The 230,686-nt window shown below is 35.9% G+C and carries 225 protein-coding genes, 2 tRNA genes and 1 pseudogene (2 of these 228 cut by a window edge); 154 read left to right on the forward strand and 74 right to left on the reverse strand.

Annotation, left to right across the window (positions count from 1 at the left end):
• The 3 genes from EPI11_RS03440 to EPI11_RS03450 all read left to right on the forward strand — a co-directional run.
• Positions 1–475, forward strand: partial view of a hemolysin family protein gene (locus EPI11_RS03440; RefSeq protein WP_128388561.1) — the final stretch only. Its footprint begins 803 nt before the window's first position; 475 of the gene's 1,278 nt are visible here — the last part of the coding sequence; the start codon falls outside the window, past its left edge; it ends in the stop codon at positions 473–475.
• 122 nt (positions 476–597) lie between these two features.
• Positions 598–1,611, forward strand: coding sequence for a GTPase ObgE (gene obgE / locus EPI11_RS03445; protein WP_128388562.1), 1,014 nt, complete (start codon positions 598–600; stop codon positions 1,609–1,611).
• A gap of 280 nt (positions 1,612–1,891) precedes the next feature.
• Complete coding sequence (locus EPI11_RS03450; protein ID WP_128388563.1) at positions 1,892–3,898, forward strand: LTA synthase family protein; 2,007 nt, start codon at positions 1,892–1,894, stop codon at positions 3,896–3,898.
• A gap of 9 nt (positions 3,899–3,907) precedes the next feature.
• Here the strand turns inward: EPI11_RS03450 and EPI11_RS03455 are convergent, their stop codons facing one another.
• A complete protein-coding gene (locus EPI11_RS03455) occupies positions 3,908–4,966 on the reverse strand; it encodes a nucleotidyltransferase domain-containing protein (RefSeq protein ID WP_128388564.1) in 1,059 nt (352 codons plus the stop codon).
• A gap of 6 nt (positions 4,967–4,972) precedes the next feature.
• Complete coding sequence (locus tag EPI11_RS03460; protein WP_128388565.1) at positions 4,973–5,722, reverse strand: nucleotidyltransferase domain-containing protein; 750 nt, start codon at positions 5,720–5,722, stop codon at positions 4,973–4,975.
• A 213-nt stretch (positions 5,723–5,935) separates the two neighbouring features.
• Here EPI11_RS03460 and EPI11_RS03465 point away from each other — a divergent pair, with 213 nt between their 5' ends.
• Positions 5,936–8,080 carry a S46 family peptidase gene (locus EPI11_RS03465; RefSeq protein ID WP_128388566.1) on the forward strand — a complete coding sequence of 715 codons (2,145 nt, stop codon included), beginning with the start codon at positions 5,936–5,938 and terminating at the stop codon, positions 8,078–8,080.
• A gap of 58 nt (positions 8,081–8,138) precedes the next feature.
• On the opposite strand, the gene EPI11_RS03470 is transcribed toward EPI11_RS03465, so the two are convergent.
• Entirely contained in the window at positions 8,139–8,513 is a 375-nt protein-coding gene (locus EPI11_RS03470; protein ID WP_164879103.1) for a DoxX family protein, read from the reverse strand.
• A 94-nt stretch (positions 8,514–8,607) separates the two neighbouring features.
• On the opposite strand from EPI11_RS03470, the gene EPI11_RS03475 reads away from it, so the two are divergent.
• Complete coding sequence (locus EPI11_RS03475) at positions 8,608–8,967, forward strand: winged helix-turn-helix transcriptional regulator (RefSeq protein WP_128388568.1); 360 nt, start codon at positions 8,608–8,610, stop codon at positions 8,965–8,967.
• Here the strand turns inward: EPI11_RS03475 and EPI11_RS03480 are convergent, their stop codons facing one another.
• Positions 8,968–15,441, reverse strand: a complete 6,474-nt coding sequence (locus tag EPI11_RS03480; protein WP_128388569.1) for an alpha-2-macroglobulin family protein — start codon at positions 15,439–15,441, stop codon at positions 8,968–8,970.
• A gap of 180 nt (positions 15,442–15,621) precedes the next feature.
• Between EPI11_RS03480 and EPI11_RS03485 the strand changes: the two genes are divergently transcribed.
• Positions 15,622–16,980: a UDP-N-acetylmuramate--L-alanine ligase gene (locus EPI11_RS03485; RefSeq protein ID WP_128388570.1), complete on the forward strand. Its 1,359-nt coding sequence runs from the start codon at positions 15,622–15,624 to the stop codon at positions 16,978–16,980.
• A gap of 200 nt (positions 16,981–17,180) precedes the next feature.
• Positions 17,181–17,780 (forward strand): hypothetical protein, encoded by a 600-nt coding sequence (locus EPI11_RS03490; RefSeq protein WP_128388571.1) that lies wholly within the window; start codon positions 17,181–17,183, stop codon positions 17,778–17,780.
• 25 nt (positions 17,781–17,805) lie between these two features.
• On the opposite strand, the gene EPI11_RS03495 is transcribed toward EPI11_RS03490, so the two are convergent.
• Positions 17,806–18,381, reverse strand: a complete 576-nt coding sequence (locus EPI11_RS03495) for a DUF1287 domain-containing protein (RefSeq protein ID WP_128388572.1) — start codon at positions 18,379–18,381, stop codon at positions 17,806–17,808.
• Positions 18,382–19,122: 741 nt separating this feature from the next.
• On the opposite strand from EPI11_RS03495, the gene radC reads away from it, so the two are divergent.
• Together radC and EPI11_RS03505 are read left to right on the forward strand one after the other, a co-directional pair.
• On the forward strand, positions 19,123–19,821 hold the full coding sequence (gene radC, locus EPI11_RS03500) for a RadC family protein (RefSeq protein ID WP_128388573.1): 699 nt from the start codon (positions 19,123–19,125) through the stop codon (positions 19,819–19,821).
• A gap of 17 nt (positions 19,822–19,838) precedes the next feature.
• A complete protein-coding gene (locus tag EPI11_RS03505) occupies positions 19,839–20,267 on the forward strand; it encodes a cytochrome c oxidase assembly factor Coa1 family protein (protein WP_128388574.1) in 429 nt (142 codons plus the stop codon).
• A 59-nt stretch (positions 20,268–20,326) separates the two neighbouring features.
• Here the strand turns inward: EPI11_RS03505 and EPI11_RS03510 are convergent, their stop codons facing one another.
• Positions 20,327–20,971, reverse strand: a complete 645-nt coding sequence (locus EPI11_RS03510; protein WP_128388575.1) for an NAD(P)-dependent oxidoreductase — start codon at positions 20,969–20,971, stop codon at positions 20,327–20,329.
• A 230-nt stretch (positions 20,972–21,201) separates the two neighbouring features.
• Between EPI11_RS03510 and EPI11_RS03515 the strand changes: the two genes are divergently transcribed.
• Genes EPI11_RS03515 through EPI11_RS03535 form a run of 5 tightly spaced genes read left to right on the forward strand, consistent with a single transcriptional unit; the run spans position 21,202 to position 25,063 of the window.
• Entirely contained in the window at positions 21,202–21,828 is a 627-nt protein-coding gene (locus EPI11_RS03515) for an ABC transporter ATP-binding protein (RefSeq protein ID WP_128388576.1), read from the forward strand.
• Positions 21,828–23,141 (forward strand): ABC transporter permease, encoded by a 1,314-nt coding sequence (locus EPI11_RS03520; RefSeq protein ID WP_128388577.1) that lies wholly within the window; start codon positions 21,828–21,830, stop codon positions 23,139–23,141. The genes EPI11_RS03515 and EPI11_RS03520 overlap by 1 nt, the downstream gene beginning before the upstream one ends.
• Positions 23,134–23,634, forward strand: coding sequence for a hypothetical protein (locus tag EPI11_RS03525; RefSeq protein ID WP_128388578.1), 501 nt, complete (start codon positions 23,134–23,136; stop codon positions 23,632–23,634). The genes EPI11_RS03520 and EPI11_RS03525 overlap by 8 nt, the downstream gene beginning before the upstream one ends.
• Entirely contained in the window at positions 23,634–24,323 is a 690-nt protein-coding gene (locus tag EPI11_RS03530; protein WP_128388579.1) for a YjjG family noncanonical pyrimidine nucleotidase, read from the forward strand. The genes EPI11_RS03525 and EPI11_RS03530 overlap by 1 nt, the downstream gene beginning before the upstream one ends.
• Positions 24,324–24,331: 8 nt before the next feature.
• Complete coding sequence (locus tag EPI11_RS03535) at positions 24,332–25,063, forward strand: hypothetical protein (RefSeq protein ID WP_128388580.1); 732 nt, start codon at positions 24,332–24,334, stop codon at positions 25,061–25,063.
• Positions 25,064–25,093: 30 nt separating this feature from the next.
• Here EPI11_RS03535 and EPI11_RS03540 read toward each other — a convergent pair whose 3' ends face one another.
• The gene (locus EPI11_RS03540) at positions 25,094–26,368 is read right to left on the reverse strand and encodes a replication-associated recombination protein A (protein ID WP_128388581.1); all 1,275 of its coding nucleotides are present in this window, start codon (positions 26,366–26,368) and stop codon (positions 25,094–25,096) included.
• A 178-nt stretch (positions 26,369–26,546) separates the two neighbouring features.
• Here EPI11_RS03540 and EPI11_RS03545 point away from each other — a divergent pair, with 178 nt between their 5' ends.
• Positions 26,547–27,335, forward strand: coding sequence for an alpha/beta hydrolase family protein (locus tag EPI11_RS03545; RefSeq protein WP_164879104.1), 789 nt, complete (start codon positions 26,547–26,549; stop codon positions 27,333–27,335).
• A 106-nt stretch (positions 27,336–27,441) separates the two neighbouring features.
• Positions 27,442–28,272 (forward strand): rhomboid family intramembrane serine protease, encoded by an 831-nt coding sequence (locus EPI11_RS03550; protein ID WP_128388583.1) that lies wholly within the window; start codon positions 27,442–27,444, stop codon positions 28,270–28,272.
• 12 nt (positions 28,273–28,284) lie between these two features.
• Here the strand turns inward: EPI11_RS03550 and rlmB are convergent, their stop codons facing one another.
• Positions 28,285–29,019 (reverse strand): 23S rRNA (guanosine(2251)-2'-O)-methyltransferase RlmB, encoded by a 735-nt coding sequence (gene rlmB / locus EPI11_RS03555; protein WP_128388584.1) that lies wholly within the window; start codon positions 29,017–29,019, stop codon positions 28,285–28,287.
• Between the two features lie 196 nt (positions 29,020–29,215).
• Here rlmB and EPI11_RS03560 point away from each other — a divergent pair, with 196 nt between their 5' ends.
• Positions 29,216–31,951 (forward strand): fibronectin type III domain-containing protein, encoded by a 2,736-nt coding sequence (locus EPI11_RS03560; RefSeq protein WP_128388585.1) that lies wholly within the window; start codon positions 29,216–29,218, stop codon positions 31,949–31,951.
• A 135-nt stretch (positions 31,952–32,086) separates the two neighbouring features.
• On the opposite strand, the gene EPI11_RS03565 is transcribed toward EPI11_RS03560, so the two are convergent.
• From EPI11_RS03565 to EPI11_RS03580, 4 genes are all read right to left on the reverse strand, one after another.
• Positions 32,087–32,986: a hypothetical protein gene (locus EPI11_RS03565; RefSeq protein ID WP_128388586.1), complete on the reverse strand. Its 900-nt coding sequence runs from the start codon at positions 32,984–32,986 to the stop codon at positions 32,087–32,089.
• An 11-nt stretch (positions 32,987–32,997) separates the two neighbouring features.
• Entirely contained in the window at positions 32,998–34,686 is a 1,689-nt protein-coding gene (locus EPI11_RS03570) for a SusD/RagB family nutrient-binding outer membrane lipoprotein (RefSeq protein ID WP_128388587.1), read from the reverse strand.
• Positions 34,687–34,698: 12 nt separating this feature from the next.
• The gene (locus EPI11_RS03575; RefSeq protein WP_128388588.1) at positions 34,699–37,848 is read right to left on the reverse strand and encodes a SusC/RagA family TonB-linked outer membrane protein; all 3,150 of its coding nucleotides are present in this window, start codon (positions 37,846–37,848) and stop codon (positions 34,699–34,701) included.
• A 116-nt stretch (positions 37,849–37,964) separates the two neighbouring features.
• Positions 37,965–39,629: a BamA/TamA family outer membrane protein gene (locus tag EPI11_RS03580; protein WP_241657575.1), complete on the reverse strand. Its 1,665-nt coding sequence runs from the start codon at positions 39,627–39,629 to the stop codon at positions 37,965–37,967.
• 181 nt (positions 39,630–39,810) lie between these two features.
• On the opposite strand from EPI11_RS03580, the gene rpsL reads away from it, so the two are divergent.
• The 42 genes from rpsL (at position 39,811) to EPI11_RS03790 (ending at position 71,529) form a co-directional block, all read left to right on the forward strand.
• Positions 39,811–40,191: a 30S ribosomal protein S12 gene (rpsL, locus tag EPI11_RS03585; RefSeq protein ID WP_128388590.1), complete on the forward strand. Its 381-nt coding sequence runs from the start codon at positions 39,811–39,813 to the stop codon at positions 40,189–40,191.
• A gap of 26 nt (positions 40,192–40,217) precedes the next feature.
• Positions 40,218–40,694: a 30S ribosomal protein S7 gene (gene rpsG, locus EPI11_RS03590; protein ID WP_026990836.1), complete on the forward strand. Its 477-nt coding sequence runs from the start codon at positions 40,218–40,220 to the stop codon at positions 40,692–40,694.
• 26 nt (positions 40,695–40,720) lie between these two features.
• Positions 40,721–42,844: an elongation factor G gene (gene fusA / locus EPI11_RS03595; protein WP_128388591.1), complete on the forward strand. Its 2,124-nt coding sequence runs from the start codon at positions 40,721–40,723 to the stop codon at positions 42,842–42,844.
• An 11-nt stretch (positions 42,845–42,855) separates the two neighbouring features.
• Positions 42,856–43,161 carry a 30S ribosomal protein S10 gene (gene rpsJ, locus EPI11_RS03600; RefSeq protein WP_128388592.1) on the forward strand — a complete coding sequence of 102 codons (306 nt, stop codon included), beginning with the start codon at positions 42,856–42,858 and terminating at the stop codon, positions 43,159–43,161.
• Positions 43,162–43,413: 252 nt separating this feature from the next.
• Positions 43,414–44,031, forward strand: coding sequence for a 50S ribosomal protein L3 (gene rplC / locus EPI11_RS03605; protein WP_128388593.1), 618 nt, complete (start codon positions 43,414–43,416; stop codon positions 44,029–44,031).
• Complete coding sequence (gene rplD / locus EPI11_RS03610; RefSeq protein WP_128388594.1) at positions 44,031–44,660, forward strand: 50S ribosomal protein L4; 630 nt, start codon at positions 44,031–44,033, stop codon at positions 44,658–44,660. Before rplC ends, rplD begins: the two co-directional genes overlap by 1 nt.
• Positions 44,661–44,667: 7 nt before the next feature.
• A complete protein-coding gene (gene rplW / locus EPI11_RS03615) occupies positions 44,668–44,958 on the forward strand; it encodes a 50S ribosomal protein L23 (protein WP_128388595.1) in 291 nt (96 codons plus the stop codon).
• A gap of 9 nt (positions 44,959–44,967) precedes the next feature.
• Positions 44,968–45,792 (forward strand): 50S ribosomal protein L2, encoded by an 825-nt coding sequence (gene rplB, locus EPI11_RS03620; RefSeq protein WP_128388596.1) that lies wholly within the window; start codon positions 44,968–44,970, stop codon positions 45,790–45,792.
• Between the two features lie 10 nt (positions 45,793–45,802).
• On the forward strand, positions 45,803–46,081 hold the full coding sequence (rpsS, locus tag EPI11_RS03625) for a 30S ribosomal protein S19 (RefSeq protein WP_014085019.1): 279 nt from the start codon (positions 45,803–45,805) through the stop codon (positions 46,079–46,081).
• Between the two features lie 9 nt (positions 46,082–46,090).
• Positions 46,091–46,507: a 50S ribosomal protein L22 gene (gene rplV, locus EPI11_RS03630; protein WP_128388597.1), complete on the forward strand. Its 417-nt coding sequence runs from the start codon at positions 46,091–46,093 to the stop codon at positions 46,505–46,507.
• Positions 46,508–46,512: 5 nt separating this feature from the next.
• Complete coding sequence (rpsC, locus tag EPI11_RS03635) at positions 46,513–47,268, forward strand: 30S ribosomal protein S3 (RefSeq protein WP_128388598.1); 756 nt, start codon at positions 46,513–46,515, stop codon at positions 47,266–47,268.
• A gap of 20 nt (positions 47,269–47,288) precedes the next feature.
• The gene (rplP, locus tag EPI11_RS03640) at positions 47,289–47,708 is read left to right on the forward strand and encodes a 50S ribosomal protein L16 (protein ID WP_128388599.1); all 420 of its coding nucleotides are present in this window, start codon (positions 47,289–47,291) and stop codon (positions 47,706–47,708) included.
• A gap of 12 nt (positions 47,709–47,720) precedes the next feature.
• Positions 47,721–47,912, forward strand: coding sequence for a 50S ribosomal protein L29 (rpmC, locus tag EPI11_RS03645; protein ID WP_128388600.1), 192 nt, complete (start codon positions 47,721–47,723; stop codon positions 47,910–47,912).
• A 14-nt stretch (positions 47,913–47,926) separates the two neighbouring features.
• A complete protein-coding gene (gene rpsQ, locus EPI11_RS03650; protein ID WP_045968420.1) occupies positions 47,927–48,184 on the forward strand; it encodes a 30S ribosomal protein S17 in 258 nt (85 codons plus the stop codon).
• 2 nt (positions 48,185–48,186) lie between these two features.
• On the forward strand, positions 48,187–48,555 hold the full coding sequence (rplN, locus tag EPI11_RS03655; RefSeq protein WP_007803649.1) for a 50S ribosomal protein L14: 369 nt from the start codon (positions 48,187–48,189) through the stop codon (positions 48,553–48,555).
• Between the two features lie 10 nt (positions 48,556–48,565).
• Positions 48,566–48,880, forward strand: a complete 315-nt coding sequence (gene rplX, locus EPI11_RS03660) for a 50S ribosomal protein L24 (RefSeq protein ID WP_128388601.1) — start codon at positions 48,566–48,568, stop codon at positions 48,878–48,880.
• A gap of 2 nt (positions 48,881–48,882) precedes the next feature.
• Positions 48,883–49,434, forward strand: a complete 552-nt coding sequence (gene rplE / locus EPI11_RS03665) for a 50S ribosomal protein L5 (RefSeq protein WP_128388602.1) — start codon at positions 48,883–48,885, stop codon at positions 49,432–49,434.
• 3 nt (positions 49,435–49,437) lie between these two features.
• A complete protein-coding gene (gene rpsN / locus EPI11_RS03670; RefSeq protein WP_128388603.1) occupies positions 49,438–49,707 on the forward strand; it encodes a 30S ribosomal protein S14 in 270 nt (89 codons plus the stop codon).
• A gap of 72 nt (positions 49,708–49,779) precedes the next feature.
• Positions 49,780–50,178 carry a 30S ribosomal protein S8 gene (rpsH, locus tag EPI11_RS03675; RefSeq protein WP_128388604.1) on the forward strand — a complete coding sequence of 133 codons (399 nt, stop codon included), beginning with the start codon at positions 49,780–49,782 and terminating at the stop codon, positions 50,176–50,178.
• Between the two features lie 20 nt (positions 50,179–50,198).
• Positions 50,199–50,741 carry a 50S ribosomal protein L6 gene (gene rplF, locus EPI11_RS03680; RefSeq protein WP_128388605.1) on the forward strand — a complete coding sequence of 181 codons (543 nt, stop codon included), beginning with the start codon at positions 50,199–50,201 and terminating at the stop codon, positions 50,739–50,741.
• A gap of 11 nt (positions 50,742–50,752) precedes the next feature.
• Positions 50,753–51,103, forward strand: a complete 351-nt coding sequence (gene rplR / locus EPI11_RS03685) for a 50S ribosomal protein L18 (RefSeq protein ID WP_128388606.1) — start codon at positions 50,753–50,755, stop codon at positions 51,101–51,103.
• An 8-nt stretch (positions 51,104–51,111) separates the two neighbouring features.
• Entirely contained in the window at positions 51,112–51,636 is a 525-nt protein-coding gene (gene rpsE, locus EPI11_RS03690) for a 30S ribosomal protein S5 (protein ID WP_128388607.1), read from the forward strand.
• 14 nt (positions 51,637–51,650) lie between these two features.
• Positions 51,651–51,833 (forward strand): 50S ribosomal protein L30, encoded by a 183-nt coding sequence (rpmD, locus tag EPI11_RS03695; protein WP_206619087.1) that lies wholly within the window; start codon positions 51,651–51,653, stop codon positions 51,831–51,833.
• A gap of 12 nt (positions 51,834–51,845) precedes the next feature.
• Positions 51,846–52,298 (forward strand): 50S ribosomal protein L15, encoded by a 453-nt coding sequence (gene rplO, locus EPI11_RS03700; protein WP_128388609.1) that lies wholly within the window; start codon positions 51,846–51,848, stop codon positions 52,296–52,298.
• A gap of 13 nt (positions 52,299–52,311) precedes the next feature.
• Positions 52,312–53,655 carry a preprotein translocase subunit SecY gene (secY, locus tag EPI11_RS03705; RefSeq protein ID WP_128388610.1) on the forward strand — a complete coding sequence of 448 codons (1,344 nt, stop codon included), beginning with the start codon at positions 52,312–52,314 and terminating at the stop codon, positions 53,653–53,655.
• Positions 53,656–53,663: 8 nt separating this feature from the next.
• On the forward strand, positions 53,664–53,879 hold the full coding sequence (gene infA, locus EPI11_RS03710) for a translation initiation factor IF-1 (protein WP_007136545.1): 216 nt from the start codon (positions 53,664–53,666) through the stop codon (positions 53,877–53,879).
• Positions 53,880–53,890: 11 nt separating this feature from the next.
• Positions 53,891–54,007, forward strand: a complete 117-nt coding sequence (gene ykgO / locus EPI11_RS03715; protein WP_073370549.1) for a type B 50S ribosomal protein L36 — start codon at positions 53,891–53,893, stop codon at positions 54,005–54,007.
• A 2-nt stretch (positions 54,008–54,009) separates the two neighbouring features.
• Entirely contained in the window at positions 54,010–54,384 is a 375-nt protein-coding gene (gene rpsM, locus EPI11_RS03720; RefSeq protein WP_128388611.1) for a 30S ribosomal protein S13, read from the forward strand.
• Between the two features lie 8 nt (positions 54,385–54,392).
• Complete coding sequence (rpsK, locus tag EPI11_RS03725; RefSeq protein WP_128388612.1) at positions 54,393–54,776, forward strand: 30S ribosomal protein S11; 384 nt, start codon at positions 54,393–54,395, stop codon at positions 54,774–54,776.
• A gap of 92 nt (positions 54,777–54,868) precedes the next feature.
• Positions 54,869–55,474 (forward strand): 30S ribosomal protein S4, encoded by a 606-nt coding sequence (gene rpsD / locus EPI11_RS03730; RefSeq protein WP_128388613.1) that lies wholly within the window; start codon positions 54,869–54,871, stop codon positions 55,472–55,474.
• Positions 55,475–55,494: 20 nt separating this feature from the next.
• Positions 55,495–56,487 (forward strand): DNA-directed RNA polymerase subunit alpha, encoded by a 993-nt coding sequence (locus EPI11_RS03735; protein WP_128388614.1) that lies wholly within the window; start codon positions 55,495–55,497, stop codon positions 56,485–56,487.
• A 33-nt stretch (positions 56,488–56,520) separates the two neighbouring features.
• Positions 56,521–57,030 carry a 50S ribosomal protein L17 gene (gene rplQ, locus EPI11_RS03740; RefSeq protein ID WP_128388615.1) on the forward strand — a complete coding sequence of 170 codons (510 nt, stop codon included), beginning with the start codon at positions 56,521–56,523 and terminating at the stop codon, positions 57,028–57,030.
• 167 nt (positions 57,031–57,197) lie between these two features.
• Entirely contained in the window at positions 57,198–58,304 is a 1,107-nt protein-coding gene (gene carA, locus EPI11_RS03745; protein ID WP_128388616.1) for a glutamine-hydrolyzing carbamoyl-phosphate synthase small subunit, read from the forward strand.
• Between the two features lie 269 nt (positions 58,305–58,573).
• Positions 58,574–59,869, forward strand: coding sequence for a phosphopyruvate hydratase (gene eno, locus EPI11_RS03750; RefSeq protein WP_128388617.1), 1,296 nt, complete (start codon positions 58,574–58,576; stop codon positions 59,867–59,869).
• Between the two features lie 183 nt (positions 59,870–60,052).
• Positions 60,053–62,032, forward strand: a complete 1,980-nt coding sequence (locus EPI11_RS03755; protein ID WP_128388618.1) for a tetratricopeptide repeat-containing sensor histidine kinase — start codon at positions 60,053–60,055, stop codon at positions 62,030–62,032.
• 2 nt (positions 62,033–62,034) lie between these two features.
• A complete protein-coding gene (locus EPI11_RS03760; RefSeq protein ID WP_128388619.1) occupies positions 62,035–62,796 on the forward strand; it encodes a LytR/AlgR family response regulator transcription factor in 762 nt (253 codons plus the stop codon).
• Positions 62,797–62,862: 66 nt separating this feature from the next.
• Positions 62,863–64,917: a T9SS type A sorting domain-containing protein gene (locus EPI11_RS03765; protein WP_128388620.1), complete on the forward strand. Its 2,055-nt coding sequence runs from the start codon at positions 62,863–62,865 to the stop codon at positions 64,915–64,917.
• Positions 64,918–65,095: 178 nt separating this feature from the next.
• Complete coding sequence (locus EPI11_RS03770) at positions 65,096–67,630, forward strand: DUF7619 domain-containing protein (protein ID WP_128388621.1); 2,535 nt, start codon at positions 65,096–65,098, stop codon at positions 67,628–67,630.
• Positions 67,631–67,799: 169 nt separating this feature from the next.
• Positions 67,800–69,083, forward strand: coding sequence for a citrate synthase (locus tag EPI11_RS03775; RefSeq protein ID WP_128388622.1), 1,284 nt, complete (start codon positions 67,800–67,802; stop codon positions 69,081–69,083).
• Between the two features lie 160 nt (positions 69,084–69,243).
• Positions 69,244–70,158, forward strand: coding sequence for a dimethylarginine dimethylaminohydrolase family protein (locus EPI11_RS03780; RefSeq protein WP_128388623.1), 915 nt, complete (start codon positions 69,244–69,246; stop codon positions 70,156–70,158).
• Between the two features lie 20 nt (positions 70,159–70,178).
• Positions 70,179–71,114, forward strand: a complete 936-nt coding sequence (gene ctlX, locus EPI11_RS03785; protein WP_128388624.1) for a citrulline utilization hydrolase CtlX — start codon at positions 70,179–70,181, stop codon at positions 71,112–71,114.
• 1 nt (position 71,115) lies between these two features.
• Positions 71,116–71,529, forward strand: a complete 414-nt coding sequence (locus EPI11_RS03790) for an RrF2 family transcriptional regulator (RefSeq protein WP_128388625.1) — start codon at positions 71,116–71,118, stop codon at positions 71,527–71,529.
• Between the two features lie 285 nt (positions 71,530–71,814).
• Here EPI11_RS03790 and EPI11_RS03795 read toward each other — a convergent pair whose 3' ends face one another.
• Positions 71,815–72,450, reverse strand: coding sequence for a MarC family NAAT transporter (locus EPI11_RS03795; RefSeq protein WP_128388626.1), 636 nt, complete (start codon positions 72,448–72,450; stop codon positions 71,815–71,817).
• Positions 72,451–72,726: 276 nt separating this feature from the next.
• Here EPI11_RS03795 and EPI11_RS03800 point away from each other — a divergent pair, with 276 nt between their 5' ends.
• Positions 72,727–73,806, forward strand: coding sequence for a carboxypeptidase-like regulatory domain-containing protein (locus EPI11_RS03800; protein ID WP_128388627.1), 1,080 nt, complete (start codon positions 72,727–72,729; stop codon positions 73,804–73,806).
• 71 nt (positions 73,807–73,877) lie between these two features.
• Entirely contained in the window at positions 73,878–74,246 is a 369-nt protein-coding gene (locus tag EPI11_RS03805; RefSeq protein ID WP_128388628.1) for a CoA-binding protein, read from the forward strand.
• On the opposite strand, the gene EPI11_RS03810 is transcribed toward EPI11_RS03805, so the two are convergent.
• The gene (locus EPI11_RS03810; protein ID WP_128388629.1) at positions 74,233–75,735 is read right to left on the reverse strand and encodes a sodium:solute symporter; all 1,503 of its coding nucleotides are present in this window, start codon (positions 75,733–75,735) and stop codon (positions 74,233–74,235) included. The two genes, EPI11_RS03805 and EPI11_RS03810, sit on opposite strands and share 14 nt — an antisense overlap.
• 112 nt (positions 75,736–75,847) lie before the next feature.
• On the opposite strand from EPI11_RS03810, the gene recR reads away from it, so the two are divergent.
• The gene (recR, locus tag EPI11_RS03815; RefSeq protein WP_128388630.1) at positions 75,848–76,468 is read left to right on the forward strand and encodes a recombination mediator RecR; all 621 of its coding nucleotides are present in this window, start codon (positions 75,848–75,850) and stop codon (positions 76,466–76,468) included.
• Between the two features lie 8 nt (positions 76,469–76,476).
• Here the strand turns inward: recR and EPI11_RS03820 are convergent, their stop codons facing one another.
• The 7 genes from EPI11_RS03820 to EPI11_RS03850 form a co-directional block, all read right to left on the reverse strand.
• Complete coding sequence (locus tag EPI11_RS03820; RefSeq protein WP_128388631.1) at positions 76,477–79,302, reverse strand: carboxypeptidase-like regulatory domain-containing protein; 2,826 nt, start codon at positions 79,300–79,302, stop codon at positions 76,477–76,479.
• A 12-nt stretch (positions 79,303–79,314) separates the two neighbouring features.
• A complete protein-coding gene (locus EPI11_RS03825; protein ID WP_128388632.1) occupies positions 79,315–80,334 on the reverse strand; it encodes a hypothetical protein in 1,020 nt (339 codons plus the stop codon).
• Complete coding sequence (locus EPI11_RS03830) at positions 80,331–81,128, reverse strand: fimbrial biogenesis chaperone (protein WP_128388633.1); 798 nt, start codon at positions 81,126–81,128, stop codon at positions 80,331–80,333. The genes EPI11_RS03825 and EPI11_RS03830 overlap by 4 nt, the downstream gene beginning before the upstream one ends.
• Positions 81,129–81,161: 33 nt before the next feature.
• Positions 81,162–81,659, reverse strand: a complete 498-nt coding sequence (locus EPI11_RS03835) for a hypothetical protein (protein WP_128388634.1) — start codon at positions 81,657–81,659, stop codon at positions 81,162–81,164.
• Positions 81,660–81,850: 191 nt separating this feature from the next.
• Positions 81,851–82,396: a hypothetical protein gene (locus EPI11_RS03840; RefSeq protein ID WP_128388635.1), complete on the reverse strand. Its 546-nt coding sequence runs from the start codon at positions 82,394–82,396 to the stop codon at positions 81,851–81,853.
• A gap of 194 nt (positions 82,397–82,590) precedes the next feature.
• The gene (locus tag EPI11_RS03845; protein WP_128388636.1) at positions 82,591–83,118 is read right to left on the reverse strand and encodes a hypothetical protein; all 528 of its coding nucleotides are present in this window, start codon (positions 83,116–83,118) and stop codon (positions 82,591–82,593) included.
• A gap of 142 nt (positions 83,119–83,260) precedes the next feature.
• Entirely contained in the window at positions 83,261–84,139 is an 879-nt protein-coding gene (locus EPI11_RS03850; RefSeq protein ID WP_128388637.1) for a helix-turn-helix domain-containing protein, read from the reverse strand.
• Positions 84,140–84,430: 291 nt separating this feature from the next.
• Between EPI11_RS03850 and EPI11_RS03855 the strand changes: the two genes are divergently transcribed.
• The 43 genes and pseudogenes from EPI11_RS03855 (at position 84,431) to EPI11_RS04065 (ending at position 129,860) form a co-directional block, all read left to right on the forward strand.
• On the forward strand, positions 84,431–85,435 hold the full coding sequence (locus tag EPI11_RS03855; protein ID WP_128388638.1) for an SDR family oxidoreductase: 1,005 nt from the start codon (positions 84,431–84,433) through the stop codon (positions 85,433–85,435).
• A gap of 3 nt (positions 85,436–85,438) precedes the next feature.
• Positions 85,439–86,710, forward strand: coding sequence for a nucleotide sugar dehydrogenase (locus tag EPI11_RS03860; RefSeq protein ID WP_128388639.1), 1,272 nt, complete (start codon positions 85,439–85,441; stop codon positions 86,708–86,710).
• Between the two features lie 236 nt (positions 86,711–86,946).
• Positions 86,947–88,341: a UDP-glucose 6-dehydrogenase gene (locus EPI11_RS03865; RefSeq protein WP_128388640.1), complete on the forward strand. Its 1,395-nt coding sequence runs from the start codon at positions 86,947–86,949 to the stop codon at positions 88,339–88,341.
• 51 nt (positions 88,342–88,392) lie between these two features.
• Positions 88,393–89,448 carry a dTDP-glucose 4,6-dehydratase gene (rfbB, locus tag EPI11_RS03870; protein WP_128388641.1) on the forward strand — a complete coding sequence of 352 codons (1,056 nt, stop codon included), beginning with the start codon at positions 88,393–88,395 and terminating at the stop codon, positions 89,446–89,448.
• Positions 89,448–89,996, forward strand: coding sequence for a dTDP-4-dehydrorhamnose 3,5-epimerase (rfbC, locus tag EPI11_RS03875; protein WP_128388642.1), 549 nt, complete (start codon positions 89,448–89,450; stop codon positions 89,994–89,996). The genes rfbB and rfbC overlap by 1 nt, the downstream gene beginning before the upstream one ends.
• 1 nt (position 89,997) lies before the next feature.
• The gene (gene rfbD, locus EPI11_RS03880) at positions 89,998–90,852 is read left to right on the forward strand and encodes a dTDP-4-dehydrorhamnose reductase (RefSeq protein ID WP_128388643.1); all 855 of its coding nucleotides are present in this window, start codon (positions 89,998–90,000) and stop codon (positions 90,850–90,852) included.
• Between the two features lie 4 nt (positions 90,853–90,856).
• Entirely contained in the window at positions 90,857–91,753 is an 897-nt protein-coding gene (gene rfbA, locus EPI11_RS03885) for a glucose-1-phosphate thymidylyltransferase RfbA (RefSeq protein WP_128388644.1), read from the forward strand.
• 151 nt (positions 91,754–91,904) lie between these two features.
• The gene (locus EPI11_RS03890) at positions 91,905–94,325 is read left to right on the forward strand and encodes a polysaccharide biosynthesis/export family protein (RefSeq protein ID WP_128388645.1); all 2,421 of its coding nucleotides are present in this window, start codon (positions 91,905–91,907) and stop codon (positions 94,323–94,325) included.
• A gap of 7 nt (positions 94,326–94,332) precedes the next feature.
• Positions 94,333–95,406, forward strand: a complete 1,074-nt coding sequence (locus EPI11_RS03895; RefSeq protein ID WP_128388646.1) for a Wzz/FepE/Etk N-terminal domain-containing protein — start codon at positions 94,333–94,335, stop codon at positions 95,404–95,406.
• Between the two features lie 22 nt (positions 95,407–95,428).
• Positions 95,429–96,616 carry a UDP-N-acetylglucosamine 4,6-dehydratase gene (locus tag EPI11_RS03900; protein WP_128388647.1) on the forward strand — a complete coding sequence of 396 codons (1,188 nt, stop codon included), beginning with the start codon at positions 95,429–95,431 and terminating at the stop codon, positions 96,614–96,616.
• Position 96,617: 1 nt separating this feature from the next.
• On the forward strand, positions 96,618–97,760 hold the full coding sequence (locus tag EPI11_RS03905; RefSeq protein WP_128388648.1) for a LegC family aminotransferase: 1,143 nt from the start codon (positions 96,618–96,620) through the stop codon (positions 97,758–97,760).
• The gene (locus EPI11_RS03910) at positions 97,750–98,376 is read left to right on the forward strand and encodes an acetyltransferase (RefSeq protein ID WP_128388649.1); all 627 of its coding nucleotides are present in this window, start codon (positions 97,750–97,752) and stop codon (positions 98,374–98,376) included. Before EPI11_RS03905 ends, EPI11_RS03910 begins: the two co-directional genes overlap by 11 nt.
• A gap of 94 nt (positions 98,377–98,470) precedes the next feature.
• Positions 98,471–99,499: an N-acetylneuraminate synthase gene (gene neuB, locus EPI11_RS03915; RefSeq protein WP_128388650.1), complete on the forward strand. Its 1,029-nt coding sequence runs from the start codon at positions 98,471–98,473 to the stop codon at positions 99,497–99,499.
• On the forward strand, positions 99,499–100,656 hold the full coding sequence (neuC, locus tag EPI11_RS03920) for a UDP-N-acetylglucosamine 2-epimerase (protein WP_128388651.1): 1,158 nt from the start codon (positions 99,499–99,501) through the stop codon (positions 100,654–100,656). Before neuB ends, neuC begins: the two co-directional genes overlap by 1 nt.
• On the forward strand, positions 100,656–101,546 hold the full coding sequence (locus tag EPI11_RS03925; RefSeq protein ID WP_128388652.1) for a formyltransferase family protein: 891 nt from the start codon (positions 100,656–100,658) through the stop codon (positions 101,544–101,546). Before neuC ends, EPI11_RS03925 begins: the two co-directional genes overlap by 1 nt.
• A 19-nt stretch (positions 101,547–101,565) precedes the next feature.
• The gene (locus tag EPI11_RS03930) at positions 101,566–102,237 is read left to right on the forward strand and encodes a PIG-L deacetylase family protein (RefSeq protein ID WP_128388653.1); all 672 of its coding nucleotides are present in this window, start codon (positions 101,566–101,568) and stop codon (positions 102,235–102,237) included.
• Positions 102,238–102,286: 49 nt separating this feature from the next.
• Complete coding sequence (locus EPI11_RS03935) at positions 102,287–103,333, forward strand: nucleotidyltransferase family protein (protein WP_128388654.1); 1,047 nt, start codon at positions 102,287–102,289, stop codon at positions 103,331–103,333.
• A 6-nt stretch (positions 103,334–103,339) separates the two neighbouring features.
• A complete protein-coding gene (locus EPI11_RS03940) occupies positions 103,340–104,044 on the forward strand; it encodes an acylneuraminate cytidylyltransferase family protein (RefSeq protein ID WP_128388655.1) in 705 nt (234 codons plus the stop codon).
• A gap of 14 nt (positions 104,045–104,058) precedes the next feature.
• A complete protein-coding gene (locus tag EPI11_RS03945) occupies positions 104,059–105,357 on the forward strand; it encodes a glutamate-1-semialdehyde 2,1-aminomutase (protein WP_128388656.1) in 1,299 nt (432 codons plus the stop codon).
• Complete coding sequence (locus tag EPI11_RS03950) at positions 105,357–106,139, forward strand: nitrilase-related carbon-nitrogen hydrolase (protein ID WP_128388657.1); 783 nt, start codon at positions 105,357–105,359, stop codon at positions 106,137–106,139. The genes EPI11_RS03945 and EPI11_RS03950 overlap by 1 nt, the downstream gene beginning before the upstream one ends.
• 16 nt (positions 106,140–106,155) lie before the next feature.
• A complete protein-coding gene (locus tag EPI11_RS03955; protein WP_128388658.1) occupies positions 106,156–106,893 on the forward strand; it encodes an oxidoreductase in 738 nt (245 codons plus the stop codon).
• A gap of 49 nt (positions 106,894–106,942) precedes the next feature.
• Positions 106,943–107,506 (forward strand): acyltransferase, encoded by a 564-nt coding sequence (locus EPI11_RS03960; RefSeq protein ID WP_128388659.1) that lies wholly within the window; start codon positions 106,943–106,945, stop codon positions 107,504–107,506.
• Entirely contained in the window at positions 107,496–108,677 is a 1,182-nt protein-coding gene (locus EPI11_RS03965; RefSeq protein ID WP_128388660.1) for a hypothetical protein, read from the forward strand. Before EPI11_RS03960 ends, EPI11_RS03965 begins: the two co-directional genes overlap by 11 nt.
• A 171-nt stretch (positions 108,678–108,848) precedes the next feature.
• The gene (locus EPI11_RS03970; protein WP_128388661.1) at positions 108,849–110,228 is read left to right on the forward strand and encodes a lipopolysaccharide biosynthesis protein; all 1,380 of its coding nucleotides are present in this window, start codon (positions 108,849–108,851) and stop codon (positions 110,226–110,228) included.
• 453 nt (positions 110,229–110,681) lie between these two features.
• Positions 110,682–110,817 (forward strand): annotated as a pseudogene (locus tag EPI11_RS19230) (type B chloramphenicol O-acetyltransferase); the annotation flags it as partial.
• Between the two features lie 161 nt (positions 110,818–110,978).
• Positions 110,979–111,569 carry an acyltransferase gene (locus EPI11_RS03980; protein WP_128388663.1) on the forward strand — a complete coding sequence of 197 codons (591 nt, stop codon included), beginning with the start codon at positions 110,979–110,981 and terminating at the stop codon, positions 111,567–111,569.
• An 8-nt stretch (positions 111,570–111,577) separates the two neighbouring features.
• Positions 111,578–112,714, forward strand: a complete 1,137-nt coding sequence (locus EPI11_RS03985; protein WP_128388664.1) for an NAD-dependent epimerase/dehydratase family protein — start codon at positions 111,578–111,580, stop codon at positions 112,712–112,714.
• Positions 112,707–113,681 (forward strand): glycosyltransferase, encoded by a 975-nt coding sequence (locus EPI11_RS03990; protein ID WP_128388665.1) that lies wholly within the window; start codon positions 112,707–112,709, stop codon positions 113,679–113,681. The genes EPI11_RS03985 and EPI11_RS03990 overlap by 8 nt, the downstream gene beginning before the upstream one ends.
• Positions 113,674–114,555 (forward strand): glycosyltransferase family 2 protein, encoded by an 882-nt coding sequence (locus EPI11_RS03995; RefSeq protein ID WP_128388666.1) that lies wholly within the window; start codon positions 113,674–113,676, stop codon positions 114,553–114,555. Before EPI11_RS03990 ends, EPI11_RS03995 begins: the two co-directional genes overlap by 8 nt.
• 13 nt (positions 114,556–114,568) lie before the next feature.
• Positions 114,569–116,008 carry a hypothetical protein gene (locus EPI11_RS04000; RefSeq protein ID WP_128388667.1) on the forward strand — a complete coding sequence of 480 codons (1,440 nt, stop codon included), beginning with the start codon at positions 114,569–114,571 and terminating at the stop codon, positions 116,006–116,008.
• Positions 116,009–116,058: 50 nt separating this feature from the next.
• A complete protein-coding gene (locus EPI11_RS04005; protein ID WP_128388668.1) occupies positions 116,059–117,120 on the forward strand; it encodes an acyltransferase family protein in 1,062 nt (353 codons plus the stop codon).
• Between the two features lie 32 nt (positions 117,121–117,152).
• Entirely contained in the window at positions 117,153–118,298 is a 1,146-nt protein-coding gene (locus tag EPI11_RS04010) for a glycosyltransferase family 4 protein (RefSeq protein ID WP_128388669.1), read from the forward strand.
• On the forward strand, positions 118,295–119,437 hold the full coding sequence (locus tag EPI11_RS04015; RefSeq protein ID WP_128388670.1) for an N-acetyl sugar amidotransferase: 1,143 nt from the start codon (positions 118,295–118,297) through the stop codon (positions 119,435–119,437). The genes EPI11_RS04010 and EPI11_RS04015 overlap by 4 nt, the downstream gene beginning before the upstream one ends.
• Positions 119,434–120,048, forward strand: a complete 615-nt coding sequence (gene hisH, locus EPI11_RS04020; RefSeq protein WP_128388671.1) for an imidazole glycerol phosphate synthase subunit HisH — start codon at positions 119,434–119,436, stop codon at positions 120,046–120,048. Before EPI11_RS04015 ends, hisH begins: the two co-directional genes overlap by 4 nt.
• 1 nt (position 120,049) lies before the next feature.
• Positions 120,050–120,829 (forward strand): AglZ/HisF2 family acetamidino modification protein, encoded by a 780-nt coding sequence (locus EPI11_RS04025; RefSeq protein WP_128388672.1) that lies wholly within the window; start codon positions 120,050–120,052, stop codon positions 120,827–120,829.
• Positions 120,830–120,849: 20 nt separating this feature from the next.
• Entirely contained in the window at positions 120,850–121,893 is a 1,044-nt protein-coding gene (locus EPI11_RS04030) for a polysaccharide biosynthesis protein (protein ID WP_128388673.1), read from the forward strand.
• A gap of 2 nt (positions 121,894–121,895) precedes the next feature.
• Positions 121,896–122,321: a cupin domain-containing protein gene (locus tag EPI11_RS04035; RefSeq protein ID WP_128388674.1), complete on the forward strand. Its 426-nt coding sequence runs from the start codon at positions 121,896–121,898 to the stop codon at positions 122,319–122,321.
• A gap of 8 nt (positions 122,322–122,329) precedes the next feature.
• On the forward strand, positions 122,330–123,451 hold the full coding sequence (gene wecB / locus EPI11_RS04040; protein ID WP_128388675.1) for a non-hydrolyzing UDP-N-acetylglucosamine 2-epimerase: 1,122 nt from the start codon (positions 122,330–122,332) through the stop codon (positions 123,449–123,451).
• A gap of 8 nt (positions 123,452–123,459) precedes the next feature.
• Positions 123,460–124,311, forward strand: coding sequence for a dTDP-4-dehydrorhamnose reductase family protein (locus EPI11_RS04045; RefSeq protein ID WP_128388676.1), 852 nt, complete (start codon positions 123,460–123,462; stop codon positions 124,309–124,311).
• A 1-nt stretch (position 124,312) separates the two neighbouring features.
• Positions 124,313–125,518, forward strand: coding sequence for a glycosyltransferase family 4 protein (locus EPI11_RS04050; RefSeq protein ID WP_128388677.1), 1,206 nt, complete (start codon positions 124,313–124,315; stop codon positions 125,516–125,518).
• Between the two features lie 7 nt (positions 125,519–125,525).
• Complete coding sequence (locus tag EPI11_RS04055; RefSeq protein WP_128388678.1) at positions 125,526–126,419, forward strand: NAD-dependent epimerase/dehydratase family protein; 894 nt, start codon at positions 125,526–125,528, stop codon at positions 126,417–126,419.
• A 6-nt stretch (positions 126,420–126,425) separates the two neighbouring features.
• A complete protein-coding gene (locus tag EPI11_RS04060) occupies positions 126,426–127,388 on the forward strand; it encodes an MraY family glycosyltransferase (protein WP_128388679.1) in 963 nt (320 codons plus the stop codon).
• 513 nt (positions 127,389–127,901) lie between these two features.
• Positions 127,902–129,860, forward strand: a complete 1,959-nt coding sequence (locus EPI11_RS04065; RefSeq protein ID WP_241657576.1) for a polysaccharide biosynthesis protein — start codon at positions 127,902–127,904, stop codon at positions 129,858–129,860.
• Positions 129,861–130,045: 185 nt separating this feature from the next.
• On the opposite strand, the gene EPI11_RS04070 is transcribed toward EPI11_RS04065, so the two are convergent.
• A complete protein-coding gene (locus EPI11_RS04070) occupies positions 130,046–131,182 on the reverse strand; it encodes a lipoprotein N-acyltransferase Lnb domain-containing protein (protein WP_128388680.1) in 1,137 nt (378 codons plus the stop codon).
• 6 nt (positions 131,183–131,188) lie between these two features.
• Positions 131,189–132,262: a putative type IX sorting system protein PorV2 gene (locus EPI11_RS04075; protein WP_449404033.1), complete on the reverse strand. Its 1,074-nt coding sequence runs from the start codon at positions 132,260–132,262 to the stop codon at positions 131,189–131,191.
• 103 nt (positions 132,263–132,365) lie between these two features.
• Between EPI11_RS04075 and EPI11_RS04080 the strand changes: the two genes are divergently transcribed.
• The 3 genes from EPI11_RS04080 to EPI11_RS04090 all read left to right on the forward strand — a co-directional run bounded on the left by EPI11_RS04080 (position 132,366) and on the right by EPI11_RS04090 (position 134,356).
• A complete protein-coding gene (locus tag EPI11_RS04080) occupies positions 132,366–133,115 on the forward strand; it encodes a CDP-alcohol phosphatidyltransferase family protein (protein ID WP_206619088.1) in 750 nt (249 codons plus the stop codon).
• Between the two features lie 78 nt (positions 133,116–133,193).
• On the forward strand, positions 133,194–133,985 hold the full coding sequence (locus EPI11_RS04085; RefSeq protein WP_241657577.1) for a glycoside hydrolase family 25 protein: 792 nt from the start codon (positions 133,194–133,196) through the stop codon (positions 133,983–133,985).
• Positions 133,982–134,356: a hypothetical protein gene (locus EPI11_RS04090; RefSeq protein WP_128388682.1), complete on the forward strand. Its 375-nt coding sequence runs from the start codon at positions 133,982–133,984 to the stop codon at positions 134,354–134,356. The genes EPI11_RS04085 and EPI11_RS04090 overlap by 4 nt, the downstream gene beginning before the upstream one ends.
• Here the strand turns inward: EPI11_RS04090 and EPI11_RS04095 are convergent.
• The 5 genes from EPI11_RS04095 to EPI11_RS04115 are packed head-to-tail and all read right to left on the reverse strand — an operon-like array spanning position 134,348 to position 137,825.
• On the reverse strand, positions 134,348–134,800 hold the full coding sequence (locus EPI11_RS04095; RefSeq protein ID WP_128388683.1) for a GNAT family N-acetyltransferase: 453 nt from the start codon (positions 134,798–134,800) through the stop codon (positions 134,348–134,350). The genes EPI11_RS04090 and EPI11_RS04095 overlap by 9 nt on opposite strands.
• A 57-nt stretch (positions 134,801–134,857) precedes the next feature.
• The gene (lptB, locus tag EPI11_RS04100) at positions 134,858–135,643 is read right to left on the reverse strand and encodes an LPS export ABC transporter ATP-binding protein (protein WP_128388684.1); all 786 of its coding nucleotides are present in this window, start codon (positions 135,641–135,643) and stop codon (positions 134,858–134,860) included.
• 18 nt (positions 135,644–135,661) lie between these two features.
• A complete protein-coding gene (locus EPI11_RS04105; protein ID WP_128388685.1) occupies positions 135,662–136,030 on the reverse strand; it encodes a carboxymuconolactone decarboxylase family protein in 369 nt (122 codons plus the stop codon).
• A complete protein-coding gene (gene tatC / locus EPI11_RS04110; protein ID WP_206619089.1) occupies positions 136,023–136,859 on the reverse strand; it encodes a twin-arginine translocase subunit TatC in 837 nt (278 codons plus the stop codon). The genes EPI11_RS04105 and tatC overlap by 8 nt, the downstream gene beginning before the upstream one ends.
• Positions 136,860–137,825 (reverse strand): KpsF/GutQ family sugar-phosphate isomerase, encoded by a 966-nt coding sequence (locus tag EPI11_RS04115; protein WP_164879106.1) that lies wholly within the window; start codon positions 137,823–137,825, stop codon positions 136,860–136,862.
• An 86-nt stretch (positions 137,826–137,911) separates the two neighbouring features.
• Between EPI11_RS04115 and EPI11_RS04120 the strand changes: the two genes are divergently transcribed.
• A complete protein-coding gene (locus EPI11_RS04120; RefSeq protein WP_128388686.1) occupies positions 137,912–140,107 on the forward strand; it encodes a RecQ family ATP-dependent DNA helicase in 2,196 nt (731 codons plus the stop codon).
• A gap of 50 nt (positions 140,108–140,157) precedes the next feature.
• On the opposite strand, the gene EPI11_RS04125 is transcribed toward EPI11_RS04120, so the two are convergent.
• On the reverse strand, positions 140,158–140,643 hold the full coding sequence (locus tag EPI11_RS04125) for an Lrp/AsnC family transcriptional regulator (protein WP_128388687.1): 486 nt from the start codon (positions 140,641–140,643) through the stop codon (positions 140,158–140,160).
• Between the two features lie 85 nt (positions 140,644–140,728).
• Here EPI11_RS04125 and EPI11_RS04130 point away from each other — a divergent pair, with 85 nt between their 5' ends.
• A complete protein-coding gene (locus tag EPI11_RS04130; RefSeq protein WP_128388688.1) occupies positions 140,729–141,619 on the forward strand; it encodes a DMT family transporter in 891 nt (296 codons plus the stop codon).
• Positions 141,620–141,634: 15 nt separating this feature from the next.
• On the opposite strand, the gene EPI11_RS04135 is transcribed toward EPI11_RS04130, so the two are convergent.
• Positions 141,635–141,871 carry a hypothetical protein gene (locus tag EPI11_RS04135; protein WP_128388689.1) on the reverse strand — a complete coding sequence of 79 codons (237 nt, stop codon included), beginning with the start codon at positions 141,869–141,871 and terminating at the stop codon, positions 141,635–141,637.
• A 146-nt stretch (positions 141,872–142,017) separates the two neighbouring features.
• Between EPI11_RS04135 and EPI11_RS04140 the strand changes: the two genes are divergently transcribed.
• The 4 genes from EPI11_RS04140 (at position 142,018) to EPI11_RS04155 (ending at position 147,146) form a co-directional block, all read left to right on the forward strand.
• Complete coding sequence (locus tag EPI11_RS04140) at positions 142,018–143,073, forward strand: DUF2891 domain-containing protein (RefSeq protein ID WP_128388690.1); 1,056 nt, start codon at positions 142,018–142,020, stop codon at positions 143,071–143,073.
• A gap of 73 nt (positions 143,074–143,146) precedes the next feature.
• Positions 143,147–144,703: an NAD(P)/FAD-dependent oxidoreductase gene (locus tag EPI11_RS04145; protein ID WP_128388691.1), complete on the forward strand. Its 1,557-nt coding sequence runs from the start codon at positions 143,147–143,149 to the stop codon at positions 144,701–144,703.
• Between the two features lie 282 nt (positions 144,704–144,985).
• Positions 144,986–145,432, forward strand: a complete 447-nt coding sequence (locus EPI11_RS04150; RefSeq protein WP_128388692.1) for a hypothetical protein — start codon at positions 144,986–144,988, stop codon at positions 145,430–145,432.
• An 88-nt stretch (positions 145,433–145,520) separates the two neighbouring features.
• Complete coding sequence (locus EPI11_RS04155) at positions 145,521–147,146, forward strand: serine hydrolase domain-containing protein (RefSeq protein ID WP_128388693.1); 1,626 nt, start codon at positions 145,521–145,523, stop codon at positions 147,144–147,146.
• On the opposite strand, the gene EPI11_RS04160 is transcribed toward EPI11_RS04155, so the two are convergent.
• The 3 genes from EPI11_RS04160 to EPI11_RS04170 are packed head-to-tail and all read right to left on the reverse strand — an operon-like array spanning position 147,143 to position 150,081.
• Positions 147,143–148,477, reverse strand: coding sequence for an APC family permease (locus tag EPI11_RS04160; protein WP_128388694.1), 1,335 nt, complete (start codon positions 148,475–148,477; stop codon positions 147,143–147,145). The two genes, EPI11_RS04155 and EPI11_RS04160, sit on opposite strands and share 4 nt — an antisense overlap.
• 45 nt (positions 148,478–148,522) lie before the next feature.
• Positions 148,523–149,179: a tetratricopeptide repeat protein gene (locus EPI11_RS04165; protein WP_128388695.1), complete on the reverse strand. Its 657-nt coding sequence runs from the start codon at positions 149,177–149,179 to the stop codon at positions 148,523–148,525.
• 56 nt (positions 149,180–149,235) lie between these two features.
• Complete coding sequence (locus EPI11_RS04170) at positions 149,236–150,081, reverse strand: DUF5694 domain-containing protein (protein ID WP_128388696.1); 846 nt, start codon at positions 150,079–150,081, stop codon at positions 149,236–149,238.
• Between the two features lie 220 nt (positions 150,082–150,301).
• On the opposite strand from EPI11_RS04170, the gene idi reads away from it, so the two are divergent.
• The 6 genes from idi to EPI11_RS04200 all read left to right on the forward strand — a co-directional run bounded on the left by idi (position 150,302) and on the right by EPI11_RS04200 (position 153,010).
• Positions 150,302–150,829 carry an isopentenyl-diphosphate Delta-isomerase gene (gene idi, locus EPI11_RS04175; protein WP_128388697.1) on the forward strand — a complete coding sequence of 176 codons (528 nt, stop codon included), beginning with the start codon at positions 150,302–150,304 and terminating at the stop codon, positions 150,827–150,829.
• A 71-nt stretch (positions 150,830–150,900) separates the two neighbouring features.
• A complete protein-coding gene (locus EPI11_RS04180) occupies positions 150,901–151,311 on the forward strand; it encodes a 6-carboxytetrahydropterin synthase (protein ID WP_128388698.1) in 411 nt (136 codons plus the stop codon).
• A 2-nt stretch (positions 151,312–151,313) separates the two neighbouring features.
• Positions 151,314–152,285 (forward strand): type I phosphomannose isomerase catalytic subunit, encoded by a 972-nt coding sequence (locus tag EPI11_RS04185; protein WP_128388699.1) that lies wholly within the window; start codon positions 151,314–151,316, stop codon positions 152,283–152,285.
• A gap of 56 nt (positions 152,286–152,341) precedes the next feature.
• The gene (locus tag EPI11_RS04190; protein WP_128388700.1) at positions 152,342–152,608 is read left to right on the forward strand and encodes a hypothetical protein; all 267 of its coding nucleotides are present in this window, start codon (positions 152,342–152,344) and stop codon (positions 152,606–152,608) included.
• An 80-nt stretch (positions 152,609–152,688) separates the two neighbouring features.
• Positions 152,689–152,762 (forward strand) — tRNA-Thr (locus EPI11_RS04195).
• A gap of 174 nt (positions 152,763–152,936) precedes the next feature.
• Positions 152,937–153,010 (forward strand) — tRNA-Thr (locus tag EPI11_RS04200).
• Between the two features lie 136 nt (positions 153,011–153,146).
• Here EPI11_RS04200 and EPI11_RS04205 read toward each other — a convergent pair.
• From EPI11_RS04205 to EPI11_RS04250, 10 genes are all read right to left on the reverse strand, one after another.
• Positions 153,147–153,590 carry a hypothetical protein gene (locus tag EPI11_RS04205; protein WP_128388701.1) on the reverse strand — a complete coding sequence of 148 codons (444 nt, stop codon included), beginning with the start codon at positions 153,588–153,590 and terminating at the stop codon, positions 153,147–153,149.
• Between the two features lie 16 nt (positions 153,591–153,606).
• Positions 153,607–154,335 carry a DUF4369 domain-containing protein gene (locus EPI11_RS04210; RefSeq protein WP_128388702.1) on the reverse strand — a complete coding sequence of 243 codons (729 nt, stop codon included), beginning with the start codon at positions 154,333–154,335 and terminating at the stop codon, positions 153,607–153,609.
• Between the two features lie 155 nt (positions 154,336–154,490).
• A complete protein-coding gene (locus tag EPI11_RS04215) occupies positions 154,491–154,805 on the reverse strand; it encodes a hypothetical protein (RefSeq protein WP_128388703.1) in 315 nt (104 codons plus the stop codon).
• Positions 154,806–154,851: 46 nt separating this feature from the next.
• A complete protein-coding gene (locus EPI11_RS04220; RefSeq protein WP_128388704.1) occupies positions 154,852–156,681 on the reverse strand; it encodes a M61 family metallopeptidase in 1,830 nt (609 codons plus the stop codon).
• 77 nt (positions 156,682–156,758) lie between these two features.
• On the reverse strand, positions 156,759–157,076 hold the full coding sequence (locus tag EPI11_RS04225; RefSeq protein WP_128388705.1) for a DUF3784 domain-containing protein: 318 nt from the start codon (positions 157,074–157,076) through the stop codon (positions 156,759–156,761).
• Between the two features lie 17 nt (positions 157,077–157,093).
• On the reverse strand, positions 157,094–158,488 hold the full coding sequence (locus EPI11_RS04230; RefSeq protein WP_128388706.1) for an alpha/beta hydrolase family protein: 1,395 nt from the start codon (positions 158,486–158,488) through the stop codon (positions 157,094–157,096).
• Positions 158,489–158,503: 15 nt separating this feature from the next.
• Positions 158,504–159,076 carry a hypothetical protein gene (locus EPI11_RS04235; protein WP_128388707.1) on the reverse strand — a complete coding sequence of 191 codons (573 nt, stop codon included), beginning with the start codon at positions 159,074–159,076 and terminating at the stop codon, positions 158,504–158,506.
• A gap of 30 nt (positions 159,077–159,106) precedes the next feature.
• The gene (locus EPI11_RS04240) at positions 159,107–159,394 is read right to left on the reverse strand and encodes a DUF2089 family protein (RefSeq protein ID WP_128388708.1); all 288 of its coding nucleotides are present in this window, start codon (positions 159,392–159,394) and stop codon (positions 159,107–159,109) included.
• Positions 159,395–159,515: 121 nt separating this feature from the next.
• Entirely contained in the window at positions 159,516–159,788 is a 273-nt protein-coding gene (locus EPI11_RS04245; RefSeq protein ID WP_128388709.1) for a DUF2805 domain-containing protein, read from the reverse strand.
• Positions 159,789–160,053: 265 nt separating this feature from the next.
• Positions 160,054–160,407, reverse strand: coding sequence for a DoxX family protein (locus EPI11_RS04250; RefSeq protein WP_128388710.1), 354 nt, complete (start codon positions 160,405–160,407; stop codon positions 160,054–160,056).
• A gap of 61 nt (positions 160,408–160,468) precedes the next feature.
• Here EPI11_RS04250 and EPI11_RS19075 point away from each other — a divergent pair, with 61 nt between their 5' ends.
• From EPI11_RS19075 to EPI11_RS04265, 3 genes are all read left to right on the forward strand, one after another.
• On the forward strand, positions 160,469–161,392 hold the full coding sequence (locus EPI11_RS19075; protein ID WP_206619090.1) for a hypothetical protein: 924 nt from the start codon (positions 160,469–160,471) through the stop codon (positions 161,390–161,392).
• 70 nt (positions 161,393–161,462) lie between these two features.
• A complete protein-coding gene (locus EPI11_RS04260; protein WP_128388711.1) occupies positions 161,463–162,065 on the forward strand; it encodes a murein L,D-transpeptidase catalytic domain-containing protein in 603 nt (200 codons plus the stop codon).
• 108 nt (positions 162,066–162,173) lie between these two features.
• Positions 162,174–162,710 carry a pyridoxamine 5'-phosphate oxidase family protein gene (locus tag EPI11_RS04265; RefSeq protein WP_128388712.1) on the forward strand — a complete coding sequence of 179 codons (537 nt, stop codon included), beginning with the start codon at positions 162,174–162,176 and terminating at the stop codon, positions 162,708–162,710.
• An 84-nt stretch (positions 162,711–162,794) separates the two neighbouring features.
• On the opposite strand, the gene htpG is transcribed toward EPI11_RS04265, so the two are convergent.
• Positions 162,795–164,678, reverse strand: coding sequence for a molecular chaperone HtpG (htpG, locus tag EPI11_RS04270; protein ID WP_128388713.1), 1,884 nt, complete (start codon positions 164,676–164,678; stop codon positions 162,795–162,797).
• Between the two features lie 366 nt (positions 164,679–165,044).
• On the opposite strand from htpG, the gene EPI11_RS04275 reads away from it, so the two are divergent.
• Entirely contained in the window at positions 165,045–165,494 is a 450-nt protein-coding gene (locus EPI11_RS04275; RefSeq protein WP_128388714.1) for a lipocalin family protein, read from the forward strand.
• Positions 165,495–165,526: 32 nt separating this feature from the next.
• Positions 165,527–166,222, forward strand: coding sequence for an OmpA family protein (locus EPI11_RS04280; RefSeq protein WP_128388715.1), 696 nt, complete (start codon positions 165,527–165,529; stop codon positions 166,220–166,222).
• 55 nt (positions 166,223–166,277) lie between these two features.
• Here EPI11_RS04280 and EPI11_RS04285 read toward each other — a convergent pair whose 3' ends face one another.
• The gene (locus tag EPI11_RS04285; protein ID WP_128388716.1) at positions 166,278–166,907 is read right to left on the reverse strand and encodes a porin family protein; all 630 of its coding nucleotides are present in this window, start codon (positions 166,905–166,907) and stop codon (positions 166,278–166,280) included.
• Between the two features lie 447 nt (positions 166,908–167,354).
• Here EPI11_RS04285 and EPI11_RS04290 point away from each other — a divergent pair, with 447 nt between their 5' ends.
• Positions 167,355–168,314, forward strand: coding sequence for an ABC transporter ATP-binding protein (locus EPI11_RS04290; protein WP_128388717.1), 960 nt, complete (start codon positions 167,355–167,357; stop codon positions 168,312–168,314).
• Between the two features lie 152 nt (positions 168,315–168,466).
• On the opposite strand, the gene EPI11_RS04295 is transcribed toward EPI11_RS04290, so the two are convergent.
• The gene (locus EPI11_RS04295) at positions 168,467–170,884 is read right to left on the reverse strand and encodes an alpha/beta hydrolase family protein (RefSeq protein WP_128388718.1); all 2,418 of its coding nucleotides are present in this window, start codon (positions 170,882–170,884) and stop codon (positions 168,467–168,469) included.
• Between the two features lie 172 nt (positions 170,885–171,056).
• On the opposite strand from EPI11_RS04295, the gene EPI11_RS04300 reads away from it, so the two are divergent.
• The 3 genes from EPI11_RS04300 to EPI11_RS04310 all read left to right on the forward strand — a co-directional run bounded on the left by EPI11_RS04300 (position 171,057) and on the right by EPI11_RS04310 (position 173,545).
• Positions 171,057–172,070, forward strand: coding sequence for a 3-oxoacyl-ACP synthase III family protein (locus EPI11_RS04300; RefSeq protein ID WP_128388719.1), 1,014 nt, complete (start codon positions 171,057–171,059; stop codon positions 172,068–172,070).
• A 426-nt stretch (positions 172,071–172,496) separates the two neighbouring features.
• Positions 172,497–172,928: a hypothetical protein gene (locus tag EPI11_RS04305; protein ID WP_128388720.1), complete on the forward strand. Its 432-nt coding sequence runs from the start codon at positions 172,497–172,499 to the stop codon at positions 172,926–172,928.
• Between the two features lie 110 nt (positions 172,929–173,038).
• Positions 173,039–173,545 carry a L,D-transpeptidase family protein gene (locus tag EPI11_RS04310; RefSeq protein WP_206619091.1) on the forward strand — a complete coding sequence of 169 codons (507 nt, stop codon included), beginning with the start codon at positions 173,039–173,041 and terminating at the stop codon, positions 173,543–173,545.
• 156 nt (positions 173,546–173,701) lie between these two features.
• Here EPI11_RS04310 and EPI11_RS04315 read toward each other — a convergent pair whose 3' ends face one another.
• A complete protein-coding gene (locus tag EPI11_RS04315) occupies positions 173,702–176,110 on the reverse strand; it encodes a TonB-dependent receptor domain-containing protein (RefSeq protein ID WP_128388722.1) in 2,409 nt (802 codons plus the stop codon).
• A 275-nt stretch (positions 176,111–176,385) separates the two neighbouring features.
• Here EPI11_RS04315 and argS point away from each other — a divergent pair, with 275 nt between their 5' ends.
• The 4 genes from argS to EPI11_RS04335 all read left to right on the forward strand — a co-directional run bounded on the left by argS (position 176,386) and on the right by EPI11_RS04335 (position 182,736).
• Positions 176,386–178,164, forward strand: coding sequence for an arginine--tRNA ligase (gene argS, locus EPI11_RS04320; protein ID WP_128388723.1), 1,779 nt, complete (start codon positions 176,386–176,388; stop codon positions 178,162–178,164).
• Positions 178,165–178,248: 84 nt separating this feature from the next.
• A complete protein-coding gene (locus EPI11_RS04325; RefSeq protein WP_128388902.1) occupies positions 178,249–179,649 on the forward strand; it encodes an SGNH/GDSL hydrolase family protein in 1,401 nt (466 codons plus the stop codon).
• Positions 179,639–181,069 (forward strand): LysM peptidoglycan-binding domain-containing protein, encoded by a 1,431-nt coding sequence (locus tag EPI11_RS04330; protein ID WP_128388724.1) that lies wholly within the window; start codon positions 179,639–179,641, stop codon positions 181,067–181,069. Before EPI11_RS04325 ends, EPI11_RS04330 begins: the two co-directional genes overlap by 11 nt.
• Positions 181,069–182,736, forward strand: a complete 1,668-nt coding sequence (locus tag EPI11_RS04335; RefSeq protein WP_128388725.1) for an MBOAT family O-acyltransferase — start codon at positions 181,069–181,071, stop codon at positions 182,734–182,736. Before EPI11_RS04330 ends, EPI11_RS04335 begins: the two co-directional genes overlap by 1 nt.
• 91 nt (positions 182,737–182,827) lie before the next feature.
• Here the strand turns inward: EPI11_RS04335 and EPI11_RS04340 are convergent, their stop codons facing one another.
• Entirely contained in the window at positions 182,828–186,154 is a 3,327-nt protein-coding gene (locus EPI11_RS04340) for a M43 family zinc metalloprotease (protein WP_128388726.1), read from the reverse strand.
• A gap of 25 nt (positions 186,155–186,179) precedes the next feature.
• A complete protein-coding gene (locus EPI11_RS04345; RefSeq protein ID WP_128388727.1) occupies positions 186,180–187,187 on the reverse strand; it encodes a hypothetical protein in 1,008 nt (335 codons plus the stop codon).
• 318 nt (positions 187,188–187,505) lie between these two features.
• Here EPI11_RS04345 and EPI11_RS04350 point away from each other — a divergent pair, with 318 nt between their 5' ends.
• Entirely contained in the window at positions 187,506–188,933 is a 1,428-nt protein-coding gene (locus tag EPI11_RS04350) for a peptide-N-glycosidase F-related protein (protein ID WP_128388728.1), read from the forward strand.
• A gap of 67 nt (positions 188,934–189,000) precedes the next feature.
• On the opposite strand, the gene EPI11_RS04355 is transcribed toward EPI11_RS04350, so the two are convergent.
• The 3 genes from EPI11_RS04355 to EPI11_RS04365 are packed head-to-tail and all read right to left on the reverse strand — an operon-like array spanning position 189,001 to position 192,997.
• A complete protein-coding gene (locus EPI11_RS04355) occupies positions 189,001–191,538 on the reverse strand; it encodes a TonB-dependent receptor plug domain-containing protein (RefSeq protein ID WP_128388729.1) in 2,538 nt (845 codons plus the stop codon).
• Entirely contained in the window at positions 191,535–192,434 is a 900-nt protein-coding gene (locus EPI11_RS04360) for a FecR family protein (protein ID WP_128388730.1), read from the reverse strand. Before EPI11_RS04360 ends, EPI11_RS04355 begins: the two co-directional genes overlap by 4 nt.
• 41 nt (positions 192,435–192,475) lie before the next feature.
• A complete protein-coding gene (locus EPI11_RS04365) occupies positions 192,476–192,997 on the reverse strand; it encodes an RNA polymerase sigma factor (protein WP_128388731.1) in 522 nt (173 codons plus the stop codon).
• A gap of 229 nt (positions 192,998–193,226) precedes the next feature.
• Here EPI11_RS04365 and EPI11_RS04370 point away from each other — a divergent pair, with 229 nt between their 5' ends.
• The 8 genes from EPI11_RS04370 (at position 193,227) to EPI11_RS04405 (ending at position 202,310) form a co-directional block, all read left to right on the forward strand.
• Positions 193,227–193,691 carry a hypothetical protein gene (locus EPI11_RS04370; protein ID WP_241657578.1) on the forward strand — a complete coding sequence of 155 codons (465 nt, stop codon included), beginning with the start codon at positions 193,227–193,229 and terminating at the stop codon, positions 193,689–193,691.
• Between the two features lie 285 nt (positions 193,692–193,976).
• Complete coding sequence (locus EPI11_RS04375; protein ID WP_128388732.1) at positions 193,977–195,311, forward strand: LamG domain-containing protein; 1,335 nt, start codon at positions 193,977–193,979, stop codon at positions 195,309–195,311.
• Between the two features lie 320 nt (positions 195,312–195,631).
• Positions 195,632–196,972: a signal recognition particle protein gene (gene ffh, locus EPI11_RS04380; RefSeq protein WP_128388733.1), complete on the forward strand. Its 1,341-nt coding sequence runs from the start codon at positions 195,632–195,634 to the stop codon at positions 196,970–196,972.
• 98 nt (positions 196,973–197,070) lie between these two features.
• Complete coding sequence (locus EPI11_RS04385; RefSeq protein WP_128388734.1) at positions 197,071–197,961, forward strand: bifunctional 5,10-methylenetetrahydrofolate dehydrogenase/5,10-methenyltetrahydrofolate cyclohydrolase; 891 nt, start codon at positions 197,071–197,073, stop codon at positions 197,959–197,961.
• 96 nt (positions 197,962–198,057) lie between these two features.
• A complete protein-coding gene (locus EPI11_RS04390; protein ID WP_128388735.1) occupies positions 198,058–199,278 on the forward strand; it encodes a retropepsin-like aspartic protease in 1,221 nt (406 codons plus the stop codon).
• Positions 199,279–199,376: 98 nt separating this feature from the next.
• Complete coding sequence (locus tag EPI11_RS04395; protein ID WP_128388736.1) at positions 199,377–199,943, forward strand: hypothetical protein; 567 nt, start codon at positions 199,377–199,379, stop codon at positions 199,941–199,943.
• 562 nt (positions 199,944–200,505) lie between these two features.
• On the forward strand, positions 200,506–201,579 hold the full coding sequence (locus tag EPI11_RS04400; RefSeq protein WP_128388737.1) for a sensor histidine kinase: 1,074 nt from the start codon (positions 200,506–200,508) through the stop codon (positions 201,577–201,579).
• On the forward strand, positions 201,576–202,310 hold the full coding sequence (locus tag EPI11_RS04405; protein ID WP_128388738.1) for a LytR/AlgR family response regulator transcription factor: 735 nt from the start codon (positions 201,576–201,578) through the stop codon (positions 202,308–202,310). Before EPI11_RS04400 ends, EPI11_RS04405 begins: the two co-directional genes overlap by 4 nt.
• Positions 202,311–202,394: 84 nt before the next feature.
• Here the strand turns inward: EPI11_RS04405 and rluF are convergent, their stop codons facing one another.
• The 4 genes from rluF to EPI11_RS04425 form a co-directional block, all read right to left on the reverse strand.
• Positions 202,395–203,213 carry a 23S rRNA pseudouridine(2604) synthase RluF gene (gene rluF, locus EPI11_RS04410; protein WP_128388739.1) on the reverse strand — a complete coding sequence of 273 codons (819 nt, stop codon included), beginning with the start codon at positions 203,211–203,213 and terminating at the stop codon, positions 202,395–202,397.
• A 119-nt stretch (positions 203,214–203,332) separates the two neighbouring features.
• On the reverse strand, positions 203,333–204,178 hold the full coding sequence (locus EPI11_RS04415) for an alpha/beta hydrolase (protein WP_128388740.1): 846 nt from the start codon (positions 204,176–204,178) through the stop codon (positions 203,333–203,335).
• 45 nt (positions 204,179–204,223) lie between these two features.
• Complete coding sequence (locus tag EPI11_RS04420; RefSeq protein ID WP_128388741.1) at positions 204,224–205,003, reverse strand: zinc ribbon domain-containing protein; 780 nt, start codon at positions 205,001–205,003, stop codon at positions 204,224–204,226.
• Between the two features lie 2 nt (positions 205,004–205,005).
• Positions 205,006–206,100 (reverse strand): Nif3-like dinuclear metal center hexameric protein, encoded by a 1,095-nt coding sequence (locus EPI11_RS04425; protein WP_128388742.1) that lies wholly within the window; start codon positions 206,098–206,100, stop codon positions 205,006–205,008.
• Positions 206,101–206,304: 204 nt separating this feature from the next.
• Here EPI11_RS04425 and EPI11_RS04430 point away from each other — a divergent pair, with 204 nt between their 5' ends.
• From EPI11_RS04430 to EPI11_RS04440, 3 genes are all read left to right on the forward strand, one after another.
• Positions 206,305–206,742, forward strand: a complete 438-nt coding sequence (locus tag EPI11_RS04430) for a hypothetical protein (RefSeq protein WP_128388743.1) — start codon at positions 206,305–206,307, stop codon at positions 206,740–206,742.
• Between the two features lie 96 nt (positions 206,743–206,838).
• Positions 206,839–207,864, forward strand: a complete 1,026-nt coding sequence (gene lpxK / locus EPI11_RS04435; protein ID WP_128388744.1) for a tetraacyldisaccharide 4'-kinase — start codon at positions 206,839–206,841, stop codon at positions 207,862–207,864.
• Positions 207,836–208,648 carry a purine-nucleoside phosphorylase gene (locus EPI11_RS04440; protein WP_128388745.1) on the forward strand — a complete coding sequence of 271 codons (813 nt, stop codon included), beginning with the start codon at positions 207,836–207,838 and terminating at the stop codon, positions 208,646–208,648. Before lpxK ends, EPI11_RS04440 begins: the two co-directional genes overlap by 29 nt.
• Positions 208,649–208,726: 78 nt before the next feature.
• Here EPI11_RS04440 and gap read toward each other — a convergent pair whose 3' ends face one another.
• Together gap and lipA are read right to left on the reverse strand one after the other, a co-directional pair.
• The gene (gap, locus tag EPI11_RS04445) at positions 208,727–209,734 is read right to left on the reverse strand and encodes a type I glyceraldehyde-3-phosphate dehydrogenase (protein ID WP_128388746.1); all 1,008 of its coding nucleotides are present in this window, start codon (positions 209,732–209,734) and stop codon (positions 208,727–208,729) included.
• A gap of 27 nt (positions 209,735–209,761) precedes the next feature.
• Positions 209,762–210,652: a lipoyl synthase gene (gene lipA / locus EPI11_RS04450; protein WP_128388747.1), complete on the reverse strand. Its 891-nt coding sequence runs from the start codon at positions 210,650–210,652 to the stop codon at positions 209,762–209,764.
• 145 nt (positions 210,653–210,797) lie between these two features.
• Here lipA and EPI11_RS04455 point away from each other — a divergent pair, with 145 nt between their 5' ends.
• Together EPI11_RS04455 and EPI11_RS04460 are read left to right on the forward strand one after the other, a co-directional pair.
• Entirely contained in the window at positions 210,798–211,259 is a 462-nt protein-coding gene (locus EPI11_RS04455) for a protease complex subunit PrcB family protein (RefSeq protein WP_128388748.1), read from the forward strand.
• 62 nt (positions 211,260–211,321) lie between these two features.
• Complete coding sequence (locus tag EPI11_RS04460; RefSeq protein WP_128388749.1) at positions 211,322–211,783, forward strand: protease complex subunit PrcB family protein; 462 nt, start codon at positions 211,322–211,324, stop codon at positions 211,781–211,783.
• Positions 211,784–211,838: 55 nt separating this feature from the next.
• Here the strand turns inward: EPI11_RS04460 and EPI11_RS04465 are convergent, their stop codons facing one another.
• Positions 211,839–212,672, reverse strand: a complete 834-nt coding sequence (locus tag EPI11_RS04465) for an energy transducer TonB (protein ID WP_128388750.1) — start codon at positions 212,670–212,672, stop codon at positions 211,839–211,841.
• Positions 212,673–212,807: 135 nt separating this feature from the next.
• Here EPI11_RS04465 and bla point away from each other — a divergent pair, with 135 nt between their 5' ends.
• On the forward strand, positions 212,808–213,548 hold the full coding sequence (gene bla / locus EPI11_RS04470) for a subclass B1 metallo-beta-lactamase (RefSeq protein ID WP_128388751.1): 741 nt from the start codon (positions 212,808–212,810) through the stop codon (positions 213,546–213,548).
• A 5-nt stretch (positions 213,549–213,553) separates the two neighbouring features.
• On the opposite strand, the gene EPI11_RS04475 is transcribed toward bla, so the two are convergent.
• The 5 genes from EPI11_RS04475 to recF form a co-directional block, all read right to left on the reverse strand.
• The gene (locus tag EPI11_RS04475) at positions 213,554–214,117 is read right to left on the reverse strand and encodes an RNA polymerase sigma factor (protein ID WP_164879107.1); all 564 of its coding nucleotides are present in this window, start codon (positions 214,115–214,117) and stop codon (positions 213,554–213,556) included.
• Complete coding sequence (locus EPI11_RS04480) at positions 214,108–215,214, reverse strand: glycosyltransferase (protein WP_128388752.1); 1,107 nt, start codon at positions 215,212–215,214, stop codon at positions 214,108–214,110. The genes EPI11_RS04475 and EPI11_RS04480 overlap by 10 nt, the downstream gene beginning before the upstream one ends.
• Positions 215,215–215,284: 70 nt before the next feature.
• Complete coding sequence (gene murB / locus EPI11_RS04485; RefSeq protein WP_128388753.1) at positions 215,285–216,298, reverse strand: UDP-N-acetylmuramate dehydrogenase; 1,014 nt, start codon at positions 216,296–216,298, stop codon at positions 215,285–215,287.
• A 47-nt stretch (positions 216,299–216,345) separates the two neighbouring features.
• A complete protein-coding gene (locus EPI11_RS04490; RefSeq protein WP_128388754.1) occupies positions 216,346–217,017 on the reverse strand; it encodes a DUF2461 domain-containing protein in 672 nt (223 codons plus the stop codon).
• A 56-nt stretch (positions 217,018–217,073) separates the two neighbouring features.
• The gene (gene recF / locus EPI11_RS04495) at positions 217,074–218,153 is read right to left on the reverse strand and encodes a DNA replication/repair protein RecF (RefSeq protein WP_128388755.1); all 1,080 of its coding nucleotides are present in this window, start codon (positions 218,151–218,153) and stop codon (positions 217,074–217,076) included.
• 145 nt (positions 218,154–218,298) lie between these two features.
• Here recF and EPI11_RS04500 point away from each other — a divergent pair, with 145 nt between their 5' ends.
• From EPI11_RS04500 to EPI11_RS04510, 3 genes are all read left to right on the forward strand, one after another.
• Positions 218,299–219,072: a tetratricopeptide repeat protein gene (locus tag EPI11_RS04500; protein ID WP_128388756.1), complete on the forward strand. Its 774-nt coding sequence runs from the start codon at positions 218,299–218,301 to the stop codon at positions 219,070–219,072.
• Between the two features lie 2 nt (positions 219,073–219,074).
• Entirely contained in the window at positions 219,075–219,566 is a 492-nt protein-coding gene (gene ribH, locus EPI11_RS04505; RefSeq protein WP_128388757.1) for a 6,7-dimethyl-8-ribityllumazine synthase, read from the forward strand.
• 142 nt (positions 219,567–219,708) lie between these two features.
• Positions 219,709–221,076 (forward strand): serine hydrolase, encoded by a 1,368-nt coding sequence (locus EPI11_RS04510; protein WP_128388758.1) that lies wholly within the window; start codon positions 219,709–219,711, stop codon positions 221,074–221,076.
• A 328-nt stretch (positions 221,077–221,404) separates the two neighbouring features.
• Here EPI11_RS04510 and EPI11_RS04515 read toward each other — a convergent pair whose 3' ends face one another.
• From EPI11_RS04515 to EPI11_RS04535, 5 genes are all read right to left on the reverse strand, one after another.
• A complete protein-coding gene (locus tag EPI11_RS04515) occupies positions 221,405–221,752 on the reverse strand; it encodes a hypothetical protein (protein WP_128388759.1) in 348 nt (115 codons plus the stop codon).
• A gap of 79 nt (positions 221,753–221,831) precedes the next feature.
• Positions 221,832–222,155 (reverse strand): hypothetical protein, encoded by a 324-nt coding sequence (locus tag EPI11_RS04520; RefSeq protein ID WP_128388760.1) that lies wholly within the window; start codon positions 222,153–222,155, stop codon positions 221,832–221,834.
• 66 nt (positions 222,156–222,221) lie between these two features.
• Positions 222,222–222,596 carry an iron chaperone gene (locus EPI11_RS04525; protein ID WP_128388761.1) on the reverse strand — a complete coding sequence of 125 codons (375 nt, stop codon included), beginning with the start codon at positions 222,594–222,596 and terminating at the stop codon, positions 222,222–222,224.
• A gap of 59 nt (positions 222,597–222,655) precedes the next feature.
• The gene (locus tag EPI11_RS04530; protein WP_128388762.1) at positions 222,656–223,129 is read right to left on the reverse strand and encodes a VOC family protein; all 474 of its coding nucleotides are present in this window, start codon (positions 223,127–223,129) and stop codon (positions 222,656–222,658) included.
• A 22-nt stretch (positions 223,130–223,151) separates the two neighbouring features.
• On the reverse strand, positions 223,152–223,886 hold the full coding sequence (locus tag EPI11_RS04535) for a DNA alkylation repair protein (protein WP_206619092.1): 735 nt from the start codon (positions 223,884–223,886) through the stop codon (positions 223,152–223,154).
• A 283-nt stretch (positions 223,887–224,169) separates the two neighbouring features.
• Between EPI11_RS04535 and EPI11_RS04540 the strand changes: the two genes are divergently transcribed.
• A complete protein-coding gene (locus EPI11_RS04540; protein ID WP_128388764.1) occupies positions 224,170–224,658 on the forward strand; it encodes an N-acetyltransferase in 489 nt (162 codons plus the stop codon).
• Between the two features lie 183 nt (positions 224,659–224,841).
• Entirely contained in the window at positions 224,842–225,741 is a 900-nt protein-coding gene (locus EPI11_RS04545) for a DUF6268 family outer membrane beta-barrel protein (RefSeq protein WP_128388765.1), read from the forward strand.
• Positions 225,742–225,744: 3 nt separating this feature from the next.
• Here EPI11_RS04545 and EPI11_RS04550 read toward each other — a convergent pair whose 3' ends face one another.
• Together EPI11_RS04550 and EPI11_RS04555 are read right to left on the reverse strand one after the other, a co-directional pair.
• Positions 225,745–226,488, reverse strand: a complete 744-nt coding sequence (locus tag EPI11_RS04550; protein ID WP_128388766.1) for a LytR/AlgR family response regulator transcription factor — start codon at positions 226,486–226,488, stop codon at positions 225,745–225,747.
• A 4-nt stretch (positions 226,489–226,492) separates the two neighbouring features.
• Positions 226,493–227,533: a sensor histidine kinase gene (locus tag EPI11_RS04555; protein WP_128388767.1), complete on the reverse strand. Its 1,041-nt coding sequence runs from the start codon at positions 227,531–227,533 to the stop codon at positions 226,493–226,495.
• A gap of 379 nt (positions 227,534–227,912) precedes the next feature.
• Between EPI11_RS04555 and EPI11_RS04560 the strand changes: the two genes are divergently transcribed.
• Positions 227,913–228,278: a GNAT family N-acetyltransferase gene (locus EPI11_RS04560; RefSeq protein ID WP_394343629.1), complete on the forward strand. Its 366-nt coding sequence runs from the start codon at positions 227,913–227,915 to the stop codon at positions 228,276–228,278.
• A gap of 9 nt (positions 228,279–228,287) precedes the next feature.
• On the opposite strand, the gene EPI11_RS04565 is transcribed toward EPI11_RS04560, so the two are convergent.
• The 3 genes from EPI11_RS04565 to EPI11_RS04575 all read right to left on the reverse strand — a co-directional run.
• Positions 228,288–228,929, reverse strand: coding sequence for a GNAT family N-acetyltransferase (locus tag EPI11_RS04565; RefSeq protein ID WP_128388768.1), 642 nt, complete (start codon positions 228,927–228,929; stop codon positions 228,288–228,290).
• An 80-nt stretch (positions 228,930–229,009) separates the two neighbouring features.
• Positions 229,010–230,014, reverse strand: a complete 1,005-nt coding sequence (locus EPI11_RS04570; RefSeq protein WP_128388769.1) for a phosphotransferase — start codon at positions 230,012–230,014, stop codon at positions 229,010–229,012.
• 93 nt (positions 230,015–230,107) lie between these two features.
• On the reverse strand, positions 230,108–230,686 hold the 3' portion of the coding sequence (locus EPI11_RS04575; RefSeq protein WP_128388770.1) for an MBL fold metallo-hydrolase. Its footprint extends 261 nt past the window's final position; the window shows 579 of its 840 coding nt (coding positions 262–840); its start codon lies beyond the right edge, outside the window — the gene reads right to left on this strand; its stop codon occupies positions 230,108–230,110.

Below are 230,686 nucleotides of genomic sequence, written 5' to 3' on the forward strand. Positions count from 1 at the left end.
TTATGACCGTTCAGACTTTAGCCTGAAAGATATAGTGAAAGAACCGGTATACCTTATTGAGCATACATCTGCTTATAAGGCATTGGAAATTTTCAAGAAGACAAAAGTGCATTATGCATTTGTAACAGACGAGTATGGTGTGTTCCAGGGGCTAATAACCCTTAATGACATACTTGAAGCGTTGGTAGGAGATGCATCAGATTTTTATGATGACGAATTCCAGCTGATCGCTAACGAAGATGGAACATGGCTGGTAGACGGGCATTACCCATTGCACGACTTCCTTACGTATTTTGACCTTGATGATCTTACAAACGATTATGAGGTAACAACTGTAAGCGGATTGGTAATGACAGAACTGTCTTACATACCTAAAGAAGGAGAAAAGCTGGCGTGGCATCTTTTTGAACTTGAAGTTGTAAAGATGGATGGTGTAAAGATTGATAAAGTGAAAGTAAGATCGCTGAAAGAGTAAATTGGATTTCGGCGTTTCGGAGTAAATAGAGAGATTGATAATAGAATAGGTTTAAGAATTTGATGTAAGGAGCTTGTAAAGTAAACCCCGAACCCGAAACTTTAAACCTGAAACAAAAGAAAATGACAGAAGGAAATTTTGTAGATTACGTTAAGATATATGTTTCTTCCGGTAAGGGAGGTAAAGGATCTACACATTTACATAGAGAAAAGTTTATTGAAAAAGGTGGCCCGGATGGTGGAGATGGCGGCCGTGGCGGACATGTATATTTAGTGGGAGATAAAGGTCTTTGGACATTATTTCACCTTAAATTTGCGCGTCACATTAAAGCAACCCATGGTGGTGATGGAGGTAGTGCACGTAGTACAGGAGCCGATGGAGAGGATAAATTTATCCAGGTACCATTAGGAACCGTTGTGCGCGATAAAGAAACAGACGAAATTCTTTTTGAAATAACAGAGCACGGTGAAAAGCAGATCATTGCTAAAGGTGGTAAAGGAGGATTAGGTAACTGGCACTTCCGTAGTGCTACGAACCAAACACCAAGATACTCGCAGCCGGGTATGCCTGCCGAAGAGAAAGATATTCTTTTAGAATTGAAAGTACTTGCAGATGTAGGTCTGGTAGGTTTTCCTAATGCAGGAAAATCTACGCTATTGTCAGTATTGACTTCAGCAAAACCAAAAATTGCCGATTACCCGTTTACAACATTGAAGCCTAACTTAGGTATTGTATCTTACAGGGATTTTCAGTCATTTGTAATTGCCGATATTCCGGGAATTATTGAAGGTGCAGCAGAAGGTAAGGGTTTAGGCCACTATTTTCTTAGGCATATTGAACGTAACTCTACATTACTTTTCTTAGTTCCTGCAGATGCTGAGGATATTAAAAAAGAATATGACATATTGTTAGATGAGCTTAGAAGGTACAATCCTGAAATGCTTGATAAAGACAGGCTGGTAGTAATATCTAAATGCGATATGCTTGACGAAGAGCTGCAGGCAGAAATGAAAGTGCTGCTTGATAAAGAATTTAAAGGTATACCTTATATGTTCATATCATCTGTAGCACAGCAGGGACTTGTTGAATTAAAAGACAAGCTATGGCAGATGCTTAATGTTACTACAGAAGAGTAACATATAACAACAAATTTATATAAAGGCGCTTATTAGCGCCTTTTTTATGACTTATAATTTCCCTTTGATGAAGTTGTGTTTTACAGATGTAGCTTCTTTCTTACCTCTTTTAGGTGTTGAATATTATTTTATAAAGTGTTCGTTTGTAGTTGATTGAAAAATTAATTCTTGCTTTACTTTAGATTTAATTCTTAACAATTCTTTGATAAATTACTATATCTTTGTGCCAGAAAAAACGAATGTTGCAATGATTGCAACTAACTGATATTTAGTGCGGTTTATGAAAATCAACTTAAAAAACAGTCTTACTGTTTTGCTTTTGCGCCTTTTTGTTGTCTACGCAGTGTTTATGTTATGCAGGCTGGCTTTCTATTTTTTTAATAATAATCTGATAGATGACGTACATGCCGGTGATATAATTAGTTTACTTCGTGGAAGTCTTATGTTCGATACGGTCTCCATTATCTATATAAATCTTCTATTTGCTTTAATGTCGTTAATTCCTTTTAAATTCAGGGATAATAGTGGCTATAAAAAAGCGATGCTTTGGATCTTTATGATTACAAACGGATTGGGTTTATTAATAAATGTAGCCGATATCTTTTATTACCCATTCAAACAGGCCAGAATAGTGCTTGGCGATTTTTTCCTGTTACAGGAAGATGCTTTTGTGCCATTGCTTGGTGACTTTGTAATTGATTACTGGTACGGATTCCTATTTTATTTTATTCTTCTTGTTTTGCTTTACATTGGTTATAAAGCAGTGGGCGATAAAAAAGAACCGGTGCAAACCAATAGAAGATATTATGTTGTTAACACAGCTTATATGAGTATTATGGCAATAATTATCATATTTTTTGTGAGGGGGGCTACTTTCTCTGCTGCCTCTTTTCCTATTTCTATGAATGATGCATTCCTGTATACAGACAATCCTACGCATACTTCTTTTATGCTGAGTAATCCTTTCTGTCTTATAAGGACCATAGGGAAATCTAAAGATGTACCCGATCTAAAATATTTTGATACAAAAATTGCGCAGAACCTTGCTGGAACAACACATACATATGAGGCGGCAGAACCGTCAGGTTTTGAAATTGACAGAAAAACCAATGTATTTATTATAGTGTTGGAGAGTTTTGGTAAGGCACATATCAAAAGCCTTTCAGATCAGTTTCCTAAAGAACGTGAATCGAATACGCCTTTTCTTGATTCTCTTTTCAACGAAGGATACCTGTTTACCAATGCACATCAAAACGGATACCGCTCTATAGATGCACTGCCTGCTATATGGGCATCTATTCCATCGTTTAAAGAGCATTTTCTTTCATTGCCAAACTCGGTAGCATCTTACTATGCTTTACCGGCCTGTATGAATGAAATGGGCTATCAAACAGCCTTTTTCCATGGAGCAGTAAAAGAATCTATGGGATTTGTTTCATTTGGTAGAAATGCCGGAATAAAGAATTTCTATTCACGTGAAGAGTATGAAGAAGAAAACGGCGATGAAGATTTTGACGGCAAATGGGGGATATGGGATCATAAGTTTTTCCCGTTTGTGCATAAAAAGATAAATGCATTCAGTAAGGACAAACCGTTTTTTACAACACTGTTTACATTGTCTTCTCACCATCCGTATAAAGTGCCGCCGGGACTGCCTAAAAAATTCAGTGAAGGTACAATGCCAATTCACCGTGCTATAAAATATTCTGATTATGCTTTAGGTGAATTTTTCAAGAGTATCGAGAAAGAACCATGGTATAAAAACACCCTGTTTATTATCACTGCCGACCATTCGTCGGGAGCAGATAGTTACAAGTTTAACAAAGCACCGCATGATTATACAATCCCGATGTTTTTCTTTAAACCCGGGAATAATAAATTTAAAGGTAAAGACGATAAAATAATACAGCATATAGATGTTATGCCTACGCTTTTAGGAATGTTGAAGTATGATAAACCCTATTTTGCTTTTGGTAAAGATCATTTTAATAAGAAGGACAGTAATGGTCATTTTGCAATCAATTTCTCGAACGGGGCATTTAACTGTTCAACAGACAGCTATTATTACCTCTTTAATGAAAAAGACGTGATCTCTAAGATAGATTACAGAATGGATCCTTTAGGAAATACCAATCTTATTGCAAAACGTAATCAGCAGGATGAAGAAGCCATAAAAGGATTTAAAGCTTTTATTCAGGAATATTATGCCCACCTGAATGCGAGAGATTACTTACCAAGAACGACTAAGCCAAAAACGGCACTGGCTGTAAATGCAGGTAGAAAATAAGAATAACGGTTAGCCATAAAGTTCAGTTCTAACGGTTATTAATAATTTCTCAATCTTATCTTTATTTGGAAAAGGGGAGAGTTCTGTACTGGCATAGTTTTTCTCGATGGATGCCAAAAGAATGTCAGCCATTTGAAGTAGATCTTCATAGCTTTTATTACCCGCTTTAATGACTAATAGTTCTTCACGATTATTTACTTTGATATTTAATTTTCCAGTAGTAAGAATTTGTTCTGCAGATTGAAGCAGGCGTATGGTATGCATCATGTTTTTCGAATCATAATTCTTACCATGTTGTTGATTTGTGTTGTAGCGTTCGTCATTCCTTTTTTCAACCCATTCCCAGTATTCCCTGTATTCTTTACAATAAGTTGAATATCCTTCTTTGTTAAAGTACATGTACGCTTTCTCCTGTTCATTTTTTGGTATAGAAGAAACCGATATCTCATTAGAGGTTGTCTTTTGGATAATACCTTTATAGCCTAAAGTGTTTTCGGGATCATAGAACACCGCATATGTTCCTTTAGCATGAGGGATATTTGTCAGTCCGCAGTTATCTGCTTTGAAATTATTAATCTTAAGCCAATCGGCTAGAGGGATGCTGCTATGATCGTTGAGTATATGGCAGAATGATAAAAGGTCTTTCTTTTCAATTGGCAGCGGATTAACAATTTTCTTATTTAGTCCCTCTGCTTTTTTAATTTGGGTTGTAGCATACCCTGCAAAAGTATCCTTACATAGTTTCGATAAGAAATCTTCAATTCTAAAATTATTCATGATCGGGTGTTTGTATAAAATACAATCATCCGGTGTAGCAAGCATCTCAAGAATATTAGGATTGTTTTTTAATAACAATTCTACAAAACGACCAATTTCATAATATACGATATCGTTAGTGTCATTGTTAATTTGAGGTATATAATCCAAACCAAAAAAGATATCTTTTGGTAAATAAAATATTCCCTTTATATCAGTATCAGATGTAGCAGTATCAAGTCCAAAAGACCTGCTGCCCGAAATTACTTCAAATAAGATTAAGTTTTTATCTTTTATTTCCTGAATAGTCATTCGTTTTTATTTCTTTATTTCTGCTTTAAAAAAATCCTCCAAGTCCTGATTTATCTTTTTACCACTGGATAGTGATTGGGATTTTTCCTGATTAAAGAGAATTGTTTCTTGTAAAAATTGGGTTATGACTTCTTCTTTCGGATGCAGGTACTTCTCATCTTGTTGAGCTTTAATGAACTGTAATTCTAATATTTTTTCCTGAATGTTAGCAGGAGCAATAGGCAATAATTCTGCAAAAGCTACAGGAGGAAAGGAGTTGTTTTGAATGATCCATTTTCCGGCAAGGGCTGTTCGCAATGCATAAAAGTAACTTTTCAGTTTTACGTGTTCTGATTCGCAGATTTCCATAAAATTCTTTGTCGTCCCTAAATAGTGATGCAGTGATGCAATAGGAGAAAAACAGTCGTTTGCAAACAATCGCATCTGTTTAAGGAAGTCATCATTTGTTTGGTATTCAACAGGTGAATACAACCATTCAATAAGCGGAACATTTGATTTAGCTAATAGTTTTAAAGATTTGGCAAGATCCCATCCGGAACCATCCAGATCTTCCACAGTCATAAATTCTATAACATCCGATTTTTCCCAAAGCGATAAATACCATTCAGGAGAATGCTTATAGATAAACCTAATATCATAGTCGCTGTCAGGCGATGCAAAGCCCCAAGCCCGGCTGCCCGATTCTACCGCATGAAGAATTTTAACCTGTTTATCGTTTTCTAAAGAACTTAATTTATTGGATATAAGCTGATGCATTTCGAAATTTACCTTTTATGAATTTGTATTTTTATTATGGTAAATAAAGGAAAAAAACGTGACATCACTGTTTTTAACAGGACTATAATTTTATCAAATTCGTAAAATAAGCTATATTCGCACCACAAAATTAAATAGTTAATAATATCACTGTAACATTTTAAGGATTATGGTGTCCTATTGGCTATAACTATTAACTTTTATTTTAATTAAATGAAAAAACTTATTTTATTCCTTACCATGTCGCTTATGGTAATGCCGGTAAGGGCAGATGAGGGAATGTGGTTTTTAATGTTCATTGAGCGCCTTAACCATAGGGACATGCAAAAAATGGGCTTACAGTTAACATCTGAAGAAATCTACAGTATTAACAACCACAGCCTTAAAGATGCAATTGTTCAGTTTAACGGTGGCTGTACTGCAGAGATGATCTCTAAAGACGGTTTAGTGTTAACAAACCACCACTGTGGATATGATGCGATAGCAGAACTTTCTACTCCTGAGGCTAACTGGCTTAAGAACGGATTTTGGGCAGCTAACCATAAAGCTGAACTAAAACCTAAAGATCTTTATGTTCGTTTCTTCGTAAGAATGGATGACGTGTCTAAAAGGATATTAGCTAAGTTAAACCCTAACATGACTGAGGCTGAAAGAGAAAAAGCTGTTCAGCAGGAAAGTGCATTAATAGAAAAAGAAAACAACGAAGGCGGTAAATATACTGTGTCTGTTCGTCCTTTCTTCCAAGGTAATGAGTATTACTATTTCGTTTACCAAGATTTTAAAGATGTTCGTTTGGTAGGTACCCCTCCGGAGAGCATTGGTAAATTTGGTGGAGATACAGACAACTGGGAGTGGCCGCGTCACACAGGAGATTTCTCTATGTTCCGTGTGTATGCAGATGCTAATGGTAACCCTGCAGAATACTCTACAAACAACGTTCCGCTAAAACCTAAGCATTACCTTCCGGTAAGCTTAAAAGGTGTTCAGGAGAACGACTTCGCTATGATATTAGGATACCCGGGTCGTACTAACCGTTGGATGCCATCGGGAGGTATAGAGCAAAACGTTAAGTTTGCTTATCCTGCATGGGTAGAAGCTTCTAAGCTTGGTATGGATAAAATGAAAGTGCATATGGATAAGAGTGACCAGGTTCGTCTTAACTATGCATCTCAATATGCTCAGGTGGCTAACTACTGGAAAAACCGCCAGGGTATGATAGACGCACTTACAAAACACAAAACAGCTGCTGCAAAAGCAAAAGCTGAAGCAGACTTTAACAAGTGGGCTAACAAACCGGCTAACAAAGCTAAGTATGGTAATGTAATTACTACAATTAATAATTACTATTCTAAAACAAACGAAAAAGCTCGTCATGATAACTACCTTACAGGTTTATTAAGAACAAGCGGATATGCTGCTATGCCATACAGTTTAGGACGTGGTCTTGAAGCGTATGCTAACGCTAATGAGGCAGGCAGAGCAGAAATGCTTCCGGACCTTAAGGCATATATTGATGAAGCGTATGCTACATTATATGAGCCCCTTGAAAAAGATGTTCTTGCTGCACAGTTAGGTCTTTATGGTACAAAATCTACAGGTTATGAGATCGCTCCGCTTGTAGCTAAAATTGGTAAAGAGAACAACAATAATTTTACAGCTTATGTAAACGATGCATTTGCAAAAAGCCTTTTTGCTTCTAAAGCTAAAGTTGAAGCTTTCCTTGCAAAACCAGATGTGAACACACTTAAAGCAGATCCACTTTACTTACTGTCTTCAGACCTGTTAACTAAATACAGAGCTAAATCTGAAGAGCAGCAAAAACTGGATGCAGATTATTCTAAATCATTCCGTTTACTTGTAGACGGTATGAGAGAAGCTAATCCAAATGTAAAATACTACCCGGATGCTAACAGCACACTACGTTTAACGTATGGTAAAGTAAGATCACTTCCTGCAGATAAAAGAAATGATGCTAAAAAGAACTACTATACTACAATGCAGGGTGAAGTGGCTAAATACAAACCAAACGATGAAGAATTCGACCTTCCAAAAAGATTGTTAGAGCTTTATGAGAAAAAAGACTTTGGTCAGTATGCAGACAAAGCTGGTTACATGCCGGTAAACTTCCTTACAGATAATGATATTACAGGTGGTAACTCAGGTTCTCCGGTTATCAATGGTAAAGGTGAGCTTATAGGTCTTGCTTTTGATGGTAACATCGAAGCTATGGCTGGTGACGTTATTTTTGATAAAGACCTTCAAAGAACAATTAACGTAGATATTCGTTATGTACTTTGGATTATCGATAAATACGCAAATGCAAAACACATTGTTGACGAAATGACAATTGTGAAATAATATAATTATTAGTTCAGATTACTAAAACGCCTTGTATTATTACAAGGCGTTTTTTTGTTTAAACTAATCTAATTTTAAAATGTTTATCTGTAGCCAGCAGTATGTAAGATAGTAGACATACCACAAGTGAATTAAAGAAATGATGGTATTCCTTGTGCGCCATGTGGGCCGTAAAAGCACCAATGGCAAAAGGGAAGAGCCACAATATGGAAAGGTTTTTTACCATCGGTTTCCAAAAACCAATGACCAGCCCGATGACTCCGACAAATTCTGCCCAGCCTATTACATGCGTCCAGAACAGATTAAAACCAAACGCTTCCATACCGGTAATCATACTTTTCACGTTAATGATCTTCCAGAGTCCGGCATAGCCAAAAATATAAATATACCATAGGTACAATGCCCAATGCATGTAAGCAGCAACTTTTTTCATAAACATAATTTTAAGTTTGAGAACCAAAATTAATCCCAATACTTTACTTTTGTTAGTGATCAGTAAAATGTCAGAAACTTACAATTTTGTTAGTATGAAAAAAGAAAACTCAACAAATTCCATCAATCAGAAGATAATAAATGCAACCTGTGGCACCGCTGTAACAGTTGCGTTAATAAGTGGTAGGTGGAAACTAAACATACTATGGCAGCTATTGGAGGGCAAACTGCGCTATGGCGATATTAAAAAGAGAATACCCAATATATCCGAACGTATGCTGGCCCTGCAGCTAAAAGAAATGGAAGCACACGGACTTGTAACCCGAACCGTTTATCCCGAAGTACCGCCCAGAGTAGATTATGAATTGACTAATCTGGGAATTAGTATGGAGCCGATGCTTCGCAGCATTGACGAATGGGGAGACAATTATAAAGCGGCCATAAAACAGGATTAATTATTGTTTTACTGTAACCTGTATGCTTTTTGAATGAGCACTAAATTCGGGTGCATACATGCTCTGAATGGTAGTTATACCGTTAGAGAATTCTCCTGCGTTGTTCACTTTTACGTCATATTCCAGTATATAAGTACCACGTTCGATATCGTCAAAAAAGAAATGAGTTGCAGCGTCACGCGTACTTTGATAGTAGCTAATGCCGCTTGTTCTTTTGTAACCTGATACTACGTCAGAAGGTTCAAAAGCTGATGCGCGCATATCTTTTAAATGAACATACTCTAAATCTTCGGAGTTACTAATAATAAGACGTACAGTTACAATATCACCTATTTTTAACGGTTTATCTTTTGTGATGGATAGCAGTTCTATACCCTTTGCGGTATTGGTCTTTATGTATAGTTCTTTCTGTACATTCATTATGCTTTTTTGTGACGGCTGTATTTTATCCAGATCTTCAAAGTATTGCCAGTAAAAACCGCCATAGCCAGGTACGGCTGTTTTATTTTCAATCTGTAATGTTGCCATACCGGTATTCACTTCTTCAGGTTTCCATTCCAGTTTTATATATCCTGTACCAGCTTCTTTTTCATTTTCAAGAAGTTTTTTATTTAAAACATTTGCACCTCCAAGTTTAATAATTGTATTGTCTTTTATGGATAACCACTGCGTTCCCTGCATTAGTAATGCATATACAGCTTCTGTAGTGGCTTTTGTTGTTGGCCAGTTTTTATTCTGCTTATTTTTTAGCAGCCACACTTTCATAGCATCGGCAGATTGTACATCATTATCAATTTCTGTAAAGGCTTCAATGAGCAGTGCCTGCGTTTCTATAGGCGATTGATACCAACGCCATCCAGGTTTATTTTCTATCCAATACATACCCCATTCATCATTATTAGCGCTGGTTTCTTTTAGGTTTGTCAGTATTTTCTTTGCTGTAGGTGTTTCATTAAAACGGTGAAGCAGAAGGGCGGCCATTCCTTTTTCGTAAAGAGAATAGTTGAGCCATGCTTTGTTATCTATAACTGTTTCTATGTGTTTTTTGATTGTTTTTTGAATAGAATCAGCAAGCGGATATTTGGTATTGAAAAAGCTCCTTGCATATAAATAATGAAGTTGATCATTTGATAATTCCATTCTCACTTCTCTATTTTTAGCTGCGTGAGCCATCCTTTTTTTATGTTGTTCTAAGAACTTAGTATCAATAAATTGGATTGCTTTTTTAATTAAATATTCAGTGTTTTTATTATCATTACTATTTATTCCTAATTTTTGAAGATGTCCAAAACCGGCTATAATATGGCGTGTGATGTATTCACTGTCATTACCGCCTTCAAACCAGGAGAATCCGCCACTTGGCGACTGTTTCTTTTCAATCTTTTTAAAATTAGTTTGTAGTTCGCCCTCCATTATGTCAAGATTAAACAATAATGCTACCCTGTTTTTTTTCTCTTCATCGCTTTGAGCATCCATTAACCACGGAGATTCGGCTATTAATAGAGCTTTTAGTTCTTTGTTTTCTTCCAGTTTAGAAAGCGGCTTACCCTCTTTATGCCAGGCGGCAAATATTTCAGCTATTTTTGGATTGCTGTTTAATACATGAGTTGCTATAGCATTGGCATAATAACGGGAGAATACCTGTTCGGCACATTCATGTTCATACTCCATAAGATAAGGTAGTGATTGTAATGCCAGCCATACGGGGTTAGAAGTATATTCTAATGTTATTCCCTGATGTAATAAAGTTGTAGAAGTATTTTGTTTGAGATTATCAAACGTATATTCTTTACGGGTATTTGATTTTACCCAAAGCGGGATGCTCTCGGTAACAAGTATATTGTTGGTTAGTACTGGAAGTATGTTTTCTTCGCCATCGGTAAAATCTCCTGCTTTAGCTAAGACTTTATATTGTACAGCCTGCATACCTTTAGGAATTGCAATTGTCCAGCTAACTGTACTATTGCCTTTTGAAGGAATAGTGAAAGATTTTACGTTTTGTGCATTCAGCATTTGTGCATCTACAGGTTCCATAGTAATTGCATCAAAAAGCTGAAGCATAGCATTTCCTGTTTTTATCTCGGAAGTCAGATTACTTATTTTTGCTATAAGTGTAATAGTATCTTTTTCCCTAAGAAAGCGTGGCATATTAGGGGAGATCATTAAATCCTTTTGAGTAAAAAAAGTATTTTCTGAATAGCCAGCTGCCGCATTTTTATTATGTGCAAACAAACGAAGTTTCCATTGTGTAAGGGCTTCAGGAGTAGTAAAGCTAAAAGACAATTTCCCTTTTCTATCGGTTGTTAATTGCGGATAAAAGAAAGCTGTTTCATTAAAGTTTTTACGGGCTTTTACTTGTTGCAACCCTTCAATTCCTTTTTTTGTTGTGATGAGCACAACACCGTTTGCTCCCCTTGGTCCATACGCAGCTATCTGATCTTTATCTTTCAATATTACAAGATCGATAATTTCATCATCAGTTAAATTTTTGAAATCATTTTCTGAAAGGGGAACTCCGTCAATAATATACAATGGGCTGCTATTTCCATTTAAGCTTGGGGCACCTCTTAATGTAACACTGTCAGCTGCTCCTGGAGTACCAGCCCCTGTTTCTATATTTAATCCGGGTACCTGTCCTTGCAGCGTTTGTATAAAGTTGGCATTTGGCCTGCCTTCAATTGTTTTAGAAGTCACAGTTGTTACAGCTATATTTGAGGTTGCCCTCGTAGTATTTCTATAGCCTTCTACTACTACGTCTTGTAATAATAGTGTATCGTCCTGAAGTTTGATGTCCAAATCTTCATTTCCGGTAATTGTAACAGTACGCGGTTTCATACTTATATACGAAAAAACAATTTTTTCTCCCAATGTTGTATATATTGAATATTTACCGTCAAAGTCGGTTTGTATACCTTCATTTGTTCCATCTATAGTAACATTTACTCCAGGAATTGGCATTCCGGCAGTATCCGTTACGATCCCGTTTACTATAAAATCCCCCTGACTAGCCAATTGTGTTTTTGGAGTGTATGCAAAATAAGAATTTGAAGCATTATCAAAATCAAATCCATACATATAAAAAGTATCATTGCTTTTGGATAGCATTACTTTTTTTATTACTTCATCAAATGATGTTATTGAGGGATAATTATTTAAGAAACTTCGATACAAATTTCCTCCTCCGTAATAATTATGTATATCCGGATAATTCCATGTATTAAGTCCATAGCTATCTTCAATCACAAGTTTGTCGAGCGATGCATCATACATCGAAGCTAATACTTCTAAAGGTTTTTTGCTGCCTTTAATACTAAAAGACCATGTTTGGTTGCTGCCGGGTAATAACTTACTTGTTAGAGTCTCTGTTTCGAAGGATATTATTTCTTTCTTCTGAGGAATGAGTAGGTTAAATTGTTTACTGTAATATTTATTTTGCCAAACATAACTTATTAAAAAATACATTGGGGTTCTGGGACTCTTCAAAACAGGAACCCGGATCTTTTTTTTCTCTGCATTTAATTCAAGTAGTTTGTCATATAGAATCATATTATCACAAGACGCTGTAGCACTAATATATAATTGCAAGCCTGAAGATATTTCTATTTCTACGTAACCATCTTTAGCATAGTCGGTATTGGTTATTTCATAATCAAAAAGTTTTTTGTCGGCCGGTATTTTATCTTCATTATTTTTAAGGGTAAATCTTGTATTTGATGTTACATCGTTTCCTAAAGAATCTTTTGCAGTAAATACCAATTCATATTCTCCTGCTGTCCAGTTTTTAAAATCATTAAACACAACCTGTTTGTTTTGGCCGGTATTAACTATCCTTGATAAAAGAATGGTTTGTTTTATAACCGAATCTTTGAGCGTTTTATAAGGTAGGTGTGGAAAATTTTGTTTGAATTCTTTTTTGGTTATAGTTTGTATTTCCGGTTCTGTCCATGGTCTTTTAATATAAAAATTATCATGAGCGGCAATTTTATAAATATCTATGCTGCCAGAAGCTGGCAGAAATTCTCCGTTAAGATTATTAGTCTCAAGGGCAACAATAGTTTTTTCATGAATATTTATTATGTCAGGCATCTTGGCAGAAACAATTAATGCGTGATACCCGGCATTAACTGAATAGGTATTACTATGAGTTTCTCCTGAAACATCTGTAACGTCTACATATATTGTATAGGTAAATATGGGTTGCGTATCCGGGTCGTATGCGTCATCTGGTTCAGCATTAAACTGTATTGTGAATTGCCCATTCCCATTAGTAGTCGTTTCTCCTTTAGTAAGCTGCGTGTCTTTTCCGTAATATTCATACCAATATTTTTTTGCGGTGCGTTCTACTCTGTATACCACTTTAGCGTTAGAAATAGAAACATTAGCAAATGTATTAGCAAACCCTTTTACACTAATTACTTTATTTAGCCGTAGCTCACTCTTTATTTTATCAAATGTTACTTCAAACGTTGGACGCTTATATTCTTCTACTATAAAATTTGTACGGTAGGTGTCAAAATCTGCTTCATCCCAAAACGTTTTTTCATTTTTAGAATCTTCTTCATCTTCCTCAATATTTATTGTAAATCGGCCAACCATGTTTTTTGGCAATTCTATTTTTTCAGTAAAAGAGCCATATTCATTCGTTTTTAAACGAAATTTTTTTATTTCATCACCTTGTTCATTTTCAACACTTATTGTAAAATAAGTATTCGGTACTACACTGATACTTCCTTTATAATCCTGAATAGCAATTGCTTTAAAATAAACGGTTTGTCCCGGTCGATATAAATGCCTGTCAAGATATACGTGCACCATTGCACGCAAATCTTCCATTTTAGATATAGTTGAAAAGTAATAACCCTCGGTTATTGTATCTCCCTGATGTATAAAAGTTATGTTATTATAGTTTTTCTGGTCTTCCGTTTTGATAAAAGTTATTTTGCCTTCTTTGTTTGTTTTAAGTTGCTTTTTTACTGATTCAAAAACATTTACATTTTCTATTGGCTTACCGGAATCCCGGTCTACTATCTGGTATATATGGCTTTCGTTTCGTTGTTCTTCTACTAAAGTAATTTGTGACACTTGTATTTTAGTAATGTTCAATTCACTTAGCAGTTCTCGTGTAGAAGTTGTCATTACTGCGTATGTACCCTGTGAGAGAGAGGGTAATATTATTTCGGTAGTATAGTTAAAATGATCGTGTTTGTTGGGTAGTATATATGTTTTTGTAACGGTAGGTTTTTTGTTAGTAATATAGGCGTCTTTGAAATTTGAATCCCTCTCATTTACATTGCGTGGAACTTTATAAAAAGATACATTTATACTATCTGTGTTTTGAAAGTTTACTAAGGCTAATGATGGAGAATTAGGAGTAATATAATTTTCTAGTTTTATAGAAACTACTTTATTTACAAGACTACTTTTTAGACTTAAGGCTTCAGGGGCAAGACTGTTGTTTTTTCTATCATTTATTATTTCATCACATATGGTAACTGCTTTTACAAGGTTATTACTAAATAATTTTTTGTCAGCAAGCCTTACAAGCAACTTAGCCTGAATTAGCTTGGCATTATAAGTAAAAGGTGTTTTTTCTTTGTTTTGAACTAATTGTTCAATAGTATTTAAGTAATAAGAGTTTTTTTCATAACTATGAATTTCTTCATCCATATAGTTTAATCTTCTTAGTGTTGCACGTTCAAGATTTGGTTTGTCGTTACTTACATAAAAATGATTCTCAATTTCGGATAATAGTTTTAAACCTTTAGTAGCCTCATAAATAAGAGAGTCATTTTTTTTAAGTGCTAAAAACGCCTCTGTATTTCCAAATAAAGAAGAGGTGTTTTTAGTAAAATAGCTATGATATCCTACATCAGCGTTATTCCATAAATAGTCGAGATATTGTTCTGCTAAAAAATCATATAGCGGTCTTTTTGAATTCCGAAGAGTTGACACAAAATCTATTATGGCATCAAAATCTGTTAAAGGAATATTGTATAAGATTTCTGGATTGTTTAGGCTTTCTGTATATGCGATATCTATTTCTTTTTTAAAGATTTCGGGACTCCATTGCCTGTAATCATTTCTAGAATAGTCTTTAACAGTTTTAACGCTGCCAATACGCATAGCATTTTTAGTATAAATTTTCTCTAATAATTGTGCATAAATACTATTTAATATTGCTTTGGCTGGTAGTGATGCTTTTTTTATATCTTCCTGAATGGTCGTTATAATTTTAAATTGGGCATCTTCTTCAACTCTCTGCATGTATTTTGACTTAAAGAAAAAAGTTTTTATAAGCTGAGACTCATTCTTGTCTCTTTGAGCTTTAGTGTAAATTACATCTGTTAAGGCAGCTGCTTTCTTTATTTCGCCGTTAGCCTCAAATTCAATAACTTCAGCCCATTGTTTCTCATAGTTTTGGCAAAAAGCGGAGGTTGTTACAAACCAAATTATTAGTAATAGTATTTTTTTCATAGCGAGGGGTATTTGTCAACAATATACTACATTTTTGTTTTTAATAAACTTTGTTTGTTCTTCAATGAATTTATTACTTTTGATGTTCACGATTGCAGGTCTATTATAATGATGATATCTGCGATGTAAAGGTTGCGTGAGAAGCTCAATTTTCACCGGCAAAATTTAATTTGATAAAAAATGCGTACACATTTTATAGCAATAGGCGGCAGCGCCATGCACAATCTGGCACTGGCCCTTCATGATAAAGGATATAAGATAACCGGCAGCGACGATGCTATTTTTGAACCATCCCGCACCCGTCTTGAAAAGAAAGGATTACTGCCTGTTGAGATGGGCTGGTTCCCTGAGAAGATTACTGCCGATATTGAAGCAGTAATTTTAGGAATGCACGCTAAAGCAGATAATCCGGAATTGCTAAAAGCGCAGGAATTGGGACTAAAGATCTACTCTTATCCTGAGTTTTTGTACGAACAGTCTAAAAACAAAACACGTGTTGTGATAGGAGGGTCGCATGGTAAAACAACCATTACCAGTATGATCCTGCATGTTATGCATTACAATAACATCGCTGTAGATTATATGGTGGGTGCACAGCTGGAAGGTTTTGATACTATGGTACATCTTACTGAAGAGAATGATTTTATCGTTCTTGAAGGCGATGAATACCTGTCTTCACCGATGGACCGCCGACCGAAATTCCACCTGTACCAGCCAAACATAGCACTGATAAGCGGTATTGCCTGGGACCACATCAATGTGTTTCCAACCTACGAAAATTATGTAGAGCAGTTTGAGATCTTTATTGATAAGATAACCAATGGAGGCATTTTAGTGTACAATGAAGATGATGCTGAAGTAAAACGTGTTGCCGAAGCAGCAACAAACCCAATCCGTAAGCTGCCATATCAAACACCAAATTATACAGTTCAAAACGGAGTAACATTGTTAGAAACTCCCGAAGGACCAATGCCTATAGAAGTATTTGGAGCACATAACCTTAATAATCTTGCCGGTGCCAAGTGGATTTGTCAGAATATGGGCGTAGATGAAGCCGATTTCTATGAAGCTATTGCAAGCTTTAAAGGGGCAAGTAAACGTCTTGAAAAGATTGCAGAAAATGGAAAAAATGTAGCTTATAAAGATTTTGCACATTCGCCAAGTAAAGTAGCTGCAACAACAAAAGCTGTTAAAGAACAATATCCTGATAAAACACTTATTGCCTGTTTGGAACTACATACTTATAGCAGCCTTAATGCTGAATTTTTAAAAGAGTATGAAGGCGCTTTAGATCATGCTGATGTTGCTGTAGTATTCTACTCACCTGATGCTGTTAAAATTAAGCAATTGGAAGAAGTAAGCTATGAGCAGATTGCCAAAGCATTTAATCGTGAGGATCTAATTATCTATACCAATCCTGCGGCATTTAAAGAATACCTGTTTCATTTAAAATATGATACCGAAGGTGTTGCACTTTTATTAATGAGTTCGGGTAATTATGGCGGACTTAATTTTGATGAAGTAAAAACACTGATCTAAATACATAGTAACAGTTTTTAAAACATACTAAATCCTATTATTCCACAAGCAATATGCAAAAAGTGGAATAATAGGATTTTTATTTTCAGGTGTTTTGCCTTTCAAATATTTAATTATTCTTTACAATAATATTGTAAGTTTTGCAGTACAATATTGTTTGCTTCATGTAGTTTTTAGTTTACAAACAAATTAAAAATATAATGAAAAAAATTGTTGCTTTTTTGGCCATTGGAGCCATGCTTGTGTCATGTTCAAACGATGATGATAATCAAAAAGAAGAATTCTTTAATCTCGCAGAAGGTAATTTTTGGGTTTACAAAATATATTCTGTTTCTCCGGGATATGAAGATGGTTTTTTTACTAACATGATCGATACTGTTAAGGTAGTAGAGCAACGGGTTGTGAATGGTGAAAAATATTATAGAATTACGCATTCTAATAGGTTGAATGGAATGCAAGATGATTTTTTAAAGGTGAATGAAAAGGGACATTTGGTAAATCATAATAAATTGGTATTGCATCCAGGCAAGGATAAAAAATATCAATATACAAAGGTGTCTGATTATGGGTATGGATATATAGATTATCAATTGGGTAAAGTAGAAGATATGACTATAGAAAATAAAAATTATATGGTCTATCCTTATATCTGTGATTTAACGGGTGCTAATTACTCGTTACAGGGGGAAGCTGTTTCTTCTTTTTATCAAAAAGGATTGGGGTTTGTAGTGAAACGTTATAATTATTCGGATGATACAAGATATTCTGAAGACCGTTTGGTGTATTATCAGGTAAAATAAGAAAAGGTGCTTAAAGCACCTTTTCTTATTTTTTATATCGGTAATGCCCGGTTAGTTTATACTTAAAGAGACAGTCTTCCATAACCTGTCCGTTACCTACATTATGAACAATAAGGAAACGATTCCCTACCAGCGTTTTTTTGTTCACTACAATGCCAATGTGAGGTAGCTTATCGTTGATCATCCAAGTAACTATATCTCCCGGCCTGTAATCGTTAGCATTTTCGGTTACAGCTTTTACTTCGCCATGTCGCGTAAAAAATGTTTGCAGGTTAGGTACACGCCTATGGTCTATATTGGTATCGGTCGATTTTAATCCCCATGTTTTTGGATATTTTGCAAAGTTCTTACTCATATCTGTATGTACTTCTTTTTGCAGGTCGATACCTAATTTTCTGTAGGCCCGTATCACAACATCTGTACACACACCTTTTCCTTTAGGAACATCACCATTGGGATAAGCAATTTTGTAATACGTAGGATCATACTCTATTTTGTTATCGATCAGTGCAATTGCAGCATCAGATAACTTTTGATAAAAATCGGGAGTAGTAATAGCTGCATTGATGCTCAGGAATAAAAACAATAGATAATGTTTCATAGTTATAGGCGCTTTATTACAAAACGTAATACAAGCAATAATTAGTGTAGTATAAATGATTTGATTTTATTGGATGGCATTATACTTGTGTGTTTTAAGTGCTTTTTATCGGATTAAGCCTATTCTTTTTATACTTAATATTTAAATCACAGAATTTAAATTAAGTATAAAAGCATTAAAAATAATATTTTGTTAAAACGATTATTTTCTAGATTAAAGTATTGTTTTTCAGGTGTTTGTTCTCGTTTTTCGCTTTTTAAATTACCGAATATGGAAACACTACTATTAGTTTTCGGATTTTTTTTTGTTAAGATTTGTTTTGTGGAAAACTATTTCTGTTTGCTGTATAAAATACTGCTGTTAGTTTAGGTACTACCAATTTTTACAAATAATTTACTTTTAATGAATGTTTAGTTTCGCAGCCTAATCATGGATTTTTAAAGACAGTGTTAGTCTAGTAATTTGAAGAGTATATGGTAAAAGAGAGTAGGAAGTAATTAAACTGAATATTACGTTTACTAGAGTGCTAAGAAATAGTTGTTTAAAATTATAATTATGTCACAAACATAAAGAAGATAGTTTTTTAGTTAAGAACCCTGTGTTGGCTTTATTGCTGATGCAGGTTTTTTTGTTTTCAGGTTATTTTAAACAAGTGTTCGGAAATAAATCATTCAAGATTATATTGCTAATTAAAATTTAGATGTAAATTTTGTCTAAATTCGTTTTATTACTGTACTTATTATGGAAGAAAACACCGGTACATTCTCGATAAAATACTGGGCAGAAGACGATCAGCCTCGTGAAAAATTAATGCTTAAAGGTAAATCGGCACTTAGTGATGCAGAGCTTATCGCTATTCTTATAGGCTCTGGCAGCCGTAATGAAAGTGCTGTGGAGCTTAGTAAACGTATACTTGCCAGTGTAGATAACAACCTAAATGCATTAGGTAAGCAGTCATTGCAGCAATTAATGTGTTTTAAGGGAATAGGAGAAGCTAAAGCGATAACTATTGGAGCAGCAATGGAACTGGGACGCAGACGCCGTGATGAAGAAGGGATAGATCTAAAGAAAATAACATCGAGCCGTGCAGTTTTCGAGATTATGCAGCCTATAATAGGCGAATTGCCACATGAAGAGTTTTGGATATTATATCTTAATAATTCGAATAAAGTGACCTATAAAGCCCAGCTTAGTAAGGGTGGAATAACAGGAACTATTGTAGATGTTCGATTGGTCTTTAAATTAGCACTAGAACAAAATGCTACGGGAATTATATTGGTACATAACCATCCTTCAGGAACACTACAAGCGAGTGAGCCTGATAAACAAATAACAAGGCAGCTTAAAGCCGCAGGGCAAAGCCTTAGCATTAATGTCCTGGATCATGTTATTGTTACAGAGAAAGATTATTTCAGTTTTGCTGACGCTGGCATATTGTAATTTTTAAAATAATTGAAATGGACAACGAAATACTTCAGGATAAAAATTGGTTGAGGCGCAACCGGAAATGGATTGCAGCTGTGGTAATATTGTTTGCAGTAATTGGAGCATTCTTTGTAACGGGTTCAGGTAGTAAAGCAGCAGGGTTTGCAAAGGCTTATGTAGATACCCCGCTTTATGAAAACGCAGTAAAAAAATCGAATAAAAATAAAGAAGTGCTTTCGGTTTTGGGTAAACTCGAGCCTGTAAATGAAATGGCAATTTTAGAAAGCAATGTGGAATATGGAGAAGACAACACATCCGTAAATCTATCGGTTAGGGTTCAGGGTAATAAAGGTAAAGGCAAAATGGATGTTACTGCTGTTAAAAAAGGTAAAGGCTGGGAATACAAAAAAATTAAAATAAGGATAAAACAACTAAAACAGGAAATTGTGGTTTTGCAATAATCAGGTTTGAAATAATAGAAAATAATAACGGGTGAACTTTTGGTTCACCCGTTGTCAATTTATGCATTCGCTATGAAGGGCGATTTTTGTATGTAATGATTATCAGATAGTTGATTAATAAGAAATAGGGCTAGAGCTGTACTGCTTATTATATCACCGGGACAGTCTTCCATGTTAACTTGTATTTCGCATTCTGCATCAGTCTGCTCAATCATGGGTAATCTTATAAGAGTCCAGTCAATGGTGCTTTTTGTTAGTATCGAATATTCCAGTTGTTTGTCCTGAGTAGTTAAAGGATAATTGGTATACATCCAATCTGTGGCAAATTTAGTTTTAGGGCTTTTGTTGTCAAACGGAGTGTCAACATTAAGTCCTGTTATTACAATATACCTTTTAATGTTGCGTTGCTCCATGGCACGCAGGATATTAGTTGTAGCTGTACTAAAAATGTTCTTCTCACTTGCGGGAATACCTAGTCCCAAGGTGCTGATTAGGGCGTCGCAGCCTTCGATCAGGTCCAATATTGTAGTGTAATCGGCAGCATTGCCCTGAACAATTTCTACAAGCGGGTTATCGATAGTAAAATTTTCAGGATTTCTAACAAGGGCTTTAAGCTGAAAGCCCTGACTTATTAATTGTTTAATAAGATATTTACCAGACTTGCCGGTACCGCCTATAACGGCAATTTTTATATTTGATTTCATTTTTTTCTTTATAAAATTTAGATAATACTATTGTAGTCCATTTGCTTAAGGCAAATAGAAACTATCAAGCCTTTTGGGTAGGCCACATAGTTATATACGTATATTTTATAAAGAGATTCTAATACTGTAAATGTAAATATTTATTTGCAATAGGCAATCAAATATTGGCAAATTAGGGTTTTATAAATCACATCAATTTCGCTAACTTGCAAGGCATATAAATATCCTGCATGATAAGTACAAAAAACATACACTTTTCTTATGGAAAAGGCACCGATTTTCGGTTTCCTGATATCACCACTACTTCAGGCGAAAGCCTGCTTATAACTGGGGGTTCGGGTAAAGGGAAAACTACACTGCTTCACCTTTTAGGAGGGTTACAGCGCCCACAGTCTGGTGAGATCATTATAGAAGATACAAACATTGCTACTCTGTCTGAAAAAAAGCTGGATCATTTTAGAGGTAGAAACATAGGTTTGGTGTTGCAGCAATCTTATTTTGTGGCATCGCTTAATGTACTTGAAAATGTAGTGTTGGCATCATGGCTGGCAACAGGTAAACACGCTTCAGAAAAGGCAAAACAGCTTTTAGAACAATTGGACCTGAAAGATCATTTACACAAACTGCCTTCACAGCTTAGTATTGGTCAGCAGCAAAGGGTATCTATAGCCCGTGCACTTATCAATGAGCCTAAACTTTTATTGGCAGACGAACCTACTTCAAGCCTTGATGACGACAATGCTTTTAAAGTGGCGGATATGCTGGATCATTTAGCAAAACAATATGGTACAGCACTGGTAATAGTGACACATGACCAAAGACTGAAAGACCGTTTTCCTAACCAAATCTCTTTATAATGATCACTAAAATAGCCTGGAAAAATATTTGGTTCAAACCGCTTAATACTGCTTTGAGTATCATTTTGCTTACGGCGAGTGTGGCCATCATTACACTGCTTATACTATTGCAGGAACAATTTGAAAAGAAATTCAACGATAATATCGATGGGGTAGACATGGTGCTGGGAGCTCAGGGCAGTCCGCTGCAGCTAATACTTTCATCGGTATATCAGGTCGATGCCCCTACGGGTAATATTGATTACACCGAAGCGAAAAAATGGATGCACCATCCGTTTGTTAAAACAGCCATTCCTTTGGCTTTTGGAGATAATTACAGAGGATTCAGGATTGTGGGTACCACTCCGGATTACCTTGCTAAATACAATGCTGAAGTTAAGAATGGAAAGATTTTTACAAAGAACTTCGAAGTCGTTATTGGTAGTGCTATTGCCGATAAAATGGGACTTAAAGTAGGCGATAAGTTTTTTGGTTCTCATGGTGATGCTGCCGAAGGCGAACTGCACGATCATCAGGCATACACCGTTACAGGTATTGCTTCTCCCACAGGAAAAGTGATCGATAATCTAATACTGTCTAATATACAAAGTGTATGGGCAATGCACGACCACGAACCTGCACAGGGTGAAGAGCATGATCATGACCACGGAGCTGCTGCTGATGCACATCATCATGAAGATGGACATAACCACGATCATGATGCTCATGCACACGAAGAAGGTGATGCACACAGCCATGAAGCTGTTGCTCCAGTGAATGAAGAAGGAAAAGAAATCACCGCCGTATTATTACAATTTAGGAATAAGAATGCCATTTTTATGTGGCCAAGAATCATTGCTCAAAACACTAAAATGCAGGCAGCTCTTCCGGGAATAGAGATAAACAGGTTGTTTAGTTTATTTGGGATAGGGCTTGAAGCATTACAGTATCTGGCTTATGGAATTATGCTAATATCTGGCATCAGTATATTCATAGCTCTTTTCAATACTTTAAAGGAAAGAAAATACGAATTTGCCTTGTTGCGCGTTAATGGAGCAAGCCGTTTACAATTATTATCGTTAGTGCTTATAGAAAGCCTGCTTTTATGCATAACGGGGTTCATTTTTGGAACGATTGTTGGTAGAATTGCGCTGGGCTTTATATCTGGCTCATCCGAAGATGAATTTAAAATGTCTTTCAATCCCTTTGAGTTTGTTTGGGAAAAAGAAGGATATTTATTTCTGCTCACTATCTTTGTAGGGATTTTGGCAGCGGTTATACCGGCTGTGAAAGCCTATAGTTTAAATATTTCAAAAACACTTGCAAATGCGTAAGACTTATTTCTTTATTGCCCTATTGCTATCAGGATTTATTTTCATGTCCCTTGATGCTCCGTCTACAGGTATGGCTCATCAAAAATCGGGAGGCGAAGCAACATATATTACAGTTAATGATACTTTATCGTGGAAACTGTTAGGACAGATAAAATACATTAAGAAAGCAAGTACCGATTATCCTGAAGGGGTAATGTACCCGGTTATCAATACAACGCTTAAAGCCAAAAATAAAAAGCCTATCACTATGAGTGGTTTTATTATCCCTATCGATAATAAAAACTACGCTTTAAGTAAAAATGTTTTTGCATCTTGTTTCTTCTGCGGTCAGGCAGGCCCTGAAACCATTATGGGTATTAAATTTAAAAACCCGGGAATGAAATTAAAGACAGATCAGTATGTAACTATTCAGGGTACTTTCAGGTACAATGATAATGATGTAGACGACTGGATCTATCACGTAGACAATGCCGTTATAACGAAAGGAAATTAATGAAGATTCACAATAAAAAAGCTGTGTTTTTTGATCTTGATCACACGCTGTGGGATTTCGAGAAAAACTCTGCACTTGCTTTTGAAGAAATATTACAAAAATACAATGTAGGTGTGGGGCATGCTCAGTTTAACGAGTTGTATTCACCTATAAATGCCAAATATTGGAAACAATACCGCGATGGCGAAATTACTCAAATGCAGCTACGCTATGGCAGGCTAAAAGATTCATTTAATCTCTTAGGTTATGAAATAGACGATGAAAAACTTCACTTGGTATCCGAAGAATATATAAGGCTGCTGCCAATAAACAACCATTTATTTGATGGTGCTGTAGAGGTTTTAGAATATCTTAAATCCAGATACACACTTCACATCATTACAAATGGGCCTGATGTCGTTCAGGAACTTAAACTTAAAAATGCTAACATCGGGCATTATTTTACCACAATAACAAATTCTGAAAAGGCAGGCCATAAAAAGCCACATGCCGGAATTTTTGAATATGCCCTTAAAGCTGCTAATGCCGACAAAGAAACCAGTATTATGATTGGTGACTGTATCGAAGCGGATGTTCAGGGGGCTTTAGATTACGGAATTGATGCCATATATTTTAATGAGCATAAGCTGGAGGCACATCCATCAATCACACAGGTAAACCATTTACTTGATTTAAAAAAAATGTTATAAAGAAAATTATGAAAAAGACACTATTATTTTTCGCATTACTTTTTTCGGGTATAGGTTTTGCACAAAGTTTAAACGATTATAAATATGTAATTGTTCCTGAAAGATTTGAATTTCTTAAGGAAGCAAACAAGTACAATCTGAATTCATTGACAAAAATGATATTTTCGAAACCGGGTTTTGAAACTTACTTTTCGACAGATAAAATGCCTGATGAATTAGCATTAGACAAGTGTAAAGCTTTATATGCTGATTTGCTGAATGAATCGGGAATACTTACTACAGGAGTTGTACTTGTATTAAAAGATTGTGATGGCAGAGTCGTTTTTAAATCGATGAAAGGTTCAAGTAAAGAGAAGAGTTATCAAAAAGCTTATCATGAGTCATTAAGAGAGGCTTCCGCTTCTGTTAATTTAATAAATTATAAATATTCGGGTAAAGAAATAGTCTCTAGCTGGACTAAAACACCGGCTAAAAATGTACCTGCAGCACAGCAGGCAGCAACGCCAATTACAGTAAATAATGAAAATGTATTATTTGCGCAGCCAATTACTAATGGCTATCAATTGGTAGACAGTACACCAAAAGTGATTTTAAAGATATTTAAAACTTCACAGCAGGATTCATACACAGCAGTATCAGATTCTAAAAATGGTGTAGTATTTAAAAGAGGTAACGATTGGATTTTTGAATATTACCAGAACGATAAATTGATTTCAGAAAAATTGAACATCAAATTTTAATACTAAGGATCTTAATTTTAAGAGCCTTTTTTAATATCCATATTTTTTCCAGCGGTTCTTTAAGAATTCACGGGTTGAGTTTTCTCTTGAATTGTTTCCAGGATCATAAAAAGCAGTGTTAGTAATTTCATCTGGCAGGAATTCCTGTTCGGCAAAATTATTAGCATAGTCATGAGAATATTTGTATTCATCACCATATCCTAATTCTTTCATTAGTTTAGTTGGAGCATTTCGCAAATGTAAAGGCACTGGCAGGTCTCCTGTTTGTTTAACCACTTGCTGTGCTTTGCCTATAGCCATATAGCTGGCATTACTTTTAGGCGATGTAGCAAGATAGATGGCGCACTGGCTTAATACTATTCTTGACTCAGGATAACCAATAGTAGCTACTGCCTGGAATGTATTGTTTGCCATGATAAGTGCAGTAGGATTGGCATTGCCAATGTCTTCAGATGCTAATATCAGCATTCGGCGTGCTATAAATTTAAGATCTTCGCCACCTTCTATCATCCGTGCCAGCCAGTATACAGCACCATTGGGGTCACTGCCACGCATCGATTTTATAAAAGCCGAAATAATGTCATAATGCTGCTCACCGGTTTTATCATAAAGAACAGTGTTCTTTTGGGCAAGCTGCATTACCCTGTCATTTGTTATTTCGATAGTATCACCTTCAGAGGCATTTACAACCAATTCGAAAACATTCAGTAACTTTCTTCCATCACCGCCCGAAAGTCTTAGTAAAGCTTCGGTTTCTTTTAGATTGATGTTTTTAGATTTAAGCATATCGTCCGTTTCCATGGCACGGTGCAGTAAAGCTTCCAGGTCTTCTTTAGAAAACGGATTCAGTACATATACCTGACAACGGGACAGTAATGCGGGAATCACTTCAAAACTTGGATTCTCTGTAGTTGCACCAATAAGAGTTACCCAGCCTTTTTCTACTGCAGCTAGTAAAGAATCCTGTTGTGACTTACTGAAACGGTGGATCTCATCTATAAAAAGAATAGGATTTTTTGCAGTGAACAAACCGCCGCTTTGTTTGGCCTTATCAATTACATCACGCACCTCCTTAACCCCCGAATTAATAGCACTCAAAATATAGAAAGGTCGTTTAGATTCCTGCGCCATAATTTGAGCAAGGGTAGTTTTTCCTGTGCCTGGCGGACCCCATAAAATCAATGATGGGATGATACCGCGTGCTATCTGATGGGTTAATGAACCGTTTGGTCCAACAAGATGCTGCTGGCTTATATATTCAGATAATTGCTGTGGTCGTATGCGTTCTGCTAATGGTGCTTCCATAGGGTAAAATTACATATTTCCTCATTTACTACCATAGCTATTAATATAACTTTTATATTTGAGAATATGTTTACTCTAAATTTTGATGATGAATAAATTCGTGTTACTCGGGTTGTTTTTTTGTACGGTATCTCATGCCCAAATTTTTAAGGATTTTACTTTAAAAGAGAATACAGCAATGAATGGGAGGAAAGAAAAATTCACGCATTTAAATGATGTCACGGTTTATGACTTAGAGTACCATTCTTTTGATGACACATTTGTAAAGGGTTTTTTGATAACACCAAAGGATAATAGTAAAAAGTATCCGGTATTGATTTTTAACAGGGGTGGTAATGGGCATTATGGTATGGTGACAGAACCCTACATCGTTCGGTTTTTAAGTAAAATTGCAGCACAGGGTTATATTGTAATAGGGTCACAATTACGTGGTTCGGAAGGTTCTGAAGGAGAAGATGAATGGGGTGGAAAAGATATTGATGATGTGCTTTTCCTGTTTAAAATTATTGACGAACTTAAAATTGCCGATACTTCCAGAATTGCTCAAATGGGATGGAGCAGAGGTGGAGTTACTAATTTTCATTTGCTTAAAAAAACAAATAGAATAAAGGCAGCCATTAACATTGCAGGTCCTGCTGATTTACTTTCTACACACCGTAAAGAGATGTTTAAGGTATACCAGCATAGGATAAAAGGCTATGCAAAAGATTCTATAGCTGCTTCACATCGCGTGTCGCCAATCTATCAGTTGGATTCAATTAAAAATAAAAAAGTATCGTTGTTATTTTTACATGGTGATAAAGATACCAGCGTGCATATAAAGAATAGTGAGCTGCTTAAAGCAAAGGCAAAACAAATAGGGATACAAAGTGACATGATCACGTATAAGGGTGGAGATCATGGCTTGATGAGCCAAATTGATATAGTTGTCGATGATGTAATAGGCTGGCTTAAAAGAGTACTATGATATTTTTAATTGCTGTCAAATTGACTTTGTATAATTTTAATTTTAGTGGTTTTCTGACAAAACTGCAGATAAATTTTTATGGACAAATTTTTGAGTTCATCTGGATATGAAAAACGACCAACTGGATAACCAATTTAAATTTACACCTTCAGTAGTGGCTTGGCCATTATATTTTGTGCTACTATTGTGGGTAGTATACTGGATAGAAGTAAAATATAATATATACCTTAACGACTATGGTATATTGCCAAGAACCTTATCAGGTCTTCGCGGCATAGTACTAAGTCCATTTCTTCATGGAAGCTTAGAACATTTGTATAATAACTCAATTCCTTTATTTGTACTTATTGCTGCATTGCGGTATTTTTATAGAAAGCAGGCATTGCAGGTAATTGTATATGGAGTACTGCTGTCGGGTTTTATAACATGGCTGATAGGGCGTGAGTCGTACCACATTGGAGCAAGCGGACTTATTTATGTATTAGTAAGCTTTATGTTTTTTAAAGGAATACAAACAGGCTATTATAGATTAGTCGCTTTATCGCTTACTATTATAGTGCTGTATGGCGGAATGATATGGTATGTTTTTCCGGATGTGGAACAGGGTATTTCCTGGGAAGGTCACTTGGGAGGATTAATTAGCGGACTCTTATTCTCTAAAATATATAGTACACCCGAATATGAAAAGCAAATTGTTTACGACTGGCAGCGTCCTGATTTCGATCCGGAAAGTGATGCTTTCATGAAACGCTTTGATGAAAACGGAGTATTTGTAAATCCACCGCCGCCGGAACCAGAACCGGATGAATATATAAATATAGAGCCTGAAGCAGAAATGTTTCCGTCCAGGCCCATTGTAAGGTATGTCTATACGTATGTTGAAAAACCTAAAGAAGATACTCCCGAAGAAGAATCAAATAATCAAATTGTTCAATAATAGATAAATCTATTAGCTTCTTTGTCTTACCGTTTCATAAAGGAAAGCACCACAGGCTACCGATACGTTAAGCGAAGCGATTGTACCGAACATAGGTAGTTTTGCTTTGTCGTCTACAATTTTTAGTACAGATGGATTAATCCCTCTGTCTTCAGATCCCATAATAATAGCCAATGGCTCATTAAGGGAAATGTCATAAATGGTGTTTTCTGTTTTCTCGGTTGCGGCAACGGTTTTAATACCTGAACCCTGTAAATGGAAAATAGCATCTTTAATATGTTCTACTTTACAGATAGGCACATTAAATACTGCTCCCGCAGATGTTTTTACCGTATCTCCGTTAACAGCTGCAGAACCTTGTTTTTGAACGATAATACCATCTACTCCTGTACATTCTGCAGTACGGATGATAGCACCAAAGTTACGAGCGTCAGAGATCTGGTCAAGAATTAAAAACAAAGGCATCTTGCCACTTTCCATTACCGTTTCTATAAGTGTTTCCAGATTATGGAACTTAATAGGAGCAATAGTTGCAACAGCACCCTGGTGGTTATTAGGTGTTAAACGATTTAATTTTTCTACGGGAACGTAGCTAAAATTAACGTTATTAGCCTTCATGGCCTTCATTAGGTCCTTCATTAAATCCCCAAGGGCATCCTTCTGAATAAATACCTTATCTATCTCTTTTCCTGCGTGTATAGCTTCTATTATAGCCCTGATACCGAAAATTAGGTGTTCTTTTTCCATGGGGCAAAGATAGGATATAGATTTCAGATTTCAGTTTTTAGATTTCAGATTGTTTTGAAAACCGTTTAAGATTAGGTAACATCAAATGTTAATATTGGTCAGGTACTTTAACCCTATCATAAACATGATGTAATTCCTTCCTGGTTTAAGCGCGATACTTTTGTGCCAAGTTTTTAACCAAATTTTCTAATACATCATGAAAAGAATTTACTTACTACTACTCTTTTTTGCCGGGTTCATTGCACAGGCCCAAACACTTTTCCCTTATCTGCAGGCGCCTTCCAGTACTTCTATTTATGTAAACTGGAAGACCGAAAGCAATCCGGAATCGATTGTGCAATTTGGAAACAGCCCAGCCGCGCTTACTACCACGGTTAACGGCACCAACCAGATTTTTACCGATACAGGTTATGCAGGTAATTATTTTTACCATACGGTAAAGATCGAGGGACTTACAGCAAATACGAAATACTATTATCGTATTAAAACAGGATCACTAACATCAGATGTGTATTCGTTTAAAACCCTACCATTACCTGGGCAGGCAGCTACAGCCGATGGACATCTACGTTTTTTAGTATTAGGAGATAACCAAATGAGAAACGAGCCGCGTTTTGATACATTGGTTGCATCTGCTAAAAGAAAGATCGCTCAAAAATGGGGAATAGCTGCAGATCCTGCAGATAATATCGCACTGACCGTAATGGTAGGTGATCAGGTAGATGTGGGTACATTAGATCATTATGAAAATGTACATTTTAAAAAGAACAAAGCCCTTTCAGGTTATTTACCAATACAAACATTGGTAGGAAACCATGAAACCTATGGTACATTGGCTATGCAGGCTTACTATGACCACTACATCCTTGACGGAATGTCATACAAAGGGATAACATCAGGGACAGAGAATTATTATGCAAATCAGGTAGGTAATACATTATTTATCGCAACAGATACAGAGCATACCAGTATTCAGCAGTTAAGCTGGGTTCAGCAGGTAGTAAGCGCTGCAAATAATGACAATACTGTAGACTGGATCATCTCTTTAGGCCACAGGCCATACCAGGCAGAACAATATGTGGGTGATATTTCACCGTGGATCCGTAATTCGGTAATGCCAATATTGGTAACTTCTCCTAAACACATTTTGCATATTGGTGCTCACCATCATTTGTATCATAGAGGCCAGTTAAAAAACACACCTACTTATCAAATTATTTCTGGTGGTGTTGCCTGGGATCAATATTGGGGTATGGCAGTTGAGCAGGATTTTGAAGATGTTCAGAAAACAATATCAAACTGGATCTACCAAATTATAGATATCGATGTAACCAATGGTACTTTTGATGTTGAAGCTTATTCTATAGGTAGTGTTTACGAATGGAAGGATAATGAATTGATGGATGAGTTTCACCGTTACAAAGGACTGGCAAGTCCGGCAAAACCATCGATCACGAATGAGCTTAATGGAGCTGATGTAGAATTGCCATTAACATTAGAAAGTTCTGCTTACGCTACAACAACAAATCAGTTGCTTAACTCTACCCAGTTTATGATAGGTAAAACAGCAAGTTTTGATATTATAGAAAAAGATGTATACAGGGATTACGAAAACCTGTTTGGTAAATCAGGTACCAGAGTAGATATATCTACAGACGTTAATGCGGGTGTAGATATCACTAAACTTACATTAGCAGAAAATGAAATACCAAACGGACAGTATTTTGTAAAAACCCGCCAAAGAGACCGTAACCTTAACTGGTCAGAGTGGAGCGAAGTAAAATCATTTAATGTTATTAATAGTGGTTTTGCTAATACCTTAATTCAGCTTGATACAATTGCTTATCTTCCTAATACGCCAATCCATGTTTCATTTACCGATGGTCCTGGTAATGCAAACGATTGGATCGCATTATATAAAAGCGACCAGACACCGGGAAGTTCAAGTCCATCACAGTTATGGAACTATGTAAATGGAGAAACAAGCGGAAATGTAACTTTTGCAGGATTACCGGGAATAGGAATGTATTATGCTGCATTTCTTGAAAATGATGGTTATACAGAACTTGCTGAAAGAAAAGAATTTTACGTTGGCCCGTTTGTTACACTGGCTTCAGATAAAGAAGTGTACGAAGAAGGAAATGCAGTAACGATAAGTTTCTTAAACAGTCCGCATTTAGAAAAAGACTGGATAGGTATTTATAAAGTAGGGCAGGTGCCGGGTTCTGTGGCTTCAATTAAATGGGACTATGTAACCACAGCCGATGGCAGCTTTACCTTTACAGGCCTTCCTAAAGGATACTACTATGCAGAGTACCTATTGCAGGACGGTTATAAAACCGTTGGTAACAAAGTATTTTTTCAGGTAGGTACACAAATTACACAGCTTGCCATTAATAAAACCGTTTATAACTTAAATGAGAATATTATTGCTACCTGGACAGATGCTCCGGGTATAATAAAAGACTGGTTGGGTATTTACCATGCCGGAGACGATCCAAACAGTGATGAGCTGGTAAGCTATACTTATTTTGATGGTCAGCCTGAAGGCACCACACCGGTACAGGGAGATAAATTGCCTGTAACGCCTGGAGACTACTTCATAGTTATGTTTACAAACGATTCATATAATGAAGTATCTAATAGAATATCATTTGTGGTAGATGGCGGTTTAGGAATAAACGAACTTTCATCACAGAGCGGAGTTCAGGTTTATCCTAATCCGGTTAAAAAAGGGGAGAGAACGTACATCAAATCTAAGTATCCAATCGATCAAATAGATATGTTTGATATGACAGGGAATTTATTCTATTCTTCAAAGAATATTAATGATTATAATTTTTCGCTTATCAACCAAAGTTTACCTACAGGAGTGTATGTACTAAAAATACATTCTAACAAGGTATATACTGTAAAAGTAATTGTAGATTAAATAGTGTAATAGTTTTTTTGTTAAGAGAGGCTGTCTAAATTTTAGGCAGCCTTTTTAATTATAAAAGTTTAATAAAAAATAACCCCCAGCTACTTTTGTAGGTGGGGGTTAAGTATTAAAGATATTTCTCTTTAGTTAATTTTTAGTGTATACAGAATCACCAAAATCGCCATATTCATTTTCCCAATGTATGGTAAGTGTACCGTCATCATTAACCATCCCGGATAATGTAACAGACTCTGTAAAAGGACCTTTATATGAAGCACTCAATACTCCACAAACATCTTTAATAGTTGCTATAGAATGATCTGGAGTAATTCCATACATGTCATACCATAATAGGTAAAGCCCTCCATATGCATCAGACATCTCATAGCTTCCTGCTCCTTTGTCAGTAAGTGTTACTGTGAAAGGATAATCGGTTATTGGATTTTCGTCAGGTGTTGGTCCTGCATCTGTAGATTCACCGCTAGTTATTACGCTGTAAGTTCCGGCTAAATCAGAAGGACAAGCGACTAGATACGACTGAGCCACACTATAAATAGGAGAGTTGGCAATATCCTGACCATAGTTTTGTGATCCATCATCATTATGAAGTTTTAATAACGTACCGTTTGCTAAAGTAAGATCAGCAGTTATTATTAACTCATCGCCCAGTTCAAAATCGGTGTCATCTGTTAATACAGTAAACTTATCTATCAACTGTTGTTTTGTTAATGTCATACTCGTTGGGAAAGTAGTAACATTACTAGCCAATACTATTTTTTCAGCACTACCATCTCCTTTAATGTAGAATGCTACAAGGTCAAGGGATGATATCTTTCCTTGTGCCATTTCGATAGAAAAGCCAATAGTTATATTTTCTCCATCCTGTATTTTTACAAGATTAAGTATTAGATCATCTGTTTCCGATTTTACAATATTTGGAACTGCGCCGACTTCCAGATTGATCTTAGAATCTCCTCCGTCATCATCACAGGATAGCATCATGGCTACTGTAAATAATGAGACTAATATTAGTTTTATTTTTTTCATGACTTATTTTTTTAATTATCCCAAAATATAGTGTAGGTTGCTGGGTTTTTTTGAGCCGGTGCACTTGAGTTTGCATTTAGCTCGCTTTGTGGCCAGAATAGAGACACTTGGAATGGATTATTCAAAACGGTTTGCGAATCTACAAGCGGCCATGCATCAGCATTGTTAAGCTGATATTCTGGTGAAGGTCCGTTTGGATTTGCCGGCACAGGATATCCTGTTCTTCTGTAATCTGTATATTGATCCATCGAATCACCAAAAGTCGCAACCCATTTTTGAGTCATAAGGATTTCCAATTTTTTTGCGGGACTTGCAGCATTATATTCTGTCATTACATTTGCTATAAATGTTGTTACAGCTGTAGATCCTGTAAGAGCTGGTACATTTTGAGATGTAAGTGTTTCAACTACTACTTTATCAACTTTTGCAAAACTTGCCAACATTGCTTCTTCAAGTTTAGCTCCTGCATCCCCTGATATTGTAGTGGCTAACATCAGTTCAGCCTGAATATATAAAAATTCGTCATAGGTTAACATTCTGTGCGGTGCAATACCTGTTCCGCTAGTAATACCCGCTACACCACCGTTACCATCGTCGTAACGTCCGCCGCAAGGAAATATCCCTGGATAGGTATATGAATTCTCTGCGCTGGAGTCTCTCCATGGGCCGGTACTTCCAAAACGAATACTAAAGAACCCTGTTGATTTATCCCAATAATCTGCTTTTGGGTTTCCTGTTCCGGGGTCTCCCTGATCAGGAGGGAATTGTCCTGGAGTTAGCTGATTATAGAAATAATAAGGAATTCGAGGATCTACATTTCCCGTGTGGATATTAGGATTCATTCCTTTTAAAATTTCATAAAACCATGGGCTCATGTAAGTCGAGAATTGAGTACCACCATAAGATTCTACAAAAAACTTATTCCTTTCTTCGGATGGAGAAGTGTTTTTTGTTCCTTTAAATTCAAAATCATCAGCGTTGGACTGGAAAAAATTATTTTCTGCAATCAATGCGTTAAAATCTGTGGCATTAAATAAAGCTGTAGTTCGGATCTGGTTGTATAACTTTAATTTAAAAGTATTAGCAAATCGTATCCATTTATCCATATTTCCGCCATAGAAAAGATCATTACTGCCAGGTAAAAGCCCCTTATCTGAAGCCATGTTTGCCTTTGCTGTATCGATAAGGTCAAGAATAGCAGCATAAACTTCCTGCTGATTGTCAAATTTAGGACTGATAATTCCCTGTGAAAGCTTTGTCGCATCTGTGAATGGAACATCCCCCCACATGTCTACAGCAAAAGCCATTAAGTAGGCTTTCTCCATTTGGGCTATGCCTACATATACTAAATCTTCTGTTTCAGTTCCCTGTTTAATGATGGTCTCAATATCAGCCAGGGTAAGGTAGACGTTATCCCACTCATTTTTTAGTATTATGTTGTCAACCTTAGTTCCATACTGATCCTGTTCTTCACGGGCACACATTTGGTGGGTATACACCATTATTATGTCGCCGGTATAAAATCTAAAATCATTTACATTTCCTACAGCTACCTGTGTATTGGTTAGCATCATTGGAAGTGCGGCTACCGTTGGATTATCTGTGTCGGTATTTACATCAAGATAATCGTCGCACCCCACAAGGAACATCACACTTAAAAGTAAGGCAATGCTATATTTATTATTTTTGAGTATTTTCATTTTCTTAGTTTTTTAGAAAGATATATTAAGTCTAAAACCGTATCTTCTTGATGTTGGTGCTGCCGAACTTTCGATGCCCTGAAGTACACCATTACCGTAGCTTGTTACTTCCGGGTCAAAATTGGTGTATTTCGGTACATTTGGCGCAAAATACCAAAGGTTGTTACCTACAAAAGAAAGGCTCATACGACCAAAAGGAGTTTTATCTAACCATTTTGTTGGTAAGTCATAAGTAAGGCTTAGCTCTCTAAGTCTGTAAACCGTACCATCATAAACTCTGGCCTGGTCAACACTGTTAATACCAAAGGTATTACCACCAGCAGGCGAGAAATAAAGTTCGTTTGTGCTTAATTGAGTAGTGTTTGGAATTTTATTTCCATTATTATCAAGTATAGGAGTACCATCATTATTTCCATAAAAACCTGGTATAATATGTGTACGTTCTCTATCTTCGGTATCTTTTGTTACACCACGTCCCAGTAATGCTTCAATTGTAGATGATGATATATCACCCCCTTCTTTCCAGTCAATCTGAGCTCTTAAGGTTAGGCCTTTGTAGCTAAAGGTATTTATGAAGTTCATTTTAAAGTCAGGGTTTGGATCACCAATAATACCTAATTTAGGATCTTGGATTATACCACCACCTGCTTGATTAATTAGATAATTACCCTCATCGTCTTTAGCGAATTTTGTTCCATAAAACACTCCAAAAGGTTGTCCCGGAATGGCATAAGCGACCTCTTGTGGGTCAAGTTGTATTCTGTCAAGACCTTCTGTTAGTTTTGTAACTTCGTTTTTGTTTTTGGTGAAATTGGTAGTCCATGTCCATTTAAAGCTATCGGTTTGTATTGGAACCAATGTTAATCCGATCTCAAAGCCTTTATTGGTCATTGTTGCTCCATTGTCATTGTAGAACTGATAACCACTTGAAGTCGCTACTGTGACAGGTAAGATCAGGTTGTAAGCTTCTTTATTGTAATATGTAAAGTCAACAACAATTCTTCGGTTAAAGAATTCAAGATCTGTACCTATTTCAAATTCTTTTGCAAACTCCGGTTCTAAATTAGTGTTAGCATAAGTAGTAGGGTTACCCATAGTTGGCTGCCCATTAAATGAATTACCTAAGATGTAAGGATTGTTTATAAATTCTGCATCTGCATCACGACCCACTTTAGCATAACTAGTTCTTAATTTTGCAAAAGTCAACACTTTACTATCCATTTTAAGAGCTTCAGTCAAAATGAATGAAAGGCTTCCCGATGGGTAAAAATAAGATCTGTTATTTTTATTTAAAGATGATGTCCAGTCATTTCTGGCTGTACCATTAAGGAATAAGAATTCTTTATAAGATAAAGTTACGTCTGCAAATGCAGCAACGTTTCTTTTTCGGTCGTAATCATCTATAAGGTTTGATACAGTATTTGCATTTCGCATTGTAAATATATCAGGTACTTTAAATTCCCTTCCATAGTATCCAATACGGTTATTGGTGCTTTGAAAAACGTTGTTACCTAAAATAGCTGCAAAACCAATATCATCAGTTAATTTATAGTCAAAATTGACAAGCAATGTCGATTCTATAGTTTCATTACTAAAATCATCTGTTGTAAGTGAACCTACTCCTGTATCCGCTCTTGAACCAATATCACGGATCTGGTTTCTGTTAAGGTCATATCTATTTATACCTAAACGGTAAGAGGCAGAAATGTTTTCATTAAATGAGTATGCAAGATTTATACCTGTAACAATTCTCCTGGTTCTTGTAAGGATTTGATCATGTTTAAGTGACCATAGTGGGTGGTCATAACCTGAATTTGGTATTACAGAAAACCCAGTTTCAGGATCTTCGTAAGGAAGGCTGAAATCCCAGTTTCTTGCTAAAAATAAAGATCTTGCAAAAGCTGAAGAGGCGCCATCATACTGAACCTCACCAAAAAAACCACCTACCTGATTGGTTGTAGAATAACTCATATTACCACCTATTGTCAGGCCGTTTTGTAACTTGAAATTACCACCTGTAGATATTGATGTCCTGTCGTAAGTGTTATATGGTATATATCCATTTTGGTTAAGGTCTGATATTGTAAGGTTAAAACTTCCATCTTCACCAGAATAACCAAGGTTTAGGGAATTTTCCATCACAACTCCTGTACGGAAAAGGTTTTTTACGTTATTTGGTTTAGCAACATAGGGTACCGTAGGGCCAAATTGATTAGGGAAAGCATTTAACAGATTAGGCCATGTTGGTATAGTTTCTCTGGAATCAAAACGTGGTCCCCATGAGCCATTTGAATTACCGTACTGAAAATTATTACCGGCGCCATAAGTATTTTGATATTCAGGTAAATTTGCGATATTGTCAAAATAAGTACCGTTGCTATACTGAACACTAAGTTTTTTTGAAACATTAGTTGACGGAGAACCGGATTTGGTTGTTATAACTATAACACCATTCATTGCTCTGGAACCATAAAGTGCTGATGCTGCAGTACTTTTAAGTACGTTGATAGATGCAATATTGTTCGGGTCCAAAGTTGATAGCGCATTTTCATATCCGCCACCGCCTTCTACCATGTTAGAAGTCGTTACCTGATTATTGCTATATACAACACCATCTACAACTATAAGTGGTTGAGTATTACCAGTAAGGCTGGATATACCTCTTATCGTGATCTGGTTAGAAGCACCAGCTACACCTGTTGAAACGTTTACGTTAACTCCAGGTACTTTACCGTTAAGTGAACGGATAAGATCTGGTTCAGAGTTTTCAGTAACGTCGGCGCTTTTAACGCTGCTTACAGAGTATCCCAGATCTTTAGGGTTTCTCTTAATACCAAAAGCAGTTACCACAACACCTTCCAGTTGTGTGGCTTCATCAGAAAGACTAATGTTTAAAGTAGATGATATGGCCGGCATTTCCCGGGTCTTCATACCAATGTAACTAAAAACCAATACATCTGTGGGGGCTGCCTGAATATTGAATTTTCCATCAATATCGGTTTGCGTTCCATTAGTTGTTCCCTTTACGACAACATTAACACCTGGAATTGGAAAACCGCCATCATCCTTAACAGTACCGGATACTGTTCTTTGCTGTGCAAACGAAATTTGCATCATTAACGCGGTGAGCAGCGTTAATAAAACACGGAGCTTTGTTTTCATTTAAATAGATTTGAGTTAGTATCCCAAATTTCTGATGAAGTATTCTATAAAACAAGTATTTTATGATAAAATTTAGAATATTTGTAATATTTTATATTTTAATGTAAGAATAAGTGTTAAAAGTTTGTTTTAAAGCTTATGTGCACAATTGAGTTAGATAGTTTGATTTGCTGGTCTTTTGTGCTCCCGTTTGCGTAGATAATGTTAAAAAGACCGGTTTTTGTGAAGAGTCCAAATCCAAATCCAAGACCAAGAAGGTTGTTTTTAGTATTGGAGGTGTCATCCTGAAAGTAACCATAATCGGTAATAGTGTGAATATACATGTTAGAAGATAGTACGTAGCGGTACTCTGCCATTAACGCCGTGAGTAGATTTGCCTGCAGGCTATTTTCGTTAAATCCTCTAATAGAGTTTATACCGCCAAACCGGTATAGCTCATTTATTATATAGGTACGGCTATTAAGGTAGTAGGATTGGGTTTTTAGGTTTATAATATTCCGTTTATTGAGGTAGAGGTTGTGTGAGAAGTTTAGCTGTGCAAAATACTGATCTGTCTTGCCTGTTTTTGCATCACGTTTACCAATACCGCCTTTCAGGAATAAAGATGTTTTTTCCGGAAACATAAAATCATCTAAGTTGTAGTTAACGAATTCATAGGTTGAAGTCCAGAATGAATTGGAGAAGTCGCTTAATGTATTGCTGTTTAAATTTTGAATATCTACCGATTGTGATTGCTGGTAGCCCAGGAAAAGTTTTGAATTATAACTAAAGTAGTAACCAACATTTAAGTCGGTAATTGTATTTTGGAAAGTACTATCCTGTTTAAATATTCTAAGGCTGGCTTTTAACCCAATGGCGCTTCTAAAAATATAGGGAAGTTCAAGCGAAGTGTTAAAAGTGGTTTGTTTATTTCCGTCGCTTTTCCAGAAGAGGTTAAATTTCTCTCCGGTATTTAGTACGTTGTTTAAGAGTAAGTCTAAATAGCCGTTAAAAACAACATTACTTTTATCATCATTAGAAAAGCCTATGAATCCGTCAAAGGTATTGGGTTTGGATTTTTCAAGATATACATACACTTTAGTGGTGTCTTGTTTAAATAGTATTTCCGGATAGCGCACCTGGCTTATAAAGCGAATAGCATTAAAGTCCTTGTAAACGCGTTGAAGGTTTTGTTGGTTGAATACTTTTCCTTTGTATTGCTTTGCAATATTTTTTCGAATGCCTTCAGGAAATTTTTTGTATCCTTCAATTACAATGTCGTCTAGGGTTCGTTTCTTTTCTGTTTTTATTTTTAAGGTTGCTTTAAGTGTAGCATTGTGTGTAGAATATTCGATAAGCTGCATAGAACTTAAAGAATAGCCTTTGCGTTCAAGAGCAGCAACGCCGGTTGTCATGAAAGGCTCTACATCCGACAGGGGGAGTGTTATGGTGTCTTTTGTAATGTTGAGCAGGTTTTTGACTTCCGAAGTAATCCGGCCTGTATATATATGTATAGTCTTTGTTTGAGGACCTATTGAGAATTTATATACAAAAGTACTGTCGTTAGTTTTAATGTTAGCTAGCTCTTTGTTTTCAAGATATCCTATCTTTAATAAAGCAGTAGAGAGTAAGGAGGTCTCATTTATAATGGATTTTGCATTCTCATGTATCTTTTTGTAGGATAGTGAATCTATAATTTTAGTTTCCACACCGTTGTTGCCTTCAATTTTTAGGTGAAGATTTTGTGTTTTAGCAGAAAAACTAATAAGGGATAAAATGAATATGATGAGAAGTCTTTTCAACGGAAAATTGTTAGCTGTAAAAATAACGTAAAAAATGCAAAAAAAATATAAATAGCTATTCCGATGGACAATGCATTTGAAAATTAATGTTTTATGGTTTGTTATATTAAATATTATTTCTACATTTGCAACCCCGTAAAAAGCGGGACATTATATACATAAGAAATTTTTAATAATCATTATGCCAACAATTCAACAATTAGTAAGAACAGGGAGAGCCCAGATAACTAAGAAGAGTAAATCGGCTGCTTTAGATTCTTGTCCTCAAAGAAGAGGGGTTTGTACACGTGTTTATACTACAACGCCAAAGAAACCAAACTCTGCAATGCGTAAAGTTGCAAGGGTTCGTTTAACTAATGGTAATGAAGTAAATGCTTACATACCAGGAGAAGGACACAATCTACAAGAGCACTCGATAGTATTAGTTAGAGGCGGAAGGGTAAAAGATTTACCAGGTGTTAGGTATCACATTGTGCGTGGAGCGCTAGACACTGCTGGTGTTAGCGGAAGAGCACAAAGGAGATCTAAGTACGGTGCTAAACGCCCTAAAGACAAAAAGTAATTTTAAAAAACTTTTAAAGTAAAGACATGAGAAAAAGACAGGCCAAAAAAAGACCTCTTTTACCAGATCCAAGATTTAATGATCAATTAGTAACACGTTTTGTAAACAACTTAATGTGGGATGGTAAAAAATCAACAGCTTTTAAAGTATTTTATGATGCAATCGATATCGTAGAAGCTAAAAAGCAAGATGCTGAAAAATCATCATTGGAAATTTGGAAAGACGCTTTAACTAACGTTATGCCTCACGTGGAAGTAAGAAGCCGCAGAGTAGGTGGTGCTACATTCCAGATCCCGATGCAGATCAGACCAGACAGAAAAATCTCCATGGCAATGAAATGGATGATTCTTTATGCAAGAAGAAGAAATGAGAAATCTATGGCTCAGAGATTAGCTTCTGAAGTTTTAGCTGCGGCTAAAGAAGAAGGTGCTGCTGTTAAAAAGAGAATGGATACTCATAAAATGGCAGAAGCTAATAAAGCATTCTCTCACTTTAGATTTTAATTCATAAAGAAAGAAACATTTTAGAAATGGCTAGAGATTTAAAATATACAAGAAATATAGGAATTGCTGCTCACATTGATGCTGGTAAAACAACAACAACAGAGCGTATCCTTTTTTACACGGGTAAGTCACACAAAATTGGAGAAGTGCACGATGGTGCTGCTACAATGGACTGGATGGCTCAGGAGCAGGAAAGAGGTATTACAATTACTTCTGCCGCTACTACATGTACTTGGAGTTTTCCTACAGACCAAGGTAAGCCAATCCCAGAATCATTACCATATCATTTTAATATTATTGATACCCCAGGACACGTTGACTTTACAGTTGAGGTGAACCGTTCACTTAGGATTCTTGATGGTCTTGTTTTCCTTTTTAGTGCTGTTGATGGTGTTGAGCCACAGTCAGAAACTAACTGGAGACTTGCTGACAACTACCGAGTGCCGCGTATGGGCTTCGTTAATAAAATGGATAGACAAGGTTCTAACTTCTTGGCAGTTTGTCAGCAAGTAAGAGACATGCTTAAATCTAACGCGGTAGCTATAACTTTACCAATCGGTGAAGAAGAAGATTTTAAAGGTGTTGTAGACTTAGTAAAAAATCAGGCTATTGTTTGGCATGATGCTACTATGGGTGCTACTTTTGATATCGTGCCTATTCCTGCTGATATGGTTGATGAAGTTCGTGAATACAGAGCTGCTCTTATTGAAGCGGTTGCTGATTACGATGAGACTTTAATGGAGAAATTCTTTGTAGATGAAAACTCAATCACAGAAGACGAAATCAATGTTGCTTTGAGAAAAGCTACTATTGATATGTCAATCATTCCAATGATTTGTGGTTCTTCATTCAAAAATAAAGGTGTACAGTTTATGCTTGATGCAGTATGTAAATATCTTCCGTCTCCAATGGATAAAGAAGGTATTGCGGGTACAAACCCTGATACTGATGAAGAAATAATCCGTAAACCAAGTGTTACTGAGCCTTTTGCTGCTTTAGCATTTAAAATTGCTACTGACCCTTATGTTGGTCGTTTAGCATTCTTTAGGGCTTATTCTGGACGTCTAGATGCTGGTTCTTATGTATTGAACACGCGTTCTGGAAACAAAGAAAGAATCTCTCGTATTTACCAAATGCATGCTAACAAGCAAAACCCAATCGATTACATCGAAGCAGGTGATATTGGAGCGGCAGTAGGATTCAAGGATATCAAAACTGGAGATACATTGTGTGATGAAAAACATCCAATAGTATTAGAAAGTATGGATTTCCCTGCTCCGGTAATTGGTATTGCAATTGAGCCTAAAACAAAAGCTGACGTTGATAAGATGGGTATGGCTTTAGCAAAACTTGCTGAAGAAGATCCAACTTTCGTTGTTAAGACTGATGAGGCTTCAGGTCAAACGATTATATCAGGTATGGGTGAGCTTCACCTTGATATCCTTGTAGATCGTATGAGAAGAGAATTCAAAGTAGAGGTTAACCAAGGGGAACCTCAGGTTGAATATAAAGAAGCATTTACAAGATCTGCACAACACAGAGAAGTTTACAAAAAACAATCTGGTGGACGTGGTAAATTTGCTGATATCGTGTTTATTATTGAGCCGGCAGACGAAGGTGTTGTAGGTCTTCAGTTTATAAACAGTGTAAAAGGTGGTAACGTTCCTAAGGAATATATCCCTTCTATCGAGAAAGGCTTTAAAGCAGCTATGAAACATGGTCCTCTTGCAGGATATGAAGTAGATAGTTTAAAAGTAACTTTACTTGATGGATCTTTCCACCCTGTGGATTCTGATGCTCTTTCTTTCGAATTAGCTGCTAAAATGGGTTACAAAGAATCTGGCCGTGCTGCTGGAGCTGTTATCCTTGAGCCGATAATGAAAATGGAAGTTATTACTCCTGAAGAAAACATGGGTGATATCGTTGGTGATATCAACCGTCGTAGAGGTCAGGTTAATGACATGGGTGACAGGGCAGGTGCTAAGACTATCAAAGCAAACGTTCCTTTGTCAGAGATGTTTGGTTATGTTACTACTTTAAGAACATTATCTTCAGGTAGAGCTACATCAACAATGGAGTTTTCTCACTATGCTGAGACACCTTCAAATATATCAGAGGAAGTTATTAAAAAAGCTAAAGGCAACTCTTAATTCTAAAGAAAATGAGTCAAAAAATCAGAATAAAATTAAAATCTTACGATCACAGCCTGGTAGACAAGTCTGCTGAGAAGATCGTTAAAACTGTAAAAAGTACAGGTGCAGTTGTAACAGGACCTATTCCGTTACCTACACACAAAAAAATATTTACTGTACTACGTTCTCCACACGTAAACAAAAAATCAAGAGAGCAGTTTCAAGTAAGTTCTTACAAAAGACTTCTTGATATATATAGCTCTTCTTCTAAAACTATCGATGCTTTAATGAAATTAGAGCTTCCTAGTGGTGTAGAAGTTGAAATAAAAGTCTGAGTTATTAATTTAACTTATAAGATCTCCAAGGTATTTTTACCTTGGAGATTTTTTTTTCTGCTTTGGTAAAGCAGGGTTTAGTGTTATCGAAAAGTGTAATTTTTTGATATTGAATTAAATATTTTTAATTTATTTTAATTAATTTCTTGTAACTGTTTGATAATCTAAATTTAATAATTACTTTTGCACCCCTGTTTGGAGCATTCTGTTGTTTCAAATTGAAGGGAAATTAATAATTAATAACAATAATTTATGTCTGGGTTAATTGGTAGAAAAATCGGCATGACTAGTATTTTCGATGAAAACGGGAAAAACATTCCGTGTACAGTAATCGAAGCTGGACCATGCGTTGTTACCCAAGTCAGAACCAAAGAGGTTGACGGGTACGTTGCGTTACAGCTTGGTTTCGATGACAAAGCAGAAAAACATGCTACTAAAGCGGCTATAGGTCACTTTAAAAAAGCAGGTACGGTTGCTAAGAAAAAAGTCGTTGAATTCCAGGAGTTTGTAAGCGAGCACAAATTAGGTGATGTTATCAATGTAGATCTTTTCGCTGAAGGCGAATTTGTTGATGTACAGGGTGTGTCAAAAGGTAAAGGTTTCCAAGGGGTTGTTAAACGTCACGGTTTTGGTGGTGTTGGACAAGCTACCCATGGTCAGCATAACCGTTTGAGAGCGCCAGGTTCTGTAGGAGCATCATCATATCCTTCTCGTGTATTCAAAGGAATGCGCATGGCAGGAAGAATGGGCGGAGATAATGTAACAATTCAAAACCTTAGAGTTTTAAAAGTAGTGGCTGATAAGAACCTACTTGTTGTTAAGGGATGTGTTCCTGGACACAAAAACTCTTATGTAATCATTCAAAAGTAATGGAAGTAAAAGTATTAGATATCAACGGAAAAGAAACTGGCAGAACGATTACTCTTTCTGATTCAGTATTCGCAATTGAGCCTAATAAGCATGCTGTATACCTTGATGTTAAGCAATATTTAGCTAATCAAAGACAAGGTACTCACAAAGCTAAGGAAAGAGCTGAAGTAGCTGGAAGTACACGTAAGATCAAAAAGCAAAAAGGAACGGGTACAGCTCGTGCTGGTAGTGCTAAGAACCCTTTGTTTAAAGGTGGGGGTACAGTTTTCGGTCCAAGACCAAGAAGCTACTCTTTCAAACTAAACAAAAATCTTAAGCGTTTAGCTAGAAAATCTGCTCTTGCACTTAAAGCAAAAGAATCGAATTTAATAGTTGTAGAGAACTTCGAATTTGAAGCTCCAAGCACTAAAAAATTCATTAACGTTTTGAATGCTTTAGGGTTAGAAAATAAAAAATCTCTATTTGTGTTGGGTGATTCAAATAAAAATGTATATTTGTCGTCACGCAATTTAAAAGCTTCTAGTGTGGTAACTGTTTCAGAATTAAACACTTACGGAGTTTTAAACGCGAAAAGTTTAGTTCTTTTAGAGGGATCAATAGGAGAGATTGAAGAAAATTTAAGCAAATAATAGGGCTATGAGTATCATAATTAAACCTATCATTACTGAAAAAATAACTAAAGACGGTGAAATTTTTAACCGTTTTGGTTTTGTTGTTGACAAAAAAGCAAACAAAATCCAGATCAAAAATGCGGTTCAGGCTGCATACGGGATTACTGTTGTGGAAGTTAACACCATGAATTACAGGGCTGATAGATCGGTTAAATACACTAAGAGTGGTTTAATCAAAGGAAAGACAAATGCTTACAAAAAAGCAATTGTACAAGTACAAGAAGGAGAAACAATAGATTTTTACAATAATATCTAATAGAACAACATGTCAGTTAGAAAATTAAAACCTATTACCCCGGGTCAGCGTTTTAGAGTTGTTAATAGCTTTGACACTATTACAACTGATAAGCCGGAGCGTTCTTTGATCGCACCGAAAAAAAACTCTGGAGGTAGAAATAGTCAAGGAAAGATGACCATGCGTTATACGGGTGGTGGTCACAAACAAAAGTATCGTATCATCGATTTTAAAAGAGCTAAAGACGGAGTTCCGGCTACAGTGAAAACTATCGAGTACGATCCAAATCGTTCAGCATTTATTTCTCTATTATTTTATGCTGATGGTGCTAAGACTTATATCATAGCGCAAAACGGTTTACAAGTAGGACAAACTGTAGTTTCAGGTGCTGATTCAGCTCCGGAAATTGGTAATGCTTTACCTCTAAGTAAAATTCCTCTAGGAACTGTTATATCTTGTATTGAGTTACGTCCAGGTCAAGGAGCAGTTATTGCTCGTAGTGCTGGTACTTTTGCTCAGTTAATGGCGAGAGATGGAAAATATGCTACAATCAAAATGCCTTCAGGTGAAACAAGGTTAATCCTTTTAACTTGTACGGCTACAATTGGAGCGGTTTCTAACTCTGATCACCAATTGATCGTTTCTGGTAAAGCAGGTAGATCAAGATGGTTAGGTAGAAGACCAAGAACTAGACCGGTAGCGATGAACCCTGTCGATCACCCAATGGGTGGTGGTGAAGGACGTTCTTCTGGAGGTCACCCACGTTCAAGAAAGGGTATCCCGGCTAAAGGTTATAGAACTCGTTCTAAAGTTAACCCGAGTAATAAGTATATCGTAGAACGTAGAAAGAAATAATAAGTAAGATATGGCACGTTCATTAAAGAAAGGACCTTTCGTTCACTATAAGTTGGATAAGAAAGTTCAGGAAAATATCGAGAAAGGTAACAAAGGAGTAGTTAAGACTTGGTCTAGAGCTTCTATGATTACACCGGATTTTGTTGGACAGACTATTGCAGTACATAACGGTCGTCAATTCGTACCGGTTTACGTTACAGAGAATATGGTAGGTCATAAATTAGGAGAATTTTCACCTACACGATCTTTTAGAGGTCATGCTGGGGCAAAAAATAAAGGTAAAAAATAATCAGAAGCTATGGGAGTTCGTAAAAGAGAAAGAGCAGAGCAGACTAAAGAAGCTAACAAGCAAATCGCATTTGCTAAGCTTAATAACTGCCCTACTTCACCCAGAAAAATGCGCTTAGTTGCGGATTTAGTAAGAGGTCAGAAAGTAGAAATGGCTCTTAATATATTAAGATTCAGTTCAAAAGAAGCTTCTCGTAAACTTGAAAAATTGGTGCTTTCTGCTATCAACAATTGGCAGCAAAAGAACAGTGAGGAAAGCTTAGAGAATGCAGGCTTGTTTATAAAAGAGATCAGGGTAGACGGCGGAATGATGCTAAAAAGGCTTAGGCCAGCACCCCAAGGTCGTGCACACAGGATCAGAAAACGCTCTAATCACGTTACTATCGTGTTAGGGGCTATTAACAATAACACACAAAGCAATTCATAAACAGTATGGGACAAAAAACAAATCCAATAGGAAATCGCCTTGGTATCATCAGGGGCTGGGATTCTAACTGGTATGGTGGAAATGACTACGGCGATAAACTTGCTGAAGATCACAAAATCAGAAAGTATATCCATGCCCGTTTATCTAAAGCAAGTGTGTCTAAGGTAATCATCGAGAGAACTCTTAAACTTGTAACCGTTACTATTACTACTGCAAGACCTGGTATCATTATCGGGAAAGGTGGTCAGGAAGTAGACAAGTTAAAAGAAGAACTTAAGAAAATTACAGACAAAGAGGTTCAAATCAACATCTTTGAAATCAAAAGACCTGAGCTTGATGCTTACTTAGTAGGTACAAGTATTGCTCGTCAGATTGAAAGCCGTATCTCTTACAGAAGGGCTATCAAAATGGCTATCGCTGCTGCTATCCGTATGAATGCGGAAGGTATTAAAGTGATGATTTCAGGCCGTTTAAACGGTGCTGAGATGGCACGTTCAGAAATGTTCAAAGAAGGAAGAATTCCTCTATCAACTTTCAGAGCTGACATTGATTATTCACTAGCTGAAGCTCATACTACTTATGGTAGAATGGGTATCAAAGTGTGGATTATGAAAGGTGAGGTTTATGGAAAAAGAGATCTTTCCCCGTTAGTAGGTATGGATAAAAAACAATCCAAATCTTCAGGATCTCAGGACCGTCCACAAGGAAGACCAAACGGTCGTCCTAATGGTGACAAACCAAACCAACGCAAAAGAAAGTAATTATTTTAAACTAAAGAAAAATGTTACAGCCTAAAAGAACAAAATACCGTAAGGTACAGAAAGGTAAGATGAAGGGCGTGTCTCAAAGAGGCCACGAACTTTCTAATGGAATGTTTGGTATTAAATCTTTAGATTCATCTTTTATTACTTCCCGCCAAATTGAGGCTGCCCGTATCGCGGCAACTCGTTTTATGAAAAGGGAAGGTCAATTATGGATTAAAATTTTCCCGGATAAACCAATCACCAAAAAACCTCTAGAGGTACGTATGGGTAAAGGTAAAGGTGCAGTTGAATTTTGGGCTGCAGTAGTTAAACCCGGAAGAATTATGTTTGAAGTAGGAGGAGTACCTTTGTCAGTAGCTAAAGAGGCATTACGCCTGGCTGCTCAAAAGCTTCCTGTAAAAACTAAGTTTATTGTTGCCAGAGATTTCGAAGCATAATCAAAATTTATTATGAAACAATCAGAAATTAAAGATCTATCTGCAGCTGAGTTACAAGGTAAACTTGGTGAATTAAGAAAAACATATGCCGACCTAAAAACAGCTCATGCTATTTCTCCAATCGAGAATCCGTTACAGATTAGAACCCTAAGAAGGTCTATTGCGAGAGTAGCCACTGAGATAAGCAAAAGAGAGTTACAATAATTGTAGTCTGCAAGATGGAAAAAAGAAATTTAAGAAAAGAGCGAGTAGGTGTTGTTACAAGCAACAAAATGGAGAAATCCATAGTTGTATCTGAAACAAGAAGAGTAAAACACCCGTTATACGGTAAGTTCGTGTTGAAAACAAAGAAATATGTTGCACACGACGAAACAAACGACTGTAACATTGGAGATACAGTAAAGATCATGGAAACACGACCTTTAAGTAAGTCTAAATGTTGGAGATTAGTTGAAATCATTGAAAGAGCGAAGTAATTATGGTACAACAGGAATCAAGACTAAAAGTAGCAGACAACACAGGAGCAAAGGAAGTTTTAACTATCCGTGTTCTTGGAGGAACGAAAAGACGTTATGCCTCTGTTGGAGATAAAATTGTAGTTTCTATTAAAGATGCAACACCTAACGGTAACGTTAAAAAAGGTGCTGTTTCAACTGCAGTTGTTGTACGTACCAAAAAAGAAGTGAGAAGAGCCGACGGTTCATACATCAGATTTGACGATAACGCTTGCGTATTGTTAAACGCTGCTGGTGAAATGAGAGGAACTCGTGTTTTTGGTCCGGTAGCAAGAGAACTTCGTGAAAAACAATTCATGAAAATTGTATCATTAGCACCAGAAGTGCTTTAATTGTTATAAGATGATAAAGCTAAAGATAAAATCAGGAGACACAGTAAGAGTAAATGCTGGAGACCATAAAGGTTCTGAAGGTAAAGTACTACGTGTTCTTCGCGAGAAAAACAAAGCGATAGTTGAGGGTGTTAACATGGTGTCTAAACACACTAAGCCAAGCGCTAAAAACCCTCAAGGAGGTATCGTGAAGAAAGAAGCTCCAATTCATATTTCAAACCTTGCTCTTGTAGACCTTAAAACTAAGGAAACTACTAAGACTGGTGTTAGAAAAGAAGGAGATAAGAACGTGAGATTTTCAAAAAAATCTAATCAAGTATTATAGTGATGGCTTACATACCAAGATTAAAAGAAGAATATAAGAGTAGGGTTGTCCCTGCTCTTAGAGAAGAGTTCGGTTACAAAAACGTAATGATGGTTCCAAAACTTGAAAAAATCGTTTTAAGCCGTGGAGTTGGTGCAGCTGTATCGGATAAGAAATTAATCGATTATGCAGTTGATGAGTTAACAAAAATTACTGGCCAAAAAGCTGTATCTACCATTTCTAAGAAAGACGTTGCGTCTTTCAAACTTAGAAAAGGTATGCCAATTGGAGCTAAAGTAACTTTACGTGGTGAAAGAATGTACGAATTCCTTGATAGGCTGGTTACATCTTCACTTCCACGTGTAAGAGATTTTGGTGGAATTAAGGCTACAGGTTTTGACGGTAGAGGTAATTATAACCTAGGTGTTACTGAACAAATCATTTTCCCTGAAATTGATATTGATAAAGTTAACAAAATCTCAGGTTTAGATATTACATTTGTAACTTCTGCACAAACCGATAAAGAAGCGAAGTCATTATTAGCAGAATTAGGTTTACCTTTTAAAAAGAATTAAGTTATGGCTAAAGAATCAATGAAAGCCCGTGAGGTAAAAAGACAGGCTATGGTTGCTAAGTATGCTGATAAAAGAAAAGCTTTATTAGAGGCTGGAGATTATGAAGGCTTACAAAAATTACCAAAAAATGCTTCTCCTGTTCGTTTGCACAATCGTTGCAAGCTTACTGGAAGACCTAGAGGTTACATGCGCCAGTTTGGTATTTCACGTGTTACATTTCGTGAAATGGCAAACAATGGTTTGATCCCTGGAGTTAGAAAGGCAAGCTGGTAAAAAAAAGAATTATAAATTGGTTTCAGGTTCGGCCTTAAACAGGCCGAAAACCGTGACCGCAAATTAATAAATATGTATACAGATCCTATAGCAGATTTTTTAACAAGAGTTAGAAATGCAGTAAGAGCTAATCACAAAGTGGTTGAAATTCCTGCATCAAATCTTAAAAAAGAAATCACTAAGATTTTATTCGACCAAGGATATATTTTAAGTTACAAATTTGAGGACAACTCTGTACAGGGTACAATCAAAATAGCTCTTAAGTATGATAAGGATACTAAAGAGTCAGTAATTAAAGATATCCAGAGAATTAGTAAACCAGGTTTACGTAAATATGCGGGTGCTTCTAACCTGCCAAGAATCCTTAACGGATTAGGCATTGCTATTGTTTCTACATCACAAGGTTTGATGACAGGAAAACAAGCAAAACAACTTAACGTTGGTGGTGAAGTAATCTGTTACGTATACTAACTAATAAAAAGACTTATACGATGTCAAGAATAGGTAAAAATCCAATCGCAATACCTGCTGGGGTAACCGTAGAGGTTAACGGTAATGTTGTTACGGTTAAAGGTAAAAAAGGTCAACTTACTCAAGACTTTACAGATGTTGCTGTAAAAGTTGAAGAAGGCCAGGTTTTAGTGGAAAGATTTTCAGATCATAAAGATGAAAGATCTAAACACGGTTTGTACAGGTCACTTATCAATAACATGATTATTGGTGTGACTGAAGGCTTTACCAAAGATTTAGAATTGGTAGGAGTAGGTTATAGAGCTTCAAATCAAGGACAAAAATTAGATATTGCTCTTGGTTTCTCTCACAACATCGTTTTAGAAGTTGTGTCTGAAGTTACTGTTGAAACTGTATCAGAAAAAGGTAAAAACCCTATTATAAAATTAGCTTCGCACGATAAACAACTTTTAGGCCAGGTTGCAGCAAAGATTAGATCTTTCCGTAAGCCTGAACCATACAAAGGAAAAGGAGTTAAATTTGTAGGTGAAGTATTGAGAAGAAAAGCAGGTAAATCAGCTTAAAAATTAAGACTATGTCATTAAACAAATCTGAAAGAAGACAAAGAATTAAGTTCAGAATCAGAAAGATTGTAAGCGGAACTGCTGCTCAGCCAAGACTTTCTGTTTTCAGGAGCAATAAAGAAATCTATGCGCAAGTCATAGATGATGTAAACGGTGTAACTTTAGCAGCTGCCTCTTCAAGAGACAACGGCGTTACAAAAGGAACTAACATAGAAACTGCTGCGGCTGTTGGAAAACTTATCGCAGAGAAAGCTTTGAAAGCCGGTATTGATACTATCTCTTTTGATAGAGGTGGGTACCTTTACCACGGACGTGTTAAATCATTAGCTGAAGGCGCAAGAGAAGCCGGACTTAAATTCTAAGAAAAATTATGTATCATAATTATAAAAACGTAGAACTTGTAAAACCAAGCGGTCTTGAACTTAAAGATCGTTTGGTAAGTGTAAATCGTGTTACTAAAGTTACAAAAGGTGGTAGAGCTTTCGGCTTTTCTGCAATTGTAGTTGTAGGCGACGAGAATGGTGTAGTAGGTCACGGTCTTGGTAAATCTAAAGATGTATCCGAAGCTATCGCTAAGGCAGTAGAAGATGCTAAGAAGAACTTGGTAAGAATACCACTTTCCGGCCAGTCTGTACCTCACGAACAAAAAGGTAAATTTGGTGGTGCGAGAGTATTACTAATGCCAGCCTCTCACGGTACCGGAGTTATTGCCGGTGGTGCTGTTCGTTCAGTTCTTGAGTCTGTAGGTATACACGATGTATTATCTAAATCTCAGGGTTCATCAAACCCTCACAATGTTGTTAAAGCTACTTTTGACGCTTTACTTCAAATGAGAAGCGCTGTGACTGTTGCGAAACAAAGAGGTGTTTCTTTAGAAAAAGTATTCAAAGGTTAATTCACAAGGAAATCATGGCAAAAATTAAAGTAAAACAAGTAAAGAGCAAAATCAACTGTCCTCAAACACAAAAGAGAACACTTGAGTCTTTAGGTCTTCGAAAACTAGGACAAGTTGTTGAACACGATGCAACTCCTGCTATCCTTGGAATGGTAAACAAAGTTAAACACTTAGTTTCTGTAGAAGAAACTAAATAACAAAATACACTCATGGATTTAAGTAACTTACAACCGGCTGAAGGGTCAGTTCACAACAAAAACAAAAGACTAGGTAGAGGAGAAGGTTCTGGCAAAGGCGGTACTGCTGCACGTGGCCACAAAGGAGCTAAATCTCGTTCTGGTTATTCTAAGAAAATTGGTTTTGAAGGTGGACAGATGCCACTACAAAGACGTGTACCTAAGTTTGGTTTTAAAAACATCAATCGCAAGGAATATGAAGGTGTTAACCTTGACACGCTTCAGGCTCTTGTAGACAACGGAATTGTAACAGACACTGTAGATTTTACAGTATTTGTTGAAAACCGTCTGGCTACAAAAAATGAAATGGTAAAGATATTAGGAAGAGGAGAGCTTAAGGCAAAACTAAAAGTAACTGCTCACAAATTTACTGCAACTGCAAAAGCGGCTATTGAGGCTGCTGGCGGAGAAGCGGTAACTTTATAATCTTTACAACCATATGAAAAAATTTTTCGAAGCGTTTGCCAATGTCTGGAAGATAGAAGAACTAAAAAATAGAATTTTAGTAACTTTAGGTTTGTTGCTTGTGTACCGTTTTGGTGCACATGTAACCCTACCGGGTATTGATGCTACTCAATTGAACAAATTATCAGATCAAACCCAAGAAGGTATTGGCTGGCTTATCGATGTATTTACAGGTGGTGCGTTCTCGCAAGCATCTGTATTTGCATTGGGTATCATGCCATATATTTCTGCTTCGATCGTAGTACAGTTAATGGGTATCGCGGTACCTTACCTGCAAAAACTACAAAAAGAAGGAGAAAGCGGCAGGAAAAAAATTAATCAGATCACCCGTTGGTTAACCATTGCTATTACGCTGGTACAAGGGCCTGGTTATATTTATAACCTGTACAGGACATTGCCGCAAGAGGCCTTTTTGTTAAGCTCTGATTCTTTTCCATTCCTATTCTCTTCTGTAGTAATATTAACAACAGGTACCATTTTCGCAATGTGGCTTGGTGAAAAAATTACAGATAAGGGTATTGGAAACGGTATATCTCTATTAATTTTAGTAGGTATTATCGCAAGGATGCCACAGGCTTTCATTCAGGAGTTTACTTCTGTAGTTACAGAAAACAATGGAGGTCCTTTAAAGCTGCTTCTTGAAATTGTAATATGGCTAGCTATTATTATTGCATGTATCTTATTGATCATGGCAGTAAGAAAAATACCGGTACAATATGCAAGACGTACTGCATCCGGCGATTTTGAACAGGACATGATGGGAGGAAACAGGCAATGGATACCGTTAAAGCTTAATGCTTCGGGGGTTATGCCTATAATCTTTGCCCAGGCTATTATGTTCATACCTGCAGCATTAGCAGGACTTTCAAAGTCTGACACAGCTCAAACTGTCACTTCGCAATTCCAGAATGTGTTCGGTTTAGCGTACAATGTAGTTTTTGCTTTATTAATTATAATTTTTACGTACTTTTACACCGCGATTACGGTGCCTACAAATAAAATGGCTGACGATCTTAAAAGGAGCGGAGGTTTTATACCAGGCGTAAGGCCAGGTGTAGAAACTGGAGACTATCTTGACAGAATTATGTCATTGATTACTTTCCCTGGCTCATTGTTCTTAGCATTAATTGCCGTGTTCCCGGCAGTAGTGGTGAGTTTTGGAGTTCAGTCACAGTGGGCGTTGTTTTATGGTGGTACATCACTGTTAATTATGGTTGGGGTTGCAATCGATACCATTCAGCAAATAAATTCATATCTGTTGAATAGGCATTATGACGGTTTGATGAAGAGTGGTAAGAATAGAAAAGCAGTAGCTTAAAAATTTTTATGGCAAAACAATCAGCAATAGAACAAGACGGATCAATCATCGAAGCATTATCAAATGCGATGTTCCGTGTTGAATTAGAAAACGGGCATATAGTAATTGCTCACATTTCAGGAAAGATGCGTATGCATTATATCAAATTATTACCTGGTGATAAAGTGAAACTGGAAATGAGCCCTTACGATTTGTCCAAAGCAAGAATTACTTATAGATACTAAAGCTATTAATAATGAAAGTAAGAGCGTCAGTTAAGAAAAGAAGTGCCGAGTGCAAAATTGTACGTAGAAAAGGCAGATTATATGTTATTAACAAAAAGAATCCTAGATTTAAACAAAGACAAGGATAATTATGGCAAGAATTGCAGGGGTAGACATACCTAAAAACAAAAGAGGAATCATTGCTTTAACTTATATCTTCGGTATTGGTAGAAGCAGATCTAAAGAAATTTTAGAGAAAGCTCAGGTTAGCGAAGACAAAAAAGTTCAAGATTGGAATGATGATGAGATCAGTGCTATTCGTGAGGCTGTATCTTACTTCAAAATTGAAGGTGAACTTCGTTCTGAAATCCAGTTAAACATCAAACGTTTAATGGATATCGGATGTTACAGAGGAATCCGTCACAGATCTGGTCTTCCGTTAAGAGGACAAAGAACTAAGAATAACTCGAGGACTAGAAAAGGTAAGAGAAAAACTGTTGCTAACAAGAAAAAAGCAACTAAATAATAAGTAGTATGGCTAAAGCGAGTACAAAAAAACGTAAAGTTATTGTAGAATCTACAGGCGAGGCTCATATTAGCGCAACTTTTAATAACATCATCATTTCTTTGACAAACAAAAAAGGTGAAGTTATTTCTTGGTCATCTGCAGGTAAAATGGGCTTCAGAGGTTCTAAAAAGAACACTCCGTATGCAGCTCAAATGGCAGCAGAAGATTGTAGCAAAGTTGCTATAGAAGCTGGTCTTAAGAAAGTAAAAGTTTACGTTAAAGGTCCTGGAAATGGTAGAGAATCTGCTATCAGGTCCCTTCATAATGGAGGAATTGAAGTTACAGAGATTATCGATGTAACTCCACTACCGCACAACGGTTGCCGCCCTCCAAAAAGAAGAAGAGTTTAATTTTTTTATTTTATAGTATAACCCAAACAGGAGCAAGGATTATCGGAGGATATGACCTGAATTCATAATCCCCTGTTTATTAATTTTTAGAAATGGCAAGATATACTGGTCCAAAAACTAAGATCGCCCGTAAATTCGGCGAGGCGATATTCGGAGACGATAAAGCTTTCGAAAGAAGAAGTTACCCACCTGGACAACACGGACAGGCTAAAAAAAGAGGTAAAAAATCTGAATATGCTGTTCAGCTAATGGAAAAGCAGAAAGCTAAATATTCTTACGGAATTCTTGAAAAACAATTCAGGAACCTGTTTGAAAAAGCTGCTGCATCAAAAGGTGTAACTGGTGAAATCCTTTTGCAACTTTGCGAAGCTAGACTTGACAACGTGGTATACAGAATGGGAATTGCACCTTCAAGAAGAGCTGCAAGACAAATTGTATCACACAGACATATTACAGTAAACGGTGAAGTGGTAAACATTCCATCTTACCACCTTAAACCGGGTGATAAAGTAGCTGTTCGTGAGAAATCTAAATCTCTTGAGGCAATAGAACGCTCTCTATCTAATTCTTCTCATGTATATGAGTGGATGACTTGGAACAACGATACTAAAGAAGGTACTTTTGTTTCAGTACCTGCCAGGCTTCAAATCCCGGAAAACATCAAAGAACAACTAATCGTTGAGTTGTATAACAAATAATAATTGACATTAGTCGAAATATGGCAATATTTAATTTTCAAAAGCCCGATAAAGTTATCATGATCGATTCTACCGATTTCCAAGGTAAATTTGAATTTAGACCTTTGGAACCGGGATATGGACTGACTGTTGGTAACGCACTTAGAAGAGTTTTGCTTTCTTCACTGGAAGGTTATGCAATAACTTCAGTTCGAATTGAAGGAGTTGACCATGAATTTTCTACAATACCGGGAGTAGTTGAAGATGTTACAGAGATAATCCTGAACTTAAAACAAGTTCGTTTCAAACGTCAGATTGAAGACATCGATAACGAATCTGTTTCTGTATCTTTTACAGGAAAAGACCAGCTTACTGCAGGTGATTTCCAGAAGTTCATTTCAGGATTTCAGGTTTTAAACCCTGACTTCGTTCTTTTTAACATGGACAGCAAGATTAACATCAACCTTGAACTTACTATAGAGAAAGGTAGAGGTTATGTACCGGCAGAAGAAAACAAAAAGCAAAACGCAGCTATAGGAACTATTTTTACAGATTCAATTTTTACTCCGGTAAAGAATGTAAAATATGCAATAGAAAACTTTCGTGTTGAGCAAAAAACCGACTACGAAAAATTGGTTTTTGAAATTATAACCGATGGTTCTATTCATCCTAAAGAAGCGCTTACTGAGGCAGCAAAAACTCTGATTCATCACTTTATGCTGTTCTCTGATGAAAGAATAACACTTGAGGCCGATGAAATAGCACAAACAGAATCGTATGACGAAGAGTCATTACATATGAGACAATTGCTTAAAACTAAGCTTGTTGATATGGACCTTTCTGTAAGGGCATTAAATTGTTTAAAAGCGGCTGAAGTTGATACGTTAGGAGACTTGGTATCGTTCAATAAAAATGACTTAATGAAGTTCCGTAATTTTGGTAAGAAATCGTTGACTGAGCTTGACGAACTTGTTGCTTCTAAAAATTTACACTTCGGAATGGACTTAACGAAATATAAATTAGATAAAGAATAATTCTGAACCTTTTAGGTTTAAATTACAACAGCAATGAGACACGGAAAAAAATTTAATCATTTAAGCAGGCAGCAAGGACACAGAAGGTCTATGCTAGCTAACATGGCCTGCTCACTTATAGAGCACAAGCGTATTAATACGACTGTTGCCAAAGCTAAAGCGCTTAAACAATTTGTTGAGCCTCTAGTTACAAAGTCTAAAGAAGACACAACCCACAACAGACGTATCGTTTTTGCTTACCTTAGAAATAAGTATGCTGTTACTGAACTTTTCAGAGAAGTAGCTGCTAAAGTAGGTGATCGTCCAGGTGGATATACTCGTATCATTAAGCTTGGTAACCGTCTAGGTGACAACGCTGATATGGCTATGATCGAACTTGTAGACTTTAACGAACTGTACAACGCTACTAAAAAAGAAGCGAAGAAAACAACTCGTAGAAGCCGTACTGCTAAAAAAGCTGATGCAGCTCCTGTTGCTGAAGCTCCAGCAGCTACTGAAGCTCCAGCTGTTGATACAGATGAGAACAAAGAAGCTACTGAATAATCATGAAATTGATTCTTCAATAATAGTAAAAAGGATAAACTTTCGAGTTTATCCTTTTTTTTTGCCCAACTTTATCACTTTCTGATAAACCAATTATATTGAATGCTTTAGAAAGACAAATTTTTGAAGTAAATTTGCACGCGAGAAGAAAACAACAAACTACGTAAATGAAATATTCAAATCGAAATCAGGCATTACTCCTTTTAGCAGACGGTACTATTTTTTATGGTAAATCCATTGGTATCGAAGGAACTGTTTTTGGCGAAGTATGCTACAATACCGGAATGACCGGTTACCAGGAAATTTTTACTGACCCATCTTATTTTGGTCAAATTATGGTGGCATCTAATGCCCACATAGGTAACTATGGTACTAATGAAGTAGAAGTAGAGGCAGATAAAATTATGATATCAGGCCTTGTATGCAAGAACTTTAGCTTTAACCACTCAAGAGTGAACTCTACGGAGGGACTTAAAGAGTATTTTGAAAAGCAAAATCTTGTAACTATATCTGATGTAGATACCAGAGCGTTGGTAAGCTATATTAGAGACAATGGTGCTATGAATGCGGTTATTTGTACAGATGGCACTCCTATTGAAGAACTTAAAAAGCAATTGGCAGCTGTTCCGGATATGGAAGGACTGGAATTAGCTTCTAAAGTTTCTACAAAAGAGCCTTACTTTGTAGGTGAGCCTACTGCAAAATATAAAATATCTGCACTAGACCTTGGTATTAAAAAGAATATTTTAAGGAATCTTGTTAAGAGGGATTGCTACGTAAAAGTGTTCCCTTTTGATGCTACATATGAAGATATGAAGAGCTTTAGTCCAGACGGATATTTCCTTTCTAACGGTCCTGGCGACCCGGATCCGCTTTTAGTAGCACAGGAAACTGCTAAAAAGATATTAGAAAACAATAATCCTGTATTTGGAATTTGTCTTGGACACCAGGTATTGGCTCTTGCTAACGGTATCTCTACATACAAAATGTTTAATGGACACAGGGGGATTAACCACCCAGTTAAAAACCTGCTTACGGGAAAAGGAGAAATCACTTCTCAGAACCACGGTTTTGCAGTAGTAAGGGAAGAGCTTGAAAAGCACCCGGATTTCGAAATTACACATGAGCACATTAATGACGGTACTGTTGCAGGTATGCGTATGAAAAGCAAAAACTGTTTCTCTGTACAGTATCACCCTGAAGCGAGCCCTGGCCCGCACGATGCAAGCTACCTTTTTGATGAGTTCATCGAAAACATAGAAAAGGCAAAATAAAGAATACGATAAATCCCTGAATGAGATTTACTGACTTTTTTAGTTATAAAATTGGGCTAATAATTTATTAGCCCAATTTTATATAATATACTTCTTCGTAGTTTGATACTTGAAGAGATTAAATAGATAGTGTTCGGCATAATGAATCTAAATATTTAAAGCTAAATCGATTGCGTTTATAAGTTTTTTAAAATTGGGGTAATTGATTTTTCAAAATGTTTAAATTTGTTAGGCTTCAGAAATTAAGTATAACAACAAAAAACAATATAATGAGTATTATTATTAAAGTTCATGCCAGGCAAATACTGGATTCACGTGGAAACCCAACAGTAGAAGTTGATGTAATTACAGAGAATGGAGTTCTTGGAAGAGCAGCTGTGCCATCTGGAGCTTCAACTGGAGAGCATGAAGCTGTTGAATTGCGTGATGGTGGTAAAGCTTACATGGGTAAAGGTGTTTTAAAAGCTGTTGAGAATGTAAACGTAAGTATTGCAAGTGAAATCGTTGGTATGTCTGTTTTTGAACAGAATGCTATTGATAAAGCTATGATTGAACTTGATGGTACTGAAAATAAATCAAATTTAGGAGCTAATGCTATCCTTGGTGTTTCTCTTGCTGTTGCTAAAGCAGCTGCAAACGAACTTGGAATGCCTTTATACCGTTATATTGGGGGTGTATCTGCTAACACACTTCCTTTACCAATGATGAACATTATTAATGGTGGTTCGCACTCTGATGCACCTATCGCTTTCCAGGAATTTATGATCATGCCGGTAAAAGCAAATAATTTTACTCATGCAATGCAGATGGGAACTGAGATTTTCCATAATCTGAAAAAAGTATTACACGATAGAGGTTTAAGTACTGCTGTGGGTGATGAAGGTGGTTTTGCCCCTAATTTACCGGGCGGAACTGAGGACGCTCTTGATACTATTAAAAAAGCTGTTGAAAATGCAGGTTACAAATTTGGTGATGAAGTAAAGATCGCTTTGGACTGTGCTGCTTCGGAATTTTATGTAAACGGCAAATATGACTATACTAAATTTGAAGGTGAAAACGGTAAAATAAGAACTTCTCAGGAGCAGGCGGATTATCTTGCTGAACTTACTGTTAAATATCCTATCGTTTCTATTGAAGATGGTATGCAGGAAAATGACTGGGAAGGTTGGAAATATCTTACTGATAAAATTGGAGACAAAGTTCAATTAGTAGGAGACGATTTATTTGTTACGAATGTTGAGCGTCTGGCTAAAGGTATTGCTACTAAAACGGCTAACTCTATACTTGTAAAAGTGAACCAGATTGGTACGCTTACAGAAACAATCGCTGCAGTAAATATGGCTCATAATGCTGGTTATACATCTGTAATGTCTCACCGTTCAGGAGAAACTGAAGATTATACTATTGCTGACCTTGCTGTTGCTTTAAACTGTGGCCAAATCAAAACAGGATCGGCTTCAAGAAGTGACCGTATGGCAAAATATAACCAATTGTTAAGAATCGAGGAAGAACTTGCTGATGTAGCTTACTTTCCCGGTGAAAAAGCATTTAAGGTAAAACATTAATTATTTGTTATTATATATTGAAAGGGCTGTTCTGAAAAGAGCAGCCTTTTTTATGCTCAAATCTCACCGGATATAATTTTATTTGATATAAATACTGCGAATTCTAAATGGAAGGCTTCAAATTCTAAACGAATGGCTTGAAATCCATATGAAATGATAAATTTGTTTTATTAAATCCGGATTATGAAATTTTTTAAATTTTTCCTTCTAACAATCCTTACCATTTTTACCTGTACATCAGCTTTGTCTCAAACAAAGGTGCTTGACAGCCTTTTTAATAAAATTAATACAACAGCATCGGCTACCGAGAAAGTGAAATTATTAAATGCTGTGGCCGGGGAGTATGTAGAGAGTAATCCTGCAACAATGATGAAGTATGCCAGACAGGCTCTCACTCTTGCTAAGGAAAACAAATTAAAACAGGATGAAGCAGATTCATGGTTTAATATTGGTAATGCAAATGTTATGCTGAGTCATTATACAGAAGCACTTAAAAGTTATACAAACTCTCAGGTTTTATATGAAGAATTGCTTAAAACAATAAAAGAGAGTGAAAAGAACAAGATTAAAGATGGGCTTGCTCGTGCTTATGGGAGCATAGGTGTGGTTTGTTCTGAGCAGAATAATTACGCTAAAGCTCTTGAATACTATTTTAAGGCATTAAAACTGCATGAAGAAACCAATGAGGAGGAGTATGTGTCTTATGCTTATAATAATATTGGGATAGTTTACAAGGAGCAGAAAGAATATACCAAAGCATTAGAATATTTTAATAAGGCACTGTGGCTGCAGAAAAAATTAGGAGATAATAATTCGGCCATTACGATTACGAATATAGGTGCTATTTATCTTTTGAGAGATGAGAATGATAAAGCATTAGGATCCTTTAAGGAAGCAGAAAAAATACTCGCTAAACATAATGATAAAAGAGCCTTGGCAGAGCTGTATAATAATTATGGGAATTATTATGTGAAGGTTCATAAGTATGAAGATGCAGAGAAAAGCTACTTAAAAGCATTAAAAATATTTGAAGAAACAGATGAGAAATATGTAGCATCGGCTTCACTTGGATATTTAGGAGAAGTATATGCGTTACAGAAAAAGGACACAGAAGCAATACAATACCTTCAAAAATCATCAGTATTAGCTGAAGAAATAGGTGTACTCGAACAGGTTAAATCATCAGAAAAAGCCCTGAGTGATATCTATGAAAAGAAAGGAAACATGGCTGAAGCTTTAAAGCATTATAAAAAATACAGTGAGGCAAAAGACAAGATCAATAATAGTGAGAACATAAAAAGCATAGTTCGTGAAGAAATGAATTATGAATTTGAACGAAAAGAGGCTTTACAAAAAATTGAATATGAAAAAAGGCAGGTGATGTTTGATGAGCAGGCTAAAAGGCATAAACAACAAATGTTTTTTACTGCCTTATTTATACTGCTTCTTTTTGGAATTGCATTTTTGATTTACAACAGGTTCCAGTTAAAAAAGACACTTACATTACAAAGAGATCTTGCAGAGTATGAACAAAAAGCGTTGCATTTACAAATGAATCCGCATTTTGTATTTAACTGTCTTGGGTCGATATCCAGTTTTATTGTGCAAAACGGAACGGATTCGGCAATTAAATACCTGTCTAAATTTTCTAAACTCATGCGTCTTACACTTGAGTATTCTAAGGAGTCATTGATTCCTATTGATAAAGAAATTGAAGGATTGCAAAATTATCTGGAATTGGAGCAACTGCGTTTTAATAAGATGTTCGACTTTTCAATAACTAAAGACCCTAATATTGAAGATGACATGGCGATGCCGCCATTATTGTTACAGCCTTTTGTGGAGAATGCCATCTTACATGGCTTGGTTCCTAAAAAGGAAAGAGGCATGATAACCATAGATTTTGCTATTGAAAATGATAAGCTCATTTGTACAATTACGGATGATGGGATAGGATTTACTAAGTCAAAACAGCTGAAGGAAAATTCGGTTACAGTACATAAATCGATGGCATTAGAAATAACACGAAAGAGATTAGAGGTTATTCAGGCAGTGACTTCTAAAAGTTCTCATGTTGAGATTAAGGAGTTAACCGATGCTAATGGTGATCCTGCAGGAACAAGAATTATATTAAATTTACCTATACAATATTCAACCAACTAATTATGATTACAGCATTACTTATTGATGACGATAACAATTTAAGGAATGGCATGAAAGGTCTGCTAAGTATGTATGCCCCCGATATCGAGATACTTGGTGAAGCTGAGAGTGTGAAATCGGGTATTGCTGCTATAGAGAGCCATAAACCGGATGTAATATTTTTAGATATACAATTAGGAGATGGAACCGGGTTTGATATTTTAGAGCAACTGGCACAAAAGAAAGGAAGCCTTTCGTCGCATGTTGTTTTCATTACAGCACATGAAGAGTATGCCTTAAAAGCATTTCGCTTTAGCGCGCTGGATTACTTGCTTAAGCCCGTTGATCCGGAAGAGCTGCGTAAAGTGGTAGAAAAAATTAAAAAGGTTTTGGCTAATAATGATAGCTACGCACACATAGATCTATTGCTGGAAAATATAAGAAAAAAAGTAGATAAGTTTAAAAGGATAGCGCTTTCTACATCAGATGGTATCCATCTCTTTGAGGTAAGTGATATCATTAGACTTGAATCGCAGGATAATTATACCAAGTTTTACATCAAGGATAATAAACCTGTTTTAATTGCAAAAACACTTAAGGAGTATGAAGACCTCCTTTCGGAACAGGGTTTTGAACGCATCCATCAATCGCATCTTATTAATCTGGCTTATTTAAAGTCGTATATAAAAAAAGATGGTGGGTATGCGATAATGGCAGATAACAGTCATTTACCTATTTCGCAGCGAAAAAAAGAACGCTTGCAGGAGTTATTAAAATCACTATAATATAAACTGTAAATGGTTTTGAAATAAACTATCAAAGTAAACACATTGAAAACTAAACATAAGGTCATGAAAAATACTTTACTCTATTTATTACTCCTTTCATCCGGGGTTGCGATGGCACAGGAGATTATAATACCGGATGCCTATTTTAAGCAAAAGCTGCTGTTAGCTGATGTTACAAATAACATAGCTAAAGACAGTAGCGGAGATTCTGTGAAAATCGATGCTAATGGAGATGGAATCATCACGCAGCAGGAAGTGGAGGATATACGCGGATTAAATATTCAGTCTTCAGAAATTCAATCTTTGGCAGGAATAGAATATTTTACAGATTTAAGATCGCTTAATTGCAATCAAAATTTTATAACAACGCTGGATGTTACTGCACTTGCAGACCTTAGAGAACTTCATTGCGAACTTAATGGCATGACAACCCTTAATGTTTTAGGACTACAGGATCTTAGAGTTATTAATTGCTCAAGCAACGGACTTACTGTTTTGAATGTAACAGGACTGGAGTATTTAGAAAGTCTTACTTGTAATAATAACGAGTTAACTACATTAGACCTTAATAGTAATATTAACCTATCCTATTTAGGTTGTTATTCTAATAATTTAGAGACTATTTTTTTGAAAAATGGGAAAAACGAAACTTTTGATGATGCCAACTGGATGGAAAATGGAGCATTGAGGTATATTTGCGCAGATGAATCTCAAGTTGCCACAATGGTGGCTGCTGTGCCAAATACGGTTCAGGTGAATTCATATTGCTCGTACGAACCGGGAGGGATCTATAATAAGATAACCGGAACAATAAAGCTTGATCTCAATAACGATGGCTGTGATAATGCAGATATAGCGATGCCTTCCTTAAAACTTAAAATTTCTAACGGACTCTATCAAGATGAAATTTTTACCAGGCCCAATGGGACTTATACTTTTTACGTGGGTACAGGAGACTATTTAATAACTCCTGAATTTGAAAATCCGTATTTTACTGTACCTGTAGCGGAAATAATTTATTTTCCGTTATTGAATAATACAACAATTCCATTAAATTTTTGTGTACATGCTGAAGGTGTTCATCCTGATATTGAAGTTATAATGGCTCCGGTTACTAATGCACGCCCTGGTTTTGATGCCATTTATAAAATAGTTTATAAAAATAAGGGAAACCAGATAATAGAGCAAGGTAGCGTAACCTGTGTTTGGGATAGTTCAAGATTAGGATTTGTAGATATGGTACCGGAGGCAGATGTAATTGAACCTGATACTTATACATGGCTCTATAATGATTTAAAGCCTTTTGAAAGCAGGGAGATCTTAATGACCTTAAACGTAAACAGTCCTACAGACACTCCTGCAGTTAATATTGGAGACATACTCCCATTTACCATGACAACTGTTCCTGTGACTGATGATATACCGGCAGATAATAATTTTGCGTTGAACCAAGTTGTAGTTGGCTCAATGGATCCAAATATCATTACCTGTATTCAAGGGGAGAATACTCCTGCAACTAATATAGGTGAATACTTGCATTATATTGTTAATTTTGAGAATACAGGTACTGCTCCGGCCTCATTTGTTGTTGTACAGCAGGATATTAACCCGGATGAATTTGATGTCACTACCCTACAGTTAATAAATAGTTCGCATGGTGTTGCGAGCAGGCTTAATAATAATAGGGTTGAATTTAGATTTGAAAATATCAATCTTGGAGTTGCAGACCACGGAAATATCCTGTACAAGATAAAAACCAAAAAGAGCTTAAAACAGGGTGACAGGGTTACTAATACGGCCAATATTTATTTTGATTATAATTTTCCTATAGTAACAAATGATGCAAATACTCAATTTGGCGTATTAGGATTGGAAGAGCATACTATAGATAAATCGATAAAAATTTATCCTAATCCAGTTAAAGATAAGGTTACAATAAGCGCTGAAAGTATTTTACAATCGATACAATTGTATGACATACAGGGAAGGTTATTACAAACCGTTCTTGAAAACAATACGACTACTGTTATAGATCTTACTAGAAGAGCTTCAGGGATTTACTTCCTGAAAGTAACAACTGATAGAGGGATAAAAGTAGAAAAGATAGTTAGGGAATAAAATTATCTGACTGTTTTATTAAAAGCCAATGCATTGCATTGGCTTTTTTTATTATCAAATTCTAAGTGAGTGCAGTCGAATTCTAAATGACCACTATTTGTTAAGTTAATATGCAATAGTTTTATACTAAGTAATAAATATGGAAACTTAAACTAATCATAAACCAATACATTTTATCATGAAAACAACATTACTTTATTTGTTCCTGCTGATGGCTGGAGGCGTAAGTGCACAGGTTATAAACATTCCCGATCCAAATTTTAAAGCCAGACTGCTTAATACCAGCCCCAGTTATTGGTATGCTAAAGATGCTAATGGGAATAATATAGCGATAGATTCAAATATGAACGGTCAAATCGAGCAAATCGAAGCCTTGCAGGTATCTGAGTTAAATATATATAATAACGGAACAACTCCCGGTTCTATTCAATCACTAGAGGGAATTCAGTATTTTTTAAATTTAAAAAAGCTAGACTTAGGCAATCATGGTTTAACGTCCTTAGATGTATCTGCATTAACTAATCTTGAAAATTTAAATTGCCGTGCTAATAGTCTGCAAACTTTAAATTTGACAGGGTTAATTAATTTGAAATACCTGAATTTCGAGTTCAATAAAATGACAAGTTTTAATTCGGCAGGACTAACGGGCTTAGAGACTATTCAGTGCCATACAAACTTATTGACATCCTTAACTCTTTCGGGGTCTCCTAACCTTGAGGGGCTACAGTGTTATAATAATCAGTTAACAGTGCTCGATGTTTCTACACTTTCACAATTGTCATCGCTTAGCTGTTCTAAGAATCAATTGACATCGTTAAATGTATCTATGAATCCACAGTTAAATGCACTATACTGTGCAAATAACACGATGTCTTCTTTAGTACTGGACGATCTTCAGCCTCTTAAAGCATTGGATTACTCAAACAATCCATTACCGAATGTAAACGTATCAGCATATACAGGGTTAGAGTTTCTTAATTGCAGTTATACAGGCATGACAACTTTAAACCTGGCAGGATTTACGGCTTTAACTGATCTTTACTGTTCGGGTAATCTTTTTACAACTCTGGCAACGGATGACCTGGGTTCATTAACTTATATGGAGTGTAAAAACTCATTACTAACGCATCTGGACCTTAGTCATTCGCCAAATCTTAACTACATCCATATTACAGATAACGCATTGCTTACTTCTATAAACCTTCATAATGGAGGGATGATAATTCATCCGGGTGAATGCCAGTTTACAAATAATCCTAACCTGCAGTTTATATGTGTAGATGAAGAAGAAGCAGATGAACTATTGCAGTATTTCGAATGGAATCAGGTAGTGCCTCCGGTTATGGGGACTGACTGTTCTTTCCAGCCTGGAGGACTTTATAATAGCATAAGCGGGGTTTTAAAATATGATTATAATGCAAATGGTTGCGATGCAAACGATGCTCCGGCCATATACACTAAGGTTAAGATTGTAAATGGCACACAGGAAAAAATAAGATTTACAAATAGTGATGGTGAGTATTTAGCCTATGTGGGTACAGGAGATCATGATATTACTGTTGAGTCTGAAAATTCATTGTTTTTGTTTTCACCATCTCCGGCTTCAGTAAATTTCCCTGCTTGGGATGGTACAGCTCATGTTCAGGATTTTTGCTTAACAAGTAATGGTGTAAGTCCAGATGTAGAAATAGCAATTGTGCCATCAATTCCCGCAATGCCTGGCTTTAATGCTTCTTATAAATTAATTTTAAAGAACAATGGCAATCAGATACTTTCCGGAGCAGTTACTTTTACTTATGATGATGCGGTCTTAGATTTTGTATCTGCTGCGCCTTTACAAAATAGTGTTGCAGGAGGAGTAGTAACATGGAACTATACAGATTTGCTTCCATTCGAAAACCGTTTGATATATGTCACGTTAAACGTTAATGCACCTACAGATACACCCGCAGTAAACATAGACGATCAATTGGACTTTACAGCGCAAGTAACACCAATAAGTGGAGATTTAACTCCGGACAACAATTCGTTTGAACTGAACCAGATCGTGGTAGGGTCTTTTGATCCGAATAATATTGTTTGCCTTCAGGGAGAAACAGAGGCTCCGGAAGCAATAGGAGATTATCTGCACTATGTTATAAATTTTGAAAACACGGGTAATGCTGCTGCAACCTTTGTTGTGGTAACACAGCAGATTGACGAAACTATGTTTGATGTAAAATCGTTAGAACTACTAAATAGTTCTCATGAAGTTGCCGCTACTGTAGAAGGTAATAAAGTTGAATTTAGATTTGACAATATAAATTTAGCCGGAGGTGCGCAGGGCAGCATTACGTTTAAAATGAAAACGCTGCAAACTCTTGTAGAAGGAGATGAAGTTATGAATTCTGCAAAGATTGTTTTTGATCATAATTTCCCACTACAAACAAACAATGCTGTTACTTTATTTAAAACAGTGCTTGGCAGGGAAAACTTTACAAAAAATAATTTGATAGCGGTTTATCCTAATCCTGCTAAAGATAATGTGACTATAACTGCAGACAGTAATTTACAGTCAATACAATTGTATGATATTCAGGGAAGATTACTGCAAACTTCTGTCGAAAACAATAACAGTACTAATTTTGATATGACTAATAGAGCAGCCGGTATTTACTTTTTAAAGATAACTACTGAGAAAGGTGCCAAGGTTGAAAAGCTGATTAAAAAATAGGTTTATTCTGTTATTTTACATTTTTATCAAAAGTCAATGCTGCAAAGTGTTGACTTTTGATTTTTATATGCATAATTAACGATTTTAATAAGTAATTTTCTTCTTAGATAAATTGTAATTTATTAAATTCGCAGGAATATATTTTCAAAACCATAATCATACTACAATCATGTCAAATACTGCAATATTAGAAATTGATGGCAAAAAGTATGAGTTTCCTATTATAGTAGGGACCGAAAATGAGGTTGCCATCGATATTGATAAATTACGCGGAGAAACTGGAGCTATTACGATCGACCCAGGTTATAAAAACTCTGGATCATGCAAGAGTGAAATTACTTTTTTAGACGGAGAAAAAGGCATCCTGCGTTACAGGGGCTATTCTATTGAAGACCTTGCAGACAAATCTAATTTCCTTGAAGTTTCTTACCTTCTTATCTTTGGAGAACTGCCAACCGCAGCCGATCTTGAAAAATTTGAAACGAACATAAGGAAATATACCCTTGTTAATGAAGAGATGAAAAACATCATTGACGGGTTTCCAAAGAATGCTCACCCAATGGGGGTATTGGCATCTCTTACAAGTGCACTTACTGCATTCAACCCTAAATCGGTAGATGTAAGTAATGAAAAAGAAATGTATGAGGCTGTTTGTAAAACTATGGGTAAATTCCTGGTTATTGCAACATGGACGTACAGAAAAAACATGGGTTACCCTTTAAACTATTATGATAATACAAAAGGGTATGTAGAAAACTTTATGCGCTTAATGTTTGAACTTCCTACAGGACCTTACAAAATAGATACTAAGATTATCAATGCACTTGATAAACTATTTATTCTACATGCAGATCATGAGCAAAACTGTTCTACGTCTACAGTAAGAATGGTTGGTTCATCTCATGCTGGTCTTTTTGCTTCAATTTCTGCAGGTGTATCTGCACTGTGGGGACCGCTGCATGGTGGTGCTAACCAGGCAGTACTTGAAATGCTTGAAGAGATCCAGAAAAACGGTGGTGATGCTGATAAATATCTTGCAAAAGCAAAAGATAAAGAAGATCCATTCCGTCTTATGGGCTTTGGTCACAGAGTTTACAAAAACTTTGATCCAAGAGCAAAAATCATCAAAAAAGCAGCAGATGATGTATTAGCAACTTTAGGAGTGAACGATCCTGTTCTTACTATTGCTAAGAAACTTGAAGAAGCAGCTTTACAAGATGAATACTTTAAATCAAGAAACCTGTATCCTAACGTAGATTTCTATTCTGGAATCATTTACAGAGCATTAGGAATACCTACAGAAATGTTTACTGTATTGTTTGCTATTGGCCGTTTACCAGGCTGGATTGCACAATGGAAAGAAATGCGTTTAAACAAAGAACCTATAGGTCGTCCAAGACAGGTATATACAGGTTCACCTCTAAGAGAGTTTGTTAAAACAGAAAACAGGTAATTCACCTTACTCTGAATACTATAATTAAAGCCACTCATAACGAGTGGCTTTTTATTTGTTATTACCTATAGATGTTTATTTTGATAAATAAGTATCAATATTTTTATTATTCTTTATAATCAGAAGTTCATTATCTATATTTGCCAAAAAGCCAAATACCATGTTGCAACTCAACGTAAAAAATGAAACATCAAGATTAAGGGCCGTTATATTAGGTATAGCCACTAGTAATGGGCCTACGCCGGAAGTTCATGAAGCATACGATCCAAAATCATTGGAGCATATAAAAGCAGGAACTTATCCTGTTGAAGAAGATATGCTAAAGGAAATGGATGCACTTGCAAAAGTTTTTGATAAGTACAATGTAAAAGTATACCGTCCTGAGGTTATAGAAAATTATAATCAGATATTCAGCAGGGATATTGGTTTTGTAATTGATGATATATTTATTAAGGCAAACATTCTTCCGGACAGGGAGCGTGAGCTGGATGCTATACAATATGTTATTGATCAAATGGATCCTAATAAGGTAGTTCGCCCGCCTGAAGAGGTACATATTGAAGGTGGTGATGTAATGCCATGGAATGATCATATTTTTATTGGTACCTACAAAGGCAGCGACTATAAAGATTTTATTACCGCCAGAACAAACATGGAAGGCGTAAATTATATTAAAGAACTTTTCCCAAATAAGATCGTTAAGGAGTTCGATCTGGTTAAGTCCAGAATAGAGCCACGCGATAATGCACTGCACCTGGATTGCTGTTTTCAGCCGGTAGGTACAAACATGGGAGTTATTTATAAAAGTGGTTTTAGAGAAGAAGCAGATTATTTGTATCTTGTGGACTTATTTGGTAAAGAGAACCTTTTCCATATAGAGCGCGAAGAAATGTATAACATGACTTCAAACTTTTTTTCTATTGATACCAATGTTGTTGTTATAGAAAAGAATTTTACACGATTGAAAAACTGGCTTTTAGAACGTGATTTTACTGTAGAAGAAGTGCCATATGCCGAAATTGCTAAGCAGGAAGGTTTACTGCGCTGCTCTACTTTACCGCTTTTTAGAGATTAGTTTTATTTAAATTTAGAATTATGAGACAGATTACCGATACAATATTAATGATACGTCCTGTAGCATTCAGGATGAATGAGCAAACTGCGGTTAATAACTATTACCAAAAAGTTATGGACAGCCTTTTACCGGAAACAGTAAATGCTAAGGCGCAGCAGGAATTTGATGCTTTTGTTGAGAAGTTAAGAGCCGTTGGCGTAAATGTAGTTGTAGTAGATGATACTACGGATACTGATACACCTGATTCTATTTTTCCAAATAACTGGGTTTCTTTCCATGAAAATAGTGATGTGGCATTATATCCTATGTTTGCAGAGAATCGTCGTACCGAGCGTCGTGAAGAGATTTTGGACCTTCTTGAAGATAAAGGCTTTACTATTGAGAATATTGTTGATTATACATCGGCAGAAGAAGATAATATATTTCTTGAAGGCACAGGAAGTATTGTACTGGACAGACAAAACCAAAAAGCGTATTGCGCTTTATCGCCACGTGCAGATGAAGAGCTGTTAATTGAGTTTTGTGAAGACTTTGAATACACACCTATTATATTTGAAGCCTATCAGACTGTAGATGGTGAACGTAAACTTATTTATCATACAAATGTAATGATGTGTGTAGGTGAAACATTTGCTGTTATTTGCGCTGACTGTATCGACGATAAGAAAGAACGCAAAATGGTACTTGATAATCTTAAACAAGATGGTAAAGAAGTTATATTGTTGACAGAGGCTCAACTTAATAACTTTGCTGGGAACATGCTGCAGGTAAGAGGTGCTGATAATAAGAGTTATCTTGTAATGAGTGATTCGGCAAGACAGGTGCTTACTAAAGACCAGGTGGCGAAAATTGAAAAACACACAGAAATACTAACTGCTAACCTTGATACTATTGAGGCTTGCGGTGGTGGAAGTGCACGTTGTATGATGGCCGAAGTATTTTTACCGACTAAATAATATGCTATCTAAAAAAACAAAATACGGGTTAAAGGCGCTTATCTTCATTGCAAAGCAATCGGAGACGGCGCCTGTGCTCATATCTGATATCTCTGAAAAAGAAAAAATTCCTAAAAAATTTTTAGAAGCTATTCTGCTTGATCTTAAAAAGTTTGGCATTTTAGGTTCGAAGAAAGGAAAGGGTGGAGGGTACTATCTTATGAAAGACCCTAAAACCGTTACAGCCGCAACACTTATACGTGTACTTGATGGCCCTATTGCTATGCTGCCTTGCGTGAGCCTTAATTATTACGAGAAGTGTGATGACTGCCCTCATGAAGAGGTTTGTTCGCTTAATAAATTTTTGGCCGAAGTACGTGATAATACCCTTAGTTTACTGCAGCAGAAAACATTATATGACTTAACGCAGTTGTAGCATTTTTTTTATTCAATTAGCATACTATTTCTATAGAGTAATAGTTTTATTCAAGAAAAAATAGTATTATTGAAGTATGTGATTGATAAAGTTCAAACAAGAGTTTTTCAATACAAATAAAAAAATGTAGTCACCAATTTTTAGATATTTTAAAGCCCATAAGGCCAAAGATGATTTATCCTTATTCAGTTTTTATTATACTGAGATAATAGGATTTTGGAGCGAGTTTATGTTTTGTTATATAGTTTGTATCAGGCTGTTTTGTAATGAAGGCAGCCTGATTTTTTATTTAAAACTTATAGAGCTTAAAATATTTACTATCGAACTGCTGATGTACTGCACACCTATAGCAATTACTATAAAGCCGATTATTCTCGAAATAGCAACGATTCCTGATGCTCCTAATATTCTGGATAGGTAGTGGGCACTTCTCATCGTTAAGAAAATAACAAACGCTACAGCAATAATAGCAAGACATGCAATGACCTGCTGTTCTATGGATTTGTTGTAATCCTGATACATCGCGATAAGCAGCGATATAGAACCAGGACCCGCAAGCATCGGGATAGCAAGTGGCGTTAAAGCTATGTCATTCCTTTTTTGAGCATCATTTTTTACTTCTTTATTAACTCCCCTCTTTTTACTGAACTTTCCTGTTAGCAAGGAAAAACCTGAACTCACTATTATAAGTCCTCCCGCAATTCGTAAAGCATCGATGCTGATACCAAAAAAGGCTAAAACATACTGTCCTACAAAAAATGAAATAATAAGAATTATAAAGACATTTACAGCTGCCCAAAATGATATGCGTGATCGCTCTTCTTTAGTATCGTCCTGAGTTAAGCCAACAAATATTGGTACCGCACCTAGTGGATTGATAACAGAGAAAAGGGCTGCAAAGATGTAAATGAATAATTCCATAGGTTGGTTTTTATAAAGGTAAAATTACATTTTTATATGAGTGCTGGTTTTTCCAAATCATTAAATTCATTGCCGGTATACCAGCAAAAAAAAGGCAATGGTAACGATAGGTTGATGTATCTAAAATATAAATATTTTCTTAAACAGAGCCTTTCTATTCAATGATATAATTTTATTGTGGGGAATAGGATAAAATGAGCTGATCTTATTTGTGTTAATATACCGGCTATCCTTCTTTGATTACTATTTCTTGTTAAATTAGTAAAAAAAAATGTAATGATAAATAAGGCCTTGTTTTTATTCTTTTTCATGTTTGGTTTTTATAGCCTGAATGCTCAAACCATATCAGGATACGTTTATGATGATGTGGAGAAAAAGCCTCTTGAAGGTGCTCTGGTATATTTAGATGGTACCACTCTTAAAACGAATACTGATGCTAAAGGCTTTTTTAGTCTTACCTCATTACAGGATATTAGTGGAGTATTAGTTGTAAGTTATCTGGGATATCAAAACTATCTACTAAATAATCCTTTTACTAATACCAAACCTGTTACTGTCCTATTAAAAGAAAATACGACGAGACTTGATGAGGTTGTTATTAATAAAACAAAAGGTCCTTTTTCGAGAAAAGAAATGCTTAAAGCTTTTAGGGAGCAATTTTTAGGACAGTCGGCAGCGGGGTCTTCCTGTAAAATTGTAAACGAAAAAGACATTTATTTTGATTATGATCCTGCTGCAAGAACATTGAAGGCAATGAGTACAAAACCTTTGCAGATCATTAATAAGCGGCTTAAATATACTTTAGTATTTGATCTTGCCGGTTTTGAGGTGGCTTATAAAACAAAAAGTCTTAATAGGGCCTATATAAATACGAGCTTTTTTGCAGGAACCACATTTTTTACTGATACATCTGAAAAAGGTAATGCTGATAAAAAGAGAAAGGCAGCTTATCAGGGTTCTCAGGTTCATTTTTTAAAAGCTCTTACCCAAAAGCAATTGAAGAAAGAGAAGTATGATTTTTATGTTGATAAGCTTCCGGATGATCCCGAGAAATACTTTATTATAAAAGACACCCTTAATGTAAAAAAGGTAACGGTAGTGCCTCTTCCGGAACAGCAACGAGAAGAGACACTTAATTCGGTTAAATATAACCCGGAGCGATCAAAGTATCACAATATGCGTTATACTTTTTTGCATGATAAGAAAAATCAGTCTTTCCTTAATTTTGACAAAGGTGTTTTTTATGTAGATGAAAACGGGTTATTTGGACCGGTTACCGAAGTTGTGTTTGGCGGATATATGGGAAACCTTAAAGCAGGTGACATGCTTCCTGCCGACTATAAATATACCGAGTAGATGTTATAGTAACTATAAAACTGAAGGATAAGAATACTGATTTAAGTAAATTTGAGTAAAAAGAATTTGTTATGGCTGCATCAAAAAAAACATTGGTAATGGGAGCTTCTTCAAATCCCGACAGATACGCTTATAAAGCAATTAAAATGCTGCAACGCTTTGGACATCCAGTTGTGGCTGTTGGTAAAAAGGAAGACGAGGTTGACGGACTGAAAATTGAAAAACAGCAAATTCCTTTCGAAAATATTGATACTGTTACGCTATATCTTAATCCAATGAACCAAAAGCAGTACTATGACTATATAGTCGCGCTTAAGCCAAATAGGGTTATTTTTAATCCGGGTACCGAAAATCCTGAACTTTATACACTCCTAAGACAAAATGGTATTGAGGTAGAAATAGCCTGTACGCTGGTATTACTTTCTACTAACCAATACTAACTGTTTTCTTTTTACTAATGCATAACAGTAGTAAGAAAGTGATCAGTCCGTTTACAATGATAAGCTCGCTGTCAAACACATAATCTCCAAAAAGAAGAGAAGAGTTAAGGCTTATAAGTAATGTAAGCAGGGGTGATGCTACGCATACAAAAGGTACTATTTTGTCTTTTATAGCATAGTTTTTCATAAACAACCCAAAGGAGTATAATCCAAGGAGTGGTCCATAAGTGTATGATGCGATCCTGAATATCATACTCACTACAGATGAATCGTTTATAGCATTGAATATGATTATAACCAAGAACATTAGGAGTGAGAATGAAACGTGAACCATATGTCTTGTTCTTACCATATTAGGCTTGTTTGCATTCTTTTCTTTATCCATTCCTAAAAAGTCTACACAAAACGACGTTGTAAGTGCTGTAAGAGCAGAATCAGTAGTGGCAAATGTAGCAGCGGTTAATCCTAAAAGAAAAATAACAGACGGTATAATTGTTAGGTGATTAAAGGCAATTTCTGGGAAAAGAAGATCGGTTCTGGTTTTTCCCATAGCATCTACAGGTATACTGATTCCGTTATTATTTGCATAGATATAAAGTAAAGCACCTACGCCTAAAAAGAACAGGTTGATGATAACAAAAATACCTGTAAACGTAAACATGTTCTTTTGTGCTTCTCCTATGTTTTTACAGCTAAGGTTCTTCTGCATCAAATCCTGATCAAGACCTACCATAGCAATAGTGACAAATATTCCGCCCAGTATTTGTTTTACAAAGTGATACTTACTGGTTATAAAATCTTCAAAGAAAAAGATCTTGGAGTAGTTGCTTTTTTTTACGGTCTCGAAAGCTTCAGGCAGACTTAAATGCAGGCTGTCGCAAATAAAGTAGATGGTAAAGAATACCGATGATACAAGGAAGAATGTTTGTAGGGTATCTGTAATTATAATAGTCTTAAGTCCGCCTTTATAGGTATATGCGAATATCAATAAGAGTGATATCAGTACAGTAACCCAGAACGGAATCCCAAATTCATCAAATACATAACGCTGTAATACAATAACGACCAAATAGAGTCTAAAAGCTGAACCTATGGTACGACTTATAAGGAATATCATTGCAGATGTCTTATAGCTGTAATAGCCTAACCGTTCTTCAATATACCCATAAATGGAGGTAAGGTTGAGTCTGTAATATAGTGGCAGCAGTACCTTGGCAATAATTATAAAACCAATAGCATTACCTAATATGAACTGAAAGTATTTAAACTGTTCTCCATTAGGTGAACCAACTTCTCCTGGTACTGATATGAAGGTAACACCGGAAAGCGCAGTACCGATCATACCAAAGGCAACCAGATACCATTTAGAATTTTTGTTGGCTTTAAAAAAAGTATCGTTACTGCTGTCTTTTTTGCTAACTACTCTTGAGATAAGAATCAGGATACCAAAATAAATAACAATGATGGATAGTATGGTTAACGGCTGCATAATAATGGGTTTGTAGTACAAAACAACTAAAAAATATTTCAAAAAGCTACTACTCATGAAATTTGTATTGTGATAAATGCAAATACGCCCTTGTTTAGTACCTTTGCACTATATGGAAATGTCTTCAAAACTACTGGAAAGAGCCGTTGCCGAAATATCCCAGCTGCCGGGTATTGGTAAAAGAACTGCTTTACGGCTGGCACTGCATCTTTTAAAACAACCGGTTGATCAAACGCAGCTGCTTGCCGGTGCATTGCTAAAAATGAGGGAGGAAATTCAGTTTTGTAAAAAATGCCATAATATATCTGATGTAGAGATCTGTGAGATCTGTGCTAACGGTACGCGTGATCAATCGATTATTTGTGTAGTTGAGGATATAAGGGATGTAATGGCAATTGAGAATACCAATCTTTTTAAAGGAATCTACCATGTCCTGGGAGGGAAAATATCTCCCATGGATGGTGTTGGTCCAAGCCAGCTTAATATAACTACATTGGTAGAGAAAGTGCGAACTGGTATAGTGAAAGAACTGATATTTGCTTTGAGTTCTACTATGGAAGGTGATACGACTAACTTTTATATTTACAAACAGATAAAAGACCAAAACATTATAACATCTGCTATTGCAAGAGGTATAGCCGTTGGTGATGAACTTGAGTTTGCCGATGAGGTAACACTTGGGCGAAGCATATTACATCGGGTACCGTTTGAAAGTTCGATGAAAAACCATTAAGTAATAATTTATTTCTTTTTGTCTTTAGCCGGAGCCGGAGATGGTCCGTTTTTGAAACCGCTGGAGCTGAATTTTCTTGTTTCCACACGTTTTTCCTTAATGTTTAAAGTGAATTTTACTTCTTTAATATCATTAGGTTCGGCGTTGATAACTTGATTGTTATCTTCTATTTCAACATATTCAGAGATACCGGCTTTTTCAAGAGTAACAGTATATGATCCTTTAGGTACATACAATACAAAGTTTCCGTTTTCATCAGTTTTAGTTGTAAAAACATTACCACTGTCGTCGATTGCAATTATTGGGAGTCCTCCTTTTTTTCTGGTTATGTCGAAACTTTTTTCAGTAAAAATATACGATAGAGATCCTTTAATAGTGGCTGTTTTGTTCAGGCCAATGGCAATTTTGGTGTCGGCATTTATAACCACTGTTACGGCGTTAGAATACCATTCATTGGTGTTAACAGGTTTTATTGAATAGGTTCCCAGTGGAAGTGATTTGTATTTTAAAATTCCTTTGTTGTCTGTTCTAAATGCTTTTCCATCAATAATTACAACTTGGTTAGCAGCAGCCAAACTTTTGGATGTCATTTTGTCTTTACTTCCTGTTTCATAATACACATAAACTTCAAGCTCGCTTCTTGTCCTGTCAATCTTTATCGGATTAAAACGTTTTGTAAGTCCTACCTGAATCGTGTTTAAAGAATTTACACTTGTTGAAAAATCGCTGTAGTAATTGTAGGCGAAAAGGGTAAAATCCTGTGAAACATCATATTCTACACGACCGTTAAACTGTAACGATTCACTAATAAGACTGTTTTTAGAATATACCATTCCTACACTCACGTTAAGCTTATCGTTAAAAAATTTTTGTTGTAAAGTAGGTGAGATCGTAAGGTTAGTGTATTTTTCTTTTACGCCAAATTGTGAGTTGGCAATAATCTCTCCCAGGTAGAAATTATTGTATTGATAAAAAGCTAAAAGATTAAACATTTTCCAACTGTAGATAAAATTCGTCTTAAAGTGAAATTCTTTCTTTTCTATTGTATTGGTTGTAAAAAGGCCACCTTCAAAAGATAAGGATACATTCTGTCTTGTGGGAGTGTTGTAATAGGTTAATCCTAAAGACATCCGGGCAGCCTTCATGGTATATTCTTCCGGAGAAATAGTTCCAATAAACTGTTCCTTGCGATTTTCGGTATAATAATATGGGGATAAAGACACTATTACCGATGAAAAACGTCTTGATACTCCAATATCATAACGTGCTGTAGAAAAATGGGTTGAGGTAAATTGATTGGCGAACGATTCTGGTTTGGCAGAGAGATAATTGTATACTCCCCAAAAATTGAATTTACCAACAGGAAGGTTAATACGTTCGTTAAGGTTTACCACACCTTTTCTCATTCCTGAAAAATAACCGGAGCTAAGGTAATTGGAACTGCTGTAAAATAAACTTTTTACCTTACCGTTAAACTGAACTTCTCCTGCACCACCAGCTTTGTTTACCGATTCAATATCAGAAGTAAGATTACTTACTGCACCTCCGGCTCTAAGATTAAAATTTTCAGATGTGTATAATGAAAAGCGTGATGACGCCAGATAATTTTTTGTACCATAATACGTATCACTATCATAAATAATCGTGTTTTCATAACCATTTTTCTGCATCCATCCACCATTATGCGTGAACATTCCCCATGCCGATTTTCCGAAGGATAAGTTTGAATTGTCGATCAGGTTGAAAGTTTTATCGATAGCACCGGCTTCAATGGTGTTTTTCTCGTTTGGTTTGTAAAAACCTTCGGCACCTCTACCAATAAGGTTAAGCTCGAAAAACTTTGATATGTTACCTATGGTAGCCCCAAAGTTTTTTTCTTTATAGCCAAGCCATGTGTTTCTAAGGAAAACCTGATTTGAGTTTTCCCACCAGTTCATATCTATATTGGCCTGAAGTACACCTTCATTGATTTCTGCCTCGGCATTAGCATATAAAAAGTAAGCATTTGTATTATCGCTGTTGTGCTGCATGCTTGCTGTAACCTGATTGGTTTGGTTAAAAGCCAGATTGTAATCGGGGTTGTAGGGAGCTGCATATTTTCTGTCCTGACGTATGGAGCTAGCTCTTACAGTACCATTATTAATAATATCGCCATTCTTATACAATGCGGTAATATTAATGGTGAAATCTTCTTGTTTTAGTATGTTTTTGTTGACTACTTTTTTTAATACAACAATAGTGTCTGTAAATGCCCTAATGCTGATATCGGTGTTTTCAATTGCATTTCGGGTTATAAAATCGGGGTAGCGGGCTAAAACGGTAATTTTTTGAGCAGTATTTCCTTCGTTAGAAATACGTATAGGAATGGAGAGGCTGTCGCCGGCTCTTTCGTAGATCAGGTTTGTTTCGAGCAGCATTACTTTTACCAGTTTTCTTTCGCGTATAAGAACGGGAAGGAAAACACTCTTAGTTTCCTGTGTGCCGTTAAGTGAAAATACACCTTCTATGGTACTTTTGTTACCAGCTTTTGCTGTGGCAGCAACAATAGCTTTTATCGGAATAAAAATGCTGTCCCTGGAAGGTAATGTTATGGTTTTAGATTTTCGTTGAGAAAGGTAAAGGTCTTCGTGGCTGCTGTGCGCATCAAAAGTTCCTTCTATAGTGTGGCTGGTAGTATTTACTATTCTAACATAAGCATCTACAATGCCTGTGCTGTTTGTCTCGATTTTTTTGCTGGTAAATTCTATACTAAAGCTGTTATTTTGTGACCATGCAGTAAAGCCTGATACAAAAACAGCAAAGAATAGTAGTATTTTATAGCATTTAGCCGACATTTATCGAGGAAGTTAATTAGGCATTATTACAAAATACACACGGGTACTATAGGTTCCCGGTGATACATTTAATCCCGGGCTATTTGCAGGAATGAAGAATTTTATATTATATGTGATATCCTGAGCAGTATTACTTGATCGCATAGCTACGGGCTGGGTTGTTGTTGCCAGAGTTATTGGCGAGATAATTTGTAATCCCTGATAGGCCTGATTCGTGCTTAACTGTAATTTTAAATTAGAAAGCGGTATGGTTTGTGAGGAAGATGACGAAATGAAATCGCCTGAAGCTTCTACTGCTAATTGAGTATTGTAAGTGTTCACTCTTAAAGCATTAGCAATTGTAACCGATTTTTCTGAGGCATAATCTGCAGGACTGCTGTAATTCAGGTTAAACTGTTGGGCGCCATTTTGTAGAATAACACTTTGTCCGCCATAATTCCCGCCAAAAGAAAGCTGAAACCTTGCGTCACCCAGAGGTGATGTGTAAATTCCGATTAGCTGCTCTGTACCTCCCGATATTTTATAAAGTTTGAATTCATAGGATGAATTATACATTCCGTTTGGGGTTACCAGTAAATGATTGCCACCCTGAACAGTTAAGTTATAACGAAAAACCCTGTTTACAGAACCGTTTAAATTAACATTGCTATGGATAAGAGTAACTTCGTTGTATTTGCTAAGTTGTATTGCCTGGGTTGGGACATTTACCAGAATGCTATTTGCAGAACCGCCATTTTCCTGACTGTTAAATTTCAGAAAACTGTATTGCGCACCTACAGTATATGAACCGTTAACTTCATTAGTGTAATCCTGTGTTAGTCGTGCAGTAAGCTTCCATTCGTTTACATTCATATTAGTGCCATAATACTGTATGGGAATTGAGATCTGGTTATTGAGTGTTTTTCCCGATACCATTTCTGGATAGGTATTAAATGTTGGCTGGCCACCATTATATGCACCCAGCGTATATTGAGCATTCGCTGCATATAGGGTAAACAGGAAAAAACATAAAATGGTTGTTATTTTTTTCATAGACTAAATTCTAGTTCTGCAATTTTTATAACATCGTTTTCACCATAGGTCATAATGGCCGAAACAGTATAATTACCTTTAGCAAGATCAGCAGGTAATTGTTGTTTTAATACTCTAATATCTTTGGGAAGTGTGTAGAATTCTGATTCTTTTAGTGTACTTTTTTTACCGGTACTGTTGTTAAATAGTTCCCATTTTACTTTCCCATCGGCCCATAAATTGCCTTGGTTCTCTATTTTTAATTCAATGACCTTGTTTTTGTTTTCGTCGCTATAGCTTGTGAAATCTGTAAAGTCAAGAAGAACTTTATTTTCTTTTATAAAGGTGTGGTATATTTTTACACCCATTCTTACGGTTACCTGTATAGCAGCACCGTTTTGGTCTTTAGAAGTTCCCGGGTTAAGCTGGGTAAAGAAGATCATACCTGTATGAACTGGTATTGAAGTATTGGCATTTGCCGGAACTTTAAAAAGTACTTCTATTTGTTTGGTTTCTCCCGGTTTAACAACAAAGTAGGAAGAAGGTAATATTTGTATCCAGTCGCTGCATGATGTCGGAAGTGTATTTGCTTCAACAATTTTATTATTACCTGATGGCTCATATTCCCAATCGCTAAATGAAACACCTACTTCAAGCTCTTTCTCTGTAGGGTTTGTTAAGCTAACATACTGGGAACCGTTTGCTCCTGCATTTAATTTGTAATATAAACGTCCTGGTGATACAGATATACCTGCCTGAGCCTGTACTTGGTTTACCATGAATAATCCAACCAGAGCCAATAGAAAATTTTTCATTTTTGTATTGTTTAATATCAGTAAAGATACCGTTTATTGAGGAATTAAAGTATACATAACCGTAGTGCTATATGTACCTGCTTCACGATTAAGGTAACTCGGTGACTTCGTTTCGGGGATTACATAATTAACATGAAAGCCGCGACCCCATTCGCCTGACGGAGATGTTATTATTGTGGTTGGCAATGCAGAAAGCATAATTTGTGGCACTACCTGAAGACCTGCCGGTGGGGCAGTGTTTGAGTTGGTAAGATTTCCTGTAGCTGTTTTTACGGCAATTGTATTTACAGGCAAAGTAGTATTGTTCCCATTATAGGAAAAATATTGTGTGCTTGCTTTTACAGTTACCTGATAAGCAGTACTTGAACTCACCCTTATATGGTTAGATTGCTGACCTGAAGAATTTCCCAAAATAAAATGAGAAGGCTGGGTCATATTTATATTAACCGTAGGCTGAGAAACCTGTATGCTTTGTACCTGAGCTATAGTAACGTTTACCTGTGTTTGTGCAGAGCCTATGTTTTGTGCCATAGCGGCTATAGGGCAAAGTAGTAACAACAGAAATAAATTACGTATGAATTTTGGGGGTGTCAAATGTAATTATGTTTCTAATTGTGAAGTGAAAACCTTCTAGAAGACAATGTAAGTCTGAATATCGAATATATAAAACAGCACTAACCTATAAATAAGATTAGTGCCCTTTTATTATTAGTTATCGTGATTTAGTTTGCTACGATAGTATAAGTAAGCAATGTGCTGTAAACAGCAGCTGGTTTGTTTAAGTATACCGGAGCACTAACTGCAGGAATTGTGTATTGTACGTTAAATCCACGAACATCACCTTTAGCTGAAGCAATAAGCTGAACTGGTGCAGTTGCACTAAGTGCTGGAGCATTTGCAGGGAAAGTTGCAACAGATCCTGGATCAACACTACCGGCAGCACCAGAGAAGGTACCAGGTGTAGTTGAAACAACAACTGTATTTACAGGGATAATGTCGTTAGCAGGAGATGTTAACTGGCTAGATGCCTGAACTGATACTTTGTAACCGCCTGTAGCGCTAACTTTAAGGTGGTTAGGTAAAGAACCTGTTGTGTTACCTTGTGTAAAGTTTGCAGCAGTGTTCATTAAGATAGTAACTGTTGGGTTAGTTACCTCGATAGAATAGATGCTTGCAAGGTTTACATTAAGATTTGTAGTTTGTGCGAAAATAGAATTTGCAGATAATGCAATGATAGCAAATGATGCTGCTTTAACGAAATTTTTCATTAGATTTTGGGGAATTTAAGTTCTAAATATTTAGGGGGGCTAAACATTTTAGATTACTTTATTATTAATAGTAATTTAACGGTGCAAAAGTATGCCCATCGCTAATAATGATCACAGTCAAAAACGGAATTTTTGATGTCATTTTGCGACAGGTGCACTGCTAATTATAATAGTAGTATCTATTATATAGCTTGTTATGGCATTAGTATGGTGTAGGTAACTAATGTAGAATAGGTTCCGGGAGGCTGGTTTAAGTATGCCTGCCCGCCTGATACCTTATAATTTATATTAAAAGAACGCTGTGCATCTGCTTGTGAAGATTGTACTAAAGTAGTTTCTCCAAGAGCTAAGGCTACAGGGTTTAAATTAATTATTCCTGTTGATGCTCCTCCTACACTTCCCTGAGTTGGTGTAACAGTAACTGTTCCAATGTCTATTGTAGAGGTCTCACCAGTTAAGTGTGTAGCTGCCGAAACTTTTATTTCATAGTTAGAGCTGCTCATTATCTTAATATGGTCTTGCTGTAAGGCCGACTTTCCATTTACATATTCTGAAGCGTTAGTTAATGCTATTGCAACATTATTTTGGGCTTCATTAATTGTTATGCTTTGAATACTTTTTAGTTCTACGCTCAAATTTGCGCTTGCAGTTCCCTGAGTATAACCAGTGGTTATGCAAGTGTAAAAAATAAAACTGTATAATGCTGCATGTATCTTTTTCATAACTCGGCTTTTAAGTGAAACATCTTTAGGCCACGACAAAAGTAAAAATCCAATGAAAAAACTATCTTAAATAGGTCCTTAAAACGATAAAAGGAGGGTATTTCTCGTTCAATGGTGTTTAAACACAGATTTTTATCTGTGTTTAAACACTATATACCCTTTTTTCCTCAAATTGTGTCCTGTATTCTTTAGGTGACATCCCGGCTGCTTTGATAAAAAACCGGATAAAATTGCTGGGTTCCAGGAACATGAGTTCAAAAGCAATTTCTTTTATACTCATAGAACTGTATCGCAGCAAGCGTTTACTTTCGATTACAATTTGTTCTGTAATTATTTTTTTAGGCGACATGCCGTATATGTTATTGCATATTTCGTTTAAGCGTTTAACTGATATATTGAGCTTGTCGGCATATTCTTTTACCAGCTTCATATGTTTTAGGTTCTCTTTTACCAATTGCCTAAAATGACCCGCAATATCAACATCTGTTTTTTTAAACATTTCCATTGGACTGTAAGAACTGTCTAATAATTCTTTTTGAGAGAATAATAAAAGCCGCTCTACAGTATTGTGGGCAAATAAGTACATTAACTGATCAAAGGGCTGTCGGCATATGTGCAATAATGACTGATGATGCTGTTCAATGATCCTTTTTAAAGAATTATGTAACTTATATTTTAATGCCTGCTGTGAATTAAAAAATACACAGGATTCTAAAAATCGTCTGTCTATATCATTGCGACAGTAAAAAGCTTCTTCAAAACAAACAAGCAGCACTTCAAAAGAAGAAGGTGTTGCTATGCTGAATACCTGATTTATACTAATGAATCCACATTCGAATTTATTTATATCTACTAAATTGTTGTCTAGCTTAAGTGTAAGCTCTCCTGATTTTACCCAAAACATTTGATAAAATGAGCTTCTGAATGATTTATTTAAGAACGGACTTTCCTGGGATCTAATTAGGTGTGCGCTAAATCCGGTAGGGTATTGTTTTTTGTCAAGACTAAGAGTTTCGATCATGATATTTTCTACAAAAATGAATCAGTTCTTAAAGATAAGGAAAACCAAATAAATAATGTGTAAAAAAATCAGTAAAATACTAGTAAATTAAGGCTTTTAAGCAGGTTTTTACTTTTAGTTATTTTATCGATCTTCTGTTGTAGGAATAAAGGTTTTAATGAATTGTAATAAAAACATTATTCTATTGTTTATACAGGCAGATAAGTATGTTTACAAATAATTCATCGTTAAAATATTAGTATATATATTTGCAATCTATACATTCTATGTAGTTTAAATTTTAAGTAACTGATGCAGAATAAATTAAAGGCTAAAATCTTAATTACTGGAGGAGCAGGGTTTATAGGTTCAAATCTGTGTGATAACTTTATTGAAAAAGGTTATCAGGTGGTTTGTCTTGATAATTTTGCGACAGGTTTTAAGAAAAACATTCAGCATCATTTTTCTAACCCTGATTTTACACTAATTGAGGGTGATATCAGAAATCTTTCTGATTGTCAAAAAGCAGTTAAAGGTGCTGATTATGTTTTTCATGAGGCAGCATTGGGTTCAGTGCCCCGTTCAATTAATGATCCTATAACAAGTAACGAAGTGAATGTAGGCGGGTTTTTAAATATGCTTGTTGCCAGCCGTGATGCCGGAGTAAAAAGATTTATTTATGCAGCGAGCTCTTCAACTTATGGAGATTCTGAAGCCTTACCTAAGGTTGAAGATAATATTGGTAAACCATTATCACCCTATGCTGTTACTAAATATGTAAACGAACTTTATGCTGATGTTTTTAGTAAGACGTATGGTATAGAGACTATTGGACTCCGCTATTTTAATGTTTTTGGAAGGCGTCAACATCCGGGAGGTGCTTATGCAGCTGTTATTCCCAAATTTGTTATGCAGTTCATGAAACATGAGAGCCCGGTAATAAACGGAGACGGCAATTATTCCAGGGACTTTACCTATATAGATAATGTGATCCAGATGAATGAACTTGCTATGGAAACAAAAAATCCGGAAGCAGTTAATACAGTTTACAATACAGCTTTTGGTGATAGAACCACACTTAAAGATCTTGTTGGTTATCTTAAAGAATTTTTATCTGAATATGATAATGAGATAGCGAATGTAGAAGTAATATATGGACCTAACAGGGCAGGAGATATTCCTCATTCATTAGCTAGTATAGATAAAGCAAAAGGCAAATTAGGATATGATCCAAAGTTTTCAATACAGGAGGGTTTAAAAGAAGCTGTTGTATGGTATTGGAATAATTTAAAACAGACAGATAGAACGGTATTATAAAGTATGAAGATAACTATTATAGGTTTAGGCTATGTTGGCTTGCCATTAGCTGTTGTTATGGCTAAGAAATATGCTGTTGTTGGTTTTGATGTCAACGAATCCAGAATAAAGGAGCTTAATAAATATAATGATGTAACGTTGGAAGTAGACCATATTGCATTACAAGATGTTTTAAGTACAGAAAAGTCTTTAGAGAAAGGATTGTACTGTAGTTCTAATCCTGAAGATATAAAAGATTCTACCTATTATATAGTCACTGTGCCAACGCCTGTTGATAAAAATAATAAACCTGATTTAACGGCGCTTTACAAAGCTAGTGAAACGGTAGGTAAGGTGCTTAAAAAAGGAGATATTGTTATTTATGAATCTACGGTATATCCTGGAGCTACAGAGGAAGAATGTGTGCCGGTACTTGAACGGGTAAGCGGATTGAAATTTAATGAAGACTTTTTTGCAGGCTATTCGCCGGAAAGAATAAACCCGGGAGATAAAGAGCATACTGTTGATAAAATTCTGAAAGTAACTTCTGGTTCTACACCTGAAATAGGTTTAAAAGTTAATGAGTTATATAAGTCGGTAATTACAGCGGGTACACATTTAGCGCCATCGATAAAAGTTGCCGAAGCGGCAAAAGTGATCGAGAATTCGCAACGTGACATCAACATTGCGTTTGTTAATGAACTGTCTAAAATATTTAATTGTTTAGGAATAGATACTTATGCTGTTTTAGAAGCAGCAAGTACAAAGTGGAATTTTCTTCCGTTTAAACCGGGGCTTGTTGGCGGACATTGCATAGGTGTAGATCCTTATTATTTGGCACAGAAAGCACAGCAGGCAGGCTATCATCCGGAGATAATACTGGCAGGAAGAAGGCTTAATGATAGTATGGGCGAGTATGTGGCAAGCCAGGTTGTTAAACTGATGATAAAAAAAGACATTGAGGTTAAGGGGGCAGTACTTTTAATGCTTGGAATTACCTTTAAAGAAAATTGTCCTGATGTGCGTAATACTAAAATTGTAGATGTAATAAAATCTTTAAATGAGTATGGCGTTGAGGTTGTAGTATATGACCCTTGGGCAAAACCATCAGAGGTTTTACATGAATATGGTCTGCAAACCGTGAATATACTGCCTGTAAGAAAATTCGATTCAATTATTTTGGGTGTTGCTCATAAAGAATTTATGGATATTGATTATAATGCACTGAGACAGGATAATAGTGTTCTGTATGATGTTAAAGGCGTTTTGGGTAAAATTGCAGATGGTAAATTATAAAAATAGCCATTTTTTTGTTAAAATAAGTGCTATAAAACGGTCGTTGATTTAGATATACAGTCAAAAAGGTTGTAAGTTTGCCGACTAAAAAATAAACATAAATATAATTGTTGCACAGACACATTATTTGAGTTTAAAAAAAGATAAAAATATACCCTGATAGGGAAGTAGATAGCCATTAATACAAATCAAATGGACTATTGAACAGTGAATTGAATAAATTAAATTTTAATTTAATGACTAAGATTAAAAATATATGTTGTATTGGAGCAGGATATGTAGGAGGGCCGACTATGGCTGTAATTGCTCATAAATGTCCTGATGTAAAAGTTACTATCGTAGATCTTAATGCTGAGAGAATTGCAGCATGGAACGATGAAGACGTTAACAATATTCCAATTTATGAACCTGGACTAGCAGAAGTTGTCGCTTCGGCAAGAGGCAGGAATTTGTTTTTTTCTACTGATGTTGAAAAAGCAATAGATGAGGCAGAAATGATATTCATATCGGTGAATACACCTACTAAAACCTATGGTGTTGGTAAAGGTATGGCCGCAGATCTTAAATATATTGAGCTTTGTGCCAGGCAAATTGCTTCAGTTGCAAAAAATGATAAAATTGTGGTAGAGAAATCTACACTGCCTGTAAGAACAGCAGAAGCAATTAAAAACATATTAGATAATACAGGGAATGGTGCGAAGTTTCAAATACTTTCCAATCCTGAATTTTTAGCTGAAGGTACAGCAGTAGAAGATCTACTTAATCCGGATAGGGTATTAATAGGTGGTGATAATGATGAAGATGGACAAAAAGCTATTAAATCGCTGGTTGATATTTATGCAAATTGGATTCCAGAAGAGAGAATACTAACTACAAATGTATGGTCTTCTGAACTTTCTAAACTAACTGCAAATGCATTTTTAGCGCAAAGAGTATCTTCGATTAATGCGATGTCTGAACTTTGTGAAAAAACAGGAGCAGATGTTAATGAAGTTGCAAGAGCTATAGGAATGGATAGTAGAATAGGCTCTAAATTTCTAAAAGCTTCTGTTGGTTTTGGGGGATCTTGTTTTCAAAAAGATATATTGAACCTTGTATATATAGCAAAATCATATGGTCTAAATGAAGTTGCAGATTATTGGGAACAGGTCGTTATAATGAATGATCATCAAAAGAAACGTTTTGCAACTAATATTGTAAGAACACTTTACAATACGGTTTCAGGTAAAAAAATAGCTTTTCTTGGTTGGGCATTTAAAAAAGACACAAACGATACCAGAGAATCTGCCGCTATATACATAGCCGATGCTCTATTATATGAGCAGGCAAATATTGCTGTTTATGATCCTAAGGTAGAAAAAGAAACTATTTATAAAGATCTGGATTATCTGGAGTCCAGGGAATCTGCCCAAAATAAAAAAGGGGTTGTGGTTTTTGAGAATTCTTATGAAGCCTGTAAGGATGCACATGCTATAGCTGTTTTGACAGAATGGGATGAGTTTAGAACTTATGATTGGCAAAAAATATATGATCACATGAAGAAGCCTGCTTTTGTATTTGATGGCAGGAATATACTTGATGGAGAAAAGTTAAGAAAGATTGGATTTGTTTTTCAGGAAATAGGGAAGTAATTCATCTATGATTAGGTTTTAAAAAACACAAATTCTTAAATGATTAAGGAGATGAAAAATATTCTAATTACCGGTGGTGCCGGCTTTATTGGTTCTCACGTAGTGAGGCGTTTTGTGAAAAATTATCAGGCAAGTCATATTTTTAATCTTGACGCACTTACTTATGCCGGTAATCTTGAAAATATTAAAGACATAGAGAACGAATCAAATTATACCTTTCTTAAAGGGGATATTACTGATGCTGAATATATAAATGAGATTTTTGAAAAATATCAATTTGATGGTGTTTTACATTTGGCAGCAGAATCTCATGTTGACAGATCGATCACGGATCCGTTAGCGTTTGTGAAAACAAATGTTATTGGTACTATGAATCTTTTAAATGCGGCTAAAACGCTTTGGAAGAATGATTTTGAAGGGAAAAGATTCTATCATATAAGTACAGATGAGGTATATGGATCATTAGGTAGTGAAGGTTTGTTTACAGAAACTACTCCTTACGACCCTAATTCGCCATATTCTGCTTCAAAGGCAGCTTCAGATCATTTTGTTAGAGCTTATGGTGAAACGTATGGTTTGCCCTATGTAATAACAAATTGCTCTAATAACTATGGACCTTATCATTTTCCTGAAAAACTGATACCCCTATTTATTAATAATATTATTAATAATAAGCCACTACCGGTTTATGGTGATGGAAAATATACACGCGACTGGCTTTTTGTTGAAGACCATGCTGCGGCTATTGATCTTGTGTTTCATAAAGGGAATAATCATGACACCTATAATATTGGAGGTTTTAACGAATGGCAGAATATAGACCTGGTTAAATTGCTTTGCAGTATTATGGATAAAAAATTAGGAAGAGCCGAAGGAACTTCAGTTCAACTTATTTCTTATGTTAAAGATCGTCCGGGACACGATTTGCGATATGCAATTGATGCATCAAAAATCAATAAAGAATTAGGATGGAAACCATCTGTAACTTTTGAAGAAGGTCTTGAGCGCACAATTGATTGGTTCTTAAACAATCAGGAGTGGCTGGACAATATAACATCAGGAGAATACCAAAGCTATTATAATAATCAATACAGCACATCGAAATAATGGAAATAATAAAAACTAAGTTAGAAGGATGTGTGATCTTAGAGCCGAGAAAATTTCACGATGAAAGAGGATATTTTTTTGAAAGCTTTAATGAAGCAAAATTTCAGGAACTAACAGGTACACAAACTAAATTCGTTCAGGATAACCAGTCTTTTTCTACCTATGGGGTATTGAGAGGGCTGCATGCGCAGTCAGGTGAACATGCTCAGGCTAAATTAGTGCGTGTGCTAAAAGGCGAAGTTCTTGATGTTGCTGTAGATATTAGAGAGGGATCGCCTACTTTTGGTGAACATGTTGCTGTACGGTTAAGTGCAGAAAATAGTTTGCAGTTATTTATTCCGAGAGGATTTTTGCATGGATTTGTTGTGCTTTCTGAAACAGCAGAGTTTTTCTATAAATGCGATAATTATTATAATAAAGAATCAGAAAGCGGCGTAGTATATAATGATCCTGCAATTAATATTGACTGGTTACTTCCTCAGGCAGATTTAAATTTGTCTGATAAAGATGTTATTTTACCTGTCTTAAACGAAATTTATAGTAAATAGAATGAAGAGTATTTTAATTACAGGTGGAAATGGTCAGTTGGGTGAATGTATTCAATCTATTGAAAAGCAATTTGGCAATGGAAATACATTTTCATACTTAACGGTTGATGATCTGGATATTACAAACCCTTCACAAGTAGCGTCTGTAGTTGATAGTTATAAACCGGATTACATTATTAATTGTGCTGCTTATACTGCAGTAGATAAAGCTGAGGCAGATAAAGATCTTGCTTACGCTATTAATGCACATGGGGCAGAAAATCTTGCCAAAGTTTGTAAAGAAAAAGAGATCATTTTGATACATGTTTCTACTGATTTTGTTTTTGGTGATGCTCCACCTATTCCGTTAACTGAAGAAATGACAGCTTACCCATCTGGTGTGTATGGAGCATCTAAATTAGCAGGGGAGCAATTGGTACAGCAAAATATGGACAATTATTTTATTTTGAGAACCAGTTGGTTATACTCTGAATTTCAGAATAACTTTTTAAAAACGATGCTTCGCCTGGGTAAAGAAAGAGACGAGCTGTCTGTAGTATTCGATCAGGCAGGTACTCCTACCTATGCTAAAGACTTAGCAGAAGTTATATTATATATAATTAATTCTGGTTCGAATGCTTATGGTTTGTATCACTTTAGCAACGAAGGAGTTACTTCCTGGTATGATTTTGCTTTTGAAATATTCAAACTAAGTAATACAGCAATAAATTTAAAGCCTATAACATCAGATCAATTTCCGACGCCGGCAAAGCGTCCAAATTATTCTGTTATGAATAAGAATAAAATTAAACAGAATTTTGATATTCAAATTAAGCATTGGACAATAAGTTTAGCTGAGTGCATAAAAAATACTTAAAATCATGAAAGGAATTATATTAGCCGGAGGCTCTGGAACAAGATTATACCCATTAACAAAATCCATTTCAAAGCAAATGATGGCTATCTATGATAAGCCAATGGTATATTATCCACTTTCAGTTTTAATGTTAGCCGGAATTAATGAAATCCTGGTTATTTCTACACCACACGACCTGCCAAATTTTAAAAACCTGTTGGGTAATGGAGAAGATTTTGGTATTAGGTTAGAGTATGCAGAACAACCAAGTCCTGATGGGCTGGCTCAAGCTTTTATAATTGGTGAAGAATTTATTGGCGACGATGATGTTTGCTTGATTTTAGGTGATAATATTTTTTATGGACATGGTCTTACCGAGCTTTTGTCTACAGCTGTAAAAAATGTAACTGAAGATAAAAAAGCTACTGTTTTTGGTTATTATGTACAGGATCCAGAACGTTATGGCGTTGCTGAATTTGATAAATCAGGAAATGTTATTTCTATAGAAGAAAAGCCTTCAGACCCAAAAAGTAATTATGCTGTTGTGGGCTTGTATTTCTATCCTAATTCTGTGGTTGGAATTTCTAAAAGTATAAAACCTAGTGATAGAGGTGAATTGGAAATTACAACTGTAAATCAGGAATACCTAATGAGTAAAGATTTAAAAGTCGAACTTATGGGCAGAGGCTATGCATGGCTTGACACAGGTACACATGAGTCTTTATTAGAAGCGTCTAATTTTATACAGACAATTGAAAAAAGGCAGGGCTTAAAAGTAGCTTGTCTTGAAGAAATTGCATATGAAATGGGGTACATATCAAAAGCCAAATTAATTGAACTTGCGACACCTTTAAAAAAGAATGAATATGGGCAGTATCTTTTGAGATTGGCTGCTAAAACAGATAGAATTAAATTGTGGTAGGTTTATATGTTAAGTATAAACAGCCCAAATGTTAGCTGTAGAGTATGTTAAAAGAAATGATGTGTATGCCATTTTAATAGGCAATTAATTTTTTTTAATATAGTTTTACAGTGTTTTTCAAACAAAATTAGTAGTTTTTTAAAATTTAGTTATGAATAAAATAATAGCCTTTTTACTTTTTTTTACAATTTGCATTTCTATTCCGGTTCACGGACAGGATCTGTTGAAAGGTAATGATTTAAAGGCAGTAGTGGTCGATGATTTATCTGATGTACAGATTGCGGAATTACAATCACAGCTTTCAGGTAAGAACATGACTATTGATCAAGTGGAGCCTATGGCCCTGTCTAAAGGAATGTCTCCCTCAGAATTTTCAAAGTTAAGAGCCCGATTACAGGCTTTAAAACCCGAAGCAAATGTATCTACTGGGGAAGTATCAGCAGGAGATTCGAAAGATCCCTCTGTTTCTAAAAAAAATAAATTATCAGATTCACCCGCAACAATAAAAAGATCAAACCCACAAATTTTTGGTTCAGAACTCTTTAATAATGCGGCGTTAAGTTTTGAGCCAAATTTAAAGCTGGCTACTCCACTAAATTATACCTTAGGACCTGATGATGAACTTCAGATAAGTGTTTATGGAGTGCAGGAATTTAATGCTTCTTTGAAAGTAAGTTCTGAAGGTAAAATCAGTATACCTTATGTTGGTCAGATTAGCGTGTCAGGAATGACTATTGAAGCGGCAACGCAAAAGATAAAAAGTGCAATGTCAAAAGTATACAGTACTGTTGCATCAGGACAATCTACAGTGACTGTGAGTTTGAGCAGGATAAGAACAATAAGGGTTACTATAATTGGTAGTATGCAGCCGGGTAATTATGCTGTATCTTCATTATCAACAGTTTATAATGCTTTGCATTTGGCTGGCGGACCCGCTGAAAATGGAAGTTATAGAAACATAGAACTTATAAGAAATAATAAGATATTTAAAAGTATTGACATTTATCGTTTTTTAATTAATGGTGACCAGTCTGATGATGTTGGTTTAAAAGATAATGATGTAATAAGAATACCTATATATAGAAACAGGGTAAAACTTGAAGGAGAAGTTAAGCGTGCAGGAATCTTTGAGATGAAAGGAGAGGAAACTTTTTTTGATCTACTAGGTTTTGCTTCCGGTTTCAGTGAAGAAGCATACACAGCTTCTGTAAACGTAGTTCAGAAAACGGATAAGGAATATAAAATTAAAGATATTCTATCTTCTGAATTCCTTACGTATAAACCTCTTTCTGGAGATGTATACAAAGTATCTAAAATTCTAAGTCGATATGAAAATAGAATAACAATTGAAGGAGCTGTTTTCAGGCCTAATTTTTATTCATTTTTTACAGGAATGAAAGTTTCTGACTTAGTATCAAAAGCTGAGGGTATAAGAGAAGATGCTTACACAAAAAGAGCAAGAATAGTAAGGGTAAAAGAAGATCTGACTACAGAGATGGTAGAGGTTGACCTTGAAAAGGCTCTTGCCGGTGACGCAACAGCAAATATAGAACTTAAAAAAGAGGACATACTTACCATATACTCGCTCTTAGATTTCAAGGAAAATTTCAAGATTACAATTGATGGGGAGATTAAAAAGCCCGGTACTTATGATTATTTTGAAAACCTTTCTTTAAATGACCTTTTAATCGAAGCGGGCGGGCTTACAGGTGCTGCATCAAAAAAAGTTGAGATAGCCCGAATGCTAAAATCTGAAGATGTTGATAAAGACGGCAAAAAAAGAGTTGAAGTAATAAATCTTGAAATTAATGTTCAAAATAACGAACAGCTAGAGAATATAAAGCTTTTCCCTTTTGATGTAATTAATATCAGAAAGCTGCCTGTTTATGAACATCCGGAAATGGTTGTGATAAAAGGTGAGGTTAATTATCCTGGCAAATATGTTTTAGCTAATAAGGAGGAAAGAATTTATGATGTTATTACTAAGGCTGGTGGATTAACCAATCAGGCTAATATTGACGGGGTAAAGATTAAACGACCTATAAAGGCGGAGCAGATTGAAGACTTGGATAGAATTGACCTAAATTTAGGAAAAGGTGATTCTATACAAAAAGATCTTACTGATAAAGTAATAAAGTTAAAATATGCTACCATTCCTGTTGATTGGCAAAAAATAAAAGCAAATAAGAACCATTATTCTAATATAATGTTGCTTCCTGGTGATGAGATTGAGGTTATGGCATATGATGAGGCTGTGAAAATCTCCGGGAATGTACTTTTAACTTCAGAAATTCCGTATAGAAAAGGAAAAGGATTTAATTATTACCTGGATGCTGTGGGTGGACTTGATAATAAAGGCTGGAAGAGAAAATCTTATATAATTTATCCTAACGGAAAAGCAGCGACTTCAAGTTCGTTCCTTTTCTTTAGATCATATCCGGATGTTGAACCCGGATCTCAGATCGTTGTACCGGCCAAGCCGGAAAGTAAAAAAATGAGTACTGCAGAAGTTGTTACAATTGCAAGTGTACTTACCAGTTTAGCAGGTGTTATAATCGCGATATTAAGATAGGATAATTATGGAAGATAATCGTATTGAGTCTAATACTGGTGAAATTACTCTAAAAGAAATATATTTTACGATAAAAGAATGGTTTCAGTATTTACTGTCTAATTATAAGTTAATTGTCTTAGTAGGTATTGTTGGGGCGCTTTTAGGGCTGGGCTATTCCTACACTAAAAAACCAAAGTATACAGCTGTTTTATCATTTGCATTGGAAGACGATAAACCTTCAGGATTGGGAGGAGCTTTAGGTCTTGCCGGACAATTTGGTTTAGACGTTGGCGGAGGTGGAGGCGGTGTTTTTTCAGGCTCAAATTTAATTGAACTCTTTAAATCCCGTAGTATGGTTGAAAAGACCTTGCTTACTCCTATTCTGCAAAACGGAAAGACCATTTCTTTAGCGGAAATGTATATTCAAAATAACAAATGGAGAAAAGGTTGGGCGAAAGATGAAAAATTAAAATCTATTCAATTTTTACCTAATGCTAAAAGAGAGACTTTTACCAGAGCCCAGGATAGTATTTTAGAAATTATTTATAATAGTTTATCTGCATCCGGACTTTCTGTATTGCAAAAGGATAAAAAGATTTCGATAATAACTGTAGAGGTCAAATCTGAAAATGAAGTGTTCTCTAAAGTTTTTAATGAAGCTCTGGCTGATGTTGTATCTGATTTCTATATAGATTCTAAGAGTGAGAAATCCAGGCTTAATATGACAATTCTGCAAAGGCAGCTGGATTCTATCAGGGGTGAATTAAATGGTTCTATAACCGGTGTTGCTGTAGCAAATGACAGGACTTTTAATTTAAATCCGGCATTGAATGTTAAAAGAGTGCCATCTGCACGTAAACAGGTAGATGTACAGGCAAATACTGCAATACTTACTGAATTAGTTAAACAAACAGAATTAGCCAAGGTTACTTTGAGAAAAGACACACCTTTGATACAAATTATTGATAAACCAATTTATCCTTTGAAGAAGGAAAAATTTGGTAAAGCAAAGGGGATAATTATGGGTGGCTTTTTAGGTGGCTTTTTTATTGTAGCATTTCTTATTTTGAAGAGACTATGGAAAATGCTGCTAAACTAATCGTTAAATTTTATTTAGAACAATGGATATTACCAAGCTTATAGGAAGAAGCACTGAGATATTTGAAGATGATATATCAAAACATGAAGAAGAGTTAAGACAAATTGTTAGCTGTTCTTCTTTTTTAGTTATTGGCGCAGCCGGGTCTATTGGGCAGGCGGTAACAAAAGAAATATTTAAAAGAAACCCATTAAAGCTTCATGTTGTAGACATAAGCGAAAATAATATGGTAGAGCTGGTTAGAGACCTAAGAAGCTCTTATGGATATATTGATGGCGATTTCCAGACTTTTGCTTTAGATATCGGATCTGTCGAATATGATGCATTTATTAAGTCGGATGGTAAATATGATTATGTTTTAAACCTTTCTGCTTTAAAACATGTCAGAAGCGAGAAAGACCCTTTTACTTTGATGAGGATGATCGATGTTAATGTTTTTAATACTGAGAAAACATTACAACAGGCTATTGACAATGGAGCGAAAAAATATTTTTGCGTTTCTACTGATAAAGCTGCTAATCCTGTAAACATGATGGGGGCTTCGAAGCGCATAATGGAAATGTATTTAATGCGCAAAAGCAGGGAAATAAAAATTTCTACTGCAAGATTTGCTAATGTAGCTTTTTCAGACGGATCTCTTTTACACGGTTTTAACCAAAGAATTCTAAAGAAACAGCCTATTGTGGCGCCTAATGATATTAAACGGTATTTCGTAACTCCTAAAGAGTCTGGAGAGCTATGTTTGATGTCATGTATTTTTGGAGATAACAGAGATATTTTCTTTCCTAAATTAAGTGAAAGCCTGCATTTGATTTCTTTTGCTGATATAGCTGTTAAGTATTTATCGGAGATAGGATATGAACCTTATTTGTGTGAATCTGAAGATGAAGCACGAGCAAAGGTTAACGAATTGACTGGGCAGAAGAAATGGCCTTGTTTGTTTACAAATAGCGATACTACAGGAGAGAAAGATTTTGAAGAGTTTTTTACTGACAATGAAACTCTTGATATGGAACGTTTTGAAAATTTAGGAATTATCAAAAACGATGAAGACTTTGATCAGTTGAAACTTGAAGACTTTACTAAAAGAATTCAACAGATGAAAGCTAATGGTACATGGAATAAGAATGAAATTGTAGACCTATTTCATGATATGATACCAAATTTTGGACATAAGGAAACAGGTAAATATTTAGATTCAAAAATGTAATATGAGCGATTTTAATTCTGTTATAGCATTTATAAAAGAGCAGCATAATAATAAAGATTTTACGCCGCTGCACGCTCCTGTATTTAATGGGAACGAAAAGAAATATTTACTGGATACAATAGATTCTACTTTTGTATCGTCTGTAGGTGCTTATGTAGATCGTTTTGAAGAAATGATGTGCAGTGTAGCACAAACTGAAAAAGCAGTCGCAGTGGTAAATGGTACTGCAGCCATACAGGTCGCATTAAGACTGGTAGGAGTTAAGCCGGGTGATGAAGTAATAACTCAGGCACTGACTTTTATCGCAACTGTAAACGCGATTGTTTATAATGGCGCAACCCCTGTTTTTGTTGATGTTGATCTAGATACTATGGGACTTTCTCCAAAAGCACTTGAAGCATTCCTTGTTGAAAATGCTGAACTAAGGGAAGATGGTGCTTATAATAAGAAAACCGGCAAAAAAATAAGTGCTTGTTTACCGATGCATACTTTTGGTTTTCCGGTTCATTTAGATGAACTGTTGACTGTTTGCAATAATTGGAAAATAACTCTTGTAGAAGATGCTGCAGAATCTTTAGGTAGTATGTATAAAGGCAGACCTACAGGAAGTATTGGTAAATTAGGAGCATTCTCTTTTAACGGTAATAAAATTGTTACCAGTGGAGGCGGAGGTACAATAGTTACGAATGATATTGAACTGGGTATAAAAGGAAAATATTTAACGACTACTGCAAAAGTTCCACATCCGTATGAGTTTGTGCATGACGAGATGGGTTACAATTTTAGAATGCCTAACCTAAATGCTGCATTAGCATGCGCGCAGTTAGAGCAATTGGATGGCTTCTTAGAAGATAAAAGAAAACTAGCAAAAGAATACCAATCATTCTTTGCTGGAAAAGGAATAAATTTTAGAACAGAAACTCCCGATACAAAGGCTAACTATTGGTTAATGTGTGTTGAGCTTGAGAACAGACAGGAAAGAGATTTGTTTTTGAACGATACAAACAAAAATGGAGTAATGACAAGACCAATATGGCAATTGATGTTCAGACTGCCTATGTATGCTCATTGCCAGAAAGATGCACAGCAAAACGCATTGTTTTTAGAAGAAAGAATTATAAATATACCAAGTAGTGTCCGTTAATCAATCCATATTGATAGGTTATTCGGGACATGCTTATGTAGTTGCCGAAGCAGCATTAGAAATCGGTGTTGATATAATTGGCTACTCAGATAAAAATCCAGTACCTAATAATCCTTTTAATCTGGAGTATCTTGGATTTGAAAATAACCCGGATTTTATAGGCTGGCAGCTGGCAGCGTCATTTATTCTTGGCATAGGTGATAATTCAATAAGACAAAAAATAGCTGAACTTGTAATTACCAATGGGAAAGAACTACTTACTGTAATAAGTAAGTCGGCATCTGTTTCAAAAACAGCAAAAATAGGATACGGTACATTTATTAATAGGAATGCAGCAGTTAACGCCTTGTCAATTATTGGTAATAATGTTATTTTAAATACAGGCTGCATTGTGGAGCACGAATGTGTGCTTGGAGATGCAGTACATATTGCTCCCGGAGCTGTACTTGCCGGAAATGTAACGGTAGGTGAAAGAAGCTTTATAGGGGCAAATTCGGTTATTAAACAGGGAGTAGCAATAGGAAAAGATGTAATAATCGGAGCTGGTACTGTTATTATTCATGATATTCCTGACGGAAAAAAAGTAGTTGGGAATCCGGGGAAATATATAGAGTAAAACATGCCTGTCATTTAAAGGTAATTGATGTTATAAGATATATTAAAGGCAACGATTATAACTCACAAAATATAAATTGATTAATATTTAAATAATGATATTAAAAAAAGATAAAGTATTTATTATTGCTGAAGCAGGAGTAAATCATAATGGTAGTATGGATTTAGCAAAGAAGCTAATAGATGCTGCAATTGAAGCTAAAGTAGATGCAGTAAAATTTCAAACTTTTATCGCTGAAAATATTGTTTCTAAAGATGCTGAAAAAGCAGATTATCAAAAAAACACTACTGGTGAGAGCGAAAATCAATTAGAAATGATTAAAAAGCTTCAGTTGAGTTTTGATGATTTTATCGAATTAAAAGATTATTGTGAATTAAAAGGAATTATGTTTCTGTCAACCCCATTTGATATGGATAGTGTTGAATTCCTTAAAACTCTTAACATGGGATTGTGGAAAATTCCATCGGGTGAAATAACAAATTTAACTTATTTGCAAAAAATTGGAGCATACAATGAGGAGGTTATTTTTTCTACAGGTATGTCAACCATGGAAGATATAAAAATTGCTCTTGAAGTATTGACTAAAGCAGGTACAGCCAAAGAAAATATTTCTGTATTACATTGTAATACAGAATACCCAACTCCGTTTGGACAAGTTAATCTTGAAGCAATGCTTCATATAAAAAATGAATTTGATGTAACAGTTGGTTATTCAGATCATACTCTGGGTATTGAAGTTCCAATTGCTGCTGTAGCCTTAGGAGCTAAAATAATTGAAAAGCATTTTACTTTAGACAGGAATATGGTAGGGCCTGATCATCTGGCATCTTTAGAACCAGAAGAATTAAAGCAGATGGTTAGTTCTATAAGGAATATTGAATTAGCAATCTCTGGAAGTGGCGTTAAAGAGCTTAGCGAATCTGAAAAGAAAAATATTTTGATTGTAAGGAAAAGTCTTCACTTTAATTCTGATTTAGAATCGGGACATATTCTTACGGATAAAGATTTTATAGCAATGAGACCGGGAACAGGAATAAGCCCAATGAGGATCTCTGAATTTATTGGTAAGAAATTAAAAGTTTCTGTAAAGGAAAAAACACTTTTAACTGAGAACTGTTTCTAATGAGAAAGATATGTGTAATAACAGGAACGAGAGCTGAATACGGTCTATTATATTGGACTATGAAAGCTTTACAGGCTGACAATGATATTGATTTGTCAATTTGTGTGACAGGTATGCATTTGTCTCCTGAGTTCGGTTTAACGTACAAAAAGATACTTGAAGACGGTTTCATAATAAATGAAAAAGTAGAAACTTTACTTTCTTCAGATACTACTATAGGTGTTTCCAAGAGCATTGGTCTTGGAACTATTAGTTTCTCGGAGGTTTTTGAACGAATTAACCCAGATTTGGTATTAGTGTTAGGAGATAGATATGAGATTTTTGCTGCATGTACAGCAGCAATGATTTCCAGAATACCAATAGCGCACTGCCACGGAGGCGAAGCTACCGAAGGTTTAATTGATGAAGCGATCAGGCATTCAATCACAAAAATGTCTCAAATTCATTTTACAAGTACTGAAGAATATAAAAATAGGGTAATTCAGCTTGGTGAACAACCCAAAAATGTTTACAATGTTGGAGCCCTGGGCATTGAAAACATTAATAAACTGAAATTATTGACTAAACCTGAATTTGAGGAGTCAATTGATTTTAAGCTAAAAAAAATAAATTTTTTAGTCACTTTTCATCCGGTTACTCTGGATAATTTATCAGCAGAAGCTCAATTTAAAGAGCTTTTAAAAGCGCTGGATAAATTTGAAGATACCGCTATTATTTTTACAAAACCGAATTCTGATACCGATGGCAGGATAATTATTCAATTGATTGATGAATATGTAAAAGAGAACAGTGGAAAAGCAGTTGCTTTTACTTCCCTGGGACAATTAAGATATTTATCTGCAATACAATACATGGATGTAGTTGTAGGTAACTCGTCCAGTGGGCTTATAGAAGTACCATCATTTAAAAAGGCTACAATAAATATTGGAGACCGACAGCAGGGACGCGTAAAAGCGGCTTCTGTTATTGATTGTGATACGAACAGTGAGGATATTGAAAAGGCTATAATGAAAGCCCTTTCTTTAGAATTTAAAGAAGAATTGAAATCGTCAAAAAATCCTTATGGAGAGAAAAATTCTTCTATTGAAATAGTCGAAGTTTTGAAAAATACCGATTTAAATGGTATCGTTAAAAAACAATTTTACAATTTAAAGTAATGAGGATAGCTTATATAGGTTCGGTATTTTTTTCGGCAAAAGCGTTAGAAAAATTAATTTCGATCAAGGCTGATGTTGTTGGTGTTGTTACAAAAATGGAATCGGCATTTAATAGTGACTTTTTTGATCTGTCATCTATAGCTCAATTTAATGACATACCTTATCATTATACTTCTAATATTAATTCACCCGAAACTGTAAACTGGATAAAGGAATTAAATCCTGATGTTGTTTTTTGCTTTGGCTGGTCGAACTTGATAAAGAAAGAAGTACTTGATATTTCCCGTTTAGGGGTAATTGGTTATCATCCTACTTTATTGCCCTATAATAAAGGCAGACATCCTTTAATTTGGGCAAAGGTACTAGGTTTGGAAAAATCAGGATCTACCTTTTTCTTTATGGATGAGGGAGCGGATACCGGAGATATTTTGTCGCAAAAGGAATTTGTGATTAACTTTGAAGATGATGCTAATGTTTTGTATAATAGATTGATAGAAAATGCTTTGATTCAAATTGAAGAATTTTGTAGTCAATTAGAGAACGGAGATTATACAAGAATACAACAAGATACAACAAAAGGAAATTCCTGGAGAAAAAGAGGTAAAAAAGATGGAATAATCGATTTTAGAATGAATTCTTCAGTAATATGTAATCTAACAAGAGCTTTAACAAAGCCTTATGTAGGTGCACATATTGAATATAATGGTACAGATATTAAAATTTGGGGAGTAGAAGTAAGTGAATATGATACTACTAACGATAATATAGAACCTGGAAAAGTACTAAGTATTTTAGAAAATAAAATAGAGGTAAAAACAGGTGATTCTGCTATTTGGTTAGTAAATCATGAGTTTAAAGAATTACCACAAGTTGGAACTTATATTATTTAATAACGTTCAATAGGAGTTTATGAAAAATGTTATAGTTATATCTGCTCATCCTGATGATGAAACATTAGGAGCGGGTGGAACAATATTAAAACATGTTGCTAATGGCGATAATGTTTATTGGCTTATTGTTACCAATGTTTTTGAAAATCAAGGATTTTCAAAAGAAAGAGTAGAAAGTAGACAGGATGAGATTAGAGAGGTAGAAAAATTATTAGGAATAACTAAAACGTATTTATTGGATTACCCAACGATGACGCTATCATCAAGTAGTTTAATTAAAATGGTTCCTGAAATTTCAACCGTGTTTTCAAAAGTACAGCCTGAAATTATTTATACTTTAAATCGTTCTGATGCTCATTCAGATCACAGGGTTATTTTTGATGCTGTAATGGCTTGTACAAAATCATTCAGATACCCTTTTATCAAACAGATACTAATGTATGAATGTATATCTGAAACTGAATTTGCACCGGCTTTAGCTGAAAAGGCTTTTTTACCAAATTATTTTGTAGATATTACAGACTATCTTGATAGAAAAAATGAGATAATGAAAGTTTTTGAATCTGAAATAGCAGAACATCCTTTTCCACGATCTTTAGAAAATATCAGGGCTTTAGCTCATTTTAGAGGTGCGAGTGTAGGAGTGAAGTATGCAGAAGCATTCCAATTGTTAAAATACATCGATAAATAGAATACAGGGTTTAGTAAACAATAGGTTAATCCTGTTTAATTTAAAAAGAATGAGAATATACAAAGACCATTTAATCCTTACCGGCAGTACTGTAAGACAGGCATTAATATTACTTAATGAACTGGCTCAGGATGCTATTCTTTTTGTAGTAGATGAGAATGAAAAATTAATTGGAGCACTTACAGATGGTGATGTAAGACGTGGACTAATTAAAGGTTTTACAATTGACAGTATTGTTAATGAAATTATACAAAATAATCCAAGGTACATTACTAAAGGAGAAAATAGTTTAGATAAAATTATTGAATACCGTGAAGGCCATTTTAAGATAGTACCAGTACTTGATGAAAACCACAGGGTTGTTAATATTATAAATTTCAGAAAAATTAGGTCATATTTACCGATTGATGCTGTTATAATGGCGGGTGGACGTGGACAACGTCTTCAGCCTTTAACAGATACTGTTCCAAAACCACTCTTAAAAGTTGGTGATAAAGCTATAATGGAGCATAATCTTGATCGTTTGGCTTTATATGGTGTAGACGATTTTTGGGTTTGTGTAAAATACCTAGGTGAACAGATTGTAGATCATTTTGGAAAAGGCAGCGATAAAAATATTGAAATAGAATATACATGGGAGGATGAACCTTTAGGAACTATTGGGGCTGTCTCTAAAATAAAAAATTTCAAGCATGATTATATTTTGGTTACCAATTCGGATATCTTAACCAATATAGATTATGAACAATTCTTTTTAGAGTTTATTGAAGAAGATGCAGATCTGGCAGTACTTACCATTCCTTATCAGGTGAGTATACCGTATGCTGTTCTTGAAACGGATAAAAGACATGTGAAAAGTTTTAAGGAAAAACCAACTTATACCTACTATTCTAATGGGGGTATTTACCTTATGAAAAAGAAGGTTTTGGAAAGCATACCAAGCAATACTTTTTTTAATGCTACTGATTTGATGGAAAGCCTTATTGAAAATAACTTTAAAGTAATTTCTTTTCCATTTTCAGGGTATTGGCTTGATGTAGGAAAACATGAAGATTTTGAGAAAGCACATATTGATATTCATAATATAAAATTTTAACCGGGGATGGAAAAAAACATTTTATGGTTGGTAACTGCTAGAAGTGGATCCAAATCTATTCCGGATAAAAACATTAAGATTTTAGGAAATCAGCCATTGATTAGTTATCGAATTCAATCGGCACTTACAACCAACATTGTTGGAGATATTTGGGTTAGTACTGATTCGGAAAAATATGCTGAAATAGCAAAAGAGTACGGAGCAGAAATACCATTTATTAGACCGGATTATTTGTCGACAGACGATGCTTCATCTATGGATGTTGTATTACATGCTATGGAGTATGCATCTAGTCTTGGTAAAAAATATGATTTTATAGGTTTGTTAGAACCTACTTCGCCATTTATACGAAGCTCAGATCTTGATAAAGCGATTGTGCAGCTTAATGAAAAAGAAAATGCTTCGGCTATAGTTGCCACAAAAGAAAGCAGGCCCAATAGGATATTTATACAAAAAGAAGACGAGTATTTAAGTGAATTAGCAGATAATCTGAAATTGTATAAAAAATTAGGCAGACAGGCATTTGGTAAAGAGATAACTCCTTCAGGGGGTTTTTATATTAGTAAATGGGATGATTTTTTGAAAAACAAATCGTTTTATACAAGAGAAACATTAAGTTACTTAGTAGACGATATTTCCGGATTAGAGATTGACGAACCTTTAGATTGGCAGTTTGCAGAGTTTATTATTAATACAACATACTTGAAATAAAATATTCAGATAAGATGAAAGATATTTATTCAGAAAGACTACATAAAGTTATTCCCGGAGGGGCACATACTTATTCAAGAGGAGATGATCAATTTCCATCTAATGCACCTTCTATTTTAGAAAGAGGAGAAGGAGCTTATGTTTATTCTCCGGAAGGAAAAAAATATTTGGATTACGGAATGGGACTACGTTCTGTGAACATTGGTTATGGCAATAAAGAAATAGGAGATGCCTGTTATGAAGAGATCTTAAAAGGAAATAACCTTACAAGAGCATCTTTGACAGAATTGAAAGCTGCAGAATTATTATGTGAATTAATCCCGTCTGTAGACATGGTTAAATTTGCAAAACACGGTTCTACAGTAACAACTGCTGCCGTTAAGCTGGCAAGGGCTTATACCGGAAAGAAATTTGTTGCTATCCCGGTGGAACAGCCTTTCTTTTCATATGATGACTGGTTTATTGGTTCGACGGTTATCAGCCGTGGTACAGTTGATGAAGCTAGCCAGTTCACTTTAAAGTTTAATTATAATGATATTGACTCTTTAAAAGCGCTTTTTGAAAAATATCCTGATCAAATCGCTGCTGTAATGCTGGAAGCTGCAACAACGGTAGAGCCAAAAGCTAATTTTTTACACGAAGTTCAGGCTTTATGTAAAGCAAATGGAACAGTGTTTATTATTGACGAGATGATTACTGGTTTTAGATGGCATTTACAGGGCGCTCAAACCTATTATGGAATTGAACCAGACTTATGTACATTTGGTAAAGCTATGGCTAATGGTTTTGCAGTTGCTGCCTTAGCAGGAAAAAAAGAAATTATGCAGATTGGCGGTATATTAGAAGAAGGAAAAGAAAGAATATTCCTTACTTCTACAACTCACGGCGCGGAAATGAGTGCGCTTGGTGCTTTTATAAAAACTATGGAAATCCTTAAAAGGGATCTGGTTGTTGAACATTTTTGGAACTACGGAACTAAATTGGTTAATGGTATAAATACAATTTCTAAGGAATTGGGAATACAAGATCAATTTTATGTAGAAGGTTATGCTTGTTCTCCAAATTATGTTGCTAAAGATAAAACAGGTAATGTGTCCTTAGCAATGCGTACTTTATTTGCTCAGGAAATGTTAGAGAAAAATATTATGATGCCTTATGTAGCTGTTTCTTATTCTCATCAGGATACTGAATTGGATATGACACTATCAGCAGCTAAGCATGCCTTGACGATCTATCAAAAGGCATTAGAAAGCGGCTTGGAAGGGTATCTAAAATCTCCGGTTATCAAACCGGTATTCAGAAAATATAATTAATGAAGGTAGCTGTCGTTTCTTTAAATTCAATTTGGGAAGATAAAAAAGCTAATTTGGAAGAAGTTGAACATATCGTTAGGGCGTTAAGCCAAAAAGTAGAATATGTTATTTTTCCAGAGATGTCATTGACCGGTTTTTCGGTATCTAATTTGGCTTTAGCTGAAGATCTTGAAAACTCGGATTCAATTTTAGCCATTCAAAAACTGGCCAAAGAATATCAGATGAATATTGTATTTGGGTTGATGACCTCTAAAGAAGATAAAAAGTATAACAGTTGTATTGGCATAAATGCCAAGGGTGAAGTAGAAGGCAGTTATGAAAAAATACATCTTTTTTCCTATAGTGGTGAAGATGAATTAATATCCGGCGGTAATGAAGTTAAGAGCCTTCCCTGGGAAGGGGGCTGGGGGTTAAGCATTTGTTTTGACTTAAGATTTCCGGAGCTTTATCAGGAATTATCAAAAGAGAACTTAATTTTGCTTAATATAGCGAATTGGCCTAAAGCAAGAGTTGCTCATTGGAGAACTCTCTTGAATGCCAGAGCCATAGAAAACCAAAGCTTTATGATTGGTGTTAATCGGACCGGTAGTGATGGAAATGGCTTAGAATATGAAGAAAGTTCCTGTGTTTTCTCGCCCAATGGTGAAAAGTTAGAGTCGATTGCGGTTTCAGATACGATTAAAATATTTGATCTGAACCTCGAAGAGGCGATAGAGTACAGAAAAAATTTTCCAATAAAAAAAGATAGACGGGAAGGTTTTTATAAAGAGTTTTATAGTTAAAAAAAATAAAATTATCATGTTTTCAATAAACGATAAAGTAATAGTAATAACAGGGGGGAACGGATTATTAGGAAAACAGATGGTTTCTACATTTCGTGAGCAGGGAGCAACAGTTGTTGCTGCCGATATTTATTTTGAAGAAAAAAGTGCAGATGATTTTATAATTGATATTACTGATGAAAATTCAGTAAAAGAGGGTATTGCAGCTATAGTTAAAAAGTATAATAGAATAGATGGCTGGGTTAACAATGCTTATCCTAGAACGAAAGATTGGGGAAATAAATTTGAAGATATATCTCCCGAATCATGGCGTAAGAATGTTGATATGCATTTGAACGGCTATTTTTTATGTTGTCAAGTGGTTTTAGAACAAATGAAAAACCAAAAATTTGGTTCGCTTATTAATATGTCATCCATTTACGGATTAGTAGGTCCTGATTTTACAGTGTATGAGGGTACAGAAATGACTATGCCTGCTGCGTATTCTGCAATTAAGGGAGGATTGAATAATTTTACGAGATATTTAGCCTCTTACTATGGTGCATATCAAATACGGGTAAATACAGTTTCTCCGGGCGGGATTTTTGATAATCAGCCGGAATCATTTGTGAATAATTACAATAAAAAAGTTCCGATGAAGCGAATGGGAAGTCCGAAAGATATTGTATCTGCGGTTTATTTTTTACTTACCGATGATTCATCTTATGTAACCGGGCACAATCTGGTGGTTGATGGTGGATGGTCTGCTATATAAAAGTAGTCAATCTATATCAACAACTTTTTTAAACAAATAATAAAACTATATGCTATTAACAGATATAATAGATAGAATAAAATATAATAATAAGGCCGACAGGATTGGCCCTGATCATCCATTTACTCATTGGCAGCTATACTTTAAAAAAAGAATGCTGCGTTTGTGCAAGAAAAAATTCAAGCATTTTGCAGATACAGCAGATTTTAGGTCGGGGGCATATGCAGTTTGCTGCTCAAAAATTAGCATTGGTGAGCGAGTTGTAATAAGACCGGGATCTATGTTATTTGCAGAAGCAGATAATTTAGAAACCTCTATTACTATTGAAGATAATGTAATGTTAGGAAGTGGGATTCAAATTTATGTGCATAATCATAGGTTTGATCGTGTAGATATACCGCTGATTGATCAGGGGTATTATGAAGCTAAACCTGTTATTTTAAAAAATGGATGCTGGCTTGGTGCAAATGTAATCGTACTGCCCGGAGTTGTTATTGGAGAAAATTCGGTTATAGGCGCAGCTTCGGTTGTTACCAAGTCAATTCCTCCGGGAGTTGTGGCAGCAGGTAACCCTGCCAGAGTAATTAAAAATATCGGTAAGAATGAAATTTGAAAAAGTTGTTTATGTATCATATTTTCCTCTAACAAAGAGAACGTATACTAATTTTTATTTTGAAGAATTACTTCAAAATAACATTCAGGTTGATTATTTGGATATTACCAATTTATTTTACCCGGATAGAGTAACATTAGATTCAATCGATTATGAGAGGACTGTGAAAATGAGTTCTTATAAACAGCTGAAAGATTATTTAAAAGAGCAAAATAATAGCACAACATTATATATTTCTATAATGACCTTTGAATGGAGGGTCTTTAAATTGTTTAGAATATTTACAAAGTATAATTTGAATTTGGGTGTTTTTGGTGCGGGTGTTTTTCCAAATAGCCCAACCAATAATACATCCAGGGTAATTCGATTTATCAAAGCAATAAGCTATGAAAGAATTAAATCTCTTTTTACTAATAAATTAATTCTCTTTTCAAAAAAATGGGGTTTTATAAAAACATATGATCACATTTTTATGGCGGGAGAATATGGATACTGGGGACTTGGAATTGGGTGTGATATAGATTATAAAAAGGCAAAAGTAATACATGTAAATACTGTAGATTACGACCAGTTTTTACTTCATAAAGAATTACCTTCTATAGGTGCAGGAAAGGATATTGTTTTTTTAGATCAATATTTGCCCTATCACCCAGATGCCAGTTATTTCAAAATAAAAACGGTACAACCTGAACCCTATTTTAAGGAAGTAAATAAATTTTTAGACAGATTAGAACAGGTAACAGGTAAAAAAGTGGTTATTGCAGCACATCCTAAAGCAAAACGCTACAATGAATTTAATCCATATAATGGCAGGCCCATTTTTTTTAATCAGTCAAATGATCTGGTTAAAGAGGCTTCGCTTGTTTTAACGCATGCCAGCACTGCTGTATGTTTTCCTATTTGTTATCAGAAGAAGTTAGTTTTGCTAATGAGTGATTACCTTAGTGAGAGGTTACCCTATTTTTTAGTAATTGCTAAATCTATTGTACAGGCTTGCGGCGCAACTTTAATAGCAATGGATAATGAAGATGATATTAATATTCCGGAAGAGATAGATTTGGTAAAATACAATGATTTTAAATATAAATATTTGACTTCTAAAGAAAGTGAGAATCAACTATCGGCAGATATTGTTATTAATTATATAAAAAATAACCATGGAGTTACCTAGCTAATGAAACAATTTTTAAAAATATACCTATGGCAATTCATTTCGATATTATTTAATTTCGCTGCTATTTTTGTGGTTACACCTTACCTGTCCTCTAATAAAACAATATACGGGATTTACACGCTTATTGTAGCGGCATACATGTTTTTGTCGTATGCAGATTTTGGGTTTTTGGGTGCAGGTATGAAATTTGCTTCGGAGTGTTATGCCCTCAAAGATTTAAAACAGGAAATTAAGATAATAGGATTTACAGCCTTTATTTTTTTGGTATTTGTTTTAGTGTATGCTTTAGGTGTGTTACTTCTTTCCTTTTGGCCCGAGATGCTTGTAAAAAGCCTGAGTGATAGTGAAGAAAGGTCTATTGCAAGTAATCTTCTATTAATATTAGCCTTGTTTTGTCCTGTTTTTGTGATGCAGAGAATTGTGCAAATTATATTTGCAGTACGTTTAAAAGATTATATATTCCAAAGGATAATAATAGTGTCCAGTGCAATAAAAATTATTTTTGCACTTATATTTTTCAGTAATGAGAGTTACCCAATTGTAACCTATTTTCTATTTTCACAATTCTGTACCCTTGCAGCTGTCTTAATAGGCTTATATATTGCCAAAAAAGAATTTGGCTATAATTTTAAACTCTTTTTTGGGTCTTTTCGATTTTCAAAAGAGATATATGAAAAAACCAAAAGACTTGCTTTTGTCTCCATCTTTCTTACCATCTGCTGGATCTTGTATTATGAATTGGATCCCTTTGTGATCTCAAGATTATTGGGTGCTAAATATTTAGCTGTTTTTGCAATAGGTTTTACTTTGATGGAATATTTCAGAGGTGTTTTTGGAATCATCTTTAGTCCTTTTATAGCAAAGTTCAACCACTTTGTTGGTTTAAAAGATCATGAAGGCTTGCATACTTTTTTTAATAAAGTTTTGGTTTTGGCATTACCCTTAACTGTATTTCCGGTTCTGGCAATTTCTATAACGATTAAAAATTTTATTTTCTGCTGGGTCGGAGATCAATATGCCGATTCTGTTCCAATAGCCCAAGTGTTAGTTTTAAGTTTCTTATTTAGCTTTTTGTCTTCACCTACGGGAATTTTAATAATGGCATATGAGCAGGCTAAACTTTTGTATATTACAAATGCCCTGCTTCCAATAATATACTGGTCTGGAGTTTTAATAACTTTTAAATTTATAGGTTTACAAGCTTTTGCTGATTTTAAAGCGGCAGCCTTTTTTGCTGTAGCAATTGTTTATTTGAACATAATTGTAAAGCTGTTGAATGTAAAATTTTGGCCTTTTTTATGGAGGTTGTGTGCCCCAGCAATAGTGCCGGTTTTGTTTATTCTGATTGTTACGTTTTTCACAAAATCATATCTTCCTCTTGAAAAGAATAAGATAAATTTGCTGCTTTATTTTATATATAATGGATTTGTAATTGGTATTGCGTTTATTATTTATTATTTTTTCTCTAATGAATATAGAAAAACTATAAATTCGATAGTATCTCCAATTTTAGGAAGGTTTAATATTATAAAAGCAAAAACTTTATAAATTGATTTTCAGACAATGTGATGGATCACTTTTTTTAATTTAAAACAAATGACTATGTTGATAATATACTTAATTAAGAATTCTTTTTTACATTTTAAAAGACTCTGCGGCTCATTATATAGAAATGCCAAATTGAAACAACAGAATCCAACAGGAATGTTTGATTTGACAAGTCAGGTTATAGAATGCGAACTGGAAAAATATGTAGTGATCTTTGATAATACAAAAGTGTATAATTGTAAAATCGGAGCTTACAGCTATATTCAAATGAATGGAAGGATCTTCCATTGTGAAATAGGTAAATTCTGTTCTATTGCCGCATCGGTAAGTATTGCTCCGGGTATGCATGACATGAGCAGAGTAACAACTCATCCAAGCTTTTATTTCAATACAGATGCTTTACCTAAGATCTTTGTTACCGAAGATAAATTAGAATTATATAAGAGGGTACATATAGGCCATGATGTTTGGATAGGAGAAAAAGTAGTAATTATTGACGGTATAAAAATTGGAAATGGTGCTGTTATTGCTTCCGGGGCTATTGTTGTAAAAGATGTAGAGCCTTATTCTGTAGTAGGTGGTGTACCTGCAAGACATCTTAAATACAGGTTTGATGAGGAAACTATAGAACTTTTCCAAAAAAGCGAATGGTGGAATTATTCGGATGAGTGGTTCGAAAAAAATGCTGATATGATGTTAGATGTTGACAGATTTAAAGAGTATTTAAAAGGGTTATAAAAGGTTTAATTTATGCAAACGATAATAAACTATCTAAAAATAATACCGCGCCTTTTTTATTTTCTATTTAATTTTTCCAGTTATAAGAATCTTAATTTAAGGGCTGTAGTTTTTTTTTCGGTGAGAGTACAGGGAAAAAAGCATATATCTATTGGGCGAAATAGTGTAGTCCAGAGAGGTGGGTGGCTGCTGGCTTTAAAAATAGATGAGAATGAACCGGTGCTTTCAATTGGAGATAATTGTGCAATTGGCGATTACTGTCATATCATATCAGTAAGAAAGGTAATTTTTGAGGATAATGTTTTAATGGCTAATAATGTATATGTATCTGATAATCTACATGGTTATGAAGATGTTACTACTGCAATAAAAGATCAGCCAATAAAATTTAAAAAAGAAGTAGTTTTACAATCTGGTTGTTGGATTGGTGAAAACGTATGTATAATAGGAGCAAGTATAGGTAAAAATAGTATAATTGGAGCCAACTCTGTAGTTACTAAGGATATTGACGATTATTGCATTGCAGTGGGAAGCCCTGCAAGAGTTATAAAAAAATATGATTTAGTAACTAAAAAGTGGAATTCAGTAAACACAAATAATTAATTATAATTATGAAAAAGGTTTTAATTACGGGAGGGGCTGGCTTTATTGGTTCCAATGTAGCGAGAGTATTAGTTAAAGAAGGATATGAAATTACAATTCTGGACAATTTTCTTCCACAGATCCATGGAGACAAAAATGAGTTGTCAGAAGATCTAAAAGGTAAGGTAAAGCTAATTGTAGGCGATGTTTCCGATAAGGCAGTACTTTATTCGGCCCTTAAAGGGCAGGATGCCGTAATTCATTATGCAGCAGAAACCGGTACAGGACAATCTATGTATGCTGTTTCGCATTATACAAATGTAAATATCCAGGCAACGGCAGATTTATGTGATTACATAATTAATGAAGCTCACGAAATAAAAACTGTAATTGTTGCTTCTTCGCGCTCAATATATGGAGAAGGAAAGTATAATTCTCCCGAATATGGAGTTGTTTATCCTAATTCGAGAACTTTTCAAAATGTAAAAGAAAGTTTTGAAGTTTGCTGCCCAATATCGGGTAAACACAATTTAGAGGTTAAAGCGACAGATGAGTCGTCTAAAATTCATCCTTCTTCTTTTTATGGAATTACCAAACAGGTTCAGGAGCAGATGATTATTCTGGCTGCACAATTAAAGAACATTAATGGTTTTGCATTGAGATATCAAAATGTATATGGGCCAGGGCAGTCACTGAAAAATCCATATACAGGTATTTTATCTATTTTTACACGTTTAGCTTTGCAAAATGAAGAGATAAATATTTTTGAGGATGGGCTTGAAAGCAGAGATTTTGTGCATATCCAGGATGTTGTTAATGCAACTGTAAGCTGTTTAAAATTAGAGCAAAAAGGACAGCACATTTTAAATGTTGGCAGCGGAGTACCTATAAATGTACTTGAGGTAGCTCAGGAGATTGTGTCTTACTTAAAAAGTGATTCTGAAATAAAAATTTCGGGTGCTTTTAGAGAAGGAGATATCCGTCATAATTTTGCTGATCTGGAACTAATTAAAACGATAGTTGGTTTTGAACCAAAATGGAGTTTTAAAGATGGATTGCATAGCTTTATAGACTGGGCATTACAGCAGAATGATATTCCAAAAGATACTACAGATTATAAAAAATCTTTAGGCGAATTAAAAGAAAAAGGACTACTTAATGGATAATGTGAACAAGCCACTGGTTAGTATTGTTTTTACCAGTTATAATCATAAAGAATATCTTAAACAGGCATTGGATAGTTTGGTGAATCAAACCTATCCTAATCTTGAAATTATAATTATTGACGATTGTTCTACAGATGGAAGCCAGGAAATTCTAAAGGAATATGAACATATTCAAAATATAAATTTACAGTTAAAAACTCAAAATTCCGGGAGTTATGTAAAGGCCAGTAATTATGGTGCTTCTTTTGCAAAAGGTGAATATATCCTTTTTGCACAGTGTGATGATTTTGCAGAGGCAAATCAAATTGAAATACTTTTGGAGGCATTTGAGAATAATCCTTCAGTTGGTGTGGTCTTCTCTAAAAGTAATCTTGTTGATGAAAAGGGAATTACATTTACAGATGATTTCGTTGGAAGAGAAAGAAGCTTTAAAAGATCGGTGAAAGAAAATGGATTAATTAAAGGTGATAAAATGAAAGAATTTCTTTCTTTTTCCTGTGTTATTCCAAATTTGAGTGCTGCTTTAATTAAGCATGATTTATTTAAAGAGATTAATGGCTTATCTGAACAATATCTTGTTGTGGCCGATTGGGAATTTTGGTTGGATCTTTCTGAAAAGACAGATTTTTATTATATAGAGCAGCCTCTTAATTACTTTAGGCAGCATGGTACTACCATTAGAAGCAGTATAAAAATGAAGACTCAAATCATTGAGATCTATAAAATGTTTTATAATCATATTTCTAAGAATCAATTGACCCCGCTTCAAAAGCATAAAATAAAATTAGGTGCCGGTGCAGTATGGTTTTCTTATTTTATAGAAAATAAAAAAGCATGGCTTGAATGTTATAGTTCAGTATATCCTGAAATAAAACAGATAGAAAAAAGAGGTCGTTATTATTTGTTTCTTGGTGTAAAAAAGCAGATTACCGAATATATATATCATAAAATCGATACGAATGAATAGTATTGTTCCCAAGGTCTCTATAATTATTCCAACTTATAATAGAGGGAATCAATTGAGAATTTGTCTTAAATCACTTCAGGAGCAAAGTTTTAAAGACTTTGAAGTTCTTGTTTGTGATGATGGTTCTACGGATAATACTTTTAAGATTGTTGAGGAGTTTAAAGATGTATTAAACTTAAATTATATTAAGGACGTCAATTTTGGCGGACCTGCAAAACCCAGAAATAATGGGATAAAACAAGCCAAAGGAGAGATCATTGCTTTTTTAGATTCTGACGATTGGTGGTATCCAAATAAATTAGAAGTTTCTCTTCCCTATTTATCTGATTATGATTTAGTTTATCATGATCTGGATATTTACAGCAATATAGAAAAATCGAATGGTGTCGCAAAGGGTAGAATTTTGAGCGGAAATATTGCGAAAGATCTAATTCTTAACGGCAACGGAATTATAAATTCGAGTGTTTTAATTAAAAAAAACATTGTTGATCTTGTAGGTGAAATTACAGAAGATAAAAATTTAATAGCTGTTGAAGATTTTGATTATTGGATCAGGGCAGCTAAAGTAACAGATCGTTTTAAGTATATCAATCAAAGTCTGGGAGCTTATTGGGAAGGAGAAAATATTTCATATTCTACTAAACAAATAGATAGGGCAAAGAGTTTATTGGATAAATACATGTCAGAACTTTCTATGGATGAACAAAAAGCGGCGGTTTCGCTTCATCATTTTAACTCAGCGCGAATGTATCACACTTTAGGCTTCTATCCTGAAGCTAAAGCGTCTTATGTAAAAGCACTGCATGCCTCTAATTTGAGCAGGATATTGAAAGCAACATCAGGTTATTTAATGTGTTGTTTCAAAATAAAATAAAGTAGTAAACTTAATGATCCAAAGTATAAAAGCCATAGATCTTAATAAAATTTTAAAAGTAACCAGCTTTGGTCTTTTGATTTTATTGTGGTATTCCTATTCGAAACATGGGGATGGATTATATGTTGATCTTACTACTGTCTTACTGGGAACTGCGCTATCTATTCAAATAGTGACTTTCCTGTTTTTTGAAAGAAAAAGAAGAGATCCTTTTGTCTTGCTGTTATGTTTGCAAATGACTGTCTATTTTTTACTCCGGATTGTTACGTTATTGAACTACGAGTTTTCTAATGTCTTTACGCGATTTCCATTTACCGCAAATGATCTTAATCATGCGTTGGTTTTCATTTTAGTAGCCAACCAGGTTTTTTATTTTGGGCTGACAATAAATGGTTTGAGACCAAATATACTTAGTGCTACTTTAACTATCAGGCCTGTTAAAACATATTTAGTGGTTGTTTTTATTGGAATTGGTTACTTTTTTGCCTTTTATCAGAAAGTAGGTTTAGGTTTTTTAGAAGGAATTATGGGCATGGTTCAGAGTTTGTTTGTGAACTTAGGAACAATGCTATTTATGGCAATCGTTTTTTTAATTCTTTTTAAGGGCAGAATTGATAGTAAGACAAAAAGAATTGTGTTTGCCGGGATTTTACTTATGGTACTAATACAAACACTTACAGGAAGCAGATCTGCTATTTTATCTATTGTAAATTATTTAATCTTTGCATCATTAGCTATTCATGACTGTATAAAAGTTGAAAAGAAATATTTAGTATTAGGCAGTATTTTGCTGCCAATAATGATTATTATATTTGCTTTGTCTACTTTCCTTAGACCAAGACTTGAAAACAGAGAGACAATTGGAAGCGAAACTTTTGAAGTTATGAAAGAGTTTGATGTAAACGAAGTTGTCGTAGAAGGATCGGATCTGGTTTTAATGGGTGTTTTTGATAGAATTGGCTTTTTAGATTATTGTGCAGAAACAATTTCTAATTCGGATAAATATTCAGGAATATTTAATCCATGGTATTATTTTAAAAGTATTGTTGATAATATTTTGACACCCGGTTTTACAGTTTTTGATACGCCCAGGGTTTCAAATGCAACAACGTTTGTATATAATGAAAGAGGTACACCAAGTTTAGCAAGAGTAGGTGAAGGATATCAATCGGATGAGTTTACAATGTTTGGAGAATTTTATGCCTTATTTGGAAAGTGGTTTTCTTTAATTCCAATATTTTTTACGGGTTATTTTTTTAAAAGCATATATCTAAATATAAATCAAAGTAATATTTATTTATTTTATTTAAAGAGAGCTCTTATTCTATTTGTATTTTATTCTACCTTGAATAGCTTCGGATTAGATTGGGTTTTACTAGATGTTGTAGCAATATTTTTTACGTATAAAATTTTTAAAAGGTTTTTCAAATTTCAACATATAGATAAAGTTTAAAGTAAAAAAGATGAAAATAATTTATTTAACAATTATTAAGTTTGCAATCTATGGATGAATATTTAAGTTTAAAATTAAAGGTAATCTCATTTGTTTCTATGTTATTGGTTGTGTTTTTACACTCTTATAATTTAGTGGTTAATTTAGATTCAGAAGTTATTTTATTAGATCAGGGTTATAGCTCTTTTATTCAGAATTTTTTTAGCCAGGGTATTTGTCGAGTTGCAGTGCCTTTATTTTTTTCTATATCAGGGTATTTATTTTTTTTAAATACCAAGGGAACCTTAAATGAATTCGTTTCAAAATTTAATAAGAGATTAAAAACAATAGTTGTTCCTTACCTGTTTTGGTCGGTCAGCTGGCTTTTGTTTTTTCTTTTTTTACAATCGATTCCTCAGTTAGCAATGTTTTTTTATAATAAGAATATTATTGATTACACAGCTAAAGAAATCGTTACTGCTATTTTGATTCATCCCATCCCATATCAATTGTGGTTTTTAAGAGATTTAATGTGTTTGGTCATTCTTGCACCCTTGTTGTTTTTTCTAATTAAGAAAACTAAGTATTTCGCTCTTGCTCTTGTTTTGATTATCTGGTTCTTTGATTTGAACTTAATTGTTCTTGGAAATGAATCATTATTTTTCTTTGTAGTAGGTTCTTTTATCAGTATTCATAAAAACGAGATTCTGGCAAAAAAAATCACGAAGGGAGCATTGGTTTATACATTAATTTGGCTCGCAATTCTACTGATTAAAACATTGTTAATGCAGTACAGGTATGACGATGCTTTTGTTATAAGTTTTTTGCATAAAGTGAGCGTTTTGATAGGGATCTTAGCTGTTTGGAGTTTGTATGATAGCCTGGTATTCAACTCGGGGATGAAAACCAATAGTAAGGTTTTGAATTATTCGTTTTTTATTTTTGTTTTACATGAGCCGATGTTGCAGTTTTTGAAAAAGATCCTTTTTTATTTAACTTATAAAAATGAATTGATATCTTTGATCATATACTTTGCAGCTCCTATAATAACAATCATAATTTGTCTTTTTGCCGGATTTATTCTGAAGCGGATTGCGCCTAAATTCTATCTATTTATATGTGGAGGAAGATAGAATTGTTGACTTTAAAATAGAAATTTATTAAAATGATTAATAAAAAAATAAAAATAGGAATTGACGCTTCACGTAATCGTTCAGGAGGTGCAAAGGCACACGTTATTGGACTAATTTCTGAAGGCAATCCGGAAAATTATGGAATTGATGAGGTGCATATATGGGCTTTTAAGTCTTTGTTAGATTCACTTCCTGATAAACCTTGGCTTTTTAAACATAATCCTGCTGAGTTAGAACAATCGTTGTTTAAACAGATTCTATGGCAGTGTTTTAAATTAAAAAAGGAAGCTAAGAGCGAAGAAATAGATGTTTTATTTACAACTGATGCAAGTACTTTTTCATCTTTTTCTCCTATGGTTGTAATGAGCCAGGATTTAATCCAGTATGAGCCGGGGATGATGAAAATATATGGATGGGGGAAATCCCGTTTAAGTAATATTATGAAGTTAATTGTTCAGAATAAGGCGATGCGTAATGCTAAAGGCGTTATATTCCTTACTGAATATTCTATGAACGCAGTTCAAAAAGTTACGGGTTCACTTAATAATACGACTATAATTCCTCATGGAGTAGGTGATCTTTTTAAAAATAAAATTCATCTGCCGAAAGAAAGCCTGATCAACAAGGAAACCATTAAATGTATTTATGTATCAAATACTGAAATGTACAAATATCAATGGAATGTTGTAAAAGCTATAGCAGGTTTAAGAAAAAAGGGTTTTCCTGTTGAACTTATACTAGCCGGAGGCGGAGGTGGGGAATCAAGAAAAATGTTGAATGATGAAATACTTAATTCTGATCCTAATAATGAATTTGTTAAGGTTATTGAGTTTGTTACTCCTTTACAAATGCCGGATTTGTTAGCGGATTGTGATATATCTATTTTTGCATCCAGCTGTGAAAATTTACCGGTAACACTTTTAGAATCTATGGCAGTAGGTTTACCAATAGCCTCTTCTAACCTGGGGCCAATGCCCGAGGTTTTAAAAGATGCGGGTGTTTACTTTGATCCAAAAGATCCAAAATCGATTGAATTGGCTGTTGAAAGATTAATAAAAGAAGATGCAACCCGCCTATTAAGTGCTAAACAGGCAAAACAATTGGCACATGATTATTCATGGAGTTCATGTTCAAATAAAACTTGGAATTATTTAGTTGAAAATATTAAAAATTTATGAAAAAAAGAGCTTATCAAATTTGCGCAAAAACTATAATGGATACTACAGATCCAAATATTGTTTTTGATGAAAACGGTATTTCGGATTACTACCATAATTTTCATAGCGCAATATTACCTCACTGGCATACTGATGAGAAAGGTTTTGAGGAATTAATGAATGTCGCTGAAAAAATTAAAAAAGAAGGTGTAGGTAAAGAATTTGATTGTATAATAGGACTAAGTGGAGGCCTTGATAGTTCTTATGTTGCTTATGTTGCGAAAGAAATTATGGGACTTCGCCCATTACTATTCCATGTAGATGCAGGCTGGAATACGCAGCAGGCAGTTGGAAACATTGAAAAACTGGTAAACGGACTTGGATTAGATCTGTTTACTGAAGTTATTAACTGGGAAGAGATTAAAGATCTTCAGGTAGCTTTCCTTAAGTCGCAAATTGCAGATCAGGATCTTCCGCAGGATTATGCTTTCTTTTCTGCATTATACAAGTTTGCACGAAAAAATAAGATAAAATATGTCTTAACCGGAGGTAATTTTTCTACAGAATGCTGTAGAGAACCTTTAGAATGGGGTGGTTTTCCCGGAATTGACAAGACATTGTTAAACGATATTCACTCTAAATTTGGAAAAAGAAAATTAAAGTCATTTCCATTAGTTGATATTTTACAATATAAGCTCTACTATAAATATGTTTTAGGGATGCAGGTATTTAAACCTTTAAACCTTCTTCCATATATTAAAAAGGATGCTGAAGAACTTCTTGGGAGCAGGTTTGGATGGGAGAAATTTCAGCATAAGCACCATGAGTCAAGGTTTACAAGATTTTATGAAGACTTCTGGTTGCCGAAAAAGTTTGGTTATGACAGAAGAAAATCTCACTTTTCAAGTTTAATCCTTACAGGTCAGCTTGATAGGGATGAGGCTTTAGAAAGAGTTAAGCAACCTGTTATGAGTGAGCAGTTTATGAGACAGGAGTTTGAATATATAGCTAATAAATTAGACCTTACGGTTCCAGAACTGCAGGCTATATTTGATGGTGAAAACAAGACATTTAAAGATTATAAAAGTAAATACGGACTAATTAGTTTCGGCGCTAAGGTGATGATGAAATTGGGACTTGAAAAAAGATTGATTCGATGATTGTAATAATAAATTATGGATTAGGGAACCTGAATGCTTTTGTAAATATTTTTAAAAAGCTGGACATTCCCGTTAAAATTGCTACCCAGGCTTCTGATTTAGAAAATGCCACTAAAATTGTCCTTCCCGGTGTTGGTGCTTTTGACCATGCTATGGCAAAGCTGAATGAATCTGGGATGAGGGAAACTTTAGACGATTTGGTATTGAATAAAAAGCTGCCTGTAATTGGAATTTGTGTAGGTATGCAGATACTTGCCAAATCCAGTGACGAAGGTGTTATGCCTGGACTTGGCTATATTGACGGTGTGGTTAGAAAGTTTGATACTTCCAATTTTAAACAGAAAACACGCCTGCCTCATATGGGGTGGAATGATATTGTTCCAAAACAGGGACACAGCCTGTTTAAAGATCTTGAAAAAGTACCGTTATATTATTTTTTGCATTCTTATTATTTTGAATGCAACAAAAGTGAAGATGCTATTGCAACGGCTGATTATGGGGTTGAATTTGTTTGTGCTGTAAATAACGAAAATATTTATGGTGTTCAGTTTCATCCTGAGAAAAGCCACCACTATGGTGTTCAATTATTAAAAAACTTTGCAGAACTATAATATGTTAAGACCCAGAATTATTCCATGCCTGTTGGTTCACGAAAAAGGATTAGTAAAATCTGTAAATTTTAAGAATCATAAATATGTAGGAGACCCTATCAACGCTGTCAGGATTTTCAATGAAAAAGAAGTTGATGAGTTGATGGTGATCGATATTGATGCAACTGTTGAAAACAGAGAGCCGGATTACAAAATGATTGAAAATTTGGCTGCAGAATGCAGAATGCCATTATGCTATGGCGGTGGTGTGAAAACGGTTGAGCAGGCACAAAGGATATTTAGTCTTGGGGTAGAAAAAATTGCGGTTAGTTCTGCAATTATTGAAGACCCTGATTTTATTACCAGAATGGCCGAAAAAGTAGGAACACAAAGTGTTGTTGCTGTGCTTGATGTAAAAAAGAAGCTATTGGGAGGCTATGAGGTGTATACTCATAACGGAAAGAAAAAGACGGGAAAAAACCCTGTAGAATTTGCAAAAGAGCTTGAGAAATTGGGAATAGGAGAGATTGTGATTAACTCTATTGACAACGATGGGGTTATGAAAGGTTATGATATGGGAATCATTGAAAAAGTTCGTGATGCCGTAAGTATACCTATGACTGTTTTAGGAGGCGCAGGATCTTTAGAAGATATAAAACAACTGATAAAAAAGTTTGGTATCATAGGGGCTTCGGCAGGAAGTCTTTTTGTATTTAAAGGTGTATATAAAGCAGTACTTATAAATTATCCATCGAGAGAAGAAAAAGACACTCTTATTATGGATAATTATATTTCTATGTAATAATTAAATAGCACAAGTTAATGTTAATAAAAAATAAAACACTTTTAATTACGGGAGGAACGGGATCTTTTGGACATGCTGTTCTTCACCGTTTTCTTCATACTGATCATTTTGATGAGATACGTATTTTTTCCCGTGACGAAAAGAAACAGGATGACATGCGTAACCAGTTAAAAAGTGATAAGTTAAAATTCTACATTGGCGATGTGCGGGATTTTCACAGCGTAGAAAGAGCTATGCATGGTGTTGACTATGTGTTTCATGCAGCAGCACTTAAACAGGTGCCTTCATGCGAGTTTTTCCCTATAGAGGCAACTAAAACAAATGTTTTTGGAACTCAGAATGTTATTGATGCCGCAGTTGCTAATAATGTAACTAAAGTTATATGCCTTAGTACTGATAAAGCAGCTTACCCAATTAATGCAATGGGAATATCTAAGGCATTAATGGAAAAGGTTGCTATTGCTGCATCCCGAACTATAAAAAATAATACTACTACAGTTTGCTTAACACGATATGGCAATGTAATGGCATCGCGTGGCTCTGTAATTCCTCTGTTTTTAAAACAGATACAATCGGGAAAAGATATCACTATAACAGATCCTTCAATGACACGTTTCCTTATGTCTCTTGAAGAAGCTGTAGAATTGGTGTTGTTTGCCTTTGAACACGGAAATCAGGGCGATTTGTTTGTAAATAAAGCTCCGGCAGGAACAATAGGTGATTTGGCTATTGCCCTTAAAGAATTATGCAATGCAGATAATGAGATAAAAATAATTGGCACACGTCATGGTGAAAAGCTTTATGAAACGCTTTGTACACGTGAAGAGATGATCAAGGCTGAAGATATGGGCGATTTTTATCGTATCCCTGCGGATAATCGTGACCTGAATTATGCGAAGTATTTTTCTGAAGGTGAAGTAGATATTTCTAAAGTAGAAGACTACCACTCGCATAATACACAACAGCAGGATGTAGAAGGCATGAAAAAGCTTTTGTCTGATCTTCCTTTAATCAGGAAGCAGGTATTTAATGAAGAATTTATAGATTACTATTTTGACTAATTATGGAAAAACCACAGTTAATTAGTGGCAATGTTCATGAAGATCCAAGAGGGAAACTGTTCTTTAACAATGAGGTAGATTTATCTCCAATAAAGCGTTTGTATTTTATTGAGCATCCCGATACTATAACGGTAAGGGCATGGCAGGCACACAAAATTGAAGAAAAATGGTTTCAGGCAGTTCAGGGTAAATTTGAAATTAGCCTTATAAGAGTAAACTGGGATAACCCATCAGACTCTTTACCTGCATTTAAATATGTGCTCGATGCTTTAAAAAGCGAAATATTACATGTTCCCGGAGGATATGCTTCCGGATTCAGGGCATTAGAAAATAATTCTAAAATAATGGTTTGTTCTAATTTTACACTTGACGAATCTAAGGGAGATGATTTTCGTTTTCCTTTAGAGCATTGGGAGTTAGACAATTAATTAATTATATGAAAAAACTTAAGGTTGTTACTGTTGTAGGCACAAGGCCGGAAATCATCAGATTAGCAGAATGTATAAAAAAATGTGATCAGTTTTTTGATCACGTACTTGTTCATACAGGACAAAATTATGATTATGAGCTTAATGAGATCTTCTTTGAAGACCTTCAATTAAGAAAACCGGATGTGTTTCTTAATGCTCCCGGGAATCATTTAGGTGAAACAATTGGTAATATAATCGCTAAATCATTTGAGGTGTTTACCGATGTAAAGCCGGATGCTTTGCTGGTACTTGGAGATACGAATAGTGTTCTATGTACAATTGCTGCTAAAAGGCTTAAAATTCCTATATTCCATATGGAAGCAGGAAACAGATGCTTTGACCAAAATGTACCTGAAGAAATAAATAGGAAGATATCCGATCATATCTCTGACATAAACCTTACTTATACAGAGCACAGCAGGAGATACCTGCTTAGCGAAGGATTTAGGAAAGACCACGTATTTGTTACAGGCTCACCATTATGGGAAGTGCTTACCAAGTACATGACAAAGATCAATGAAAGTGATGTAGTAGAGAGGCTAAAGTTAACTCAGGGTGGTTACTTTGTAGTAAGTGCACATCGTGAAGAAAATATAGATTTAGGAAATAATTTCGAAATATTGGCAGAATCGCTTAATACAGTAGCGGAACAATACAATATGCCGATAATATTTTCTACACATCCAAGAACAAAGAAGAGGATAGAAGCGAATAATATAAAGTTCCATCCCCTAATACTGAATGTTGCTCCGTTAGGTTTCTTCGATTATGTAAATCTTCAGAAGAATTCATTCATGGTATTATCTGACAGCGGTACTATAAGTGAAGAATCTGCAATGATGGGCTTCCCTGCAATAAGCATAAGAACAAGTACTGAGCGTCCTGAAGCTGTAGATGCCGGTACAATAATTATTGGTGGTATACAAAAAGACCAGATTCTTAATGCTATTGAGATTACAAAAGCCTTAAGCCCCAACGATTCAACACAATTACCGGTAGAATATCTGGTAAATAATACTTCTGAGAGAGTTGTTAAGGTTATTCAGAGCTACACCTCAATCGTTAATAAAGTGATCTGGAATAAATAAATTTTGCTATGAAGAAAGTTTTAGTATTAGGAGCAAAGGGTATGGCGGGCCATGTCGTTTTAAAATTATTACCTCAGTTAGGGTCTTATGATGTTTGGGGAGTTGCCCGAAATATTGATGAATCTGAAAGACTCATCAATCTTGATGTTAAGGATACCGACAAGCTGAGCGCTATAGTTGCTTCTCATAACTTCGACTACGTTATAAATTGTATAGGGATATTAAATAAAGATGCCGAGGATAATCCTGATAAAGCAATATGGTTTAACAGTTACTTTCCTCATTTTCTTGAAGCAATTACAAGAAATACTTCAACTAAAGTTATTCATATCAGTACAGATTGCGTTTTTTCGGGAAAACGGGGAGCGTATACAGAAAAGGATGTTAAAGACGGATATGGTTTTTATGCCCAATCTAAAAATCTGGGTGAATTAGACAATACAAAAGACCTTACTCTCAGGACTTCTATTATAGGTCCTGAAGTTAATGAAAACGGAATTGGGTTATTTCACTGGTTTATGTCACAAAACAATGATGTACAGCTAAAAGGTTTTACCCATGCTTTTTGGTCGGGGATCACTACAATTGAACTGACTAAAACAATTCATGCGGCTATTGAGCAAAATATTACAGGGTTAATCCAGATTACCCAAAAGAATAAGATTGATAAATACAGCTTATTACAGCTTTTTAATAGGATATTTAAAAACGGTTCGATAACTATAGAACCGAATTCTGACTATCATGTAGATAAAAGTATGGTATCAATAAGGACAGACTTTAATTATACTGTTCCTGAATATGATGCAATGCTTTTAGAGATGAAGCAGTGGATAGAGCAGAATAACTATAAATATTAGTATGAGGATCCTGGTAGTATCACAATATTTCTGGCCTGAAAATTTTAAAATAAATGACCTTTGCCTTGGCTTGAAAGAGCGGGGGCATACTGTTACCGTACTTACAGGAATTCCTAATTATCCTAAAGGGAAATTTTATGATAATTATAGTTTTTGGAAAAGTAATGATGAAGAATGGAATGGAATAAAGATATACCGTTCAAAACTATTTTCAAGAGGCAATAATGGAATACGGTTAATGCTCAATTATGGATCGTTTGTACTATTTGGAGCATTGAAGTCTCTTTTTATAAAAGAAAAATTCGATAAGATCTTTGTTTTTGAGCCTTCTCCCGTAACTGTAGGTTTGCCTGCTATGTTTGTAGCGAGAAAGATGAAAATACCTTATTATTTCTGGGTACAGGATTTATGGCCGGAAAGCCTTTCTGCAGCCGGAGGTATAAATAATAAAACCATTTTGTCTTTTTTTGACAAAATAACAAGATCAATATATAAAAGTGCTGAGAAAGTTTTAGTACAGTCTGAGGGCTTTATCGAGTATATTGTAAAACAGGGTATTCCCAGAGAAAAAATTATATACTACCCTAATTCAACAGAAAGTTTTTATAAACCTGTAGCTGTTTCTGAAGTTCATCAGCAGAAAATGCCTAAGGATGGTCTTAAAGTATTATTTGCAGGGAACCTTGGCGAAGCACAAAGTTTAGATACACTCGTTGATGCGGCCAAAATACTTAAAGATAAACAGATACATGTAAATTGGATATTGTTAGGAGACGGCCGTCAGAAAGAACATTTAGTAAGCGAAATAAAAAGAAAAGGGTTAGAAGAAAATTTCCATTTACTGGGATCTTATCCATCTGAAGAAATGCCGCTATTTTTCGGCTGCGTGGATGCACTAGTAGTATCGCTTAAGAAAAATGATATTTTCGCACTTACTATACCTTCCAAACTGCAATCTTATATGGCATGTGGAAAGCCAATTATAGCATCACTTGAAGGTGAAGGAGCAAAGATTGTTGAAGAATCTAAATCCGGTTTTGTTTCTCCTCCGGATGATGCCGATGGGCTGGCAGAAAACATTATCAAGCTGTATAATTCAGACGATGATCAAAGAGCGGAAATGAGCCAAAATGGTTTAAAATATTTTAATGAACAGTTTGAAAGGGAATTTTTGCTGGACAAATTAATAGAAATCCTGAAACAATAATTTGAAAATGAAAGTAACTATTACCGGGGCTTCCGGCTTTGTGGGTCAAAATCTTTCTGCTTATCTTAAAGCGAATAATTTTGCAGTTAAACCGCTTTCATTGCGTACTCAGGATTGGGCGGCTAAAATTGACGGCGATGAGCAGGCGATTATACATTTAGCAGGAAAGGCACACGATACTAAAAATACCAGTGAATCATTGGAATACTTTAAAATCAATACGACTCTTACTAAAGAGTTGTTTGATGAATTTATAAAAAGTGACATCAAGGATTTTATATATTTTAGCAGCGTTAAAGCTGCAGCAGATACGGTTGAAGGTATTCTTACTGAAGAGATGCCTGCCGATCCGAAAACACCTTACGGACAATCTAAATTACAGGCTGAGAACTATATTATGTCTGTAAAACTGCCGGAAAACAAAAGGGTATTCATTATCAGGCCTTGTATGATTCATGGACCAGGAAATAAAGGAAACTTAAACCTGCTGTTTTCGGTAGTAAAAAAAGGAATTCCATATCCTTTGGCAGCTTATAAAAACAAACGTTCTTTTTTAAGTATAGACAACCTGTGCTTTGGCGTTGAGCAGTTAATGCTGCAGCCTATTCCTTCCGGGGTTTATCAATTTGCCGACGACGAGGCTTTATCTACAAATGAGCTTATTTCTCTTATTGGGCAAAGTTTATCGGCTAAAGTTAAGCTATGGAGTGTACCAAAGGGATTAATTAATACTTTAGCTAAAGTTGGAGACGTTACAAAACTGCCTTTAAATTCGGAACGACTTAAAAAGCTAACCGAAGATTATATCGTGAGTAATGAAAAAATAGTAAAAGCTATAGGTAAACCTTTTCCGGTATCAGCGAGAGAAGGTCTTATCAAAACGTTTAATTCTTTTAAATAAAAATTAATGCATTATTTAATAATCGTTGTATTGTTGTTTGCTTTAGAACTGCTTTACTTTAAAATAGCAGATCGTTACAATATTATCGATAAACCCAATCATAGGTCATCTCATACTTCTATAACACTGAGAGGCGGAGGTGTTATTTTCCCTGTAGCAATGCTTATTGCCTGTGTAATGGGCGAAGCTTCTATTGCTTTTACGGTTGCCGTAGTGTTAGTTGGAGTTGTAAGTTTTATAGATGATATTAATCCGCTTCATCAATTGCCAAGAGTTATATCTCATTTAATTGCTATTGCTTTAGTTTTATTTGACCTCGATTTATTGCAGGGAACAGCTTTGTTTTGGTTGCCGGTACTTGTGGTTTTAGCTATTGGATGGATCAATGCATTCAATTTTATGGATGGTATTAATGGTATTACGGTATTGTATGCTTTAGTTACTATTGCTTCATTTGCATGGATGTATCAAAATGAATCATCGTTGAATGTTTTAATAACTATGGGACTTGCCTGCATAGTCTTTGGATTCTTTAATATTAGAAAAAGAGCCAAAACATTTGCTGGTGATGTGGGAAGCGTAAGTATGGCACTGTTTCTGGCTTATTTTATGATAAAATTAATTGCAGAGACAGGTCAAATAGGGTATCTGCTATTTTTTGGTGTTTATGGTGTGGATGCAGTAATCACAATTTTGTACAGACTGAAGAATAAAGAAAATATATTCCAGCCGCATAGAAGTCATTTGTATCAATATTTAGCAAATGAGATGAAATGGACGCATGTTTTAGTTTCTTTAGCTTATGCTGTACTACAACTTATTATTAATGGATGTGTTATTCTGCTTAATGATAAGGGGCTATTAAGTATTTGGGTATTTATAGTTTTATTAATTATTTTGGCAGTTTTATATATGGCAATAAGAATTTCTGTAAAGAAAAAAATTGCTGTAGAAAGTATGAGTAATTAATGTCTATATGGGGTTAATTAGTTCTTTTATTTTGTCAAACTATAAGTAAAAAACTACGAATTATGACGGTTTTAGAATGTAAAATACCCTGTGTTATATTTTTGTGAAAGATGTGGGTTTTGTTATTTAATTCATTTTATGATCAATCTGGCGATTTTTTGTAAATATTAATTGATAATTGGCAAAAAATTAATAAAAATTTTCCTTTATAAATTCATAATTTGTTGTGAATTTGAGGCGAAAAATAAAAATGAAATATAGTTTTTAGCTTACATTTGTAATACTCCTTATCAGGAGACTTTAAATTGTATAATTGTATCGTCTTTTTAATGATTGTGTTTTAATGATTTCTACTTCATTTGCAGGAGAATTTGGCGCTGAATACAAAGAATTAATAGACTGCAGTTATCAGGTTTTTTTAAAAGCTTGCCCCCTTTTAGACTAATTTGGATAGATGTTTAGAGAGAGTTAAAAGTGAAGAGTTTAAAATGAGTTAGTTTAATTGCTAATATAGTGAGTGAAAAAAATAGACTAAGTACTCTTAGAATTTGGGAGTCATTACATAGCCTTGGTTACCTGCCAAGATGGATAATCCTACTATTGGATCTACTAGTCATTTCTGTAACAGGAATACTATCCTATTTGTTGATATACAGAACCGGTATTTTGTATGTTAAGCCTTCGCTATACAGTATAAGTATCCCTGTGTATCTGGTAATTAGTCTCTTATCTTTTAGGGCATTTAGAACATACGCAGGTATTATAAGGCATTCTTCTTATATCGATGCTGTAAAAATATTTTTTGCCCAATTTACTACTGCATTTCTTTTACTGGCCATCAATAGTTTGTATTGGAGTATTACCGGTCGTTTATTATATCTTAATATAGGTATCCTTATAAATGCTGTTTTCTCGTTTACTTGTTTGTTTTTATACAGGGTATTGGTAAAACAGGTTTTTGAGAATTATTTTAATCACAATCAGGGGAATAAATTATCACGTGCTATTATATATGGATCGGATGCTAATGCAATTGCCGTAGTAAACGCACTAAAGTCTGAAATGCCGGCGAGATTTAAGATAGTTGGTTTTGTAGATAAGTCGAGTCACAATAAATCTAAGATGATATTGGGACTTCCTATTTTACAGCATAAAAAACGGGTATCTGTGCTAATGCGTATTTTTAATGCTGAAGCACTAGTAATAGCCGATAAAAGTTTATCTAAAGAAGAGAAGCTGGCAATTGTGGATGAATGTCTTGAATTTAACTACAAGGTATATACAGTTCCATTGATATCGGATTGGGAAGACCAAAAAGAAATTTCAAAGAAAGTAAAGAATTTCCAAATTCAGGATTTATTAGAAAGAAAGCCAATTGTGCTTGATAACAAATCTATATCGTCACAGCTTAGAGGTAGAACAGTTTTAATTACAGGAGCAGCCGGTTCGATAGGTAGTGAAATCGTTAGGCAGGTATTACAGTTTAGCCCTAAGAATATTATTATGCTTGATCAGGCTGAAACGCCATTGCACCATCTTGGATTAGAGATTAGCAAATTTGATTCTGCCGCAAATGTATGTAGTGTTATATCTGATGTAAGAGATAGAATCGCTCTCGATAATGTCTTTAGGAAATACAGGCCTGAGGTGGTATATCATGCTGCAGCTTACAAACATGTACCTTTAATGGAAGAAAACCCTTCGCAGGCTATTTTTGTAAATGTACAGGGAACTAAAAATGTAGCAGAACTTGCCTGTGAATATAATGTAGATAGTTTTGTAATGGTATCTACAGATAAGGCTGTTAACCCTAGTAATGTAATGGGGGCCAGTAAACGTATTGCTGAAAAGTTTGTACAGGCACTTCACAATAATATTTTATTGCAAAACCGCAATTGTAAAACAAAGTTTATAACAACCCGTTTTGGAAATGTTTTAGGATCAAATGGGTCGGTAGTTCCATTGTTTACAAAACAGATCGAAAGTGGTGGTCCAATAACTTTAACCCATCCTGATATCATCAGATATTTTATGACCATACCTGAGGCCTGTCAGCTTGTATTAGAAGCAGGTTCTATGGGTAAAGGAGGGGAGATCTACATCTTTGATATGGGTAAGCCTGTTAAGATTATAGATCTTGCGAAAAAGATGATTATGCTTGCCGGTTTTGTGCCGGATAAGGATATTGAAATTAAAATTGTTGGACTTCGCCCAGGTGAGAAGCTTTATGAAGAATTGTTAAATGATACTTCTAAAACACTGCCTACCCATAATGAGAAGATCATGATTGCTCAGGAAACCTATGATGACTTTGTGATACTTAATGAAATGCTGGATGGTTTGATCGCTTCTGCAAGTCAATACTGTGTTGACGATGTCGTTTCAAGAATGAAACAGATCGTTCCTGAATTTATCAGTATGAATTCGAATTATGAAACGCTTGATAAATCAGCGGTAGTATTGCAAAAATAATACGCTGTATTCTCAGATGTGATTTATTCGCTAGAATATGCTGCTGTTTCAAGAATAGATAGAGCTGTAAAAGAGTATCTTATCTTAGTGATTTCCCTTGTTTATTTCTTTTATTCAGTTTATACGGGTACAAATGTGTTTAGTAAAAAACCTTTGTATCTAATTCAATACCTGGATAAATTGTTTTATGAATTAAAAACTACTCTTTGCCTATTGTCTAAAATTATCCTTAGCAATATTACTACTGTAGGTGTAATTAACGGTAATACAAGAGCCAGATGAGGTTTATTAAACATCATTATTATATATAGTGTAATAAAGGCCAAAGAGATGTAAGAAGTCATTAAAATGGCTTTGGTCTTTTTTGCGAAAATAAAATATAATAATAGCAGGAATAGCGGATTGATAAGAAGTATGTTATAATTTAGTTTTAATTCCGGATGGGAAGAATAAAACGCAACAAAACAAAAGAAAATCCCTAATAGCCCAAAGATTGCTAAGAAAGACCGCTGTACTAATTCCTTTTTAGAAAATAGTATTAAGAGTAAGCAAACAGCACTTAACGTATATATGTTGTTCCATGCTGAACTACTGCTTTCTTCAGAAGCTTCGTTAACTGAGATTGTGGATTTTGCCAAGGGTCCCATTGTAGTTGTAGTATTGTTAACACCTTCCATTAATCCATTCGGTAAAAACAGTTTTTGTGCTACTTCATCGGTCTTATGGCCAAAAACAAGGCTGATCCCTAAGTTTTCATAGTAATGACTGTGCAGGGCATCAAATAGCATTTCTCTGTAGGTTTTACCTTTATTGGTATTTTCAAGTGAGATCTTTGGGTCTATGTGATTGTTTATAATGTCGGCAACCATAGTAGTGCAGTTGCGATGAATAAACTGATAGGTGTAAAAACGTTTATCGCTAAGGATGATGCTGTTGAGTTCGTTTGCAATGTTTTGCTTTTGTGTCTGCGTCAGGTTTAATACCTGTTCAAAAACATCTCTTTTGTAATATACATAGGTATAAACAAAATCGTCAAAAGAGCTTGTGGTAACAAAGTACTGCAAATCGCCTTTTACAAATTTTCCGTAAAAATTAGGGGTATCAAAATCGAATGAACCAAAGTTGTATACCACATCAAAGCGGGTAGTGGGATCGTAAACTCTTATGGCGGTATGTCCAAACACAGAATACATTTCGTCGCCGGGTCCGCAGGTGAGCAGGCTCACATTTGCCTGATCTGATAATTGTGTTTGTGCAAAAGTTTTAGCGGAAACCGATAGTAGTGTTAGAAGTAATACTATTAAAACTTTAATGTTGCGCATGATGTGTTAGTTTCTGAAAATCCCCAAATCTACCTTAACAGAGAAGATGTTTGAGTACAGGGCTGCACTCTGGTCACCAATATCGGTAAGGGCATAGTCTACCTGAATACCTTTGTATTTAAAGCCAAGACCTATATTAGGCTGAAAGCTAAGAGAACGGGAATTGTCTATTTCTGTAATATTTTGAAAGTTACCTACACCGGCTCTAAGATATACAAGATCTACATAGCCAAATTCAAATCCAATAGCAGGGTCAATACTTACTGCTTTGGTAGAGATAATATCATTGGTTTGGGCAAACTGCATATTCAGATTGGCTGCTGCCAATATGCTGTAGTCGTAACGAATAATGAATTTTTTTGAAACACCAAATTGTGCTTTAGGTAAGGTGATCTCGGTCGTTTCAGGTAATTCCTGATTTTGTCCGGGTATGGCACCTTTTATAGTCTCATATTCGTCTTCGTCAATATTCCAAACGTTGTAAGTTGTCGTGATGTCACGAAGCATAAGTCCGAATTTCCATTCGTCTTTAGATTCATACTGGAAACCTATATCAAATCCAAAACCCCATGAGTTGGCAAATTTTCCAATCATCCTGCGGATAACTTTGGCATTTATACCATAATTTAATCCATCAAGCGGTAATTTACGGGCATAGGATACGGTAACACCATAATCGGCAGCAGAGAAAAGACTGATACGATTGTAATCGATATTACCTTCTTTGTCAATAAGTTGGGTGGTGTTAAGGATATCATCTACTCCAAAACGAATGATAGAGATACCAAAAGCACTTCGGTCGTCAATAGGCATTGCAAAAGCGGCATAGTCGTACTGCGCTATATTGGCAAAGTAGCTGGCGTGCATTAATGCAAGCTGCTTATCTTCTACTTTTATTAGCCCTGCCGGATTCCAGTAACCCGAATTCACATCGGAAGTATGTGCCGTAACAGCATTGCTCATACCCAGTGCTGCAGCATCAACCCCAATATTCATAAATTCATTGGAGTATTTCCTAACAGTTTGGCTATAAGCGGAAATGGTGAGTAAAAAGGATAAAATAAAAAGTATCTTTTTCAATAGCTGTTATTTTGTGCAAATATGATATAAAATTCTCAATTACTAAACTCCAATTCTATTAACTTATTGTATTAACTTTGTCCTTATAAAAATAATTACGACTATGTCTATAAAAAAATATGTTCCTAACCTTATAACGCTATGTAACCTTGCATCCGGACTGATCGCTTTAGATTATGCCTACAATACAAATTTAGTGATGGCTTTTGTTTGGGTATGTATAGGAATATTTTTTGATTTCTGGGACGGTTTTTTTGCCCGCATATTTAAAGCGCAGAGTCCACTTGGTTTACAGTTAGATTCATTAGCCGATATGGTTACCAGTGGCGTTGTTCCTGGTGTAGCTATGTTCCAGTTACTGGCTAACATTGCCGATCTTCAGGATGATTACAATTTGTCGTCTGATAATTTTTATTTAGGTATACTGCCTTATGCAGGATTCATCATAACACTTGCATCGTGTTACAGACTGGCTAAGTTTAATGTAGATACCCGCCAGACGGATTCTTTCATTGGGCTGCCTACACCTGCAAATGCATTGTTTATTATGAGTCTTCCAATTATCCTGCACCATTCCGATGGTGAAGGTTTTGTGTTTGATACCTTAAGTAATCCATATATACTAATTGGGATAAGCCTTTTAAGTGCTTATATGCTTAATGCGGAAATACCATTATTCTCACTAAAAGTAAAATACTTTAACTGGGAGACAAACAAAATTCAGGTTGTATTCCTGATATGGTCAATATTGATGCTGTTCTTTTTCCAATACTTAGGAATACCACTTATCATATTGTCTTATGTTCTGTTGTCGGTGATCAATAACAGGTTTTTAACGAAAGCCGCTCATTAATAGATGAAATATCAGCCGTCTAAACCCGTAAGAAGGAAGACGAAATCTAAGAAATCCACCAAAAAAATAACGCCAGGAATGATACTTAAGTACTCATTCCTGGTTTTGTTTGTGTCCTTTTTAGTGACGGGTATTTACCAGTATCGTCATGGATTTTTGTATTATTTAGGCTTTAAAACCAATAAGAGGATCGAAGCGCTTACAGAGAAAAAAGGCAAACTGGCTAACCTGCGTATCTATGAAATACTGGATCGCCATAAGGATAAAGTGTATGGTATAGATGTGTCGCACTATCAAGGAGAAATTGAGTGGGAGACTGTAGAAAAGGAGAACCCCGAATTTCCACTACACTTTGTTTTTGTGCGTTCTACTACAGGGAGCAATGGTTTAGATACGGAGTATAAAACCAATTGGAAAAGTGCCAAGAAACATGGGTATGTTCGTGGAGCTTATCATTATTATCGCCCTGACGAGAATTCAGTGCAACAGGCTGAAAATTTTATTAAGACCGTTAAGCTTTCTAAAGGGGATCTTCCTCCAGTATTGGATGTTGAAAAGATTCCAAACAGGCAGAGTATGGATAGCCTGAAAAACGGACTTAAACGCTGGCTTTCCATAGTAGAAAAGCATTATGGCGTAAAGCCGATTATTTACAGCGGTGAAAGTTTTTATACTGATTTCCTGGAAGAAGAATTTGAGGACTATGACCTTTGGATCGCCAATTACAGTTTTTTTGAAGATGAGATACGTAAAGAATGGCTCATTTGGCAGTTTACGGATAAAGGCACAGTGAAAGGGATTAAAGGAAATGTAGATGTTGATATCTATAATGGAGATTTGACGAGGTTTAATGAATTAGTGATAAAATGACAATAGAAGACTTTACTGTAAAATTTTCAGAGATTATCAATAGTATTCAGAATACCAATTATGGATATGTAGTAGCACAGTTCAAAATAGTTACACTTATTCAGGAGTTTTATCTGACCAGTACTTTTAACAGGGAAGATATCGTTCAGTTGGTTGAGGTTTATCCTTACGAAGAAATTAGTTCGAAAGCACAGGATGAAGCCATAGGTGAAATTATAAGTAACCTGAATGGGTTTCATAAATGCAGGCCTATAACCGATGATTTTGGCGATGAGTACAGTCAATATCTCTTTGCAATGCTCAACCGTCTGCATTTTTTAAATGCACTTTTTGATGAATGCACGGGAGAAAGAAATATAGATTTACTTTAGTGTTTTCTCAAAACAAACACTGTTTTCTATACCGGTATATTGTCCGTAATTGATGATGATGCTGTAATTGTTCTTTTTGTAAAGGGCAATGGCTTCAGGCTGCCTGATTCCGGTTTCCAATATGCATTTATTATAGCCCAGTTGTGCCGTCCATATCTCCAGTTCTTTTAATATAGCAGAGGCAATGCCTGATCCGCGTTTATCTTCACTTACATACATACGCTTTACTTCCATTGTACCCTGCTCGTATTCTTTGATAGCACCGCAGCCTACAGGCTCATCGTTCTGGTAGGCAACTACTACATGTTTTATTGCCTGAATTTTGTTGTACTGTGAGTAAAAAGCATGGTCTTCACCATCACGGATTCTTAGATCAGTGTCAAGAAGGGCGACTAATTTTTGAAAGTCGGTATTTGTAGAATCGGTACGTAATAAATGTATCATGAAATAGGGAAGGTGTTAAATGAAAAAACACGGAGTTTCGTCCGTGTTTTGTATATTTTAAAAAATCTCCTGATCTGAAATGTCTGATGAGTGGGGTTCTTTGTGAAAGTTTAGTTTCTTTCTTCGAAGTTCAAAGTTTTGTCCAAGATATACTTTACGTACCATTTCGTCCTGTACCAGTTCTTCAGGTATACCGGCTTTAAGGATGCCACCTTCAAACATAAGGTAGGTCTTATCTGTAATCGCAAGAGTTTCCTGTACGTTGTGGTCGGTAATAAGGATGCCTATGTTCTTGTCTTTAAGCTGTGCTACAATACGCTGAATGTCTTCTACTGCTACAGGGTCAACTCCTGCAAAAGGTTCGTCAAGAAGAATAAACTTAGGGTCGGTTGCGAGTGCACGTGCAATTTCTGTACGGCGGCGTTCTCCACCCGATAGTAAGTCACCTCGGTTGGTACGGATATGCTCAAGGCTGAATTCAGCAATAAGCTCTTCCATTTTAGCCACCTGTTCCTGTTTGCTTAGTTTGGTAAGTTGTAATACACTTAATATGTTATCTTCAATACTTAATTTTCTAAAAACCGATGCCTCCTGGGCAAGGTAACCAATGCCGTGCTGTGCGCGTTTGTACATTGGAAAATCGGTAATTTCAGTTTGGTCAAGGTATATTTTGCCACTGTTTGGTTTTACCAATCCCACGATCATATAGAAAGATGTCGTTTTTCCGGCACCATTGGGGCCTAGTAACCCTACAATTTCGCCCTGGTTTACTTCTACCGAAATGCCTTTTACAACGCTGCGGCCTTTATAGGTCTTTATTAAATTGTCTGCTCTTAAGATCATGTCTTTTGTGTTCTTCTGTTAAACAGTAGTATCAGTGTTGTTTTGGCTTTCTTCTAAAGCTTCCCAGAATTCGTATGCCCTGCGAAGGTGTGGTATAACAATAGTACCGCCTACAAGGGTAGCGATACCTAATGCTTCCATAACCTGTTCTTTAGTAAGGCCTACTTTATGAGAAGTTTCCAGATGGTATTTAACGCAGTCGTCGCAACGCAGTACGGCAGATGCTACCAGTCCTAAAAGTTCCTTGGTTTTAACATCAAGGGCGCCTTCCATATAAGCATTAGTATCTAAGTTAAAGATACGCTTAATAATCTTATTGTTATCCGCCAGGAGTTTGTCATTCATCTTTTGGCGGTAGTCGTTGAAATCTTGTACTAAATCAGACATTGGCTTCCTCTTTTGCTAGTTTCGCTCTTTTTTTGTCCATTCTTGCTGCAATGAATATACTTCCTTCATACAGGATAACCAGCGGAATGGTAACAATCATCTGGCTCACCACATCCGGAGGGGTAACAATAGCAGCAATAATAAGTATTATAACGTAGGCATACCTTCTGTAAGTACGTAGGAATGATGCAGAGATCAATCCCATCTTAGAAAGGAAATACATGATTATAGGCATCTCAAAAACCAAGCCACATGAAATTGCAGTTGTTTTTACAAGACTTAGGTAGGAGTCAAGGTCAATGTCATTTTTAACCATGTCACTAATTTTATAGTTACCTAAAAAGTTAAGTGAAAGCGGCGTGATAAGGTAGTGACCGAATAAAACTCCAATGAAGAATAGTATTGAAGTGGTGAAAATAAACATTGCTGCTCCTTTTCTTTCTTTAGCGTATAAAGCAGGGCTGATAAATTTCCAGAATTCCCATAATATAAAAGGGAAGGCAAGGATGAAACCTGCTGTAATAGATGTCCAGATGTCTGTAGAGAACTGTCCGTCCATCGAGCGGCTCTGGATTTCGAAAGGAAGCTCTTTTATGCAGAAACTTTTGTCAAGATCATATTTGGTTGCCAGTTCACAAAAAATACGATAGGTAATGAAGTTGCCGTCTTTTGGCGCAAATATAATTTCGTCAAAAATAAATCCGCTAAAAGCAAAAGCTACACAGGCGCCAATTAATATAGCGATGGTGCTTCTAACTAACAGCCATCTTAATTCTTCCAGGTGGTCTAAAAAAGACATTTCGCCACCAGTATTCTTTTTTTTTGCCATCTATACTATTCCTTCTTTTAAAATGTCATGTAAATGCAATATGCCTTTATATTCGCCATCATCTGCAACCACAAGCTGAGTGATAGAATGGTTTTCCATAGTGTTAAGAGCCTCTGCAGCCATGTCTGTAGAGCGTATTGTTTTTGGGTTACGGGTCATAATATCGGCAGCGGTAACGCCTGCAATATTATCCCTGTCGTTTAGCATTCGTCTAATGTCCCCATCGGTAATAATACCTATCACTTTATTGTTCTCTATAACAGCGGTAACACCCAGTCTTTTTTCGGAAATTTCTATAATGGCAGTTTTAATACTGCTTTCGGGAGCAACTTCAGGTTTATGAGTGCCATCCAGCATATCGCCTACACGTAATAATAATTTTTTACCAAGTGCGCCTCCCGGGTGGTATTTAGCAAAATCTTCGCTGGTAAAGTTACGCATTTCCATAAGGCATACTGCAATTGCATCGCCTAAAACAAGCTGTGCTGTCGTACTGTTTGTAGGGGCAAGGTTGTTAGGGCATGCCTCTGATTCTACATACGCATTAAGTACAAAGTCGGATTCTTTACCTAAAAATGAATTTTTATTGGCAGTCATTCCAATAAGTACGTTACCAAAACGTTTTAATAAAGGAACAAGAACTTTAATCTCGGGACTATTGCCGCTTTTTGATATGCAGATAACTACATCTCCGGGCTGTACCATACCTAAGTCGCCATGTATCGCTTCGGCAGCATGCAGGAACATTGATGGGGTGCCGGTAGAATTAAGTGTAGCGACAATTTTTGCAGCAATAAGCGCACTTTTGCCTATTCCGGTAACTATGAGACGGCCTTTGCTGTTGTAAATTATTTCGGCAGCCTTTGCAAAATCATCATCTAAGAACTGAACGAGGTTGGCAATGCTCTCACTTTCAGAAAGTATTGTTTTTTTGGCAGAAGCCAATATTGCGTCTTTATTGATCAAAGTCAGGAATGTTTAAAAAGTTGTGCGTATTAAAGATTTTTGTATCTTTAGTTCTGCAAATTTATGTAAATTACTATTAATAAATAATGAAATTGACCGAAATTGACTTACATAAAGAGTTAAAAAAATATTTTGGTTTTAACAAATTCAAGGGCCTTCAGGAAGGAGTTATAAAGAGCATCATATCCGGTAATAATACATTTGTTATTATGCCTACCGGAGGTGGTAAATCTCTTTGTTATCAACTGCCGGCGCTGGTACTTGAAGGAACCGCTATCGTGGTTTCCCCACTTATTGCGCTCATGAAAAATCAGGTGGATGCTATACGCAGCCTGTCTTCAGATCCGGGGATTGCCCATGTATTGAACTCATCTCTTACTAAAACGGAAGTAACACAGGTCAAGAAAGACATTACATCCGGGCTTACAAAATTATTATATGTTGCTCCTGAGTCGCTTACTAAGGAAGAATATGTGTCATTCCTTCAGGGAGTGCCTATTTCTTTTGTAGCAATTGATGAGGCGCATTGTATATCGGAATGGGGACATGATTTCCGTCCGGAATACCGTAACTTAAGAAGTATTATAAAGCAGCTGGGTGATGTCGCTATTATAGGTCTTACCGCTACTGCCACACCAAAGGTTCAGGAAGATATCCTGAAAAACCTTGATATGGTAGATGCAAATACTTTTAAAGCATCGTTTAACAGGCCGAACCTGTTTTATGAAATACGTACTAAAACAAAAAACGTAGAATCGGATATTATTCGTTTTATACGTGGATATAAAGGTAAATCAGGAGTTATATACTGCCTGAGCCGTAAAAAAGTAGAAGAGATAGCACAGGTGTTACAGGTAAATGGCATTAGTGCTGTGCCTTATCATGCCGGGCTTGACGCTAAAACACGCGCAAGGCATCAGGATATGTTCCTTATGGAAGATGTAGATGTGGTTGTGGCAACCATTGCCTTTGGTATGGGTATCGATAAACCTGATGTTAGATTTGTAATACACCATGATATTCCTAAATCACTGGAAAGCTATTACCAGGAAACCGGTAGGGCAGGACGTGATGGCGGTGAAGGTCATTGTTTAGCTTACTACTCTTATAAAGATATAGAGAAACTGGAAAAATTCATGTCGGGCAAGCCGGTTGCAGAACAGGAAATTGGTTTTGCACTGTTGCAGGAAGTGGTGGCTTATGCCGAAACTTCGATGTCCAGGCGTAAATTTTTACTACACTACTTTGGTGAAGAATTTGATGATGAAACGGGTGAAGGAGCCGACATGGACGATAATGTTCGTAATCCGAAGAAAAAATCGGAAGCCCAGGACCAGGTGGCTACACTGCTAAAAGTGGTGAAAGATACCAACCAACTTTACAAATCCAAAGAGATTATTTACACGCTTATCGGTAAAGTAAATGCTGTTATAAAAGCGCATAAAACCGATGCTCAAAAAATGTTTGGTAAAGGTGCTGCTTTCGAAGAGAAATACTGGATGGCATTGATCAGGCAGGTATTGGTAGATGGTTTCCTGTCTAAAGATATCGAATCGTATGGTGTATTGAAACTGACCAAAAAAGGGGAGGATTTCATTAATAATCCGCATTCGTTCATGATGAGCGAGGATCATGATTTTACAGAAAGCGAAGAAGATGCTATAGTTACTGCAGCAAAATCTGCGGCAACTACTGATGAGGTGTTGATGGGGATGCTGCGTGATCTTCGTAAAAAAGTGTCTAAAAAACTGGGGGTACCACCGTTTGTGGTATTCCAGGATCCTTCACTCGAAGATATGGCATTAAAGTACCCTATTACTATAGATGAACTTAGTAATGTGCACGGTGTGGGTGAGGGTAAAGCAAAGAAATACGGTAAGGATTTCGTTGAACTTATTGCCCGTTATGTTGAAGATAATGATATTATGAGGCCGGACGATCTTGTAGTAAAATCTACAGGGGCAAACTCTGCTCTTAAATTATATATTATCCAGAATATTGACAGGAAGCTTTCTCTGAATGATATAGCAAAAGCAAAAGGCCTTGATATGGATGCCCTGTTAAAAGAAATGGAGCAGATCGTATATTCAGGGACTAAGCTGAATATAAAATACTGGGTTGACGATATACTGGATGAAGACCAGCAGGAAGAGATCCATGATTACTATATGGAAAGCGAAACCGATAGTATTAAAAATGCACTTAAAGAATTTGATGGTGATTATGATACCGAAGAATTAAGGCTGATGCGTATTAAATTTATTAGCGAAGTAGCAAACTAAATAGTAAGCTTATAAAAAGATTAAAATCCCGGTACTTGTGCCGGGATTTTTTATTTTATGGCCAATGTATGTCCTACTTTAACCGAATCAATAGCGACAGAAGTTCGTATCTTTTTTACATTCGGGTCGGTGAAAAAAAGATTTCTTGAAAAATTCTCATAATCAGCCATTGTAGCAACATGAAGGATCAGGAAAAAGTCGGCCTGTCCCGTTACATAATAGCATTGCTGTACTACTGGCATGTTTAAAAGCCTTGTTTTGGCTTCTTCAATCACATCATTCCTAACATCAACGAGCTCTATTTCTACAATAAGAGTTATGGGAAGTCCTACCATTATCGGGTTTACTATGGCAATGTTAGAATGGATAACACTGGCTAAAGTCATCTTTTTAATCCTTCGCTGTACCGCTGCTGCCGAAAGATTTACGGCTTCGGCAATTTGTCTTTGCGGAGTCATATTGTCTTTCATTAAAATATCTAAAATCGAAATATCGAATCGGTCGAGGGTAATAGAAGTGTTGTTTTTCCAACTCATATGAAACAAAATTGCATTATACCCGTAAAAGTAAAGGAAATGTTTCGTCTGCGATAGATTATTTTTGCCGCTTAAAGTACAATAAATGAATTCAAGGTTTTTTGCTTATATCGCAGCTTTATCTGCAGCAATAATATGGGGTGTGAATGGTACTATGGTGCAGTACCTGGTAGTAACCAAGGCTATGGATATTGAATGGCTTATCACGCTGCGGCTTTTAATACCGGGAATAATATTGCTTTTAATATCCTGCTTTAGCAGTAAAAGGAAACAGATTATTGATGTTTGGAAAAATAAGAAAGATGCACTGGCACTGATGGTTTTCAGTATAGCTATGATAGCGGTGCAGTATACTTTTTTTGCTACTATAAAAGCATCCAATGCGGCTACTGCAACCATTATACAGTATCTGGCACCTGTTTTAATAGCACTCTATTATGCAATTGTCAATTTAAAAAGGCCATCACAAAAAGAAACGATAGCCTTGATATTGGCGTTAACCGGGACTTTTTTATTGGCAACAGGCGGTAATATCAATACTATTGCCATATCGGGTACAGCTATCTTTTGGGGACTTTTATCTGCGGCAGGATTGGCTTTTTATGCTATCCAGCCAGTAAGGCTACTAAAGGAATATTCGGCTAATATTGTTATTGGCTGGGCAATGCTTATGGGAGGTATACTATTTAGTTTTGTACATGCTCCGTGGGATGTGAGTGGTACGTGGGACTTAACCACATTGTCTTTATTCGCTTTTATCGTGCTGATAGGTGGCCTTTTGGCGTTTTCTTTTTACCTGCGTTCGGTTAAAATAATAGGAGGTTATATTACAACGCTGCTCACATCGGTAGAACCTTTAACGGCAACTATAATTGCTATAGTATGGCTAAAGGTTGCATTTGGTATACCTGAACTGATAGGTGGCGTTTGTGTTATTTCTACAGTATTCCTTCTGTCCAAAAAAGGCGGAGATTAAGAAAAAGCAATTTGGCTATTGTTCGTAAAGTTCGCCGCGGTGCGGTTTTAATGCATCTCTTACCGGGATCATGTGCTCGTCGGTAACAACCATATAGGCAATAGCATGCATCTCATTAAGGATGTCATGACCTGTAATATTTAGCGGAAGTTTTTCAATAGCAATGTATTCTTTAAGATGTATTTCATGGTGTTCGGCTGTTCTTGCAGCATCCGGCCCTCTAAAATCCCAGATAAGTTTTATTTTTCTCATTTTTATATGTAGTCCTTTAAAGCAGTAAAGTTACAAACTTTATGAAAGCTGCAAGGTTTTTGAAACGATGTAGGTTTTATTATTTTAAACTTTTATATTTATGCCTGTAAGGTTTTAAAATCCTTATCAAAAATAAAATCTAAGTGATGAAGAACTACTATATAACAGGATTACTATTTATTGCCTCAATAAGTTTTGCACAGGAACTTACTCTGAATCAGGCAAACGACCTGGCAAAGCTTCCTATCAAATGTTTACAGCAGGAGTATCCAAACAAGCTAAGCCAGCTGCTTATTGACTCCAGCGAGTTAGCTTCGCCTAAAGTACTGCATCCGGCATTTTATGGCTGTTTCGACTGGCATTCATCGGTACACGGGCATTGGAGTTTGGTATATCTATTAAAGAAATTTCCAAATCTTGAGAATAAACAGGAGATTATCAGTAAGCTAAAGACCAATCTTTCTCAGGAGAATATCCAAAAGGAAGTGGACTATCTCAATAAAAAACATGAAAAATCGTATGAGCGAACTTACGGCTGGGCGTGGCTGCTAAAGTTGCAGTATGAACTGGAAACAGCTAGTGAACCTTATGCAAAAGAACTGGCTATAAACCTTAAACCGCTTACCAATATACTGGTAGACCGTTATATTGAGTTTTTACCAAAGCTGAATTATCCCTTGCGAAACGGAACGCATACCAACACAGCTTTCGGACTTTCTTTGGCCTGGGATTATGCTGTGTATGCTAAGAACCTGCCATTGCAGGAAAGTATAAGGACCAATGCGCTCCGCCTTTTTAAAAATGACAGGGACTGCCCATTCAACTGGGAGCCAAGCGGCACTGATTTTCTTTCGCCATGTATGGAAGAGATCGGTATTATGCAGCGTATTATGCCGGCAGACGACTTCCTTAAATGGTTAAAAGATTTTTCTAAAGCCCTATTCGATAAAAAATTTACCTGGGATACAGCAAAGGTTTCAGATCGTACTGACGGACATTTGGTGCATCTTGACGGGCTTAACTTTAGCCGTGCCTGGAATCTATACCGATTGGCAAAACAGTATCCAAAGCAATTAGGGCATCTTAAGACCCTTGCCGATACCCACTTAAAATTCTCACTTCCCGCAATTACCGATGGTAATTATGAAGGTGAACATTGGCTGGCATCCTTTGCCTTATATGCCTTTGAAGCCAAAGAATAGTATGCTTTATAGTGTTGAGGTTGTCGTGGCCCAATAGGAGCAGATAATAAAAAATAATCATTATTTTTGCGCCATGCCAAGAGAAATTCAGATACAGGTCGCACCCGAGGTAGCTGCACAGCTGCCATTGCTAACAGCACACATTGCCCAACTCATGCAGGTTAAACCTGATGAAATAAAGCACATCGCTATTATTAAGCGTTCTATTGATGCGCGCCAAAAAGCCGTTAAGATAAACCTTAAAGTGGCTGTGTACTGGAATGAAGAGTATGTGGAAACCAAATTTAAACTCCCTGAATATAAGGACGTATCCAATGCTCAGGAAGTAATTATAATTGGGGCAGGACCGGCCGGTTTATTTGCTGCATTGCAATTGATAGAGCTTGGTGTGAAACCAATAGTGCTGGAACGTGGTAAAGATGTTCAGGAGCGACGCCGTGATCTTAAAGCGATAAACCGTGACCATATTGTAGATGAAGACTCTAACTATTGCTATGGCGAAGGTGGAGCAGGTACCTATTCTGACGGTAAGCTGTATACCCGATCTAAAAAACGCGGTGATGTAGACCGTATTCTGGAACTGTTTGTAGCCTTTGGCGCATCAGACGAAATATTGGTAGAAGCCCATCCGCATATTGGTACAAACAAGCTGCCAAAGATCATTAAAGCCATGCGCGAAAAGATCATTGAGTATGGTGGACAGGTATTATTTGAAACCCGTGTTACCGATATTCTTGTAAAAAACAACGAAGTTCAGGGTGTTGTAACCCAGAATAATGATACTATACATGCCAGTAAAATTATCCTTGCGACAGGGCACTCTGCCAGGGATATATTTGAATTACTCGACCGTAAAAAGATTTTTATAGAGGCAAAACCGTTTGCTCTAGGCGTTCGTGCCGAGCATCCGCAAAGTCTTATAGATACTATACAATACAGCTGTGATTACCGTGGCGAATATTTACCGCCGGCGCCTTATTCTATTGTAAAACAGGTTGCAGGCCGTGGTATGTACTCTTTCTGTATGTGTCCGGGAGGCGTTATAGCACCCTGTGCTACGAGCCCTGGAGAAGTAGTAACCAACGGTTGGTCGCCATCAAAACGTGATCAGGAAACGGCAAATTCAGGAATTGTTGTAGAACTTAAGCTGGAAGATTTCAAGCCTTTTGAAAAATTTGGAGCCCTTGCCGGAATGGAATTTCAAAAGAGTATAGAGCAGCAGGCATGGCATTTAGCAGGGGAGACACAGCGTGTTCCTGCGCAGCGAATGATTGATTTTACACAGTCTAAAGTATCGTCAGATATTCCTAAAACATCCTATGTGCCGGGCACAACTCCAGTAGAGTTAGGTAAAGTATTCCCTGATTTTATAACCAATACGCTCCGTCAGGGGTTTGTAGAATTTGGTAAATCAATGCGTGGCTATCTTACTAACGAGGCTATTTTACATGCCCCGGAATCCAGGACATCATCGCCGGTGCGTATTCCCAGAGATAATTACTCATTAGAACATCTCGAAATTAAAGGCCTTTATCCGTGTGGAGAAGGTGCCGGTTATGCCGGAGGTATTATTTCTGCCGCTATTGATGGTGAGAAATGTGCCCTTAAATGTGTTGAGACGCTGAGTTAATTTTATCCTTAATTATCCTATTTTAATTATCCACTTTTTGTTTTCAAAATGCACTTTTGGAGAGGAATATTAACTATTGACAAAGTGTTGATAGTGATTGTTTTATACTAGTTTTTAATATAGTGTTCCACTTTTGGACTATTTTTAAAAATTTGAGTCAAAAAAAGGCATAGCTTTTGTAAAGTTAAAGAATAGTCTTACTCATTTTATTGAGAAATTGCTCGGTAAAAAATAATGAGATGGTAAATTAATTTTATAGAATGGATTTTTAAACTACTCTTAATGAAAAAATCGCTTTTCCTATTTATCATATTTTTTACCACTTCTGTCATTTTTGCCCAGGATGGTCTTGTTGGAAAATGGAAAACAAATATTCAGTTTGGATTGGGTGAAGCAGAGGAGTATGTTTTGTCTAAATCTGTTTCAAATAATTTTTTGAATTCCTGGTTAGAATTAAAACCCAAAAGTGCTTTTGTAAGTTATCGGTCGCAAGGTGGGCCATGCGGTAATAATTGCTATACAACTATATATGGCAGGTATTCAATAGAAGATGAAAAGTATATCAATTTTCATATAGACACTATAACATATTCTCGTTCCTGTCCGAAGAGAGAAGACAGCTTTCCTAACATCACACTTAGCGAATATGTAATTGAAAAAACGGCTGAGGGGTATAACTTTGTCCGGAATGATGTTTTCTTTGGAACAGTTACTAAAGAAAGCGATTGATGATAAAAAACTGTAATTCGTTTTTTAATTAAGGAGATGTGGTTATTTTCGCGGAATACTATTTTTACATCATCAATCAAAAATCAAAATGAAAAAATTATTCGCAGGGATGCTGTTATTTTTAGCAGCGTCATTACATTCTCAAAACAATTTCTGGCCCGTAGATTCCCTACTTGTTCAGTATAATAAGCCCGAAACAGCAGGTGTCTCTGTTCTCGTTGTAAAAGACGGTAAAGTGGTTTACAACAAACAGGCAGGTTATGCCAATATCGAAAAGAAACAACCGGTAACTCCCCAAACTGTATTTTGCCTGGCATCGGTTTCAAAACAGTTTACTGCTTCCTGTATTGTTTTGCTGGAACAAAAGCATAAATTAAGCTTTAAGGACCAGCTTTCAAAATACTTCCCTGAATACAGCAAAAAGAATATTACTATACTAGACCTGCTGAACCATACTAGTGGAATAAAAAACCACGAGGTTATCTCGCTTATAAAAGGGAAAGAGAAATTAAATTATACTAATAAAGAAATAAGAGAACTATTGGCGCCACAGGAACTCGATTTCGAACCGGGTACAGCATTTAGTTATTCCAATTCGGGATATTGGTATTTGGTTCGAATAGTTGAAAAGGTATCAGGTGAGTCGATTGTAGATTTTGCCCAAAAGAATATTTTTAAACCCTTAAAAATGAAGAATACAAATTATAGTTATTCATTTAATAGTGTTAAAAATGCGGCAACAGGCTACAAAAAAGAAAATGGAATAAATGTTATCTGTCCTGTAAACTCCGGTGAAGGCTCTATAGCCGGCGGAGGTGTTTATGGAACTGCGGAGGATCTCAATCTATGGCTTACGGAAATGGATAACAAAAAAGTATTGGGAGAGGCGTTCTGGAATACAATACTTAATCAGGATGCTTATGAGTTTGATAAAGAAAACAAATCGTTCTATACGAAAGGTCTTTTTATAACGAACTACGGAGGTAAAAAATGTATATCGCATGGAGGTGATGTTGAGGGGTTTCATAATGACCTGACCTATTTGCCCGAAGCTAAGATGCATGTGATCATTCTCTCAAATAACGATGAAACCAAGAAGGCACTACTATTCCAGGCAGCCGCAAATTTATCGCTGGGGTTTGGCTTTAAAATGCCAAAAGCAGCGATGCCCGCTCCCACTGTAAAACTCTCAAAGGATGTCCTGGAAAAATATGTTGGTATTTATGAATTTGAGCCGGGTGTAGCTTATAAAGTTACTGCTAACGATGGTTTTTTGAATTTTACCCAATTATGGGATGGCGTTTATTTGAGTGTTAATGCATCCAATTCGAATACCTTTCCGTTAGATCCTGATGTTGTTTTTACATTTAATGATGAGAAGAATGGCAAGACGCAGATGCTGCATTTAAACCAGGAAGGACAAGAGGCCGATTTTAAAAGGGTAGATAGTGCAGTTATGGCCGATTTTACAAGCTATACCGGTCGTTTTAGAAGTGAATTATTAAATGTTGAGTATGACTTCTTTATTAAAGATGGCCTCTTGTATTACACTATTGATAAGGGTATAGCCCAAACAACAGAAATTGTAGATGAAAATCTAATTAGCATTAAAGAAGGAAAAATTACTTATCAACGAAATGCCGATGGAGTTGCAAACGAATTTATCCTGAACCATCCAAGGGCAAAGAATTTTAAATTCGAAAGGATAAATTAAACTGTTTTAGGCCTTATCAACCGTACTATAAGATAGATTGCAGTAAAGGCTAAAAATATGCCTATGCCAGTAAGTGCAGTAAAAGGGTCGGCAGCATAAATACTATAGGCTACAAACAAAAATGCAGCAATAAAAACAATAGGGAGTACCGGGTACAGCTTTAATTTATAAATGTCTTTACTATCGGCTTCCTTGGCTTTTTTTCGTAGAAAGAATATAGAAGCAGCTGCAAAAGCAGTACCTAAGCAATCAAGAAATACGGTATAGTTAAGGATCTTGTCGAATGTTTTGGCAAAGAACAACGTAACCAGAGTAATAAGTGTAAAAACGGTAAGGCTTGTAATGAGCGTACCGTTTTTTGTTGTTTTAGCAAAAACGCGGGGTAGGGCACCGTCCTGACCCATAGCATACATAATGCGCGGGCAAGCCAGTAAGTTGGCATTTACATAACCCAGAACCGACAGGAAAATAAGCACCGAAAGGATCTTAAACCCAATAGGGCCAAACAACCTTTCGGCAAGCAGCGCAGCTATACTGCCCGATGTTTTTAACTGCTCGAAACCTATAACTTCTACATAGGCATAGTTAATAAGCAGGTACAGGGTGATGATGATAAGCAGTCCGGTTTTTATAGCACCCGGCATTATTTTGCGGGCATCTTTAGTTTCTCCTCCAAAGTTTATGGTTTGCTGATAGCCTGTAAAGCTAAAAGAAACAGCAACCATACAGGCACCAAAAGCTTTTACATAATCGATCCAGCCCATTACCACTGCGGGTGCAGGTGTTGCAGCAACCTGAATGGTTTCTGCAGGCACAGGCACGAATACAGCACATATAAGCAGTAGCACCAGTGTGATCTTAATTCCGGTAAGCAGGTTTTGTATTTTAGAACTGGCTTTTAATCCTAATAGATTAAGCAGGAAGAATACTGATATACTTGTAAAGGCAGTAATAAATACAGGTATTCGGGTGTCCGATCCGGCAGGCATCATAACATTGCACAGGTATTCAGAGCCTATCAGGGTGACTCCCGCAGTTGCTCCGGTATAGGTAAATATTACAATACTGTTAATGGCAAAGGCTACCGAAGGATGGTAGGCGGTAGAAAATATTTTATAATAGGCTCCGGTAACGGGAAAGCGTGACCCGATCTCTGCAAAGGTAAGGGCGCCGCATAATGCAATAAGTCCGCCCGCAATCCATGCAAAGTAAAACAGTTCGGGAGTTTGGGCATTCTGGGCAACGTTTACCGGAGTACGGAAAATACCCATACCTATTACCAGGCTCACTACAAGCATGGAAAGGTCGAAACGGGAGAGCTGTTTTTGCATGGGCTAAATTTAAGGGGCTAAATTACATAAAATACCGTTTTGGTTTTACGACTTTAAGAACTCCATAACCATCCAGTGATTGGGGTTATTTTTGGAAAGATCTGCAAAAATTTTGTCTTTTTCTGCTGCATCATTAGATAGCATATAGATGTATATTTTAGCAGGAACGCAATTCGGTTTTTCGATCAGCAGTTTTTTGTAAATGGAGATAGCCTGATCTGTTTTCTCAGCAGACATAAAGGCTTCACCTTGGTATATGGCTACAACAGCCGGTAATTTTTTATAAATTTTCAGGCATTCCTTAACGAGCAGGTCGGTAGCCAGCAATTGAAATTCTATATTAGCCTGCTTACCTACAGCAGCCGTTTCCGAAATATGCTGTTGGTAGGTCATAAACATAAACAGTATATTCCAGTTGGGTACTGCATCGTTATCTAATAGTTCATAAATAGTGGCTACTGTTTTCTCAGACAATTCACCTTTTTCATCCTGAAGCACTTCGTTATAAAAATTTTCAAGAAGATTATAAATTCTAAGGTCTTTACCGTCTGTTATGGCAGCATTGTTTACTTCGGTAAATTGCAATTTCGTTTGTGTTACTAAATCATCTTGAGCACAAAGGTTAGATGTATTTAGAAATAATAACAGGAATACTGTTTTTATAAGTAAAGGAATAACAAATTGTACGGGTTGTTTTTGCATAAAGGATCAGCTAAAAAAGTTAAAACTAAAGTAGAAGAATTAGAATATTGAAAAAACTATTTCAAACTGTCAAATTCTATAAATTCATATTCCGGAGAACTTTCCAGGAGCTGTCTTAAAATAGCAGCATGACCGTTACCAAATATGACTAATATTCGATCTTCGGTTGTAGCAGGGATTTGCTGTAAGTTTCTAAATATGCGCAGGTTTCGGTTGTACCACCATATCGATAGTATATCCGGGCCTCTCAGGTTATCCAGTTTAAAGTCGCCCACCAGGTATGCGCCATAATCCATTTTATGGTATTCTCTGGAGTTAAGGTGTTTAAAATAGGTTAGCAGATTTGTTTTTGGAATCATCTTTTTTTCATATTCTGCCCATTCTCTGTAATAACCATTGTATTTATCATCATTCTCAAAATCAAAATCCTTGAATAGTTTTTGAGTATATAGAGAATCTTTTTCTTCAAGGGTTTCAGACAGGGTAGATGCATCAATACCATAAATGTCATTTATGTTTAGTTCTTTAGCAATGCGCATTGCAATTTGGTAGCGTTCGTCCCTTTTATCTTTAAACTCACCTTTTTTATAGCGTTCTAGTTTGTTGGTAGTTTTCCATTTATCAGTAGCCTCTATAGCAATTTTTGTGGGTTTGAATTTTTTAATATAGTTTACAAGCTCAGTGAGCTCAGTCTTTTTAGGTTCTTTTAGTATATCAATTTTTTCATCATCATCAACCTTAACGGCGTCCAGATTGGGATACTCAAAGTGAAAAGACCCTACAACCAGCACCTTTATTTTTTTTGAAGGAAAAAAAGAGGAGGGATGCTTTATTCCTTTTTCTTGCGCTAATAGTGTGTTAGTGCTAATAAACAGTACGATAGTAATAAATAGATGTTTCATAATATAAATGTATAAATTAAGTAGATTGTTTGCTTTTTAATGGTCTAAAATTTGCAGGATAAAAATCGTAATGCAGTAAAATGATTTTAAGTATTATTGAGCCACACTCTATTTTTATACTGCTTACTACCTGCAATTTGATGTTTTTATAAGATACACCCCGTCTTAAATACTTCATTTTCGCTAAGTTTTTCTTATTTTTGGAAGCTATTAGCATGTTATGACAGAAGAAAGAGTAATACTGGTAAATGAACAGGACGAACAGATAGGCTTAATGCCTAAAATGGAAGCCCATGAAAAGGCTTTACTGCATCGCGCATTTTCGGTTTTTGTATTAAATACAAATAATGAGATCATGCTGCAACAGCGTGCTGCCCAGAAATATCATTCACCGTTATTGTGGACAAATACTACCTGCAGCCATCAGCGGGAAGGTGAAAGTAATATTGAAGCAGGTACCCGAAGACTTAAGGAAGAGATGGGATTCACGACCGAATTAAAAGAACTTTTCTCTTTTATCTATAAGGCACCCTTTGATAACGGACTTACTGAACACGAACTGGATCACGTCATGATAGGCTATTATAATGATGCGCCAAACATAAATACTGAGGAGGCTGAAAGCTGGAAATGGATGAGCATTGACGCTGTAAAAGAAGACATGCAGGCCAATCCGGAAATTTATACTGTTTGGTTCAGGATTATTTTTGATGAGTTTTATCATTTCCTGGAAGACCATAAAATTTAGTTAAACACTAGTTAGTTGATATTTATAAACCTTAGATTACATAAGGTGCTAAAAGCCATAAAGACAAGATTATGAAAGTAACCGTTAGCAGAAGAGCTCATTTTAATGCTGCCCACCGCCTGTACCGCAAGGACTGGGGGGAGGAGCAGAACAATGCTGTTTTCGGTAAATGCAACAATCATAATTTTCACGGGCACAATTATGAGCTTACCGTGAGTGTTACCGGAGAAATTGACCCGGAAACCGGCTATGTTATCGATATTAAGATATTAAAGGATATTATTACCCAGGAGGTAGAAGAACCTTTTGATCATAAGAATTTAAATCTCGATGTACCAGAGTTTGCCGATCTGAATCCTACTGCCGAGAATATCGTAGTGGTAATTTGGAATAGAATAAGAAAACGTATAGATGCTGCCATGGCAATAGAAGTGGTGTTGTATGAAACACCACGAAATTTTGTAACCTATAAAGGAGAATAATTATGAGCTTAGCAGTATATCCGCTCATTTTTGAACCAATCCTTAAAGATAGGATATGGGGCGGAACAAAATTAGAAACCTACCTTGGCAAGAAAAACCTGCCTACACCAACTACCGGAGAAAGCTGGGAGTTATCGGCTGTAGAAGGCGATGTAAGTGTAGTTAAAGATGGTGTTTATAAAGGCAAACCCATTACAGATATATTAGAATTATACCCTGAAGAAGTTCTTGGGGCTAAAGTGCACAAACAGTTTGGTACTCAGTTTCCATTGCTGTTTAAGTTTTTGGATGCCGATAAGGAACTATCTATACAAGTACACCCTAATGATGAACTGGCAAGGAAACGCCATAATTCTTTCGGGAAAACCGAAATGTGGTATGTTATGCAGGCCGACGAAGGCTCACGCATTATAGTAGGGTTTAAAGAAAAATCGAGTCAGGAACAATACCTCAAACATTTAGCTGATAAAGACCTTATTGAGATACTAAATGAAGTTGAGGTTAAAAAAGGAGATGTATTCTTTCTGGAAACAGGTACCATTCATGCCATAGGCGCAGGAATTGTGGTTGCAGAGATCCAGCAGACATCCGATATTACGTATAGAATATACGATTGGGACAGGGTAGATGCTCAGGGTAATTCAAGAGAGTTACACGTTGATCAGGCGCTGGATGCCATGAATTATAATACTACCGATACCCAAAAACATTATACTACCATAGAGAACAAAAGTAATGCTATGGTAAACTGTCCTTATTTCACGACCAGTTATTTACCGCTTAACGGTAGTATGGGAGTAAGTAAAGACGGAAGCAGTTTTACCGTTTATATTTGTACCGAAGGCGAATTTAGTATAGAAGCCGGTGGAGAAAAGTATAATTTCAAGAAGGGTGATACCGTGCTTGTACCCGCGATATTAAAGGTTTTTATCCTATCCGGGACAGCTACACTTCTAGAAATATGCATTTCTTAACAAAACAGTAAAAGAATAGTTGTAGTTTTGCACAAGAATTTAAAAATTATATAGAGATGGCAAGCGTTAAAAATTTAAAAAAAGACATCAATTTCGTATTAGGTGATATTATTGAAGCAGTTTACCTTTGGGAGATGACAACAACAGGAAAACCAACCGAGCAAACTGAAGCTTTAGTAGATGAGGCAATTGCTTCTTTTGATAGCCTTATTAAAAAACTTAACGATAAGAAAGTAGAAAACAAAAAAGAACACTACAAAAATATCAATAAAGAATTAGAACAAACTGCAGGACAATTAGTTGAAAAAATCAACGCTCTGTAATTGAAAAAAATCAATAAAAGTGCAGGTATATATTTGGAAAATTCAAATTCACAATATATATTTGCACCCGTATTGAAGACGCCGATGTAGCTCAGCTGGCTAGAGCAGCTGATTTGTAATCAGCAGGTCGTGGGTTCGAGTCCCTCTATCGGCTCAGTAAGAAAACCGCTTAAGAAATTAAGCGGTTTTTATGTTTTATAAGGGCCCACTTTTTAAGGTATATCCTAGTTATCTTATTTTTAGAGGTTTGAAAAAAAATGCAATAAATAGGTGAACTTTAGTTGGAAAATTCAAATTCAGGATATATATTTGCACCCGTATTGAAGACGCCGATGTAGCTCAGCTGGCTAGAGCAGCTGATTTGTAATCAGCAGGTCGTGGGTTCGAGTCCCTCTATCGGCTCAATAAAAAAACCGCTTAAGTAATTAAGCGGTTTTTGTGTTTTATAGGGTTTTGTTAATTACGAAGACTGTCAATTTTAAAATAAAAAAGCGGCTTAATTACTTAAGCGGCTTTTTTATAGTGGAATATATTACTGTTATTTCCTTCTTAATCCAACAGCCATGTTCATTAAAAATATGGGTTGTGCTAATAATAGAGCAAAAAGTATAGTAAGCATGCCTATCGTTTTTGTTTTTACAAGATCTGTGCTTCCTAAATGGTTATCGGGGTTATGCATTATGTTTACTATCAATAAAAGCAGCAGGAAGCCTATAAATGCGCCAATAGATAAAAGTGTATGGCTTTGGGTAAGCGATGGGCTTGGTCTCTTATTGTATTTTAAAAGCAGGCGGTAGCACAAACCCTGTATAAAGTATAATGGTGCAAAAAATATGGCAAGTGTAACATAAGCAATTACATAATAGGTATCGCCGATGTTAATATCAATTGTGCTGTTGTCTTTGGCCACAAAGAGCAGTGTGCCTAAAAAAACAATTAATATCGTCGCTGTCCAAAAAAAAGAATAGGCCTGGATCTTCATAGCAATACTCAGGGTATTATTTTACAGCTTCGGTTGCTGCTTTTTTTCTTTCAGCTACATATTTAGTAAGCATCTTTCCATAAAGTGACTTAGCTACTTCAGGAGACATATTTTTTTGGATAGTGTCAAGGTATTTAATGTTTACATCGGCAATTTCAGATAATGCTATGTATGGGCCTATTTCGTGTTTAGCATTGTTTAGCGCAAAGTTTGCTGTAAACAGGTATCTTCTTCTAATAAGCTGATCTGCTTTTGTGGCAATACTGTCTAATTGTTTTACATTACTGTTTTTTGTAGCCTCAAGATTTTTTTCTACAAGCGCAAGGTTGTCGTTAGTGAATCTTGTTTTCATCTGCAGAAAATCTTCATACAGTTTTTGGTTTTTAGATCCGGTCACTTTAGCTCTGTAAAAAAACTCATCATTAGATGTTTCTATCTTCATGTTACCCGGTTCTGCAAAAAACGGAAGACTGTTGTCTATAGAATTGGTTTGACCCCTGTCTAGAAACAAGTATAGCATTTCCGGAGAATCTATTTTTAAATGGCTTTCAAAAGATGATTTTCCATTTATAACAATAGTGTCAATTGCTACCAGTGTAGTATCAACCACCCTTTGAATATATAGTTTGCCCTGTTTAAGGCCTTTAATGTTTCCGGTGATATGCAGGTTAGTATCACCGTGATCATTGTTGTTACAAGCAGTAAGCAGTACAAGTGCCATAAGGGCAAGTATTGATCTTTTCATAAAGTAAGAAAGCATTTAAAATTTGGTGCAAAGTAATGAAAATTATGGAGGTTTTGTTTACAGCTTTTTAGAAAACACTAATTACTTAACCTTATAAAAACAAATCAGGCTGCTCTTTAGAGCAGCCTGATCAATATTTTTTTTGCATTATTATATTACATAAGCAGTTTAACCAGCTTAACATTACTATCGTGTACAAAATCTACAAAATATTCGCTTAGTCCTAAAGTAGAGCCCTCTAAATTGTTGCAAAACTTTGTAGTATTTGCTTTTGCAGGTTTCTCTCTATTATGGCGTATTTCTTTTGTTGTGTTCTCTTGTGCTTTGGCCGTTTTAGGAGGTGCCTTTTTTGTATCTATAAATGTATTTTGACGACTTTCAACTGTTGGTACAGGTGTAGCTTGAGGCTTAATGGCTGCAAATGCTGCCGAGCCAAAAACAAGTAGTAGTAATGTTAATAGTTGTTTCATAGTGCTTTATAGTTTTATTGCGTACAAGTAAAGGTACAAATAAAATTTATCCTTTAAGCCATGCTTCTTTAAGTTTTGTTTTAGAAGCATCTGTTGCATGAAAGCCTTCTGCTTCTTCACTAGGTAATTTTACTTTACCCTTTATGTCCATTTCTTTTCCGTCACGTTTAATTTTCATAGTAATTGCATCGCCTTCTTTCCATGTATCGCTTATTGCTATCAGGTCATAAATATTATCAAAATTATAAGCAGTGCCGTTCACAGAAACAAAAACGTCTGAGTTTTTAAGTCCCAGGTTGGTCATAAAGTCGTTAAGTGGAGCATCCGGTAAAATAAGAATCTCTTTCGAAGGATTTACAGTGATGTAAGGAATCTGTCCGTCCTTAAGGAAAGGGTTCCCTGTTTTTTTAACGGTCGATTTAGTAACACCCATCTTAGCGAAATAATCATCATAAGGTATGGGAGTGCTTCCTGCAACATATTTCTTTAAAAATTCACCCACTTCAGGATATGATAAAGTTGTGATCTTAGCGAACAAATCTTCATCGTTAAAAGGCTTGTTGCTGCCATATTCTTTAGAAAGTGCCTGCATAAGCTCTAAAATTCCTTTTTGACCGTTGCTTAGCTCTCTCATTTGTATATCAATACACATAGCTATAAGCGCACCTTTTAGGTATACGTTGTAGTAGGCATCTTTATAAGGTTCTTTCAGGATGTTTTTACTCATATTGGTAAAATTCATCGTCTCATCAAATTGTTTAGATTGCTTGATCTTATCGGCTATCCTGCTATAAAATTCATCTTCGGTAATAAGTCCCTGGTTTACCTGGAATAGATTGGCAAAATATTCGGTCACACCTTCATACATCCATAAATGCTCAGACATTTTAGGCGTGTTGTAATTAAAGTTATGTATCTCTTTAGAGTGTACACTTAATGGTGTGACAATATGGAAAAATTCATGAGAAACTACATCTTTTAGCTGCTCTATTAATTGATCCACAGGTAAAGCTTCCGGCATAGTTACCGTAGTTGACGTAGTATGTTCTAAAGCACCATAACCGTGGGCATCTGTTAATTGTCCGTTAGAAAGATAGAGAAGTACACTATACTTTTTTGTACTGTTTATAGGGCCTAAGAATTTTTTCTGGGCACGCATCATTATCTCCATTTGCGGAGTTATGTCTTGTGCTTTTATCGCTCCAGTAGGTGAATATACAGCGATAAGTATTTCCATGCCATCTACAGTAAATGTAGTATAGTCAGGCTTAGAATACATAATAGGGTGGTCTACTAAATCGGCATACCGAGGCGATGTAAATACATCGATCTCATTACTTGCGTTAGTGTCTACTAATGAGGTAGCGCCCCAAAGTGCAGCTGGATGTGTAATTGTAACTTCATAAGACACTTCGCTTTTAGCATCAAAATAGCCTATAAACCCATGTGTGTTAATTACGAAGTTTTCGTTGGCTAAGATGTTTGTACCTGCCGGAGAAAAGATCTCATGCGTTCCTTCTACATCATAGGTGTCATTAACAAGGTAAGTTATTTTAGCAAGTTTCTTAGCATTCGCTATTTTCCAGGAATTATCATCCAGTTTGGTAACGGTAAGCTCCTTTCCTTTTTTATCAAGTGCTTTAAAGTTCTCTAAGAATTTACCGTAATTGTCTTCAGAATAGGTTCCCGGAACAATTTTAGGAATATAAAAAGTAGTTGTTTCTGTATCAACAGCAGGAGGGATAATGGTAACCATTACCTTATCGTCTTTTACTTCTTTAAGGTTTATTGCTACCTTAACGTCATTGTTTTTTTGAGCAACGGCAATACTGCCAAAGGATAACGCTAATGCAAGCGTACAGATAAATTGTTTCATTATTTATGTCTTGATGTACCTTGTAAGTCGGTTGATTTACAAATATGTTACATAATTATGATAAAAATATCAGGGAGCTATTGCTTTTTGTTATCTAATCTGTACTTATCCGAGTTGCCCTTTACGATCAGATAAATTGTTCCTGTTACAATTACACCAAAGAAAGTATAGAACTCAATGTCAGGGTTGCTGAGCCACATTTCAAGAAAATAACCTGCTGTAAGCCCTATGGCCATGGCAAACATTACATTTCTAAATAATGTGGCAAGCCCTGCGCTATCAATTTTCGCTTTTTCTTCTATCGTCATTGTATTGTATCCAGCCATAAGCGAATACATTTTACCGTGTTTCACGATAATTCCTACTGCAATAAAGATTAAAGCAATTATAATCATAGCTGTTCGGTATAAATTTACTTCACCTGTTTTAGTATCCAGCCCGAAATTTCATTCAGAGCTACTGGAGAAATCGTTTGTTCTATTGTTCCGTATTCAGATGGCAAGCCTTTTTCGCTTTCCTGGAACAGGTGGTTAAGGCCTGGTAATTGTTTTGTTACAATTTTTTTATTGCCGCTTTTCTCTGCTATTCTTTTAACTGCATTAAGGTTTGCCATTGCAGTTACCTGTAAATCTTTGTCCCCATTAATAGCAAGTACCGGGCATTTTACTTTTTCAAGTACCGGGGCAGGATCATACTTCATGAAATTAATATACCATGGTGATATTAATCCGCTAATTTGCATATCGATGTATTGGTCGATGTTACTCTGTGGAATGCCTTTAGAAACAAATAAAGGTTTTAACTCTGTGTTAAGCAGGGTATGCAATTTTGTTTGCATTACATCAGGATTGCTTTCCTGTTTTATAACATCATAAACTTTTCGGTTAATAGCAGCTAACTTGGTAAGCTCTTCTTCAGGCATACCATCGGCTTTGCCTAACATGTAGTTTTGCAGCATCATTAGCTCATCTCCTGCAATAGCAGGACCCGCCATTAGCACAATAAAGGCAGCATCAGGGTTTTTTACAGCTACAATTGGAGCAATAGCACCGCCTTCACTATGGCCTGCAAGCCCAATTTTGTTTTTGTTGATCTCTTTACGTGTTTTAAGGTATTGAAAAGCAGCATCGGCATCGGTAGCAAAGTCCTGAGTAGTTGAAGCAGCAAAATCACCTGTAGATTTTCCAACACCCCTGTCGTCATAACGCAAAACGGCAATACCATTTTTAGTTAAAAAATCAGCCAATACTAAAAAGGGTTTATGCCCCATAATTTCTTCATCACGGTTTTGGGCACCGCTGCCGCTGATAAGTATTACGGCAGGGAAGTTACCTTCTTTTTTAGGCAGTGTTAGTGTACCTGCCAGGGTTATGCCTGCTTTTTCATTTTTAAATGTAACGTCTTCGGTGACATAAGGGTAAGGTTTTGCCGGTTCCTGAGGACGTAGTGCTTTAGGTGTTTTTATTTCTTCACGTCCAAAATCCAATGGCATCTGAGTATTGTTTACCAATAAATTGCCTTTAATAGCATTGTTCTCTAAAGTGCCTTTATAGTCAAGATTGGCTGCCGGAGCTGCAAAAGCAAGAGTATTATTCTCAAAAGCAATACTGGGTATTGGTAAATCTTTAGCTTTTTCATCCGGGCTGTCAAAAGTAGCAGCATAGCCCGTTGCGGTTTTAGTAATGTGAAGGGTAAGCCTCATTTTACCTCCGGGATAACTAAAGAGGCCGTACCACGTTCCGGTTACGTCTTGTGCAAATACCAGGGTAGAAACTAAAAGGAAAAATAGGGTTGTAAATTTTTTCATGATATAGTTAATCGTTTAAAGTATAAAAAGAATAATTTTCGACAATGCTTCGGCTAATAGTATGGCAATGCCAAACATTACTTTATGTGAAGTCTGTTTTATATTGGTTGCTGTTTTAAAACCATTATAAAGCAGTACAACAAACCATATTAAAAATAGTATTGTTACTAAACCAAAAACAAGCAGGGTGATCATTTCTAAAGTACTGAATGTAATATTGTAAAGGTTTGCAGGATCAATATTGTTTTGTATCCTTACCATGATATTTGTGCAATTCACTAAAGACAAAAGGTAGAACGGTACCCTGGCAATTAGTATTGTTGTCACTACATCTATAATCCGAGTTTTTGTATTGATAATTAACCCAAGGATAAAAAGAAAGATAAACAGGGAAACAATATTTATAGCATTGTCTATAAAAGGGTCTGATAGTATAAGGCCTTCGCCAAAATGAAGGTCAATTACACCGTCAAAACGGGCGTTACAATAAAATGCCAAAATACTCCCGGCAACAGTCAATATAATTCCAACGGCCAAAAGCTGCAGCTCACCGTACTTCTCAAAAGGATTTAGTAATAGTTTTTTCATAGAGTCAGGTTGTGGTTAATAGATTATAGCTTATTCCTCGCTGCTAAGTTGTTTTACTTTTTCGATAATATCGTCAAGCCTGTTTCTTACCGTTGGGTAGCTAATACCTATTTGAGAAGCCATTTCTTTAAGGCTTCCGCCCGATAGAAAAAACTGCAATATAAAAGCCTGTTCATCTGCCGGAAGGCGTAGTAAAACAGGAAGCGGATAATTGCCGGATACCTGCGTGCTGCATGCGGGGCAGGATAACTGCGATACATGCAGTGACTCCTGGCAGCTAGGGCAGGCAATAGGAAGTTTTGGAGTTTTTATCTGCATAATTGTCTTGTTTAATGCAAATATATATTAATAAAATTAAAATAATAATTAATTTTATTAAAAATGATGTTGATTTTATTTAGTATTGAAAATAAAAAAACTCCTGAGAGGGAGTTATATTTTAAAATTTGTTCTTAATATAGTATTTAGAATCAAGTTCGTCGTCTTCAAAACTGTTAAGCGGCTTAGGTTTTGGCTTTTTAGCAGCGGTTTTCTTTTTCCACAATTCAAAATTATCTGCCGATAATTTCTTATGCATAATGTCAGTCACTTCTTTTTCAGATAATCCAAATTCTTTTTTGATTTCCTCAAAAGGTTTTTTTTCTTCCTGGGCAAGCGTGACGATCCTGTCAAGCGCTTCTTTGTCCAATTCTAAGCGGTTACTCTTTTTCATCAGATGAAAAAATTTATTCAGGTAATTTTTTAAAAGGTTTATTATTCTATAATCAATATTACTAAAAAAAATAATTCAATTTAAAACGATTGCATTTTTTTTATTCTATTTGAAAATTTTTATTTTTTTTAATAAAAAATGCAATTTCTATTGCTAATCATTTACAATAATGGCTATTTAGCTTTTAAATCTCGATTGTTTTTGAGGGTATTGTACTACATGTAATAGTTTTAAAAGTAAGAATTGCTTACTAAAAAAGTGATTTTTAGGTATAAAGATACGCCCAATACACAAGCAAGAGCTGTATAGGTAACCTAAGCAGCCTCACCCATTTAGGTAATCCTAAAGCGGCATTGTCATTTATATACATATATACGTTGGCCGGAAAAACAGCGATTAGCAGTATAATAATACCCCATGCGGCAAATGAAGACAGCTGTGGTACACAAAGTAATACCCCCAGTATAATTTCTGCGGCACCGCTAACAATATTAATTGTTTTTGGAGCAGGTAATGCCGGCGGGATCATTTTTACATACAAGCGCGGAACTCTAAAGTGATTTATACCTGCCAGAATATAAAGAAAAGCCATCAGGTATAAAGAATAGGGTAGTACCATAATGATAGTGTTTTACTCAAAGTTAATTCTTTTAAATATATTTGACTACTAAAATTACCGAATGAAAAATATAACATTCTTGTTCTGCCTTTTGTTTTTAACGGCCTGCGGAAAAGAAAAAACGGCTGAAACAGTGAAATCTAAAGTAGTTGCTGTTAATCCAGGATCTTTAGATTATTCTAAATATGAAATTACAAAAGAAGGACTGGGGCCTGTTCAGCTCGGAATGTCTTTTACAGAGACTGACGCACTGCTTAAAGACTTTACAAAAGAAGAAATCCTAGCGTACGACTTTGGTTTTGACGGTGGAGGTAAAGCATGGCTGTATAAATATAAAAATACCGCAGTTTTTGGAATTGTACCTGCCCGCGATTCAGATACTATAATTGGCATAGCAGTGATTGACCATAATTTAAAGTCGGCAGACGGAGTACACCCAAAGATGACAGTTGCAGAACTTCTGGCACTTTCCCCTAAGCTAAAAGCCAGCCAGAACCTTCTTATGGATTGGGAGTCAATAATAGATCGTGAGAACAACAGGGAATTTGTATTTGTTACGAGCGATAAAAACAGTATTGCCAATTACTCTACTCCTGAAGAATCGGTTACACCAAAACGACTGGATGCCCCTTGCGATTGGATTATAATTGCGAAACACGAAGCGCAGCAAAGCGATTGCAGTATAATGCGCGAAGGTAAATTCATGTACAAAGATTCCGATGGCGATGATATTATTGTAACTATAAATGGTGAGGCAGTTACCGAAGATCATAAAGGTGGTAAATATGTTCTTATATCTAAAATAAAATGGATAAGCGATTGCGAATATGAGAATATGCTGGTCATGTCTACAGTGCCTAAATTCCCGCTTGCACCAGGAACAGTGATGAATGTTACGATCGATAAGGTGGACGGAAATAACATTCATTTTACAGCTACAGCCATTGGGAAAAGCTTTCACGGAATAATGAAAAAGATAAAATAAGAAACAATTTCTTTACCACATACTAAATCAACTAGATTTATAGTTATAAGGAATACTTACCTTAACTATAATGATAAAAACCACAATTCTACTGCTTTTCGGACTGATGAGCTGTATGTCTTCTTCAGAAAATGAAACTGCCTTAGCGGCAAAAAATTATGCACTTCAGCATACCGAGGCGCTGGCTTTTTGTAAAAAGAAAGACTTTAATCAGGAGTACTATTTTCTGATCGATATGAGCGTCCATTCCGGAAAAAAACGTTTCTATGTGTACGACTTCAAACAAAAAAAAGTTATCGATAGCAACCTTGTAACACATGGCAGTTGTGATATATTAGAGGATAACGATACCAAGTACGAAAAAGCAAAATTCAGCAACCGGGACAACAGTCACTGCTCATCTGTAGGAAAGTACAAGATAGGTAAACGGGATTATAGTTCCTGGGGTATTAAAGTAAAATACTGGCTCGAAGGTTTGGAAACTACAAACAGCAATGCAAAGAATAGGGTAGTCGTACTACACTCCTGGGAAGCAGTACACAATACCGAGATCTATCCGAAATATAGTCCGCTTAGCTGGGGCTGCCCTGCCGTATCCGATGCTTTTATGACAAAATTGGACAACAAACTGCAAAAAACAGAAAAGCCGGTTTTGCTGTGGATAGTGGAGTAAAAATGACTTTCTGATTTCCTAAAGTCTTGTTATTTGGCAGAATACTAACAATTTGCCTATCGTTATTGTTTTAATTTTAAAGGAAACAAATAACTAAAAACAAGAATTATGGACTCAATTAATAAAAATCAGAAAGAAGATAATTTCAAAAATCTGGCAGGACAGGAAGCATTAGATAAAATTAAAACACTGGCAAAAGCAGCAGGATCATGTTTCTTTTGTACAGGTATCGTTACAGGCAAACCTTTTGATACACGGCCAATGTCGGCAGAGAAAATAGATGACGATGGAAACTTTTGGTTTTTGAGTTCCAATGATTCACATAAAAACAGCGAGCTGCAGGCAGACCCATCAGCACAGCTTCTTTTTCAAGGCTCTTCCTATACCGATTTTATGACATTGTATGGAAAAGCAACCATTAGCACAGACAAACAAAAGATTGATGAATTGTGGGATCCGTTAATGAAAAATTGGTTTACTGAAGGTAAAGAAGATCCAAGAATAACCGTAATAAAGTTTACACCTACCGAGGGGTACTATTGGGATACAAAACATGGCCAGGCAGTTGCCATGATAAAAAGCGCTATTGGAGCTATAAAAGGTGAAACCTATGATGACTCTATAGAAGGAAATATAAAACCTTAATAAATAAGGTTTGAGACAAAAAACCCTGCAGTGAGAACTGCAGGGTTTTTCAAATAATTCAAACAATATAATAAATCCAGCGATTTATTTTATTAGCTCAAAGCTTCTCTTAACAAATGCGGTAAGCTCTTCGCCTTTTAATAGGTTTTGCGATAGTTTAGCAAGGTCTAATGCCTGTTTTACTAAAGCCTCCTGATGTGTCTTGTCGTCACTGTTCAATATGTTTGTTGTCAGTTCGCTGTTCGTGTTTACCACTACATTGTACATGTCAGGGAAGTTACCCATACCAAACATACCGCCGCCGCTTGCACTCATCTCTTTCATACGGCGCATAAACTCCGGCTGTGTTATCATGAATGGAGCAGCATTACTGTCCATTGCTTCTAACTGTACAGAGTATCCTGATTTTGGGATGAACTCTTCCAGTGTAGTTTTAAGTTTGTTTTGCTCTTCTTCGCTAAGCTTAGAAATTTGCTGCTCGTCTTTATTGATCAATTTATCAATATGATCTGCATCTACACGAACAAACATTAAGTCTTTGTTATCTGCTTCCAGTTTCTGGATAAGGTGCGAAATGATTGGAGAATCAAGAAGCATTACTTCATATCCTTTATCTCTTGCCGCAGCAATATAACTGTGCTGTGTATCTTTATTAGATGCATACAGTACTATTAACTTACCGTCTTTATCTGTTTGTGTAGCAGCGAGTTTTTCTTTAAGCTCATCAATCGTAAAGAACTTGTTATCTACGGTTGGGTATAATACAAAAGAACCAGCTTTTTCATAGAACTTAGGCTCGCTAAGCATACCATATTCCAGTACGATTTTAATATCGTTCCATTTCTGTTCGAAATCCTCACGGTTTTCAGTGAACAGCGATTTTAATTTGTCGGCTACTTTACGAGTAATGTAGTTTGATATTTTTTTAACCGCACCGTCTGCCTGTAGGTAAGAACGCGATACGTTCAGCGGAATATCCGGAGAATCGATCACACCACGAAGCATGGTAAGGAATTCAGGTACAATTCCTTCTACGTTATCCGTTACATATACTTGGTTTTGATACAGTTGTATTTTATCTTTTTGAACCTGTAGGTCAGAAGACATTTTAGGGAAATATAAAATACCTGTTAGGTTAAAAGGATAATCTACATTAAGGTGAATGTTAAACAATGGCTCTTCAAACTGCGTTGGGTAAAGCTCATGGTAAAACGATTTGTAATCTTCATCCGTAAGGTCTGCCGGTTGTTTTGTCCAGGCTGGAGTTGGGTTGTTGATAATATTATCAACCTCAATCTCTTCTGCTTTATAATCTTCAGGAGCATCTTCCGGCGTAGGAAGTGTTTCTGTGCGGGTACCAAACTTAATAGGCACCGGCATGAATTTATTGTATTTTCTTAGCAGTTCGGCAATACGGCCTTCTTCAAGGAATTCAAGAGAATCCTCTGCAATGTGCAGGATAATTTCACTTCCTCTTTCAGTTTTGTCAGATGGCTCTAATGTGAATTCAGGACTGCCATCGCATGTCCAATGCACAGCCGGTTCGTCTTTATATGATTTGGTTATGATCTCAACTTTCTCTGCAACCATAAAGGCAGAATAGAAACCAAGACCAAAATGACCTATGATACCTGAATCTTTAGCAGAATCTTTATATTTTTCAAGGAATTCCTCAGCACCGGAGAAAGCTACCTGGTTGATGTATTTTTCAACCTCTTCACCTGTCATACCAATACCCTGGTCGATAATATGAAGCTTTTTACCTTCTTTATCGATTCTTACTTCAATTTTAGGATTGCCATATTCTACCTTTGCTTCGCCTATACCTGTAAGGTGCTTTAATTTAAGTGTAGCGTCAGTGGCATTAGAAACCAATTCACGTAAAAAAATCTCGTGGTCACTGTATAAGAATTTCTTGATTAAGGGAAAGATGTTTTCTACCGAAACATTAATTTTTCCTGTTGTCATAGTATAAATGTTTTTAATATGATTAGTTTCTGCAATGCTGTCAAATAAGATACCAATTGATGATTGGTGACAAATTGGCATTTTTTAGGACACTGCCTTTGGCATAAAAAACAAAATTGTAAGGAGCAACTGTTAAAGAAAATTGATTTTAAGAAAACATTAATATGTTAAAAAAACAAGATAGGGCAAATTGTTACTGCGTGTAAAATTAGATACTTTGCTTAAAATCAGACTACTATGTACTACAAAAAAACAAAATTATTCTTGTTAAATAAACGGCATGACTATTGTTATGTAGCCAGGAAATTCATTAACTTTATTCCGAATTTAAGACAACAATTAACCTTTAAAACCTGATTAATGATTATGAAAAGATTTCTGTTTTTAAGCATGTTCGTAATGATATTAGGATCATGTACTTCCCTTGACACAAAATCCCAGACGGGGCTTAAAGGAAACTGGTCAATCACCAACGTTACTTATCCCGGATCTGAGTATATCAAAGTAACATCGTTTGATATTGCCGATTCTAAATGCTTTGTAGGCAGTTCATGGAATTTTATTTCAAACAACAACAAAGGAACAATGACAATTGAAAAAGGCGGATGCCCATCATTTAGCAGTCCAATTGTTTGGACAGTAACTAAAGAAGGTGCTTTCACACTAAAAATAACCGAAGGAGAAAAAGCAAAAAGAGTATCTCAGGGGTATAACCTACAAATGAGAAACCAGTCTGAAACGTCATTCCAGCTTGTAGATAATGTATCTGTAGGAGGTAAGACAGTAGAAGTGGTGTACCAGTTCTCTAAAATGTAATATCAATAAAACCCAAAAATAAAATCGTGATCATGAAAACAACAAAAATTTACGCATTGGTGCTTGCCCTTATACTAAGCATAGGATTAAGCTCATGCGAAGCCGTTAAGAATACTAATAATACACAAAGAGGTGTAGGTATTGGTGCAGGTGCAGGTGCTGTAATAGGTGGTATCCTTGGAAATAACCTTGGTAAAGGTGGTAATACTGCTCTTGGAGCCATTATTGGTGGTGTTGTAGGCGGAACTGTTGGTGGTGTTATTGGTAACAAAATGGACAAACAGGCTCAAAAAATAGATGAGGTTTTACCAGGTGCAGATGTAGAAAGAGTAGGTGAAGGTATTAGATTAGTACTTAACGAAAACTCTGTAAACTTCGATCTTGGAAAATCTACACTTACTGCAAAAGCAAAAGGAAACCTTGATAAGCTTGTAGCGGTATTCAATGAATACCCAGACACAAATATCCAGATCTTTGGTTATACTGACAGCAGCGGAAGCGACGAACTTAACCTTAAATTATCGGAGCAAAGAGCTGCATCTGTAAAAGCTTACCTTGCTAGTAAAGGTTTAAAAGGAGCAAGGTTTACAACTATAGGTCGTGGTGAAGCAGATCCAATTGCTGGCAACGATACTAAAGATGGTATGGCTAAAAACAGACGTGTAGAGTTTGCTATTACTGCAAATGAGAAAATGGTACAGGATGCTGAAAAAGAAGCAAAAAAATAAAACATACTACTATTTGTATTTAGAAAAGGCTGCCAATTGGCAGCCTTTTCTATTATTACCTCCAGTCGGCATCACCTTTATTTCTTCCAAGATAATAAGTAAGGCCAATCGATGCATTCAATATTTTTCCGGTATAGGTTTTTCCAACGTTTGTACTGTCAAACCCATTTTGCTGGCGGAAGTTTAAAACGCCCGAAACATCGCCTGTTAAAGCAAAACGTTCACTTATGTATAATTGTAAAGTACCTCCAAGAATAACATTCCCCATGTTATCGCTCTCTACATCGTCATAAATATTAAGATGCGAATATCCTGCACCTCCATGCAAAAGCATATTAAGCCTTCCTCCGGTAAGATTGGGAAGGTTTAAAGTCCTCCCAATGTTATATACGGCCTGTGCCGATAGCCTGTAGTAAAGCCCTCCTGTTCCCGGTCTGCCATTGTCTGAACTAAAACGGTCGTTAGCATAATCAGCTTTAACACCCCAGTATTCGTTAAACATATATCTTACGCCTATTCCCCAATGCTTAAAATCAGTCTGGATAGGGCTCCGGGTATAGTTAAGACCATATTCTGCTTCAAGAGAAAGTTGATCAAAACGATTGCCGCCGGTAGGGCAGCACGGTCCTTGGGAGAACGCCGACATAGATAATGCAAGCGCTAAAAACGTGACTGTCTTTTTCATGTAATTTTGGCTCTTAAGTGTTGCCTTACTTTTTAACATTATACAATAGTAAACCACAGCACAAGTTTTTACGTAATTGTAAATACTTACTGCCATAATTGTTGCTGCTGTTACAGCAACCATATAGTAAGGGGTTTTATTTATTGGTTAGATAGGTAAGGGCGTTTTCTTATAGGGAACGCCTTTATTCTTTAGCCAAAAAATATAAGTATATAGGTGATTGTTGGTGTGTTTTGCTCCATTTTTAAGCGAAGCAATTATTTGTCGAAAATCAGAATATTTTTAGAATTTAAAAGTTAAAAGGTTATTAATTTTTTATAAAAATTTAATGGTCGTATTCTCAGTCCTGATTTATAGTTTTATGCATATTTTTTTATCCTTTATTATTGTTAAGCCCCGTGGTCTATTTGCAGTAATTCAATACTTTTGCAAAATAATAGAACACTAATGCTCGCAGTCAAGAACATCTCTTTTGGTTATACCGAAAAGATCATCCTACATACTATAAATTTTAACGTAAAGAAAGGCCAGAATATTGCAGTCATAGGCGAAAGTGGGTGTGGAAAAAGCACACTGCTTAAGCTAATCTACGGATTATATGACCTTAACGAAGGCGAAATAACGTATAAAGGCAAGCCCGTAACCGGACCCAAGCACAATCTTATTCCGGGTATGCCCTACATGAAATACCTTGCGCAGGACTTTGACCTGATGCCTTTTGTTACTGCTGCCGAAAATGTAGGCAGTTTTCTTTCTAACTTTTATCCTGAAGAAAAACAGCAGCGCATTCGCGAATTACTGGAAATCGTAGAAATGGGTGAGTTTGCCGATGTCAAGGCAAAATATCTTAGCGGAGGTCAGCAGCAGCGAATTGCACTTGCAAAAGTATTGGCATTAGAACCGGAAGTTTTATTGCTGGACGAGCCTTTTAGCCATATTGACAATTTTAGGAAAAATGCACTGAGAAGAAATCTTTTTTCTTACCTAAAGCACAAAGGCATAACGGTAATCGTAGCAACCCATGACAGTACCGATGCATTATCGTTTGCAGACGAAACTATAGTGATAAAACAGGGAAAGGTAGTAGACAAAGCACCATCTAAAGATATTTATTTCCATGCCACAGATAAATACACGGCATCGCTTTTTGGTGAAGTGAATGAAATAAAGCTGGAATTGCTTATGCTTACTCAAAACCCTGATGAAACAGTACTGCTATATCCCCACCAGCTGCATATTGTAGAAGGAGGGCCGCTTAGCGTTGTTGTAAAACAATGTTATTTTAAAGGCAGCCGCTACCTTGTTAAAGCCGCTTTGGGCAGGCAGGTGCTTTTCTTTGAACACAACAAGGAGCTTCCAGTAGAGGAAGAAGTAACCCTGGCAGTAGACAGGAATGCTTTTGGTTAAGTAGAAGTTTTCAGCCGAGTCATTGTTTATACAGTTGTATATAGAAGATATTTTAAATAAAAATGCCCGCAAATAAAGCGGGCATTTTTGTTACTTATCAGTTTGTTAAGAATCTGTTGCTCAACTGTTCAGTAATCACTGACTACTGTCAACTATTTTTTATTCTTTACATATTTTTCAAGCCATTGGTCCTGCTCCCATAGTAAGTGTAGTATGCTTTCTATAGCAGCATATCCATGGCTTTCTTTTGGTAGTAAAACCAATCGGGTAGGTGCTCCAAAACCTTTCAAGGCATTAAAATACCTTTCACTCTGCATTGGGAAAGTACCTGAGTTATTATCGGCTTCACCGTGAATTAGTAATAAAGGTGTTTTCATTTTGTCGGCATGCATAAATGGCGACATAGTATTGTATACTTCCGGAGCTTCCCAGTAGTTTCTTTCTTCACTCTGGAAACCAAACGGAGTAAGCGTTCTATTATAAGCACCGCTTCGTGCAATACCTGCAGCAAAAAGATCAGAATGCGTAAGTAGGTTGGCTGTCATGAATGCACCATACGAATGTCCGCCAACAGCAACACGTTTTCTATCAATATAACCTAAAGCATCTACAGCGTCAATAGCTGCTTTTGCATCGGCAACCAGCTGCGTTAAGAAGCTGTCGTTAGGTTCTGTCTTGCCTTCACCAACAATAGGGAAAGATGCATCGTCAAGAATAGCATAGCCTCTTGTTACCCAATATACAGGCGAACCATAATTTGGGTAGGTAAACTCATTAGGATTCGATGTAATTTGGGCAGCACTGTTTTTGTCTTTAAACTCAGCAGGATATGCCCACATGATCATTGGCAGCTTTTCTTTTTTTGTTTTGTCATATCCGGCAGGAAGGTATAATGTTCCTGTAAGGTCAAGACCGTCGGCTCTTTTGTATTTAATGATCTCTTTGCTAACGTTTTCTATTTTCTTAAAAGGGTTCTCAAAAAATGTTACCTGTAACGGAGCGCTTTTTTTGAACATATTGATAAGGTAGTAGTTTGGGTATTGGTTTTTAGATTCCAATTGTACTAATACTTCACCTTTTTTAGCATCCATCAGCGTATTAAGTGTCTCTTTCTTATCAGTATACTTCGATTGGTAAAGGCGTGTTTTCTTTTTTGTTTTCAGGTCGAAACGATCAATAAAAGGGAATTGGCCTTTATCCGTAAAGCCATCACCGGTAAGGTAGGCATTGTTGCCATCTAAATTAAGCACATAACGGCCCCATTCGTTTCTTTTGGTATCAAAACTTCCGGGATCGCTGTATACATCCTGATAATTATAATCAAAAATGATCTCCGGCTTTTGGGATGCATCCGAAGGGTTAAATGTATATACTTTAAGGTTACGGGTATTCCACCAGTTATCGGTAAGTATTGCAATGTTGTCTGTACCCCAAGTTATTCCTGAATACCTGTTTATGGTTTTAACTAAACTTTTTGGAGTTCCTTTAAAAGGTGAAACCAACTCAAACACTTCATCACGATAGGGTACTTCTACAGCCGGGTCTCCGCCGTCAAGTGCTTCCGCCCAAACCAATGTTGCAGGTTTGTCGGCTCTCCAGTTTATACTTCTTTTACCTTTTTCTGCAGCCATGAAACCTTTTGGCATATCTTCAATAAGCGGTTTTTCATTAAAGGTGCTAATTGATTTTCCGGCAGTATCATAAATAATGCTCTTTGTAGGGAAACGATCTAGCGTTACAATATAAGAGAATGGTTTTTGAATAGTAGTTATCAATAGGTAATTGCCGTCCGGCGAAAAGCTAATGCCTCCATACATATCGGGTTGCTTCCATAAAGAACTTTTACCATCTAAAGTTACTTTGTATAATTCTGAGATTGTAAGCGTTTCAAAGTTAGCCTCATCATTTTTGTTTTTCAACAAATCCTGGTACGTTCTGTTCTGAGCTTTAGAGCCGTCGCTTACTGTTACTGTTGGTCCGGCAGGTATTGCCTGGGCAGTGTTAATAAGCTTAGGTCTGACAGCAGGAAGTGTTTTTACGAGCAACGCACTGTTGTCTCTAAACCAGCTCACAGGATTGCCCATATTGGCATTGGCAGTAGCTTCTGTAAGTTTTTTTGCAGTAAGCGAAGCAATATCCAATACCCATATTTCTACACCAGTTGCAGTAGTATTGGTAAAAGACATTTTTGTTTCATCCGGAGACCAGCCAAAGTTTGCCAGCTTTGCATTTTGTGGCAGGCCTTTAACCTGTACAGGTTCTTTATCCTTCAGTTTTTTATATTTCAGGTTATTTACATAAGTAACCGTACTGGATATGTTTGTTTTAGGATTTATTCGCAGTCCGCCCAGTTTCATTTCATCCTGAGAAAGATCTTCAAGTGTTTTGTAAGCATTTCTAAACATAAGTATCATATGACGGTTTTTACTGTCCATAGATACAGATGGTGCACGCTGCACATCTACAAGTTCCAATATTTCTTTTGGAGGTTTCTGGTAAGTAACATTCTCCTGCGCACCAACTCTAAGGCCGGTAACAATGAGAAGTAGTGTGGTAATAAATAATTTCATATTTAATTGTCTTAGTTAGGTATATGTATAGAATAATGTAAAGATGTTACATTATTCTCCGGTAATAATTTTTAAAGGTAAAAATAGCAAACCTTAAAAAAATGTAATCTTTTACGGGTCGCTATTAAGGAATGTTTATTTTTACAATCTTATTTTACTAAAATAACAATTCATGTATCATTCAAAAATTTCAGGCTTAGGCTATTATGTTCCGGAAAATGTGGTGACCAACAATGATCTTTCCAAGATCATGGAAACTAATGACGAGTGGATCCAGGAACGTACAGGTATTAAAGAAAGAAGACACGTTATTAAAGGCGATGGCGATACAACTACTACAATGGGAGTAAAAGCTGCTAAAATAGCCATAGAGCGTGCCGGTATAGATAAAGAAGATATTGACTTTATTGTATTTGCAACTCTTAGTCCTGATTACTATTTTCCAGGGCCGGGAGTACTTGTACAAAGAGATTTAGGTATGAAACGAACAATAGGTGCGCTTGATGTTCGTAACCAGTGTTCAGGATTTATCTATGCGCTATCGGTTGCCGATCAGTTTATTAAAACCGGTATGTACAAAAACATACTTATTATAGGATCTGAACTTCATTCTACAGGACTGGACATGACAACAAGGGGCCGTGGTGTATCGGTTATTTTTGGAGATGGAGCAGGAGCAGCAGTACTTACCCGTGAAGAAGATCTTACTAAAGGAATACTTTCTACACATTTGCATTCAGAAGGGCAGCACGCCGAAGAATTGTCACTTATAGCTCCTGGAATGGGCAAGCGATGGGTAACCGATATTATTGCAGATGCAGATCCTAATGACGAAAGCTATTTTCCATACATGAACGGTCAGTTTGTATTTAAAAACGCAGTTGTGCGTTTTAGTGAAGTTATCAATGAGGGGCTTAAAGCAAACAACCTTGATGTAAGTGATATTGATATGCTGATACCGCATCAGGCTAATCTAAGAATAGCACAGTTTATCCAGCAAAAGTTTGGACTAACAGATGATCAGGTGTACAACAACATTATGAAGTATGGTAATACTACTGCAGCCTCTATTCCAATTGCTTTAACAGAGGCTTGGGAACTCGGAAAAATTAAATCGGGTGATACCGTAGTGCTGGCAGCTTTTGGCAGCGGATTTACATGGGGTAGTGCTATCATCAAATGGTAAAAATATTATTTTAGAGAGTTACAATTGGCACTATAATTTTCTAAAAAGGCAAAACTTTATTATTCCACTTTCTGTATCCAAATAGGGATTCGGGAAGTGGAATAATTATTTTTAGTACTTACTGTATTTACGGGCTGTTTCAGGTTTTTTATACTTGATGTCTCAATTTTTTTGATGTTCTAAAGTTTTGAGTATTGATTTTCTTTTAGTTAAAAAAAAAATAATTAACATCTAAAAAAAACAGATTTTTATGTTTTGTAAGAATTATTCGCATAAAGTCTAAAATTAGATTTGTATTTTTACAGTAGCCTTTTAGTCTCTAATTATATTTTTGAGAAGGAATTTATTAATCATTAACCCGTATAAGCGGAACGCCGAAAACGCTGACAAAGAGTAGGCAAAACCAACCAACTAAATCAATACTAAATGAAAAAAATCTTATTAATTGCAGTGATTGCAGGGTTTACGCTTGCTGGGTGCTCTAAGGACGACATGCAGTCTGTAGAAACTCAAAATCGTACAGATCTTCAAAAAACAGGTGCTAGTGGAGCCCTCGACCCAAGAATTGAACAGTTTGTTCTTGAAGGTGCTAAGGCAATGGATGCTAGTGGTATATTTGAATATACAAATGGTAATGAGGTAATTAGAAGGCTTTGCCAGAAAACATACTATAGTGACGATGGTATAATGTTCGTTTCCGGTTCCTATGAGCAATATGGTACTTTGGTGATTAGGGTAGTAAGGTCTTATATCCTTAAAACAGGAGTTCCTATTATGTCCAATTATACTGTAGAAGTTGCATCACCATTATGGGATTGTAATGACCTTCCGGGAGAATATCTAATAAATCCAAAATAAGACTAAACAATATTAAAAGCGATGATACATAAAATGTGTCATCGCTTTTTTTATACTTTTACAGATACTATTAACTTATATGGTCAATTCTGAAACGCTTACTTAAAAATATGATCTGGATGTTACTTTTGCTGCCTGTTGGGCTGGCAGTTTATTATTTCTATCCGGGATCAAAAATCCCTAAAGGTAAAACTGTCGATAAACTTATTGTTTATAAATCCAAACGGAGTATGGAGGCGTGGTCTGGCAGCGAACGGTTAAAAACATATCATATCGCCTTAGGTAAAAATCCAATAGGGCATAAACAGTTTGAAGGTGATAATAAAACACCTGAAGGAGTTTATCATATTAACGATCGAAACCCCAAGAGTGGTTATCATAAAAATTTGGGAGTATCCTATCCTAATACAGCTGATAAGACCAGTGCAGAAAAACTTGGTAAAGCACCGGGGGGGCACATAAAGATACATGGACTCAGAAATGGTACTGCTGGATATATGGGCAAATTCCATAGGCTCAAAGACTGGACAGCCGGCTGTATTGCTGTAACAAATGATGAGGTCGATGAACTTTACACTGCCGTAAAAGAAAATGCTGTTATAGAAATTTACCCTTAATAAGAGATAATGGTTTAATCCTCTATTGTCTAACTACTCCTATCTCAAATCTGCTGTCTGATATAAAAAACAAACCCCGGGCGCAACTCCCAGGGTTTACTAACCTAAACTTAATTAATATGGAAAACATATTAAGCTGTTCAGTAAATAGCATGCTTAGAACATACCTCCACTGCTTTGTTTTGTATTATCTTCACGTTGTTTACGCTGCATAGCTCTGTTTTTTCCGCCACCAAACATATAGTTGATGCCAAAGTAAACTGTGCGGCTCTCCCAACGGAATTCACCGTTTTGTGGGAATGGATTAGCACCATCAAATCCGTAACGCATAGTTTTAAACATGTCGTTAAAACGCACACTAAGTGACATTTTATTATCAAGAAGCGTATAACGCGCGCCACTATCAATTTTGTACATGTCTTTAGTGTTGTTCTGTACACCATCTACTGCACTTCTGTAAAACCCAAATAAGTTAAAGCTAAGTCTGTTGTTTACTCTGAAGTTACTGTTCAGTCTTGCATTGAATGCATTTGCAGTAATACTTTTTATGCTTGAATGCGAAGTTCCGTCTGGCTGTTCAATACTAATAACACCTTTTTGCGATAAGCTAGAAAAGTCGATAGCTGGCTGTATGTCCCACCATTTGAATATTCTGTAATTTGCAGAAACCTCAAAACCGTAAGAATTGTTGTGGTCAAAATTCCTAAAACTCATTATCTGGTCTTCAGTATTGTCCGGTGTTTCATCATTAGGATATAAAACCCTGCTTATCTCATCGCTGATAAGTCTGTAAAATACACCAGCTGTAATAGACGATCCTTTACCAAACATTTTTGTGTAGTTAAGCTCAACAGAGTTCGTGAACTGAGGTTTTAACTCACTATTACCCCTTGATGTGATAAGTGTTGTAGAAAACTCCCTGATAGGTGTAGCCTGCTCAATACTTGGACGGTCAACGCGTCGGCTGTAGCTCATCTGGAACATGTTCTTTTCATTAAGATTATAGGTAAGGTAAGCCGAAGGATATACCGTTATATAGTCGTCTTTATAAGTTGAAACTCCGTTATTGATGGCGTTAACTTTGTAGCTTTCAAAACGTGCACCTAACTGGTAGCTGAATTTATCAAACTTTTGACCAAAAGTAGCATAGGCAGAATAAATATCCTGATCGTAGGTGTAAGCTATACTTCTTTCTAAAGGATTAGTAATTGCAGTATTGTTACTGTTATACTTGTTGTCAGATCGTATAATTCTGGTCTCTGCTCCTAATTCAAGTGTAGACTTCTCACTAAGCGGATTAACATAGTCCAGGTTTAAGGTTGTGTTTTTACGTCTGTCAACAAGGCCATCAGTATAAATTATCGGAGCATTATTTACAAGAGTAGTCGTGTAATCTACATCCTGAGTACTCTTTGTAGTGTTGTAGTTACCCTCAAAATCAAGTGTATGTCCTTCTTTTTCAAACTTGTGTTTGTAAGCTAAGTTATATGTGTTGTTTGTATTGTCGCTATCAAAATTTGATAATTGTGACAGGTCTTTTGTAGGGTCAGAAGCATAAAAAATATTAGTTCCTATGCTCGAAGTACCATTGTTATAGTTCTGGTTGGTGTAGACAGAAAGGGTATTCTTGTCGTTTATATAATAATCCATACCAAACTTCCCAAGGTAATTCTCGTTATCGTTTACTATATCAAGAACTTGTCTTGAGTTTATTTTATCGGTACGCTGTACAAAACCATCATTGAAATACTTGCCGGAATTGCTGCCTACGTTTGTAAAGAAGTTCACTTTTCCTGTACGGTAGTTCATATCCAATGAGTTATTTACTTTAGGAGTTTCACCAAAAGTTATACCTGCATTAAAGTTACCGTTAAAACCGTCGTTAGCATTTTTATGAAGTACGATATTAATAATACCGCTCATCCCTTCAGGATTATACTTAGCACTTGGGTTGGTAATCAATTCAATTTTCTTGATAGAAGTTGAAGGTATTTGTTTAAGTAATTGGGCAGGATCCATATTAGTAGGCCTTCCGTCAACCAATACTCTTACGTTTGAATTACCACGAAGTGATATCTTACCATCCTGATCTACATTTACAGATGGGATATTGTTCATGATCTCAGAAGCAGTTCCACCTACTGTAGTAAGGTCACGCCCAACAGTAATTACCTTACGGTCAATTTTTTGCTCTATTGTAGTAACTTCTTTAACGATATTTACTTCGTCTAAGGTTGTAGCTTCTTCTACAAGAATGATAGTGCCAAGGTTAATGTTTTTTTCAGCATCCGTTAAAGTTATTGGTTTCGTTTGGGTTTTATACCCCATAAACTGAACTTCTACGGTGTAGCTTTTAAGAGGAAGGTTTTTAATGGTAAAGCTTCCATTGTCTTCGGTAATTCCGCCGGTTACAACGGTACCGTTTTCTTTCACGACAATACTTACATAAGGTAGTGCTTCTTTAGTAGTTTTGTCAATAATTTTTCCGGAGATGCTGCCTGGGTTTTGGGCAGTCATAGTCATGATACTCCCAAAAAGGAGCATGAACAAGAACTTAAGTTTCATTGTTGTTAGGTTTGATTGATGATGATTGAGCAAATGTACAGCAGTTAAAACTAATATGCAATACAAAGTACCTTTTTATACAATATTTCAGATTGTTGTAACAAACTAAAGGTTTTGTATAGGGTATAAGACAAACAAGAGATGGAAATGTTACAAAAAAAAGCGTTTTTTTATTTATTTAGAATCATTACGAATTAACATATTATTTAAATTCATTCCTGCAATTGCGTTATTAAAATATCCTTATCTTTGCACCCTTAAAAAATACTAGTAAAATGGCGTTATCAAAAATCCTTACTTTCCATATAGAAAAAGCTATAGATGCTTTGTTTGGCATAGCTGTAGAAAAGATAGAATTGCAGGCTACCCGCAAGGAGTTTGAGGGAGATATCACCATGGTTATTTTCCCTCTTTTAAAGGTGGTAAAAAGTAACCCTGTAGAGCTTGGAAACAAGATAGGGCAGTACCTTGTAGATAATACAGATGAGGTAGTACGTTTTAATGTAGTTTCCGGCTTTCTTAATATTGTAATCTCCGATGAATTTTATATCAGCTTCTTTAACGAAATTAGAGAAGATGAGCAGTTTGCCTTTGGTAAACCTGTAGAAGGCGGTAAAGCGGTAATGGTAGAATATGCATCGCCAAATACAAACAAACCATTGCACCTTGGACACGTTCGTAATGTATTGCTGGGATATGCCGTTGCAAACATAGTAGAGGCATCAGGTAAAAAAGTATACAAAACTCAGGTTATTAACGACAGGGGAATACATATATGTAAGTCGATGATCGCTTACCAAAAATTTGGACATAACGAAACACCCGATAGCGCAGGTCTTAAAGGCGATAAGCTGGTAGGGAACTATTATGTTGAATTTGATAAAACTTATAAGGTTGAGATCAGCCAGTTGATGAGCGAAGGAATGACCGAAGAAGAGGCTAAGAAAAAAGCGCCAATTTTATTGGAAGCTCAGGAGATGCTTCTTAAATGGGAAGCCAACGATGCTGCTGTAAAAGACCTCTGGTCTACAATGAACGGCTGGGTATATAAAGGTTTCGATGAAACGTATAAGAATATAGGCGTTAGCTTTGATAAAAATTATTACGAAAGCAATACATACCTGTTAGGTAAAGATGTAGTTGCAGATGGACTTGCTAAAGGCATTTTTGAAAAAGACCCGGACGGATCGGTTTGGATCGATTTAACGTCTGATGGACTTGACCGTAAGATTGTACTGCGTTCTGACGGAACATCGGTTTACATGACACAGGATATCGGCACCGCTATACAGCGTGTTAAAGATTTCCCGGATGTAGGCGGTATGGTATACACTGTAGGTAACGAGCAGGACTATCACTTTAAAGTATTATTCCTTATCCTTAAAAAATTAGGCTTCGACTGGGCTCAGAATTTATACCACCTGTCTTACGGAATGGTAGATCTTCCGTCCGGAAAAATGAAAAGCCGTGAAGGTACTGTTGTAGATGCCGATGATTTAATGGCAGAAATGACAGCTACTGCAAAAAGTATCTCTGAAGAATTAGGAAAGCTGGAAGGCTATTCTGATGAAGAGAAAAGTGCTCTGTATGAAATGATAGGACTTGGTGCTTTAAAATACCAAATGCTAAGGGTAGATCCTAAAAAACGTATCCTGTTCGATCCTAATGAGTCTATCGACTTTAATGGCGATTCAGGACCATTCATACAAATGTCGTATGTAAGAACAAGAGCGATACTTAGAAAAGCAGATTTTGATATTACAAAAACTGTAGCTAATGTCGCAATGAATGCAAAAGAAAAAGAGCTTATAAAGCAATTGGAGCTTTATATAACCATAGTGCAAAATGCAGCAAATCAATACAGCCCGGCTGTAATTGCTAATTATGCATACGATCTGGCTAAAGAATTTAGTTCTTACTACCAAAGTGTTTACATTCTTGGTGAAGAAGATCTAAATACTAAAGTATTCAGAGTACAGTTATCTAAAAAAGTAGGTGAAACTATAAAATCTGCTTTTGGCCTGTTGGGTATCAACATGCCTGAGCGTATGTAATTTATAACGGCATTTTTTGTGAACCAGAACAAACCTTATTACTTTCAGTCGTTTTCCATTATCGTGATATCGATTATATCACTAATGGTTTTCAAACAGTTTTTACCGCGAAAGATCTTTACAGAAACAGCTCCTGCTACAAAAAATGTAGTGGTAGACAGTTTAATGCTTGAAGCTGTTCAGGCTGATAGTATTGCAGATGAAAAAGATACGCTTACCAATACCAGAATTAATTTTGCTGCGGTAAACGGTATAAAATTCCCTGCCGAAAATTTTGACGACTATAAAGGCTACCAGCACCTTGTGTTATTTTATGAAAAGCTGTTACAGTTGGAGACTAAGAAACAAGGTAAGGTAAGGATTGCTTATTTTGGCGACTCCATGACCGATGGCGATATGATCGTAAAAGAATTCAGGTCAAGCCTTCAGAACCGATTTGGTGGAGAAGGTGTAGGTTTTGTAAACATCACTTCGGAGTCGGCTCCATCAAGAAGTACCATTACGCACCAGTTCTCTTCCAACTGGAAAACATTATCCTACCTTAATGTAAAATACCCTACTAAACCTTTTGGTGTAAACGGGCATGTATTCTTCTCTAAAAAAGATACTATAGATCCGGCTTGGGTTAAATACAAAGCAAATAATGTAGCGCATCTTACCATGCTTAATAACCCAACATTATTCTACGGAAGATCGGGGAATAAAAAAGGCAGTGTAAATTTTATTATTGGAAAAGATACGCTTCACAAAAAGCTGAATGCAGTAAATGCAGTAAATACACTTAGCATTGGTAAAGGCGATCTTAAAGCATTCAAAGCACAGTTCATAGCAACAGATTCTATTCCGTTCTATGGTTTTAACTTTGATGACGGCAAAGGGGTACACGTAGATAACTTCTCAAACAGGGGGAACTCGGGCTTGCCAATTGCTACATTTAATACAAGTGTAATGCAATCGTTTAACGATAAATTAGGGTATGATCTTGTGATCCTTCAATATGGTACTAATGTACTTAATTACGGATCACTTAACTATACATGGTACGAAAGAAAGATGGCAAGGGTAGTAGAACATTTAAGGAAATGTTTCCCGGGTGTAGCGATACTTATTATTTCTACCGCCGATAAATCGACTAAGTATGACCTGGAAATGAAAACCGATTCGGCTGTTGTACCGCTTACCCGTGCTCAGAAGAAATATGCTGTAGGTGCAAACGCTGCTTATATAAACCTGTACACTTTAATGGGTGGAGACGGATCGATGGTGAAATGGGTTGAAGAAGTTCCTGTAAGAGCAAATAAAGATTATACACACTTTAATTACCGTGGAGCTCAAAAAATATCCGATCTTATATACACTCAGATCAATAATGGTTATGAAGAGTATAAAAAGTTAAGAGGTCACAAACCAGTAGAACCTAAAGCTGCCGAAGTAAAAAAACAGGATTCTCTAATCCAAAAAACAGACACCACACATGCTGAATAAGCTGCTGATACTTTTTTGTATGTTGCTGGGACTTACCGCTTCTGCACAAACCGACACTACCGAGGTAATGATCGATTCGGTTTTTGTAGATATGGTAGGTATTGACACTACACAAATTGTTGTTGGTAACAATATAATTACGAATACTATTGCCTTAAAGCCACTTTTCGAAAAAATGTATAAGCTGGAGCAAAGCAAGCAGGGTAAGATCAATATTGTTCACATTGGCGATTCTCATATTCAGGCAGACCTGATGACGGGGCTTATCCGTAAAAAACTGCAGGAACGTTTTGGTAATGCCGGCTGCGGATTTACATTTCCACACAGCTTAGCCAGAACAAACGGTAGTTATTCGGTGCGTTTCAATTCAAATGCAACATGGCAGAGCCGTAAGAATATCTCGACTATAGAAGAAGGTATGAATGCAGGGCTTAGCGGTATCGCACTAAAAACAAGAGAGAGCTTTGTTGTAGAGCTTAATGTTAGGGATAGTGCTTATCGATTTAATACGATAAAGATCATTACGCCTAAAAACCGCCAAAGCTTCGATCTGGCTACCAGTTCAAAAACAATAGTATTAGAATCTACGCGTCCTAAAAAGATAACCCACAAAATTAAAAATGGCGAGGTGCTTGGTAGTATTGCTAATAAGTATGATGTTTCTATTGCTCAGATCAAGAAAGCAAACGGATTAAAATCGGATAATATCAGGGCGGGTAAAACACTTAAGATCCCAACATCTCAAATGGAGAAAAAAGAAATTAAGCGATCAGAATTTATTCCGCTTAATTTATCGTCAGATGCATTATCACATTATTATTACAGTAAAGATCCTTTATCAAAAATATACCTGTTACCTAATAAAGGAGAGAAAGAATATACCCTTAGCGGTCTTGTGTTAGAAAAAGACGATGCAGGTATTTTATACCACAGTATTGGCGTTAATGGTGCAAAAGCATCAGATTATAATAAGTACCCGTTGTTTTTTGAACAGCTTCCGGCCTTAAAACCTGATCTCGTCGTTATTTCATTAGGAACAAACGAATCTTTTGATAAAATGCCGGTTGTAAATTATATGGTGCAACTCAACACAATGATTGATAATGTAAGGGCTAAAAATCCTGATGTTACTATACTGGTAATGACACCGCCGCCATCATTATTCAAAAGAAAATACCCAAATACCTTTGTCGCGGGTTATGCAAAAGATATCCTTATGCAGGAAGCAGTCAGGAACTATTCCACATGGGATCTTTTCTCAGAAATGGGAGGACTTTTCAGCGTAAACCACAATGCGGCCTCAGGACTAATGGCTGGCGATAAAGTACATTACTCAAAACCCGGATACGAAAAACAAGGAATGCTTTTTTCTGAAGCTTTTCTGAACGCTTACGATAATTTTAAAACTAACAGGGACTAATGCAGTTTACAGATATAGTGCCGCAGGTAACATGGCAGGATGTAGTAGGATGGTTTACTTATAATCCTAAAGAGCCCTTATTGTTTAACACAGGCTTGTTTTTAGGCTTGTTTGTAGTGTTTTATGGTATTTATATAACTACAAGGAAAACCTTCCATCTACGAATAGTATATGTAATATGCTTTTCGTTATTTTTCTATTACAAATCCAGTGGTATATACTTTTTACTGCTGCTCATGTCATCGGTAGTAGATTATACCCTGAGTTATTTCCTATATAGGGAAACCCGCGACCTGCAGCGAAAGATCTACCTGTGGTTTAGTGTTATCGTTAACCTTACATTTCTTGGTTATTTTAAATACACCAACTTTATTTTATCTACTTATAACGACCTTGTTGGCGGACATTTGTCTTTTATAAATGTACTTCTTCCGGTAGGTATCTCATTCTATACTTTTCAGTCGATCAGTTACATTATCGAGATTTATCGTAAAGAAATTACGCCTGCAAAAAATTATGTAGACTACCTTTTCTTTGTATCGTTCTTTCCGCAATTAGTAGCAGGACCTATCGTTAGGGCAAAAGATTTCATTCCACAAATCTATGCTAAGCTTAACATTACTAAAGAAGATGTTAACTATGCGCTTTTCCTTATCATAGGCGGACTTATAAAGAAAACAGTAATTTCCGATTATATCTCGATAAACTTTGTAGACAGGATCTTCGATTCGCCCAACAGCTATACGGCTTTCGAAAACCTTATGGCTGCCTATGGATATACCATACAGATCTATTGCGATTTCTCAGGATACAGTGATATGGCTATAGGTGTAGCATTATTATTAGGTTTTAAACTGCCTACCAACTTCCGTACACCATATAAGTCAACTTCTATTACAGAGTTTTGGAGAAGATGGCACATATCGCTTTCTTCCTGGTTGAAAGACTTTTTATACATCTCTGTAGGAGGTAACCGCCATGGTTCTTTTGCAGGGTTTTTATTCCCGGCTTTATTCTTTATCGGATTGATCGTTTGGGGTGCTACTTACGGACCTGAGAGCAACATACCATTAATATTGGGTATAAGCTCGTTAACGATATTCACACTTACCTTTGTTCTGTCTAAAGATAAAGACAAGACCATGTATACCAATGTTAACCTTATGACAACAATGTTATTAGGAGGATTATGGCATGGAGCAAGCGTTCGTTTTATCATTTGGGGAGCATTGCACGGTATGGCATTGGCAGTACACAGATTGTTCTCAGAATTTTTTCCTACCAAGAAAGAAGCTAAGAAAACGGTATGGAGTGGTGTTTGGACATTCATATCCGTACTGCTTACATTCCACTTTGTGGCTTTCTGCTGGTTGTTTTTTAGGGCTAAAGATTTTACTACGGCACTCGATGTTATCAATAATATAAGTACAGTAACTTTTGACTTAGAACAATGGAAAACCATTGTAATGGGGTACAAAAATGTATTTATGCTTATGGTTATCGGGTATGTGTGGCATTTCCTGCCGGATGGCTTCTCTGTAATGCTTAAAAAAGCTTTCGACAGGACACCATTAGTAATAAAAGGTATTCTTTTAGGATTGGTATATTGGTTGGTATATGCAGCAGCATCTGCAGGGCCGCAGCCATTTATTTACTTCCAGTTTTAATCCTGGTCAAGATTCGAATAATAAATTACATAAGTACTGATGAAAGAAAAAGGCCTGATTTAATCAGGCCTTTTTTAATTAAAGTTGGTAATTAGTCTTTAATTATTTTTACTGTATCAATGATATTACCATCACTTACAACTTTCATAAAATATATTCCCTGTTGTAATCCGGATATATCTATTGTAGTAGTATTTACATTGTCATATTTACTGTAAAATACATCTTTACCCAGTACATCAAATAAATAGATCTCCTTGATTTTTGTACCTAAGAGATTTAGTTCACCTTCCGTAGGATTTGGATATACAGTTAATTTTTGTAAAGGATCTTCCATAGCAATCCTGTCTGAGCTTGGACGCGCAGGAATACATGGTGCTATCTTAGCTAAAAACAATGAGCCGTTTTTAATTACCGTGCTTGTTTTCATGACAATTGAATTTGCTGCAATTAATGAGATATCTTTTCCTGAAGCAACCTGGTAATTGTTTTGCGTTACTATGTTGTTAGAAACTTTATAGGTCTCTGTAGTTGCGGCTTCAGGAATATCAAATACAATATTTGGGGCACATTGGTCTCCTATACAATATTCAGTAATTACCTGTTCAATTATATTAATACACCCCGTAACATCAGTAACTGTAAGTCGTACAGTTCCCGGGAGCGATGTCCAGTTAATGATCACATCCGGTTGAGTACTAAGAGTCGTCATTGATCCTGATCCACTAACGATAGACCATTTTACGGTTTGCCCTTGTGATATTTGAGTAGAATGATACGTTTGTTTTGCATTGCTTACACAAGCAGTAGTTGATCCTGAAATAATAGGTGCAATACTTCCCACTATTATTGTCGTATTTATAGTTCCGTTTAGGGTAACAATATAAGTTCCCGGTTCGGAGAAAGTATGCGTAGGATTTGCCAGAGTTGATGTGTTTGACCCCGATGCAGGATCACCAAAACTCCAGTTAAATGTCTGGTCGCAAACGTTTGCTGTAAAACGGTAAGTCAAACAGCTTTCTATATAATAAGCAATAGTATTATTGTATGCAGTGCTTGGTTTAGCATTTATTAGATTTGGCAAACAAAACACCAACGAATTTTGAACTACAGGTCCATTCTTGGTAACTAAGCAATTATTGGCGCCATCTGTAATTATTTCGTTTGGCCTGTGTATCACTCCCAATCTTTTTAAGTTTGTTGAACTTGTTATATAAATTTTATTATCAGGGCCCATCTGCATTTCTCCATGACTTGCAACATAATCAGGTAATTGCTGCATTGTTGCAACAGGGTTAGCAACCTGTAAATCATATTGAAAACCTGAAATGAATGAGCCAAGATATAATACTTTTGAATTTGGACTAAAACAAGTACCATATATACCAGCTTGGTCAAGGTTTATTCTATTAGAAACAACACCTGTTTTTTTGTTAAAATTCATTAAATGAGTCCCATATCCAAATGCAGCATATACAATTTTATTGCCATCAGGGGATGATTTAATAAGAACCCATGGTGTCTGTAAATCAGTAGGAAGATCTAGCTGGCTAACATATTTTAATTCGTTTGCGGTTAGTTCATAAACAATTATGGAATAGCCTGTGTTTTTTTTTCCCGACGTGATAATCCAATAGCCATTACATGATGCAATAGCTGTTATGCTTTCACAGCTTATTAAAGCTCCGTTATTGCCTGTAAGAAATCCTTGACCGACAGGTGGTATTATAGCCTTATTTACCGTTGTGGTCATTGTTGCAGTAGTACCTGTTACATTTACTATACTATACGTAGATCCATTTAATCCGCTCTCGGCATCCTGAGTGAAAATATAATATTGAGAAGTACTGCCGGGTTTAGGAACGATTAATACCCCACCATGAGAACTCACATGCCCCATTAAAGGGTTTGCTGTATTTATTTGTACATGCGCATTGTTCCATACTTTTACACCACTGGTGTAAAACAACAATTGACCTGAACTATTACTTTGTACAGCGGATGCTTCGCCGAAAGAATTACCATTAAGATTGGCACTATCATTATAAACAGGTATTCCTGTATTAAAGGTAAGCCCATTTGTTGATCCAAAATACCAATTATCATCCGTACTCTGGATAGGCGAGCAAACATTCACATATATAAAATTTGTTTGAACTACAGTTTGGGTTCCGTCGGTGATAGTTAAAGTAACATTATATGGAGAACTTGCTGCAGTAGTATAAATGTGGCTCGGATTCGCTAAAGTTGAAAAGTTATTTGCTCCTGATGCCGGATCGCCAAAATTCCAACTATAGGTAACTCCGGTAGTCATCAATGGACTAAATGTTACAGTAGTCCCAGAGCAAGGCGAAAAATTAGTAGCATCAAAAGTTGCAGATAAAAGATTGTTAGATCCACAGACACCTGTAAATATTAGATTATCAGTAGATACCAGGTTAGAACGGTATAAATTAATTGCAGAATACATTCGTTCATTTTGTCCTGTAGTAAAATGGTTAATACAATTATCGCCTCCATAAGCCATAAAATTGGTTGTGTCGTCTGGCAGATCATTGATCTCATTGCAGCTATTGTAGCCAGGCGAGCAACCATAATATTCTATAGCTGGAGGCGTATCACAAACCCTGTCTCCTTTTGTTTCACAATTACCGGTTGTAGTCTCTGCACATCCTTCATAAAAAGTATGGTGTAAATTTAAATAATGGCCTACTTCATGTGCTAATGTTTTTCCTTGGTTATAATCTGGAGGACAGTTTGTACAGGTGTTTATATCACCAAATACATTTGCTTTTATTACAATGCCATCAAACACAATGGATTGTCCAGGGAACATAGAATACCCACCTATATTTGTAGCAACTCCGTTTTCAACAATATCTTTTACTACCCATATCCTTAAAAATTTTTGCGGTGATAATCCCCATGCTGTAGCAACAAGCTGCGCCTGCTCTGTAGCGACATCATGGGTTGAAAGGCTGGCATTTGTGATATGTATAATTCCAGGGGTGATCTGAGTACCTCCAGAAAGTGTCGGAATTGGATCAACGCCATTTTTGGTAGCAATACAAAACTGAATGCCGGAATTTTGAAAATAGTTATTAAGAGCGTCTATTTGGCTATTTATTCGTATATCCGTAAGATTTTCCACTGCGCCTACTCCGGTATTTATTACATATATTACGACTGGTATAATTATAGGTTTTGTAATAGATTTCTGTAGGAGATGCTTCTTTTTATATGTTATGATCTCATCATCCTGATGATCCATTTGTCCTTTAAATCCAGGATTTTTTTCTATTGCCTTTTGCAGCAATTCGTCGGCAAAACATCGTGGTTTTGTTTCTTTTTTCTGGCTGTAACAGGTTAGTCCTGCTGCCAGAAAAAACAGTAAAAAAATACGTTTTATGCTTTTCATATATAAATATTTTAAATACTGTTTGTTATTTCTTCTCTACTAAGTTTTGTACAAGTGCTTTTAATTCCCTGATCTCGTTCTCTTGTTTTTTAAACTGCTCATTAATTAATTGCTGTGCCTGTAGTTGTTTATTTTGTTCAATGATATATAACGTAAGCTCCTCAATTTTTTCCTGTTGTATTCTAGCAATGTCCCCCAGTGATATGCCTTCTTCGGCAACCTGTTTTGCAGAAGGTACGTTTGGCAGGTGGCCATTATTAGAGATAAACAATTCAACTTCTTCTAAGGTTAGTAGTGCATAATCGTTTGCAAAAACATAATCTGCCCATGTTGTAGCTACCCTTACCTCTTCGGCAAGGATACCTCCTTTAACAAACAGATCATAAGTGCTAAGGTTTGCACCGCCGGCAGTAGTAGGGAATGCAGTTACGCCGCCAATACCTACTTTACCGTTTAGTTTTACTTGGTCTAAAGCAAAATCACCCCAAATTAAAGGTGTAGCAGTACCTGTATTGTCAATAAATAATTTACTATTACCAGTTGAGTCTTGTCCCGCACGATAACCTATGAAAACGTTATTACTTCCTCCTAGTGAACTGGTACCTGCATAGTATCCTATGCAAGTATTATTCGACTTATCAGTAACTAATACGGTTTGTCCCACCTGCCCTCCAGCTAAAGTTCCCACTAATACATTATTTGAACCAGATGGAATAAATTGTCCAGCATATGTCCCTAACATTACATTGTCGCTTCCTGTCGTAATATTACCGCCGGTACGAGCTCCTGCATATAAATTTGAACGCCCCGATATATTAGTCATCCCACTTGCATGACCTATAAAAGTATTGTTTGAAGAAGAAGAAGTTGAAGAATTTCCAGCTGTAGCTCCATAATAAACACTTTGTACTCCTCCCGTGCCGGCACTATTTCCTCCACTGGTTAAATTTGCTGTTGATGCCACATTTTGCGCATTAATTGTAAAAATTCCGCCCGCTAAAAGCAAGGTTGTAAGTAATTGATTTGTTTTCATAATTAATTGGTTTTTATTAGTTTGAGTATAAATGTAATTAAAAAACATTTATACATAAGTAAAGTACTACAGGCTAACAAGTATTATAACATTATTGCGATTTTATGTTAACACTTATATGCACAATGTTTTACCTTTTTGAAGTCTATAAATTTCCATTATTGGTTATAAGAAGGCATTTTAGGTTATAATGGTTTTAGTTTTAAGTGCATGTTTAAGGAATATTCTTATTTTTAGCGAGTAAATTTGCTAGTTAGTAGTGTTTTAAGGAATTAATAAGGTTTTTTTATTAAATTGCGTTCCTAAAATCAACCAACTATGAAAAAAACATTACTAATTTTTTCTTTATGTGTGTCTATGTTTGCATCTTTAACGGCAGCGGCGCAGGATACGCCTTATACTTTAAATGTATTTAATAAGGTAACCTATTATGGTATGTATGGGGAATTAACAACTGAACCGGTTCCTCCTGGAATGATACGCATGTCAAATTCTTCTTATTCTAAGATGCTTACTCAGGAGCAGCTGGATTCTTTTGGTAATACACTAACCATGAAAGTAACACTTAATCCATTGTGTGATAATTATGATAGGATTGGTAACGTAAATATGGTACTTGTACCTAAAGAACAAACTAGTTACAGTTATAATGATTCCAATATTAAAAGAATTGAGATTGGCCGTTTCATAACACCATTTATGAGGCTAACGGTACAAAATCCTAATTCGGTTCCTTATGAGTATGAATTAGACAATCTTACTAATATTTTCCATGATGCGGCTATTACTGCTCAATACAACATTTGGATTGAGCTTGAAGTGTATGGCTATCAGGGAGGTCCAGGTCAGGGAGGTGCTGCTGTAGAAATTCCTATCTGTGCTAACAGAAAGGATGTGTATATGGGATCGCTTGAATTCACATCGACTGATAATCCTCAGGTAGTATATGGTAATGATAACTTTTTACTGCCATTGTCTTATAAATATCAGTTAAGGGACTATGTTCTTGAAGGGGTAGACGAAGAAGGGAACCCTGTTGAAGGTACACAGGTTTTAGACGAAACTGTAAAAACCATTACTTTTACACTGGATGAAGCTTTGCCTAATGCAGTTCTTCACCTTATAACATCAAATCATGGAGCCAATCAGGGCGGTGAGGAGTATGTAAGAAGAGACCACTTTATTTACCTTGATAACAATCCGGTATTAACATACAAGCCAGGAGGAAAGTCATGTGAGCCTTTTGATCAGTACAATACGCAGCCTAACTGTGTTTACCTTATATGTACTAACACAGGATCTTCACCAAGACCGGATACAGATGCTGCCTGGAGCTGGAACAACTGGTGCCCAGGAGATAAAATTCCTAATAGGGTAATAGAACTTGGTGCTTTATCAGCTGGAACACATACATTTAAAATAGATGTTCCAGGTGCTGTATTTGCAGGAGACCAAGGGTACTTCCCTCTGTCTGTGTATTTACAGAGCGTAACGACAACTTTAGGAACTAAAGAATTTAGTACAACGGCCTTTAGTGTTTATCCTAATCCGGTAACCGATGTTGCTACTATTGAAACCAAAGGAGCAGAGATTAAATTGGTAACAGTAGTTAATACTTTAGGGCAGACTGTATTTACAGGCACTTCTGATAAAGTAGATATGTCACAGCTTCAAAGTGGTATCTATATGGTAAAGGTACAGTTTGATAATAACCAAACGGGAGTAAAGAAAATAGTAAAGAACTAAGTTCTTTATTGAAATATAAAATCCGCCCATGTGGCGGATTTTTTTATTATATCTGACTAATTATTTATCAAAAGCTAAACTTTATAAGGGCATTAGGAGTCCTTTCTAAAGCATAAGTGTTTACTACTTCAATAGCATTTTCACTGTTTATACGGTAGTACCGGTTAATAATATTCTGCTTGTTGAAAATATTAATAACAGATATACCCAATTGCAGCTGCGAATTCTTCGTCGCCTTGATTACATAAGAGGCAGAAAAATTAACCTGGAAAAAATTATCCAAATTACTGGAGTTAGGAGAAGAATAAACAATTTGTGGACTGGTAAATCCGTTAGAAATTGGGTTTGTGCTTACGGGAAGTGTTATAGGTCTTCCGGTAAACCATTTAGAGCCTAAAGCTACCTTAAAGTTTTTCCATTCATAAATGGCAGCTGTGTTTATTGTATGACTGATCTCGAAGTTGCTTGGAAATTTCTTTGATGAAAAGGCTTCAAATTTATAATCGTTGTTATTAAAACCATAGCTTAACCAGGCATAGAAACCATGAAACTGTTTTTGTATTAAGAATTCACTTCCATAAACCGTATAGCTTCCAATATCATTACGCAACTCTAACTGATCCTGAAAACCCTGACCGGATGTAGTTATTCCTTTTACTTTCTTGTAAAAATTCTCAAGGGATATGTACCAGCCTCCTTTTTTAAAAGTAGTACCTACAGAAAACTGGCGGCTTTTTTGAATAGGTATATCATCATTGTTAGACAATACCCATCGTCTTTTTTCAATACCTAAAAAGTCACCTTGTAACTCAACTATCTGTGTGGCTGTCTGGCTTTTTTGTTCGGCAAGAACTTCAAGCTGCCAGTTTGTTGCAAAAAGATAATTAAACTGTAAGCGCGGTTCTATATAAGGCGTAGTAAACTGTTCTATATAATTACCCCTAAGACCTACTCTGGAATGCAGTGTTCCGTCTTCAGAATCATATTCAAGCTCACCAATAAGGGCATGGGTACGCAACACGTCTTTAACTTCTCTGCTATAAGCTGGAATGTTTATTTTATCGGAATTTTTTACTCCCACCTCATTATATTGATAACCCGTACGTAGATTAAATATAGGAGTAAGTTTAAGATTATCTGAAAATCTAAATCCGGCATCAATTATGGTATTTCCCTGCTCCATAATCTGGTTCGATTCTATTGCGGCATTTCTACCATCTACACTGTAGTAAGAACCATATATGCCAATATCGCTACTGTGGTTTTCACTCCATTGTGTCTTCCAGCCTATAGTACCGCCAAGGGTTAATTGCTTAAGACTGCTCACTTCGGTAACAACTCTGTTGGTTATAGTACCCTGGGTAAAGTCGAGATTATTATTAATCCCAATCATATCCACATATAGATCGTGTTTAGATCCAATTTTTTGATGGTACTGGCCCGTAAAATCATAAAAATAGAATTCCTTATCACTTTTATAATTTACATCTGTACTATTATCAAGATCGGTAACAATCGTATTTTGAAAAATTCTTTTCGAGTATTTAGTATAGGTCGGGAAGTTGAAAACATCAGTAAATGAACGTCGGGCAGATACTTCAAAATTTGCTTTTTCAGATGCTTTTATTTTAGTATAAAAGTCAACACTGATCATATTACTGCCTATGGTAAAGCTGCCATTACCAATATCTTTTGGGCGTGAAGAAATATCTACAGCACTGGATACACTTTCACCATAAAAAGCAGGAGTACCATTTTTAAAGATCTTGATCTCATGTGCTAAATTTGGATTTAAAGCAGAGATAAGGCCAAAGAAGTGCCCTGTTTGAAACAAACGTATCCCGTTCCACATAAAGAGATTCTGGTCGTGTGTACCGCCTCTCACATTAATGTTAGATACAGTCTCGTCAATGCTGTTTATACCGGGTAGCTGCTGCATAGTAAGCAGTACATCGGGTTCAATAAGGCCAGGTAATATTCCAAATTTTTTAGGTTTAATACTAAAGCTGCCATCTTTCTTTTTTGAAATACCTGCTGCCAGATACCGTTCAGCCACTACTTCATCAAGATTTACTACTTCCAGTTTTAGAACTATTTCTTTACAGTCATCGGTAAAGTCACTGATCCTAACGCTAATGGGTTCGTAGTTAAGGTGATCTATGTACAGGCTTCCGGTAATATTTCTGGGTAGTTCAAAATAGCCGTCATACCCGGTAACAATTTTTTTACTGTCGGGTGTATATTGAATTACGGCATTATCTACGGGAGAACCAAGTTCGTCAATCAGGTAGGCACACAATCTTTTTGTGTCTTGTTTTGGAGCAGAAAAAATGACAATATAACTTCCTGTTTCTTTATAGCTCAATAGCGTTCTGTTAGCGATATACACTAATTTGGCTTTAAGCGGAAGAGACTTTGGCGGAGGAAAAATTGAGTGGCCAAAAACATCTTCTTCTAAGTAACTAAATTTTACATTGTGTTGTAATGCAATGTCATCCAGTATTTTTTTGAGTTCAATACTTTTCTTTTCGTCCTGTCCAAAAGCATTGGGGACGATATAAAAAAGCGATAAGAACAGCAAAAATTGCCGGATGTTTAACATCATTCAGTAGAAAGTGTGATTTTATTGCCAGCTTTTTTAGATTTTAAATGGTATGGAGCTTCAATAAGTTCAAGGGCAGTATTAATGTCATTCGTAGGAATGGTCCCTGTAAAGCGTTCAGTTGGTATTGCAGTGTTTATCGTAATATCCACATTGTACTGACGCTCTATTTCGTTTATTACATTAGACAGGCTTTCTTTGTAAAAATCAGCTTGATTAGATAACCATCCCGGTTGTAATCTTTTATCCATTGGTACTTCTATTTTTTTACCATTTTCAAAAGCAATGCTTTCTCCCGGTAATAAAAGTATGGTTTGATTGTCACTGCTTGTTACTCTTACTTTACCTTCAAAACAGGTAACATCAAAGCGGCTGCCTCGTGCTTTTACATTAAATTGTGTACCTACTACTGTAACTTTCCCCATAGGGGTAACAACATCAAAGGTTTGTCCTTTTGCTACTCTAAAATAAGCTTCACCATCTAACTGCAATTTACGATTATTTTTCCAATTCCAGGTTTTATAATCAGCTTCAGATCCGGCATTAAGCGATACGGCAGAATTATCAGGCAGTAAGAACGCTGTTCTTTGTCCTGCATCGGCAATTTGAGTCGTTGTATGTGTGGTGTATAAAAAGAATGAAGCACCAAGAAAAAGCACAAGCATTGCTGCTATTCTTGTAAACCATGGGTTTAGTGTTCTCACTTTTACCACTTTATTTTTACGGTATTCTATACCGGCATATAAAGTATCCATGTCAGCTTCGGGCACAGTTAACTGTGCCGAGTATTCTTTTATTTTATTGTAAGTGTCAAACTCCGGGGATGCCATGAAGGCTTTTAATTCCTTCTCATCCAGCTCATTGTTAAGCCACTTCGCTAACATTACTTCATCTTTCATTGTAATCCCTTTTTACTATAACAGTTATAGTTTAAAATTCCCTACCTAAGGTTCTCAATTTCTTTTCTTAATTCTACTAATGCGCCATGAAGTCTTTTCTCTACAGCCTTAACACTAATGCCTAATATCTCAGCAATTTCATGATATTTCTTACCATCGATCCGGTGTAATAAAAAAGCGGTGCGCTGTGCTTCGGTAAGTTTAGCAATGGCATTTTGCAGCTTTACTTTAAACTGATCTTCCTCCATTAAAAATTCAGGACTTTGTGTGTCAGTACTTTTTGGCGGGCTTTTCTTTGAATATTCCAATACTACTTTTTGATGGGCTAAATGGTTTAGGGTAGTATTGTTTGCTACAGTGTATAAAAACGATTTTGCTTTTTCCAATGGAACATTGGCGCAGTTTTCCCATAGCTTTATAAAAGCCTCCTGTGTAGCGTCACCAGCCTGCTCTTCATTACCGTATTTATAATACAGATAATTGCGCAATGCTTTTGCGTGGCTTTTGAAAAAATTAGAAAAAGTAATTTCTTCACAAATTCCTTTTAGTGAATTGTCTTTCATTTTGGCTTATAAAGGTGGGGTGTAAATTATGAAAAAAACACGTCTGAAGCTCGCAAATATGCGAAAAAATTATTGGGAGGCAATAGGTAAGTGTTATTTGTTTAGCAGATACTAAATTGAAACAGGCGAATTCTAATTCAAAAATACCAAATGCTCATTTTGTTCTTACTATGTCATGGGATATGCTTTTCTTGCATAAAATTAGTTAACCTTTAAATATTTATATAACATGAAGAAGCTGAATGTGCTGGTAGCAGGAATGGTTGCTTTAGGGGTTTTATCATGCTCGGGAGACGATAGTCCGTCAACAACAAATGCAAATGGGAACATTACTGAAGTAACAAACGTTGTTAAATCAGGGACATGGAGAATTGCAAGTTTTGTAGAAGACGGAAATACTCACACACAGCATTTTGAAGGCTACACGTTTACTTTTGGCGCTAACAATGTGCTTACTGCCACAGGTGGAGTTGCTATATATACCGGTACATGGTCGGTCACTAAAGACAATAGCAGTGATGATGATAATAGTACCAGTGATATTGATTTTAATATAGGTTTCCTGTCTCCGGAAACATTTGCTGATCTTAGTGATGATTGGGATATTCTGGAAAAAACTAGTACCAGGATAAAACTTGTTGATATAAGCGGTGGTAATGGAGGTACAGATTACCTAACATTTGAAAAGAATTAATTTGAGGGTGAAAGAAGCCGGCTTTTCAAGTCGGTCTTTTTTCGCAAAATTGTGTAAACACGGGTAGGGTGTTTTTAACATGAAATGTTTTATAGTAGTATACTGCTAATTGAGTATGCAGTTTGATAAGAAATATATGCCTTTGCAGAGGCTGTAGTATATGGAAAAGAACTCAAATTCTTTAGGACCAGTCTTTAAAGGCTGGTTTTTTTAAAGTTTTTTTTGACATAATGGTAGGGTGTTTTTAAAATAAACTGTTACAGTATAAATAAACTGTATATATAAATGATAAAAGGCTTGCTTGCTGTTTTAGTCGCTTCATTATTGATAACTTCCTGTCAGGAAGATTCTATTAGTGAAAATACAGAGGCACTAAGTCATAAATCAACATTAACAACAACTTTAATGTCTATGTCTGTTAATGAAACAGATATTGATAATGCAATTGATAAAATCAGTTGTTTTAATATTAAGCTGCCGGTTCGGGTACTTGTAAACGATCAGCAGATGGTTGTTTCCAATGAAAATGATTATGCAAAGGTAGAAGCGGTATTTAATGTAAGTTCTTTAGATGATGATAAAGTGATATTCACATTTCCTGTAACGGTAGTTTACAGCGATTATAAAGAAGTTGTTGTAAATAACCAACAGGAATATGATGCATTAGTGAGTGCCTGTACAGGCATTCCGGAGTATATTGGGACCAGTTGTGTCTCAATAGCCTATCCAATTACCATTTACGGTTATGACAGTGGCTTTAAAATGCAGAATACTTATGTTCTTAAAAATAATGCAGAGCTGTTTACAACTTTGCAAAACCTTAGCTCTAGTGAGTATTATTCGATAAGCTATCCATTGTCACTAAATGTTAACAAAGGAGCTGGGGTTACAGTTAAAAATAATAACAAATTCCTTGAGGCGGTTACGGATGCACTTCAGGGATGTAAGGAGGGTGGATGTACAAATCCGGGTGTATTAGTAAACGACTTACTTATATATATGCCTTTTTCTAATGGATTAGTAAAAGAACTTAAAGGAAATGCGGTTAATTTTCAATCGGACATTGCTTTTACTACAGATAGGAATGGTAACCAAAATTGTGCAATAGTGTTCAACGGAACGCAGTTCTTACATATACCAAAAAATGATAGTAACGGAATTGTTCAGAACGATCCGTTTAGTATAAGCCTTTGGTTGAGGATGCAGAATGTTAACAATGATGATCTTGAAAACCTGTTTACAAAAGGAAACATGAGTGGAGAAGGATTTGAACTTTCTATTTTCAATTTAAATGCGCCAATGTTTAGAGCAGGAGCAGTAAATGTTAAAGATATAGAATGGAGCAATAGTGCTGTATTACCAACAGATGTTACAAACTGGCATCACTTGGTTGTAACTGTAGATGTTTTTAATACTGTAAAGTTATATCGTGACGGACAACTGCGTAATAGTGCAGAATTGTCTCCGGCACAAATAGGAACCCAAACAATGGATTATTACATTGGTAATAACTTTAAAGGTTTTATGGATGACCTTAGGGTTTATAAAAGATTGTTGTCACCAGAAGAGGTTCAGGTATTATTTAACCTGGAGGGCGATTGCAACACATGTTTAGAATAGTTGTGTTTTTTTAAATATTCAAGTTTTTTCCACGAAAAACCGACCACTTCCCAGGTCGGTTTTTCAATTTTTAAGCCTATATGATTAATGAGAAGACAAATCTTGTCAGAAAATAAAAAATAAGATTTTTAAAAGTAAAATGAGCAATTAAATGGTATAAAAACTGTGCTGCTTTTTAAGCTGCATTTTTCTTAACTCTACCCGTTTATATTCAGTATAATAATCAACTGTTATAAGAACTGTTTTTTTATTGCCGTAAACCCTGCAACTTAAGAATCAAATTCTTAAATTTGCACCTCTATAAAGAAACCCTGAATTTTATGTTCGATAATTTAAGTGATAAATTAGATAAGGCCTTTCATATACTTAAAGGGCACGGAAAGATAACCGAGGTAAATGTTGCTGATACCCTTAAAGAAGTTCGTAGGGCATTATTAGATGCCGACGTTAACTTTAAGATTGCTAAAGATTTTACTACCAAAGTAAAAGAAAAAGCAATTGGCGAAAATGTATTAACTACATTACAGCCGGGCCAGTTAATGGTAAAGCTTGTTAAAGACGAGCTTACAGAACTGATGGGTGGCGATGCTGCGGGTATTAACCTTTCGGGGGCGCCTACAGTTATATTAATGTCAGGTTTACAGGGTTCTGGTAAGACTACTTTCTCAGGAAAGCTGGCTAATTTCCTTAAAACGAAGAAAAATAAAAAGCCATTATTAGTAGCGTGTGATATTTATCGCCCGGCGGCTATTAACCAGTTACATGTAGTAGGTGGGCAGATAGGTGTAGAGGTATACTCTGAAGAGGGAAATAAAAACCCTGTTGAGATTGCACAAAACGCTATTAAGTATGCTAAAGCAAACGGATTTAACGTAGTTATTGTCGATACTGCGGGTCGTCTTGCTGTAGATGAAGAAATGATGAACGAGATCGCAAACGTTCATAAAGCTATAGAACCTCATGAAACCTTGTTTGTGGTAGATGCCATGACAGGTCAGGATGCGGTAAATACTGCAAAAGCATTTAACGACAGGTTAAACTTTGACGGTGTTATCCTTACAAAATTAGATGGTGATACCCGTGGTGGTGCAGCTATCTCAATTAAATCGGTAGTAGACAAGCCTATCAAGTTTATTGGTACAGGTGAAAAAATGGAAGCTATCGATGTTTTCTATCCAAATCGTATGGCCGAACGTATTCTTGGTATGGGTGACGTTGTGTCGCTTGTAGAAAGAGCTCAGGAGCAGTATGACGAAGAAGAGGCAAGAAAATTACAAAAGAAGATCGCTAAGAACGAATTTGGTTTTGATGATTTCCTTTCGCAAATACAGCAGGTTAAGAAAATGGGTAACATGAAAGACCTTGTTGGCATGATACCGGGTGCAGGAAAAGCGTTAAAAGATGTAGAAATAGAAGACGATGCCTTTAAACACATCGAAGCTATTATCCATTCTATGACACCGGTAGAAAGAACAAAACCAGCTATTCTTGACGCAAAAAGAAAAACCAGGATCGCAAAAGGGTCGGGTACTTCTATTCAGCAGGTAAACCAGTTGCTAAAGCAGTTTGATCAGATGAGCAAGATGATGAAAATGATGCAGGGCGGCGGAGGAAAAAACCTGATGCGAATGATGGGCGGAATGAAAGGCATGAGACCTTAAAAATACTGAGGCGCGATTCATCGCGTCTTTTTTTATTGAAAATAATTGCCTTTGGCAGGTAATGAAGAAAACATCTATTCAAAATAAAACAAAAAGGAATGCAGTTATTAGACGGAAAAAAGATTTCGGAAGACATTAAGAATGAGATTGCCGAAGTTGTAAATAAAATGAAAGCTAACGGCGAAAAAGTACCTCACCTAGCAGCGGTTATTGTAGGTAACGACGGAGCCAGCCTTACATATGTAGGAAGCAAAGTAAAAGCCTGCGAACGTGTAGGATTTGAGTCTACATTAGTTAAATTGCCAAGTACAATATCTGAACTTGAGCTTTTAAAAGTAATTGAAGGACTTAATCAGGACGATAATATTGATGGTTTTATAGTACAGTTACCATTGCCAAAACAAATTGACGACCAAAAAGTGCTTATGGCTATCGACCCTAGTAAAGATGTTGATGGTTTCCACCCGGAGAACTTTGGTAAAATGGCGTTAGATATGACAACATTTATTCCGGCTACTCCATTTGGTATTCTTGAGCTTTTAGAGCGTTATAATGTAGAAACTGCGGGTAAGCATACTGTAGTTATTGGCCGCAGCCATATTGTAGGCCGTCCAATGAGTATTCTTATGGGACGTAAAGGTTTCCCTGGAAACTCTACAGTAACGCTAACACACAGCCATACTAAAAATATAGCGCAGATAACAACACAAGCCGATATTATTATCACTGCACTAGGAGTGCCAAATTACCTTAAAGCTGAAATGGTTAAGGACGATGTGGTAGTAATTGACGTTGGTATTACGCGTGTTGCTGATGATACTACTGAAAAAGGATACAGAATTACAGGTGATGTAGATTTTGAGAACGTAAGCAAAAAAGCATCTTTCATTACTCCGGTTCCGGGTGGTGTTGGGCCAATGACAATTGCTATGCTTCTTAAAAATACTTTGCTTGCAAGAGAAATGAGAAAGACTGCTTTAGGTAAGTAATCTTCTTAGTTATATAAAATAAAAAAGCCGATTGTTCTTACAATCGGTTTTTTTATGAATTGATAATAAGTATATTTATCATTCAAATTATATCATATGCTGAAACGTTTTTTACTATTAGCCCTCTTGTTTGTACCTGTACTACTGATGTCTCAAACAGCACAGGAAATAAAAAAAGCTTATAAAAACAGGGACAAATATTTATTTGCTGTACAGGCAGAGAAAAAGAATTTTACCGAAACTATTGATTTTACGGATAAAAGAGATCAAATAGTAATTCAGGTAATTATAGAAGGCAAAACCTATCATTTTTTGTTTGATACCGGTGCAGTAACGGTTATTTCTACAGAACTGCAGGAAAGGTTAAAACCAAAAGTATTGTTTAGTAATGCATTGATAGATGGAGGTGGTAAAGAAAACGTAGAGCAATTTTATAATTTGGGTAGTGTACAAATTGGTAGTGTGAAATTTAATTCAGTAGCTACTGTTGTTACCGATCTGTCCAGGTTTGAAAAGCTTTTCTGTGTTAAATTAGATGGTATAATTGGTGCAAATTTACTGCGTACCTGTAATTGGAAAATTGATTATACAAATAAGAAGCTGCTGTTTTCTGATAAGAAAATAAAACCAGTGGGTGATTTTAGTGAAATAGATTTTGAAGAGAACTTTTCCGGTAGTCCGATACTTAAAACCTACATGGGTCAGTATTATTATTTAGCTCTTATGGATACAGGTTATAATGGCTCTTTGTCTATACCTGACAGTTTGTTTTTTAAAAATAGAAAAAGTAAAGAAATTAAGCTTAATAAAGGTTTTGGTAAAAGTTCACTAAGTATATATGAAAGTACTCCCGAAACAGAACATGTTGGATTAATGGATAGTATTCATATAGGTAATTACTTTGTAAAAGATGTTGAAGTAAAAGTTAATTCAAGTCCCGGTATTTTGATAGGAAATGCACTTTTAAAAAATAGCGGGGAAATTATCATTAATTGGGCAAAGCATAAACTCTATTTAAGTAATGCAAAAACGAATGAAGCGGCAGTATATAATACGTTTGGTTTTAGTCCGCTTTTTATAGATGGAAAAATTACAATTGCATTGCTTTGGGATGAGAGTGAGGCTAAGTTAAAAGGAATTGCTTTAGGAGACGTTATTACGGCTATAAATGACGAGGATGCAAAAAACATTAGCCAGGAAAGATGGTGTGAGCTATTGAATTCATCCTTTAAAGAAGATTTTATAAAAATAAAAACAATGAGAGGTGATACTATAGAGCGAAGCTATGAACTTAAAAAAGTTGACCTTTTGAGGTGATTAGCTGACGTAATTAAAATAGAAATCCCGATTGTAAAAGCAATCGGGATTTTTATTTATATATTTATGAACTAACTAAAAAAATATAAATACTAATTATGAATAAATTATTACTATTAGTTTCTTTATTGTCAAGTCAACTATTTTTTTCTCAAAATAAAGAGTTGTCATCTGTTTCAGAATTTATTGATAGATCAAGCTATGTACAGATTAATATGGATGCAAATGAAAAAGCTATTTTTAAATCGGGTTTAGGTGAAACTGTAACTTTCTATCCAGCTGAGATAATTGATCTTAAAACCAATGAAAAAATGTTAGGTTTAACAGTTGAGTCATTATTTAATGTTGGACAGCAAGGTATGACGCAAATTAATGGATTAGAAACTGCATGGATTGGAATGGAAGAAATAGGGGATATGATTATCTGGTTAGAGAATTATATAATACCTAATCTCCAAACAGATGCAGGGAAAAATAGGACGGTAAAATATATCTTTAATACGAAAGAGATTACTTTGAAATTTGAGATTTATAATACAAAACAAGTTTTTTCAGTAATACTGAATAATACCTATTATCATGATAAATATTTTTGGACTGAATCTAAAGTAAAAGAGATTCCAAACGTATTGGCTGTTCTTAAATATTTACAGGCAAAAAAATAATCATCAAAAACAATCAACGCATAAGAAACTATTTGTTTTGCTTTAGAACAGCTGATTGCGAAACAGAGTTAGAGTGAAAAGATATGACTGTTGTAATTAGTTGTTTTTCTTTTTTAAGGATTATGATTAGTTTAATTGTGTCATTGTTTTAATGATGTGAAAATTAGGAACCCGATTGTGAGAGCAATTGGGTTTTTTTTATAAATAATAACTTACATATTTTGAGTATTGTATATTGTGTAAAAAAAAAGGTGGAATTCGTGTTACATAATAATCGACCATTCGTCATCTAATTATTACCACTCGTCATAAATCATAAATTTGAAGAGAATATTATTTTACTTTTGAATCACCAATCAATCACCAACCGCCTAAGGGCAAAAAAATTTAAGTTATGGTAACAATAGTCGTTTACGTTTTAAAGTCCATAGTTAGTTTAATCATGTCATTTTTTTAGTGGTATGAATTAATAAGTCAATGTTCAATCATCAATCAATCAACTTATATTTGAGTTAGTCAGGCAGTGTTTACATTGCCTGTCTGTTTTTAGAATACTATATCAATGAGGTTATTAAAAAAAACAAAATATCATCTTTATGCTTCGATAGGAGTAATTGGATATGTGCTTTGTTCATTGACACTGAGCAAAGTATCCTATCGTATTAAATATGATACTACCACAGATGGTACTACCATGATATTTTATTATATCAGTGAAGGATTGATTTGCGGTATTTTGGCGTATGCGTTATCTAACATACTGTTGTATTATATAGAAAAGCTCATTGTTTTTAATGACTTGAAAAAGTCGGCAATCTGGAAAATGGTTTTGGTCTTTGCAGTTGTAATATTTGTTTATAGTATAATTGTATGGCCTTTATTAGACGCTGCATATACTTTAGTTTCAGGAAATTCATCCGGAACCACTTTGTTTATGAAAGCGGCAAACGTACCTTATTTCAGTACCATTTTTATTATCTGGATGTTTGTTGTTATAGCGATTAAGGCATATCATCATATTAATCAGGTAAAAATAAGCCAGCTGGAACTGGAATCTAACCTGAGAGAATCACAGCTAAATACACTAAAAGGACAGATCAACCCGCATTTCATGTTTAACAGTCTTAATAATATAAGAGGGCTTATACTGGAAGATGCGCCAAGGTCCAGAGACATGATTACCCGTCTTTCAGAAATGCTTCGTTACAGTCTTACCAAGAATGGAGTGAATACGATTTCATTAAAAGAAGAACTGCAAACGGTAGATAACTACATCGAAATTTCTAAGATCCAGTTCGAAGAACGTTTAAAGTTTGGTATCGATGTAAATCGTGAAACGCTGAATATAGGTATCCCACCAATGGTTATACAAATGCTGGTTGAAAATGCCGTTAAACATGGTATTGGTAATATAAAAGAAGGCGGTGAAGTAAACCTGAAAGTAGATTTGCAAAAAGATGAACTTGTCATTATAGTAGAAAACTCAGGAAGTTTGTCTATTACTGAAGGCTCTACACGACTTGGACTTGAAAATATAAAAAGGAGATTGTCATTGCTGTACGGTAATAAGGCTAGTTTTATATTACAGGAAAACGGTAATTTTGTGGAGGCTAAAATTATAATTCCGCTGGTATGAATGCAATAAAAACTATCATTGTAGAAGACTCAAGGCTGGCTCGTAATGAGCTTAAAGAGCTTATAAAAATGCATCCTGAACTGGAAGTTATCGGTGAGGCAGAAAATGTCGATACTGCTTATAAATTGATCAATGAATTGAAGCCGCATTTAATATTTCTGGATATTAATATGCCGGAGAAAGATGGTTTCGAACTGCTTGAAATGCTTGACGATGTTCCTGTAACTGTATTTACCACTGCTTTTGATGAGTATGCTATTAAGTCTTTCGAATATAATGCTCTGGATTATCTGCTAAAGCCGATTAACGAAAAACGTTTTGGTGATGCAGTTCAAAAAATAAAAGATAAAATTAATAGTGGCGAAGAAGAGCAGGAGCAAACTGTCAATTCGTATCTTTTAGAAGAAAGCCAGATCTTTATTAAAGACGGCGAAAAATGCTGGCTGGTAAAAATAGGCGAAATAGGTCTGTTTGAAATTGTTGGTAATTACACACGAGTTTATTTTAGGGATGATAAACCTTTAATTTATAAGTCACTCAACCAGATCGAAGAGCGTTTGCCTCAAAGTCTTTTCTTCCGGGCAAACAGGCAGCAAATTATCAATCTGAAATACATTAAGAGCGTCGATAATTGGTTTAATGGAAAGCTTAAAGCAACGATGCAAAATGGCACTGAAGTCGAAATTTCCCGTCGTCAGTCTTCATTGTTCAAAGATATGTTGAGTCTATAACTTGATCTTAATATCTTAAGTAAATTATCATTTCGACTGAAATGTAATGAAGCGTAAATCTTATTTCATTTCCAATTAAAAAAATTAATCCCTTCTCCTTTGATTAGGTCTTCTGTTCGTGTTATAAGGCTTTCCCGGGCTGTTTTCATCTCTCGATGAAGCTGCTTTTGGTAGGCTTGCCTCTTCCGTTTTACTAGAAGGTTCTATAAGAGTATTCAGTTCGTTAATTTCTGCAGGAGTAAGCTCTCTGTAACGTCCTACCGGTACATCGAGAGATATGTTGATAATTCGTATACGTTTAAGTGCAGTAACTTCATAGCCAAGGTATTCGGTCATGCGCCTGATCTGACGGTTAAGCCCTTGTGTCAGTACAATCCTGAAAATATACTTGCTGATTTGTTCTACTTTGCACTTACGGGTAATAGTGTCAAGAATAGGTATGCCATTGCCCATACGCTGAATAAACCTGTCAGTAATAGGTCTGTCTACGGTAACAATATATTCTTTTTCGTGGTTGTTTCTGGCTCTCAGTATCTTGTTTACAATATCGCCGTCATCGGTCATAAAAATAAGGCCCTCACTGGCTTTATCCAATCGACCGATAGGGAAGATACGCTTAGGATAATTAATGTAATCAACAATATTATCTCTAACATCAGGATTTGTGGTGCATTCTATACCGGCAGGTTTATTGAAAGCAAGATAGATTTGCTTTCCTGTTTTTTCTTTAACCAGTTTGCCATCTATGCGCACCTCGTCCTGAGGAGTTACTTTGGTTCCCATTTCGGGTACAATTCCGTTTATGGTAACACGACCTTCTTCAATAAGTTTATCGGCTTCCCTGCGTGAGCAGAAACCGGTTTCAGAAATATATTTGTTAAGGCGTTTAAGTTGATCTTCCATGAAGCAAAAATAAAATAATTTAATGAGAAGGAGGCTATAAATAAAGCCTAACCATATACTGTTTCTTTTTAGTTTAAAACGTAATCAATAGTAAATGATTAAGAAAAGATGTAGTTTGTTTATCTTCCAAAAAGGAAAGAATAAATTTTTGTGTAAAGTTCGTCGCCATGCATACTGTGTCCAAGACCTTCGGTTACTAAAAATTCGGCATTAGGCCAGCCAACAGCAATTTTTTCGGCTTCTTTAAAAGATACGACACTGTCTTTTAGGTCATGTGCTATAAGTCCTTTAATCTTCACTTTTGAGGCGAAAAGGCCACCCGAGAATTCATGAGTCTTGATCCTGAAATGTTCAAAGAAATGTTTTTCCAATAATTGAAACACATTACTATTCAGACTTAGTAATCCTGCATAATTTGTAAGCAGTGTATTAAGGTCGCTTGGCGAACCAATCAATACAAGCTTTTCAATATAATCGTTTGGGTAGTGTGATTGATAGTATAATGCTGTAGCACCACCTAAAGAATGGCCTATAAGATAATTAGGCTTGAATTTATTCACTACAATATCAATGAATTCGGCATAGCGGGGTACGTTAAATTCTACTCCTGATGAAAGTCCGTGTGCAGGAGCATCGAGCGCAATAATAGTACAACCTGATTTTTTTAGGTGATGGATAAACAGTTCCCATCTCGAAGCGTTACTTTCCCAGCCGTGTACAAGTAATACTTTAGTGTCATTGCCTTTCCATGTATACATTTGAAAAACAAATTCCTTGTGGGTAAGCATTTCGGCATCAGCTTCCTGTAATATAGTGGGTAATGTTTCTTTGGAGAGTCTTCCGTCTCTTGGTTCACTAAAAAAGCGATAGGCCAGGCGACTGGCTTTTTTAGGATAAATATAGCTTAGGATGTTAATGTACAATCCCAGCGATTTTGAAATAAGGAAGGTTAGTAGCTTCTGCATTGTGTGCTAAAAAAAAGCCCCCGCTGCGGGCGGGGGCTTCGGATATTATATTTTTGCAAATAATTGCTCCATTTTTTCTTTTTCCTCGTCTGCCAGTACACTGTCAACAAGAATTCTTCCGCTGTGCTCATCAGTGATGATTTTCTTGCGTGAAGCAATTTCCATTTGAGTTTGTGGTGGTATAGTAAAGAAAGAACCTGCAGAAGCACCTCTTTCTATAGATACTACAGCAAGACCGTTTCTAACGCTTGTTCTGATTCTTTTGTAAGCAGCAAGAAGTCTTTCTTCAATAAGAGCTTCATATTCTGAAGACTTTTCAGAAAGGAAACTTTCTTCTTTCTGAGTTTCGCTCATTATAGCATCAAGTTCAGATTTTTTGTGACCTAAATGCGAAGATTTAGCTTCAAATCTTTCTGAAGATTGTGCTATGACTTCTTTTTTGTGGTCAATAGAAGCCTTCATTTCTTTGATATGCTTCTCTGCAAGCTGTATTTCAAGTTCCTGGAATTCAACTTCTTTAGTAAGAGAGTTAAACTCACGGTTGTTGCGTACGTTCTTTTGCTGTTCAGTATATTTTTTTATAGCAGCTTTGTGGTCATCGATAGCATTCTTTTTGTCTTTGATCTGCTCTTCGATAGATTCAAGGTCACTCTTAAGTTTCTCAAGCCTAGTGCTTAATCCGGCAACTTCATCCTCAAGGTCTTCTACTTCCAAAGGAAGCTCACCTCTCACGTTCCTGATTTCGTCTATTCTTGAATCAATTAACTGTAGATCATAAAGTGCCCTTAACTTGTCCTCAACACTCAATTCCTTGATATTCGCCATATTTATAAGTACTTAACTGGATTTGTATTCTCTTCCGATAAAATGATTGCAAAATTACGGATTTTTTTCGTAAGATAATCAACTATATAGTTTTTTGTATAGCGTTCGCTTTCAAAATGTCCAATATCAGCTATAATTAACCTGTTTTCAGCCTCATAAAACTGATGGTATTTAAGATCGGCAGTAAGAAAAACATCAGCACCTGCAGCAATGGCATTTTTTATTGCAAAACTACCCGAGCCTCCCAAAACGGCTATTTTTTGTACTTTTCGCCCAGTAAAAGCACTGTGACGAATTCCGTCTGCCTGCATTTTGTCTTTAACGAAGTTAAGAAAGTCTTTCTCATCCATTGGGTTGTCAAGTTCTCCAACCATACCCATGCCTATATTTTGGTGACGGTTTTGCAGGTTGTAAATTTCATAAGCGACTTCTTCATATACATGATGGTTAAATAGTGCTTTAAGTATTTCACTTTCAAGATGTTTTTCAAAAGTTATCTCTATCTTTATTTCCTTAGCTTCAATGAATTCACCTGGTATACCTATTACAGGGCTGCTGTTCTCGTTACCCTGATAGGTGCCTAATCCCTGCGAACTAAAACTGCAGTTCTCGTAGTTACCAATACTACCGGCGCCGGCATCAAAAAGAGCATTGCGGAGTTTCTCTACATTTTCAGGTATGGTATAAGTAACCAGTTTACGAATGTAGTTTTCTTTTGGGATCAGTACTTTAGTATTGATCAGTCCTAATGCATTGCAAAATATTTTGTTAACACCCTGTTGATGATTGTCCAGTGCGGTGTGTATGGCAAATATGGCGATGTCATTTTTAATAGCTTTAATTACAGCCCGCTCTACATAATTTTTACCGGTAATTTTTTTCAGCCCTGAAAATAAGATCGGATGAAAACAAATGATAAGATTACATTTTTTTGCAATTGCCTCATCGATTACACTTTCCAGAGCGTCATGACATACTAATACACCGGTTGCAGTGTCGTTTTCATTTCCTGTCAGGAGGCCCACATTGTCAAAATCTTCAGCATAAGCTAAAGGTGCCATTTCTTCAATTACTGTTAATATGTCTTTTATTTTCATAGGTTATAATAATAATGAGGTAACATATACAAAAATAGATAATATTTTAATAATGGTATCTTACATTTAAATGATAGAATGTTTAGATTTTTATTAGTAATTAACATATTTAATATTAAATTTTTTAATTATTATTTAGCTATTATTTTCTTTTTAAGAAAAAAGCTATATGTTTGCGCCATAACACAAAATAACTTAAAACCAATGAAAAATTTAAAAATTGTATTGTTTTCTGTACTTGCAATGGGAGCTGTATTAACGTCTTGTAGTAAAGATGATGATGGTGGAGGAACAGGTGGTAAAATTGAAGGAAAATGGATCCTGTCTAAAACAGGTGCTGTTGTTTCTGGAAAAGAAATCTTAATTGATTATACTGGACATAACCCAAAATGTGAAAAAGATTATACAGAAATTGTTGCAGGCGGTGTGGCTAAATATGTAGATTTTGAAGGTGATACGTGCGAGAAAAACACTTTTGAAGACAAATGGACTAAGAACGGTAACACTTTAATTATGGGTGAAGGTACTGATGCTGAAACTAGTACAATATTAAAGTTAACAGGCGGCGAACTAAAGCTTAAAACTGTTACTACTTTCGGTGGCGAAACTATGACTGAAATCAATCTTTATAAAAGAGGATAATCTCAAATAGCTCAAAATAGAAATGCCCTTTTACAGGGCATTTTTTTATGGAATAACGGGAGTGATTTTATATCATGAAAAGTGTATTTTTGCGATATGAAGTTTTTACGAAAAATTTTATTCCCGTTTTCTGCAATCTATTGGCTTATAACTGCTATGCGTAACTTTTTTTACGATAAAGGTTGGTTTGCTTCATTCACTTTTCCTGTTCCCGTTATTGCCATAGGCAATTTAAGTACAGGCGGTACTGGTAAAACGCCCCAAACAGAATATTTAATCCGATTGTTATCCAATACCTATCGTGTGGCGACACTAAGCCGTGGATATAAAAGAAAATCCAAGGGTTTTGTTTTGGGGAGTATGGATAGTAGTGCTGATGTTTTGGGTGATGAGCCTTTTCAGTTTTACCAAAAATTTCCAAATATCCGTGTAGCAGTTGATGCTGATAGGAAGAATGGTATCGAGCAGCTTTTAGAATTATCGCCACAACCACAAGTAGTGCTGCTGGATGATGCTTACCAGCACCGCAGGGTTAAAGCGGGGTTGTATATTTTGCTAACATCTTACGGTGATATTTATGCTGATGATTTTATACTTCCTGCAGGGAACCTTCGCGAGAGCAGGAGCGGAGCTGACAGGGCTGCTATTGTAATTGTTACTAAATGCTTGCCAGGTTTATCAAAAAGTGAACAGGATGTTATTAAGAATAAGCTTAGGTTAAGTTCTTCTCAAAAGGTGTATTTTACTTGTATAGAATATGACGATGCAGTATTTTCGGAAGTCGGGCAATTAAAAATTGATGATATAAAAGGAAGGCAAAAAGTTATAGTTGCAGGTATTGCCAAGCCAAAACCATTTTTTGACTATTTAAAAGAATCAGGCGATATCGCTTTGGCTTATCCGGATCATCATGATTTTACCGAAAAAGAACTGACAGATATTAAAGAACAATCAAATAATAAAATAATCATTACTACCGAAAAGGATTATATGAGGCTGAGAGGAAAACTCCCAAAAGATAAGTTGTTTTATCTGCCTATAAAAAGCCGATTCCTTGCCAATAATGATGATTTTGATAAAACTATTTTAGAGTATGTGGGACAAAGTACAGGAAACCGTTAAGTATATTACAGATAAAATTAACTTCACGCCGCGCTATGGTATTATTTTAGGATCAGGTCTGGGTGGATTTACTGAAGATATTGAAATAGAATTTACATTGCCTTACAGCGAAATACCAAATTTCCCTGTTTCTACTGTAGAGGGACATGGAGGACAGTTGGTGTTTGGTAAAATAGGTCAAAACAATGTTGTTGCTATGCAGGGACGTTTTCATTATTATGAAGGATATACTATGCAGGAGGTAACATTTCCTGTACGCGTGATGAAATATCTTGGCGTTGAAAAGCTTATTGTATCCAACGCTTCAGGGGGTGTGAATCCATTTTATAAAGTTGGTGATATTGTACTGATTTATGATCATATCAATTTTATGCCGGAGCATCCATTAAGAGGTAAAAACGATGAGCGTTTTGGGCCAAGGTTTGTAAACATGCATGAGGCATACAGCCAGAAAATGATAAATAAAGCTAAAGAAATAGCCGTTAACCTTTCTATACAAGTAAAAGACGGTATTTACTTAGGGCTGCAAGGACCTACGTTCGAGACAATTTCAGAATATAAGATGGTGAAAATACTTGGGGCAGATTGCGTAGGAATGTCTACAGTGCCTGAAGTTATTGTTGCAAGACATATGAATATGGAGTGTTTCGGACTTTCTGTAATTACCGATATGGGCAATGAAGAAAGTATTGAAAGCATAAGCCATGATGAAGTTTTGGAAGCTGCAAAAAAGGCTGAGCCTAATGTAAGGGCTTTAATAAAAGAATTGATTATTAAATACTAATCTCATCTCTCGATATAATAGTAAAAGTTATCATACTGATAGATAAAAACATTTCCTTCTTCAGTATGATAATTTTTTTTATTTAGATTTTTCTACAAATAAGATCAGGTCTATTATTCTGGAAGAATAGCCTATTTCGTTATCATACCACCCTACAACTTTTACCATTTTACCAATAACCGATGTAAGTTGTGCATCAAACAAGCACGAATTTCTATTGCCTAAAATATCTACAGAAACAATAGGATCTTCCGTGTAGGCCATTATGCCTTTAAGTTCTCCTTCAGCTGCTTTTTTAAAGGCAGTATTTATTTCTTCTATGTTTGCTTCGCGGCTTACATAACAGGTAATATCGGTAAGTGAACCGTCCGGTACAGGTACACGGATACCGCTGCCACCTATTTTACCTTCAAATTCAGGAAATATTTTTGTTAGTGCTTTTGCTGCTCCGGTTGTAGTAGGTACTATAGATTGCGATGCACCACGAGCTCTTCGCAGGTCTTTGTGCGGCTGATCGTGTAAACTTTGATCAGTAGTGTAAGAGTGAACGGTTGTAATATAGGCTTGCTCAATACCACATAGCTCATTAATAACTTTCATCATAGGCGCAGCATTATTTGTAGTACAGCTGGCGTTTGATAATACAGTTTCGGTTCCGTCAAGAATACTCTCGTTAACACCTAAAACAACAGTTTTAATACGGTCGTCTTCCGGTGGTGCAGAAAGGATTACTTTTTTAGCTCCTGATGTAAGATGCTGGTTTAGCTCTTCAAGTGTTTTATATCTTCCGGTGCATTCAATAACCAGATCTATTTCAAGAGAACTCCAGTCAAGTTCTGCTATCGTGCTCTTGCGAAGAAATGGATAATTTTTACCGTCAATTATTATAGCGTCTTCGGTATGTGAAACTTCGTTTGGGAGTACACCATGAATACTGTCATATTTAATAAGGTGAGCCATAGTTCTGGCATCGGCAATATCGTTTATGGCAGCCACCTCTATAGTTGGGTGGTTAAGTAAAAGCCTGAAAAGGTTTCGGCCTATACGCCCGAAACCGTTAATGGCAATTTTTGTTTTTTTGTTCATTTCTTTAAAACGGTCAACCTTGAACTGTTAAAGTATATGTTTTTGTGCTTTATAAGATGAACGAACCAATGCACCGCTTTCTACATGGCGGAAACCAAGTTCTAATCCAATTTTTTCGTATTTTTCAAATTGTTCCGGTGTGATAAATTCTTTTACCGGAAGGTGTTTTTTACTTGGCTGAAGGTATTGTCCTATAGTCAGTACATCCAGGTTAACACTACGTAGGTCGTGCATCGTTTGTATCACTTCCTCTTCAGTCTCACCAAGACCAAGCATAATGCCCGATTTTGTACGATTAATACCGTTGTCTTTCAGGTAGCGTAATACTTCAAGGCTGCGCTCGTATTTTGCCTGAATACGCACTTCACGGGTAAGTCTTTTAACGGTTTCCATATTATGGGAAACCACTTCCGGAGCTACTTCGATTATGCGGTCTATGTTTCTTTCTATTCCCTGAAAGTCAGGGATAAGAGTTTCAAGAGTAGTGGTAGGGTTCATCCTGCGGATGGCCTTAACCGTTTCTGCCCAAATAATAGAGCCGCCATCTTTAAGGTCGTCACGGTCTACGCTGGTTACTACTGCGTGCTTAATATTCATAAGCTTTATAGAACGTGCTACTTTTTCCGGCTCATCCCAATCTACAGTTTCCGGGCGACCTGTTTTTACACCGCAAAAGCCACAAGAGCGTGTGCAGGTATTACCCAGTATCATAAAAGTAGCTGTACCTTCTCCCCAGCATTCTCCCATATTAGGACAGCTGCCGGATGTACAGATGGTGTGCAGTTTGTATTTGTCTACAAGACCACGAAGTTCAGTATATTTTTTGCCCGTTGGGAGCTTCACTCTTAACCATTTAGGTTTTTGTGTCAGCAATCCTCCAGAGGCGGTAGGTTTTACAGTATCTAAAACAGTTTCCATGCTAAAAACTTTAGAGTACAAAGATACTATTTATTTGTGTAGTTGGTACTTTTTTAAGCGTGTACATAGTAGTCTCACAATCTGTTGTAGAGTTGTTATTTATTTTCTTAAATTAGTTAAAAATTAACCTGATAATTATATGATTATGAAAAAGATTGTACTTGCCGCACTTGTGTTGTTCTCTATGGTAGGATGCCAGAGTGATGATAATGATCCTAATGTACCAGGAAATAATACGCCTGTTGTTATAGGTTTTGCAGATATTATAAAAGGTACATTGCCGGGTAATTCTGTTACGCAGGGTAATTTTGTTATAAAAGACAAGACTGGATGGGACAATTTTAAAGAAGATGCTGGTGCTGAACCGAATGTGCCTGTCGATTTTTCTATACATGAAGTTATTGCTGTGGTAGACGAAACGTATCCCGGACAGGGACATGCAATTGAAATTACTTCTGTAACTCAGCTGGACAATAAGCTAACTGTACAGATAAAAAAGACTACATCTGATGGACCAATAACTGCTGTTGAAACACAGCCGCTTCATGTTATAAGAATAAAAAAGACAGGATTGCCTGTTGTTTTTAAAGCAGATGCTCCTATGTAAGAAAAACTATATAGTTATTTATTATTTTCGTAGTTTCGCGAACTTTATTAAATAAATCAACTATGAAAAAAATTGCGATGGTATGTCTTGTACTATTTGGTGTTTTAGGATGTCAAAGTGATGACAAAGAAGAAATTGTAAAAGAGGACAGTACGCCTGTTGCTATTGAATTTGAAACAATAAAACAGGGGAATCTTACTAATAACCTATCAGTTCCTGGGAATTATACATTACGTACCGTTGATCAATGGGTCGATTTTCAGGTTACGGCAAATTTTTTTGATGATTTAAGGTTTGATATAGATACTTACAATGTTTATGAGATGTTTGCTGTTCTTGATGACGTAAAAGAAACTACTGGATATAGTATTGAGATCAAATCCATTTCTAAAGTAGATGGTAAACTAATAGTTACCGTTCAAAGGTATAATCCTGAATTAGGGGAGAACATTTTTAATAAAGTTAGTCAACCTTATCATATTGTGAAATTGAGAAAGACTGGATTGCCTGTGGTGTTTAAATAAATTCTTTTAGTTTAATACTCATTAATAAAACAGCCCCTATTAAGGGGCTGTTTTATTAATGAACTTTTATTGTAATTGGGAGATTATATGCGGTTCTTACAGCTTTGCCGTTTTTCATACCAGGTTTCCATTTAGTTGTTATAGACTTTAATACCCTTACAGCTTCTGCGCCCATGCCTAAACCTGGGTCGCGGGTTGCTTTTATAGCGGTTAGGCTGCCATCTATTTCTACGACAAAAGAAACATAAACTTTCATTGTTCTTGCAACATCAACCTCAGGGGTTCTAAATTTATGAGCAACCTGATCGTAAAATTCCTGAATACCACCTGGAAATTGAGGAGCCACATCTACAAAGGTTTCAATAGTGCCGCCACCGCCACCACCTGAATTTAGTGTAAGACCAGTATCTGTTCCCGGAGGAGTGCCTGTTGGCGCTGTTCCGGTTAGAGTTCCGTTAGAGTCTCCTGCACTTGTTGTAGAGCCTGCATTTGTGTTAAGTACAGTATTGGTGTCAGGTATGTCAGTAGGAGTTGGGTCACTTGTTGCTACGAGCGATGTGTAAGCAACTGTTGGTTGAGAAGATGTAGTTCCTCCTGTCGGTTTTGTAACTGCTGGTTTGGGCTGTTCTACTGCTAAAGGCTCAATATCTACGAGTACTGTTGTTTGTGGTAAGGTTAAAGATGAGTCTGAAACAATAGCTTCATCCTTAAAGTAATTTATCATTGCTGGAATAGCAACTAAAGCACACATAAGCGAGATTCCTGCAACAAGAGCAATTCCTGTTGTTTTAGAGTCATCACGGCGCAATTGATAAGCGCCATAGTCTTTGTTTCTGCCTTCAAAAACAAGATCGATCCATCCTTGGTTTACAATGCTGACTTTTGACATAATAAGGTGATTTTGGGTTGTTAATAGCTTTTATTTACTAAAACGATTTCGTGTAAGAGATTATTGTAATAAATATCATAAATATTTAAAAATTAAATAATCTCTATTGAAGTTCCTAATTTTTATCTTTGCATTATGAAAAAGATATTTATTTTAATTCTAGCTGCGTTATTCCCGGTTTTGGCAATAGCTCAAAAAGGAAATACAAAACTAAAGTTTGCAAAGGTTACCGATAACATTTATACCTATACTACTTACCACTTTTTTTCAGGAAATCCTTTTCCTTCTAACAGTGCTTATTTACTAACCAATGATGGAGTTGTGCTTTTTGACACTCCGTGGGATGAAACACAGTTTCAACCGCTTTTAGATAGTATTGAAAAAAGGCATAATAAAAAAGTAGTGATGTGTATTGCTACTCATTTTCATGATGATAGCTCGGCAGGGCTTGAATATTATACCGGTAAAGGAATTAAAACCTATACTTCTAAACATACAAAAGAGTTGGCTGTTAAAAATGGTAACAGCCAGGCGAAGTATACTTTTGAAAAAGATACTGTTTTTAATGTAGGTGGTTATCGTTTTGAAACTTTTTATCCGGGCGAAGGACATAGCCCTGATAATATTGTAATATGGGTAGAAAAAGATAAATTCCTTTTTGGAGGATGCTTTCTTAAAAGTATCGAAAATAATGATTTAGGGAATCTTGAAGATGCTAATACCAATGTATGGAGTGAATCACTTTTTAAACTTATGAAGAAATATCCCAAGCCCAATTATACCGAAACCGGACATTTTTCTGGTTCCAAAGGCTGGAAGTCGGTTAAGCATACCTTAGAGCTTGTTCGTAAGTATAAAAACAAAGAGAAAGGATAAAAGGATTACTTTTTTGTAATGATTTCTGCCAGTAGTTTTTTAGCTCTTAGTAATTTTACCTTTACATTGTTTAAAGGTTCACTAAGCTGATCGGCGATTTCCTGATAGCTCAGTTCCTGAAAATAACGCAGCTGTATTACTTCCTGGTATTGCGGTTTCATCTGTTTAATACATTCTAACAAACTAGACAGGTTTTGTTCCTTAATAAGTTTGTCCTCAGGAGAAGGAGAGGTGTCGGCTACATTGTAAGCCTGGAGGTCTTCCTCATCAGTAATCTCTATAAATAGAGACGAACGTTTTTTACGCAGTAAATCGATATGTACATTTTTCGCAATGGCAATTAGCCAGGTATTAAATGCATATTCAGGATTATAAGTAGCGATCCGGTCAAATGCTTTAGCAAAAGTTTCTATAACAATGTCTTCACTGTCGGTTTCGTTTTGAGTACGCTTCAGCATAAAACCATAGACCTCATTCCAAAAAAAGTCCAATAAAAAAGTAAAGGCAACCTGGTCGCCCTTTTTTGCCTTTTCTATATTATTTTGTATGATTTGTGAGGTTATTTCCAATGTGATGGTTTTGAGAACAGGTTGGTAAAGAACACATTCAGTTGAGTGAAGATAAGAATAATTTCTATAACCGGATACCAGTAAACAGTATCTTTTTCCTGTAGTTTAGCTGCACTGTAACCCATAGTTGTCCAGCTTGCAATATAGCGTACTACAATAACAGGAACAACAAACATCCAGTTAAACTGTAATGCAAGAAGTAGTATGGCTAATAGTAAAAATGCCAGTTGCGACATAAAGAACAATCTAAGCTGAAACTTGTCAAACGGACGTAAAAAGCGAGCAGTAAATACCTGTCTTCTCTTTTGAGAATGCCATGCTTTAAATGTTTTTTTAGGCTCAGTATAAGTAAAACTTTCCGGCGTATAGCAAATTGTAGTATTCTTTTTAGTAGCTGCCTGATTAAGGAATAAAGCATCTTCACCCATACGGATGTTCATGTGGTCAATATATCCGTTTACTTTAAAAAATTCTTCCTTTTTGTAAGCAAGATTTCTTCCTTCGCCAGAGAATGGCCTTCCAGCTTTTGCCCAGGCAAAGTATTGAGTAGCGGTAAGCATATTATCAAAACGGATAATAGTATTAAGCAGTGATTTTTTTACTTTTTCATAACCGCCATAACCTAATATGATCGTTTTACTCATAGTAAACTGAGACGTCATTTTTGTTATCCAGTCTCTTGAAGTAGGGTAACAGTCGGCATCAGTAAATAAAAGATATTCTTTTCGGGCCGCTTTTATACCTAAGGTAAGGGCATATTTTTTATTACCCCAAAACGCTTCATTGTTGGCTACTTTTACCAGTTTGATATTTGAGTATTGTTTTTCAAATTCTTCAAAGACGTCTAACGTTTCATCGCTTGATGCATCATCTATAAGTACAATTTCGAAATCTGGGTAATTTTGTTCGGCCAATAAAGGAATGAATTTCTTAACCTTTTCGGCTTCGTTCTTAGCACACACAATTACCGAAACGGGTATGCGTTTAGGGTTTGCCGTCTGAGGTTTTATAAAAGCAAATTTTCCGAATATCCCCAGGTAGTATACCAGTTGTATTAGAGTAATTCCGATAAAAATGTAAAAAATAATGTTTAGCATATAGGCTAATTGGGGGTTATGTTTTCGAGCGCAAATTTACGTTCAAATATAGTTAGACCACAAAAAATATTTAAATTATATTCACTTCTGCTTCAATGCTGATTCCGAAGTTTTCTAAAACGGTTTTTTGTATGTTTTTAGATAATTCTAAAATTTCCTGCCCGGTTGCGTTGCCATAATTTACCAGTACTAATGCCTGTTTGGTATGTACACCAGCGTCGCCAAAGCGTTTACCTTTAAAACCGCTCTGTTCAATAAGCCAGCCGGCAGGTACTTTTACTAAGGTGTCGCTAACAGTATAATGTGGCATTAATGGATGTTCTGCGTGGGCTTTTTCAAAATCTTCAATTGGAATGATAGGGTTTTTAAAGAAGCTCCCACTATTTCCCAGTTCTTTAGGATCAGGCAATTTACTGTGGCGAATGGCTGTTACAGCATTGCTCACATCTTTAATAGTAGGTGTGGTAATGCCATTGTTAGCCAGTTCAGCAGTAATATCTCCGTATGATGTATTTATTTTATGATCGCTCGTAGTAAGCCTGAAGATTACCGATACAATTACATATTTATCTTTTAGCTGGCCTTTAAAAATGCTTTCGCGGTAAGCAAACTCGCATTCTTCTTTGGTAAAGGTTTTTATTTGCTGCGTAGCAATATCCATAGCCTCACAGGAAACAAAAGTATCTTTGATCTCAGTTCCATATGCACCAATATTCTGGATAGGGGTGGTGCCTACATTACCGGGAATAAGCGACAGGTTTTCCAATCCGCCAAGGTTTTGGTCTATCGTATATAATACAAACTCATGCCAGTTTTCTCCGGCCATAGCCTTTACATTGGCGTGGCTACCTTCTCTTGATACGACCTCTTTACTTTTAAGATCTACATGGATTACCAATGCATTAATATCCTGAGTTAGCAGCATGTTGCTGCCTCCGCCTAATATAAATAACTTTTTATCCTTATTTTCTTTGAGCACCTGTGCAAGTTCAGCAACAGTATGCACCTGTACAAATTCTTTAGCAAAAGCACTGATGCCAAAAGTATTGTGGTTTTTTAAAGGGTAATGAGAAGCAATTTCCATGATAAAAGCGTAGTTGTTTTGTGATGCAAAAGTAAAGTTTTAAAACCTTATTCGGTAGTAAGGCCGCGGTTTAAAAAATCAACCAGTGGTTTTAGTACTAATAGTTTTTTAGCCGTTTCAGTAATGAAATCTTTACTAGTGAAATCTTTATCAGATAGTTTAGCCGTTGCGGTAAAGCTTTTTAGTTTAAGGAAAGCTATAGCAGGATGGTCTTTATCATAATCTTTAGGTGATGTTTTAAGTGTATTCTTCTCGTCACTGTCAAGGCCATTATAAAGTTTTTTAAATTCCAGAGCGGCTACAATTTCTTCAAGATCCTCGTAGAAGCCATCGATTTCACGGCGTATTTTTTTAAGGTCATTGGCATCCGGCATATGAATACCTGCCGCAATGAACCCTGCGCCTTTTTCTATATGCACATAATATCCGGCAAGATTATCGCTTTTTGAACCCGGGCTTATCCATATGCCCATATTGGTTTTATAAGGTGATTTATCTTTAGAGAAACGAATGTCTTTATTAATACGGAACGAGCAGTCTTTAAATTCCAAATGGCTAAGAGTAGAATCGCTTTTGCTTAGCTCGGCAATAAATGCTTCGGTAATTTGTTTGTATTCTTTCTTAAAACCGGCATATCGATCCTGATTTGCCTGAAACCAGTCACGATAATTATTTTCTTTTAAGTCGTCTAAAAATAGTAGGGTATCTTTTGATATCATAACGCTGTTTATGTTATAATAAATGTATGATTTTTATTTTATCCAGCCATGTTAAGTTACATGTTAAAGATAGTGTAACTCTGGTGGGTTGTTTTAATGATAGCTTCAGTACGTTCAGAATGGGTATCAGATATAAATATCTGTCCAAAAACCTTATCGTCTATCATTTGTACGATCTTAGAAACCCTGGTTTCATCCAGTTTATCAAAAATATCATCAAACAGTAAAATAGGGAGCACGCCGCTTTGTTTTTTAATAAACTCAAACTGAGCAAGCTTTAATGCTATTAAAAACGATTTCTGCTGTCCCTGCGACCCGAATTTCTTAATTGGATGTCCGTCTATCTCAAATAAAAGATCGTCTTTGTGGATGCCTACGCTGGTATATTGTAAAACACGGTCACGCTGCAGGCTTTCATCAAAAAGAGTTAACAACCTTTTAGCATGCAGGTGGCTGTCATAAACCAAACTCACATTTTCGGCAGAATTAGTGATCTGCTGATGGTGTTTATTGAAGATAGGAATAAAATCTTCCAGAAACTGTTTTCTTTTTTCAAACAAACCATGACCCAATCCGTCCAGCTGTTCATTATATATAGATAAAGTGTCTTTGTCAAACTTATGATTAAGGGCAAAGTACTTTAAAAGAGCATTGCGCTGCGCTACAACCTTTTGGTAATTGATAAGTTCCTGCAAATAAGAAGAGTCCTGCTGTGATATTACAGTGTCAATAAATTTCCTTCGGGTTTCACTGCCTTCTACAATAAGATCATTGTCAGACGGGGATATAATAACAAGCGGAATAAATCCTACATGTTCTGAGAATTTATCGTAAATCTTGCCGTTTCGCTTCAATACTTTTTTCATTCCCTTCTTCAGGCTGCATACAATTTGCTCTTTTCGGCCCTCTTTTTCAAAAATACCGTCTATTACAAAAAATTCTTCACCATGTTTTATGTTTTGTACGGCAAGGGGGTTAAAATAACTTTTACCATAAGCAAGGTGGTATATGGCATCGAGTACATTTGTTTTGCCTACGCCGTTTTTCCCAGTAAAACAGTTGATTTTAGGGTCAAATTCATAATTTGCCTCGGCAATATTCTTATAATTTAATAAAGATAAATTCCTTAAGTACATTTGGTAAATGGATTCCTGATTGTGAGAACCTTGTATAAATTAGGGCTTTTTTTGAGAGAAGGCGCAAATTATCGAAAAATATCTACAAAAGGTATTTTAATATTCAATAAAAATTTTATTTTTGCCACTCACTAAAATAAGATAAATGGCAACGTATAACAAACGAGGGTATAAAGCTCCAAAACCTACAGAGATCAATGAAGTTGAACCTGAAGAAACTTTTGACGGTAAAAGTACTACCGCAGAAGTATTTAATACATTAGACCAGGGCGCTTCTAAAACAGAAGAGTGGGTAGCCAAAAACCAGAAAGGTATTTTCATCATTGTTGGTATTATTGCTGTTGCTATGGTTTCTTATTTGGTTTATGATAAATTTTTAGCAAGTCCAAAAGAAGATACCGCTGCAGATGATATGTTCCAGGCACAACAGTACTTTACACAGGCTGTAGATGCACCTGCTGCAAATGATTCTCTTTATAACCTAGCCCTTAAAGGAGGTGAAGGTAAATTAGGATTTCTTGGAATAATAGAAAACTATTCTGGTACAGATGCTGCAAACCTTGCACATTACTATGCAGGTACAGCATACCTGAACACAGGTAAATATAAAGATGCAGTACAGCACCTTGAAGAGTTTAAATCTAAAGATGATGTTTTAACAGCTATGGCTAAGGGCGCTACCGGTGATGCTTTTGCTCAGCTTAAACAAAACGACGAAGCACTTAAGTATTATGCTGCTGCTGCAAAAGCAAGTGATAATGATTTAACTGCACCACGTTTCCTTTTTAAAGCAGGTACTATAGCACTTGCTCAAAACAAAAAAGCAGACGCGCTTAAGTTCTTTAAAGAAATACAGGAAAAATATAGCTCATCGGCAGAAGGCGCAAGCATTGATGCTTATGTTGCAATGGCTGAATAAATATGGCTACAGTAAATAAAAATTTATCACAGTACGATAAAAACACAGTCCCAAACGCGAAAGATTTTCGGTTTGGGATTGTTGTTTCTGAATGGAATGAAAATATAACCTCTGGTCTTTATAAAGGAGCTGTAGAAGCATTGCTTGAAAATGGGGCACAGCAGGGAAATATTATATCATGGGATGTTCCCGGCAGTTTTGAACTTATTTATGGTTCTAAAAGAATGCTGGAAACTCAAAACGTAGATGCCGTTATAGCAATAGGCAGCGTAATACAGGGAGAAACCAAACATTTTGATTTTGTATGCGAAGCTGTTGCACAAGGGATTAAAGATCTTAATGTACAAACAGACATACCGGTTGTATTTTGTGTACTTACCGATAATAACCTGCAGCAGGCTATAGACCGAAGCGGAGGAATTCATGGTAATAAAGGTACCGAAGCCGCAATTGTGGCTATAAAAATGGCTTTCTTAAGAGAACAGACAAAATAGTATAAAGCACTTACTGCTTGTAAAAAGCCTTCCCATTTGGGAAGGCTTTTTTTTGATACCCAAGTTAAAATTATATCTAAGAGTCTGTAACAATTACTGCATATTTTGCGACTATTATGTCAATCAATCAGAAACAAAAATTATGAAACGTATTTTTTTAGCCCTAATAGCCTTGAGCTGTTTAGGAGCCAAAGCACAAGATAAAGTAAAACAAATTGACTCATTATTCACTTCCCTTCATAGTAAGGGGCGTTTAAACGGAAACGTATTAATTGCAGAGAAAGGCAATGTAATTTATAAAAAGAGTTTTGGGCTTCGCGATGAAGCAAACAAGCTTCCGCTGGATGAGAACTCTGTTTTCGAACTGGCATCAGTATCCAAACAGTTTACAGCTATGGGTATTGTGATCTTACAGGAGAAAGGCAAATTGAAATATGAAGATAAGCTGTCAAAGTTTATTCCCGAACTAAGCTTTTATGGCGATATAACCGTGAGGCAGCTGCTTAATCATACTAGTGGACTTCCGGATTATATGGATTTGATGGAAGCCAATTGGGACAGGACTAAAATAGCAACCAATAAAGATATCATCGCACAGCTTGTTCAGTATAAGCCTGAGCTTCTTTTTACCCCCGGAGCGAAATATGAATACAGCAATACGGGGTATGCCCTTTTGGCTTCTATTATACAAAAAGCTTCAGGAACAACTTTTGCGGATTTTCTTGAAAAAAATATTTTTGTACCTCTTAAAATGGATAACAGTTTTGTATACAGTCGCAGGCTGGCTCCAAGAGATATTAAAAATTATGCTTACGGTTATGTTCCTGATGATAATGGAAAAATGACATTGCCTGATAATCTATTGAATTACAATATGGTGATCGCATTGGATGGTATTGTTGGTGATGGTAATGTTAACTCTACAGTTATCGACCTGCTTAAGTGGGATAGGGCTTTGTATACTGATAAGCTGGTTTCAAAAAAATCGATTGAAGCGATATTTACGCCACCAACCGATATTGTTAGTAATTATGGCTTTGGATGGGAAGTAGAGAAGCTTAAAGACTTTGGTAAAATAATAATCCATGACGGCAGCTGGCCAGGTTATATAACATATATAGAACGGCATATTGATGACGATAAAACGATTGTTATATTATGTAATAATTCTACTGCAGATGTGCCAATAGGTACAGTAAGAAAGCTGCTGTATAATATACCGATTAAAATAAAAAGACAGGAAATAAAATTGACAGAACAGGAGATGCTGTCTTTTGTTGGAGAGTACAGTCTTGCAGAAGGTATTGCTATGCAAATTACATATGATAACGGCCTTAAGGCACAATTGCCTGGACAGAAGAAGTTTGACATTTTTGCAGAAAATAAAACGAAGTTCTTCTTTAAAATAACTGATGCCCAGGTTGAGTTTTTCAGAGATGAAAAAGGTGCTGTTTCCAAGATGGTATTGTATCAGGGAGACAGAGAAACGCATGCACCTAAGATAAAATAAAATATTTTTTATAAATAAAACATCAGTAAATAAAGGCCTTTCCGAGTGGATAGGCTTTTTTTTTGAAAAAAAAATAAAAAAAATAAAACCAAAAAACCATGCCTTACGTATATACTCTAAAACGAGTAGATTAAAATTAAAAAAATATACGTATTCGTCCCCTAAAATAAAATAAGCCATTTAATTAAAGTAAGGTGTGGTTTTTTGGCTTCCCCTTTTTTTCCTACCAGAGAAAAAGGGTTTTTTTATTTTATGGAGTGATATAAAAGCACAAAAACCAGTGAAGATTCTTCACTGGTTTTTGTTTATGTAAAAGTGCTATCTTACTTTAAGATGTCTTTTTAGCCTCAGCTTTACTTGCACAGCATGATGATCCTTTAGCTTTGCATGCTTTTTTATCAGCTTCGCTTTTTGGAAGTGCAGCTTCTGTTTTTGCATCAGCTGTCATATTAGCTGCTTTAGCATCACATTTTGCTCCTTTAGCTGTCGCGTCACATTTAGCACCCGTAGCTATTGCAGTAGTTGCTGTAGAAGCCGAAGCCGTTTCAGTAGTTGCTTTTGTGTCAGTACCAGCTGTTTTCTTAGAAGCACAGCATGCATCTTTTTTTGCTTCCTGAGCGTTTGCACTTAGGCTGAATGCCATAAAAAATAAAAGTGTAGCGATTATGTTTTTCATAAGTATAGTATTTAAGTATTGTTTTTAATTGTTTTATTTTGCCCCTCGGGTGATGTTTCTTGCATAAAATTGAGGTAAACTATATAAACTTTGGCGGATGCCAAATATCAAAAGTGGGTGGTGAAATAAATATTCGTTTTAAACTATAATTGTTTTTAACGCTGCGTTCCGATAAGAACTGAGCAGGCAAATTATAGGAAGCAGAGAATATAAAAGTTTTGAAACAGCAGGTAAATGGTGTGCAGTTTTGTTTTTGGCACCCATCTTCGTTTTCAGCAAGCGGACTTTCTGAGCACATCTTTTTGCAGTTTTCTAAAGAAAATTTAGCACGCAGCATTTTTATACCGGGCGTTACTGCCAGGCTTAAAATATAGAAGCTTATCATGAAGGCTAAATATTTCATTCTGTCAAATATATAAATTTGCTGCAGAAATCAATATTTTTTGTGAATTTTATAGAAAAAAACTGACTACTTTTTCTTTTTCATTAGTGCTTTGTCTATGTTTTCCTGAGCCCTGAATTTTACGATCTTTGTAATAAGCGCCTCCGGAAGGGGTTCATTAAGTGGGAATTGTATAGATCCTTTCCCTGTTTTATAAGCTGAAAGTTCTTTTTGAAAAGCTTCATTACCGGATGGCAGTGCATAAAACCCAATATGATTTTGAAAGGCAGCAAAATGTACAAGGATTCCGTTTAATTTAAAAGTAGGCATAGCATAGCTAATAGCTTCTATTGCTTCGGGAGCGGCTTTTTGAATAATGCTTCGTATTTGCTCTAATAGCTTTTGTACATTCTCAGGAAATAAAGCAATGTATTCGTTTATATCATTAGGTTTATTGGTCATGCTAATAGTATTTATCTTCTCCTCCAAATTATTAGGAAAGAAGGAGAAGAGTTTATGTTCTATCCGTTATAGGCTTCTTTTAATTTTTCAAGATCCAGTTTTCTCATTTGCCACACGGCATGCATTACTCTTTGCACTTTTTCCGGGTCTTCGTCCAGCATCATTTCGCGCAGGTCTATAGAAAATATCTGCCACGACAGCCCATATTTATCCTTAACCCATCCGCACATGCTTTCCTCTCCACCATCGGCAGTAAGTTTCTCCCAAAAGAAATCAATCTCTTTTTGGTCAATGCAGTGTATTACAAACGAAATAGCTTCACTAAATTTAAAATGAGGCCCTGCATTTAATATCATGAATTCCTGCCCTTCAAGATCAAATGTGGCGGTCATTATAGATCCTGCCGGCATAGGTGATCCTTCGCCATAGTGGGTAACATCTTTTACTCTGGCACTATCAAATATAGAAGTGTAAAATTCTAACGCTTCCTCTACTTTGCCATTAAACCATAGGCATGGTGTGATTTTTTGCATAGTATATTAGTTTTAGTTGTTGTTATGATATTGGAGCGGCCTTCCTTAGACCCATATAATATTCTTTTTCTTCTTTATCCAGATGTTCTATTGCATACCGTAACATCGTTCTTGGCATGGTTGCAGCATGTTTGTCTAAAAATGCCAGTAATTCCCGTCGGTGTTTAGAACCGCCCGCATGTCGGAGCCATCCGCCTGCGGCTTTATGAATAAGATCTTCGATATCGTTCATCAATATTTCGGCAATTGTAAAAGTATCGATGATCTCACCCTGCTTTATAAAATAGCCAGTGCTCACAATAGCTGTTCGGCGTTCCCAAATGTTATCAGATATAGCCAGTTTGTAAAGAATATCCCTTGGTTTATCAAAGAGGTAGCTGCCTACCACATAAATAGCTGCCCGGTCTACTAAGTCCCAATTGTTTATCCTGTCATGCCGCCTTATGTAGAGATCAAATAACTCCTTTTTTCTGTCCGCAGGTGTTTTCTTGGAACGTGCCTGAAAATCCATAATGCTAACCCCACCCACACGAACCTCGTGTACAGGGCTTTCGAGCAGTTTTTCAATTTCAGGTAATTCCATATTCATGAATTCTTTTGCCAGATCAAAAACCAATCCCATGCGTACACCAATAAAGATATCACTCTCACTGTATTCGGCTTTATCCGATTTAAAGTAACGCTGAATCTTTTTTAATTCATCATCACTCTGTAATAGGTTTAGTCGTGTTATAAATTCCTGGGCTGTATTTTGCATCAGATTAATTTGGTACTATAACAAAGTTAATCAATGTAAATATTATTACTGCGGTGTAAACCTGACAATAAAAGGGGTGAATTGAGACAGACTAAAAAAGTATTGTTATCTTGTAAGTTGAAATTTTGATACTATAAACAGAAGCCAATTAAAAAAATAATCTGCGTGATTTGTGCAATTATAGCGGTGTTTTGTCTAAGTGTTTACAGCTAAGTGTTTATTATTTTTACAATTAGTTTCAGTGTTCGATCATCACAATCAAAAATCATTTAAAAATTTTTACATGTCCATCATTATTAAATTTATAGTTGCCAGCGAAGACAATGCCCATAGGGTCTCTAAAATGGCAATAGATCATTATACAAGGATAGATCAGCAAAAAGATATACATAAGGAGTATTCTGTTTCTACTTTCCTTAACAGCGCTAATTCATTTACCAGAGAGTGGCTTATGTCATTTAACGTAACGGGAGAAGAGGAAAACAGGGAGGAACAGCCGTTGGCATTCATGGAATTGGTTTCGGCTAATATTCCTAAAGAAGCAGAAGGGGGTAAGCCTTTGTATATTGAAAAATCTATTTATGCCACAAATGGCGAAGGATTAAAAGAAGTACTTAACAGGGCAATTGAAATTGCAAAACAACGCAGGCACGATGTTCTTTGGGCTGAAATACCTAGAACAGATGCTAAAGTAAAAGAAGTATATGAGGCATTAGGTTTTGAAGATGCCGGAATTACAGGAGATAAGCAGCTGCTTAAAAAAGCAGTGTAGTATTGTTATGGTTAATTTTTGGAGTTTTCTATTGAACTAAAAAGCCTTTAAAAGTAATTTTAAAGGCTTTTGGTTTTTTAAGGATATAATTCACGACCGTTGGTCAAAGGGGCTAAGCCATTGGTCAAAGGAATTTTATGTTTTGCTGATGAACTGCGTACTTCGTGCCAAATACATTTAGTCATGAAGAAACAGTTTTTTTATTTAGCATTATTTTTTGTCCCAATTGCCGGTTTTGCGCAATCGGGTATTGGAGGAGAGATCAAGGTAGATTACGTACCATTTTCTAATTATGTACGGCCAATTGATAGTATGAAGACGGATTCAAAAAGTAATTTTAAAAGAATTCAGGGGGCATTAGAGATTCCGTTATCGATTAAAATGACCGCAGATAATAAGCCAAAAATATGGGCAGTATATCTTCAGGGAAGTTATGCGACAATGGAAAATAAAAATTATGAAGAAAAATTGTTTCCTACGAGGTTGCTTAATGCCCAGGTTGGAGTAAAACACATACGTCCTCTTAGAGGGAAATGGTCTATAATGGCAATGGCATCTGTCGGAGTATATACAGATTTGGAGCAAATTACTTTCGATGACGTCTTGCTGCAGGGAGGTGTGATCTTTATCAAAAACTTCAATCCGAATTTAGCTTTAGGGATAGGGCCGGTATTAACCAATGCTTTTGGTGTGCCAATGATAATGCCCGGGATTTATTTTAACTGGGAAACACAGGACGCTTTCCATTTTAAGATAGCATTTCCTCAAGGTGCAGAAATAGGATACAGATTTAAACCTAATTTTGATTTGAAAGCTGTTGTTGAATTGGATGGTATGACTGCCGAAATCAATCAAAACGGAAAATCAATGCTGTTGGGGTATCAGCAGATACTGGCAGGTATACGACCACAGTTTAAAATAGGTGAGCACTGGACGGTAGAATTAACAGCGGGTACTACTTTATTGCGTTCATTCCAAACGAACGACCGAAAGATAAGTTCTATTTTTAAAGAAAAAGATATTGCCGACCCACGATTTACAACTACGTTTTATGGAGCGACTGCTTTAAAGTGGAAGTTCTAATAATTAGCGGCTCAGCAGGTTTTTATAAACTACCTCTTTCAAGAGTAACTCTCTACGGGTTCTTGAAATGGGTAGTTGCTGTCCGTTAATAAACATACGGCCTCCCGCTATAGAATCGATATGGGCAATATTGACCAGAAAAGATTTATGTATCCTAAAGAAGTTTTCCTTTGGCAGGGTTTCTTCTAAAGAGATCATGGTTTGATGAATAACAAGCACCTGATTTTTAAAATGCAGCTTTACATAGTTTTGCATTCCTTCAATATAAAGAATATCTACCCACGATATTTTTTGAAATCCGTCTTCCTGGCGCACATACAAAAAAGTATCTGCCGGCGTTTGCTGTTTAGAAGCGATAGTCATTAAATACAACTGCTGTGCTTTTAATGCTGCCTGATAAAACCGCTGAAACGTAATAGGTTTTAGTAAATAATCTACAATTTGCAAACGATATCCTTCCAATGCATGTTCAGAATAGGCTGTGGTAAGTATGGCTAAAGGAGGTCGGTCTAAAGCGTCCAGGAATTCAAGACCCGAAAGGTAAGGCATATTAATGTCCAGGAACATTAGATCTACCTCACCTTTTTGAATGTATTCTCCGGCTTCTAACGCTGAAGCACAAGTGCCTATAACTTCCAGGAAGTCAATTTTTTCTATAAAGTCTACAATGCCGTTGCGCGCTAAAGGTTCATCGTCAATAACGAGACACTTAATAACTTGTTTGGGTTGTTGTCCTGTATTTAACATAGCATTAGTTTAGTACTAAAGTAAGTATAATTGTAAATTTATCTTTGGTTTTGGTAATCGTCAGATCATGTTTGTCGGGATATTGTATGCTAAGCCTTTTGCGTACATTGTCTAATCCCAATCCGTGATCGTTAGAGTTCACTTTGTATTGGTCGGTATATGAATTCTCTATTTTCAATGTAAAATTGTGCTGCTCTTGTGTGCATAGTAAATTTACATATCCTTTTTCATGCGGCAGTCTTGAAACGTGCTTAAAAGCATTTTCGATTAAAGGCATTAACAGCAAAGGTACAATTTCAAGATTCCCGTTTTTAATATCCCATTTGCAGTATACATCCAGTTCATTACCCCATCTAATCTGTTCAACACCTACCAGGTCTTTTAGATATTTAATTTCCCTATCCAGGTATACATATTCACGGTTGCATTCATACAATTGATAGCGTAGGATATCAGAAAATTTGATAAGCAGTTCTGAAGCAAGATCTACATTGCGCTGCATTAAAATATGAATATGATTAAGCACATTAAACATTAAATGCGGATTGATCTGGTCCTGTAATATTTTTATTTGTGCTTCAAGGTGACTTTGTTTAAGCAGCGTATGTTTCTTTTCTATTGCATTATGTTCCTGATAGAATCGTAAGCCGCATGCGGTTCCGTTAATAAGTAATGAAGCCGGAATAGAAGTGTAGATCCTGAACCAAAAGTATTCTCCAAATGTTAATTTAGACAATGCATCTGGACGGAATCCTGAAACTTCAAATGATATAAAGATTGTAGTAAGTAAAACAGAAAGCAGCACAGTCATGATAATAGATTGGATCACGAAAGTTTTCATTTTACCACTCAATAAAGCTTTTGGTAATAAGATATCACTAAGCGTGTGTGCAACCACAACAGATGAACTTACAACAAGCAAAGTTTGAAGGATGGCTGAGGATATGCTAAGCTCCTCAACAGATTGTGCCCATATGGCAAAACCAAGGGCAAACCAAAAAACAGCTATAAATATCCAATGTTTATAGGAGGAAATTTTTTTCATATGCAAAAGTGTAGCGGTGCAATACCAGTTGTCGAAATTAGAGAAATATCAAATGCAAAGAATTGAAAATTAATGCTTCTCAAAAAATATATTTGACCAATGGTATCTTTAAATTGACTAAAGGTTGAGTTATCGTTAATTGCAAACAGATCATAATTATTAATAAGTTTGTGCTTACTACCCCAATAAGTCACAAATAAAACCAATGGCAGAAATTACTTTTTAAGGACTAAATGAGAATGAGATAGACAAAATTGCTCTGTTAGACAGGAGTGAAGAAATATATGAATTATACGAACATCATAGAGGCACTTTAATTTTAAAACCACATAGAGAGACAGTTACTCAATTTGATGAGGTTGAACTTGAGGAAATAATCATTCGACAGAAGAAAATTAAAAAAGACGGTGGGTGTATAATAGGAGCTTTTGATCAGGACGAGTTAGTTGGAGTGGCTTCGGTGGAAAAAGAAAAGAGAGGTACTAGTTCCAGCTATTGCAAGATGGATATACTTTATGTGAGTAGAAACTACAGGGAAATGAAACTAGGGTATAAACTGCTTGAAAAATGTAAAAAAGGGGCAAAAGGATTTGGAGTTCAAAAATTATATATTTCTGCTACTCCAACAAAAAACACAGTTGATTTTTATTTGAGGAACGGCGCAGTTCCAGTAACAGAATTAGATGCAGAACTTTACAAAATAGAACCGGATGATATTTATTTAGAGATTTCTATTTATGACTAGAACCGGATTTTAATCCGGAATTACAACTGATGTATAAAGACTATAAACTTTCCAGCCTAAAGATTCATATAATGATTTACCCTCTTCTGTTGCGACCAAAAAGTTGTTGGAAATACCTTTTGATAAAGCAATTTTTTCAAGTTCCTTCATCAAAAAAGTTGCCAATCCTTTTCGTTTGTGATTACTTTCAGTTAAAATTCGGTCATAAACAGCTAAATCATCAACAAGAACAACACGGCCAATTGAAGCTAATTCGCCGGTTAGGGTAACAATTCGGATAACAGAAGTTGAATTATATTCAGCTAATTCTAATCTATAATCAGTGCTCAAACTTACATTTCGAGCATTCATCGGATGAAAACAAGCCAGCATATAACCCTGTGGCTGAATGATCCATTTTTCAGGTATCACGCTCTTTAACTTATCTGGAGAGGTGCAAACCTTTAAAAAGATCCAGGGTTCATGAATTGATTTAGATAACTGAATGAGATCATCATTAAGCTCAGGAAAAACATAACGGGTTCTTTGCTTTTCGAAACCTACATCAACTTTAAATCCAGACTTGTATTTGATGGGCAGAGGTAATTCTCTGGACAAAGTCCAACCTTTAAGCCATTTTTCTATGATTTCAGAAGAAACGTTCTTTTCCATTATGCTAAGAAATTAAAATTTATAGAATAATCAATAAGCAAAACTATCGGACAAATAATTGATAATCATTTAAGCTTCTATTAATTCTTCGTTATTGCTTTTGTTTCATGATATTCAATCCAGGATTTTATTCTTCCTACGAAGAGGATCTTTAAATAATTTTCAGTTAGAAAGATATTGGACCAGTCAAACCTACTGGACTGAACACCCAGGTAATAAATCCAAAGAGCTACGCCCGCTTTAGGGATCAATTGTAATTCATTTGCAGATAGATTTCTTATACTTTGGTAACCATTTAAAAAACTTTGAACTTTACGTTCGTACTCTTCTTTATTGGCTTCAATATGGAAAAGCTGCTTGCAAAAATAAGCTACATCAAAAATCAACCAGCAATTTCCGCAAAAGTCAAAATCAAATAATGTTACTTCATTTTTTACTGTAACATTCATATTGTCATACCAAATATCCATGTGAACAATGCCTTTAGGAATAGAATTTAAATCAGCTTTTTCGAAGAAAGGGCTAAGCTCTTCAATTTGCTGTTTTATGAATCTCATTTCGGGCAGTTCCTCAGAAAAATATGCAGTCGCATATTTATAAGGTAATTTAAGCAGTGTTTCAGTATTGTACTGTACACGGTCACTTTTTTGATTAACGGTAATGTTGTGGAATTTAGCCATAAGCGAACCTATAGAAAAACAGGTTTCTTTGTCCATAATTCTTATTTTATCACCTTCGGCAAATGAAAAAAGGAGGGCATAGCGTGTTCCTTCGGGAGCGTTAATGGTCTGAATAAAATTATTGTTTATGTCGGCTATCGGGTAGGAAACACCAATGCCGTTTTCTTTTAATGTATTCAATAGATTAATTTCCTCAAGAATATCAGACTCTGATCGCCAGTTATGACTGTAAACTCTTAAGACATATTTATTTGTACTGCCTGTAATGAAGTAGGTGTGATTAATTCCCGTTCTAAAAAGGGTACAAGTACAGTCTTCATTTAAGTTATATTTTTCTTTAGTAAATTGCCCTAATTCTTTAGCAGAAAGTGTAGAAGTTATAACGGGGAAGGAGGTAACTTTCATTATAAATGTTTTTAATTAGCTTATTTATCCAAAGGTATTAATTACTTATCCAACGAAATACTAATAGATGTCCGTTGAATAAGTAATGTAAATTTAACGGGAAAGAGTGATTACTTGTCCATCCTTGGGAATTATCAATTTGTCTATCCCGATATTGAATTTGGCAGCTTTTTGGCTTAAAGAGCTCCTGGTTGTTCGACAATGATCCAGCGCATCCATGTGTACTGCTATAACTTTCGCCTTACCACTCTCTCTTATTAAAGCCATTGTCTGCTCTTCGTTCATAATGATTGGTGTATTTTCATAACCTTTGATAAGCGCTCCTCCAGAATTAACAATAATATAGTCAGGATCAAACTTTTTGATATTCTTTTTAATATCATCTGTCCAGATGGCGTCTCCAACAATATACACTGTCGGTTGGTTCTTTGCTTTTAATATAAACCCGGACGTCTTGCCCATCATCTTCAATACCTCACCAGTTCCATGCTGTGCTTCTACCCGATGAATGCTTATATCATTCCATAGTGTATTGTCTTCTAAAGCAGCTGCATTACTAAAACCTTCCTTTTCAAAGAAAGTCTTATCTGCCGGTTGGTTTATCAATTTTATGGATTTATCTAGGATTTTGCTTGCAGCCTCATCAAAGTGGTCAGCATGTGCATGTGTCAC

The sequence above is a fragment of the Flavobacterium cerinum genome (genome assembly GCF_004028155.1).
Taxonomy (GTDB): domain Bacteria; phylum Bacteroidota; class Bacteroidia; order Flavobacteriales; family Flavobacteriaceae; genus Flavobacterium; species Flavobacterium cerinum.

Excerpts from the sequence above, each read along its gene's own strand:
- murB (WP_128388753.1), bottom strand. The coding sequence starts at position 216,298 with ATGGAAATTGCTTCTCATTACCCTTTAAAAAACCACAATACTTTTGGC.
- neuB (WP_128388650.1), top strand. The coding sequence starts at position 98,471 with ATGATATTAAAAAAAGATAAAGTATTTATTATTGCTGAAGCAGGAGTA.
- EPI11_RS04265 (WP_128388712.1), top strand. The coding sequence starts at position 162,174 with ATGGACTCAATTAATAAAAATCAGAAAGAAGATAATTTCAAAAATCTG.
- EPI11_RS03820 (WP_128388631.1), bottom strand. The coding sequence starts at position 79,302 with ATGTCGGCTAAATGCTATAAAATACTACTATTCTTTGCTGTTTTTGTA.
- EPI11_RS03465 (WP_128388566.1), top strand. The coding sequence starts at position 5,936 with ATGAAAAAACTTATTTTATTCCTTACCATGTCGCTTATGGTAATGCCG.
- EPI11_RS03925 (WP_128388652.1), top strand. The coding sequence starts at position 100,656 with ATGAGGATAGCTTATATAGGTTCGGTATTTTTTTCGGCAAAAGCGTTA.
- EPI11_RS03840 (WP_128388635.1), bottom strand. The coding sequence starts at position 82,396 with ATGAAAAATTTCGTTAAAGCAGCATCATTTGCTATCATTGCATTATCT.
- EPI11_RS04085 (WP_241657577.1), top strand. The coding sequence starts at position 133,194 with ATGATACTTAAGTACTCATTCCTGGTTTTGTTTGTGTCCTTTTTAGTG.
- radC (WP_128388573.1), top strand. The coding sequence starts at position 19,123 with ATGGAAGAAAACACCGGTACATTCTCGATAAAATACTGGGCAGAAGAC.
- EPI11_RS04275 (WP_128388714.1), top strand. The coding sequence starts at position 165,045 with ATGAAAAGATTTCTGTTTTTAAGCATGTTCGTAATGATATTAGGATCA.
- EPI11_RS04460 (WP_128388749.1), top strand. The coding sequence starts at position 211,322 with ATGAAAAAAATTGCGATGGTATGTCTTGTACTATTTGGTGTTTTAGGA.
- EPI11_RS04025 (WP_128388672.1), top strand. The coding sequence starts at position 120,050 with ATGTTAAGACCCAGAATTATTCCATGCCTGTTGGTTCACGAAAAAGGA.
- EPI11_RS04060 (WP_128388679.1), top strand. The coding sequence starts at position 126,426 with ATGCATTATTTAATAATCGTTGTATTGTTGTTTGCTTTAGAACTGCTT.
- EPI11_RS04340 (WP_128388726.1), bottom strand. The coding sequence starts at position 186,154 with ATGAAAAGCATAAAACGTATTTTTTTACTGTTTTTTCTGGCAGCAGGA.
- recF (WP_128388755.1), bottom strand. The coding sequence starts at position 218,153 with ATGTACTTAAGGAATTTATCTTTATTAAATTATAAGAATATTGCCGAG.
- rplD (WP_128388594.1), top strand. The coding sequence starts at position 44,031 with ATGGAAGTAAAAGTATTAGATATCAACGGAAAAGAAACTGGCAGAACG.
- EPI11_RS04225 (WP_128388705.1), bottom strand. The coding sequence starts at position 157,076 with ATGATTATAATTGCTTTAATCTTTATTGCAGTAGGAATTATCGTGAAA.
- EPI11_RS03825 (WP_128388632.1), bottom strand. The coding sequence starts at position 80,334 with ATGAAAAAAATAACAACCATTTTATGTTTTTTCCTGTTTACCCTATAT.
- EPI11_RS03755 (WP_128388618.1), top strand. The coding sequence starts at position 60,053 with ATGAAATTTTTTAAATTTTTCCTTCTAACAATCCTTACCATTTTTACC.
- EPI11_RS04210 (WP_128388702.1), bottom strand. The coding sequence starts at position 154,335 with ATGAAAAGATCAATACTTGCCCTTATGGCACTTGTACTGCTTACTGCT.
- EPI11_RS04035 (WP_128388674.1), top strand. The coding sequence starts at position 121,896 with ATGGAAAAACCACAGTTAATTAGTGGCAATGTTCATGAAGATCCAAGA.
- EPI11_RS03990 (WP_128388665.1), top strand. The coding sequence starts at position 112,707 with ATGGATAATGTGAACAAGCCACTGGTTAGTATTGTTTTTACCAGTTAT.
- EPI11_RS03940 (WP_128388655.1), top strand. The coding sequence starts at position 103,340 with ATGGAAAAAAACATTTTATGGTTGGTAACTGCTAGAAGTGGATCCAAA.
- rpsM (WP_128388611.1), top strand. The coding sequence starts at position 54,010 with ATGGCAAGAATTGCAGGGGTAGACATACCTAAAAACAAAAGAGGAATC.
- rplV (WP_128388597.1), top strand. The coding sequence starts at position 46,091 with ATGGGAGTTCGTAAAAGAGAAAGAGCAGAGCAGACTAAAGAAGCTAAC.
- rplN (WP_007803649.1), top strand. The coding sequence starts at position 48,187 with ATGGTACAACAGGAATCAAGACTAAAAGTAGCAGACAACACAGGAGCA.
- EPI11_RS04155 (WP_128388693.1), top strand. The coding sequence starts at position 145,521 with ATGAAAAAATTATTCGCAGGGATGCTGTTATTTTTAGCAGCGTCATTA.
- rplQ (WP_128388615.1), top strand. The coding sequence starts at position 56,521 with ATGAGACACGGAAAAAAATTTAATCATTTAAGCAGGCAGCAAGGACAC.
- EPI11_RS04310 (WP_206619091.1), top strand. The coding sequence starts at position 173,039 with ATGATCTGGATGTTACTTTTGCTGCCTGTTGGGCTGGCAGTTTATTAT.
- EPI11_RS03950 (WP_128388657.1), top strand. The coding sequence starts at position 105,357 with ATGAAGGTAGCTGTCGTTTCTTTAAATTCAATTTGGGAAGATAAAAAA.
- EPI11_RS03845 (WP_128388636.1), bottom strand. The coding sequence starts at position 83,118 with ATGAAAAAGATACATGCAGCATTATACAGTTTTATTTTTTACACTTGC.
- EPI11_RS04355 (WP_128388729.1), bottom strand. The coding sequence starts at position 191,538 with ATGATGTTAAACATCCGGCAATTTTTGCTGTTCTTATCGCTTTTTTAT.
- EPI11_RS04230 (WP_128388706.1), bottom strand. The coding sequence starts at position 158,488 with ATGAAAAAATTTACAACCCTATTTTTCCTTTTAGTTTCTACCCTGGTA.
- EPI11_RS04015 (WP_128388670.1), top strand. The coding sequence starts at position 118,295 with ATGAAAAAAAGAGCTTATCAAATTTGCGCAAAAACTATAATGGATACT.
- EPI11_RS04530 (WP_128388762.1), bottom strand. The coding sequence starts at position 223,129 with ATGCAAAAAATCACACCATGCCTATGGTTTAATGGCAAAGTAGAGGAA.
- rpsC (WP_128388598.1), top strand. The coding sequence starts at position 46,513 with ATGGGACAAAAAACAAATCCAATAGGAAATCGCCTTGGTATCATCAGG.
- rlmB (WP_128388584.1), bottom strand. The coding sequence starts at position 29,019 with ATGGAAAAAGAACACCTAATTTTCGGTATCAGGGCTATAATAGAAGCT.
- EPI11_RS04090 (WP_128388682.1), top strand. The coding sequence starts at position 133,982 with ATGACAATAGAAGACTTTACTGTAAAATTTTCAGAGATTATCAATAGT.
- EPI11_RS04540 (WP_128388764.1), top strand. The coding sequence starts at position 224,170 with ATGTCCATCATTATTAAATTTATAGTTGCCAGCGAAGACAATGCCCAT.
- EPI11_RS03450 (WP_128388563.1), top strand. The coding sequence starts at position 1,892 with ATGAAAATCAACTTAAAAAACAGTCTTACTGTTTTGCTTTTGCGCCTT.
- EPI11_RS04350 (WP_128388728.1), top strand. The coding sequence starts at position 187,506 with ATGAAAAAAACATTACTAATTTTTTCTTTATGTGTGTCTATGTTTGCA.
- rfbB (WP_128388641.1), top strand. The coding sequence starts at position 88,393 with ATGAAAAATATTCTAATTACCGGTGGTGCCGGCTTTATTGGTTCTCAC.
- EPI11_RS04400 (WP_128388737.1), top strand. The coding sequence starts at position 200,506 with ATGAGGTTATTAAAAAAAACAAAATATCATCTTTATGCTTCGATAGGA.
- EPI11_RS04005 (WP_128388668.1), top strand. The coding sequence starts at position 116,059 with ATGGATGAATATTTAAGTTTAAAATTAAAGGTAATCTCATTTGTTTCT.
- EPI11_RS04300 (WP_128388719.1), top strand. The coding sequence starts at position 171,057 with ATGTATCATTCAAAAATTTCAGGCTTAGGCTATTATGTTCCGGAAAAT.
- EPI11_RS04430 (WP_128388743.1), top strand. The coding sequence starts at position 206,305 with ATGAAAAATTTAAAAATTGTATTGTTTTCTGTACTTGCAATGGGAGCT.
- EPI11_RS04250 (WP_128388710.1), bottom strand. The coding sequence starts at position 160,407 with ATGGTACTACCCTATTCTTTATACCTGATGGCTTTTCTTTATATTCTG.
- EPI11_RS04000 (WP_128388667.1), top strand. The coding sequence starts at position 114,569 with ATGATCCAAAGTATAAAAGCCATAGATCTTAATAAAATTTTAAAAGTA.
- EPI11_RS03855 (WP_128388638.1), top strand. The coding sequence starts at position 84,431 with ATGCAGAATAAATTAAAGGCTAAAATCTTAATTACTGGAGGAGCAGGG.
- EPI11_RS04330 (WP_128388724.1), top strand. The coding sequence starts at position 179,639 with ATGCTGAATAAGCTGCTGATACTTTTTTGTATGTTGCTGGGACTTACC.
- EPI11_RS03545 (WP_164879104.1), top strand. The coding sequence starts at position 26,547 with ATGAATGGGAGGAAAGAAAAATTCACGCATTTAAATGATGTCACGGTT.
- EPI11_RS04185 (WP_128388699.1), top strand. The coding sequence starts at position 151,314 with ATGAGCTTAGCAGTATATCCGCTCATTTTTGAACCAATCCTTAAAGAT.
- obgE (WP_128388562.1), top strand. The coding sequence starts at position 598 with ATGACAGAAGGAAATTTTGTAGATTACGTTAAGATATATGTTTCTTCC.
- EPI11_RS04055 (WP_128388678.1), top strand. The coding sequence starts at position 125,526 with ATGAAAGTAACTATTACCGGGGCTTCCGGCTTTGTGGGTCAAAATCTT.
- EPI11_RS03510 (WP_128388575.1), bottom strand. The coding sequence starts at position 20,971 with ATGAAATCAAATATAAAAATTGCCGTTATAGGCGGTACCGGCAAGTCT.
- rplE (WP_128388602.1), top strand. The coding sequence starts at position 48,883 with ATGGCTTACATACCAAGATTAAAAGAAGAATATAAGAGTAGGGTTGTC.
- EPI11_RS04360 (WP_128388730.1), bottom strand. The coding sequence starts at position 192,434 with ATGAAAGATGAAGTAATGTTAGCGAAGTGGCTTAACAATGAGCTGGAT.
- EPI11_RS04345 (WP_128388727.1), bottom strand. The coding sequence starts at position 187,187 with ATGAAAACAAATCAATTACTTACAACCTTGCTTTTAGCGGGCGGAATT.
- EPI11_RS03955 (WP_128388658.1), top strand. The coding sequence starts at position 106,156 with ATGTTTTCAATAAACGATAAAGTAATAGTAATAACAGGGGGGAACGGA.
- rfbA (WP_128388644.1), top strand. The coding sequence starts at position 90,857 with ATGAAAGGAATTATATTAGCCGGAGGCTCTGGAACAAGATTATACCCA.
- EPI11_RS03505 (WP_128388574.1), top strand. The coding sequence starts at position 19,839 with ATGGACAACGAAATACTTCAGGATAAAAATTGGTTGAGGCGCAACCGG.
- EPI11_RS03865 (WP_128388640.1), top strand. The coding sequence starts at position 86,947 with ATGACTAAGATTAAAAATATATGTTGTATTGGAGCAGGATATGTAGGA.
- infA (WP_007136545.1), top strand. The coding sequence starts at position 53,664 with ATGGCAAAACAATCAGCAATAGAACAAGACGGATCAATCATCGAAGCA.
- secY (WP_128388610.1), top strand. The coding sequence starts at position 52,312 with ATGAAAAAATTTTTCGAAGCGTTTGCCAATGTCTGGAAGATAGAAGAA.
- EPI11_RS03490 (WP_128388571.1), top strand. The coding sequence starts at position 17,181 with ATGAAAAAAATTGTTGCTTTTTTGGCCATTGGAGCCATGCTTGTGTCA.
- EPI11_RS04030 (WP_128388673.1), top strand. The coding sequence starts at position 120,850 with ATGTTAATAAAAAATAAAACACTTTTAATTACGGGAGGAACGGGATCT.
- EPI11_RS04170 (WP_128388696.1), bottom strand. The coding sequence starts at position 150,081 with ATGAAACATCTATTTATTACTATCGTACTGTTTATTAGCACTAACACA.
- idi (WP_128388697.1), top strand. The coding sequence starts at position 150,302 with ATGACAGAAGAAAGAGTAATACTGGTAAATGAACAGGACGAACAGATA.
- EPI11_RS04280 (WP_128388715.1), top strand. The coding sequence starts at position 165,527 with ATGAAAACAACAAAAATTTACGCATTGGTGCTTGCCCTTATACTAAGC.
- EPI11_RS03945 (WP_128388656.1), top strand. The coding sequence starts at position 104,059 with ATGAAAGATATTTATTCAGAAAGACTACATAAAGTTATTCCCGGAGGG.
- neuC (WP_128388651.1), top strand. The coding sequence starts at position 99,499 with ATGAGAAAGATATGTGTAATAACAGGAACGAGAGCTGAATACGGTCTA.
- EPI11_RS04490 (WP_128388754.1), bottom strand. The coding sequence starts at position 217,017 with ATGATATCAAAAGATACCCTACTATTTTTAGACGACTTAAAAGAAAAT.
- ribH (WP_128388757.1), top strand. The coding sequence starts at position 219,075 with ATGGCTACAGTAAATAAAAATTTATCACAGTACGATAAAAACACAGTC.
- EPI11_RS03735 (WP_128388614.1), top strand. The coding sequence starts at position 55,495 with ATGGCAATATTTAATTTTCAAAAGCCCGATAAAGTTATCATGATCGAT.
- rpsN (WP_128388603.1), top strand. The coding sequence starts at position 49,438 with ATGGCTAAAGAATCAATGAAAGCCCGTGAGGTAAAAAGACAGGCTATG.
- EPI11_RS03575 (WP_128388588.1), bottom strand. The coding sequence starts at position 37,848 with ATGAAAACAAAGCTCCGTGTTTTATTAACGCTGCTCACCGCGTTAATG.
- EPI11_RS04535 (WP_206619092.1), bottom strand. The coding sequence starts at position 223,886 with ATGCAAAATACAGCCCAGGAATTTATAACACGACTAAACCTATTACAG.
- EPI11_RS03485 (WP_128388570.1), top strand. The coding sequence starts at position 15,622 with ATGCGTACACATTTTATAGCAATAGGCGGCAGCGCCATGCACAATCTG.
- ykgO (WP_073370549.1), top strand. The coding sequence starts at position 53,891 with ATGAAAGTAAGAGCGTCAGTTAAGAAAAGAAGTGCCGAGTGCAAAATT.
- EPI11_RS04415 (WP_128388740.1), bottom strand. The coding sequence starts at position 204,178 with ATGCAGAAGCTACTAACCTTCCTTATTTCAAAATCGCTGGGATTGTAC.
- EPI11_RS03765 (WP_128388620.1), top strand. The coding sequence starts at position 62,863 with ATGAAAAATACTTTACTCTATTTATTACTCCTTTCATCCGGGGTTGCG.
- EPI11_RS03525 (WP_128388578.1), top strand. The coding sequence starts at position 23,134 with ATGCGTAAGACTTATTTCTTTATTGCCCTATTGCTATCAGGATTTATT.
- EPI11_RS04145 (WP_128388691.1), top strand. The coding sequence starts at position 143,147 with ATGCCAAGAGAAATTCAGATACAGGTCGCACCCGAGGTAGCTGCACAG.
- EPI11_RS04500 (WP_128388756.1), top strand. The coding sequence starts at position 218,299 with ATGGCAACGTATAACAAACGAGGGTATAAAGCTCCAAAACCTACAGAG.
- EPI11_RS03835 (WP_128388634.1), bottom strand. The coding sequence starts at position 81,659 with ATGGCACAAAACATAGGCTCTGCACAAACACAGGTAAACGTTACTATA.
- EPI11_RS04420 (WP_128388741.1), bottom strand. The coding sequence starts at position 205,003 with ATGGCGAATATCAAGGAATTGAGTGTTGAGGACAAGTTAAGGGCACTT.
- rplP (WP_128388599.1), top strand. The coding sequence starts at position 47,289 with ATGTTACAGCCTAAAAGAACAAAATACCGTAAGGTACAGAAAGGTAAG.
- EPI11_RS03460 (WP_128388565.1), bottom strand. The coding sequence starts at position 5,722 with ATGCATCAGCTTATATCCAATAAATTAAGTTCTTTAGAAAACGATAAA.
- EPI11_RS03810 (WP_128388629.1), bottom strand. The coding sequence starts at position 75,735 with ATGCAGCCGTTAACCATACTATCCATCATTGTTATTTATTTTGGTATC.
- rplR (WP_128388606.1), top strand. The coding sequence starts at position 50,753 with ATGTCATTAAACAAATCTGAAAGAAGACAAAGAATTAAGTTCAGAATC.
- EPI11_RS04220 (WP_128388704.1), bottom strand. The coding sequence starts at position 156,681 with ATGAAACAATTTATCTGTACGCTTGCATTAGCGTTATCCTTTGGCAGT.
- EPI11_RS03515 (WP_128388576.1), top strand. The coding sequence starts at position 21,202 with ATGATAAGTACAAAAAACATACACTTTTCTTATGGAAAAGGCACCGAT.
- EPI11_RS04130 (WP_128388688.1), top strand. The coding sequence starts at position 140,729 with ATGAATTCAAGGTTTTTTGCTTATATCGCAGCTTTATCTGCAGCAATA.
- EPI11_RS03570 (WP_128388587.1), bottom strand. The coding sequence starts at position 34,686 with ATGAAAATACTCAAAAATAATAAATATAGCATTGCCTTACTTTTAAGT.
- EPI11_RS03965 (WP_128388660.1), top strand. The coding sequence starts at position 107,496 with ATGAAATTTGAAAAAGTTGTTTATGTATCATATTTTCCTCTAACAAAG.
- rplC (WP_128388593.1), top strand. The coding sequence starts at position 43,414 with ATGTCTGGGTTAATTGGTAGAAAAATCGGCATGACTAGTATTTTCGAT.
- rpsG (WP_026990836.1), top strand. The coding sequence starts at position 40,218 with ATGAGAAAAAGACAGGCCAAAAAAAGACCTCTTTTACCAGATCCAAGA.
- ctlX (WP_128388624.1), top strand. The coding sequence starts at position 70,179 with ATGAGACAGATTACCGATACAATATTAATGATACGTCCTGTAGCATTC.
- EPI11_RS04095 (WP_128388683.1), bottom strand. The coding sequence starts at position 134,800 with ATGATACATTTATTACGTACCGATTCTACAAATACCGACTTTCAAAAA.
- ffh (WP_128388733.1), top strand. The coding sequence starts at position 195,632 with ATGTTCGATAATTTAAGTGATAAATTAGATAAGGCCTTTCATATACTT.
- recR (WP_128388630.1), top strand. The coding sequence starts at position 75,848 with ATGGAAATGTCTTCAAAACTACTGGAAAGAGCCGTTGCCGAAATATCC.
- EPI11_RS04375 (WP_128388732.1), top strand. The coding sequence starts at position 193,977 with ATGATAAAAGGCTTGCTTGCTGTTTTAGTCGCTTCATTATTGATAACT.
- EPI11_RS04555 (WP_128388767.1), bottom strand. The coding sequence starts at position 227,533 with ATGAAAAAAATTTCCTCCTATAAACATTGGATATTTATAGCTGTTTTT.
- wecB (WP_128388675.1), top strand. The coding sequence starts at position 122,330 with ATGAAAAAACTTAAGGTTGTTACTGTTGTAGGCACAAGGCCGGAAATC.
- EPI11_RS04545 (WP_128388765.1), top strand. The coding sequence starts at position 224,842 with ATGAAGAAACAGTTTTTTTATTTAGCATTATTTTTTGTCCCAATTGCC.
- rluF (WP_128388739.1), bottom strand. The coding sequence starts at position 203,213 with ATGGAAGATCAACTTAAACGCCTTAACAAATATATTTCTGAAACCGGT.
- EPI11_RS04405 (WP_128388738.1), top strand. The coding sequence starts at position 201,576 with ATGAATGCAATAAAAACTATCATTGTAGAAGACTCAAGGCTGGCTCGT.
- EPI11_RS04455 (WP_128388748.1), top strand. The coding sequence starts at position 210,798 with ATGAAAAAGATTGTACTTGCCGCACTTGTGTTGTTCTCTATGGTAGGA.
- lptB (WP_128388684.1), bottom strand. The coding sequence starts at position 135,643 with ATGATCTTAAGAGCAGACAATTTAATAAAGACCTATAAAGGCCGCAGC.
- EPI11_RS04160 (WP_128388694.1), bottom strand. The coding sequence starts at position 148,477 with ATGCAAAAACAGCTCTCCCGTTTCGACCTTTCCATGCTTGTAGTGAGC.
- EPI11_RS04135 (WP_128388689.1), bottom strand. The coding sequence starts at position 141,871 with ATGAGAAAAATAAAACTTATCTGGGATTTTAGAGGGCCGGATGCTGCA.
- EPI11_RS04050 (WP_128388677.1), top strand. The coding sequence starts at position 124,313 with ATGAGGATCCTGGTAGTATCACAATATTTCTGGCCTGAAAATTTTAAA.
- EPI11_RS04395 (WP_128388736.1), top strand. The coding sequence starts at position 199,377 with ATGAATAAATTATTACTATTAGTTTCTTTATTGTCAAGTCAACTATTT.
- EPI11_RS03480 (WP_128388569.1), bottom strand. The coding sequence starts at position 15,441 with ATGAAAAAAATACTATTACTAATAATTTGGTTTGTAACAACCTCCGCT.
- EPI11_RS04365 (WP_128388731.1), bottom strand. The coding sequence starts at position 192,997 with ATGAAAGACAATTCACTAAAAGGAATTTGTGAAGAAATTACTTTTTCT.
- EPI11_RS03540 (WP_128388581.1), bottom strand. The coding sequence starts at position 26,368 with ATGGAAGCACCATTAGCAGAACGCATACGACCACAGCAATTATCTGAA.
- EPI11_RS03565 (WP_128388586.1), bottom strand. The coding sequence starts at position 32,986 with ATGAAAAAAATAAAACTAATATTAGTCTCATTATTTACAGTAGCCATG.
- EPI11_RS03770 (WP_128388621.1), top strand. The coding sequence starts at position 65,096 with ATGAAAACAACATTACTTTATTTGTTCCTGCTGATGGCTGGAGGCGTA.
- EPI11_RS04240 (WP_128388708.1), bottom strand. The coding sequence starts at position 159,394 with ATGCAGATAAAAACTCCAAAACTTCCTATTGCCTGCCCTAGCTGCCAG.
- EPI11_RS03805 (WP_128388628.1), top strand. The coding sequence starts at position 73,878 with ATGGCTGCATCAAAAAAAACATTGGTAATGGGAGCTTCTTCAAATCCC.
- EPI11_RS03895 (WP_128388646.1), top strand. The coding sequence starts at position 94,333 with ATGGAAGATAATCGTATTGAGTCTAATACTGGTGAAATTACTCTAAAA.
- EPI11_RS04215 (WP_128388703.1), bottom strand. The coding sequence starts at position 154,805 with ATGAAACAACTATTAACATTACTACTACTTGTTTTTGGCTCGGCAGCA.
- EPI11_RS03980 (WP_128388663.1), top strand. The coding sequence starts at position 110,979 with ATGCAAACGATAATAAACTATCTAAAAATAATACCGCGCCTTTTTTAT.
- EPI11_RS03985 (WP_128388664.1), top strand. The coding sequence starts at position 111,578 with ATGAAAAAGGTTTTAATTACGGGAGGGGCTGGCTTTATTGGTTCCAAT.
- EPI11_RS03995 (WP_128388666.1), top strand. The coding sequence starts at position 113,674 with ATGAATAGTATTGTTCCCAAGGTCTCTATAATTATTCCAACTTATAAT.
- EPI11_RS04165 (WP_128388695.1), bottom strand. The coding sequence starts at position 149,179 with ATGCAAAAACAACCCGTACAATTTGTTATTCCTTTACTTATAAAAACA.
- EPI11_RS04245 (WP_128388709.1), bottom strand. The coding sequence starts at position 159,788 with ATGAAAAAGAGTAACCGCTTAGAATTGGACAAAGAAGCGCTTGACAGG.
- EPI11_RS04315 (WP_128388722.1), bottom strand. The coding sequence starts at position 176,110 with ATGAAACTTAAGTTCTTGTTCATGCTCCTTTTTGGGAGTATCATGACT.
- rpsQ (WP_045968420.1), top strand. The coding sequence starts at position 47,927 with ATGGAAAAAAGAAATTTAAGAAAAGAGCGAGTAGGTGTTGTTACAAGC.
- EPI11_RS04010 (WP_128388669.1), top strand. The coding sequence starts at position 117,153 with ATGATTAATAAAAAAATAAAAATAGGAATTGACGCTTCACGTAATCGT.
- rpsD (WP_128388613.1), top strand. The coding sequence starts at position 54,869 with ATGGCAAGATATACTGGTCCAAAAACTAAGATCGCCCGTAAATTCGGC.
- EPI11_RS03780 (WP_128388623.1), top strand. The coding sequence starts at position 69,244 with ATGTTGCAACTCAACGTAAAAAATGAAACATCAAGATTAAGGGCCGTT.
- EPI11_RS03935 (WP_128388654.1), top strand. The coding sequence starts at position 102,287 with ATGAGAATATACAAAGACCATTTAATCCTTACCGGCAGTACTGTAAGA.
- EPI11_RS04180 (WP_128388698.1), top strand. The coding sequence starts at position 150,901 with ATGAAAGTAACCGTTAGCAGAAGAGCTCATTTTAATGCTGCCCACCGC.
- rplX (WP_128388601.1), top strand. The coding sequence starts at position 48,566 with ATGATAAAGCTAAAGATAAAATCAGGAGACACAGTAAGAGTAAATGCT.
- EPI11_RS03495 (WP_128388572.1), bottom strand. The coding sequence starts at position 18,381 with ATGAAACATTATCTATTGTTTTTATTCCTGAGCATCAATGCAGCTATT.
- lipA (WP_128388747.1), bottom strand. The coding sequence starts at position 210,652 with ATGGAAACTGTTTTAGATACTGTAAAACCTACCGCCTCTGGAGGATTG.
- EPI11_RS04370 (WP_241657578.1), top strand. The coding sequence starts at position 193,227 with ATGAAGAAGCTGAATGTGCTGGTAGCAGGAATGGTTGCTTTAGGGGTT.
- EPI11_RS04290 (WP_128388717.1), top strand. The coding sequence starts at position 167,355 with ATGCTCGCAGTCAAGAACATCTCTTTTGGTTATACCGAAAAGATCATC.
- EPI11_RS03960 (WP_128388659.1), top strand. The coding sequence starts at position 106,943 with ATGCTATTAACAGATATAATAGATAGAATAAAATATAATAATAAGGCC.
- EPI11_RS03550 (WP_128388583.1), top strand. The coding sequence starts at position 27,442 with ATGAAAAACGACCAACTGGATAACCAATTTAAATTTACACCTTCAGTA.
- EPI11_RS04080 (WP_206619088.1), top strand. The coding sequence starts at position 132,366 with ATGTCTATAAAAAAATATGTTCCTAACCTTATAACGCTATGTAACCTT.
- EPI11_RS03930 (WP_128388653.1), top strand. The coding sequence starts at position 101,566 with ATGAAAAATGTTATAGTTATATCTGCTCATCCTGATGATGAAACATTA.
- EPI11_RS03905 (WP_128388648.1), top strand. The coding sequence starts at position 96,618 with ATGAGCGATTTTAATTCTGTTATAGCATTTATAAAAGAGCAGCATAAT.
- EPI11_RS19075 (WP_206619090.1), top strand. The coding sequence starts at position 160,469 with ATGAAAAATATAACATTCTTGTTCTGCCTTTTGTTTTTAACGGCCTGC.
- EPI11_RS03830 (WP_128388633.1), bottom strand. The coding sequence starts at position 81,128 with ATGAAAAATTTTCTATTGGCTCTGGTTGGATTATTCATGGTAAACCAA.
- EPI11_RS04385 (WP_128388734.1), top strand. The coding sequence starts at position 197,071 with ATGCAGTTATTAGACGGAAAAAAGATTTCGGAAGACATTAAGAATGAG.
- EPI11_RS04120 (WP_128388686.1), top strand. The coding sequence starts at position 137,912 with ATGAAATTGACCGAAATTGACTTACATAAAGAGTTAAAAAAATATTTT.
- rpsS (WP_014085019.1), top strand. The coding sequence starts at position 45,803 with ATGGCACGTTCATTAAAGAAAGGACCTTTCGTTCACTATAAGTTGGAT.
- EPI11_RS03795 (WP_128388626.1), bottom strand. The coding sequence starts at position 72,450 with ATGGAATTATTCATTTACATCTTTGCAGCCCTTTTCTCTGTTATCAAT.
- gap (WP_128388746.1), bottom strand. The coding sequence starts at position 209,734 with ATGAACAAAAAAACAAAAATTGCCATTAACGGTTTCGGGCGTATAGGC.
- fusA (WP_128388591.1), top strand. The coding sequence starts at position 40,721 with ATGGCTAGAGATTTAAAATATACAAGAAATATAGGAATTGCTGCTCAC.
- EPI11_RS04235 (WP_128388707.1), bottom strand. The coding sequence starts at position 159,076 with ATGAAAAAACTATTACTAAATCCTTTTGAGAAGTACGGTGAGCTGCAG.
- EPI11_RS03475 (WP_128388568.1), top strand. The coding sequence starts at position 8,608 with ATGAAAAAAGAAAACTCAACAAATTCCATCAATCAGAAGATAATAAAT.
- EPI11_RS04565 (WP_128388768.1), bottom strand. The coding sequence starts at position 228,929 with ATGGAAAAGAACGTTTCTTCTGAAATCATAGAAAAATGGCTTAAAGGT.
- EPI11_RS04465 (WP_128388750.1), bottom strand. The coding sequence starts at position 212,672 with ATGTCAAAAGTCAGCATTGTAAACCAAGGATGGATCGATCTTGTTTTT.
- EPI11_RS03535 (WP_128388580.1), top strand. The coding sequence starts at position 24,332 with ATGAAAAAGACACTATTATTTTTCGCATTACTTTTTTCGGGTATAGGT.
- EPI11_RS03760 (WP_128388619.1), top strand. The coding sequence starts at position 62,035 with ATGATTACAGCATTACTTATTGATGACGATAACAATTTAAGGAATGGC.
- EPI11_RS03470 (WP_164879103.1), bottom strand. The coding sequence starts at position 8,513 with ATGAAAAAAGTTGCTGCTTACATGCATTGGGCATTGTACCTATGGTAT.
- hisH (WP_128388671.1), top strand. The coding sequence starts at position 119,434 with ATGATTGTAATAATAAATTATGGATTAGGGAACCTGAATGCTTTTGTA.
- tatC (WP_206619089.1), bottom strand. The coding sequence starts at position 136,859 with ATGGCAAAAAAAAAGAATACTGGTGGCGAAATGTCTTTTTTAGACCAC.
- EPI11_RS04285 (WP_128388716.1), bottom strand. The coding sequence starts at position 166,907 with ATGAAAAAGACAGTCACGTTTTTAGCGCTTGCATTATCTATGTCGGCG.
- EPI11_RS03850 (WP_128388637.1), bottom strand. The coding sequence starts at position 84,139 with ATGATCGAAACTCTTAGTCTTGACAAAAAACAATACCCTACCGGATTT.
- EPI11_RS03775 (WP_128388622.1), top strand. The coding sequence starts at position 67,800 with ATGTCAAATACTGCAATATTAGAAATTGATGGCAAAAAGTATGAGTTT.
- bla (WP_128388751.1), top strand. The coding sequence starts at position 212,808 with ATGAAAAAGATATTTATTTTAATTCTAGCTGCGTTATTCCCGGTTTTG.
- EPI11_RS04520 (WP_128388760.1), bottom strand. The coding sequence starts at position 222,155 with ATGAAATATTTAGCCTTCATGATAAGCTTCTATATTTTAAGCCTGGCA.
- rpsH (WP_128388604.1), top strand. The coding sequence starts at position 49,780 with ATGTATACAGATCCTATAGCAGATTTTTTAACAAGAGTTAGAAATGCA.
- EPI11_RS03900 (WP_128388647.1), top strand. The coding sequence starts at position 95,429 with ATGGATATTACCAAGCTTATAGGAAGAAGCACTGAGATATTTGAAGAT.
- EPI11_RS04510 (WP_128388758.1), top strand. The coding sequence starts at position 219,709 with ATGAAACGTATTTTTTTAGCCCTAATAGCCTTGAGCTGTTTAGGAGCC.
- EPI11_RS04480 (WP_128388752.1), bottom strand. The coding sequence starts at position 215,214 with ATGCTAAACATTATTTTTTACATTTTTATCGGAATTACTCTAATACAA.
- EPI11_RS04260 (WP_128388711.1), top strand. The coding sequence starts at position 161,463 with ATGATAAAAACCACAATTCTACTGCTTTTCGGACTGATGAGCTGTATG.
- EPI11_RS03520 (WP_128388577.1), top strand. The coding sequence starts at position 21,828 with ATGATCACTAAAATAGCCTGGAAAAATATTTGGTTCAAACCGCTTAAT.
- EPI11_RS03790 (WP_128388625.1), top strand. The coding sequence starts at position 71,116 with ATGCTATCTAAAAAAACAAAATACGGGTTAAAGGCGCTTATCTTCATT.
- EPI11_RS04140 (WP_128388690.1), top strand. The coding sequence starts at position 142,018 with ATGAAGAACTACTATATAACAGGATTACTATTTATTGCCTCAATAAGT.
- EPI11_RS04105 (WP_128388685.1), bottom strand. The coding sequence starts at position 136,030 with ATGTCTGATTTAGTACAAGATTTCAACGACTACCGCCAAAAGATGAAT.
- rfbC (WP_128388642.1), top strand. The coding sequence starts at position 89,448 with ATGGAAATAATAAAAACTAAGTTAGAAGGATGTGTGATCTTAGAGCCG.
- EPI11_RS04150 (WP_128388692.1), top strand. The coding sequence starts at position 144,986 with ATGAAAAAATCGCTTTTCCTATTTATCATATTTTTTACCACTTCTGTC.
- rpsJ (WP_128388592.1), top strand. The coding sequence starts at position 42,856 with ATGAGTCAAAAAATCAGAATAAAATTAAAATCTTACGATCACAGCCTG.
- EPI11_RS03860 (WP_128388639.1), top strand. The coding sequence starts at position 85,439 with ATGAAGATAACTATTATAGGTTTAGGCTATGTTGGCTTGCCATTAGCT.
- EPI11_RS04190 (WP_128388700.1), top strand. The coding sequence starts at position 152,342 with ATGGCAAGCGTTAAAAATTTAAAAAAAGACATCAATTTCGTATTAGGT.
- EPI11_RS03530 (WP_128388579.1), top strand. The coding sequence starts at position 23,634 with ATGAAGATTCACAATAAAAAAGCTGTGTTTTTTGATCTTGATCACACG.
- EPI11_RS04325 (WP_128388902.1), top strand. The coding sequence starts at position 178,249 with ATGGTTTTCAAACAGTTTTTACCGCGAAAGATCTTTACAGAAACAGCT.
- EPI11_RS04305 (WP_128388720.1), top strand. The coding sequence starts at position 172,497 with ATGAAAAAAATCTTATTAATTGCAGTGATTGCAGGGTTTACGCTTGCT.
- rpmD (WP_206619087.1), top strand. The coding sequence starts at position 51,651 with ATGGCAAAAATTAAAGTAAAACAAGTAAAGAGCAAAATCAACTGTCCT.
- rplB (WP_128388596.1), top strand. The coding sequence starts at position 44,968 with ATGTCAGTTAGAAAATTAAAACCTATTACCCCGGGTCAGCGTTTTAGA.
- EPI11_RS04570 (WP_128388769.1), bottom strand. The coding sequence starts at position 230,014 with ATGAAAGTTACCTCCTTCCCCGTTATAACTTCTACACTTTCTGCTAAA.
- htpG (WP_128388713.1), bottom strand. The coding sequence starts at position 164,678 with ATGACAACAGGAAAAATTAATGTTTCGGTAGAAAACATCTTTCCCTTA.
- EPI11_RS04525 (WP_128388761.1), bottom strand. The coding sequence starts at position 222,596 with ATGACCAATAAACCTAATGATATAAACGAATACATTGCTTTATTTCCT.
- rpsK (WP_128388612.1), top strand. The coding sequence starts at position 54,393 with ATGGCTAAAGCGAGTACAAAAAAACGTAAAGTTATTGTAGAATCTACA.
- carA (WP_128388616.1), top strand. The coding sequence starts at position 57,198 with ATGAAATATTCAAATCGAAATCAGGCATTACTCCTTTTAGCAGACGGT.
- EPI11_RS04425 (WP_128388742.1), bottom strand. The coding sequence starts at position 206,100 with ATGAAAATAAAAGACATATTAACAGTAATTGAAGAAATGGCACCTTTA.
- EPI11_RS04335 (WP_128388725.1), top strand. The coding sequence starts at position 181,069 with ATGCAGTTTACAGATATAGTGCCGCAGGTAACATGGCAGGATGTAGTA.
- rpmC (WP_128388600.1), top strand. The coding sequence starts at position 47,721 with ATGAAACAATCAGAAATTAAAGATCTATCTGCAGCTGAGTTACAAGGT.
- EPI11_RS04440 (WP_128388745.1), top strand. The coding sequence starts at position 207,836 with ATGTGGGACAAAGTACAGGAAACCGTTAAGTATATTACAGATAAAATT.
- EPI11_RS04205 (WP_128388701.1), bottom strand. The coding sequence starts at position 153,590 with ATGAAGATCCAGGCCTATTCTTTTTTTTGGACAGCGACGATATTAATT.
- rplO (WP_128388609.1), top strand. The coding sequence starts at position 51,846 with ATGGATTTAAGTAACTTACAACCGGCTGAAGGGTCAGTTCACAACAAA.
- rpsL (WP_128388590.1), top strand. The coding sequence starts at position 39,811 with ATGCCAACAATTCAACAATTAGTAAGAACAGGGAGAGCCCAGATAACT.
- EPI11_RS03800 (WP_128388627.1), top strand. The coding sequence starts at position 72,727 with ATGATAAATAAGGCCTTGTTTTTATTCTTTTTCATGTTTGGTTTTTAT.
- eno (WP_128388617.1), top strand. The coding sequence starts at position 58,574 with ATGAGTATTATTATTAAAGTTCATGCCAGGCAAATACTGGATTCACGT.
- EPI11_RS03560 (WP_128388585.1), top strand. The coding sequence starts at position 29,216 with ATGAAAAGAATTTACTTACTACTACTCTTTTTTGCCGGGTTCATTGCA.
- rplF (WP_128388605.1), top strand. The coding sequence starts at position 50,199 with ATGTCAAGAATAGGTAAAAATCCAATCGCAATACCTGCTGGGGTAACC.
- EPI11_RS04515 (WP_128388759.1), bottom strand. The coding sequence starts at position 221,752 with ATGAAAAACATAATCGCTACACTTTTATTTTTTATGGCATTCAGCCTA.
- EPI11_RS04295 (WP_128388718.1), bottom strand. The coding sequence starts at position 170,884 with ATGAAATTATTTATTACCACACTACTTCTCATTGTTACCGGCCTTAGA.
- rplW (WP_128388595.1), top strand. The coding sequence starts at position 44,668 with ATGAGTATCATAATTAAACCTATCATTACTGAAAAAATAACTAAAGAC.
- EPI11_RS03455 (WP_128388564.1), bottom strand. The coding sequence starts at position 4,966 with ATGACTATTCAGGAAATAAAAGATAAAAACTTAATCTTATTTGAAGTA.
- EPI11_RS03890 (WP_128388645.1), top strand. The coding sequence starts at position 91,905 with ATGAATAAAATAATAGCCTTTTTACTTTTTTTTACAATTTGCATTTCT.
- lpxK (WP_128388744.1), top strand. The coding sequence starts at position 206,839 with ATGAAGTTTTTACGAAAAATTTTATTCCCGTTTTCTGCAATCTATTGG.
- argS (WP_128388723.1), top strand. The coding sequence starts at position 176,386 with ATGGCGTTATCAAAAATCCTTACTTTCCATATAGAAAAAGCTATAGAT.
- EPI11_RS04070 (WP_128388680.1), bottom strand. The coding sequence starts at position 131,182 with ATGCGCAACATTAAAGTTTTAATAGTATTACTTCTAACACTACTATCG.
- rfbD (WP_128388643.1), top strand. The coding sequence starts at position 89,998 with ATGAAGAGTATTTTAATTACAGGTGGAAATGGTCAGTTGGGTGAATGT.
- EPI11_RS04390 (WP_128388735.1), top strand. The coding sequence starts at position 198,058 with ATGCTGAAACGTTTTTTACTATTAGCCCTCTTGTTTGTACCTGTACTA.
- EPI11_RS04125 (WP_128388687.1), bottom strand. The coding sequence starts at position 140,643 with ATGAGTTGGAAAAACAACACTTCTATTACCCTCGACCGATTCGATATT.
- rpsE (WP_128388607.1), top strand. The coding sequence starts at position 51,112 with ATGTATCATAATTATAAAAACGTAGAACTTGTAAAACCAAGCGGTCTT.
- EPI11_RS04550 (WP_128388766.1), bottom strand. The coding sequence starts at position 226,488 with ATGTTAAATACAGGACAACAACCCAAACAAGTTATTAAGTGTCTCGTT.
- EPI11_RS04045 (WP_128388676.1), top strand. The coding sequence starts at position 123,460 with ATGAAGAAAGTTTTAGTATTAGGAGCAAAGGGTATGGCGGGCCATGTC.